The organism is Pigmentiphaga sp. CHJ604 (genome assembly GCF_036972535.1).
Taxonomy (GTDB): Bacteria; Pseudomonadota; Gammaproteobacteria; order Burkholderiales; family Burkholderiaceae_B; genus Pigmentiphaga; species Pigmentiphaga daeguensis.
The window spans coordinates 2865016-3091505 of record NZ_CP136998.1; the positions used below are offsets into that span (position 1 = coordinate 2865016).

General features: G+C 67.6%; 216 protein-coding genes and 4 pseudogenes (2 of these 220 only partly in view). 96 read left to right on the forward strand and 124 right to left on the reverse strand.

Annotation, left to right across the window (positions count from 1 at the left end; all coding sequences use genetic code 11):
* Positions 1-719 carry the 3' portion of a LysR family transcriptional regulator gene (locus R4823_RS13775; RefSeq protein WP_087840110.1) on the forward strand. The gene continues 298 nt to the left of window position 1, outside the view, so only the last 719 of its 1017 coding nucleotides appear in the window; its start codon lies beyond the left edge, outside the window; it ends in the stop codon at positions 717-719.
* Between the two features lie 42 nt (positions 720-761).
* Here R4823_RS13775 and R4823_RS13780 read toward each other — a convergent pair whose 3' ends face one another.
* On the reverse strand, positions 762-2492 hold the full coding sequence (locus tag R4823_RS13780; protein WP_207958563.1) for a phosphoethanolamine--lipid A transferase: 1731 nt from the start codon (positions 2490-2492) through the stop codon (positions 762-764).
* A 130-nt stretch (positions 2493-2622) separates the two neighbouring features.
* Between R4823_RS13780 and R4823_RS13785 the strand changes: the two genes are divergently transcribed.
* Genes R4823_RS13785 through R4823_RS13805 form a run of 5 tightly spaced genes read left to right on the forward strand, consistent with a single transcriptional unit; the run spans position 2623 to position 7662 of the window.
* Entirely contained in the window at positions 2623-3093 is a 471-nt protein-coding gene (locus tag R4823_RS13785) for a MarR family winged helix-turn-helix transcriptional regulator (RefSeq protein WP_087840109.1), read from the forward strand.
* The gene (locus R4823_RS13790) at positions 3090-5141 is read left to right on the forward strand and encodes an FUSC family protein (RefSeq protein ID WP_087840108.1); all 2052 of its coding nucleotides are present in this window, start codon (positions 3090-3092) and stop codon (positions 5139-5141) included. The genes R4823_RS13785 and R4823_RS13790 overlap by 4 nt, the downstream gene beginning before the upstream one ends.
* Positions 5131-5337, forward strand: coding sequence for a DUF1656 domain-containing protein (locus tag R4823_RS13795; protein WP_087840107.1), 207 nt, complete (start codon positions 5131-5133; stop codon positions 5335-5337). The genes R4823_RS13790 and R4823_RS13795 overlap by 11 nt, the downstream gene beginning before the upstream one ends.
* Before the next feature lie 4 nt (positions 5338-5341).
* The gene (locus tag R4823_RS13800; RefSeq protein WP_243724364.1) at positions 5342-6244 is read left to right on the forward strand and encodes an HlyD family secretion protein; all 903 of its coding nucleotides are present in this window, start codon (positions 5342-5344) and stop codon (positions 6242-6244) included.
* Entirely contained in the window at positions 6241-7662 is a 1422-nt protein-coding gene (locus R4823_RS13805) for an efflux transporter outer membrane subunit (RefSeq protein WP_132978845.1), read from the forward strand. Before R4823_RS13800 ends, R4823_RS13805 begins: the two co-directional genes overlap by 4 nt.
* A gap of 7 nt (positions 7663-7669) precedes the next feature.
* Here the strand turns inward: R4823_RS13805 and R4823_RS13810 are convergent, their stop codons facing one another.
* The 3 genes from R4823_RS13810 to R4823_RS13820 form a co-directional block, all read right to left on the reverse strand.
* On the reverse strand, positions 7670-9322 hold the full coding sequence (locus tag R4823_RS13810; protein ID WP_087840105.1) for a bifunctional aspartate transaminase/aspartate 4-decarboxylase: 1653 nt from the start codon (positions 9320-9322) through the stop codon (positions 7670-7672).
* Between the two features lie 32 nt (positions 9323-9354).
* Positions 9355-11046 carry an aspartate-alanine antiporter gene (gene aspT, locus R4823_RS13815; RefSeq protein ID WP_087840104.1) on the reverse strand — a complete coding sequence of 564 codons (1692 nt, stop codon included), beginning with the start codon at positions 11044-11046 and terminating at the stop codon, positions 9355-9357.
* A 179-nt stretch (positions 11047-11225) separates the two neighbouring features.
* Positions 11226-11849, reverse strand: a complete 624-nt coding sequence (locus R4823_RS13820) for a DNA-3-methyladenine glycosylase I (RefSeq protein WP_087840103.1) — start codon at positions 11847-11849, stop codon at positions 11226-11228.
* Between the two features lie 83 nt (positions 11850-11932).
* On the opposite strand from R4823_RS13820, the gene R4823_RS13825 reads away from it, so the two are divergent.
* Positions 11933-12268 (forward strand): thioredoxin family protein, encoded by a 336-nt coding sequence (locus R4823_RS13825; protein ID WP_087840277.1) that lies wholly within the window; start codon positions 11933-11935, stop codon positions 12266-12268.
* A 12-nt stretch (positions 12269-12280) separates the two neighbouring features.
* Here R4823_RS13825 and R4823_RS13830 read toward each other — a convergent pair whose 3' ends face one another.
* Genes R4823_RS13830 through R4823_RS13845 form a run of 4 tightly spaced genes read right to left on the reverse strand, consistent with a single transcriptional unit; the run spans position 12281 to position 15447 of the window.
* Positions 12281-13006: an ROK family protein gene (locus tag R4823_RS13830; protein WP_087840102.1), complete on the reverse strand. Its 726-nt coding sequence runs from the start codon at positions 13004-13006 to the stop codon at positions 12281-12283.
* Entirely contained in the window at positions 13003-14340 is a 1338-nt protein-coding gene (locus tag R4823_RS13835; protein WP_132978844.1) for a lytic murein transglycosylase, read from the reverse strand. Before R4823_RS13835 ends, R4823_RS13830 begins: the two co-directional genes overlap by 4 nt.
* Positions 14337-15092 carry a glutamine amidotransferase gene (locus R4823_RS13840; protein ID WP_338619060.1) on the reverse strand — a complete coding sequence of 252 codons (756 nt, stop codon included), beginning with the start codon at positions 15090-15092 and terminating at the stop codon, positions 14337-14339. The genes R4823_RS13835 and R4823_RS13840 overlap by 4 nt, the downstream gene beginning before the upstream one ends.
* Positions 15093-15135: 43 nt before the next feature.
* Complete coding sequence (locus R4823_RS13845) at positions 15136-15447, reverse strand: hypothetical protein (RefSeq protein WP_132978843.1); 312 nt, start codon at positions 15445-15447, stop codon at positions 15136-15138.
* 202 nt (positions 15448-15649) lie between these two features.
* On the opposite strand from R4823_RS13845, the gene R4823_RS13850 reads away from it, so the two are divergent.
* Positions 15650-16024 (forward strand): hypothetical protein, encoded by a 375-nt coding sequence (locus R4823_RS13850; protein ID WP_087840100.1) that lies wholly within the window; start codon positions 15650-15652, stop codon positions 16022-16024.
* An 11-nt stretch (positions 16025-16035) separates the two neighbouring features.
* Here R4823_RS13850 and R4823_RS13855 read toward each other — a convergent pair whose 3' ends face one another.
* On the reverse strand, positions 16036-17115 hold the full coding sequence (locus R4823_RS13855) for a sterol desaturase family protein (RefSeq protein ID WP_132978842.1): 1080 nt from the start codon (positions 17113-17115) through the stop codon (positions 16036-16038).
* A 118-nt stretch (positions 17116-17233) separates the two neighbouring features.
* Between R4823_RS13855 and R4823_RS13860 the strand changes: the two genes are divergently transcribed.
* The 3 genes from R4823_RS13860 to R4823_RS13870 are packed head-to-tail and all read left to right on the forward strand — an operon-like array spanning position 17234 to position 19106.
* Positions 17234-17638, forward strand: coding sequence for a group III truncated hemoglobin (locus R4823_RS13860; protein WP_132978841.1), 405 nt, complete (start codon positions 17234-17236; stop codon positions 17636-17638).
* A complete protein-coding gene (locus R4823_RS13865) occupies positions 17629-18072 on the forward strand; it encodes an Rrf2 family transcriptional regulator (protein WP_132978840.1) in 444 nt (147 codons plus the stop codon). Before R4823_RS13860 ends, R4823_RS13865 begins: the two co-directional genes overlap by 10 nt.
* Complete coding sequence (locus R4823_RS13870) at positions 18069-19106, forward strand: nitronate monooxygenase (protein WP_087840097.1); 1038 nt, start codon at positions 18069-18071, stop codon at positions 19104-19106. Before R4823_RS13865 ends, R4823_RS13870 begins: the two co-directional genes overlap by 4 nt.
* A gap of 9 nt (positions 19107-19115) precedes the next feature.
* Here the strand turns inward: R4823_RS13870 and R4823_RS13875 are convergent, their stop codons facing one another.
* On the reverse strand, positions 19116-21101 hold the full coding sequence (locus R4823_RS13875; protein WP_338619063.1) for a protein-L-isoaspartate(D-aspartate) O-methyltransferase: 1986 nt from the start codon (positions 21099-21101) through the stop codon (positions 19116-19118).
* Between the two features lie 293 nt (positions 21102-21394).
* On the opposite strand from R4823_RS13875, the gene R4823_RS13880 reads away from it, so the two are divergent.
* Both R4823_RS13880 and R4823_RS13885 read left to right on the forward strand, forming a co-directional pair.
* On the forward strand, positions 21395-21751 hold the full coding sequence (locus R4823_RS13880) for an SRPBCC domain-containing protein (protein ID WP_087840095.1): 357 nt from the start codon (positions 21395-21397) through the stop codon (positions 21749-21751).
* Positions 21752-21871: 120 nt separating this feature from the next.
* Positions 21872-23020 carry a putative sulfate/molybdate transporter gene (locus R4823_RS13885; RefSeq protein ID WP_338619066.1) on the forward strand — a complete coding sequence of 383 codons (1149 nt, stop codon included), beginning with the start codon at positions 21872-21874 and terminating at the stop codon, positions 23018-23020.
* Here the strand turns inward: R4823_RS13885 and R4823_RS13890 are convergent.
* On the reverse strand, positions 23010-24065 hold the full coding sequence (locus R4823_RS13890; RefSeq protein WP_338619068.1) for an ornithine cyclodeaminase: 1056 nt from the start codon (positions 24063-24065) through the stop codon (positions 23010-23012). The genes R4823_RS13885 and R4823_RS13890 overlap by 11 nt on opposite strands.
* Before the next feature lie 9 nt (positions 24066-24074).
* A complete protein-coding gene (locus R4823_RS13895) occupies positions 24075-24950 on the reverse strand; it encodes an arginine deiminase-related protein (protein ID WP_132978913.1) in 876 nt (291 codons plus the stop codon).
* A gap of 191 nt (positions 24951-25141) precedes the next feature.
* Between R4823_RS13895 and R4823_RS13900 the strand changes: the two genes are divergently transcribed.
* Positions 25142-25561 (forward strand): Lrp/AsnC family transcriptional regulator, encoded by a 420-nt coding sequence (locus tag R4823_RS13900; protein WP_087840092.1) that lies wholly within the window; start codon positions 25142-25144, stop codon positions 25559-25561.
* A 9-nt stretch (positions 25562-25570) separates the two neighbouring features.
* A complete protein-coding gene (locus R4823_RS13905) occupies positions 25571-26428 on the forward strand; it encodes a PhzF family phenazine biosynthesis protein (protein ID WP_087840091.1) in 858 nt (285 codons plus the stop codon).
* Between the two features lie 35 nt (positions 26429-26463).
* On the opposite strand, the gene arsC is transcribed toward R4823_RS13905, so the two are convergent.
* On the reverse strand, positions 26464-26832 hold the full coding sequence (arsC, locus tag R4823_RS13910; protein WP_132978837.1) for an arsenate reductase (glutaredoxin): 369 nt from the start codon (positions 26830-26832) through the stop codon (positions 26464-26466).
* Positions 26833-26993: 161 nt separating this feature from the next.
* On the opposite strand from arsC, the gene R4823_RS13915 reads away from it, so the two are divergent.
* The 9 genes from R4823_RS13915 (at position 26994) to cyoD (ending at position 35482) form a co-directional block, all read left to right on the forward strand.
* On the forward strand, positions 26994-28235 hold the full coding sequence (locus tag R4823_RS13915; RefSeq protein ID WP_132978836.1) for an MFS transporter: 1242 nt from the start codon (positions 26994-26996) through the stop codon (positions 28233-28235).
* Positions 28232-28726: an NUDIX domain-containing protein gene (locus R4823_RS13920; RefSeq protein ID WP_338619071.1), complete on the forward strand. Its 495-nt coding sequence runs from the start codon at positions 28232-28234 to the stop codon at positions 28724-28726. The genes R4823_RS13915 and R4823_RS13920 overlap by 4 nt, the downstream gene beginning before the upstream one ends.
* Positions 28727-28799: 73 nt before the next feature.
* Positions 28800-29402: an HdeD family acid-resistance protein gene (locus tag R4823_RS13925; protein WP_087840087.1), complete on the forward strand. Its 603-nt coding sequence runs from the start codon at positions 28800-28802 to the stop codon at positions 29400-29402.
* Between the two features lie 86 nt (positions 29403-29488).
* Positions 29489-30688 carry an ATP-binding protein gene (locus R4823_RS13930; protein ID WP_087840086.1) on the forward strand — a complete coding sequence of 400 codons (1200 nt, stop codon included), beginning with the start codon at positions 29489-29491 and terminating at the stop codon, positions 30686-30688.
* Complete coding sequence (locus tag R4823_RS13935; protein ID WP_087840272.1) at positions 30688-31242, forward strand: response regulator transcription factor; 555 nt, start codon at positions 30688-30690, stop codon at positions 31240-31242. Before R4823_RS13930 ends, R4823_RS13935 begins: the two co-directional genes overlap by 1 nt.
* A gap of 285 nt (positions 31243-31527) precedes the next feature.
* On the forward strand, positions 31528-32385 hold the full coding sequence (cyoA, locus tag R4823_RS13940) for a ubiquinol oxidase subunit II (protein ID WP_087840085.1): 858 nt from the start codon (positions 31528-31530) through the stop codon (positions 32383-32385).
* Positions 32386-32389: 4 nt separating this feature from the next.
* Entirely contained in the window at positions 32390-34366 is a 1977-nt protein-coding gene (gene cyoB / locus R4823_RS13945; protein ID WP_087840084.1) for a cytochrome o ubiquinol oxidase subunit I, read from the forward strand.
* A gap of 136 nt (positions 34367-34502) precedes the next feature.
* On the forward strand, positions 34503-35138 hold the full coding sequence (gene cyoC, locus R4823_RS13950) for a cytochrome o ubiquinol oxidase subunit III (RefSeq protein ID WP_087840083.1): 636 nt from the start codon (positions 34503-34505) through the stop codon (positions 35136-35138).
* Positions 35138-35482, forward strand: a complete 345-nt coding sequence (gene cyoD, locus R4823_RS13955) for a cytochrome o ubiquinol oxidase subunit IV (protein ID WP_087840082.1) — start codon at positions 35138-35140, stop codon at positions 35480-35482. The genes cyoC and cyoD overlap by 1 nt, the downstream gene beginning before the upstream one ends.
* Before the next feature lie 84 nt (positions 35483-35566).
* On the opposite strand, the gene mgtA is transcribed toward cyoD, so the two are convergent.
* The 4 genes from mgtA to R4823_RS13975 form a co-directional block, all read right to left on the reverse strand.
* Positions 35567-38332: a magnesium-translocating P-type ATPase gene (gene mgtA / locus R4823_RS13960; protein ID WP_338619076.1), complete on the reverse strand. Its 2766-nt coding sequence runs from the start codon at positions 38330-38332 to the stop codon at positions 35567-35569.
* Positions 38333-38438: 106 nt separating this feature from the next.
* The gene (locus R4823_RS13965) at positions 38439-39179 is read right to left on the reverse strand and encodes a hypothetical protein (RefSeq protein ID WP_243724340.1); all 741 of its coding nucleotides are present in this window, start codon (positions 39177-39179) and stop codon (positions 38439-38441) included.
* A gap of 392 nt (positions 39180-39571) precedes the next feature.
* Positions 39572-40873 (reverse strand): sulfatase-like hydrolase/transferase, encoded by a 1302-nt coding sequence (locus R4823_RS13970; protein ID WP_087840080.1) that lies wholly within the window; start codon positions 40871-40873, stop codon positions 39572-39574.
* 22 nt (positions 40874-40895) lie between these two features.
* The gene (locus R4823_RS13975) at positions 40896-41861 is read right to left on the reverse strand and encodes a tripartite tricarboxylate transporter substrate binding protein (RefSeq protein WP_087840079.1); all 966 of its coding nucleotides are present in this window, start codon (positions 41859-41861) and stop codon (positions 40896-40898) included.
* A gap of 122 nt (positions 41862-41983) precedes the next feature.
* Here R4823_RS13975 and R4823_RS13980 point away from each other — a divergent pair, with 122 nt between their 5' ends.
* The gene (locus tag R4823_RS13980; RefSeq protein WP_087840078.1) at positions 41984-42940 is read left to right on the forward strand and encodes a LysR substrate-binding domain-containing protein; all 957 of its coding nucleotides are present in this window, start codon (positions 41984-41986) and stop codon (positions 42938-42940) included.
* A gap of 11 nt (positions 42941-42951) precedes the next feature.
* Here R4823_RS13980 and R4823_RS13985 read toward each other — a convergent pair whose 3' ends face one another.
* The 5 genes from R4823_RS13985 to R4823_RS14005 all read right to left on the reverse strand — a co-directional run bounded on the left by R4823_RS13985 (position 42952) and on the right by R4823_RS14005 (position 48447).
* On the reverse strand, positions 42952-43935 hold the full coding sequence (locus R4823_RS13985) for a tripartite tricarboxylate transporter substrate-binding protein (protein ID WP_338619080.1): 984 nt from the start codon (positions 43933-43935) through the stop codon (positions 42952-42954).
* Positions 43936-43972: 37 nt separating this feature from the next.
* Entirely contained in the window at positions 43973-44887 is a 915-nt protein-coding gene (locus tag R4823_RS13990) for an SDR family oxidoreductase (protein WP_338619083.1), read from the reverse strand.
* A 1-nt stretch (position 44888) separates the two neighbouring features.
* Positions 44889-45698, reverse strand: coding sequence for an enoyl-CoA hydratase-related protein (locus R4823_RS13995; protein WP_087840075.1), 810 nt, complete (start codon positions 45696-45698; stop codon positions 44889-44891).
* A complete protein-coding gene (locus R4823_RS14000) occupies positions 45695-47527 on the reverse strand; it encodes an AMP-binding protein (protein WP_338619085.1) in 1833 nt (610 codons plus the stop codon). Before R4823_RS14000 ends, R4823_RS13995 begins: the two co-directional genes overlap by 4 nt.
* A 104-nt stretch (positions 47528-47631) precedes the next feature.
* A complete protein-coding gene (locus tag R4823_RS14005) occupies positions 47632-48447 on the reverse strand; it encodes a LuxR C-terminal-related transcriptional regulator (RefSeq protein ID WP_140416883.1) in 816 nt (271 codons plus the stop codon).
* Positions 48448-48646: 199 nt separating this feature from the next.
* Between R4823_RS14005 and otsB the strand changes: the two genes are divergently transcribed.
* Positions 48647-49441: a trehalose-phosphatase gene (gene otsB / locus R4823_RS14010; RefSeq protein ID WP_176400791.1), complete on the forward strand. Its 795-nt coding sequence runs from the start codon at positions 48647-48649 to the stop codon at positions 49439-49441.
* An 11-nt stretch (positions 49442-49452) separates the two neighbouring features.
* On the forward strand, positions 49453-50835 hold the full coding sequence (otsA, locus tag R4823_RS14015; protein WP_087840071.1) for an alpha,alpha-trehalose-phosphate synthase (UDP-forming): 1383 nt from the start codon (positions 49453-49455) through the stop codon (positions 50833-50835).
* A 9-nt stretch (positions 50836-50844) separates the two neighbouring features.
* Here otsA and R4823_RS14020 read toward each other — a convergent pair whose 3' ends face one another.
* Positions 50845-51570, reverse strand: coding sequence for a GntR family transcriptional regulator (locus R4823_RS14020; protein ID WP_338619089.1), 726 nt, complete (start codon positions 51568-51570; stop codon positions 50845-50847).
* A 35-nt stretch (positions 51571-51605) separates the two neighbouring features.
* Here R4823_RS14020 and R4823_RS14025 point away from each other — a divergent pair, with 35 nt between their 5' ends.
* From R4823_RS14025 to R4823_RS14045, 5 genes are read left to right on the forward strand one after another with little or no spacing between them, the layout of a single operon-like run.
* Positions 51606-52373: an FAD-linked oxidase C-terminal domain-containing protein gene (locus tag R4823_RS14025; RefSeq protein WP_176400790.1), complete on the forward strand. Its 768-nt coding sequence runs from the start codon at positions 51606-51608 to the stop codon at positions 52371-52373.
* Entirely contained in the window at positions 52370-53347 is a 978-nt protein-coding gene (locus R4823_RS14030; RefSeq protein WP_132978828.1) for an ABC transporter substrate-binding protein, read from the forward strand. The genes R4823_RS14025 and R4823_RS14030 overlap by 4 nt, the downstream gene beginning before the upstream one ends.
* Before the next feature lie 16 nt (positions 53348-53363).
* Positions 53364-54149 carry an ATP-binding cassette domain-containing protein gene (locus R4823_RS14035; protein ID WP_087840067.1) on the forward strand — a complete coding sequence of 262 codons (786 nt, stop codon included), beginning with the start codon at positions 53364-53366 and terminating at the stop codon, positions 54147-54149.
* A gap of 40 nt (positions 54150-54189) precedes the next feature.
* A complete protein-coding gene (locus R4823_RS14040; protein WP_087840066.1) occupies positions 54190-55089 on the forward strand; it encodes an ABC transporter permease in 900 nt (299 codons plus the stop codon).
* Between the two features lie 31 nt (positions 55090-55120).
* Positions 55121-56128, forward strand: a complete 1008-nt coding sequence (locus tag R4823_RS14045) for a TauD/TfdA family dioxygenase (RefSeq protein ID WP_279814797.1) — start codon at positions 55121-55123, stop codon at positions 56126-56128.
* A gap of 19 nt (positions 56129-56147) precedes the next feature.
* Here R4823_RS14045 and R4823_RS14050 read toward each other — a convergent pair whose 3' ends face one another.
* From R4823_RS14050 to R4823_RS14060, 3 genes are all read right to left on the reverse strand, one after another.
* Positions 56148-57086, reverse strand: a complete 939-nt coding sequence (locus R4823_RS14050; RefSeq protein WP_087840064.1) for an ion transporter — start codon at positions 57084-57086, stop codon at positions 56148-56150.
* 54 nt (positions 57087-57140) lie between these two features.
* A complete protein-coding gene (locus tag R4823_RS14055; RefSeq protein WP_087840063.1) occupies positions 57141-57473 on the reverse strand; it encodes a four-helix bundle copper-binding protein in 333 nt (110 codons plus the stop codon).
* 67 nt (positions 57474-57540) lie between these two features.
* Positions 57541-58434, reverse strand: coding sequence for a ketopantoate reductase family protein (locus R4823_RS14060; RefSeq protein WP_087840062.1), 894 nt, complete (start codon positions 58432-58434; stop codon positions 57541-57543).
* 364 nt (positions 58435-58798) lie between these two features.
* On the opposite strand from R4823_RS14060, the gene R4823_RS14065 reads away from it, so the two are divergent.
* Positions 58799-60703 carry an ABC transporter ATP-binding protein gene (locus R4823_RS14065; RefSeq protein WP_087840061.1) on the forward strand — a complete coding sequence of 635 codons (1905 nt, stop codon included), beginning with the start codon at positions 58799-58801 and terminating at the stop codon, positions 60701-60703.
* A 21-nt stretch (positions 60704-60724) separates the two neighbouring features.
* Here R4823_RS14065 and R4823_RS14070 read toward each other — a convergent pair whose 3' ends face one another.
* Positions 60725-61288, reverse strand: coding sequence for a LysE family translocator (locus R4823_RS14070; RefSeq protein WP_243724339.1), 564 nt, complete (start codon positions 61286-61288; stop codon positions 60725-60727).
* A gap of 95 nt (positions 61289-61383) precedes the next feature.
* Between R4823_RS14070 and R4823_RS14075 the strand changes: the two genes are divergently transcribed.
* Entirely contained in the window at positions 61384-61977 is a 594-nt protein-coding gene (locus R4823_RS14075) for a LysE family translocator (protein WP_338619095.1), read from the forward strand.
* Positions 61978-61982: 5 nt separating this feature from the next.
* Entirely contained in the window at positions 61983-62366 is a 384-nt protein-coding gene (locus R4823_RS14080) for a nuclear transport factor 2 family protein (RefSeq protein ID WP_132978825.1), read from the forward strand.
* A gap of 1 nt (position 62367) precedes the next feature.
* Here R4823_RS14080 and R4823_RS14085 read toward each other — a convergent pair whose 3' ends face one another.
* Positions 62368-63306, reverse strand: a complete 939-nt coding sequence (locus tag R4823_RS14085; RefSeq protein ID WP_132978824.1) for a LysR substrate-binding domain-containing protein — start codon at positions 63304-63306, stop codon at positions 62368-62370.
* 193 nt (positions 63307-63499) lie between these two features.
* Here R4823_RS14085 and R4823_RS14090 point away from each other — a divergent pair, with 193 nt between their 5' ends.
* Together R4823_RS14090 and nhaA are read left to right on the forward strand one after the other, a co-directional pair.
* Positions 63500-64699, forward strand: coding sequence for a low temperature requirement protein A (locus R4823_RS14090; protein WP_132978823.1), 1200 nt, complete (start codon positions 63500-63502; stop codon positions 64697-64699).
* Between the two features lie 31 nt (positions 64700-64730).
* The gene (gene nhaA / locus R4823_RS14095) at positions 64731-66563 is read left to right on the forward strand and encodes a Na+/H+ antiporter NhaA (protein WP_338619099.1); all 1833 of its coding nucleotides are present in this window, start codon (positions 64731-64733) and stop codon (positions 66561-66563) included.
* A 7-nt stretch (positions 66564-66570) separates the two neighbouring features.
* Here the strand turns inward: nhaA and R4823_RS14100 are convergent, their stop codons facing one another.
* Positions 66571-68088 (reverse strand): M28 family peptidase, encoded by a 1518-nt coding sequence (locus R4823_RS14100; protein WP_132978822.1) that lies wholly within the window; start codon positions 68086-68088, stop codon positions 66571-66573.
* 122 nt (positions 68089-68210) lie between these two features.
* Here R4823_RS14100 and R4823_RS14105 point away from each other — a divergent pair, with 122 nt between their 5' ends.
* The 4 genes from R4823_RS14105 to R4823_RS14120 all read left to right on the forward strand — a co-directional run bounded on the left by R4823_RS14105 (position 68211) and on the right by R4823_RS14120 (position 73631).
* Positions 68211-69308: an NAD(P)/FAD-dependent oxidoreductase gene (locus R4823_RS14105; RefSeq protein ID WP_087840053.1), complete on the forward strand. Its 1098-nt coding sequence runs from the start codon at positions 68211-68213 to the stop codon at positions 69306-69308.
* 107 nt (positions 69309-69415) lie between these two features.
* Positions 69416-69826 (forward strand): DUF2946 family protein, encoded by a 411-nt coding sequence (locus R4823_RS14110; RefSeq protein ID WP_087840052.1) that lies wholly within the window; start codon positions 69416-69418, stop codon positions 69824-69826.
* A gap of 94 nt (positions 69827-69920) precedes the next feature.
* Positions 69921-72119 carry a TonB-dependent siderophore receptor gene (locus tag R4823_RS14115; RefSeq protein WP_338619181.1) on the forward strand — a complete coding sequence of 733 codons (2199 nt, stop codon included), beginning with the start codon at positions 69921-69923 and terminating at the stop codon, positions 72117-72119.
* A gap of 9 nt (positions 72120-72128) precedes the next feature.
* Positions 72129-73631, forward strand: coding sequence for a PepSY domain-containing protein (locus R4823_RS14120; RefSeq protein ID WP_338619100.1), 1503 nt, complete (start codon positions 72129-72131; stop codon positions 73629-73631).
* A 29-nt stretch (positions 73632-73660) separates the two neighbouring features.
* Here the strand turns inward: R4823_RS14120 and R4823_RS14125 are convergent, their stop codons facing one another.
* The 3 genes from R4823_RS14125 to R4823_RS14135 all read right to left on the reverse strand — a co-directional run bounded on the left by R4823_RS14125 (position 73661) and on the right by R4823_RS14135 (position 76067).
* Positions 73661-74545, reverse strand: coding sequence for an NAD(P)/FAD-dependent oxidoreductase (locus tag R4823_RS14125; protein ID WP_087840049.1), 885 nt, complete (start codon positions 74543-74545; stop codon positions 73661-73663).
* A gap of 111 nt (positions 74546-74656) precedes the next feature.
* Complete coding sequence (locus R4823_RS14130; RefSeq protein ID WP_087840048.1) at positions 74657-75115, reverse strand: Rrf2 family transcriptional regulator; 459 nt, start codon at positions 75113-75115, stop codon at positions 74657-74659.
* Positions 75116-75185: 70 nt separating this feature from the next.
* Positions 75186-76067 (reverse strand): aldo/keto reductase family oxidoreductase, encoded by an 882-nt coding sequence (locus R4823_RS14135; protein ID WP_087840047.1) that lies wholly within the window; start codon positions 76065-76067, stop codon positions 75186-75188.
* 100 nt (positions 76068-76167) lie between these two features.
* Here R4823_RS14135 and R4823_RS14140 point away from each other — a divergent pair, with 100 nt between their 5' ends.
* Together R4823_RS14140 and chrA are read left to right on the forward strand one after the other, a co-directional pair.
* Positions 76168-77103, forward strand: coding sequence for a LysR family transcriptional regulator (locus tag R4823_RS14140; protein WP_087840046.1), 936 nt, complete (start codon positions 76168-76170; stop codon positions 77101-77103).
* Positions 77104-77108: 5 nt separating this feature from the next.
* A complete protein-coding gene (chrA, locus tag R4823_RS14145; protein ID WP_087840269.1) occupies positions 77109-78326 on the forward strand; it encodes a chromate efflux transporter in 1218 nt (405 codons plus the stop codon).
* A 9-nt stretch (positions 78327-78335) separates the two neighbouring features.
* On the opposite strand, the gene R4823_RS14150 is transcribed toward chrA, so the two are convergent.
* On the reverse strand, positions 78336-80603 hold the full coding sequence (locus R4823_RS14150) for a mechanosensitive ion channel domain-containing protein (protein ID WP_338619104.1): 2268 nt from the start codon (positions 80601-80603) through the stop codon (positions 78336-78338).
* A gap of 152 nt (positions 80604-80755) precedes the next feature.
* Here R4823_RS14150 and R4823_RS14155 point away from each other — a divergent pair.
* The 3 genes and pseudogenes from R4823_RS14155 to ada all read left to right on the forward strand — a co-directional run.
* A pseudogene (locus R4823_RS14155) lies at positions 80756-80962 on the forward strand (2OG-Fe(II) oxygenase); the annotation flags it as partial.
* A 9-nt stretch (positions 80963-80971) separates the two neighbouring features.
* The gene (gene alkB, locus R4823_RS14160) at positions 80972-81622 is read left to right on the forward strand and encodes a DNA oxidative demethylase AlkB (protein ID WP_132978820.1); all 651 of its coding nucleotides are present in this window, start codon (positions 80972-80974) and stop codon (positions 81620-81622) included.
* Positions 81623-81779: 157 nt separating this feature from the next.
* Complete coding sequence (gene ada / locus R4823_RS14165) at positions 81780-82862, forward strand: bifunctional DNA-binding transcriptional regulator/O6-methylguanine-DNA methyltransferase Ada (RefSeq protein WP_087840044.1); 1083 nt, start codon at positions 81780-81782, stop codon at positions 82860-82862.
* 5 nt (positions 82863-82867) lie between these two features.
* Here ada and R4823_RS14170 read toward each other — a convergent pair whose 3' ends face one another.
* From R4823_RS14170 to R4823_RS14190, 5 genes are all read right to left on the reverse strand, one after another.
* Positions 82868-83599: a hypothetical protein gene (locus R4823_RS14170; RefSeq protein ID WP_087840267.1), complete on the reverse strand. Its 732-nt coding sequence runs from the start codon at positions 83597-83599 to the stop codon at positions 82868-82870.
* 128 nt (positions 83600-83727) lie between these two features.
* Positions 83728-84588, reverse strand: a complete 861-nt coding sequence (locus tag R4823_RS14175) for a class I SAM-dependent methyltransferase (protein WP_338615220.1) — start codon at positions 84586-84588, stop codon at positions 83728-83730.
* Positions 84589-84597: 9 nt separating this feature from the next.
* Positions 84598-84948: a glyoxalase gene (locus R4823_RS14180; RefSeq protein ID WP_087840042.1), complete on the reverse strand. Its 351-nt coding sequence runs from the start codon at positions 84946-84948 to the stop codon at positions 84598-84600.
* A gap of 1 nt (position 84949) precedes the next feature.
* The gene (locus tag R4823_RS14185) at positions 84950-85126 is read right to left on the reverse strand and encodes a ribbon-helix-helix protein, CopG family (RefSeq protein ID WP_279819389.1); all 177 of its coding nucleotides are present in this window, start codon (positions 85124-85126) and stop codon (positions 84950-84952) included.
* A 52-nt stretch (positions 85127-85178) separates the two neighbouring features.
* Positions 85179-86375 carry an MFS transporter gene (locus tag R4823_RS14190; protein WP_338615221.1) on the reverse strand — a complete coding sequence of 399 codons (1197 nt, stop codon included), beginning with the start codon at positions 86373-86375 and terminating at the stop codon, positions 85179-85181.
* Between the two features lie 298 nt (positions 86376-86673).
* On the opposite strand from R4823_RS14190, the gene dkgB reads away from it, so the two are divergent.
* The 3 genes from dkgB (at position 86674) to R4823_RS14205 (ending at position 89170) form a co-directional block, all read left to right on the forward strand.
* Entirely contained in the window at positions 86674-87477 is an 804-nt protein-coding gene (gene dkgB / locus R4823_RS14195) for a 2,5-didehydrogluconate reductase DkgB (RefSeq protein WP_338615222.1), read from the forward strand.
* Between the two features lie 86 nt (positions 87478-87563).
* On the forward strand, positions 87564-88370 hold the full coding sequence (locus R4823_RS14200) for an IclR family transcriptional regulator (RefSeq protein WP_087840039.1): 807 nt from the start codon (positions 87564-87566) through the stop codon (positions 88368-88370).
* 2 nt (positions 88371-88372) lie between these two features.
* The gene (locus R4823_RS14205) at positions 88373-89170 is read left to right on the forward strand and encodes a helix-turn-helix domain-containing protein (protein WP_087840038.1); all 798 of its coding nucleotides are present in this window, start codon (positions 88373-88375) and stop codon (positions 89168-89170) included.
* Here R4823_RS14205 and R4823_RS14210 read toward each other — a convergent pair.
* The 10 genes from R4823_RS14210 to R4823_RS14255 form a co-directional block, all read right to left on the reverse strand.
* Positions 89167-89979 carry an enoyl-CoA hydratase-related protein gene (locus tag R4823_RS14210; RefSeq protein ID WP_087840037.1) on the reverse strand — a complete coding sequence of 271 codons (813 nt, stop codon included), beginning with the start codon at positions 89977-89979 and terminating at the stop codon, positions 89167-89169. The two genes, R4823_RS14205 and R4823_RS14210, sit on opposite strands and share 4 nt — an antisense overlap.
* A 2-nt stretch (positions 89980-89981) precedes the next feature.
* Complete coding sequence (locus R4823_RS14215) at positions 89982-90773, reverse strand: enoyl-CoA hydratase/isomerase family protein (RefSeq protein WP_132978818.1); 792 nt, start codon at positions 90771-90773, stop codon at positions 89982-89984.
* Positions 90774-90829: 56 nt separating this feature from the next.
* Positions 90830-91795: a tripartite tricarboxylate transporter substrate binding protein gene (locus R4823_RS14220; protein WP_279819383.1), complete on the reverse strand. Its 966-nt coding sequence runs from the start codon at positions 91793-91795 to the stop codon at positions 90830-90832.
* Positions 91792-92307, reverse strand: a complete 516-nt coding sequence (locus tag R4823_RS14225) for a MaoC family dehydratase N-terminal domain-containing protein (protein ID WP_087840034.1) — start codon at positions 92305-92307, stop codon at positions 91792-91794. Before R4823_RS14225 ends, R4823_RS14220 begins: the two co-directional genes overlap by 4 nt.
* Positions 92308-92343: 36 nt before the next feature.
* Complete coding sequence (locus R4823_RS14230) at positions 92344-93612, reverse strand: CaiB/BaiF CoA-transferase family protein (protein WP_338615223.1); 1269 nt, start codon at positions 93610-93612, stop codon at positions 92344-92346.
* Positions 93609-95567, reverse strand: coding sequence for a biotin carboxylase N-terminal domain-containing protein (locus R4823_RS14235; RefSeq protein ID WP_087840033.1), 1959 nt, complete (start codon positions 95565-95567; stop codon positions 93609-93611). The genes R4823_RS14230 and R4823_RS14235 overlap by 4 nt, the downstream gene beginning before the upstream one ends.
* A gap of 3 nt (positions 95568-95570) precedes the next feature.
* The gene (locus R4823_RS14240; RefSeq protein WP_087840032.1) at positions 95571-97175 is read right to left on the reverse strand and encodes a carboxyl transferase domain-containing protein; all 1605 of its coding nucleotides are present in this window, start codon (positions 97173-97175) and stop codon (positions 95571-95573) included.
* Between the two features lie 12 nt (positions 97176-97187).
* Entirely contained in the window at positions 97188-97514 is a 327-nt protein-coding gene (locus R4823_RS14245; protein WP_087840031.1) for a hypothetical protein, read from the reverse strand.
* Between the two features lie 11 nt (positions 97515-97525).
* Positions 97526-98902 carry an acyclic terpene utilization AtuA family protein gene (locus tag R4823_RS14250; RefSeq protein ID WP_338615224.1) on the reverse strand — a complete coding sequence of 459 codons (1377 nt, stop codon included), beginning with the start codon at positions 98900-98902 and terminating at the stop codon, positions 97526-97528.
* Positions 98903-99040: 138 nt separating this feature from the next.
* A complete protein-coding gene (locus R4823_RS14255) occupies positions 99041-99928 on the reverse strand; it encodes a LysR family transcriptional regulator (RefSeq protein WP_279819374.1) in 888 nt (295 codons plus the stop codon).
* A 184-nt stretch (positions 99929-100112) separates the two neighbouring features.
* Between R4823_RS14255 and R4823_RS14260 the strand changes: the two genes are divergently transcribed.
* Positions 100113-101294 carry a YbfB/YjiJ family MFS transporter gene (locus tag R4823_RS14260; RefSeq protein WP_279819411.1) on the forward strand — a complete coding sequence of 394 codons (1182 nt, stop codon included), beginning with the start codon at positions 100113-100115 and terminating at the stop codon, positions 101292-101294.
* Here the strand turns inward: R4823_RS14260 and R4823_RS14265 are convergent.
* The 3 genes from R4823_RS14265 to R4823_RS14275 all read right to left on the reverse strand — a co-directional run bounded on the left by R4823_RS14265 (position 101204) and on the right by R4823_RS14275 (position 104146).
* On the reverse strand, positions 101204-102259 hold the full coding sequence (locus R4823_RS14265; protein WP_132978811.1) for a glycosyltransferase family 9 protein: 1056 nt from the start codon (positions 102257-102259) through the stop codon (positions 101204-101206). The genes R4823_RS14260 and R4823_RS14265 overlap by 91 nt on opposite strands.
* A gap of 77 nt (positions 102260-102336) precedes the next feature.
* Positions 102337-103203 (reverse strand): glycosyl transferase, encoded by an 867-nt coding sequence (locus R4823_RS14270; protein WP_087840027.1) that lies wholly within the window; start codon positions 103201-103203, stop codon positions 102337-102339.
* Positions 103204-103216: 13 nt separating this feature from the next.
* A complete protein-coding gene (locus R4823_RS14275) occupies positions 103217-104146 on the reverse strand; it encodes a hypothetical protein (protein WP_087840026.1) in 930 nt (309 codons plus the stop codon).
* A 129-nt stretch (positions 104147-104275) separates the two neighbouring features.
* On the opposite strand from R4823_RS14275, the gene R4823_RS14280 reads away from it, so the two are divergent.
* Complete coding sequence (locus tag R4823_RS14280; RefSeq protein ID WP_087840025.1) at positions 104276-104965, forward strand: glycosyltransferase; 690 nt, start codon at positions 104276-104278, stop codon at positions 104963-104965.
* Here the strand turns inward: R4823_RS14280 and R4823_RS14285 are convergent.
* From R4823_RS14285 to R4823_RS14300, 4 genes are read right to left on the reverse strand one after another with little or no spacing between them, the layout of a single operon-like run.
* Positions 104946-105701 (reverse strand): membrane-anchored protein, encoded by a 756-nt coding sequence (locus R4823_RS14285; RefSeq protein WP_087840264.1) that lies wholly within the window; start codon positions 105699-105701, stop codon positions 104946-104948. The genes R4823_RS14280 and R4823_RS14285 overlap by 20 nt on opposite strands.
* Before the next feature lie 17 nt (positions 105702-105718).
* Positions 105719-106456, reverse strand: coding sequence for an SDR family NAD(P)-dependent oxidoreductase (locus R4823_RS14290; protein ID WP_338615225.1), 738 nt, complete (start codon positions 106454-106456; stop codon positions 105719-105721).
* Between the two features lie 18 nt (positions 106457-106474).
* On the reverse strand, positions 106475-107815 hold the full coding sequence (locus R4823_RS14295; protein ID WP_279819367.1) for a type II toxin-antitoxin system HipA family toxin: 1341 nt from the start codon (positions 107813-107815) through the stop codon (positions 106475-106477).
* Position 107816: 1 nt separating this feature from the next.
* On the reverse strand, positions 107817-108080 hold the full coding sequence (locus R4823_RS14300; RefSeq protein WP_279819365.1) for a helix-turn-helix transcriptional regulator: 264 nt from the start codon (positions 108078-108080) through the stop codon (positions 107817-107819).
* 429 nt (positions 108081-108509) lie between these two features.
* Here R4823_RS14300 and R4823_RS14305 point away from each other — a divergent pair, with 429 nt between their 5' ends.
* Complete coding sequence (locus R4823_RS14305) at positions 108510-108986, forward strand: AAC(3) family N-acetyltransferase (RefSeq protein ID WP_338615226.1); 477 nt, start codon at positions 108510-108512, stop codon at positions 108984-108986.
* A gap of 154 nt (positions 108987-109140) precedes the next feature.
* Here R4823_RS14305 and R4823_RS14310 read toward each other — a convergent pair whose 3' ends face one another.
* The 7 genes from R4823_RS14310 to R4823_RS14340 all read right to left on the reverse strand — a co-directional run bounded on the left by R4823_RS14310 (position 109141) and on the right by R4823_RS14340 (position 118302).
* A complete protein-coding gene (locus tag R4823_RS14310; RefSeq protein WP_087840020.1) occupies positions 109141-110496 on the reverse strand; it encodes an MFS transporter in 1356 nt (451 codons plus the stop codon).
* 36 nt (positions 110497-110532) lie between these two features.
* Positions 110533-111339, reverse strand: a complete 807-nt coding sequence (locus R4823_RS14315) for an enoyl-CoA hydratase-related protein (protein ID WP_338615227.1) — start codon at positions 111337-111339, stop codon at positions 110533-110535.
* Positions 111340-111378: 39 nt separating this feature from the next.
* On the reverse strand, positions 111379-112905 hold the full coding sequence (locus R4823_RS14320; protein WP_338615228.1) for an AMP-binding protein: 1527 nt from the start codon (positions 112903-112905) through the stop codon (positions 111379-111381).
* 13 nt (positions 112906-112918) lie between these two features.
* Complete coding sequence (locus R4823_RS14325; RefSeq protein ID WP_338615229.1) at positions 112919-113407, reverse strand: (2Fe-2S)-binding protein; 489 nt, start codon at positions 113405-113407, stop codon at positions 112919-112921.
* Positions 113404-114243, reverse strand: a complete 840-nt coding sequence (locus R4823_RS14330; RefSeq protein ID WP_338615230.1) for an FAD binding domain-containing protein — start codon at positions 114241-114243, stop codon at positions 113404-113406. Before R4823_RS14330 ends, R4823_RS14325 begins: the two co-directional genes overlap by 4 nt.
* On the reverse strand, positions 114240-117263 hold the full coding sequence (locus tag R4823_RS14335) for a molybdopterin cofactor-binding domain-containing protein (protein WP_338615231.1): 3024 nt from the start codon (positions 117261-117263) through the stop codon (positions 114240-114242). The genes R4823_RS14330 and R4823_RS14335 overlap by 4 nt, the downstream gene beginning before the upstream one ends.
* Before the next feature lie 172 nt (positions 117264-117435).
* The gene (locus tag R4823_RS14340; RefSeq protein WP_338615232.1) at positions 117436-118302 is read right to left on the reverse strand and encodes an AraC family transcriptional regulator; all 867 of its coding nucleotides are present in this window, start codon (positions 118300-118302) and stop codon (positions 117436-117438) included.
* A 446-nt stretch (positions 118303-118748) separates the two neighbouring features.
* Between R4823_RS14340 and R4823_RS14345 the strand changes: the two genes are divergently transcribed.
* The 9 genes from R4823_RS14345 (at position 118749) to dbpA (ending at position 127885) form a co-directional block, all read left to right on the forward strand.
* Complete coding sequence (locus R4823_RS14345) at positions 118749-119522, forward strand: sterol desaturase family protein (RefSeq protein WP_338615233.1); 774 nt, start codon at positions 118749-118751, stop codon at positions 119520-119522.
* Positions 119515-120414: a fatty acid desaturase gene (locus tag R4823_RS14350; protein WP_338615234.1), complete on the forward strand. Its 900-nt coding sequence runs from the start codon at positions 119515-119517 to the stop codon at positions 120412-120414. Before R4823_RS14345 ends, R4823_RS14350 begins: the two co-directional genes overlap by 8 nt.
* A gap of 27 nt (positions 120415-120441) precedes the next feature.
* Positions 120442-122358, forward strand: a complete 1917-nt coding sequence (locus R4823_RS14355) for an iron-containing redox enzyme family protein (protein ID WP_338615235.1) — start codon at positions 120442-120444, stop codon at positions 122356-122358.
* A complete protein-coding gene (locus tag R4823_RS14360) occupies positions 122355-123251 on the forward strand; it encodes a hypothetical protein (protein WP_338615236.1) in 897 nt (298 codons plus the stop codon). The genes R4823_RS14355 and R4823_RS14360 overlap by 4 nt, the downstream gene beginning before the upstream one ends.
* Positions 123252-123267: 16 nt before the next feature.
* On the forward strand, positions 123268-123369 hold the full coding sequence (locus R4823_RS14365) for an amidase (protein WP_217896323.1): 102 nt from the start codon (positions 123268-123270) through the stop codon (positions 123367-123369).
* 101 nt (positions 123370-123470) lie between these two features.
* Positions 123471-124226, forward strand: a complete 756-nt coding sequence (locus R4823_RS14370; RefSeq protein WP_338615237.1) for a DUF72 domain-containing protein — start codon at positions 123471-123473, stop codon at positions 124224-124226.
* A gap of 43 nt (positions 124227-124269) precedes the next feature.
* Positions 124270-125073, forward strand: a complete 804-nt coding sequence (locus R4823_RS14375) for a hypothetical protein (RefSeq protein WP_338615238.1) — start codon at positions 124270-124272, stop codon at positions 125071-125073.
* A gap of 138 nt (positions 125074-125211) precedes the next feature.
* The gene (locus R4823_RS14380) at positions 125212-126360 is read left to right on the forward strand and encodes a DJ-1/PfpI family protein (protein WP_087840262.1); all 1149 of its coding nucleotides are present in this window, start codon (positions 125212-125214) and stop codon (positions 126358-126360) included.
* A 136-nt stretch (positions 126361-126496) separates the two neighbouring features.
* Positions 126497-127885: an ATP-dependent RNA helicase DbpA gene (gene dbpA / locus R4823_RS14385; RefSeq protein ID WP_087840261.1), complete on the forward strand. Its 1389-nt coding sequence runs from the start codon at positions 126497-126499 to the stop codon at positions 127883-127885.
* A gap of 30 nt (positions 127886-127915) precedes the next feature.
* Here the strand turns inward: dbpA and R4823_RS14390 are convergent, their stop codons facing one another.
* Positions 127916-128287, reverse strand: a complete 372-nt coding sequence (locus tag R4823_RS14390) for a nuclear transport factor 2 family protein (RefSeq protein WP_087779217.1) — start codon at positions 128285-128287, stop codon at positions 127916-127918.
* A 123-nt stretch (positions 128288-128410) separates the two neighbouring features.
* On the opposite strand from R4823_RS14390, the gene R4823_RS14395 reads away from it, so the two are divergent.
* From R4823_RS14395 to R4823_RS14405, 3 genes are all read left to right on the forward strand, one after another.
* On the forward strand, positions 128411-129190 hold the full coding sequence (locus R4823_RS14395) for a helix-turn-helix transcriptional regulator (RefSeq protein WP_338615239.1): 780 nt from the start codon (positions 128411-128413) through the stop codon (positions 129188-129190).
* Between the two features lie 230 nt (positions 129191-129420).
* Positions 129421-130965 carry a diguanylate cyclase gene (locus R4823_RS14400; protein WP_338615240.1) on the forward strand — a complete coding sequence of 515 codons (1545 nt, stop codon included), beginning with the start codon at positions 129421-129423 and terminating at the stop codon, positions 130963-130965.
* Positions 130962-131939, forward strand: a complete 978-nt coding sequence (locus tag R4823_RS14405; RefSeq protein WP_132978792.1) for an EamA family transporter — start codon at positions 130962-130964, stop codon at positions 131937-131939. The genes R4823_RS14400 and R4823_RS14405 overlap by 4 nt, the downstream gene beginning before the upstream one ends.
* A gap of 12 nt (positions 131940-131951) precedes the next feature.
* Here the strand turns inward: R4823_RS14405 and R4823_RS14410 are convergent, their stop codons facing one another.
* Positions 131952-132446: a DUF2938 domain-containing protein gene (locus R4823_RS14410; RefSeq protein WP_132978908.1), complete on the reverse strand. Its 495-nt coding sequence runs from the start codon at positions 132444-132446 to the stop codon at positions 131952-131954.
* A gap of 81 nt (positions 132447-132527) precedes the next feature.
* On the opposite strand from R4823_RS14410, the gene R4823_RS14415 reads away from it, so the two are divergent.
* Complete coding sequence (locus tag R4823_RS14415; protein WP_338615241.1) at positions 132528-132956, forward strand: helix-turn-helix domain-containing protein; 429 nt, start codon at positions 132528-132530, stop codon at positions 132954-132956.
* Positions 132957-133008: 52 nt separating this feature from the next.
* Here the strand turns inward: R4823_RS14415 and R4823_RS14420 are convergent.
* Both R4823_RS14420 and R4823_RS14425 read right to left on the reverse strand, forming a co-directional pair.
* A pseudogene (locus tag R4823_RS14420) lies at positions 133009-133155 on the reverse strand (SDR family oxidoreductase); the annotation flags it as partial.
* 259 nt (positions 133156-133414) lie between these two features.
* Positions 133415-133930: pseudogene (locus R4823_RS14425) on the reverse strand (IS3 family transposase); the annotation flags it as partial.
* Positions 133931-133994: 64 nt separating this feature from the next.
* On the opposite strand from R4823_RS14425, the gene R4823_RS14430 reads away from it, so the two are divergent.
* The 3 genes from R4823_RS14430 to R4823_RS14440 are packed head-to-tail and all read left to right on the forward strand — an operon-like array spanning position 133995 to position 136344.
* The gene (locus R4823_RS14430; RefSeq protein ID WP_338615242.1) at positions 133995-134420 is read left to right on the forward strand and encodes a transposase; all 426 of its coding nucleotides are present in this window, start codon (positions 133995-133997) and stop codon (positions 134418-134420) included.
* The gene (tnpB, locus tag R4823_RS14435) at positions 134417-134761 is read left to right on the forward strand and encodes an IS66 family insertion sequence element accessory protein TnpB (RefSeq protein WP_338615243.1); all 345 of its coding nucleotides are present in this window, start codon (positions 134417-134419) and stop codon (positions 134759-134761) included. Before R4823_RS14430 ends, tnpB begins: the two co-directional genes overlap by 4 nt.
* A 56-nt stretch (positions 134762-134817) precedes the next feature.
* Positions 134818-136344: an IS66 family transposase gene (locus R4823_RS14440; RefSeq protein WP_338615244.1), complete on the forward strand. Its 1527-nt coding sequence runs from the start codon at positions 134818-134820 to the stop codon at positions 136342-136344.
* A gap of 77 nt (positions 136345-136421) precedes the next feature.
* On the opposite strand, the pseudogene R4823_RS14445 reads toward R4823_RS14440, so the two are convergent.
* From R4823_RS14445 to R4823_RS14475, 7 genes and pseudogenes are all read right to left on the reverse strand, one after another.
* A pseudogene (locus R4823_RS14445) lies at positions 136422-136981 on the reverse strand (transposase); the annotation flags it as partial.
* A 330-nt stretch (positions 136982-137311) separates the two neighbouring features.
* Positions 137312-138010 carry a competence protein CoiA family protein gene (locus tag R4823_RS14450; RefSeq protein WP_338615245.1) on the reverse strand — a complete coding sequence of 233 codons (699 nt, stop codon included), beginning with the start codon at positions 138008-138010 and terminating at the stop codon, positions 137312-137314.
* The gene (locus R4823_RS14455; protein ID WP_338615246.1) at positions 138007-138195 is read right to left on the reverse strand and encodes a transcriptional regulator; all 189 of its coding nucleotides are present in this window, start codon (positions 138193-138195) and stop codon (positions 138007-138009) included. The genes R4823_RS14450 and R4823_RS14455 overlap by 4 nt, the downstream gene beginning before the upstream one ends.
* 63 nt (positions 138196-138258) lie before the next feature.
* Positions 138259-139089 carry a hypothetical protein gene (locus R4823_RS14460; RefSeq protein WP_338615247.1) on the reverse strand — a complete coding sequence of 277 codons (831 nt, stop codon included), beginning with the start codon at positions 139087-139089 and terminating at the stop codon, positions 138259-138261.
* Positions 139090-139133: 44 nt separating this feature from the next.
* Positions 139134-140171 (reverse strand): PIN domain-containing protein, encoded by a 1038-nt coding sequence (locus R4823_RS14465; protein WP_338615248.1) that lies wholly within the window; start codon positions 140169-140171, stop codon positions 139134-139136.
* Positions 140172-140177: 6 nt separating this feature from the next.
* On the reverse strand, positions 140178-140315 hold the full coding sequence (locus R4823_RS14470; protein ID WP_261539728.1) for a hypothetical protein: 138 nt from the start codon (positions 140313-140315) through the stop codon (positions 140178-140180).
* Entirely contained in the window at positions 140312-141013 is a 702-nt protein-coding gene (locus tag R4823_RS14475; RefSeq protein ID WP_338615249.1) for a recombinase family protein, read from the reverse strand. Before R4823_RS14475 ends, R4823_RS14470 begins: the two co-directional genes overlap by 4 nt.
* Positions 141014-141187: 174 nt before the next feature.
* Here R4823_RS14475 and R4823_RS14480 point away from each other — a divergent pair, with 174 nt between their 5' ends.
* Positions 141188-141364, forward strand: a complete 177-nt coding sequence (locus R4823_RS14480; protein ID WP_338615250.1) for a hypothetical protein — start codon at positions 141188-141190, stop codon at positions 141362-141364.
* Complete coding sequence (locus tag R4823_RS14485; RefSeq protein WP_155873307.1) at positions 141361-141819, forward strand: XRE family transcriptional regulator; 459 nt, start codon at positions 141361-141363, stop codon at positions 141817-141819. Before R4823_RS14480 ends, R4823_RS14485 begins: the two co-directional genes overlap by 4 nt.
* A 38-nt stretch (positions 141820-141857) precedes the next feature.
* Here the strand turns inward: R4823_RS14485 and traJ are convergent, their stop codons facing one another.
* The 11 genes from traJ to R4823_RS14540 all read right to left on the reverse strand — a co-directional run bounded on the left by traJ (position 141858) and on the right by R4823_RS14540 (position 149134).
* On the reverse strand, positions 141858-142226 hold the full coding sequence (traJ, locus tag R4823_RS14490; RefSeq protein ID WP_033981746.1) for a conjugal transfer transcriptional regulator TraJ: 369 nt from the start codon (positions 142224-142226) through the stop codon (positions 141858-141860).
* A gap of 2 nt (positions 142227-142228) precedes the next feature.
* The gene (locus tag R4823_RS14495; protein WP_155873309.1) at positions 142229-142513 is read right to left on the reverse strand and encodes a hypothetical protein; all 285 of its coding nucleotides are present in this window, start codon (positions 142511-142513) and stop codon (positions 142229-142231) included.
* An 11-nt stretch (positions 142514-142524) separates the two neighbouring features.
* Positions 142525-142767 (reverse strand): type I toxin-antitoxin system ptaRNA1 family toxin, encoded by a 243-nt coding sequence (locus tag R4823_RS14500; RefSeq protein ID WP_033981742.1) that lies wholly within the window; start codon positions 142765-142767, stop codon positions 142525-142527.
* Positions 142768-142835: 68 nt separating this feature from the next.
* A complete protein-coding gene (trbL, locus tag R4823_RS14505; protein WP_338615251.1) occupies positions 142836-144329 on the reverse strand; it encodes a P-type conjugative transfer protein TrbL in 1494 nt (497 codons plus the stop codon).
* The gene (gene trbK / locus R4823_RS14510; RefSeq protein WP_075041564.1) at positions 144326-144559 is read right to left on the reverse strand and encodes an entry exclusion lipoprotein TrbK; all 234 of its coding nucleotides are present in this window, start codon (positions 144557-144559) and stop codon (positions 144326-144328) included. The genes trbL and trbK overlap by 4 nt, the downstream gene beginning before the upstream one ends.
* Before the next feature lie 13 nt (positions 144560-144572).
* Positions 144573-145355, reverse strand: coding sequence for a P-type conjugative transfer protein TrbJ (gene trbJ, locus R4823_RS14515; RefSeq protein WP_075041585.1), 783 nt, complete (start codon positions 145353-145355; stop codon positions 144573-144575).
* 148 nt (positions 145356-145503) lie between these two features.
* Positions 145504-145923 carry a type II toxin-antitoxin system VapC family toxin gene (locus R4823_RS14520; protein WP_005934647.1) on the reverse strand — a complete coding sequence of 140 codons (420 nt, stop codon included), beginning with the start codon at positions 145921-145923 and terminating at the stop codon, positions 145504-145506.
* Positions 145920-146174 carry an Arc family DNA-binding protein gene (locus R4823_RS14525; RefSeq protein ID WP_033480715.1) on the reverse strand — a complete coding sequence of 85 codons (255 nt, stop codon included), beginning with the start codon at positions 146172-146174 and terminating at the stop codon, positions 145920-145922. The genes R4823_RS14520 and R4823_RS14525 overlap by 4 nt, the downstream gene beginning before the upstream one ends.
* 1115 nt (positions 146175-147289) lie before the next feature.
* Positions 147290-147940, reverse strand: coding sequence for an ABC transporter ATPase (locus R4823_RS14530; RefSeq protein ID WP_235857296.1), 651 nt, complete (start codon positions 147938-147940; stop codon positions 147290-147292).
* Between the two features lie 88 nt (positions 147941-148028).
* On the reverse strand, positions 148029-148907 hold the full coding sequence (locus R4823_RS14535) for a helicase RepA family protein (RefSeq protein WP_338615252.1): 879 nt from the start codon (positions 148905-148907) through the stop codon (positions 148029-148031).
* A 2-nt stretch (positions 148908-148909) separates the two neighbouring features.
* On the reverse strand, positions 148910-149134 hold the full coding sequence (locus tag R4823_RS14540; RefSeq protein WP_009363662.1) for an AlpA family phage regulatory protein: 225 nt from the start codon (positions 149132-149134) through the stop codon (positions 148910-148912).
* Between the two features lie 94 nt (positions 149135-149228).
* Here R4823_RS14540 and R4823_RS14545 point away from each other — a divergent pair, with 94 nt between their 5' ends.
* The gene (locus R4823_RS14545) at positions 149229-150221 is read left to right on the forward strand and encodes a LuxR family transcriptional regulator (protein ID WP_338619185.1); all 993 of its coding nucleotides are present in this window, start codon (positions 149229-149231) and stop codon (positions 150219-150221) included.
* A gap of 134 nt (positions 150222-150355) precedes the next feature.
* Here R4823_RS14545 and R4823_RS14550 read toward each other — a convergent pair whose 3' ends face one another.
* From R4823_RS14550 to R4823_RS14570, 5 genes are all read right to left on the reverse strand, one after another.
* Positions 150356-151564: a tyrosine-type recombinase/integrase gene (locus R4823_RS14550; protein ID WP_338615254.1), complete on the reverse strand. Its 1209-nt coding sequence runs from the start codon at positions 151562-151564 to the stop codon at positions 150356-150358.
* A 308-nt stretch (positions 151565-151872) separates the two neighbouring features.
* Entirely contained in the window at positions 151873-153501 is a 1629-nt protein-coding gene (guaA, locus tag R4823_RS14555) for a glutamine-hydrolyzing GMP synthase (RefSeq protein WP_338615255.1), read from the reverse strand.
* A 3-nt stretch (positions 153502-153504) separates the two neighbouring features.
* Entirely contained in the window at positions 153505-154965 is a 1461-nt protein-coding gene (gene guaB / locus R4823_RS14560; protein WP_087837372.1) for an IMP dehydrogenase, read from the reverse strand.
* Positions 154966-155087: 122 nt separating this feature from the next.
* Positions 155088-155426, reverse strand: a complete 339-nt coding sequence (locus R4823_RS14565) for an RnfH family protein (protein ID WP_087837373.1) — start codon at positions 155424-155426, stop codon at positions 155088-155090.
* Complete coding sequence (locus R4823_RS14570; RefSeq protein ID WP_087837374.1) at positions 155419-155850, reverse strand: type II toxin-antitoxin system RatA family toxin; 432 nt, start codon at positions 155848-155850, stop codon at positions 155419-155421. Before R4823_RS14570 ends, R4823_RS14565 begins: the two co-directional genes overlap by 8 nt.
* A 57-nt stretch (positions 155851-155907) precedes the next feature.
* Between R4823_RS14570 and smpB the strand changes: the two genes are divergently transcribed.
* The 4 genes from smpB to R4823_RS14590 all read left to right on the forward strand — a co-directional run bounded on the left by smpB (position 155908) and on the right by R4823_RS14590 (position 161341).
* Entirely contained in the window at positions 155908-156369 is a 462-nt protein-coding gene (smpB, locus tag R4823_RS14575) for an SsrA-binding protein SmpB (protein ID WP_132978789.1), read from the forward strand.
* Between the two features lie 186 nt (positions 156370-156555).
* Positions 156556-157788, forward strand: a complete 1233-nt coding sequence (locus tag R4823_RS14580) for a CaiB/BaiF CoA-transferase family protein (RefSeq protein WP_132978788.1) — start codon at positions 156556-156558, stop codon at positions 157786-157788.
* Positions 157785-158996 (forward strand): CoA transferase, encoded by a 1212-nt coding sequence (locus R4823_RS14585; protein ID WP_132978787.1) that lies wholly within the window; start codon positions 157785-157787, stop codon positions 158994-158996. Before R4823_RS14580 ends, R4823_RS14585 begins: the two co-directional genes overlap by 4 nt.
* A gap of 23 nt (positions 158997-159019) precedes the next feature.
* A complete protein-coding gene (locus R4823_RS14590) occupies positions 159020-161341 on the forward strand; it encodes an acyl-CoA dehydrogenase (protein WP_338615256.1) in 2322 nt (773 codons plus the stop codon).
* Positions 161342-161353: 12 nt separating this feature from the next.
* Here R4823_RS14590 and R4823_RS14595 read toward each other — a convergent pair whose 3' ends face one another.
* Together R4823_RS14595 and R4823_RS14600 are read right to left on the reverse strand one after the other, a co-directional pair.
* Positions 161354-162283 (reverse strand): stomatin-like protein, encoded by a 930-nt coding sequence (locus R4823_RS14595; protein WP_087837379.1) that lies wholly within the window; start codon positions 162281-162283, stop codon positions 161354-161356.
* A 53-nt stretch (positions 162284-162336) separates the two neighbouring features.
* Positions 162337-162765, reverse strand: coding sequence for an NfeD family protein (locus R4823_RS14600; RefSeq protein ID WP_087837380.1), 429 nt, complete (start codon positions 162763-162765; stop codon positions 162337-162339).
* A 146-nt stretch (positions 162766-162911) separates the two neighbouring features.
* On the opposite strand from R4823_RS14600, the gene R4823_RS14605 reads away from it, so the two are divergent.
* Positions 162912-164840, forward strand: coding sequence for a serine hydrolase domain-containing protein (locus tag R4823_RS14605; RefSeq protein WP_338615257.1), 1929 nt, complete (start codon positions 162912-162914; stop codon positions 164838-164840).
* Between the two features lie 296 nt (positions 164841-165136).
* On the opposite strand, the gene ppsA is transcribed toward R4823_RS14605, so the two are convergent.
* Positions 165137-167500: a phosphoenolpyruvate synthase gene (gene ppsA / locus R4823_RS14610; protein ID WP_338615258.1), complete on the reverse strand. Its 2364-nt coding sequence runs from the start codon at positions 167498-167500 to the stop codon at positions 165137-165139.
* Between the two features lie 248 nt (positions 167501-167748).
* Here ppsA and R4823_RS14615 point away from each other — a divergent pair, with 248 nt between their 5' ends.
* The gene (locus R4823_RS14615; protein WP_087837383.1) at positions 167749-168597 is read left to right on the forward strand and encodes a pyruvate, water dikinase regulatory protein; all 849 of its coding nucleotides are present in this window, start codon (positions 167749-167751) and stop codon (positions 168595-168597) included.
* Position 168598: 1 nt separating this feature from the next.
* On the opposite strand, the gene R4823_RS14620 is transcribed toward R4823_RS14615, so the two are convergent.
* Positions 168599-169513 carry a LysR substrate-binding domain-containing protein gene (locus tag R4823_RS14620; protein ID WP_243724336.1) on the reverse strand — a complete coding sequence of 305 codons (915 nt, stop codon included), beginning with the start codon at positions 169511-169513 and terminating at the stop codon, positions 168599-168601.
* 306 nt (positions 169514-169819) lie between these two features.
* Here R4823_RS14620 and R4823_RS14625 point away from each other — a divergent pair, with 306 nt between their 5' ends.
* From R4823_RS14625 to R4823_RS14660, 8 genes are read left to right on the forward strand one after another with little or no spacing between them, the layout of a single operon-like run.
* A complete protein-coding gene (locus tag R4823_RS14625) occupies positions 169820-170770 on the forward strand; it encodes a tripartite tricarboxylate transporter substrate binding protein (protein WP_087837385.1) in 951 nt (316 codons plus the stop codon).
* A gap of 38 nt (positions 170771-170808) precedes the next feature.
* On the forward strand, positions 170809-171765 hold the full coding sequence (locus R4823_RS14630) for a tripartite tricarboxylate transporter substrate binding protein (RefSeq protein WP_087837428.1): 957 nt from the start codon (positions 170809-170811) through the stop codon (positions 171763-171765).
* A 53-nt stretch (positions 171766-171818) separates the two neighbouring features.
* Positions 171819-172598, forward strand: coding sequence for a creatininase family protein (locus R4823_RS14635; RefSeq protein ID WP_087837386.1), 780 nt, complete (start codon positions 171819-171821; stop codon positions 172596-172598).
* A gap of 9 nt (positions 172599-172607) precedes the next feature.
* On the forward strand, positions 172608-173390 hold the full coding sequence (locus tag R4823_RS14640) for an aldolase/citrate lyase family protein (RefSeq protein ID WP_087837387.1): 783 nt from the start codon (positions 172608-172610) through the stop codon (positions 173388-173390).
* 32 nt (positions 173391-173422) lie between these two features.
* On the forward strand, positions 173423-174211 hold the full coding sequence (locus R4823_RS14645) for an aspartate/glutamate racemase family protein (protein WP_087837388.1): 789 nt from the start codon (positions 173423-173425) through the stop codon (positions 174209-174211).
* Positions 174208-175458, forward strand: coding sequence for a Zn-dependent hydrolase (locus R4823_RS14650; RefSeq protein ID WP_087837389.1), 1251 nt, complete (start codon positions 174208-174210; stop codon positions 175456-175458). The genes R4823_RS14645 and R4823_RS14650 overlap by 4 nt, the downstream gene beginning before the upstream one ends.
* Before the next feature lie 21 nt (positions 175459-175479).
* Entirely contained in the window at positions 175480-176472 is a 993-nt protein-coding gene (locus R4823_RS14655) for a hydroxyacid dehydrogenase (protein ID WP_279816515.1), read from the forward strand.
* Positions 176473-176502: 30 nt separating this feature from the next.
* Positions 176503-176916: a VOC family protein gene (locus R4823_RS14660; protein ID WP_087837391.1), complete on the forward strand. Its 414-nt coding sequence runs from the start codon at positions 176503-176505 to the stop codon at positions 176914-176916.
* A 3-nt stretch (positions 176917-176919) separates the two neighbouring features.
* Here R4823_RS14660 and R4823_RS14665 read toward each other — a convergent pair whose 3' ends face one another.
* The 17 genes from R4823_RS14665 to rpsB all read right to left on the reverse strand — a co-directional run bounded on the left by R4823_RS14665 (position 176920) and on the right by rpsB (position 195278).
* Positions 176920-179040: a LamG-like jellyroll fold domain-containing protein gene (locus R4823_RS14665; RefSeq protein WP_087837392.1), complete on the reverse strand. Its 2121-nt coding sequence runs from the start codon at positions 179038-179040 to the stop codon at positions 176920-176922.
* 117 nt (positions 179041-179157) lie between these two features.
* Positions 179158-179952, reverse strand: coding sequence for an RNA methyltransferase (locus tag R4823_RS14670; RefSeq protein ID WP_087837393.1), 795 nt, complete (start codon positions 179950-179952; stop codon positions 179158-179160).
* 30 nt (positions 179953-179982) lie between these two features.
* On the reverse strand, positions 179983-180711 hold the full coding sequence (gene rnhB, locus R4823_RS14675; RefSeq protein ID WP_279816591.1) for a ribonuclease HII: 729 nt from the start codon (positions 180709-180711) through the stop codon (positions 179983-179985).
* A gap of 37 nt (positions 180712-180748) precedes the next feature.
* Complete coding sequence (gene lpxB / locus R4823_RS14680) at positions 180749-181873, reverse strand: lipid-A-disaccharide synthase (RefSeq protein WP_087837429.1); 1125 nt, start codon at positions 181871-181873, stop codon at positions 180749-180751.
* A 41-nt stretch (positions 181874-181914) separates the two neighbouring features.
* Positions 181915-182703 carry an acyl-ACP--UDP-N-acetylglucosamine O-acyltransferase gene (gene lpxA / locus R4823_RS14685; protein WP_087837395.1) on the reverse strand — a complete coding sequence of 263 codons (789 nt, stop codon included), beginning with the start codon at positions 182701-182703 and terminating at the stop codon, positions 181915-181917.
* Between the two features lie 12 nt (positions 182704-182715).
* Entirely contained in the window at positions 182716-183162 is a 447-nt protein-coding gene (gene fabZ, locus R4823_RS14690; protein ID WP_087837396.1) for a 3-hydroxyacyl-ACP dehydratase FabZ, read from the reverse strand.
* Between the two features lie 52 nt (positions 183163-183214).
* Positions 183215-184336, reverse strand: a complete 1122-nt coding sequence (gene lpxD, locus R4823_RS14695) for a UDP-3-O-(3-hydroxymyristoyl)glucosamine N-acyltransferase (protein ID WP_087837397.1) — start codon at positions 184334-184336, stop codon at positions 183215-183217.
* 43 nt (positions 184337-184379) lie between these two features.
* On the reverse strand, positions 184380-184943 hold the full coding sequence (locus tag R4823_RS14700) for an OmpH family outer membrane protein (protein ID WP_087837430.1): 564 nt from the start codon (positions 184941-184943) through the stop codon (positions 184380-184382).
* A gap of 154 nt (positions 184944-185097) precedes the next feature.
* On the reverse strand, positions 185098-187392 hold the full coding sequence (bamA, locus tag R4823_RS14705) for an outer membrane protein assembly factor BamA (RefSeq protein WP_338615259.1): 2295 nt from the start codon (positions 187390-187392) through the stop codon (positions 185098-185100).
* A 120-nt stretch (positions 187393-187512) separates the two neighbouring features.
* Complete coding sequence (gene rseP, locus R4823_RS14710) at positions 187513-188847, reverse strand: RIP metalloprotease RseP (protein WP_338615260.1); 1335 nt, start codon at positions 188845-188847, stop codon at positions 187513-187515.
* Positions 188848-189014: 167 nt separating this feature from the next.
* A complete protein-coding gene (locus R4823_RS14715; RefSeq protein WP_279816501.1) occupies positions 189015-190223 on the reverse strand; it encodes a 1-deoxy-D-xylulose-5-phosphate reductoisomerase in 1209 nt (402 codons plus the stop codon).
* Positions 190220-191071 carry a phosphatidate cytidylyltransferase gene (locus tag R4823_RS14720; RefSeq protein WP_338615261.1) on the reverse strand — a complete coding sequence of 284 codons (852 nt, stop codon included), beginning with the start codon at positions 191069-191071 and terminating at the stop codon, positions 190220-190222. The genes R4823_RS14715 and R4823_RS14720 overlap by 4 nt, the downstream gene beginning before the upstream one ends.
* Positions 191072-191075: 4 nt before the next feature.
* On the reverse strand, positions 191076-191855 hold the full coding sequence (uppS, locus tag R4823_RS14725; RefSeq protein ID WP_087837402.1) for a polyprenyl diphosphate synthase: 780 nt from the start codon (positions 191853-191855) through the stop codon (positions 191076-191078).
* Positions 191856-191891: 36 nt separating this feature from the next.
* On the reverse strand, positions 191892-192452 hold the full coding sequence (frr, locus tag R4823_RS14730; protein WP_087837403.1) for a ribosome recycling factor: 561 nt from the start codon (positions 192450-192452) through the stop codon (positions 191892-191894).
* Positions 192453-192480: 28 nt separating this feature from the next.
* Positions 192481-193212, reverse strand: a complete 732-nt coding sequence (gene pyrH / locus R4823_RS14735) for a UMP kinase (RefSeq protein ID WP_087837431.1) — start codon at positions 193210-193212, stop codon at positions 192481-192483.
* A 196-nt stretch (positions 193213-193408) separates the two neighbouring features.
* The gene (gene tsf, locus R4823_RS14740; protein WP_087837404.1) at positions 193409-194290 is read right to left on the reverse strand and encodes a translation elongation factor Ts; all 882 of its coding nucleotides are present in this window, start codon (positions 194288-194290) and stop codon (positions 193409-193411) included.
* A gap of 238 nt (positions 194291-194528) precedes the next feature.
* Complete coding sequence (gene rpsB / locus R4823_RS14745; protein ID WP_087837405.1) at positions 194529-195278, reverse strand: 30S ribosomal protein S2; 750 nt, start codon at positions 195276-195278, stop codon at positions 194529-194531.
* Between the two features lie 422 nt (positions 195279-195700).
* Between rpsB and map the strand changes: the two genes are divergently transcribed.
* The 4 genes from map (at position 195701) to gstA (ending at position 202443) form a co-directional block, all read left to right on the forward strand.
* Positions 195701-196513 (forward strand): type I methionyl aminopeptidase, encoded by an 813-nt coding sequence (gene map, locus R4823_RS14750; protein ID WP_087837406.1) that lies wholly within the window; start codon positions 195701-195703, stop codon positions 196511-196513.
* 16 nt (positions 196514-196529) lie between these two features.
* Positions 196530-199130 (forward strand): [protein-PII] uridylyltransferase, encoded by a 2601-nt coding sequence (locus tag R4823_RS14755; protein WP_087837432.1) that lies wholly within the window; start codon positions 196530-196532, stop codon positions 199128-199130.
* A 135-nt stretch (positions 199131-199265) separates the two neighbouring features.
* Positions 199266-201782: a glycogen/starch/alpha-glucan phosphorylase gene (locus R4823_RS14760; RefSeq protein WP_243724335.1), complete on the forward strand. Its 2517-nt coding sequence runs from the start codon at positions 199266-199268 to the stop codon at positions 201780-201782.
* Positions 201783-201837: 55 nt separating this feature from the next.
* A complete protein-coding gene (gene gstA, locus R4823_RS14765; protein WP_338615263.1) occupies positions 201838-202443 on the forward strand; it encodes a glutathione transferase GstA in 606 nt (201 codons plus the stop codon).
* 89 nt (positions 202444-202532) lie between these two features.
* Here gstA and R4823_RS14770 read toward each other — a convergent pair whose 3' ends face one another.
* The 4 genes from R4823_RS14770 to smc all read right to left on the reverse strand — a co-directional run bounded on the left by R4823_RS14770 (position 202533) and on the right by smc (position 210090).
* A complete protein-coding gene (locus R4823_RS14770) occupies positions 202533-203294 on the reverse strand; it encodes an S-methyl-5'-thioinosine phosphorylase (protein WP_087837409.1) in 762 nt (253 codons plus the stop codon).
* Between the two features lie 34 nt (positions 203295-203328).
* Complete coding sequence (gene ligA / locus R4823_RS14775; protein ID WP_338615264.1) at positions 203329-205386, reverse strand: NAD-dependent DNA ligase LigA; 2058 nt, start codon at positions 205384-205386, stop codon at positions 203329-203331.
* Positions 205387-205406: 20 nt separating this feature from the next.
* On the reverse strand, positions 205407-206498 hold the full coding sequence (locus R4823_RS14780) for a cell division protein ZipA C-terminal FtsZ-binding domain-containing protein (RefSeq protein WP_279816487.1): 1092 nt from the start codon (positions 206496-206498) through the stop codon (positions 205407-205409).
* A 61-nt stretch (positions 206499-206559) separates the two neighbouring features.
* Complete coding sequence (smc, locus tag R4823_RS14785) at positions 206560-210090, reverse strand: chromosome segregation protein SMC (protein WP_338615265.1); 3531 nt, start codon at positions 210088-210090, stop codon at positions 206560-206562.
* Positions 210091-210365: 275 nt separating this feature from the next.
* On the opposite strand from smc, the gene queF reads away from it, so the two are divergent.
* Together queF and lplT are read left to right on the forward strand one after the other, a co-directional pair.
* Positions 210366-210785, forward strand: coding sequence for a preQ(1) synthase (gene queF, locus R4823_RS14790; protein WP_087837413.1), 420 nt, complete (start codon positions 210366-210368; stop codon positions 210783-210785).
* 128 nt (positions 210786-210913) lie between these two features.
* Positions 210914-212233, forward strand: coding sequence for a lysophospholipid transporter LplT (gene lplT, locus R4823_RS14795; protein WP_087837414.1), 1320 nt, complete (start codon positions 210914-210916; stop codon positions 212231-212233).
* A gap of 18 nt (positions 212234-212251) precedes the next feature.
* Here lplT and R4823_RS14800 read toward each other — a convergent pair whose 3' ends face one another.
* From R4823_RS14800 to R4823_RS14815, 4 genes are read right to left on the reverse strand one after another with little or no spacing between them, the layout of a single operon-like run.
* Complete coding sequence (locus tag R4823_RS14800; protein WP_338615266.1) at positions 212252-213127, reverse strand: uracil-DNA glycosylase; 876 nt, start codon at positions 213125-213127, stop codon at positions 212252-212254.
* Positions 213117-213650: a ribosomal protein S18-alanine N-acetyltransferase gene (gene rimI, locus R4823_RS14805; protein ID WP_243724333.1), complete on the reverse strand. Its 534-nt coding sequence runs from the start codon at positions 213648-213650 to the stop codon at positions 213117-213119. Before rimI ends, R4823_RS14800 begins: the two co-directional genes overlap by 11 nt.
* Entirely contained in the window at positions 213647-214426 is a 780-nt protein-coding gene (gene tsaB, locus R4823_RS14810) for a tRNA (adenosine(37)-N6)-threonylcarbamoyltransferase complex dimerization subunit type 1 TsaB (protein WP_338615267.1), read from the reverse strand. Before tsaB ends, rimI begins: the two co-directional genes overlap by 4 nt.
* Positions 214427-214480: 54 nt before the next feature.
* Positions 214481-214906, reverse strand: a complete 426-nt coding sequence (locus tag R4823_RS14815) for a hypothetical protein (RefSeq protein WP_338615268.1) — start codon at positions 214904-214906, stop codon at positions 214481-214483.
* Positions 214907-215027: 121 nt separating this feature from the next.
* Here R4823_RS14815 and ompR point away from each other — a divergent pair, with 121 nt between their 5' ends.
* Genes ompR through R4823_RS14835 form a run of 4 tightly spaced genes read left to right on the forward strand, consistent with a single transcriptional unit; the run spans position 215028 to position 218182 of the window.
* Positions 215028-215756 (forward strand): two-component system response regulator OmpR, encoded by a 729-nt coding sequence (gene ompR / locus R4823_RS14820; protein ID WP_087779290.1) that lies wholly within the window; start codon positions 215028-215030, stop codon positions 215754-215756.
* 17 nt (positions 215757-215773) lie between these two features.
* Positions 215774-217135: an ATP-binding protein gene (locus tag R4823_RS14825; protein ID WP_087837417.1), complete on the forward strand. Its 1362-nt coding sequence runs from the start codon at positions 215774-215776 to the stop codon at positions 217133-217135.
* Positions 217136-217184: 49 nt separating this feature from the next.
* A complete protein-coding gene (locus tag R4823_RS14830; protein WP_087837418.1) occupies positions 217185-217742 on the forward strand; it encodes a redoxin domain-containing protein in 558 nt (185 codons plus the stop codon).
* A 2-nt stretch (positions 217743-217744) separates the two neighbouring features.
* Positions 217745-218182, forward strand: coding sequence for a gamma-glutamylcyclotransferase family protein (locus tag R4823_RS14835; protein ID WP_338615269.1), 438 nt, complete (start codon positions 217745-217747; stop codon positions 218180-218182).
* Positions 218183-218197: 15 nt separating this feature from the next.
* Here the strand turns inward: R4823_RS14835 and R4823_RS14840 are convergent, their stop codons facing one another.
* On the reverse strand, positions 218198-220432 hold the full coding sequence (locus R4823_RS14840) for a bifunctional (p)ppGpp synthetase/guanosine-3',5'-bis(diphosphate) 3'-pyrophosphohydrolase (protein ID WP_087837420.1): 2235 nt from the start codon (positions 220430-220432) through the stop codon (positions 218198-218200).
* An 83-nt stretch (positions 220433-220515) separates the two neighbouring features.
* Here R4823_RS14840 and R4823_RS14845 point away from each other — a divergent pair, with 83 nt between their 5' ends.
* The gene (locus R4823_RS14845) at positions 220516-221370 is read left to right on the forward strand and encodes a M90 family metallopeptidase (protein ID WP_087837421.1); all 855 of its coding nucleotides are present in this window, start codon (positions 220516-220518) and stop codon (positions 221368-221370) included.
* Positions 221371-221399: 29 nt separating this feature from the next.
* On the opposite strand, the gene R4823_RS14850 is transcribed toward R4823_RS14845, so the two are convergent.
* The 5 genes from R4823_RS14850 to R4823_RS14870 form a co-directional block, all read right to left on the reverse strand.
* Positions 221400-221747: a RidA family protein gene (locus R4823_RS14850; RefSeq protein WP_087837422.1), complete on the reverse strand. Its 348-nt coding sequence runs from the start codon at positions 221745-221747 to the stop codon at positions 221400-221402.
* A 60-nt stretch (positions 221748-221807) separates the two neighbouring features.
* Entirely contained in the window at positions 221808-222704 is an 897-nt protein-coding gene (locus tag R4823_RS14855; RefSeq protein ID WP_087837423.1) for an alpha/beta hydrolase, read from the reverse strand.
* A 46-nt stretch (positions 222705-222750) separates the two neighbouring features.
* Entirely contained in the window at positions 222751-225186 is a 2436-nt protein-coding gene (locus R4823_RS14860; protein WP_243724331.1) for a DNA internalization-related competence protein ComEC/Rec2, read from the reverse strand.
* Between the two features lie 76 nt (positions 225187-225262).
* On the reverse strand, positions 225263-226072 hold the full coding sequence (locus tag R4823_RS14865; RefSeq protein ID WP_087837425.1) for a TatD family hydrolase: 810 nt from the start codon (positions 226070-226072) through the stop codon (positions 225263-225265).
* Positions 226073-226144: 72 nt separating this feature from the next.
* Positions 226145-226490 carry the 3' portion of an ATP-binding cassette domain-containing protein gene (locus R4823_RS14870; protein ID WP_087837426.1) on the reverse strand. 350 nt of this gene lie beyond the right edge of the window, so the window shows 346 of its 696 coding nt (coding positions 351-696); its start codon lies beyond the right edge, outside the window; the stop codon is at positions 226145-226147.

The following is a 226490-nucleotide window of genomic DNA, read 5'->3' on the forward strand; positions in this document are numbered from 1 at the left end:
CCTCGATCGGCCGTTCCATCCTGATTCCGTCGCTGTGCGAATTCCATGAGCGCTATCCGGACATCGAGCTGGTGATAGGCATGAGCGACCGTCCGGTCGACCTGGTCCAGGAAGCCGTGGACTGCGCCATCCGCGTCGGCGAATTGCAGGACTCTTCCATGGTGGCCCGGCGCATCGGCACCTTCGAAAGCCTGACCTGCGCGGCGCCCTCCTACCTGGAGGCCTATGGCGAGCCACGCACGCTCAAGGACCTCGAGCGCCATCACGCCGTCCATTATTTCTCCGCCCGCACCGGCCGCACCATCGACTGGGACTTCGTCGTGGACGGCGTGGCTACCGAGGTCAAGGTCAAGGGCATCGTCTCGGTCAACGACTCGGACGCATACGTGGCCTGCGGCCTGCAAGGCTTCGGCCTGATCCAGCCGGCCCGGTACATGGTGCGCCCCCATCTGGAGTCCGGCCTGCTGCGCGAGGTGCTGACCGACTGGAAGCCTTCGCCCATGCCGATCTCGGTGGTCTACCTGCACAACCGGCACCTGTCGCCCAAGGTGCGGGCATTCGTGGACTGGGTAAGCGAACTGTTCGGCCGGTGTCCGCTGCTGGGCGGCGAATGCCACGCGAACGACATGCCGCAGGAATGCGAGTTCGCCTGCCAGCCCAGCGGCCACACGGTCCGGTCGGTCATCGAACAGCACAACCTGGCCGAAAGCGTCTTCTGAGGCCCCAGGGCCTGGCGAGCCTCTTTTTAGCGTGGACAGGCGCTAGCCCCGGGCGCGGCCCTTTCCCGCCCGGGCCTCGAGCGCCGCACGGCACGGCGCGAGCATGTCCAGCTGCTGCCTGTACACGCTCGTCCTTACCTCGAACATTCCCAGGACGGAATGGAACAGGTTGTCGTGGCTGTAGGGCGCGTCGCGACGGGCGGCCAGGCAGGCGGTGTCCACGCCCCAGTCGCGCGCCGCGCCGGGCGACATCCACATCACCATGGGCACGTGGGTCTGGGCCCGCGGCGCGATCGCATACGGCGCGGCGTGCAGGTAGAGACCGTTCTCGCCCAGCGACTCGCCATGGTCGGATACGTAGACCATGGCCGTATCCCGCGTGGCGGCCTGCTTCTGCAGCAGGCCGACGACCTGCGCCAGGAAGTAGTCGGTGTAGAGAATGGAATTGTCGTAGCCGTTGACCAGCGCCTCGTGCGGGCAGTCGCCCAGTTGGTTGGTGCGGCAGACGGGCTTGAATCGCTCGAATTCCGGCGGGTAGCGCCGGTAGTAGGCGGGGCCGTGGCTGCCCATGGTGTGCAGCACGATGAAGGCGTCGCCCGGATGCTCGTCCATGTAGGCGGACAGGCCTTCCAGCAGCGCCTCGTCGCGGCACCCCTCGGCGTCGCAGTGGGGAAGGCGCGGGTTGCCCATGATGCTGTCGTTGGGCACGCGCAGGCAGGTGCCCTTGCAATCGCTGTTGTTCTCGCGCCAGTAGACCGCCACGCCCGCCCGCTGGAGCACGTCCAGCAAGCCCTCGCGCGTCTTGGCGGCGCGGTCCGAATAATCCGCCCGGCCCAGGTCCGAGAACATGCACGGGACCGATACCGCCGTGGACGTGCCGCACGAGGCGACGTTGGAGAAATTGAGCACCCCCAGGCGCGACAGTTCCGGCGTCGTATCGCGCGCATAGCCGTTCAGCCCGAAGTGGTCCGCGCGCGCCGTCTCGCCCACCACGAATACCACCAGGGACTTGCGGGGCCGCGCCGCGGCCGCGGCCGAGCGGACGGCATCCAGGCCGATGGGCGCCACGACCAGGGCGGCCTCCTTGGCCCCCCAGCGCTGCCGCGCATACTTGCCCAGCGCGTACAGGTAGCTCGTCGGATTGATCTTCTGCGTCACCTGCCGGTGTTCGCGGAACAACGGCGCGTACACGGAATAGAAACCGCCCAGCATCGCCAGGCCGGTCACCAGGCAGGCCGAGGCCACCAGCAGGCGAGCCATCACGCCCCGCACGCCAGCCGCGTACTCCACCCGCAGGCGCCACAGGCCCGCCACGGGCAGCACCCCCAGCACCAGCAGGTAGCCCAGCAGCCCCGGGCTCAGCAATGCGCCGGCCTCGCGTACGTCGGTCTCGGCCAGGTTCTGCACCATCACGTTGTCGATTGCGACACCGTAGGTGCCCATGAAGTACGCCGTCAGGGCAGACACCGGCAGCAGCAGCGTCAACAGCGGCTTGAACACCGTCTTGAACGAACACAGCGTCAGCAGCAGCCCGAACGCCGACCACATCAGGATGGCGAACGATAGATAGAAGACGACCGAGCCCGCCCCGTTCCAGGGAACGATGCGCACGATCTCGCGCCAGACCGCGATGTTGTAGAAAAGCACCAACCCGGCGGCGATGGCGAGCGCCAGCCGCGTACTGCCCCGGAGCCCCCAGCCGCGGTTCTGCCCGGCCGCGACCAGGCCCCAAATGAACGTCCCCGAGCGATGCCCGTGTAGTGCGGAAGACAAACTGGCGCTCCCATGAAGCAATGCCGCCACGTTATCGGGCGCGCCATCGAAGAAACGTCGAAGCCTTGTCGAATTTTTGTCGAATCGGCAAATACTTCACAAACAAATAGTTTGCATGCTAATATTTTGCATGGACAAAATCGACAAGCAACTCGCCACCCTGACCATGGCCCTGGGCCGCACGGCTCGCGCCTACAAATCGGCGGCCGACACGTTGACCGCCGATTTCGGCCTGTCCCAGGCCACCGCCTGGCCGGTGGTCATGATCGGCCGCCTGGGCGACGGCGCCCGCCCCGGGGCTGTCGCGGACGCGCTGGGCATCGAGCCCTCGTCGGTGGTGCGCGTCATCGACCGCGTGATCGAGCTGGGCCTGGTCGAACGCCGCGAAGACGCCTCCGACCGCCGCGCCAAGTCCCTGTATCTCACGGCCTCCGGCCGGCAATGCGCCGACCGGGTCGAAGCCGCCCTCATCCCCTTTCGCCGCGCCCTGTTCGCAGGCAGCAGCCAGGACGACATCGAAGCCTGCCTGCGCACGCTCGAAGGCCTGCAGGCCGCGATCGAACAACTCGCCCGGGAATCCGGGCCCGCGTCGTCCTCATGAAGCCCCCCACCCTTTCCGAGGCGCTGTTCTCGCTCAAGAGCTATGCAGCCGCGGTGCTCGCCCTCTATCTTGCGATGCGCATGGGCCTGCCGCGTCCGTTCTGGGCCATGACCACCGCCTACGTGGTCAGCAGCCCGCTGGCCGGCGCGGTGCGCTCGAAGGCGGTCTACCGCGTCACCGGCACCACGCTGGGGTCGGCCATGGCCCTGGCCGCCGTGCCGCTCCTGGCCAACGCGCCGGAGCTGCTTTCGCTCGCCTTCGCGTTGTGGGTAGGGCTGTGCCTGTACATCTCGCTGCTGGATCGCACGCCCCGGTCCTATCTCTTCATGCTGGCGGGCTACACCGCCGCGCTGATCGGCTTTCCCGCCGTCACACAGCCCGAGCAGATCTTCGACACCTCGCTGGCGCGCGTCGAAGAGATCCTGCTGGGCATCACCTGCGCCACGCTGATCCACAGCCTGGTGATGCCGCAGGGCATCGGCCCGGTTCTCGTCGCGCGCGTGCAGCGGGCCTACGACGATGCCCAGCGCTGGATCGCCGACACGCTGGGCGGCAAGTCCGACGTCGGCCAGCTGGATCGGCGCAAGCTCGCCGCCGACGTCACCGACCTGCGGCTGATGGCGACCCACCTGCCCTTCGATACCTCGCACCTGCGCTGGACCACCAACGCCATCCACGCCGTGCAGGACCGCATCTCGCTGATGATGCCGTTGCTGTCCGCCATCGAGGACCGCCTGGCGGTGCTGCGGTCGATGCCCGCCGGCCTGGCCCGCCGCTGGGAAGCCGTGATGCGCGACGTGGCCGCATGGACCGGCGATCCCGGACCGCGTGACCCTGCCCGGCTGGCCGGGCTGGTGCGGGCCATCGACGCCAGCCATCCCGCGGTCTCGCGGGACATGGGGTGGCGCGAGATGGTCGAGCTCAGCCTGGGCTCGCGCCTGAAGGCACTGATCAATGCCTACGCCGACTCCAGCGCGCTGCGCACGCACATCGAGGCGGGCCTGCACGATGCCCGTTCCGAGTCCGTCCGCGAGCAGCCCAGTTCACCGCGCGTGCTGCACACCGACCGCGGGCTGGCCCTGCTGTCGGCCTTCGCGGCCACGGTCGCCATCCTGGCCTGCTGCCTGTTCTGGATCGCCACCGCGTGGCAGGCCGGCTCGGGCGCGGCGCTGATGGCGGCCATCTTCTGCTGCCTGTTCGCCACCATGGACAACCCCGTGCCGGCCATACGGGTGTTCCTGAAGTTCACGCTGCTGTCCATCCCGTGCTCGGCCTTCTACCTGCTGGTCGTGCTGCCGGCCGTGCACAGTTTCGAAATGCTGGTGCTGACCACCGCGCCGCTGTTCCTCCTGCTGGGTGTACTGATCGCCCGGCCGCCCACCACCGGCCGGGCGATGGCCTTCCTGTTCGGCGTGACCTCGGCGCTGGCCATGCACGACACCCAGACCGCCGATCTCGTCTCCTTCGCCAACAGCATGCTGGCGCAGGTGGCGGGCATCGTGGCCGCCGCCGTCTGCACGCGGCTGTTCCGCACCATCAGCGCCGACTACAGCGCGCTCAGGCTGTTGCGCGCGAACTGGCGGGAACTGGCCGAACTGGGACGCGCCGACTCGGCCCGCAACATCATCGTAACCGAGATCTCGGCCCGCATGCTGGACCGCCTCGCGCTGCTTGCGCCCCGCATGGCGGCTGCCCGCGCCAACGCCGACCTGCAAGGCGCCGACGTACTGGCGGACCTGCGCGTGGGCCTGAACATGACGCAACTGCTGCGCCTGCAGCCCGAGCTGGTCCGCGGCCACGTGCGCGTGCGGCCGCTGCTGGCCGCGCTGTCCTCGTTCTTCGCCAGCCGGCGCCTGCCCACCCAGCGCCCCGCCCCCGACTTGCTCGCGCGGATCGACGACCTGCTGCGCGCGGTGTGCGCGCTGCCGGCATCGAACGTGCAGCCCGACGCGGTGGCCGCGCTGTGCGGCATACGCCGCGACCTGTACCCCGATGCCGACGACTACCAGCCGGCGCCTTCCCTGCCGGAGTCCGACCATGTTCGCTGAAATCAACGTCTATGGCCTGTACGTGCCAGCCCTGTTGTTGCTGGCCTTCGCGGCCATCGTCGTGTCCAGGCTGCTTGGGCACGGACTGGCCCGCCTCGGCCTCTACCGCCTGGTCTGGCATCCCCCGCTGTTCGACGCCTGCCTGTTCGTCATAGTCCTGGCCTGCCTGTCGTTTTTCTTTACCCGCGAGTTCTGACGTGATACCCAAGATTTCATTGCCGGCGCTGGGCCGGTTCGCATTGACCCTGCTGGTCCTGGCCATCGCCATCGGCGCCGGCTGGACCCTTTGGCAGCGCTACGAGGTCCGTCCCTGGACGCGCGACGGCCGCGTGAAGGCCTATGTCGTCCAGGTCGCCCCCGATGTCACCGGCCCCGTCACCAGGGTGCTGGTGCGCGACAACCAGGCCGTCCGCGCCGGGCAGGTGCTGTTCGAGATCGACAAGGCCCGCTACGAACTGGCCGTGCGCCAGGCCCAGGCCGCCGTGCAATCGCAGCGCGCCGCCCTGGCCCAGGCCACGCGCGAGATCCGCCGCAACGGCGAACTGGGCGAACTGGTCGCCCAGGAAAGCCGCGAACAGGCCCAGTCGCGCGCCGAGCAACTGCGCGCCGCGCTGGCGCAGGCGCAGGCCAATCTCGACCTGGCCCGGTTGAACCTGACCCGCAGCACGGTGGTGTCCCCCGTCAACGGCTACGTCACCAACCTGGATCTGCAAGGCGGCGCCTACGTCACCGCCGGGCATGCCGTCATGGCGCTGGTCGACCGCGACTCGTTCTATGTCGAAGGCTACTTCGAGGAAAACAAGCTGCCGCGCATCCATGTCGGCGACCAGGCGTCGGTACTGCTGATGGGCGCGGGCGAACCGCTTGAAGGCCACGTCGAGAGCTTCTCCGAAGGCATCGCCGACCGCGATCGCAGTACCGCCGCCAATCTGCTGCCCAACGTCAACCCGACCTTCAACTGGGTGCGGCTGGCCCAGCGCATTCCCGTGCGCGTGGCCATCGACCGCGTTCCGGACTCGGTCAGGCTGGTGGCGGGCCAGACGGCCACGGTCGAAGTCCGCGAACAGGCCAAGGCCCGCGATCCCCAAGGAGCGGCCTCATGAAACCCCTCGTCTTGCGCTGCCTGGCCGCCGCGCTGCTGGGCGCGATGGCTGCGTGTTCTACCGTGGGCCCCGACTACCACGTGCCGGAGCAGGCCGCCGTCAACCTCGACGCCGCCAACGGACCATTGGCCGGACTGGAGGCCTCGTCCGCCCGGGCTGCGCCGCTGCCCGCCCATTGGTGGCGCCTGTACGACGATCCGGTGCTGGACGACCTGGTGGGCCAGGCCTTCGCCGCCAATACCGACCTGCGCGTGGCCGCCGCCAACCTGCGACGCGCCGCCGCGATCGTGGACGAGGCTGGCGCCGGCCGGCGACCGAACGTCTCGGTCAGCGCCGCTCCCGCCTATGGGCGCGCCTCCGGCGCCGCCAAGGGCGTGCCCTACGCGCTGCCCGACGTCGGCACCTACGACGCGGGCGCGGCCGTGTCCTACCAGGTCGACCTGTTCGGCAAGATATCGCGCGGGCTCGAGGCGGCGAACGCCGACGCGGAGGCGGCCCAGGCCGCCTACGACCTGGCTCGGGTCAACGTCGCGGCGGGCACGGTGCGAGCCTACGCCGACGTCTGCGCCGCCGGCCAGCAGCTGGAGACGGCCCGGCACTCCATCGCGCTGCAGGAACGGTTCGCCCAGCTCACCCGCAGGCGTGCCGACATGGGCCGCGGCACCTCGCTGGACATCAGCCGCGCCCAGGGGCAGCTCGAGCAGCTGCGGGCGGCCGTGCCGCCGCTGGAGGCGCAACGCACCACCGCGCTCTACCGGCTGGCCGTCCTGGTGGGCAAGGCACCGGGTAGGCTGCCCGCGTCCCTGGCCGCCTGCCATGTCCCGCCCACGTTGCGCGATCCCGTCCCGGTGGGCGACGGCGCGGCGCTGCTGCGCCGGCGGCCCGACATCCGGCAGGCCGAGCGCTCGCTGGCGGCCGCCACCGCCCGCATAGGCGTGGCCACGTCCGAACTGTATCCCAGCATCTCGCTGGGCCTGTCGGCCGGCAGCACCGGCACGCTGTCGCGCTTCGGCGCCGACAACAGCTTCCACTGGAGCCTGGGCCCGCTCATCTCCTGGAGCCTGCCCAACACCGGCCTGGCCCGCAGCCATATCGAACAGGCCGAGGCCGGCAGCGCGGCCGCCCTGGCCCGCTTCGACGCAGCGGTGCTGAACGCGCTGCGCGAGACCTCCAGCGCGCTGACCGTATATGCCCGGGACCTGGACCGGGCCGACGCGCTGCGCGCCGCCCGCGACCGTAACCGCGAGGCCGCCGAACAGGCGCGCACGCTGTACCGCCTGGGGCGTACCGACTTCCTGACGGCGCTGGACGCCGACCGCACCCTGGCCGGTTCGGAAAGCGCGCTGGCCGCCGCCCAGGGACAACTGGCCACCGACCAGGCAGCCTTGTTCCTGGCGTTGGGCGGCGGCTGGGAATAACTTCCGGCTACTTCTTGCCGCCCTTCTTCGCCTTGTCCTTGCCGGCGGCGCGCTTGCCGGCGGGTCCGGGCCGGCCCTTGCGGTAATCGTCGTAGAACTGTTCGGCCATCTGCCGCAAGGCCCGGCCGATCGCGGCATATTCGTATTCGTTCAGGTTGGCCAGCGATACGCGCCCGGCCGGCCGCAGCGTGCCGAAGCCGCTGCCCGGCAGCATCACGATGCCGGTCTCGTCCGCGATGCGGAACAGGAGATCGGTGGGCGCCACGTTCTTCTGCACCCAGGCCGCGAACTCCGGGCCGTGCAGGTCCCTTGCGATGGCGCCCAGGTCGAGCAGCGTGTAGTAGTCCACCGCATTCTCGTCCTGGCTCCTGGCGATGCCGAGTTCGCGGTACAGCGCCGCCTGGCGCCGGCGGATCAGCTTCTTGAGTTCGGCCTTGTAGCCGTCGTGCTCGTCCATCAGCGCGAACAGCGAGAACAGGGCCATCTGCACCTGCTGCGGCGTGGACAGTCCCGCCGTGTGGTTCAACGCCACGGAGCGGCTGTCGGCCACCAGCCGATCGATGAATTTCAGTCCCGGCACGTCCGGCGTGAGCGAGGCATAGCGCTCGTTCAGGGCCTTCTTCATCGACGACGGCAGGCCGCGCAGGATCTCGTCCATGACGTTGTCCTGGTGCACGGCGATGGCCCCCAGCCGCCAGCCGGTCGCGCCGAAGTACTTCGAGTACGAATAGACCAGGATGGTGTTGCGCGGGCACGTGGCGAACAGCGACTGGAAATCGTCGGCGAAGGTCCCGTAGACATCGTCGGTCAGCACGATCAGGTCGCGCCGCCGGGTCTCGATGATGTTCCGGATGCGCTCCAGCCCATGGGCGTTGATCTTGTAGGACGGCGGATTGCTGGGGTTGATGCAGAAGAAGACTTTCACCGCCGGATCGAGCAGCTTGTCGATCTCGGCGTCCGGATATTGCCAGCCCTGGTCCGGATCGGCATTGACGTAGACCGACTCCAGCTGATAGCCGTTCAGGCGCGGGATCTCCATGTAAGGGGTGAAGGCCGGCATGCCTATCGCCACCTTGTCCCCGGCCTTGATCAACCCGTTTTCCTTCATCGTGTCGAAGACGTAGGTCATCGCGGCGGTACCGCCCTCGGTGGCGAACACGTCGATGTGCTGGTTGCTCAGGAACCCGCCTATCATCTCCTTGACCAGGTAGGTTCGGACGATTTCCTCGGTGATCCGCAGCATGCGCGGCGGCACCGGATAGTTGTCGCCCAGTACGCCCTCCACCATCTCGTGCAGGAACTCGGACGCGGACAGCCCCATCTGGTCGCGCACGTAGCTCAGGGCGCGCCCCAGGAACACCACGCCTTCCTGGTCCCGGTTCTCGGCGATGTAGGCGTTGAAGCGATTCTCGATGCCCTCGATCCGGGGCAGCCCCCCTATGCCGTGCGGCATGTAGGAAAAGGACAGCTCGGATTCCAGCGCGGCGAACAGCCCCAGCCGGAAGAATGCGCGCCGCGGCACGATGGCCAGGAAGTTGGGATTGCCCCGTCCGGCGTTGAGCATGAGCCGGTTCTGCTTGCTCGATGCCAGTTCGATGAGCGCGTCCTTCAGTTCGAAAGGACTCAGTTTGGCGTACCGACTGTAATCCGCTGTCGACATGACGGCCTCCGTGGATGGCTTGCGATGGGACCCTAGGCAAAGGCGACGACCAGCGGGCCGAGCAGGGTCAGGAAGACATTGGCCAGGGCATAGGTCACGGCGAAAGGCACCGTGGGAACCGAATTGCCCGCCTTGTCCAGCACCTCGCCGAAGGCCGGGTTGGCGCTGCGGGACCCGGACAGCGCGCCGGCGAACACGGCCGCGTTGTCGTAGCGCAGCACGTAGCGGCCGAACAGCATGGTGATGAGCAGCGGCACGATGGTGACCGCCACGCCGATCAGGAACAGCGACAGGCCGCTGGTGCGTATGGTGTCGACGGCCTGCAGCCCGGATTGCAGCCCGACCACCGCGACGAACCCCGCCAGGCCCAGGTCCCGCAGCAGCGTCGAGGCGCCGGTGGGCATGTTGCCCACGCTCATCCTGCGCGTGCGGTACCAGCCGAACAGCAGCCCGGACAACAGCGCCCCGCCTCCGCTGCCCAACGTCAGGGGAATGGACCCGATGCGCAGCACGGCCAGCCCGATGACCAGGCCCAGGGCCAGCCCCAGGCCGTGATAGACCCAGTCCGTCTTGTCGCTGGGCACGATGACCGTGCCGACGCTGTGGGCCGCGCGCTGGATGTCGTTGCCCGTGCCGAACAGCACCGCGACGTCGCCGGCCCGGATGACCGTGTCCGGCTCCATCGGCAGCGGCCGGCCGTCGCGTTTGAGGCCCAGCACCACGATGCCGTGGCGAATGTCGGCGGCGATGCCCGCCCGTATCTGCGCGACGGTCTTGCCCAGGTAGGCGGGGCCGGTGATCAGCACGTCGCGCGTCAGCATGACCATGTCCATGCCGCTGGACGACAGCACCTCGTCTCCCAGCGCCTGGCGCGCGGCCATCACCGCCGCCCGCCTGCCGGCCAGCAGCACGATGTCGCTGGCGTGCAGCTTCAGGTCGGCCTGCGCGGGAATGATCTGGCCGTCGCGCTTGATGCGTTCGACCGTCACCGCCATGCCGTCGGGCGCCAGCGCCTCGATTTCGCCCACGGTGGTGCCCGCAGCCGGCCCGGCCCGGTAAAGCCGTCCCACCACCTCGGGCGCGGCGAGCTGTTCACCCGCGCCGGGCACGATCATGCCCGCGTTCATCGAAGTCTCGGCCTTCACCGCATCCTCGCGGATGTCGCGGCCCATGAACTTCGGCAGTACGTTGACGCAGATGATGATGGCCCCGAACGAGCCGAAGATGTAGGTCACGGCATAGCCGATGGCCACGTTGGCCTGCAGGCGCTGGAGCTCGTCGGGCGGCAGGCCCAGCTTGGCCAGTGCCGAGCCGGCGGTGCCGATGATGGCCGACTGCGTCAGCCCCCCCGCCGCCACCCCGGCGGCCAGGCCCTTGTCCAGGCCGAACATGCGCGCCAGCACCACCACGGTCACCAGGCCGGTGATGGCCAGCACCGCGGCCATGGCGATTTCCTTCAGGGATTGGCGCCCGAGGGACTTGAAGAACTGGGGGCCGCTCTCGAAACCGACGGCATAGATGAACAGCGCGAAGAGCACCGCCTTGACGCCGTTGTCGATGGAGACGCCGAGCTGGCTGAACAGCACCGCCACGAGCAGCGAACCCGCCACGCCGCCGAGCTGGAACCTGCCGAACTGGAACTTGCCTATCCAGAAGCCGATCGCCAGCGAGAGAAACAGCAGGATTTCCGGCGACTGCCTGATGGCCTCGAGTACCCACGTCATGATCTGCCCCCGTGTGAATGCTGCGGTCCTTCGCCCGCGGCACACCACTCGTGACACCGGGGATCGGACAGGGAAACCAACCGGTAACGCGACAAGGCACTGCATCCAGCCCGGATACTCTATCCGAAGTCATCGCAACGTGCTACCTGTGCACGCCGCTTCATAAGGGGCGTCCGCTTTCAGGGCCGCTTGCGCCGGCCCAACGCGCCCGGCCGCGGGAAGGCGGCGCGCAGCGCCTCCACCTCCTTCCTGCAGACGCAGTCCGGTCCGTGGTCGTTGACCATGCCGACGGCCTGCATCAACGAATACATCGTGGTCGGCCCCACGAAGCGCCAGCCGCGCCGCTTGAGCTCCTTGGACAGGGCCCGGGATTCCGGCGACTCGGCGCGCGGCGGCCCGTCGTAGGTACCGGCGGGTTCGTAGCGCCACAGGAAGGCCGCGAGCGAGCCTTCCTCGGCACGCAGTTCGCGCGCCCGGCGCGCGTTGTTGATCACCGCCTCGATCTTGCCCCGGTGCCGCACGATGCCCGTGTCGGCCAGCAGGCGTTCGACGTCCCGGATGCCGAAGGCAGCGACCTCGTCGACGTCGAATCCTGCGAAAGCCTGCCGGAAGGCCGGCCGCTTGCGCAGGATGGTGAGCCAGCTCAGGCCGGCCTGGAAGCCCTCCAGGCTGATGCGCTCGAACAGCGCCGCCTCGCCGTCCAGGGGGCGGCCCCACTCCTCGTCATGGTAGGACACGTACAGGGCATCGTTGCCGGCCCACGCGCAGCGGCGCGGCGGCTGGTTCGGTTCATTGGCGTGCATGGCTGGGGGACGAAAAAAGGAAATCCGATATATTCTCGCCCATGAACTCCGCGCGGAACCCACCGGCGCCCGCTTTTTTTCCCATGGAACAGATCGACATCGACGACGGCACCGCCGACCGCTTCCTGCTGGATGCCCCCGGCACCTCGCTGCTGGTATTCACCAGCGACACCTGCCCCAACTGCCGGCTGGCGCGCGCCCAGCTTCCCGACATGAGCCTGCCGGTGGCGCGCATCTGCTGGATCGATGCGGGCCGCAACCGCGGGCTGGTCGAACGCTACGAGGTGTTCCACCTGCCCTCGATGTTCGTGGTCAAGAACGGCGTCTACTACGGCGCGGTGCAGGCGACCCTGGCCGATTGGGACATCAGGCGCCAGGTCTCGCTGGCGCTGGACAGCTATCCGGCCGAGCTGCCGTAGGGATCGCGCCCGTCAGGCGTGGGCGGGATTCCAGCGTCGCCACAGCGCCGCCCCGCCGGCCAGCCCGGCATCGTTCGAGCCCACGCTGACATGAGGCGGCAAGCCCGCCTCCACCTCGCGCGCGTTGCCGCCACCCAGGTGGATGCGGTCCGGCTTGAGCAGGACGTCGACCAATGCCAGCGCGCGCCCCAGGCGCCGGTTCCAGCACGGCCTGCCCTCGGCCCGCAGCGCCGCGTCCCCCAGGCATTCCTCGTAGGTCTTGCCATCCTCCATGGGATGGTGCGCCAGTTCCAGGTGCGGCATCAGCTCGCCATCGCGGAACAGCGCCGTGCCCACACCCGTGCCCAGCGTCATGACGAACTCCAGGCCGTCTCCCAGCGCAAGGCCATAGCCCTGCATGTCGGCATCGTTGACCATCCGCGCGGGGCAGCCCAGCCGGTCGCCCAGCGCCTGCGCCAGCGGAAACCCCACCCACGCGGGGGAACCGAGGTTGACCGCGGTCAGCACGCGCTGCCGGCGGATGACGCCCGGAAAACCGATGGAGATCCGATCGTAGCCTTCCAGCATGGCGGCCATGCCGGCGACCTCGTCCAGCAGCCGGTCCGGCGGGCATGGCCTGGGCGTGGATACCCGCAGGTGCCGGCCCAGCAGCCGGCCCGCATCGTCGATGACGGCGGCCTTCAAGCCCGTGCCGCCGATGTCGACCGCCAGGATGCCCGGTCCGGGCGCTGCCTTCATGCGCCGCCCCCCGGCTGCGGCTCCGGTGCCGGCGCGGTACGCGGCAGTGGATCCTGCCGCAGCGTCCGCAGGATGCGCTGGCCCACCCGCCCATCGACGGCCAGGCCGGCCCGCTGCTGTTCGGCGGCCACGGCATCGCGCGTGCGGGTGCCCGGAATGCCGTCCGGCGTGCCGACGTCATGGCCTCGCGCCAGCAGCAACGCCTGCAACTCACGGATCTCGGCGCGCGACAGGCCGGGATCGTCGGTCGGCCAGGGAGTGGCGATGGGCGGCTCACCGTGCAGCCGGTCGATCAGCAGGCTGACGGCCAGCGCGTACTTGTGCGAGCCGTTGTAGCTCAGGATGGCGTCGAAATTGCGCGTGGCCAGGAATACCGGGCCCTCCGCGCCGGTTGGCGCGAACAGATAGGCGGGCGAATCGGGTGCCGGCTCGCCGCCGCGCAGCCGATCCGGCCTGCCGCCGTCCACCCGCGTGACGCCGCGGGCGGCCCATTCGGCCAGCGTGCGGCGCTCCGAGCCCGCGAACTCCTGGCCCGCGGGCACGCCTGCCGCCACGCCGGCCGGCAGCTTGACCTCGATGACCGGCAAGAGCCCCCGCGTCCATCGCGCCCGCCGCTTGCGCAGATGGCTGGCCGTGGACGCCAGCGCGTCGGGCAGCGATCCGTACAGGTCTATCCTTCCGTCGCCGTCGCCGTCGGCCGCGAGCTCGTAGTAGGAGGTCGGAATGAACTGGGTCATGCCGAAGGCGCCGCTCCACGAGCCGACGAAGGTATCCGGCTGCACCAGTCCGTCGCGCAGCATCCGTATCGAGGCATAGACGTTCTTGATCCACAGCGGCTTGTTCTCGGTGCACGCGCGGGTCAGCCATGCATCCAGCACCCGCGTCTTGCCCAGGACCCGGCCGAAGTTGGTCTCGATGCCGAAGATGGCCACCATCACTTCGCCATCCACTTCGTAGCGGGCGGCGATCTCCGATAGCGGCGCCGCCTCGGCCTCCATCAGCTTGCGCCCGTCGACCACCCGTTCCTCGTCCACGGTCTTGGCCAGGTAGTCCCACCAGGTCTCCCTGCCTTCGGGCTGGGCCCGCGCCGAGGCCACCGTGGAAGCCAGCAGCGTCGCGCCCTGGGTGTAGGTATCGAAATCGGCCACCTGGATGCCGTTGGCCGGGGCTGCCGGCCGCAGCCGGGCCAGGCAGGCGCCGGTATCGAGTTGGGCCTGGGCCTGGGAGGCGGCGAGCATGGCCAGGCTTGCGGCCAGCAGCCTGGCGCGGGCGAGAACCTGCGTGGAAATGACGGTCTCCTTGGTCGAATCGTGGATGAAGGTCGCAGCACTCATCGAGCGTCCGCCGATGCCGCCGGCGCGGCGATGCGTTCGAAGAAGCGCCGCATGATGGCATGGGACACCGGCGTCTCGGCCACGCCCGCGCGCAGCGCCTGCACGTCCAGGCCTTCATCGGCCAGCCCGGCCCGCATCACGTCGAAATACGCCCTCATGACGGGCACCGTGAACTCGGGATGGAACTGCACCGAGACCGCATTGGGGCCATAGCGCAGCATCTGGTGGCTGTCCTTGCCGTTGCGGGCCAGCACGGCGGCGCCGGCTGGCGGCTCGGCCACGGTCTGCTCGTGGATGAAATGGGCGGCGAAGATCGACGGCATACCCGCCACCAGGGCATCGCCGGCCGCCGCCGGAGTCAGTTCGACCTGCTGGGTGCCGATCTCCCGCCCGCCCTCGAGGTAGCCGACACGCCCCCCCAGCGCATAGCTCATCAGTTGGTGGCCATAGCAGATGCCGAACAGGGGCAGCGACGCGTCCATGGCATCGCGCACCCAGCCCGCACAGGCTTCGCTCCAGGGCGCGTGGTCGGTCACGTTGGCGCGCGACCCGGTGATCAGCGCGGCCGCGTAGCGCGACGGCGCCTCGGGCGTCTCGCCCTTGTAGGCGGCCACGCGGGCCAGCCGCCCGGGATTCAGGCCGGCCACCTCGCCCACCATGCGATCGAAGCCGCCATAGGCCGCGCCGACCGCCTGCGGCGGGCCGCCGGTCTGAAGGATGAGGATGGGAAGCATCTGGGGCACCTCTGCCATGGACATCCTTCCATGACACCTTATTTCCCGCGTCGCGGCAACCTCAGGCGGGCGTGCCCGCTTCGCCGATCAATCCGCCCAGGAGCAGCACCGCCAGCAGGAACCAGAAGATGGCGCCCAGCACCGAGCGGTTCAGCAGCGAGCGTATGCCGGCGTAGAGCAGCAGCAGGCCCAGGACCAGCAGCGCGAAATTGAACAGGGTCGGGCTCATGCCCAGGGCCTCGGCCAGGCCGGAGGAAAACGCGCCGACGGCTTCGCCGAAACCGCCGAATACCGTTTTCAGCGCGGCGACGATGGTGCGGATGGCCTCGCCCAGCATGGCCCCCAGCCATTCGAAAGTGGATTCGCTTTTCATGTGCGGCGACGTGGTTGGCACGCGGCCATTATGGCCCATGCGCCGCGCCGCCAAGCCCGCCGACATCCTTGGAAACATCGCGCAGGCGGCGGTTGCAAAACCTTACAACCCATGTGGGCGCGGACATGTGGCGACGCGCCGAAAGCCACCATACTGGCCGCTGATCCTTCCCATGGACCACGCACCGACTCAAGGAGGCATCATGGTTCGAGCTTTCGTCCACGCCACTTGCGCCGCCGCCCTGCTCGCGGCCGGCTGCTCATCGCTGATGGTGAGCGAGCCCGCCAGGATCAGCGACGGCGCGATGGTGGCCCCCAACGGCATGAGCCTGTACACCTTCGATCGCGACCCCGTCGGCCAGAGCGCCTGCAACGGCGTCTGCGCGCAGAACTGGCCTCCCCTGACCGCCCCGTCGGGCGCCACCCGCAGCGGGGATTGGATGGTCATCACCCGCCAGGACGGCGTCCGGCAATGGGCCTATCGAGGCAAGCCGCTGTATTTCTGGACCAAGGACCGGGCCCCGGGGGACCGCACGGGCGACGGCGTCAACGGACTCTGGCACCTGGCCCGGCCCTGACGCGGCCGGATTCAGGCCGCAGGCGCTCCGCCCGCCGGCCCCGCGTCCGCAGGCACGGGCAGGTGCTCGGCCTTGTCGCTGGGGATGGGGGCATAGTCGGGGCCGAACGAGACCTCGCCCAGTCTCCATCCCGCCGGCCGCCGTACCGCTCCCCAGAAACGCCGGGCGGCCTGCCACTGCTGGCCGACCAGGCCACGGTCGTTGTCGGCATCGACCATGGGATCGCTGACGCCGGTCGGGCGGATCTTCTCGCCGTACAGCGCCGTGCCGAACAGGATGTCCCAGACGGGCAGGACCTGTCCGAAGTTGCAGTTGTGCAGCGAGGGGCGTTCGGGATCCCGCACCATGTGGTGCAGGCGATGGAACTTGGGATCGACCAGCAGGCGTTCGCCGATGCGGCCGAAGCCGAAGCGCACGTTGGTGTGCGACAGGTTCTGCACCAGCTCGCTCAATAGGCCCAGCAGCGCGAACTCGGAAGGCTCCACGCCCATGGCCAGGCCGACGGTGGCCAGGATGAAGGATTGCAGCACCCCGTCGATGTAGCTGCCGCGATCGTTGGTCCAGCAGCTCATCTGGCGCTGGCTGTGGTGCATGCTGTGCAGCGCCCACCACCACGGAATGGCATGCTGGGCCCGGTGCATCCAGTAATAGACGCAGTCGTAGACCAGGTAATAGACCAGGAACAGCAGGTAGGGATGGTCCTCGAACCAGGGCACCCAGTGCTTGAGCCCGGAGGAGACGGCGGGACCGGCCTCGGCCTCGCCGCCGAGCCCGCCCAGCATGTTGGCGAATGGCGTCAGGACCAGGTAGCTGAACAGCGGGAACAGGCCCAGCAGCATCAGCAGCGTGTACAGCCGGTCGATGCGCGTGAGTTTCCTGTCCTCCCAGCGCTCGGCCGGCGCCAGGGTTTCCAGGGGACGGAAGATGAACCCTATGATGAAGAGCTGCAGCAGCGCGATCAGCAGCGCCTCGGAGATTTCCAGCGGATTGCCCGCGGTATCGGCGATGTGCAGGAAAAGCACGGCCGGTTCGACGAGATGGGTGCTGACCCAGGCGATCAGCTGGGTCCAGAGCGATGCCAGGTAAGACATGGAAATCGGTATCGGATTCGACGCTGCGCATACTGTAGCACCCAGCCGGCCGGGACTGGCCTGGCCGGCTGGGGCAATGATAAGATACATCTCATATATATCTTATTGGGTAATGTCCATGCTCGACCTCAACCTGTGCACCGACGAGGAAATCGCCCGCCTCGTCGCCGCCTTCTACGCCCGGGTCCGGCGGGACGACAAGCTGGGCCCCATCTTCGAAGCCCATGTGGACGACTGGGACGGCCACCTGTCCAAGCTTACCGACTTCTGGTCCTCCATCCTGCGCGGCACGCGGCGCTACGGCGGCACGCCGATGACGCGGCACGCCGCCCTGCCCGACCTGGACGAGACGTTGTTCTCGCGCTGGCTGGCGCTGTTCGACCTGACGGCCGGAGAGCAGGAGAACCAGGCCATGGCCAGGCGGGCCCAGGTCATGGCCCGGCGCATCGCGCAAAGCCTGTGGCTGGGCTATCAGATGCATCGTCATCCCGATCGCCTCGCGCGCGAAATGCCATGCGCCTGACGGTCCAGAGCGACTACGCGCTGCGGCTGCTGATGCATGTCGGCGCACATGCCGACAGGTTGTGCACGATCGCCGAGGTCGCGCAAGTGCACGGCATATCCGCTGCCCACCTGATGAAGGTCACCCACCGGCTGGGCCAGCTGGGCTATCTGGAGACGGTACGCGGCAAGGGCGGCGGCATGCGGCTGGCCCGGCCGCCCGAGCGTATCGGCCTCGCCCAGGTGCTGCGCGACCTGGAACCGGACTTCCACCTGGTCGAGTGCCACGCCACCGGCAGTGCCTGTGTGCTGACCGGACATTGCCGGTTGACGGGCATACTGGATGCCGCGCTGCAGCGCTTCCTGCAGCACCTGGATCACTACACGCTGGCCGATCTGCTGCCGGCGGACGGACCTCCCCTCTTTTCCTCGTTTCCCATCAAGGCCGCGTCATGAATCTGCAAGAACTGCTGGGCATCGCCCTTCCCGTCATCCAGGCGCCCATGGCCGGTTCGCAGGCCAGCGCGCTCGCGATCGCCGTATCGAACGCGGGCGGCCTCGGGTCGCTGCCCTGCGCGATGCTGGGGCCCGACGCGCTGCGCGCCGAACTCGACAAGCTGCGCGCCGGCACCGACCGGCCCTACAACGTCAATTTCTTCTGCCATGCGCCGCCCGTTCCCGACGCCGCGCGCGAATCGCAATGGCGCCAGGCCCTCGGCCCGTACTACGCCGAATTCGGCATCGATCCGGCCGGCATACAGCCCGGCCCCGGACGCGCGCCGTTCACGGCCGAGATCGCCGACCTGGTCGAACCCTACCGGCCGCCCGTGGTCAGCTTCCATTTCGGACTGCCCTCGGCCGACCTGCTGGCCCGCGTGAAGTCATGGGGATCCAAGGTGCTGTCGTCCGCCACCACCGTCGGCGAAGCGCGCTGGCTGGAAGACCACGGCGCCGACATCATCATCGCCCAGGGCAACGAGGCCGGCGGCCACCGGGGCATGTTCCTGTCCGACGACCTGGATACCCAATCGGGAACCTTCGCGCTGCTGCCGCAGATCGTGGCGGCGGTGCGCGTGCCCGTGGTCGCGGCCGGCGGCATCGTCGACGCGCGTACGGTCGCGGCGGCGCGGGCGCTGGGCGCGGCCGGGATACAGGCCGGGACGGCCTATCTGCTGTGTCCCGAATCCACCGTCAGCGCCATACACCGCGCAGCGCTGAAACACCCCGCCGCGCACACCGCGCTCACCAACCTGTTTTCCGGCCGTCCGGCGCGCGGCATCGTGAATCGCGTGATGCGCGAACTCGGCCCGATGTCGCCGGCGGCGCCGGCCTTCCCGCTCGCGACCTCGGCCATCGCCCCCCTGCGTGCCAAGGCCGAAGCCCAGGGCTCGGGCGATTTCTCTCCGCTCTGGTGCGGGCAGAACCCCGGCGCCTGCCGCGAACTGCCGGCCGCCCAGGTCACGCGCGAACTGGGCGCCGCCTGGGGCTGACCCGCGCCGCTAGACGCCGAAGGGATAGGTCTCGGGCGCGCCCGCGCCCGGCCCGCCGGCCAGCGGCTGCACGGCGCGCGTCGTGTCCAGCCACAGCCACGCGTCGAACTGCCGGGACAGCGAGGCGTCGGCGTAGTGGCTCATCAATTCCGTTCCCGGCCGGTAGATCACGCCTATGTAGCGCTCCAGGCGCGGCTGCCGCAGCTCCTGCGCCAGCGCCTCGCCGCCCGGCGCCTGGAAGTCCAGCAGGAAGCGGGGAATGCCGCACTCGTGCGCCAGGCGCTCGACGCTGTCCTCGCGCGACGGGCGGACCTCCATGATCTCCATCCGCCCGCCCCAGTCGTGCGCGGCGGCCACCGTACCCGTGTGCGTGTCCATGCCCACCAGCGCGGCCGCCTCGCCCAGGTGTTCGCGGCACAACTGCCCGATGTTCAGCTCCCCGCGCGACTGTCCCATCTCAGTGGCGGCGGCATCGCCGATGTGCGAGTTGTGCGCCCAGACCACCGCCCTGGCCGTCGGCCCATGGGCCTCCAGCAGATGGGCCAGCGTCTCGTACATATGGGTGTCGCGCAGGTTCCACGACTCCGCCGTCCCGTAGTACATGGCCCGGTAGTAGCGCTCGGCCGCGGCCACCAGCCTGGCGTTCTGCGCCGCGTCCAGGAAGGCGCCATCCTGGCCTTGCGCATACTCCATGCGCCGGGCCAGCAGGTCCTTCAGTTGCGCCACCACTTGTTGCTCGCAGCCCCGGTAGCCATCGGTCAGCACGGCGCGGCCGTATACGGCCGGATCCTTCTGCCACGGCGTCAGGCAGCCATAGCGCTCGCGCGCCACACCGGCCGCCTCGGGATCGACCCGGTCCAGGTAGGCCAGGACCGCGCCGATGGAGTCCGACAGGCTGTACAGGTCCAGGCCGAAGAAACCGGTCCGCCGCGACATCGCCCGCCCTTCGTTGTGCGCCCGCAGCCATTCGACGAAGGCGGCGACGTCGGTGTTGCGCCACATCCAGCGCGGAAAGCGCTGGAAGGCCGGCATCGCCACGGCCAGGTGCGGCAGATGCCTGACGTGGCGGTCCACGGCCGCGGCGTCTGGCCAATCCGCTTCCACCGCGACGATGTTGAAGCCATGGTGCTCGATCAGGCGCCGCGTGATGGCCGCCCGCGCCTGGTAGAACTCGGACGTGCCGTGGCTGGCCTCGCCCAGCAGCACGACACGCCGGTCGCCCCAACGGTCGAACAGGCCCCGCGCGGCAGCCTCGTCCAACCCGGCAAACGCCTCGGCCCTGCGCCCCATGCGCGCGGAAAGGCTTTCGGCGCGGGGCGTAGCCGCGTGCTTGCTTGCCGCGCGCGTATCGTCCCACCCCTGTTCCCCCACCAGCGGCACGAAGCGCACCGGCCCCAGGTCCTCCCTGGCCAGGCGGCCATGGTCCCCGCGCACCATGCGCAACAGCCGCTGGCGCTCGCGGCTGGCGCCCACCGGCATGATCAGCCGCCCGCCCGGCGCCAGTTGCCCGACCAGCGCCGGGGGCACCTCCGGACCGCCGGCCGCGGCCAGGATCGCGTCGTACGGGGCGCCCTGCGGCCACCCCAGCGTGCCGTCCCCGACATGCACGTCCACGTTCGGGTAGGCGCGCAGGTTCTCGCGGGCCCTTGCTGCCAGTTCAGGCCTCAGTTCCACCGTTTCCACGCGGGCCGCGAGACCGGCCAGGACCGCCGCCGCGTACCCCGAGCCGGTACCGATCTCCAGCACCCGGTCGCGCGGATCCAGGCGCGCGGCGGCCGCCATCAGCGCGACGATGTAGGGTTGGGAGATCGTCTGCCCTTCCCCTATGGGCAAGGGCGTGTCGTCATACGCGAACTCGCGCATGTCGGCGGGCACGAATGCCTCGCGGGGCACCGCTCCCATCGCGGCCAGCACGCGCGCGTCCTCCACGCCGCGTCCCGCGAGCTGCCGCTCGACCATGCATGCGCGCCTGCGCGCCGATTCGGTCTCTTCCATGCCGGTCCCCTGCCGTGGTGGGCATGGCCCCAGCTTGGCGCCTCCGGCGGCATGGCGCATCTCGCGCGGTTAAAGATGCAACCTTCGCGCGCGCTCATCCGCCCGCGCCCGCGCCGGAACCGCGCGTCCCTGCCGGCGCCGAAACACTTTGTAGGCGATCGCGCCCGCCACGCCACCTATCCCGACATGGCTTCCGGGATATTGTGGACACTGTACACAAAATTCGCTACGCTGCGCGTCTCCCTGCCCGGCGATTCCGCCCGCCGGGTGTCCCGCAGCCAGGAAACTCCAGCATGAGCCGAACGATAGACGTCTCCACTATCCGGCATCTTCCCGTTCCCGCCGAGCACGCCTTCGACGCCTGCCTGGCCGCCATCGCCCAGCGGCGCGCCGTCGGCCAGGAGCGGGACCAGGGCGCGTACCTGATCGTGGACCGGCCGTATTGCGTGGCCTTCGAATGGCATGCGGCCAACGCCGCGCGCGCGGACGTCGTCACCGTCGCGCTGATCGACGCCGATCCCGGCTGCAAGATCAAGGTCACCCAGCAACTGGACGTCGAACACGCCTCGGATGCCGAACGCGTCCGCAAGGACTGGGCACGCATGCTGGACGGCATGTCCCGGGCGCTGCGCGCGCGGGCCTGCGCCTGAGGCCCAGCCGGGCCGCCATACGGCCCGCGTGTTTACACGCCTCGCAGCGTGGCCGACAATCGTCCTTTCCTTCGTCCGCATAGCCAGGGGGTCCGGGTGCAAGAGCCCGCCAGTCGCTCCGTGCCGCAACCGTCCGCCACGGGCAATCGCTACGACCGCATGGAATGGGCGGGCGCCTTCGGCGATCTCGGCACCCTGATTCCCTTCGTCGCCGCCTACATCGGCGTGCTCAAGCTCGATCCCTTCGGCGTGTTGTTCGCCTTCGGCCTGTGCATGCTGGCCTGTGGCCTCCATTACAAGACGCCCATCCCCGTGCAGCCCATGAAAGCCATAGGCGCGGTGGCGGTCACCCAGGCCGCCCAGACCGCGGTGGTCACCCCGGGAGCGGTCTACGGCGCCGCGCTCGCGACCGGCGTTGCCTGGCTGTTCCTGGGGCTGAGCGGCATGGCCGCCCGGGTGACGCGCCTGGTTCCGCCAGCCGTGGTCCTGGGCATCATGCTGGGCCTGGGCTTCGGCTTCATGCTGGAAGGCGTGAAAATGATGCAGACCGACTGGCCCATCGCGGCGCTGGCGGGCGTGGGCACATTGCTGCTGATGGGCAATCGCACGCTGCCCGCGATGTTCGTGCTGCTGATCTTCGGCGCGGCGGTGGGCGCCTGGCGCCAGCCCACGCTGCTGCATGAACTGGCGCAGGTTCCGCTGGGGCTGCCCGCGCCCTCGTTCGCCCTGTCGGACATCAGCTTGCACGAACTGGCGATCGGCGCGGCGCTGCTGGCCCTGCCCCAGCTCCCGCTCACGCTGGGCAATGCCGTCATCGCGGTCAAGGAAGAGAACAACCGCCTGTTCCCCCAGCGCCCCGTGTCCGAGAACGGCCTCGCGACCTCGACCGGCATCATGAACATCTTCAGCTCGGTGGCCGGCGGGGTGCCCATGTGCCACGGCGCCGGCGGCATGGCCGGCCATGTGGCCTTCGGCGCCCGCACGGGGGGCGCACTGGTCATCCTGGGGGTCATCCTGCTGGTGCTCGCGCTGTTCTTCAGCGCGGGGATCTCGCTGCTGTTCAAGCTGTTCCCGCTGTCCATCCTGGGCGTGATCCTGTTCCTGACCGGTGCCCAGTTGGCCCTGGGCAGCAGCGTCCTGCCGGCGGACAGGAACCAGCGCCTGGTGGCGCTGGCCACCGCCGCCCTGTGCATGTGGAACGTCGCCGCCGGCTTCCTGCTGGGCCTGGCGCTGCACGTGATGGTGACGCGCGGCTGGGTCAGGATGTAGCGGCCGCCGGCTCGGCGGCCCGGGCGTGGGCCGCCAGCAGCGCATACAGGTTGCGCGGATCCGCAAGGTCGGGCACCAGTTGCAGGTCCTGTCCGGCTCCGGTGGCGCGGGCCAGGTCCAGCAGGCAGCGCAGGGCCGAGAAGTCCTCCAACGCGAAACCCACCGAATCGAACACGGTTGTCTGCTCCGGCGTTTCCCGTCCCGGCCGGGCGCCGGACAGTACCTGCCACAGCGGCACCACCGGCGCGCCGGCCGGCAGTTGCTGGATCTCGCCCTCGATACGGGTCTGCGCCTCGTACTCCACCACGATGCGGGCCTGGCGCAGGATGGCCGGATGCAGTTCGGTCTTGCCCGGGCTGTCGCCGCCCACCGCGTTCACATGCGTGCCCGGCGCCAGCCATTGCGGCCGCAGCACCGAGGCGCGACGTTTGTCGGCGGTCGCCGTGGTCACGATGTCCGCGCCCCTCGCCGCTTCCTCGGCCGATCCGGCGGCCGTCACGCGCAGCCCCTCGATCCCGGCCAGATTGGCCATGAGCTTGTCGGTGGCGTGGCGGTCGATGTCGTAGGCGCGGATCTCGGTAATCCCGACCAGCGCGTGGAAGGCCAGCGCCTGGAACTCGCTCTGCGCGCCGTTGCCGATCAGCGCCATGGTGCGTGAGCCCGCGCGCGCCATGGCCCCCGCCGCCAGCGCCGAGGTGGCCGCGGTGCGCAGCGCCGTCGCCAGGGTCAGGTCCGCCAGCAGCAAGGGGTACCCGGTCGCGACGTCGGCCAGGACGCCGAAGGCCAGCACGGTGGGCAGGCCGCTCAACGCATTGCCGGGATGGCCGTTGACGTACTTGAACGCATAGCGCCTGCCGTCGGACACCGGCATCAGCTCGATCACCCCCATGCTGGAATGGTGCGCCACCCGGGCGCACTTCTCGAACTCCGGCCAGCGCACGTAATCGTCGCGGATGTCCCGCGCCAGCAATTCGATCATGCGCACCGTCCCGTATCCGGCGATCATGCGGGCCACCGCGGCCGCATCCAGATAGAGAGTCTTCATACGCCCTCCTCAGGCCGCCGCGGCCTCCCTGGCGCGCGCGGGCTCGGCGCCCTCGGCCAGGCTCGCGCGATCCAGGCGCAAGGTCATGCAATAGGCGCCCCCGCCGGACATCATGAAGGGCGCGAGGTCGACCGGCGCCACATGGTAGCCACGCTCGGCCAGCACCGCCCGCAGGCGATCGGAGGGCGTGGCCATGACGATCTCCCGGCCCACGCTGACCGCATTCACGCTGAAGCGTGCCAGGTCGTCTTCCGTGGCCTCGATCAGCAGTTCCGCCGGCACGCGTTCGCGCAGGTTGCGCAAGGCCTGCGCGGTCAGCGCGGGCGGGAAGTACAGGATCTCGCCGCCGGCCAGCGGACAGAAGCACACATCCAGGTGGTAGCAACGATCGGAGACCAGCTCCATCGCCACCGTTTCCTTGCCGAAGAATTCGCGGATGCGCGCCAGCGACTCGCGCGACGACCGCGGTCCGTACGCGGCCCAGAACCAGTGCCGGCGGGCATCCCAGATGGCGTCGCCCGCCCCTTCCTGGAAACAGCCTTCGGGAAACTGCGCGACCTCCGCCAGCAGGCCCTCGTCGCGCAGCGCGCGGAACATCGCCAGGAAAGCGGCTTCCTCGCCCTGGCGCTGCGGATAGCGGAAACGGGCCAACAGGGCACGACCATCGAGCACGATGGCCGCATTGGCGGGAAAGACCATGTCGGGCAGGCCGGGGCTGCCCGCGCGCACGACCACCTCGCAGCCGGCACGTGCCAGCGCGCGGCGCAGGGCTTGCGACGCTTCGTTCGCGGCGGCCGCGCATCCCTTGGGATCGCGCGCCCACGCATCGGGTTGCATCCATGGATTGATGCGATAGCTGACGTCGAAATACCGGGGTTCGACCATCAGGATCCTGGCTTCGGTCTTCACCGCGCACTCCTTTCAACCTGGGGCGGCCGGACTGGCCTTTGCCTTATTCTGCTCGTCCGTGCCGCCAAGAAGGAGTGCAAGAAACTGCGCATTTCTACCGACGGATTGCCATAACGCCAGACTCTGCTATCGTTTTGCCATCCTCACCCGCGCCGGGGGACACCATCATGGACGACGTCGACCATCGCCTGATCGCCCTGCTGCGCGACAACGCGCGCACGCCGGTCTCCACGCTGGCCCAGAAGCTCCGCGTCTCGCGCGGCACGGTCCAGAATCGGCTTGCCCGCCTCGAGGAACAGGGCATCATCGTCGGCTACACCGTGCGCCTGCGGCCTGACGCCGAACCCCGCGGCATACGCGCGTGGATGAGCATAGAAATCGAGGGCAACACGGCCCGCCGGGTCCTGCAGTCGCTGCGGGGCGAACCGGCCATCCAGGCCTTGCACACGACCAACGGCCGGTGGGACATCGTGGCCGAGTTGCGCGCCGGAAACCTCGAGGACTTCGACCGCGCGCTGGAACGCATCCGGTTGATCCCCGGCATCGCCAACACCGAAACCAATATCCTGCTTTCCAGCTACGTTTGACCCCGATCCATGACGACACCGCTCCCCTCTCTCCACGATTTCAGCCAGGTCGACGTGTTCACCGCCGTCCCGCTGCAAGGCAACCCCCTGGCCGTGGTGCACGGCGCCGACGATCTCGATGAAACGCGCATGGCCGCGCTTGCCCGCTGGACCGGGTTGAGCGAGACCACCTTCCTGCTGCGCCCCACCCAGGACGGAGCGGACTACCGGGTACGCATCTTCACGCCGGCCGGCGAACTGCCTTTCGCCGGCCATCCCACGCTGGGCAGTTGCCATGCCTGGCTGCGGGCCGGTGGCCAGCCGCGGGGAGCGGACATCGTGCAGGAATGCGGCGTGGGCCTGGTCCGGATACGGCGCACGCAGGGGCGCCTGGCATTCGCGGCGCCACCGCTGCGCCGCGCGGGCGACGTCGATCCGGCCACGCTCGCGCAGGCCGCGCGAGGCCTGGGCATCGCGCCCGATGTCATACGCGCCGCCAACTGGGTGGACAACGGACCGGCCTGGATGGCGGTCATGCTGGCCACGCGCGCGCAGGTCCTGGCGCTGAAGCCGGACCACGCAGCCATGGGCACGCTCAAGATCGGCGTCGTCGCGCCCTGGGATCCCGCTCTGGATGGCACCGAGGCGCAGTTCGAGGTACGCGCCTTCGCCCCCGGCCTGGGCGTGCCCGAGGATCCCGTGACCGGCAGCCTGAACGCCGGCATCGCGCAATGGCTGATCGGCGCCGGGCTCGCCCCGGGCCGCTATGTGGCCAGCCAGGGCACCGCCCTGGGCCGCGCCGGCCGGGTGCACGTCAGCCGGGAAGAAGATGACATCTGGGTGGGCGGCGACGTGGCCGACTGCATCGAAGGCCGGATCCTGCTCTAAGGCCAGTACCTTGCGTGGATCAAGCGAGCCTCTTTTTAGCGGGAACTGGCCCCAGGCAGCAGCTCCAGCACCGTCTCCATCGGCCGGCACAGCCGCGTGCCGAGCGGCGTCACGACGATGGGGCGGTTGATCAGGATGGGATGCTGCATCATGAAGTCGAGCAGTTCGTCGTCGCTCCATTTCGGATCGCCCAGCCCGAGCTCCTCGTAGGGACTGCCCTTGACCCGCATCGCCTCGCGTATCGGCAGGCCCATCGCGGCGATCAGGGATTTGAGCGTGTCGCGGCTGGGCGGCGTCTTCAGGTACTCGATCACGGTGGGCTCCAGGCCGCGCTCTTCCAGCAGGGCCAGGACCTTGCGCGAGGTGCCGCAGGCGGGATTGTGATAGATGGTGATGTCGCTCATGGGGCCTCCGTCGTGATTCCTGCACCGCGGTCCCCGGAAGGAACCGCGTTCGAGCCCCGCATCATAGCCCGCGTCCGGCGGCCATGTTTTTGTGCACTGCAACCTGCACCTGCTAAGCTATCGGACCCGCATTCGCGCCCCCGCGGCCATATCTCCCCTCCATGCACGCCCCCGCCTCCCCGACCGCAGCACTTCCCGATTCCGCCGCCGCTTCCTCGCGGCCGCCCTCCTTCGGCCGCGCCCTGCTCGCGCTCGGATTGGGCGGGTTCGGCATAGGCACCGGCGAATTCGTCATCATGGGGCTGCTTCCCGACGCGGCCCAGGATCTCGGCATCTCCATCCCGACCGCCGGGCACCTGATCAGCGCCTACGCGCTGGGCGTCGTCGTGGGGGCGCCGGTGCTGGCGGTCCTGGGCGCCCGCATGCCGCGCCGCGCGCTGCTCGTGGCGCTGATGGTCTTCTTCGCGCTGGGCAACTTCGCCAGCGCGGCGGCGCCCGGCTACCTGTCGATGATCCTGATGCGCCTGATGACCGGCCTGCCACACGGCACCTACTTTGGCGTAGCCGCCCTGGTGGCCGCGCACCTGGCGCCGGCGGGCCAGCGCGCGCGTGCCGTGGGCTACGTCATGCTGGGCCTGACCGTGGCCACGCTGATCGGCGTGCCGCTGGCCACGGGCCTGGGTCAATGGCTGGGATGGCGCGCCGCTTTCGCGCTGGTGGGCGTCATCGGCGTCCTGGCCTCGCTGCTGGTCTGGCGCTGGATTCCGGACATCCCCGCCAGCGAAGGCGCCAGCCCCTGGCGCGAACTCGGCGCGCTGCGCCGCAAGCAGGTCTGGCTGACGCTGGGCATAGGCGCGATCGGCTTCGGCGGCATGTTCGCCGTGTTCAGCTACATCAAGCCCACGATGATGGAACTGGCCGGCCTGCCGGTGCACGGGATCCCCTTCGTTCTGGCGCTGTTCGGCGTGGGCATGGTCACCGGCAACCTGGCCGGCTCCCGGCTGGCGGACAAGGCGCTGATGCCCACCATAGGCGGGCTGCTGGTCTGGTCGGGGCTGGTGCTGGGGCTGTTCTGCCTGACCGCCTCCAGCATCTGGCTGGGTGCGTTCAACGTCTTCCTGATCGGCACCGTCGTGGCCATCGGCCCGGCCTTGCAGATCCGCCTGATGGACGTCGCAGGCGACGCGCAGACGCTGGCCGCGGCCCTGAACCATTCGGCCTTCAACCTGGCCAACGCGCTCGGCGCGTGGCTGGGCGGCCTGACGATCTCGGCCGGCCTGGGCTGGGCCTCCACCGGCTGGGTCGGCCTGCTGCTGGCCGCGGGCGGCCTGGCCATCTTCGGCCTGGCCTGCGCCGACATGCGCCGCGCTCCCTTGCCCGCCGGCCGGACCGGCCATTCATGAGCGGCACCGCGCGATCCACCCCGGCCCGCGCGTCGAGCGCCGGCCTGCTGTTGTATCGCCGCGGCGCGCATGACTGGGAAGTCCTGCTCGTCCACCCCGGCGGCCCGTTCTGGCGCAGGCGCGACGCCGGCGCCTGGTCCATCCCCAAGGGCGCGCCCGAACCCGGCGAGGACGACGCGGCCGCCGCGCTGCGCGAATTCCACGAAGAAACGGGCACCCTGCCGGCCGGCGCGCCCGTGCCGCTGGGCCGGGTCCGGCAGAAAGCCGGCAAGGAAGTCGTGGCCTTCGCCCTGCAAGGCGATTTCGACCCCGCCACGCTGCGCAGCAATACCTTCGAACTGGAATGGCCCCCGCGCAGCGGCCGCCTCCAGGCCTTCCCCGAGGTGGACCGCGCCGAGTGGTTCGGCCTGGATGCCGCGCGCGAAAAGCTGATCGAGGGGCAGCGCCCCCTGATCGAGCGGTTACAAGATTTGCTGGGCGCCCCCGGCTAGACGCTGGTACCGTACGAGGTGGATACACCGCGTATGGGGACGCGCGGCGTGCCGAACCACGGAGGGAACAGACATGGCAGATGCTCCAAATCCCGCGCCTGTGCCGGGTGGCGTCGACTTGACCGGAACCTTGAAAGCGCTGGGCGCCCGCTGGGGCTGGTTCGTCGCGCTGGGCGTGCTGATGCTGGTCCTCGGCTTCGTGGCCGGGGCCTACGTCCTGGCCGCCACCGTCGCCAGCGTCCTGTTCGTCGGCGCCATGATGCTGGTCGCGGGCATCGGGCAACTGGTGCAGGCCTGGCGCGTGAAGGACTGGCGCGGCTTCCTGTTCTGGACGCTGGGCGGCCTGCTCTACGCCATCGCCGGCGGCGTGGCCCTGTACAACCCGCTGGCAGGCGCGGCGGTGCTGACGCTGCTGCTGGGAGCCTTCCTGATCGCCTCGGGCGCGCTGCGCCTGTGGATCTGGTTCCAGCATCGCGGCCAGCGGGGCTGGGGCTGGCTGGCGCTGTCGGGCGCCGTCACGCTGCTGGCCGGACTCCTGGTGGCCATGGGCTGGCCCGAGAACAGCCTGTGGATACTGGGCCTGCTGCTGTCGCTGGACCTGCTCTTCCAGGGCATCACGCTCATCATGCTGGGCCTGGCGCTGCGCCGGGGCCAGCCGCCCGCCTCCCAGGCCTGAACGCGCGCCGCCTCCCGGCGGCGTCCACTGCTCGTGCGTCATAATGGAGCTTGCCGGCGCGTCCGCCGCCGGCCATCTCCCATCGTATGAGCCGCACAGAAATCTCCTTCCTCCGCACGCTGTCCAGCCTGCGCTGGCTTGCCATAGGCGGCCAGGCCGCCACCATCTTCATCGCCAGTGGCCCCCTGGGCGTGGACCTGCCCCTGGGCATGCTGTGGAGCGGCGTCGCCACCCTCGTGCTGTTCAATCTCTACGCCGGCTGGCGCCTGCGCACCGGCGACGAACCCTCGCACGCGACGGCCTTCCTGCACATGCTGGTCGACATCGTCGTGCTGGCGTGGATGGTGGCCTGGAGCGGCGGCATCAGCAATCCCTTCGGCCTGCTGTTCCTGGTGCTGATCGCCCTGGCGGCGATGGCGCTGCCCAACCGCTGGGCCTACGCCACCGCGGGCGCGGGCGTGGTCGGCTACGCCGCGGCGGCCATCTTCGGCCATCCGCTGCACGCCCCCGGCGACGCCTACGAACTGCTGCTGTGGGGCATCGCAGCCAGCTTCCTGATCTCGGTCAGCGTCATCCTGATCTTCTCGACCCGGCTGGCCGCCGACCTGCGCAACCGTGAACGGGAACTGGCCGACCTGCGCGAACGCTTCGCCCGCAACGAAGGCATCGTGGCACTGGCCACCCACGCCGCCTCGATGGCGCACGAGCTGAACACGCCGCTGGCCACCATGACGCTGCTGGCCGACGAGATCGCCGCCCAGGCCGACACCGACGACCTGCGCGCCGACACCGAGATGCTGACCGAGCTGCTGGCCCTGTGCCGGGAACGCGTGCGCAATCTCGCTGTCCCAACCGAGGTGGAACTGGAACGCGTGGTGGAGCAGTGGAAACTGGTCCGCCCCACGGTCGAACTGCACCGCACCGGCGTCCTGCCGCGCGGCCTGCGCGTCGAGCCCTCGGTCGCCCACCTGCTCCAGGCCCTGCTGAACAATGCCGCCGATGCCGGCGTCCAGGCCGGCGCCCCCTACGTGGACCTGCACCTGGAATGCAAGGGGGGCATGGTGCGCGGCGTGGTGCGCGACTATGGACGCGGCCTCAATCCCGACCAGCCGCTCCTGCCCGCCACGCTGTTCCGCAGCGGCAAGCCCGGCGGCCTGGGCGTGGGCCTGGCGCTGTCGCACGCCACGGTCGAACGCCTGGGCGGCGAGATGACCATGACCGCCGCCGAGGGCGGCGGCGTGCGCATCCAGTTCCAATTGCCCGTGGAAACCACTGTGACCTCATGATGACTGACCTGGATATCGGCCTGCTGGTCGACGACGACGAACTCTACCTGCGCACGCTGCAGCGCAGCCTGGCGCGGCGCGGGCTCGAAACCCGCACCGCCACCACCATCGCCGAGGCCCTGCGCATCGCCGACGAGATCCGCCCCGGCTTCGCGCTGGTCGACCTCAAGCTCAGCAGCGACGACTCCGGGCTCACGCTGATCAAGCCGCTGCGCGCCCTGCGCGCCGACATGCGCATCCTGCTCGTGACCGGCTACGCCAGCGTGGCGACCGCCGTCGACGCCATCAAGCGCGGCGCCGACGACTACCTGCCCAAGCCGGCCACGGCCGACATGATCCTGCGCGCGCTGGGCCTGGAGAAGGCCGAGGCCGTCACGGTGGAATCGACCATGATCCCCCTGCACCGCCTGGAGTGGGAGCACATCCAGCAGGCGCTGCACGAAACCGGCGGCAACGTCTCGGCGGCCGCCCGCCTGCTCAACATGCACCGGCGCTCGCTGCAGCGCAAACTGGCCAAGCGGCCCGGGCCGGAGCGGGGTCCGGAACCCGAATAAGCGCCCGCCAGGCGAACACCGGTGCGACAAATTGTCGCAGGGCTATTCCCTAGGCCCCACGGTCACAATTCGCCACAAATGGTGCGATGCAAGGCGCGCCCGGCCGCGCCGTTCCGGGGGACCGCTGCCAACCCCCGCCGCGCGCGACTATTTGTCGCAGGCCCCCTCTAGGCACGTTCAGTAGGATGCGGAACTGGCGGATTTCGCCAACGTTTCTACACACCAAGGCTGGACGTGAGTAAATCCTTCTTCGCGAACGCGGGACGCACATTGTGTGTCGGCGCCATGATGTTGCTGCTGGCTGGCTGCAACATGGACATCCTGAATCCCAAGGGCGACATCGGCGCCCAGGAAAAAACCCTGCTCCTGACCGCGACCGGGTTGATGCTGCTGGTGGTCGTGCCGGTCATCATCCTGACCCTGTGGTTCGCCTGGAAGTACCGCGCCTCGAACACCCAGGCCAAGTACGACCCCAAGTGGTCGCACTCCACCGCCATCGAAGTGGTGGTCTGGACCATTCCCTGCATCATCGTCGGCATCCTGGCGGTGCTGACCTGGAAGAGCTCGCACGAGCTGGATCCCTACCGTCCCCTGCAGTCCGAGGTCAAGCCGATCGAGATCGACGTCGTATCGCTGGACTGGAAGTGGCTGTTCATCTACCCCGAGTACAAGATCGCCACCGTCAACGAGATCCAGTTCCCGGTGGACACGCCGGTCAACTTCCGCATCACGTCCGCCTCGGTCATGAACTCCTTCTTCATCCCGCAGCTGGGCAGCCAGATCTATTCCATGGCGGGCATGGAAACGAAGCTTCACCTGATCGCGCGCGAAGCCGGCACCTACGCGGGCATCTCGGCCAACTACAGCGGCTCGGGCTTCTCGGGCATGCGCTTCAAGGCCATCGCCAGCAGCCAGGCGGACTTCGAGCAGTGGGTCCGCAACGCGCAGGCGTCGCCCAGCAAGATGACGCCCGAGGCCTACCAGGCGCTGGTCTCGCCCAGCGAGCACGAGCCCGTGGCCTACTACTCGGGCGCCGAGCCCAACATGTTCGACGGCATCATTTACCAGTACATGGCCTCCGCAGGCATGGATACCGGAATGTGCACGCCTGCCAACACCCCCAAGATTGCCTTGTCGGAGTAAATCGATGTTCGGGAAACTGACCCTGGATGCCATTCCGTACCATGAACCCATCGTCATGGTCACGCTGGCCGCGGTCGTCATTCTGGGCGCCGCCATGCTTGGCGCCGTCACCTATTACGGCAAGTGGACCTACCTGTGGAAGGAATGGCTGACCACGGTGGACCACAAGCGCATCGGCATCATGTACATCATCGTGGCGCTGATCATGCTGCTGCGCGGATTCGCCGATGCCATCATGATGCGCACGCAGCTGGCCATCGCCTCGAGCGACGCGGCCGGCTACCTGCCTCCCCACCACTACGACCAGATCTTCACCGCCCACGGCGTGATCATGATCTTCTTCATGGCCATGCCGTTCATCACGGGCCTGATGAACATCGTCGTGCCGCTGCAGATCGGCGCCCGCGACGTGGCCTACCCGTTCCTGAACTCGCTCAGCTTCTGGCTGTTCGGCGGCGGTGTCGTGCTGATCATGATGTCGCTGTTCGTGGGCGAGTTCGCCGCCACCGGCTGGCTGGCCTATCCGCCGCTGTCCGGCCTGGACTACAGCCCGGGCGTGGGGGTCGACTACTACATCTGGGCCTTGCAGCTGTCAGGGCTGGGGACCACGCTCAGCGGCATCAACTTCATCGTCACCATCCTGCGCATGCGCGCACCCGGCATGACGATGATGAAGATGCCGGTGTTCACCTGGACTGCGCTGGTCACCAACATCCTGATCGTCGCCGCCTTCCCGGTGCTGACGGCCACGCTGGCGTTGCTGACCGTCGACCGCTACCTGGGCATGCACTTCTTCACGAATGACCTGGGCGGCAACGTGATGATGTACGTGAACCTGATCTGGATCTGGGGCCACCCCGAGGTCTACATCCTGATCCTGCCCTGCTTCGGCGCGTTCTCGGAAATCATCGCCACCTTCTCGCGCAAGTCGCTGTTCGGCTACAAGTCCATGGTCTACGCCACGGCCGCGATCGGCGTGCTGTCGTTCCTGGTCTGGCTGCACCATTTCTTCACCATGGGCTCGGGGGCCAACGTCAATGCCTTCTTCGGCATCGCGACGATGATCATCTCGGTGCCCACGGGCGTGAAGATCTTCAACTGGCTGTTCACGATGTATCGCGGCCGGGTCGAGATCACCACGCCCGTGCTGTGGACACTGGGCTTCATGATCACCTTCGTGATCGGCGGCATGACCGGCGTGCTGATGGCGATCCCCGCGGTGTCGTTCGTGCTGCACAACAGCCTGTTCCTGATCGCCCACTTCCACAACACCATCATCGGCGGTGTCGTGTTCGGGTGTATCGCCGCCATGGTGTACTGGTTCCCCAAGGCCTTCGGCTTCAAGCTGAACGAACGCCTGGGCAAGTACTCGTTCTGGTGCTGGTTCATCGGCTTCTTCATGGCCTTCATGCCGCTGTACATCCTCGGCTTCATGGGCATGACGCGCCGCCTGAACCACTACGACAATCCGGCCTGGCAGCCGTACCTGATCGTCGCCTGGGTGGGCGCGGTCATCATCGCGCTGGGCATCTTCTTCCTGCTGCTGCAGATCTTCGTCAGCATCCGCGACCGCAAGAAGAACGTCGACTTCGACGGCGACCCGTGGGGTGGCCGTACGTTGGAATGGTCCATTCCCTCTCCTCCGCCGTTCTACAACTTCGCAAAGGTGCCCCAAGTGTCCCACCTCGATCAGTTCTGGCATGACAAGGAAACCGGCGTCGCCTACCAGCGTCCCGCCCACTACGAAGACATCCACATGCCGCGCAACACCGGCGCCGGCGTCTACATCGGCGTGGCGGGCACCCTGCTCGGCTTCGCCCTGGTCTGGCACATCTGGTGGCTGGCGGGCCTGGGCCTGGCCGGCATGATCGGCGCCTTCATCGCCCGCGCCTACGACCGCGACGTGGACTACTACGTCAAGGCCGACGAAGTGGCGCGTATCGAGAACGCCCACTACGAGTCGCTGAAGCAGGCGGCGTAGAGGTACCCCCCCTACGCGCTTCGCGCGCCCCCCCAGGGGGGCGGCACTGGCGGACCGGCGGAGCCGGATCCGCTGTGCCCTGCGTCTGTGTGGTGGTTTCTTGGTGCGGAGCGCCGATTCTTTTTGAAAGACTGATATGAGTAGCGCAGCAATTCTTCATACGCATCGCCAGGATGGTGGCGATCATCATGCCCATGGGGGGCATGAGCATCACGACGATGGGTCCAAGACCGTACTGGGGTTCTGGATCTATCTGATGAGCGACTTGCTCATCTTCTCGGTGCTGTTCGCGACGTTCGCCGTGCTGTCGGGCGCGACCGCGGGCGGGCCGCATGGCAGCGAGCTGTTCGACCTGTCGTTCGTGCTGACCGAGACCATGCTGCTGCTGGTCAGCAGCGTGACCTTCGGCATGGCGATGCTGGCCATGCATGCCGGGCAGCGCGGCAAGGTGCTGGCCTGGATGGCGGTGACCTTCCTGTTCGGCGCCGGCTTCATCGGCATGGAAATCTATGAATTCCATCACCTGATCGCCGAGGGCGCGGGTCCGCAGCGCAGCGCCTACCTGTCGGCCTTCTTCACCCTGGTCGGCACCCACGGCCTGCACGTGACTTCGGGCCTGATCTGGATGGCCGTGATGATGCACATGATCAGCCGCCATGGCCTGGACGCCATCGTGCGCCGGCGCATGGCCTGCCTGAGCCTGTTCTGGCACTTCCTGGACCTGGTCTGGATCTGCGTGTTCACCTTCGTCTACCTGATGGGAGCCCTGTAATGGCGCAACACTCCTCCACCGCCGAAGGCCACGATTCCCACGCCAGCCACGGCTCGGTCAAGTCCTATCTGGTCGGCTTCGTCCTCTGCATCGTGCTGACCGCGCTGTCCTTCGGCGTGGTAATGACCGGCGCACTGACCGGCTTTGCCGCCGTCTCGGCCATCGTCGTGCTGTGCGTGCTGCAACTGCTGGTCCAGCTGGTGTTCTTCCTGCACATGGGCACCTCGCCCGAACAGCGCGAGAATCTGTCGTCCTTCGTCTTCACCGTGCTGATCATCGCGATCATCGTCGGCGGCTCCGCATGGGTGCTGCACAACATGAACGCGAACATGATGCCGATGTAGGTCCCCCCCTACGCGCTTACGCGCGCCCAGAATGGTGGGCCCCCAGCCGCTACGCGGCAGCCCCCCAAAACAGGCTGGCGGGGGTTACTGCCAGCCGTAGCGACGCACGTAGATGCCCTTCATGGCCTGGGTCAGTCCCATGTAGGCCAGCAAGATCGCCGGCAGGAAGGCGAAGTACAGCGGCGGCAGCGCCTGCAGCTTGAAGTAGTGCGCCAGCGGCCCCATGGGCAGGAAGATGCCGATCGCCATGATGGCGGCCGTCATCGCCATCAGCGGCACGGCGGCGCGGCTCTGGATGAAGGGGATCCTGGGCGTGCGGATCATGTGCACGATCAGGGTCTGGGTCAGCAGCCCCACCACGAACCAGCCCGACTGGAACAGCGTCTGGTGCGCGGGCGAGTTGGCGCCGAACACGAACCACATCATCGCGTAGGTCGTGATGTCGAACACCGAGCTGATCGGCCCGAAGAACACCATGAAACGACCGATATCCCCGGGCTGCCAGCGCTGCGGCTTCAGCAGCAGTTCGTCGTCCACGTTGTCGAACGGGATGGCGATCTGCGAGATGTCGTACAGCAGGTTCTGCACCAGCAGGTGCATGGGCAGCATGGGCAGGAACGGGATGAAGGCCGAGGCCACCAGCACCGAGAACACGTTGCCGAAATTCGAGCTGGCCGTCATCTTGATGTACTTCAGCATGTTGGCGAAGGTGCGGCGCCCTTCCTGCACGCCCTCCTCCAGCACCATCAGGCTCTTTTCGAGCAGAATGATGTCGGCGGCTTCCTTGGCGATGTCCACCGCCGTGTCCACCGAGATGCCAATGTCCGCGGCGCGCAGCGCCGGTGCGTCGTTGATGCCGTCGCCCAGGAATCCCACCACGTGGCCGTTGGCCTTGAGCAGACGCACGATGCGCTCCTTGTGCGCGGGGGTCAGGCGGGCGAAAACGTTGTAGCGCTCGACGGCCTGCGCCAGCTCGCGATCGCCCATGCCTTCGATGTCGCCGCCCAACAGCATGCCCTGCTGCGCCAGCCCCACCTCGCGGCAGATCTTGGCCGTGACCAGTTCGTTGTCGCCGGTCAGCACCTTGACCGCCACGCCGTGCCGCGCCAGCGCCTCCAACGCCGGCGCGGTGGACTCCTTGGGCGGATCCAGGAACGCCACGTAGCCGATCAGGGTCAGGTCCCGCTCGTCGGCCACGCCGAAGGTTTCCTGCGCCGGCGGCTGTTCCCGGGCCGCCACCGCGACCACCCGCAGCCCTTCCCCGTTGAACTCGGCCGTCACCCTGCGGATGTCCGCCAGCACGGCGGGCGTCAGAGCCTCGGTGTCCTCGCCGTGGCGCACCCGGGTGCAGACCGACAGGATTTCCTCGACCGCGCCCTTGGTGATGATCAGGTGATGGTCGTCATACTCGGCCACCACCACCGACATCCGGCGCCGCTCGAAGTCGAACGGAATCTCATCCACCTTGCGGAAATTCGCGGCGGGTTCCAGTTCGCGCTGCATCTCGGCGTGTTCCAGCACGGCCACGTCCAGCAGGTTCTTCAGCCCCGTCTGGTAGTAGCTGTTCAAGTAGGCCAGCTCCAGTACGGCATCGGAATCCTCGCCCCAGGCATCGACGTGCCGGGCCAGGAAAATGCGGTCCTGCGTCAGCGTCCCGGTCTTGTCGGTGCACAGCACGTCCATCGCGCCGAAGTTCTGGATGGCATCGAGCCGCTTGACGATGACCTTCTTGCGCGACAGGAACACCGCGCCCTTGGCCAGCGTGGAAGTCACGATCATCGGCAGCATCTCGGGCGTCAGGCCGACCGCGATGGACAGCGCGAACAGCAGCGCCTCCATCCAGTCGCCCTTGGTGAAGCCGTTGATCAGCAGCACCAGCGGCGCCATCACGAACATGAAGCGGATCAGCAGCCAGCTCACCTTGTTGACGCCGGCCTGGAACGAAGTCTGGCCCCGGTCGACGGCGGTGACGCGGCCGGCCAGCATGCCGAAATAGGTCTGGTTGCCGGTGCCCACCACTACCGCCGTGGCCGCGCCCGAGACCACGTTGGTCCCCATGAACAGGATGTTCTCCAGCTCCAGCGGGTTCACCGTTCCGGCGTCGCGATGCAGCGCGAACTTCTCGACCGGCATGGCCTCGCCCGTCATCGCCGCCTGCGATACGAACAGGTCCTTGGCCGACAGGATGCGGCAATCGGCCGGAATCATGTCGCCCGCCGCCAACGCGATCACGTCGCCCGGCACCAGCAGCCGGATCGGCAGTTCCACCCGCCGGGCCGCGCGGGCACGCAGGTGGACGCCGTAGTACTGCTCGAAAAGCCGTGCGGCGTCCTCGGTAGCGTCGCGCCGCACCACCGTGGCGGTATTGCCGACCATGGCCTTGAGCGCATCGGCGGCGCGGTTGGACTTGCCTTCCTGCCAGAAGCGCAGCAGCGTCGACAGCACGATCATCGTGCCGATGACGAGCGCGGCCTTGGTGTCCTCGGTCAGATAGGAGATCGCCGCCAGCAGGGTCAACAGAAGGTTGAACGGATTTCTGTAGCAATGCCACAGATGCCTCCACCAGGGCAGCGGCTTCTCGTGTTCGACCTCGTTCGGGCCCACGCGCTCGCGTATGGCCGCGGCCTGGCTCTCCGACAAGCCGTCCTCGTGACTGTCCAGGCGCTTCAGCAGTTCGCCGGCGTCGGCCTTGGCCGCGGCAACCAGGATTTTCGTCAGGCCCGGCGGCAGCTCGCGGCTGACGCCGGTGCGGGCCAGCGTGTCCAGCAGCGCCAGCCGGCGGAAGTGGCGGGAAATGTGGCGGGTGCGAAGAAAACCCGCGAAAAAGGCCTTGAGCAGCATGAAGTTCATTTTTCTTCTCCGGTTCGGCCTGCCTGCTTCACGCTGCGTCGCGCGGTCAGGCAGACGGTGGATGTTCTGGGTCGGGCATGGTTCTCGTGTGTCGATGAAAAGTCCGTCAGGGCAGGAAGGCCGGCGACAACAGGCGCAGGCCCAGGGAGATCCATCGTTCTTCCCTGCCCATGCCCATGCGGTTGCCGTATGTCACGTCGATCTGCACGCGGTCCGGCACCAGCCAGTGGCGCAGGCCGAACTGGTAGGACGGCCGGCGCCGGTCGTGCCCGAAGGTTTCGGCAATCAGCCAGGTACGTTGGGCCAGGCGGGCCTCGAACCCCAGGCCCCAGGTCGCGTGGCGGCTGCCCGTATCGGCGGCGTCCATCCATCCCAGGTTGCCGTGCACGACCAGCCGGTCGGCGGCAAAGGAAACGCTGGCCGGCACGTAGGCATACCAATCGCGCGACGTCCCCGCCGCATGGGGATGGCGGACCGTCCCGGCCGCCACGCCCAGGCCCCAGCTGTCCGTCTCCAGGGGCTTGAGCAGCGTCTTGACCTGGAACTGCACGTCCGTCGTGCGCACGTGCCCGTCCACCGGTCCGCGGGCGCCGCCCAGCGTCAGTTCCAGGTTGCCGGTAGGATTGCAGGCGGGCATCGCCCAGTATTCGTTGCCGTCGCCACCGCGACGGATCCAGCTTTCCACCTGGCACGCCTTGGCGTCGACGATGCGGGCGTCGTCGGTGATCATGGGGCGCGCCGCCTGGGCGGGGCCGCTCGCGCAGCAGGCGGCAAGAGCCAACGCCAGCCTCCAGGGGGGCGGGCCGGCGGCGCGGTGGCCATGGAATGGAAAATGGTCGATGCGCACGGTTCCTCCTCGGGAATCGAGGTGGAGACACGACACGGGCGTGACGGAGCCGCCGCGCCTGGCGGCAGACAGTATCAGGAAGGGGATGGCCGCGCGCGAACGCCGCGGCCGGAGCCGCCTCCCGCCTTGCGGCGAGACGGCGGCGAAGGAAACCCGCGCGCTATCTCGCCGAGAGTTCGCCGATCACCAGGACCGGCCGACTACTGCCACTCGAACAAGTACCCACGTCAGGGTCTCCACAGTTGATGAACGGCGCGATTCTATCCGCGGGACGGTGACACGTCCATGACCATTTGGCCATGTACGCCTGCCTGCATGCGGGCGCCGCTCCCGGGCCGCATGCTGCTTCGACCGGGAGCCGCCGTCTCCGGTTCCCGGCCGGCGTGCCGGCGTCACCGGCTGGGCATGTCCTTGTCCGTATAGACCAGCTCGCTGCGGGCATCGGCGGGAATCGCGCCGAACACGGCATCCCACTCGTCGCAGCGGCCACGCATCCGCGCCAGGCGCTCGGGCTGGCGGCGCGCCAGGTTGGCCCGCTCGCGCTCGTCCACCGACAGGTCGAACAGATACTCGTTGCCCTCGATGGCCAGGTACTTCCACGGCCCATCGCGCAAGGCGCGCTGGCTGCGATAATTCATGCGCCAGAACAGCTCGCGCGGAAACTCGTGCGTCGGGTCCCGCAGCACCGGCAACATGGACACGCCGTCGAACGGATAATCGGGATGGGCGGGCACGCCGGCGATGTCCAGCATGGTCGCGGTCCAGTCCATCGTCATGCAGTGCTGCGCCGATACCGAGCCGGACGCGATCCGGTCGCCCCACTGCACGATGTAGGGAACGCGGATGCCCCCTTCGGTCAGGTCCATCTTGCCTCCCACCAGCGGCCAGGTGTCCGAGAAACGCTCGCCGCCGTTGTCGCTGGTGAAGATGACCACCGTGTCGTCGGCCAGGCCCAGGTCGTCCAGCGCCTTCAGCACGCGTCCGCAGCCCTCGTCCAGCGCCTTGATCATCTCGCCGTAGACGTGGATGGAACCGCCGTCCAGGTGGCGGATGTCCTGATCGGTCTCCGGATTGGAACGCCCCTGCTCGCGCGCCTCCCACGGCCAGTGCGGCGCGGTGTAGTGCAGGCTCAGCAGGAACGGCTGGCGATCGCCCGCGCGCGCGCGCAGATAGCTCTCGGCTTCGTCGGTCAAGAGATCCGTCAGGTAGTGGCCGTCGTAGTTGACGGGTTCGCCGTCGCGCACGAGGTCGTGCTTGCCCATGCGATCCACGTGGCTGAAATAGCTCACGCCGCCCGACAGGGGGCCGATGTGGTATTCGTATCCGCTCTTCTGCGGACCGAAATGCGGCGGATAGCCCAGGTGCCACTTGCCGATCAGGGCGGTGCGGTATCCCCGCTCGCGCAGCAGCGACGGCAGGGTGGGATGCGCCGGCGGCAGGCCGATCTCCGTGCTGCCCCGGAACCTGCCGGTCATGGGCTCCTCGGCCGCGCCGCGCAGGCGGTACTGGTAGCGGCCGGTGATCAGGCCGAAACGCGTGGGCGAGCACACGGGCGAATTGGAATAGCCCTGCGTGAAGCGGATCCCGCGCGCGGCCATGCGGTCCAGGTTGGGCGACACGGGCTTGCGTCCGCCATAGCAGCCCAGGTCGGCGTAGCCGAGATCGTCGGCCAGGATGAAGATGAAATTAGTCATGCGAACTGTACCGGTTCCGTTGTCAATCGACCTTCATACCGGCCGACTTGATGATCTTCGCATAGCGTTCCCGCACGCCCTCCAGTTCCTTGGCGGCGGCCTCGCCGTCCAGGGTCCCCAGCGTGAAGTCCATCGCGCGCAGGCGCTGCTGCACGTCGGGTTGCGCCAACACCTGCTCCATCGCCTTGCGCAGGGTCTGGACGACGGCGTCCGGCGTCTGCGCCGGCACCATCGCAAGATACAACACATCCTGGCGAACCTCGGGGTAGCCCAGATCGGCCGTGGTCGGCACCGACGGCAGGAGCGGCGAACGCTGGCTGCCGGTCACGGCCAATGCCTTCAGGGTACCGGCGTTGACGTGCTGCAAGAGGCCAGGCGTGGCCAGCGCGGCGGCCTGAACCTCGCCCGACACCAGCGCCAGCACGGCCGGCGCGTTGCCGCGATACGGGATATGGTTGATCTTCATGCCGGTGGCCTGCTGCAGCATGCTCAGGCTCAGGTGGCCGGGCGAACCGTTGCCCGCCGAGCTGAACGTGACCGGATCCTTGTGGCCGCGCTCGACCAGGCCCTTCAGCGTGTCGGCCTTGGCGGACGGGTGGGCGGCGATCAGCATCCCCGAGGATGCCAGGCGCATCACCGGCTTGAGCTGATCCAGCCTGAAGCCCAGCGAGGAATACAGGCTGGGATTGACGGTGAAGGTCGAATCCAGGCCGATCAGCACCGTGTAGCCGTCGGGCGCGGCATTGGCCACCGCGGCGGCGCCTATGTTGCCGCCGCTGCCGGTCTTGTTCTCGACCACGAAGGGCTGCTTGAAGATCGCGTTGAGCCGCTCGCCCATCATGCGCGCCATGATGTCCAGGGGCCCTCCGGCGGTGAAGTTCACGACGAACCGGACGGGCTTGTCCGGATAGCTGCCCTGCGCCGCCGCGCCCGCCGAGGCCGACAATGCAAGCGCCAGTCCCAGCGCGCGAACCATGGATTTCGACATTTCCCACTCCTCCTGATTATGCGGATGCCCCCTCCGGGGCACCGGCCTGTCGGCGCCATCATAGAAGCGCAGGAGCTAATATTGGTTGATCTTTTTGGAAATTGATTGAGCAAAAGGAAATCATGCTGCGCACCCTCGACCCACGCCTGCGCCTGCGCCACTTGCAATGCCTGGTCGCCCTGGCCAGCCACCGCAGTGTCCTGAAGGCCGCCGACGCCCTGGCCCAGACGCCCTCGGCGGTCTCCAAGAGCCTGGCCGAGCTGGAGGCGATCACCGGCGAGACGCTGGCGCTACGACATCGCAAAGGGCTGGAGCTGACGCCGGCCGGCCACATCCTGCTGCGCCATGCCGCGCAGGCCATCGGCGCGCTGCGCGATGGCTTCGAGTTGCTAGGGACGGGCGAAAAGGCGCCCGAGCACGTGCGCATAGGCATCCTGCCCACCGCCGCCGCCACCCTGGTGCCGAACGCGATCCGCCAGATGCAGGCGCGCTATTCCCATCTCGTGGTCACCGCGCACGGCGGTACCAACGCGGACCTCCTGGTGCGCCTGAAGCTGCGGGAGCTGGACCTGGTGATCGGCCGCATCAGCCATCCATCGGAGATGGTGGGCATTTCCTTCGAGCATCTGTACATGGAGCCGCTGGTCATGGCGGTGCGTCCCGGCCACCCGCTGCTGGACGCCCCCGCGCTGCAGCCGGCCGACGTCCGGGCCTATCCCATGGTGCTGCCCATGAAGGGGACCTACATCCGGCCCGCGGCCGAGACCTTCCTCCAATCGAGCGGCATAGGCATGCCTCAGCAACTGGTGGAGACATTGTCCTCGACCATGGCGCGCAGCCTGATGCGGACCGGCGATGCGATCTGGTTCGTACCCTACGGCGTGATCGAACTCGACCTGGACGACGGCCTGGCCCGCACCCTGCCCGTGGACACCAGCCCCACGTCGGCGGCGGTTGGCCTGACCACTCTCGGCACGGGCGAACTGCCCGAGGGGGCGCGGCTCTTCATCGACGTCATGCGAGAGGTGGCCAGCGAGATGCGCAATCGCAACCGGCGCTCGCTGATGCAGGAAGGGTGAAGTTCGCCGTCTCAGTCGCCCTTGAACCCCGTGGCCGCGACGATCTTCTTCCATCGTTCGGTCTCGGCCTCGATCATCCGGCGCGTCTCCTGCGCGCTCGTGCCGGAAATGCTGAAGCCGGCCTCTTCCAGCCGCTGGCGCGCCTCGGGCGATTGCACCGCGGCCACTGCCTTGGCATTGAGCGTGGCGATGACCGGCTCGGGCGTGCCCGCCGGCACGAACAGGGCGAACCAGGCCGAGAAATCGGCCTTGGGATATCCGGCCTCGATGAATGTCGGCACTTCCGGCAGCAAGGGCGAACGCCGGGGCGCGGTGGTCGCCAGGGCCCGCATCTTGCCTCCCTTGACCTGGGCCGTGGCCAGCGCCGTGGACATGAACACGCCGTTGACGTCGCCGCTCACGACCGCCGATACGGCGTCGCCCGTGGCGCGGTAGTGGATGGGTTCGATGCGGAACCGGCCCAGCTCCGCGAACATCTCGGCGCCGAAATGGCCGGGGGTTCCGGCGCCGAAAGTACCGAAGTTGACCTTGTCACGGCTCTGGCCGAGCTTGACGAAGTCTTCCACCGAACGCGCGGCGGACGTGTTGGGCACGACCAGGATGAAATCGGTCTTGACCACTTCCGACACCGGAGCCAGTTCGCGGACGGGATCGTAGCCGAGCTTGGAGAACGCCGCCGGCGCGATACTGATGGCGCTGACGTCGGCGATCAGCACGGTATAGCCGTCCGGCGGAGCCTTGGCGACGAACTGGGCCGCGATCTGCCCGCCCGCGCCGGCGCGGTTCTCGACCACCACCGCTTGCCCCATCAACTCGCCCAGCTTCTGGCCCAGCGTGCGCGCCAGGATATCGGGCCCGGTGCCCGGCGCGAATCCCACGGCCAGCCGTATCGGACGCGAAGGATAGGCATCGGTGGCGGTGGCCGGCGCGGCGGCCGCGACGCAGGCCGCCGCGCAGGCGATCGGCAGCAGACGGAATGGCTTGACGGTTTTCATGATGTCTCCATGGTTGTCGTTCCTGGTCCGGCCGCCCTCAAGGAAAGGGGGGCAGCCCCACGCTTTCCAGCCAGTTTCCCAGCGTGGCCGGCCACGCCCGCGCGATCGCCTCGGCACTCCAGCCGCCGCTGCGGAAGGCGCTGTGTATTTCCTGCGGGTGGGACCACAGGCTGAGCTTGTCTCCCCCCAATCCTATGCACTGGCCGCTGATTCCAGCGGCCTGGTCCGAGGCGAGGAACACCACCAGCGGTGCCACGTCCTCGGGCATCCCCAGCCCGGCGCCCTGGCGCAGCGTGTCGGGCAACGGCTCGCCGCGCGAGATCGATTCGGCAATCGGTGCGAACGCGGGCATCGTGGCGACCATGCGGGTCAGCGCGACCGGCACGATGGCGTTGACCGTGATGTCCGACTTCGCGCACTCCATCGACCACGTCCGTGCGAACGACGCGATGCCGGCCTTGGCCGCGGCGTATGCGGTCTGGCCAGGATTGCCGCGCTGCCCCGCCGGCGAAGCCACCAGGATGAGCCGCCCCGGGCTTTCCTGCGCGCGCATGCGTCTCACGGCCGCGCGGGCACAGGTGAAGGTGCCCCGCAGATGGGTCGCGATGACGGAATCGAAATCCTCGTCGCTCAGATTCCACATCATGCGATCGCGCAGGTTGCCGGCGTTGGCGCACATCACGTCCAGGCGGCCGAAGCTTTCCACCGCCCGGGCCACGAGCCGCTCGGCCGCCTCGGCCTGGCCCACGGGCACCACCTCGGCCACGGCCTGGCCCCCCTGGCCGCGGATAGACGCGACGGCCTCGGCCGCCGCGTCGGCATCCACATCGTTGACCACGACCGCCGCGCCCGCATCCGCGAGCGCCCGCGCGAACGCCAGGCCCAGTCCGCGGCCGCTGCCGGTCACGATGGCGACCTTGCCGTCCAGCCTGATGGCTGCATCCTGATTCATTTCATCTTCCCGTATAGACCGGACTGCGTTTCTCCATGAACGCCCGCGGGCCTTCGCGCGCGTCCTCGCTGGCCAGGACCCGCTCGCGCGCGTGATCCTCCAGGCGATAGGCCAGCTCCAGCGGCACGCCGCTGGCCTCGATCACCGTCCGCTTGACGGCCTGGACCGCCAGCGGCCCGTTGCGGGCGACTCCTTCGGCCACCTCCATCGCGGCATCCGGCAAGTCGGCCAGCGGCACGATCCGGTTGATCAAACCCCATTGCAGTGCCTGCGTCGCCGTCAGCGGTTCGCCTGTCAGCAGCATATGCATCGCGACCGCCTGCGGGATCTGCCTGGGCAGTCGGGCCATGGACCCGGCAAAGGGGATGAGGCCGCGCCGCACCTCCGGCAAGCCGAAGGTCGCATGTTCGGCGGCCAGGCGTATGTCGGTCCCCAGCATCAACTCCATGCCCGCTGCCAGGCATGCGCCGTTGATGGCGGCCACCACCGGTTTGTGCAACGGAAATCCGCGCAGCGACGAGGCCGCCATCACTGTCGGATCTTCCAGCAGGCGGCGGTCGTAGGGATTCTCCGGCTGCCGCGCGCCGGTCAGCAACGGCAGGGTCGTACCCAGGTCTCCCCCCGCGCAGAACGCCGCGTCGCCGGTTGCAGCCAGTACCGCCACCCGTATCGCGTCGTCCCGCGCCACGTCGACGAACGCATCGGCCAGCTCGCACAGCATCCGTGGCGTCAACGCGTTGCGGGCGGCCGGCCGGTCCAGGCGGACCAGAGCAACGGGCCCCCGCTTCTCGTATTCGACATGCACGCTCATGCGCCCTCTTCCCCGGCCCCGGGGCCGTCGATCCGATAGGCCAGGGCGAACGGCGCCATCAGCGCACGCACGCGCGCCGCATCGTCGCCGTCCGCGCGGAAATGCGCCACGCATCCCTTGGCCTGGGCGCTGACGTCCACCGTCACGCGCGCCGCCAATCCGCCGCGCGCCAGGCGCTCCTGCAACGTCCAGCGCACGGCCCGCGCCCGCAACTCGGGCTTGTAGAGCTTGCCGATCGCGGTCATCGGCAGCGCATCCACGACGAAGATGGCCTTGGGCACCGCGGGCCGCTCGGGAATGCGGTCGCGCACGAAATCAGCGAGATCGGCGGCGGTCAGCCGGGAGCCCTGGCGCAGCGCCACGTAGGCCACGGGTATCTCTCCCGCATATTCGTCGGGCGCGCCCACGGCGGCGGCCATCTGCACCTCGGGATGCCCGAGCAGCGCATCCTCGATCACCACCGGATCGATATTGTGGCTGCTGCGGATGATCAGGTCCTTGGCCCGGCCGGTCACGAAGATCCTGCCCGCCTCGTCGATGTGTCCCACGTCGCCGGTCACCAGCCAGCCGTCCTCGCCGAAGACTCCGGCGTCGTTGCGGGCGTCGGTGTAGCCCGGCCCGACGTTGGGCCCCCTGACCCGCAGGATGCCTTCGCGTCCGTCCGGCGACGCGCCGTCGGGATCGATGCCGACCTCCGTGAAGGGCAGCGGCAGCCCCACGGCTCCGGCGGTGCGCGGCATGCCGACCGGCTCGATGGCGATGACGCCCGCGCACTCGGTCATGCCCAGGATGTTGCGGACGCCCACCCCCGTGCGCTGCTCGAAGGCATCGGCCAGCTCGGTGGGCAGCGGCGAGCCGCCCGTCAACAGGCAGCGCACGCGCGACAGGTCCGCCTCGCCAATGGGTACGTCCAGCAGGCTGGCCATGACCGTGGGCACGGCGGCCAGCAGCGTCGCCCGCTCGCGCTGGACGAACTGCCAATAGCGCCGCACGAAGGCCGTGTTGCGCATGCCCAGCAGCGTGGGCAAGACCACCTCGCCGCCCGCCAGCAAGCTCGAGAGCCCGTAGACCAGGGAACCGGCCACATGGAACAGAGGGAAACCGTTCAGCGTCACGTCGGCTTCGCTGGCGCCATACATGCAGGCCGCCCCCCACGCCGCATGAAGCTGGTTGCGGTGAGTGTGGCGCGCGAGCTTGGGCCGCCCGGTGGTCCCGCCGGTATGGAACAGCGCGGCGATGTCGTCGGGCCCGCGCCGATAGCTCTCGTCCAGCGGGCCTCCCTCTTCGCCGGCCAGCAGTTCGTCGAGGTCGGGCGCGCCTTGCGCCCTGCCCACGGACACGACGTGCGCAAGGCCGGGACAGCGGTGCCTGACGCCCGCCACCTTGGACCAGATGTCCAGTTCAGGGTGCGGCCCGAGCGCGACCAGCACGTTCACCCGGGCATGCTGCAGCAGATCGGCGATGTGCTCTTCGCCGAGCAGGTAGTTGACCGGACAGGCAATGCCCGCGGCTTCGGCGCCCCAGAGCGTCACGTATGCGGCGGGGATGGCCGGCAGCAGGAACGCCACGCGCGGCTGGGTGTCGCCCGCCAGCCGCCGGAAGGCCCGGGCCGCCCGCCTTACCCTCGCCAGCAGCTCGGCATAGGTCCAGCTGCCGGCGGGCACCGCGGGATCGGCCGACTCGATGAAGGTCAGCGCCCGCCGTTGCGCATGCGTCGCGGCGGCGTGTTCCAGCGCCTCGTGGACGCTGTGGTGCGGCATGAATGCAGCATAGGGCTGCGACTCGATCGCCCGGATGTCCTCCAGGCACCTGATGGCAGGCGTCTTCAAGCGGTCTCCTTCCTGTCATGGGCCGCTCGCGCAGGAACGGCAGGAAGAAGCCTAAAGAGAAGACGCGGACGCGGCTGTCCCCTGCGTTGGGGACCGGGACAACCCTAGGCCTGGGACGGAGGCGCCAGGCCGTCCAGCGCGAGCGCGAACAGTTCGTTGCGATGGTGGATGCCCAGCCGCTCGAATGCCCGGTCGCGATAGGTCTTGACCGTGCCCGCCGAAATGCCCAGATCGGCGCCGATGCCTTCGTGCGTCCAGCCGCGCAGCAGCCGCTCGCATACCTCGCGCTCGCGGCGCGGCAGGGCCGCGAGCGGGGCCGGCTGGCACGCCGGCGGGCGGGCCGCGGCCCGGCGGCTGCGCAGGTGGCTTTCTATGCAGGCGATGAGCGGCGGCGCGAGGCCGCATATCAGGTCCAGCTCCGCGTCGCTGAACGCGGGCTGTTCGTCGCGGCGGTAGAGATTGATGGCGATCAGGTCGTCCTCTTCCCAGGCCGTGACCAGCGACACCCGCTCCCGCAGCGCATGGCGCGTGTAGATGCCGTCGCGATGCTCGCTCGGCAGCTCGGCCGCGTGCCAGTGCGTGACCACCGCGCCGCCGTGCAGCACCCGCTCCCTGGCCGCCTCGAACGTCTGGTCGTAACGGTACACGCCTTGCCGGTAGAACCGGAACGCGTCCCGGGTGTGGTCGGGAGCCTGGAAGCTGCCGGTGGCATGCAGCTCCGGCGGGCGGTGCTTGTGCAGGCTGTAGGTCGACCACCAGCACAGCGCGATCGCCGCATTGAGCTGCCGCAGCGCGGCGGTGTCGAAATCCTCGTGGCCCAGGCAGCCGATGACTCCCGCCATCGCGAAGGACGCGCGTTCCCGGGCATGGCGCCACGAGCCGTCTTCCGCACGGGGTTCATGGAGATGCACCAGCTGCATGATGTCCTCGTCTCGCTCCGCTCTTGTCGTTTGCCCGATAGCGTACCGTAAAACCGCGCGTTCGCCGCCCGCCCCCGCCAGGCCCCGCGCCGCATGGCACGGGGAGATAAATGGAAACAAAAACGCGCAAAATGAACACCCTCCCTGCGACACCCTTCCCTACCATTCCATCTGTGACTGTTGTCAAAACGATACGCGGATGACGCGTCAACGAACGATGACCGGATCGGAAGCAGGCAGACCTCCCCCGCTGGACCTGGCGCGATGCGCCTTGTTCCTCGACCTGGACGGCACGCTGGCCCCCATCGCCCCCAGCCCGGATGCGGCGCGGATTCCCGGCGCCACCCTGGCCCTGCTGCGGCGCCTGGCGCCGGCCACCGGCGGCGCGCTGGCCGTGGTGTCGGGCCGCTCGATAGAGGTGGTCGACCGCCTGCTGCATCCGTTGCGCCTGCCGGTCGCAGGCCTGCACGGCATCCAGTGGCGCGGCCCCGACGGCCAGGTATGGGAGCTGCCCGTGGACCGGGAGCGGGCGGCCCGCTTGCAGGCGCGCCTGCTTGACATCGCCGCCGGGCTGGCGGGCGTACACATGGAGGACAAGGGCATTTCGTTCGCCGTCCACTACCGGCATGCGCCGCACCAGGAAGCCCGGATCCGCCGGGACGTCGCGCAGGCCGCCTCGGCCTTCGCGCCGGACTACGTGCTGCAGTTCGGCAAGATGGTCGCCGAGGTCAAGCCGCGCGGCGCGGACAAGGGAAGCGCCGTCGAGCGATTCATGGCCGTCGCTCCCTTCGCGTCCCGGCTGCCCGTCATGGCGGGAGACGACCTGACCGACGAGGCGGCGTTCGCCGTCGTGGCGCGCCTGGGCGGCGTCTCGATCAAGATCGGCGATGGCGACACGTCGGCATCGTGGCGGCTGCCCGATCCCCCTTCCCTGGCCCGCTGGCTGGACGGCCTGTCCACGCGCGGGCCGGACGATGCTTCGCGCCACGAATAAAGGACCAGGACATGAGCAGACTCGTGATCGTTTCCAATCGTGTAGCGTCCGCGGCCGAAGGAAAGAGCAGCGCCGGCGGACTGGCCGTCGGCGTGCTCGATGCCCTCAAGCGGCAGGACGGGCTCTGGTTCGGATGGAACGGCAAGATCGAGGACAGCGCCGACGCGGAGGTCTCCTTCCATCGCATCGGCCGTATCGACTGCGCGACCACCGCCCTGTCGCGTAGCGAGTACGACCTCTACTATCGCGGGTTCGCCAACGGCACGCTCTGGCCGACTTTCCATTACCGCATCGACCTCAGCCGCTACGATGCCCGCGAATACGAGGGCTACCTGGCCGTCAACGAGCGGCTGGCCGGCATGCTCAGGGAACTGGTCGGCGAGGACGACCGGCTCTGGATACACGACTATCACCTGATACCCTTCGCCCGCGCATGCCGGCGCCTGGGCATGCGCAACCGTATCGGCTTCTTCCTTCATACGCCCTTTCCGTCCGAGGGCATCCTGCGCACCGTCCCGCCCCACCGCGACCTGATCGAGGCCATGTGCGAGTACGACCTGGTGGGCTTCCAGACACGCGGCGATGCGCAGGCCTTCCTGGATTACGCACACAGGCGTCTCGGGCTGCCCATGCAAGGCGACACGCTGCGCGCGCCGTCAGGACCGGTGCGCGTCGGCCACTATCCCATCGGCATCCTGCCCGACGACATCCAGAGCAAATCCAAGGCGCGCAGCCGCTCCAAGCTGGTCGCCACGCTCAAGCAGGGGCTGCAGGAGCGCAAGCTCATCATCAGCGTGGACCGGCTGGACTATAGCAAGGGCATGGTCGAACGCTTCAACGCCTTCGAAAGGCTGCTGGAGTCCCGGCCCGCCTATCGCGGCCAGGTCAGCTTCCTGCAGATCGCGCCGCCCTCGCGCTCGGACGTCGAGGGCTATCGCCACATCCGCAGGCAGCTCGAAAGCACGGCCGGCCACATCAACGGCCGCTGGACGGAACTGTCGTGGACGCCCATCCGCTACATGAACCGCGCCTACGAACGCGCCGCGCTGCTGTCCTTCTTCCGTGCCTCGCAGGTCGGCTTCGTCACGCCGCTGCGCGACGGCATGAACCTCGTGGCCAAGGAATACGTGGCGGCCCAGGAGCCCGAGGATCCCGGCGTGCTGGTCCTGTCCGAATTCGCGGGTGCCGCCGACGAACTTGCCGACGGCGCGATCATCGTCAATCCCTACGATATCGACGCCATGGCCCGCGCCCTGGACCGCGCCCTGGACATGCCGCTGGAGGAGCGGCGCGAGCGCCACGAACACATGATGCAACTGCTCAAGGACAACAGCATCAAGCAGTGGCGCGATCACTTCCTGGCGGACCTGGAGCCCCCCGCGGTCGCCGCCTGAGGCCGCCGTTCAGCGCTGGCGCGCTTCTTCCAACAGCCGCTCCGCGATCTCGATCGCGATGTCCACCATCCGGCGCATGTGCTGGCGGGCGAAATGCTCGGCCGCGACCGGGTCGCCGTGCAGCACCGCGCGGGCGATGTCGACGTGGTCCGACAGGTTCAGCAGCCAGTTCTCGCGGCTCAGGTCCCTGAAGTAGATCGTGTGCAGGATCGGGTAGTTGTACTGGTCCAGCAGTTCGCCCACGTCCGGGATACCCGACATGTTGTTGATGGCCCGATGGAAGCGGCCGTTCTCGGCGCGATGGTTGCGCGGGTCGTCGGCGCGCCTCTGGGTCTCGATGTCGTCCAGCAGCGCCAGGACGATCTCGCGATTGCCCGGTTCGTCCGCGTGCTCGGCCGCGGCACGCGCGCCCAGGCCGGAGATGACCTCGCGGATGCGGAACTGGGCGACGATGTCCTCGCGTCCGGGCGTGGCCACCGTCGCGCCCCGATTGGGCTCGATGCGCACGAAGCGATTGGTCTCCAGGCGCCGGAAGGCCTCCCTGACCGAACTGCGGCTTACGCCCAGGTCCCGGGTGACATCGGTCTCGACGATGCGCTGTCCCGGCTTGTAGACCCCATCGACGATACGGCGGGCGATCTCGGCCAGCACGAAATCCGACACGCTGCCGGAACGGGCCGGCTCGGCCTGCGGCGGCTGGTAGAAGGGCACGAAGGAGCTCGGATCTTTCGCCATGGTCGGGGGGACGAGCCGTTGCGGACATAGGAACCGTGGCGCTCGGCCTCCAGGACCTGGACCAGGTATTGCGCGCGCTGGCGGGCTGCCGCGCCGATTTCGGCCCCATGCTGACCTCGTTCGAAGTCATGTGGCGGGATTTCGTGGACTTCGTCGCGCGGGGACTGGGCGTGGGCCGCGATCCCTTCGACGGTGCCTGCGGCTATGTCGTGCTGCTCGAACTCTCCTGCTACGACCGCCAGCCGGCGCGCGACGAGGCACGCATCATGGACGCGCTGGAAGCCTTGTCCGACAGCCTGGGCACCCCCCACGTCGTCGTCGCCAAGTCCTTGTCCGAGGCGGCCGAGCTCTGGCGCATGCGCGACGCATCCGGCGAAGCGGCACGCCACCTCGGCGCCTACCTGTCCTTCGACGTCAGCATTCCGACCGGCGAGCTCCAGGCCTGCCTGCCGCGCATCTACGCGGGCCTGGACGCCATCGATCCCGCCCTGCGGCGCCTGACCTACGGCCACCTGGGCGACGGCAACGTGCACCTGCTGGTCGGCTGCGAAGGCCCTGCCGCCGAACACGTCGAGCATCTGGTCTACCACGAGGTGATGCGCTGCGGCGGCTCGATCTCGGCCGAACACGGCATCGGGCTCGAAAAGAACCGGGTCTTCCAGTCGCTCTACCCGGCCGCGGAGCTCGACGCCATGCGCCGCATCAAACTCGCCTTCGATCCCGGCGCCATGCTCGGCCGGGACCGCGTCTTCGGCCTGTCCCGCCCACCCTCCTCCACCCGTCCTGCCCCGGAGCTGCCATGAAGCCTGTCCTGATCCTCCAAGCCGCGCGACTCGCCGCCTGCGTGTCGCTGGCCTGTGCCGCATCGATCGCCCACGCCCAGCAGACCTACAAGGTCGCCATCGCGCAGTTCGGTCCCGACCATACGCTGGACACGCTGGTGTCGAGCTTCAAGAAGGAACTGGCCAGGCAGGGACTGAAGGTGGTCTACGACGAAGGCCACGTGAACTTCGACCGCTCGCTCGCCCCCCAGTTGCTGAACCGCGAAGCCGCGGGCAAGCCCGACCTCATGCTGACCATCACCACGCCGCTCACCCAGACCGCCAAGCAGGTGCTCGCCAGCCGCAGCTTCCCCATCGTGTTCGGCGCCGTCGCCAACCCCGTCGCCGCCAAGCTGGTGCCATCCTGGGACCGGGGCGACACGCTGATGACCGGCGGTTCCAACCTGCCCAACATGGAGGCGTCGGTCGGTTTCATCAAGCAGCTCACGCCCGGGGTCAAGCGGCTGGGCTTCATCTACAACCCCGGCGACGATGCCGATCTCGGCTTCCTGAACGCGCTCGAGAAGGTCGTCGGCAAGTACGACCTCACCCTGGTGAAGGTGGGCGTGGACAACGCCAACGACATACCTACCCGCGTCTCGTCGCTGCAAGGGCGCGCCGACGCGTTGATGGTGCCGGCCTCGAGCATGCTGATTCCGGCCGCCGCCGCCATCGCCTCGGTCACCAACCGCATCAAGCTGCCCACCTACAGCCCCAATGTCGATAACGTGGCCCAGCACCATTTCCTGGCCGCGATGACGGTCGAGTACAGCAGCCTGGGAACCAGCGTGGGCCGCATCGCCGCCGACATCCTGCGCGGCAAGAAGCCTTCGGACATTCCCGTATCGGTCCCTGCCGTGGAAGACCATGCGGTCAAGATCAGCGGGCGCCGGCTCAAGGACCTCGGCATCGCGCTGCCGGAGTCGCTGAAGAACTGCAACTGCGTCGTCGACTGACGCGCCGGAGTTCCTCATGATCGAGCTTGCAGCCGTCGACGTCGTGTTCTATCCGGGCACTCCGGATGAACGCATCGCGCTCGACCGACTGGACCTGGCCCTGGAGAACGGCAGCTTCTGTGTCGTGGTGGGCACCAACGGCGCCGGCAAGAGCACCTTGCTGAACGTGCTGGCCGGCGCGGTGCGGCCGCGCGCCGGCCGTACCGTCATCGACGGTACCGATGTCTCGTCCTGGCCCGTGCATCGGCGCGCGCAATGGGTCTCGCGCGTATTCCAGGACCCCATGGTCGGCACGGCGCCCGCGCTGTCCATCGAGGAGAACCTGGCCTTCGCCGCCATGCGCGGCCGCCGGCGCGGACTGCGCATGGCGCTCAATCCGCGCAACCGGGCCCATTTCCGCGACGAACTCGCGCGCTTCGGCCTGGGCCTGGAAAACCGCATGGGCGCGCCCGCCGGGCTGCTCTCGGGCGGCCAGCGGCAGGTGCTCGCGCTGCTGATGGCGGCGCTGAACCGTCCGCGCATCCTGTTGCTGGACGAGCACACCGCCGCGCTGGATCCGCGCACGGCGCAGCTCGTCATGCAGGCGACCCGCCGCATCGTGGCCGAGCAGCGGCTGACGACCCTGATGATCACGCACAACATGGCGCATGCGCTGGACTATGGCGACCGCCTGCTGATGATGGAGTGCGGACGCATCAAGCTGGACATCGGCCGCGACGAGAAGCCGCGCCTGACCATCAACGACCTGGTCCAGCGTTTCGGCCAGGCCGACGACCAGATCCTGCTGCAGGCCAGCGCATGAACGCGTCCTCCCGCATGCCCGCCGCCCTACGGAGCTGAACGTGGAAGTCCTGAACACCTTCTATCACCTCGTCCCCATCACGGCCGTCCAGGGATTGCTGTATGCCTTCGTCGCCATGGGCGTGATGATCCCCTTCCGGCTGCTGAACGTGCCCGACCTGACCGCCGAGGGCGCCTTTCCGCTGGGCGGCTGCCTGGTCGCGGCGTTGATCACGGCGGGACTGCACCCGCTCCTCGGCACCCTGGCGGCGGCCGGCGCGGGCTTCCTGGCCGGCGCCGTCACCGCGCTGATCCACCTGAAATTCCGCGTCCATTCGCTGTTGGCCGGCATCCTGACCATCACCATGCTGTGGAGCGTCGACCTGCGTGTCATGGGCAAGCCCAACACCCCCCTGTTCGGGCTGCCGAACCTGTACGACTGGATAGACCCGGCCATCATGCAAAGCCTGGCGCTGCAGGGCGGACTGCTGCTGGCGGCGCTGGTCGTGCTGGTGCTGCTGCTGTGGTGGGGCCTGCACACCGACGTCGGCCTGGCCCTGCGCGGCGTCGGCGCCAACAGCCAGCTCGCGCCGGCGCTCGCGGTCGACTCCACGCGCTACATCGTGTTCGGCCTGGGGCTGGCCAACGCCATCACCGCCGCGGCGGGCGCGCTGCTGGCCCAGAGCCAGGGCTACGGCGACGTCAACATGGGCTTCGGCATGCTGATCAACGGCCTGGCCGCGCTCATCATCGGCGAGGCCATCATCGGCCGCCGCACGCTGCTGCGCCAGCTGTGCGCGCCGGTGGTCGGCTCGCTGCTGTACTACCAGCTCAGTTCGCTGGTGCTGTCCTTCGGACTGATGCCGTCCGACCTCAAGCTGGTCACCGGCCTCTTCGTCCTCGCCACCATAGGCTGGCCCATCCTCAGGGGCCGCGCCCGCGCCGGCTCCATCGCCGGATGAGCCCTCCGTCCACCCCACACAGGAGCCACCCATGACGGAAATGCTGCAACAGCCCTATACCGGCCCCAGCGCCTGGACCCGCCCCCAGATGGAGGCCGACAAGAGCTGGATCTACACGCTGTCGCCGGCCGAGGTCGACGAGATCCGCGGCGCGGTCGCCGCCGCCCGGGCCACGGGCAAGCCGCTGGAATCCATCTCGCGCGCGGACTTCCCGCTGGCCGGCCTGTCGGACCGGCTGGCGGCGCTGGGCGAGGAACTGGAGAACGGTCGCGGCTTCGAGATGTGGCGCGGCCTGCCGGTGGAAGACTGGAGCCTGGAGGAGCGCAGCATCGCCTACTGGGGGTTGGGACAATACCTGGGCGACGCGGTGGTGCAGAACGCGCGCGGCGAGCTGTTCGGCCACGTGCGCGACACCACGGCCGGCGCCGACCCGCAGACCAATGCCAACACGCGCTTCTACCACACCAACCGCGCGGCCCCGTTCCACGTGGACGGCGCCGACATCGTCGGCCTGATGTGCGTGCGCACCGCCAAGGCCGGCGGCGCCAGCCTGGTGGTCAGTTCCACCAGCATCTACAACGCGCTGCTGCGCGACCACCCCGACATGATTCCGCTGCTGTACGAGCCACTGTGGTTCGACCACCGGGGCGAGCGCAACGCGGTCACCGGCCAGCCCTACTGGGTCACGTCCATCTGCGGCTGGACCAACGGCAAGCTGTCCATGATGTACCTGCGCAACTTCATCGAATCGGCGCAGCGCTACGAGGGCGCGCCGCCGCTGACCGAGCGCCACCGCAAGCTGCTGGAGCTGATCGATCACTACGCGGAATCACCCGAACTGTGCCTGTCCATGGAGTTCCTGCCCGGCGACATACAGTGGCTGAACAATCACATGACGCTGCACTCGCGCACCGAATTCCTGGACTGGGAAGAGGACGAACGCAAGCGCTGGCTGATGCGCCTGTGGCTGAACCGGCGCGAGCGCAACCGCTACACCGACACCTACGGCTACTACGGCATCGCGCCCGACGCGAAATGAGCGCCGGGGTGCCCGAGCCTCAGCGCTCGCGCCCCGCCGGCTCCAGCGCGGCGCCGCAGTGCTTGCAATAGTTCGCATCATGGTCGAGGCCCGGCGTCAGGCATGCCTGGCAGGTACGGGCCGCCGCCCGGCGCCGCGCGCTTTCGGCCAGCGTCATCTCCATGGTCACGATACCGGTCGGCACGGCCAGGATGCCCCAGCCCAGCAGCATCATGACCGAGGCGATGAACCGCCCCAGCGCCGTATGCGGCGTGATGTCGCCGAACCCCACCGTGGCGATGGTGGAGATCGCCCAGTAGACGCCCACGGGAATGCTGGTGAAGCCGTACCGTGGGCCTTCCACCACGTACATGATCGTACCCATGACCAGCACGATCAGCAGCACCACCGACAGGAAGACCATGATCTTGCGGGACGAGGCGCGCAGCGCCCGACCCATCATCAGGTACTCCTCGGTGAAGAGGCGCAGCTTGAACACCCGGAAGATGCGCAATAGGCGCAGCACGCGTATACCGATCAGGAAAGCCAGGTTGGGGGCCAGCAGCGCCGCGTAGGTGGGCAGGAAGGCCAGCAGGTCCACCACGCCGTAGAAGCTGGTCGCATAGCGCAAGGGGCGCCGCACGCACAGCAGCCGCAGCACGTACTCGATCGTGAACAGGACGGTGAAGGCCCATTCGAGGGGGCCGAACAGCCCGCCCAGGCGCTGCGACAGGAAGGCCACGCTGTCGGCCATGATCACGGCCAGGCTGGCCAGGATGGCCACGAACAGCAACTGGTCGAATCGCTTGCCGGCGGCCGTGCCGGTTTCGAACATCACCGCATACAGCGACCGCCTCCATCCCTTGTCCGGCCTGCCGAAGGCTTCGGCGATGTCGTGCTCGCGCTTCGTCGATGGAGTGTCCTGGACCACGCCCGCTCCCGCGCCAGGCGCGGTCCGGCGGCCCGCACGCTCTGGCATGGGGAATCATAGGATAAGCGCCGGGCACCCGCCAAGGCGCCCGGGGCCGCCGGCTCAGGCCGCCATGCGCTCGCAGGCATCGGCGCAGCTACGGCAGTCGGCCGCGCACTGGTCCATGCCGTCCAGGCCGTCGCAGCTGTCGGCGCACTGCCGGCAGATCGAGGCGCAGTCGGCGCACACGTGGCGATGCTGCGGAACGCCGATCAACATGAAATGAGCGGCGATGCGGCATATCTCGGCGCACGCCATCATCAGGCGGAAATGGGGCGGCGCGACGTGCGCCCCGCCCCGCTCCAGGCAATGGTTCATGGCGGAACCCAGGCAGGACTGGTAGCAGCGCAGGCAGGCGTCCACGCACACCTGCATTTCCTTGGGTACGGCATTCATCGTTCACCTCCGGATAACGTCCATGGGCAGCCCCGCCCGGCAGCACGTTCCGTTCCCGGAGCCGATCTCAGCCCCTACGCGACTCCAGCAGCTTCACCAGGCTGTGGAGCATGCGGTTGGCCGGCGTGGGCACCCGCAGCTGGCCGCCCTTGCGGACGATGTAGCCGTTCAGGTGATCGATCTCGCTCGGCTTGCCGCGCGCGAGGTCCTGCGCGGTGGACGACAGTTGCGTAGGCATCGTGCGGCTGATGCGCAGCACCGCCTCCCAGGTATCCCCCGGCACCGCCACGCCGGCGGCGGCCGCCACCGCCAGGCACTCGTCCACCACGTCGCGCATGGCGTCCAGCACCCCTTCGCCCTCCACCAGCCGGCCATAGGGCAATTGCGTCGCGGCCGACAAGGCGTTGTAGGCGCAGTTCAGGATGAGCTTGGCCCAGAGCTCGCCCATGGCATTGCCTGACACCGTGGCCGGGATGCCGGCGGCGCTCAGGACACCGGCCGCCTCGTCGCTGCGGGGCGACGGCCCCAGCACGAGCTCGCCGCGCCCGTGATGGCGCACGTGCCCCGCGCCCGCCATCTCCACCGCCACGTAGACCACGGCCGGAACCACCGGCTGCGGCAGCAGGGCCTGCAGGCGCTCGGCGTTGTCGACCCCGTTCTGCAGGCTGAGCACGACGGCGTCGGCATCCAGGTGCGGGGCGACCTGCCGGCCCGCGTCCTCGGTGTCGGTGGACTTCACGCAGAACAGCAAGAGTTTCGCGCCGGCGACGTCCGCGGGATCTTCGCTGGCCCGCGCCGGCACGTGCCCTTGAAAGGACTTCGTCTCCAGCAAGAGGCCTTGCCGCCGGACCGCCTCCACGTGCGCGGCGCGGCCCACCAGCACCACGTCGTGGCCGGCGCGGGCCAGTATCGCGCCGTAGTAGCTGCCGACCGCGCCGGCTCCCATCACTGCTATCTTCATGTCCACCTCTGCAACTGGAGTCATTCGTTCCGGCAGGCCATGCCGCAGCACAAGTGTATGCCGGCGGCCACATTCGCCCGCCTGCGCCATTGCCCCGCCCGGGCACGGGCTGCTAGACTTTATGTTCGGCTTTTTGCCATCACTTTCACAACCCATCCAGGAGACGCAAAATGATCAATACGCGCATCGTCGTCTCCGGACCGGCTCCCCGGCACCTCTAGGTTGCCCCCGCGGGCGGTTTTCCTGCCTGCAATCACTCCCGGACGGTTTCCTGCCCTGCGCACGCCACAAGCGCGCGATGGCCCGTCCGTTTCCTGTTCCGACTTTGGAGACCCCGCTCCACCGCGAGCCGGGGCTGTCGAAAATGGCATCGAAGAAACTCGACTTCCGCGGACAGTCCTACAAGGACGTCCTTGGCTTCACTTTTCGCCACTGGGCCGAACAGCCCTGGCGCATCCTGACCATCATCGTCGCGGTCCTGCTGTCCACGCTGGCAAGTGTCGTGACGCCGCTGTACGCCGGCCGCCTGGTCGATGCCGTGGCCTCCGGCGCAGCCAGCGACACGGCGGCCTGGCAGGCCGCCATCACCGCATTCTGGATACTGGCCGCGCTGGGCGTGGGCGCCACGCTGCTGCGCCAGGTGGTATTCCTGAGCCTGACCTTCCTCACGCTCAAGATGATGAGCAAGATCGCGGGCAACGCCTTCCATCGCGTGCAGCGCTTCTCGACCGACTGGCATGCCAACAGCTTCGCCGGCTCCACCGTGCGCAAGATCACGCGCGGCATGTGGGCGCTCGACCTCCTGAACGACACGCTGCTGGTCGCCCTGCTGCCGTCCCTGGTCATGCTGGCGGGAGCGACCGTCCTGCTGGGCGCCACCTGGCCGCTGATGGGCGCGGTCATCGGCCTGGGATCGCTGCTGTACGTGGCATTGACGGTCATGTTGTCGCTCGGCTTCGTCGCGCCCGCCGCGCGCCTGGCCAACGCCTGGGACACGCGCATGGGCGGCGCGCTGGCCGACTCCATCACCTGCAACGCGGTGGTCAAGGCCTTCGGCGCCGAGGACCGCGAGGAAACCCGCCTGGCGCGGGTGATCCGCAAGTGGCGCATGCGTACCCGGCGCACCTGGGTGCGCGGCACGATCAACGGCGGCGTCCAGGGCGCGATGCTCGTGCTGATGCAGGCCGCCATCCTGGGCACGGCGCTGCTGCTGTGGTCGCGCGGGCAGGCCAGCGTGGGCGACATCACCTTCGCGCTGACGACCTTCTTCATGTTGCAAGGCTACCTGCGCGACGTGGGCATGGACATCCGCAACCTCCAACGCTCCATCAACGACATGGAAGAGCTGGTCGCGCTGGAACGCCAGCCGCTGGGCATCGAGGACCGCCCGGGGGCGCCGGACATCGCCATCGGCCCCGGAGAGATCCGCTTCGAGCACGTGGACTTCCGCTACGGCACCCACGACACGCCGCTCTACCGCGACTTCTCGATACGGATCGCGCCGGGCCAGCGGGTTGGCCTGGTCGGCCACTCCGGTTCGGGCAAGACGACGTTCATCAAGCTGATCCAGCGCCTGTACGACGTCAGCGGCGGCCGCATCACCATCGACGGCCAGGATATCTCCGCCGTGCGCCAGGCCTCGCTGCGCCAGCAGATCGCCATCGTGCAGCAGGAACCCATCCTGTTCCACCGCTCGCTGGCCGAGAACATCGCCTATGCCCGGCCTGACGCCACGCGCGCTCAAATCGAGCGCGCCGCGCGACTGGCCAGCGCCCATGACTTCATCATGGCCCTGCCCCACGGCTACGAGACCCTGGTGGGCGAGCGCGGCGTCAAGCTGTCCGGCGGCGAGCGCCAGCGCGTCGCGCTGGCTCGCGCCTTCCTGGCCGATGCGCCCATCCTGATCCTGGACGAGGCCACCTCCAGCCTGGACAGCGAAAGCGAGGTGCTGATCCAGCAGGCCATGGAACGCCTGATGGAAGGCCGCACCACGCTGGTCGTGGCGCACCGGCTGTCCACCGTCCGCGCGCTCGACCGCCTGCTGGTGATGGACAAGGGCCGCGTCGTCGAGGAAGGCACGCACGAGGCGCTGATCCGCATCGAGGACGGCGTCTATCGCCGGCTGTTCGAGAAGCAGGCCCTGGAACTGACCAAGGGCCTGTTGCTGGACGGCAATGCGTTGCGCCGCGCCGACGACGAGGACTGGCTGGCCGATCCGGACTCGCTGGTCGAGGATCCGGCCGATGCGCCGATGCCTCCGGGCAGGTAGTCCTTCCGCCGGGGCTGCCCGCTAGCGGCGTGCCTCGGTGGCCATGCGTACGGCCAGCCCCGCCAGCACCGTGCCCATCAGCCACCGTTGCACCACCAGCCACAGCGGGCGGCGCGCCAGGAAGGTGGCGATCGAGCCAGCCATGATGGCCACCGTGGCGTTGATGCTGATGCTGATCGCGATCTGCGTGGCGCCGAAGGCGAAGGACTGCGCCAGCACGCTGCCCTGCTCGGGCCGGATGAACTGTGGCAGCAGCGACAGATACATCACCGCGATCTTCGGGTTCAGCAGATTGGTCAGGAAACCCATCGCGAACAGCTTGCCGGGGCCGTCGCGTGGCAGTTCGCGCACCTGGAACGGCGAACGCCCGCCCGGCCTGACCGCCTGCCATGCCAGGTAGAGCAGGTAGATCGCGCCGCCCGCGCGCAACGTATCGTAGGCATAGGGCACCGCCATGACCAGGGCGGTGATGCCCAGTGCCGCGCACAGCATGTAGAACACGAAGCCCAGGGCCACGCCGCCCAGCGAAACCAGCCCGGCGCGCGGCCCCTGCGAGAGCGAACCCCGGCGCGCCGCAAAACTCAACGCCGCCTGAAAAAATCTCGCTGGCCGGCGCCGGGCACCGCGGGCCAGAATGCGCAACGGGGATCCGTCCCGCGATCCCGGCACGAAGAAGCACGATGGAGAACAGCCTTTTGCTCGGCCTGGTCAGCTACGTCTGCGTGATGTCCATCACGCCGGGGCCCAACAACGTGATGCTGATGTCCTCGGGCCTCCTGTTCGGCTTTCGCCGCACCTGTCCGCACATGCTGGGTATCCCGCTGGGCATGATCGCGCAACTGTGGCTGGTGGCAGCCGGGCTGGGCGTGCTGTTCGCGATGGAGCCCGGGTTGCAGCTGGCGCTGAAGGCAGCAGGCAGCCTTTACCTGCTGTGGCTGGCCGCCAGATTGTGGCGCGCCGCCGAAATGGAGGAGGCCCGCGCGAGCCGGCCCATCACGCTGCTCCAGGCCGTGGCCTTCCAGTTCGTCAATCCCAAGGCCTGGCTGGCCGCGGCCACCGCCATAGCGGCATTCACGCCGCCGGGCGGCGGCTACCTGTCCCACCTGCTGGTGATCTGCCTCGTGTTCGTCGCGGTCGGCCTGCCCTGCATCGCGATCTGGGCCGGCTTCGGCGCCGCGCTCAAACCCTGGCTGCGCCGCCCCGGCGTGGCGCTGCGGATCAACCGCGCCATGGCCGCCCTGACCTGGCTCACCATCATCCTGTTCTGGATATAGCAGACATGACCACCTTGTCCCGCAGCCAATTGCAAGCCCACGCGCACGCCTGGATCTCGGCCTGGAACCGGGCCGACGTGGATGGCGTCCTGGCCACCTTCGCCGAGGACGCGGAGTTCACCAGCGCCCTCGCCCTGCCTTACGCCGGCACGAGCCGGGTGCGAGGCAAGGCCGCGCTGCGCCGCTACTGGGAAGCGGCCTTGGCCGACCGCCCCGGGTTGAGGTTCGAACTCGTGACCGCCATCTGCGACGAGACGGCCCAGGTCCTGGTGGTGCACTACGTGGCGCTCCAGGGCGGCAGGCGGACGCGCGCCTGCGAAATCATGCAGTTCCAGGACGGCGTCCAGGTGCGCGGCGAGGCCCTGTACGGCGCTCCCGATTCCGCCTGACTCATCCGCCCGCGCAGGCCAGGCTGTCGTCCGTCTCGCCTTCCCCCGACGGCTCTGCCCGCATGGCCGCCGCCTGGGCGTGCAGCCACCGACTCAGGTTCCCCAATCTGCGGTCTTCCCGCAGTGCCGGCGGATAGACCAGATGGAAGCCCATGCCCACGGGCATGCGGTGCCCGAACACCGATTCCAGCCGCCCCGCGCGCACGCCGGCATCGGCCAGTTCCGCCACCGCGATCGCCACGCCCGCGCCATCGGCCGCCGCCTGCAGGGTCAATCCGCCCGAGTCCACCAGCGTGACGCATGCGGGTTCGAAGCGGCCGGCCGGCAAGCTGTCCATCCAGTCCCGCCAGCCAGGGCAATGCCGCGACACGAACAGATTGGACGCGCGCAGCGCCCGCAGCCTTTCGCGCGGCGTTCCCCCGACATGGCCGGGCCGGGCGTACAAATCCACCGATGCCTGGAACAACCGCTCGGCCACCAGCCCCGGCCACTGCCCCGCCCCCAGCCAGATACCGGCGTCGGCCTCCCCGGCGGCAAGGTCCACGCCTTCCTGGGTGGTCGATATCTGCAAGGAAAAGCCATGGCGCTCGAAGGGATAGCGCGCCAGGCGGGGCGACAGCCATTGCGTGGCGAACGAGGGCAGCATGTCCACTCGCAACGGTCCTTCCCGCCGCTCGCTGCGTACCGCGGCGACCGCTTGCGCGATGTGATCGAACCCCTGGCTCAGCCCTGGCCCCAGCCTGCGGCCGGCCTCGGTCGGCTCCAGCCGCGCACCGATCCGCTTCAACAGTTGCACCCCCAGCAGTTCCTCCAGCGCCCGAAGCTGGTGGCTGACGGCCGACGGCGTCACGCCCAGCTCCGCCGCGGCCTCCTTGATCGAGCGGTGGCGGACCGCGGCCTCGAAGGCTCGCAAGGCGTTGAGCGGAACGGGGATTCTCATGGGCGATGCTCCTTGGCGCGGCCGGTGCAAGCGGCCCCCATGCCGCGACGGAAGTTGTGCTAAGACAACAACCCCGCCTGATCCTCGGGCGCGAAGTCAGGTCCCGTGGCGCGGCGCGGGCGTTTCCGGCTATCTTAAACCGCGTGTCCGACCCCGACCGGCTGGCCTCCCGCACCGGCCGTCCCGCCCCGCCATGTCATCCGCTCCCCATCGCCATCCTCTCCTGCGCCACCGCGACGGGCACCATGCCCGCGTCACCTTCGAAGAATTGTTCTTCGACCTGATCTACGTCTTCGCCGTCACGCAGATCAGCCATCAACTCCTGCACCACCTGACGCTCACCGGCGTGATCGAGTCGCTGATCCTCTGGCTGGCCGTGTGGCTGGGCTGGCAGTACACCTGCTGGGTGACGAACTGGTTCGACCCGGAAACGCCGCGCATCCGCGGCCTGCTCTTCGCCACGATGCTGCTGGCGCTGTGCATGGCGGCCAGCCTGCCCGAGGCCTTCGGCGACCGGGCGCTGCTGTTCGCCGGGTCCTATGCCGCGATGCAGGTGGGCCGGACCGCGTTCATCGTCTGCCAGTTGCCCGCCGGCCATCCGCTGGCCGCCAACTACCGGCGCATGCTGGGGTGGCTGGTCATCGCCGCGGTCTTCTGGATCGCCGGGGCGATGGCCGAAGGGCATGAGCTGCGCGCGCTGCTGTGGCTGGTCGCGGTGCTGTGCGAATACGGCTCGCCCATGTTCGGCTTCGCCCTGCCGGGCATGGGCCGCTCCCATACCCGCGACTGGACCATCGAGGGCGGCCACCTGGCCGAACGCTGCCAGTTGTTCGTGATCGTGGCGCTGGGCGAGACGCTGCTCGCCACCGGCGTCATGCTGGCGGACACCGAAGCCTGGAACGCGGCCGTCGTCTCCGGCGTCCTGGCCACCTTCCTCGGCACCCTGGCGATGTGGTGGCTGTATTTCGGCACCTCCAGCAAGGATGCCACCGAGGCCATCACGAGCTCGGACGACCCCGGCCGCATCGGCGCCTATTTCCACTACATCCACGCCATCCTCGTGGCCGGCATCATCGTCACCGCCGTCGGCAACGATCTCGTCATGGCCCATCCGCATGAAGCCCTCGGGACGGCACAGGTCGTCGTGCTGGTGGCCGGTCCGGCCATCTACCTGCTGGGCAGCGCCATCTACAAGAAAGTCGTCTACGGTTCCATCCCGGGGTCGCACCTGGCCGGCGCGGTGGCGCTGCTCGTGCTGGTGCCCGTGGGCTATGCCGCGACGTTGCTGGCCATGGGCTGGCTGACCACCGCGGTCCTGACGGCCGTGGGCCTGTGGGAGACGCGCAGGCTCAAGCAGAGGCGCGCCCGGCAACCCGCGCCGCAGGCCCACTGAGCAGGCCGAGCCACTCCACCCAAGGAATCACGTGTCCGAAGAGAGCTTGACCGCCAGGCTGGAGCAACCGGTGGACGACAGCCGGGACCACGTCCTCGGCCCTGCCGATGCCGCCATCACCCTGGTCGAATATGGCAGCTACGCCTGCCCGTACTGCCGGGCCGCCAACGAACGCATCGCCGAAATCCGGCACCAGTTGGGCGACCGGCTGCGCTACGTATTCCGCCACTATCCGCTGCCGGGCAGCGACATCGCGCGCCGCGCCGCGGAACTGGCCGAACACGCGCGCGACGCCCGCCAGTTCTGGGACGCCCACGTCACGCTGATGACGCATTCGCGCACGCTCTCCGAGGAAGACCTGTCCCTGGTCGCGGGCCAGCTCGGCATCCCGCCCGCCGGCGCGCGGCAAACGGCCGACGACGAGGCGGCCCGGGCCCGGGTCGATGCCGACGTCGCCGGCGCCCGGGCCAGCCGGGTCATGGTCACGCCCACCTTCTTCATCAACGGCCGCCGCTACGACGGCCCCTGGGACGAAAGCTCGTTCACCGACGCCATGCTGCGCACGCCGGGCCATCGCCTGCGCAGCGTGGCGCAGGACTTCGCCGGCTGGGCGCCCTCGGCCGGCGTGCTGCTCCTGCTGGCGGCCGCGCTGGCAGTCCTGCTGACGAATTCCGGCCTGGGCGAGTCCTTCGCCGCGCTGTGGGAAACTCCCCTGGCGATCTCGTTCGGGCAGGCCGGCTTCGGCATGTCGCTGCTGCACTGGATCAACGACGGCCTGCTGACGATCTTCTTCCTGGTCGTGGGGCTGGAGATCAAGCGCGAGTTCACCGTCGGCCACCTGGCCAACCTGCGCTCGGCCGCGCTGCCGGTGGCGGCGGCCCTGGGCGGCATGCTCGTGCCGGCGCTGGTCTACAGCCTGATCGTTCCCGCCGGGCCGTGGTCGCACGGCTGGGGCGTGCCCATGGCCACCGACACGGCCTTCGCCATCGCCCTGATCGCGATGATGGGCAGCCGCGTCCCTACCGCGCTGCGGGTGTTCCTGACCGCAGCGGCCATCGTCGACGACATCGGCTCCATCGTCGTGGTCGCGCTGTTCTATTCCGGTTCGCTGAACCTGGGCTACCTGGCCGCCGCCGCGGCCCTGGTGGGCGTGCTGGCCCTGCTCAACAAGGCCCACATCTACCGCGTCGCGCCCTATGCGCTGACCGGCATCCTGCTGTGGGCCTGCGTCCATGCCAGCGGCCTGCACGCCACCATGGCCGGGGTGCTGCTGGCCATGTTCATCCCGACGCGGCCGCCTCCCAACCTGCCCACGCTGGTGGCGCAGGCCGATGCCATCCTGACGGCCGAGGCACGCCGCAGCGGGGAAGTCCTGCGGCAGGGACCGTCGCTGCCCGCGCTGGCCGCGTTCGATGCCATCCATGACCGCCTGGAATCGCCCGCCGACCGGCTGCTGCGCACGACCGGCGCGCGCTCCAGCTATGTCGTGCTGCCGCTGTTCGCCCTGGCCAATGCCGGCGTGGCGCTGGCACCCGACGTGCTGTCCAGCCATGGCCAGCTGTCGCTGGCCATCATTGCCGGGCTGGTCCTCGGCAAGCCGCTGGGGCTGGTGTCGGCCTCGGTCATCGCCGTCCGGCTGGGCATCGCGCGCAAGCCCGCCGATTATTCCTGGCGCCAGTTGGTGGGCGCCGGGGCGCTGGCCGGCATAGGCTTCACCATGTCCCTGTTCATTTCCGGGCAGGCCTTCCCGGTGGAAGCCGACTTCGCCGCGGCCAAGGTCGCGGTCTTCATCGGCTCCATCCTGTCCTCGCTGATCGGCGTGGCCGTTCTATGGGGCGCCGGCCGATCGTCGTCCGAAGGCTGACGCGCGGCTAACGCAGCGCGGGCAGGTGCCGCGGCCGCATATCGGCCGGCGGCGTGTAGGCGGCGCGCGTCGAACGCCGGGCGCCGTCCGCCGGCGCGGCCCGCAGGATGCCCTGCAGATCGTTGGCATGGTGCAGCGTCGCCGCCGCCACCGCCCGGCTGTTCAACGCCAGCGCGGCCGGGTCCAGGTTCGACAGGTCATCGCAGGCGGCGTGGTAGCAGGGATCGAACGTGATGCCGGCGGTGCCGCCCCACAGCGCCACATCCGCCTCGGTCTTGATCTCGTCCACGCCCGAGGAAATGCCGCCCGCGGGGATGCCCAGCGCGATGAACGGGCCGTAGTCCGAACGGCCGTCGAACGGCGTTCCCTTGAAGGGCGTGTTCCGCATCGCGTAGAAGCGCTCGAAGGTCCGCTCGATCACCTCGGAGCCGGCCGGTCCCGGCCCGTCGCTGCGGCCATCGGAGTTGTCGCCGTCATAGATGAAATACCCCGGATTGGGCGATCCGATCATGTCGAAATTCAGGTACATGGCGATCTTCGCCAGCGCCTCGGGCGCCAGCTTGCCGACGTAGTCGGCCGAACCCAGCACGCCGTCCTCTTCGGCGCCCCACAGGGCGAAGCGCAACCGGTACCGGGTCGGCGTGCGCGCCAGTTGTACCGCGGTCTCGAGCACGGCCGCCGATCCGCTGCCGTTGTCGTTGATGCCCGGGCCTGTCGATACCGAATCCAGGTGCGCGCCCACCATGACCACGTGGTTCTCGTCGCCGCCGCGGCCCTCGGCGATCAGGTTGAAGGTGGTCGCGGGCTCGCGCCGGGTCGAGGCGGCCACCCGCAGCACCAGGCCGGGCGTGGCGATCAGTTGCCGGCCCAGCGCCTGGGTCGTCTCAAGCACCGGGACCTCGATGCCCAGGCTCTGTCCCAACGCGCCGTGGACCATGCCTTCGGCATTGTTGTAGACCACGACGCCCGCGGCCCCCGCCGCCACGGCAAGGCCGATCTTCTGGTCGAAGCTGCAATCGCCCCGTTCGATCAGGGCGATACCGCCCGCCGGGAATCCGGCATAGTCCCGGGCGGCACAGCCACGGCTGCCCACGGCGTGCGCGCCGGCCGAGACGTCGCCCGATCCGGAATAGGTCATTACCCCGTGCTCGATATCCATCGCCGGTAGCGGCCCCACCTGGCGCAGCAGACTCCCGCCGAGGTCCTCGTACCGGACGAAATCGAAGGGCTCGCGCGTGACCGCATAGCCGGCGCCGCGCAGCACTTGCTCGGCATAGGCCGCCGAGACATCGTACCCGGGCGATCCCGAGGCGCGGTGTCCCGCGTTCGCCTCTGCGATGCGCGCGAACTCCCGCAGATGGGCCATGACGCCGTCGAGCGTCATGCAGGCCAGCAGCTTGTCTTCCGTGTCGTTGACCTGGCGCGCACAGGCGGTCTCGGGCGCGACGGCGCCGTCGCCGCCGCAGCTGGCAAGCGCCAGCACCGCGGTCGCCAGCGCCGCCAGCCGGGCCAGGCGCGGTTTCATGATCAGCAAAGCCAATGGAGCGTCCTTGAAGAAACGACGGCGATCGTAACAGAAGGTATCCGGACGACATAACGGCCGTGAATTACGATGTCTGCTTCCGGAAGAAGACGAGACGCCCGCTGATGGAACAAGTCGATTGCATCGTCATCGGGGCCGGCGTGGTGGGCCTTGCCATCGCCCGCGCGCTGGCCGCCCGGGGCCTGGAAACCATCGTCCTGGAGAAGGAGCTGGGGATAGGCACCGGCACCAGCTCACGCAACAGCGAGGTCATCCATGCCGGCATCTACTACCCCCCGGGCTCGCTCAAGGCCGGGTGGTGCGTGCGCGGCAAGCACCTGCTCTACGAATACTGTGCCCGGCGAAGCATCCCGCACCGGCGCTGCGGCAAGTTCATCGTGGCCACCTCGGCCGGCCAGGTCGAGGTGTTGGAGCAGTTGCGCGCGACCGGTCGCGCCAACGGCGTCGCCGAACTCGAGATGATGGCCGCCGGCGCGGCGCGCCGGGCCGAGCCCCAGCTGCACTGCGTGGCCGCGCTGGACAGCCGCAGCACGGGCATCGTCGATAGCCATGCCCTCATGCTGTCATTCCAGGCCGACTGCGAAGCGGCCGGCGGCATGCTGGCCTTCGGCTCGCCCGTGGCCGGCGGGCAGTGCGGCGCCGACGGCATCACGCTGCAGGTCGGCGGCCCGCAGCCCATGGAAGTGCGCGCCGGCATCGTGGTGAACGCCGCCGGCCTGCATGCCCAGGAAATCGCCGCGGCCCTGCATGGACCCCACGCTTCGCGCATCCCGTCCGCGCATCTGGCCAAGGGCAACTACTACAGCCTGGCCGGACGCTCCCCTTTTTCGCGCCTGATCTATCCCGTGCCCGAACCGGGCGGGCTGGGCGTGCACCTGACCCTGGACCTGGGTGGGCAGGCCCGTTTCGGCCCCGACGTCGAATGGGTGGACCGGGTGGACTACCGGGTCGATCCGCGCCGCGCCGATGCGTTCTATGCCTCGATCCGCCAATATTGGCCGGCCTTGCCCGACGGCGCGCTGCAACCGGGCTACGCCGGCATACGGCCCAAGCTGTCGGGCCCCGGCTCGCCCGCGGCGGACTTCATGGTCCAGGGACCGGCCGACCATGGCGTGCCCGGCCTGGTCAATCTGTACGGCATCGAATCGCCGGGATTGACCGCGTCGCTGGCCATCGCCGAGGCAGTCCTGGCGCGCCTCTGATCGCGGACCGCGGATTGACGCGATCGGATTTCCTGCCCATACTCCCGGCGTTTCGCAGGCCATCCGGCCTGTCCGCCCGGGCGTCGGGCACCAGCCTTCTCTCAAGCATGCATCGGCCATCCCTCCGATTCTCCAGGCAGGACCGCCATCGCGGCATCGCGATGCTGGTGCTGCTCGCGCTGCTCTGGGGAATGCTGGCGCCGGCCATCGCCAAGACGCTGGCTCGTCCCGCCGATACCTGGGTCGAGCTTTGCAGCGTCTACGGCCCGAAACTGGTCAAGCTGTCGGACGACGGCTCCAGTCCGTCGCGGGACGATTCGGCCACGACGTCCGCCGACTGCCCCTATTGCCGGCTCCATGCCGCCGTCGCGCTGCCGACCCCCAGCGGGGGGCCCGTCCTGGCAGGCCTCGTCGTCGCGGCCGAGGCACCGGCGCTTCCCCCCGCTCCGCTCCTGGGCACGGCGCCGATCTCGCGCCCGCCTCCCTCTCGCGCTCCACCCTTCACGTCCGCTTCCTGAACCCGCCCGGCCTGCCCGCGTGGCAGTGCCGTTTCGTCCTGCCGCGTCCCGCGCGGCCGACCAGGAGTCGTTCGTGTTCCCTCCCGTTTCCCCGATGCGCCCGGATGCGCATCGCGCCGCCACGCGTCCATCCCTGCCCGGTTCCTTGTGCGCCGGCCTGCTCGCCACCTGGCAGACGTTTGCCGTCCCCGTCCACGCCCAGGCGGTTCCTGAACATGCCCTGCCCACGATCGAAGTCAGCGACGACGCCGACACGCCCAACGGCAAGCTCAACCTCGACACGCCGGCCGCGGCCGCCAGCAATCTCGGCCTGACCGCCCGCGAGACCCCCGCCTCGATCACCGTGGTCGATCGTGCCACGATCGAGGCGCGCGGCGCGCAGAACACCCAGGAGATCCTGCGCGCCATCCCCGGCGTGACCGCCCACGACGCCCCCGGCAACGTGGGCGTGAGCTACCGCGGCTTCGGCACCGGTTCCATCAGCCAGTTGTTCAACGGCATCAACGTCCAGTACTCGATCGCCGCCCGCCCGGTGGACAGCTGGATCTATGAACGCGTCGAAGCCATCGGCGGACCATCCAGCTTCCTGTTCGGCGCAGGCGCGGTGGGCGGATCGATCAACTATGTGACCAAGCTCGCCAGGCGCGAAGACATCACGCAAGGCCAGTTGCGGCTGGGCGGCAACGGGCTCAAGGAAGCCTCGGCCGGACTGAACCGGCGCATCGCCGGCGACGCCGACGGCCCCGGGCACTACCTGCGCCTGGACCTCAACCATCGCGGCGGCGACAGCTGGGTGGACGGCACGGGCACGCGCGCCACGCAGCTCGCGGCATCGGTGCTGTCCGACTTCGGCAACGGCTTCACCCACACCCTGGCCTACGAGTACCAGCACGAACACGTCGACCGCCCCTACTGGGGCACGCCCCTGCTGAACCCGATCGCCGGCACCGCGCGCATCGACGACGGCACCCGCTTCAAGAACTACAACAGCGCCGACGGGGTATACATCCAGCGCGTGCAGTGGCTGCGCTCCATCGCCGAGTGGCGGGCCAGCGACAAACTGCAATGGCGGAACACCTTCTACGTGTACGACGCCCTGCGCGACTATCGCAACGTCGAGAACTATCGCTTCAACGCCGACAACTCGCAGGTGATACGGTCGAGCGCGCTGCTGCAGCGCCACGACCAGCACCTGGTGGGCAACCGCGTCGACGGCATCTACCGCGGCGGGATCGCCGGCCTGAAAAGCGACTGGGCCTTCGGGATGGATGTCAGCGTGAATCGCCAGACGCGTTTCCCGAACAGCCTGTCCGGCACCATCGGCACGGTCGACCCATACGGCTTCGGCACCGAGCGTTTCTTCGACATACCCGGCATGTCGCCGGGCTTCCGGCCCGACCGCGACAACAAGGTCCGCACTCTGGCCATCTATGCCGAAAACCGAACCGCTCTGCGTCCCGGCCTGCACCTGGTCACGGCGCTGCGCCACGAACGCATCGAGCTCGACCTGACCAACCGGCGAGAGGTCAACGCCGCCAATCCGGCCGGGTTCCGCCGCAGCTATCACCCGACCACGGGCCGCGTCGGTCTGGTCTGGGACGTCACGCAGGACGCGGCGCTCTACGTCCAGTACGCCACGGCGGCGGATCCGCCCTCGGGCGTGCTGTCCACCGCATCGTTCGCGGACGTCCGCAACAACAGCGAACTGACCTCCGGCCGCCAGGCCGAGGTCGGCGGCAAGCTGGACTTCTGGGAAGGCAAGGGAACCGCCACGCTGGCCGCCTATCGCATCTCGCGCCGAAACATCGCCAGCCAGGACCCGAACGACAGCAGCCTGACCGTGCTCGTGGGCGAGCAGTCTTCCCGGGGGCTGGAACTGGCCGTGGGACTGCAGCCCGACCGGCGCTGGTCCATCCAGGGCAACGTCGCCTACGTCGACGCGCGCTACGATGACTACACCCAGGGCGGCGTGTCGCTGGCGGGCAAGCGTCCGACCAACACACCGGCCACGGTCGCCAACCTGTGGGTGTCCTACGCCGTCACGCCCGCGCTGAAGGCCACCGTCGGGCTGCGCCGTGTCGGCCGCGTGTACGCCGATGCGGCCAATACGGTGTCCTGGCCAGCCTATCTGCTGGTGGACCTTGGGATGAGCTACCGCATCGATCGCCGCACCGCGATCGTGGCGCGCATCCGCAACCTGACCGACAAGGTCTATGCCGCCAGCATGACGCCGACCATGGCCTACCTGGGCGCCCCGCGCACCGCAGACGTCAGCCTGCGGATCGCGTTCTAGGAGACGGCCATGCGTTCACGCCTCAAGCGCTGGCTCTATCTGCTGCACCGGTGGCTGGGCATCCTGGTGTGCGCGTTCTTCGTGATGTGGTTCGCCTCGGGCGTGGTCATGATGTATGTCGGCTACCCCAAGCTCACCGCGGCCGAGCGCCTGCGCCACCTACCCGCGCTGGATCCCGCGGCGCCCTTGCTCGGTCCCGCCCAGGCCCTCGCGGCGGCGGGCATCGCCTCGATGCCGAAAGACTTGCGGTTGTCGGCGGCCAGCGCTGGCCGGCCGGTCTACCTGGCCACGCTGTCGGATGGCTCCCGGGCCGGCACGCCCGTGGCCATCGACGCCGCGACCGGGACGATGCTGCGGCCAATCGATGCGGCGCATGCCGTGGCCAGCGCCGCCGCCTACGCCGGCGGTACCGTCCAGGCCCACTATGCCGGCCAGGTGGACGAGGATGCGCATACGCACTCGCGCGCCCTGGACCCGCACCGGCCGCTTCACCGTGTGCAACTGGACGACGACGCGGGCACGCTGTTGTACGTGTCCAGCCGCACCGGCGAAGTGGTGCGCGACGCGACGCGCACCGAGCGCGTCTGGAACTACGCGGGCGCGTGGATCCATTGGCTCTATCCTTTCCGCGGCAATCTTTTCGACCGCCACTGGGCCGCCATCGTCGACGGCCTGTCCATCGCGGGCATCGCCGTCGCGCTCACCGGCACCGCCGTCGGACTGCTGCGCTGGCGCTTCTCGCGCCCCTACCGCAGCGGTTCGCGTTCCCCTTACCGGGCCGGCATGATGCGCTGGCACCACCTGGCGGGACTGGCGTTCGCGCTGACCACGCTTACCTGGATCTTCAGCGGCTTGATGTCCATGAATCCATGGGGCCTGTTCAGCAGCGGCCGCGGCGGCCCCTCCGTGGCCGCGGTATACGGCGACACGGGTACGATGCCCGCCGGCACGGCCTCCGTGCAGGCGCTGCTGGCCGGCGGCGACATCCGCGAGTTGCGCTGGGTCCACCGCCTGGGGCGCGAAGTCGTCCTGGCCTATGGCCCGGCCGGCTGCCCCGCGCTGCTCGACCCCCGGACCGCGCAGGCCGTGCGCCTGGACGCCGCGGAACTGCGCCATGCGGCGGCGGGACTCATGGCAGCTCCCCTGGCCCGCATCCAGGTGCTCGACCGCTACGACCTCCACTACTACGACCGCGCCCCGCACACCATGACGGGCGGCGGTGACAAGCCGCTGCCGGTCTGGCGCATCGAGTTCGACGATCCCGAGGCGACCTGGGTGCACCTGGACCCGTACACGGGCTCCGTCCTGAACAGCACCGACCGCTCGCGCCGCGCCTCGCGCTGGCTGTTCGCCATGCTGCACAGCTGGGACTGGCTACCCCTGCTCGAGCGCCGCCCGCTATGGGACGCGATGATGATCCTGTTCAGCCTGGGCGGTCTCGCGTTGAGCGCCACGGGCCTCGTCATCGGCTGGCGCCGGCTGCGCGTGTCCTGGCATAGCTCGAAAGCTTGACAACAAGGCCCGACCGCCCGATCGTTCTTCTACAACCCGAACATCAGCGAGCGGTGGGCAGCGGCGCCCGCCATCGCGCCATCGCCCACCGCCGCCGCCACCGAGCCGGCGGGCCTGCCCGTGTCGCCGCAGGCGAACACGCCGGGCACGCTGGTGGCCTTGGTGCCATCGGTCTTGATCGTGCTGCCCCACGGCCCCTCTTCCATCACGCAGCCCAGTTGCTCGGCCAGCTCCGACGACCGGACCCGGGCCGCGATGAACAGGCCGTTCAGCGCATGGACCACGCCGTCCTCCATGGCCACCGCCACGCCTTCGCCTTCCAGCCGCGCCACCCGTCCCCGCACGATGGCCACGCCGCGCCCGGCCAGCAGCGCCAGCTGCTGCGCATCGGGCTCGAAGGCCTCGTTCAGGAACAGCGTGGTCGCGCCCCAATCCGGCAGCATCATCGCCTGGTGCATCGACATCTCGGACAAGGCCAGCACGCCGACGCGGCCCTGCTGCAGTTCGTAGCCATGGCAGTACGGACAATGGAAAACATGGGTACCCCAACGCTGCGCGAGGCCCGGCAGGTCCGGCAGTTCGTCCTTCACGCCCGTCGCCAGCACGAGGCGCTGCGCCGTGCGTACCCGCTTCCCCACCGACACCTCGAACCCCGCGCCCGCCTGCGCCACCGCGTCCACGCGGGCATCCAGCCACTCCACGGTCTCGTACCTGAGCAACTGGTCCCTGGCGATGGCGGCGATGTCGGCGCCCGCCTCGCCGTCGCGCGTCAGGAAACCATGGGACAGCGGCGCATACCGGTTGCGGCGCTCGCCGGCATCGATCACGAGCACGCGGCGCCGGGCGCGGGCCAGTTGCAGGCCCGCCGAAAGCCCGGCGTAGCTTCCGCCGATGATGATCACGTCGTAGTCCATACCGCTCTCCTTGCTTCGTCCAATTCATGTACCTTTAAATGATACATAACAATTCGCCGCAAGGCCCCGATACCCCTTTGGCACTCGAGGCCATTCCCTACCGCTGCATGTTCAAGGCTGGAGGTGGTCCGCCAGGCCCCACGACGCCGTGCGGCAGATCTGCTCGAACTCCCTGGCCAGGTCCGCCAGCGTCACCGCTCCCAGGCGCCGGACGAGCAAGGCTTGCGCCTCGTCCAGTGCGTCGCCCAGCGCGGCGTTGACCACGCGCTCGACCGCGCAGTCGGGATGGGCATGGTCGGCGCCGATCGCAAAAATCCTGGGCCCGCCCACCGCGCGATGGATGTCCAGCAGCGTGACCTCGGCCAGGTCGCAATCCAGCCGCCAACCGCCATGGTGGCCCTTCTCGGACTGCACATAGCCCGCCTTGCGCAGGCCCGCCATGGTCCGGCGGACCACGGCGGCATTGGTGCCCAGCATCCGGGCGATCTGGGCGGACGTCACGGGCTGGTCGTCCCTGGCCATGTGCAGCAGCACGTGCAGCATTCGGGAAAGGCGGCTATCGGTTCTCACGCGGGGGCTTGTCGGGGCATGAATGGATCCACCCCGACGATAACGCATCTTCGCCGCCGCGCCCGCACGGCTAGGGCTTGGCCTGGCCCTCCGCGGCGATGCGGTCCAGCTCGGCGATCGCGTCGGCGGGCAGCGCCAGCGCGGCCGCCGCCAGGTTCTCGCGCAGATGCGCCAGCGACGACGTTCCCGGAATCAGCAACAGGTTGGGTGCGCGTGCCAGCAGCCAGGCCAGCGCCACCTGCATGGGGGTCGCCGCCAGCCGCGTCGCCACGCGGGTCAGGATCTCCGACTGCAGCGGCGAGAAGCCGCCCAGCGGAAAGAACGGCACGTAGGCGATGCCCTGGGCGCCCAGTTGCTCGATCAGCGCGTCATCGGCACGGTGCGCCAGGTTGTAGTGGTTCTGCACGCACACGATGGGGGCGATGCGCTGGGCCTGGACCACCTGCGCGGGCGTGGCGTTGCTCAGGCCGAGATGGCGGATGAGCCCCTGCCGCTGCAATTGCGCCAGCGCGGTGAACGGCGCCTCGATCGATCCCTCGGACGGCGCATGCACGTCACCCATGATGCGCAGGTTCACCACGTCCAGCACGTCCAGCCCCAGATTGCGCAGATTGTCGTGCACGGCCTGCGTCAGTTGTCCGGGACTCTGCGCCGGATTCCATGAGGCGTCCGGCCCGCGCACGGCTCCGACCTTGGTCACGATGGTCAGGCCCCGATAGGGATGCAGGGCCTCGCGGATCAACTGGTTGGTGACGTGGGGCCCGTAGAAATCGCTGGTATCGAGATGGTCGACGCCCGCCTCGACCGCGGCGCGCAGCACGGCAATCGCCGCGGCGCGATCCTTGGGCGGCCCGAACACGCCCGGCCCCGCCAGTTGCATTGCGCCGTAGCCCATGCGGCGCACGGTACGGTCTCCCAGGGCGAAAGTGCCCGCTGGCTGTAGATCGATCACGGTATTTCTCCGGAAAAACATGGATGGATCACACTATAGACATGGCCACTTCGATCGATAATCTGGTGTAATCGGCACAGGCTGTACGAAATTCTGCACAATGCAAGCACCGCTCCAAGACCTGTTCGCCTTTCTGGCCGTGGTTCGCGCCGGCGGTTTTCGCGAAGGCGCGCGCGCCAGCGGCACGTCGGCTTCCAGCCTGAGCGAGGCGGTACGCAGACTGGAGGGCCGGCTGGGCGTCCGGCTGCTCCATCGCACCACTCGCAGCGTGACACCGACCGAGGCCGGCGCGCGCCTGGTCGAACGGCTGGTGCCCGCGCTGGGCGAAGTGGAAACCGCACTCGACGTCGTCAACGGATTCCGCGATCGGCCCGCCGGCACCCTGCGGCTGAACGTTCCGCTCAGCGCCGCCCGGCTGGTGCTCGCGCCCCTGGTCACGCCCTTCCTGCAAGCCTATCCCGACATCAAGCTCGAAATCGTGGTCGAGGACGGCTTCGTCGATCTCTTGGCCGCCGGCTGCGACGCCGGCATCCGCTACGACGAACGGCTCGAACAGGACATGATCGCGATTCCCATCGGCCCGCGCTGGCAGCGCTTCGCCACCGCCGCCTCGCCTGCCTATCTTGCCGCGCACGGCCGCCCCGCGCATCCGCGTGACCTGCTCGGCCACGTCTGCCTGCGTGGCCAGTTCGCCAGCGGCGCCATGCCCGCCTGGGAATACGAGCGCAAGGGGGAAGTCCTGCGCGTGGACCCCGCCGGGCCGCTGCTGGTCAGCCTGGGCAGCGGCATCGAACTCGCGGTCCAGGCCGCCCGTGACGGACTGGGCATCATCCACCTGTTCGAGGACTGGCTGCAGCCCGACCTGGACAGCGGCGCGCTGGAACCCGTGCTCAAGTCCTGGTGGCGCCCATTCTCCGGCCCGTTCCTTTATTATTCCGGCCGCCGGCACCTGCCCTCGCCCCTGCGGGCCTTCATCGACTTCGTTCGCGCGCACGAAGGCGCCGCCAAGCCCTCCCGGAAACCCTTCTCACGTTGACCACCATGCCCACCGACGCGCCTCCGGCAGGACACGACGATACGCGCGAGGGCGCATGGCGGGTATTCCTGGTCTTCCTGCGGCTGGGACTGACGTCCTTCGGCGGGCCGATCGCGCACCTGGGCTACTTCCGTGCCGAGTTCGTGGAGCGCCGCCGCTGGCTGGACGATCGCAGCTACTCGGACCTCGTGGCCCTGTGCCAATTCCTGCCCGGGCCCGCCAGCAGCCAGGTCGGCATGGCGGTGGGATTGCGGCGCGCCGGCTGGCCCGGCCTGCTGGCCGCGTGGCTGGGCTTCACGTTGCCGTCGGCCCTGGTCCTGATCCTATTCGCCTATGGCATGGCCGGATACCGCGACATGGCCGCCTCCGGCTGGGTACACGGCCTGAAGGTCGTGGCCGTGGCGGTGGTCGCGCAGGCGGTCTGGGGCATGGCCAGGTCGCTGTGTCCCGACCGGACACGCGCGGGACTGGCCATGCTGGCCGCGCTGGCGACACTGGCCGTCCCCTCGGCCTCGGGACAGGTCGCCGCGATCGTGGCCTGCGGACTGCTTGGCCGATGGCTGTTGGACCTGCCCGCCCCCGCTCCGGCACGCCCCCATCCCTACCCCATCTCCCGCCGGGCCGGCATCACGGCCCTGGCGCTGTTCGCCCTGCCGCTGGCGGCGCTGCCGGCCTGGGCCGCGGCCAGCGGCTCCTCGCTCGTTGCGTTCTTCGAGGGTATCTATCGCGCCGGCGCGCTGGTCTTCGGCGGCGGACACGTGGTGCTGCCACTCCTGCAGGCCACGGTCGTGCCCACGGGCCTCGTCGACAACGCGGACTTCCTGGCTGGCTATGGCGCGGCGCAGGCCGTGCCCGGGCCGCTGTTCACTTTCGCCGCCTACCTGGGCGCGGTGGCCCGCGGTCCGCTGCACGGCTGGGCCGGCGGCCTGGCCGCGCTGGCCATGATCTTCCTGCCCGCGCTGCTGGTATTGGCGGGCGCCTTGCCCTTCTGGGAACAATTGCGCCAGCGTCGCGGCATCCAGACCGCGCTGGCCGGCGTCAACGCCGGCGTGGTCGGCATCCTGCTGGCGGCGCTGTACGACCCGGTATGGACCAGCGCCATCCACGGCCGCGCCGACTTCGCGCTGGCGCTGGCCGCCTTCGGGTTGCTGGTCCTGGGCCGCGTGCCGCCCGTCATGGTCGTGGCGCTGGCGGCGCTGGGGGGCTGGCTGCTGGCGGGTTGAAGGCCGGGATCAGCCGGCCACGGCCCGCCCCTCTTCCATGGCCACTCGCACCGGCGGCGCCTCGCCCTGCTTGTCCTGCCCGAAATAGACCACCATGTGCGGGTAAGGCAACTCGATGCCGGCGGCGTTGAAGTGCTGCTTCACCAAGCGGTTGTAGGCGCGCTGCACCGCCCACTGCATGCCCGGCCGGGTCTTGATCAGCACGCGTATGGTCACGCCCTTCTCGTTGACGGCGGTGACGCCCGGGATGCTGATGTCCTCCAGGATCTCCGGCGCCAGCGCCTCGTCGGTCATCAGTTCCGCAAAGGCATTGCGCAGGTGTTGCATGGCATCGTCGACGCTTTCCCGGTGGGCGACCGTGTACTCGCCCAGATGGTAGGAAAAGTCCCGCATGTGGTTGGACACCACGTCCACCGACGAGAACGGCACCAGGTGGTAGCCGCCGTCCAGGGTCCGTATGCCCACCGAGCGGATGGTCATCTTCTCGACCGTGCCGAAAACGCCGGCCACCTGCACGACGTCGTTTTCGTTCATGCCGTTCTCGAGCTGGATGAAGACGCCGGTGATGATGTCCTGCACCAGCTTCTGCGCGCCGAAGCCCACGGCCAGGCCCACCACGCCCGCGCCCGCGATCAGGGGCGCCACGTCTATGCCTATCTGCGACAGCACCACCATGACCGTCATGGTCACGATCACGATCAGCGCCGCATTGCGGAACAGCGACAACAGGGTCTTCTCGCGCGCGGTGGGCATGCGTCCGCCCTCGCGCAGGTTCAGCCGGTGTTCGATGACGCTGGCCACCACCGTCCACGCCAACGCCGCCGCCAGCAGCACGATGGCCACGTTCACCGCCACGCCTATGGCCGCCGCGCCGGCGTCCGAGGCGATCCAGCGCGACAGGTTGAAAGCGCGCCACGCATCCAGCACCAGCAGCACCACGACGATGCGGACCGCCCATCCCACGAAACGGATGGTCGCGGGCACATAGGAGTTCAGTCGGCTCTCCAGCATGGGCAGGCGCGCGCGCAATTCGTCGGAGACGCGTATGGGCTTGGCCAGCAACGCGTTCAGCAACACGATGGCCAGGCTGCCCACGCCGGTCGCCAGCAGGGTCTGGAGCGTGGCGCCCACCATGAAAGGCAGCGCATTGGCCGGATCGATCTGGCTGACCACCAGCAGCACGGTGAAGTACCCGATGCCCAGCCAGTGCCAGACGCGCGCCAGCAGACGCGGCGAGGTGCCCAGGAAAGTCGTCCGGCGCGAACCGCTGTGCTCCAGCCGTTCGCGCACACGCAGGCGGTTGCGCCAGATCACGCCCACCGCGTACACGTAGACACCCAGCATGATCACCAGGGTGGCCAGCCGGCCCAGCGCGGGCGACAGCGCGGCCGCCAGAACCGGATCGACCAGCATCGTGCCGTAGCCCGCCGCCATGACCAGCACGATCAGCCACCGGTTCCAGTAGCGGGCCATCTCATTCGACATCGGCAGCAGGCGCAGGTGCGGATAGCGCGTCGAGAACACGGTGCGAACGAGCACCTTGGTGATCTCGACCGCCAGGAAGGCCTTCAGGAACACCGCCACCAGCGGGTCGACCGCCACACCGTCCGGTCCGCCGCGGACCCCGGCCGCGTATGCCGCGGCGGCGGCCAGCACCACCACCAGCGCATCGATGATGACCGCGCCGACGATCGCGCCCGCGCGCCGGTACAGGACCGGCATGCCGATGGGCGCATCGGCCGGCCACGACGCCGTGGCGTCCCAACCCAGCCTCGCCACCCAATCATCGATCCGCCGGTAGATCCACAGCGCCACCAGCCGCAACAGCACGAAGGCGACGATGGCCGTCGCGACCGAGATGGCCAGCGGTTGCAATGCCCGCGCCTCGTCGCTGTCCATGGAAGGACCGTCGCCTTCGGCCATCGCCCGCAGGTCCGCGGCGCCCTGCCCCAGGTCGGCCACCAGGCCGGACAGGAAACGCTGCGTGCCGTCTGCCAGCCGCTCACGCAGCGTGGGGGACGCCTGGTCGGGCGCAGCAGCCGAGGCAGCCGCCCCGGCTTGCTTCGCGCCGGTCCCGGGTTCATGCGCCCGCAACTGGTCGATCAGCGCCTGGCGGCTGTCGGGGTTCTCGAGCAGGTCCGCCAGCGCGGCTGGCGTGGGCGCCACGGCGGCTTGCGCAGCCATCGCGATACGGGCGGACCCCAGTGTCGCCAACAGCAGCAGGATCAGGAACGCGAAGTGGGCCAACCAGGGCTTGGACAGCCTGCGGCGACTCAACGAGACGTCGCGGAGGGATTGCAGGGGAAGTGTGCATGCTGTCGTCGCGAGTCGAACCACTAGGGGGTCTCCTGGAGGAAAAGGAAGGTGAAAGGCGGGGCCTGCGCCCGCTCATGACGCCACAGGGTAAAACACACGCGTGCCGCAGACAAATCGTGGCGTACGGTGCCGGCGACTACAATTGCCTGCACCAGGATCTCTACGGCGAACGGGGTGACGCGGTGGTGTTCGCCGTCAACCAGCGCCCCGCACCGGGCCGGCGCGGCGGCGTGCGCAAGGTGGCGATGCGCCACGGCGTCAGCCGCGTCCACAGCGGCAGGCGGTACACCGTGGGCCTGATCTTCCACGACGCGCGCTAGCGCAGGACCATGCAGACATTCGATCTTTTCTCCGACGCCACCCCGGGCCAGCCCGAACCCATGGGACCGCGCGCCTTCCTGCTGCGCGGCTTCGCGCTGCCCCGCGTGGACGAGCTGCTGCCCGCCATCGCCCGCGTCACGGACGCCGCGCCGTTTCGCCACATGGTGACGCCCGGCGGCTTCACCATGTCGGTCGCGCTGACCAACTGCGGCACGCTGGGCTGGACGACCGACCGCCACGGCTACCGGTACTCGCGCACCGACCCCGCCACCGGCCTGCCCTGGCCCGCCATGCCGGAGGCCTTCGCCGCGCTGGCGCGGGAGGCGGCCGAGGCGGCCGGCTTTCCCCGCTTCGAACCCGATGCCTGCCTGATCAACCGTTACCTGCCCGGCGCGCGGATGTCGCTGCACCAGGACAAGAACGAACGCGACCTCGACGCCCCCATCGTGTCGGTATCCCTGGGCATGCCGGCGATCTTCCTGTTCGGCGGCCACCGTCGTTCGGACAAGCCGGCGCGGATCGGACTCCACCACGGCGACATCGCCGTCTGGGGCGGCCCGGATCGCCTGCGCTACCACGGCGTGATGCCGCTGTCCGACGTCCCGCATCCGGTCCTGGGCAGCCAGCGCATCAACTTCACGTTCAGGAAGGCGGGATGATCCTGGCCTGGCTTCGCAAGAGAAGGATGCGTCCTGGTGGCGGGTTCCACGGCCAAGGGGCGGCGCGCGGCACGGATTCGAGCGCAAGAAACGGAGCGCTTGCGCCCGGACCATTCGCTATCCTGATGCCATGACCACGAACTCCCGGACATCCGCCATGGGTACCCGCCCACCGTCCGACTACGCCACCGATGACGCCCGCTGGCGGGCGGTGCAGGCGCGCGACGCCGATGCCGATGGCCATTTCGTCTACGCCGTGCGCACCACCGGCGTGTATTGCCGCCCCAGTTCGCCGACACGGCTGCCCCGGCGCGCCAACGTCGAATTCTTCGACTCGCCGCGCGAGGCCGAGGCGGCTGGCTATCGCGCCAGCCGGCGGCAGCAGGACGGGCCCGATGCCGCCCGGGAACGCACCGCGCTGATCGCCCGCGCCTGCCGCTTGATCGAAAGCGCCGAGACACCGCCCAGTCTTGCGGACCTGGCCATGCAGGCAGGCATGAGCCCCTTCCACTTCCATAGGGTATTCAAGGCCGAGACCGGCCTGACGCCCAAGGCCTATGCCTCGGCCCGGCGCGCCCGCCGGCTGCGCGAGGAATTGGGAACACCCGACGCCTCGGTCACCGATGCCATCTACGAGGCCGGATTCAACTCCAACAGCCGGTTCTACGAAGCCTCCGACCAGTTGCTGGGCATGCGTGCGCGCGACTACCGCGCGGGGGGCGCCGGCGCGGTCATCCGCTTCGCCGTGGGCCAGTGCTCGCTGGGCGCCATCCTGGTCGCGCAAAGCCAGCGCGGCATCTGCGCCATCCTGCTGGGCGACGATCCGGACGCGCTGGTGCGCGACCTGCAGGACCAGTTTCCCAGGGCCAGGCTGATCGGCGGCGACACCGGCTTCGAACGGCTGGTGGCCCAGGTGGTGGGCTTCGTCGAGGCCCCCTCGGTCGGGCTGAACTTGCCGCTGGACGTGCGCGGCACGGCCTTCCAGGAGCGCGTCTGGCAGGCCCTGCGCGAGATCCCGCCCGGCCGGACCGCCAGCTACGCCGAAATCGCGCAGCGCATAGGCGCGCCCCGGGCCGTGCGCGCCGTGGCCCAGGCCTGCGGCGCCAATCACATCGCCGTGGCCATCCCCTGCCATCGGGTCATCCGGCGCGACGGCGATCTGTCGGGCTATCGCTGGGGCGTCGAGCGCAAGCGCGCGCTGCTCGGGCGCGAGGCAGGCGGCTCTCGCGACCGCAAATGACGGCTCTAGCGCACCGGGAGGAAGGAAAACAGCATCAGGTTCTGCGCGTAGTTGATCCCCAGCCGGCGGGAGTTCTCGCCCAGCAGATTGGCGATCAGGTCCAGGCGCCCGATGATGGCGCCGAACTCGCGCTCGAAACTCAGGTTCACCTGCTTGTCCGTCCATTCGTTGGCCAGCAGCAGCGGCTCGCCGCGGGCATCGCGCCGGCTGCCCAGCAGCCAGGCGGCGGCCTCGACGTTGCGGGCCGCGTTGTAGACCCGGTCGCCGTCCAGCAGATCGAAGGCATAGAAACGCGTCTTGCCGTCGTGCGCCGCGACGATGGTATCGGCCATGCCGTAGATGAAGGCTGCGACGCGGTCGCCCTGGTAGGCGGGATCGAGCGACACGGCCAGGATCTCGACGTCGTGCAGGCCCTGGAGCCCGGCGGGCGGCGTACGGGCGTCGATGGACAGCCTGACCGTCTCGGCGGCGGCCTCCATGGAGGGCTTGCCGGACTTGCGCCACTCGCGCGGATTGCGCTTGTAGAGCTTGGTCATCAGCGACATCAGGCTCGACAGGTTGTCGCGCATGGCGATGGTCAGGGTCCGATTGAAATCGGTCTGCATCATCTGGTCCGAGGACATGTCCTCGGTCCCCCGCGACTCGTAGCCTGGGCGCGGCAGCGCGGTGTACTGGGCGCAGCCGGCCAGGATGGAGCAAACCAGGGCCGCCGCGCCCGCCGTCCTCAACCTGATCATGCGGGATCCGTTCTTCGCGTTGCCGCGAGGATAACCCAATGCACGGCGATTTCCGCGCCGCCGTGAAACAGGTTTTCACAACAATGGTGAACGGATCTTGCAAGGCGGCCGGCTAGCGGGAACAGGCCCTAGTTAGCCGCCACCAGCAGTTCCTCCGCATTGGCCGGCGGCCGCAGGCCGTCCGCGCGGTCCGCGAAATACCGCCGCGCGAGCTCGTCGGCCGAGACATGCCGCGCTTGCTTGAATCCCTGCTCGCGCGCCAGCTGAAGGATCTGCAATGGCAGGAAGAAGCTCACGAACGGCGTCCCGCTGGCGCGCGCGCCCTTCTCGGCCATCTCCATGCCCGGACGCACCTCGGGATCCGCCATCTCCAGCGGCAGCAGGAACGACATCGCGAACGTGGATCCTGGCGCCAGCGTCGCCATCTGGCGCAGCGTGGCGGCGTTCGCCTCCTTGGTCAGGTACATGCTGACGCCGGTGGACACCACGACCGCCGGCTTGCGGCCATCGAACCCCGCTGCCAGCAGGCGGTCCCACCAGGACTCCCCGGCCTCGAAGTCGACCGGCACGAAACGCAGCCAATCGGGCATCCCCAAGCCCAGTTCGAGCAGCCGCCGCCGCTTCCACTCCTGCGGCCCCGGCCGATCGATTTCGAACACCCTCAGCCGCGACGCCACATCGGGCCGACGCTGCGCGAAGCTGTCCAGCCCGGCGCCCAGGATGACGTACTGCTCCAGGCCACGGCCGGCCTGCTCCACGACCAGGTCCTCGATGAAACGGGCCCGGCCCACGATGGACGCGCGAAACGGCCGGGTGAACCCCTGGTCCATGTCCCCGCGGCGCTGCCAGCCCGGCTCCGGCGCCAGCAGGCGCAGGCCGATCTCGTCCTCCAGCACGTGCGGCGGCGCATCGACCTCGACATGCAAGGCGCGCCACAAGGCCACCCGCGCCGCCGTGCTGTCGGGTGCCACATCCTGTTCATCAACCATGACCGTCGCTCACTTTCCAGCCTGGGCCGGCGCCTGCAACCGCCAGATGCGGCCATCGGGATCGCGGACCGTCATGTCCCGCGTGCCCCAGTGCGTGTCCTCGAACGGCGTGACCACCTCGACGATGGGCTCGGGCTGGAACGCGTCCGCATCGGGCAGCTTCAGCACGATCTGCGACTCGGGTTTCTCGCTTTCAGGGACCTCGGCGATGAACAGGTAAGGGCCGTCGCCATTGCGCAACTGGCCAGAGTTGTGGTCGGTCTCGAACTCCAGCGTGAAACCCAGTGCCTGGAAGAACCTGGCCGCCTTGCCCCAGTTGTGGGTAGTCAGGAACACGGCTTCGATCCGCTCGGACTTCATGTCACTTCTCCTTCTTGGTAGATCGGCGCCCGGGCCGCTGTGCGTCGAGATAGGCGCGCAGCGCCTCGGCCACCAGGGCCGAGAGCGAGGACTCCGATTCGATGGCGTGATGCTTGACCTGCCGGATCAGGCCGACCGGCAGATAGACGTTGAACTGCTTGATCTCTTCCTCGGCCATGGCGACCCTGATTGCTAGATTGCTAGCATTCTAGGAAAGCCGCCCGGGTGCGTCAACCCCGGCAATGGCTGGCAGACGATCCGGCATCGCGCAGCCTGGCGGTGATCGCCGCCCCCAGGGCCGCCGCCAAGCCGCCGACCAGGAAGACCTGGGCATGGCTGAAATGGTCGGCGATCCAACCGGCCAACGGGCCGGTCACGCCATAGGCAAGATCCTGGAAGGCGGCGAAACCGCCTATCGCGGTCCCGCGCAGGTGCGCCGGCACGCGCCGGACCGCCTCGAGCCCCATCGCCGGGAACACCATCGAGCATCCCATGCCCGTCAGCAGCGCGCCTGCCATGGCCACCTCCGGTCCGGGGGCCAGCCACAGCAGCGCCTGCCCCACGGCCTCCACCAGCAGCGACACCAGCGCCACCGGCACGCCGCCGACGCGATCGGGCAAGGAGCCGAACAGCACCCGCACCGCGACGAAACCCAGGCCGAAGCACGTCAGCCCATAACCTGCGCCGTCCCAGCCCCTGGCCAGGAAATACAGCGGGAAGAACGCGCCCAGCGCGGCGAAGCCTATGCCTTGCAGGCCGACCACGACCCCGGGCCCCCAGATGCGCCCCAGCACCTGCGCGAACGGTGGACGCCGGCCCGCCTGCGCCGGCACGGCGGGCGCGAGCGGCCACAGCATCAGCGCGCCCAGCAGCGGCAGCGCGACGCAGATCGCCATCAGGCCGGCGAACCCCAGGTCCTGCAACAGCCACAGGCCCAGTGGACCGCCCGCCGCGAACGCGCCGTACATGCCCATGCCGAACACGGCCATGACCAGGCCGGAGCGCGCCGGCCCCATCATTGCCATGCTCCACGCCAGCATGCCGACCAGGGCCAGGCTCTCGCCCAACCCCAGCATCAGCCGGCCCGCCAGCAGGACCGCATAGGACACGATGCCATGTCCCAGCACCGGCAGCGACGAGGCCAGGCACAGCAGCGAGGCCAGCCCGTACAGGGCCAGGCCACGGAACATGCCGGACTTGCCGCCTCGTTCGTCGGCCAGCCGGCCGGCCCAGCCGCGGCTCAGGATGGTGGAAAGAAACGCGATGCCCACGGCCAGGCCGGAGGCGACATTGCCCATGCCCAGCGTGCGCGAGACATGCACGGCCACGGCCGGCATCGCCATGGCCACCGCGAGATAGCTCAGGAACAGCGCCACGGTCATCCAGACCAGGCGGCGCAAGGGGGAATACTGCAGGACGTTCGACATCGACCGCCGCTCCTTGGGAGTCAGGGCGGCACGGTGCGGAGGGATGGAGGAGAACGATGGACCACGCGGCGCCAACGCACACCGCCAGCCGGCCACGGGTGCCGCTGGTGATGCGTTGGTTGACGTAAACGCTTACGGCCGCGTCCGGGAGAACACTGCGGGGAGAATTCTAGCACCCGAGGAAACGCGCGCTCATTATTGACTTTAATTCAAATGTATTTGGCTTATACCGCGCTTCATCCGCAAAGGTAAAGCCGGCAGAATGCCAGCCATACCCTCGCTATCCAGGAGACCTTCCATGAGCATTCCTTCTTTCGGCGCCGGCACCTTCCGCCTGACCGGCCAGACCGTCATCGACTCGGTCCGCAACGCCCTGGACGTGGGTTACCGCGCCATCGACACCGCGCAGATCTACGGCAACGAAGCCGAGGTCGGCCAGGCCGTGGCCCAGAGCGGCATCCAGCGCGGCGATCTCTTCCTGACCACCAAGATCTGGACGGACAACTACGCCAAGGACAAGCTGGTGCCCAGCCTGCGCGCCAGCCTGGACAAGCTGCGCACGGACTACGTCGACCTGACCCTGATCCACTGGCCGGCGCCGGGCAACGGCATCGCGTTGATCGAGACGCTGGCGGCGCTGGCCGAGGCCAAGGCACTGGGCCTGACCCGCCAGATCGGCATCTCCAACTTCAACATCGCGCTGACCAGGCAAGCCATCGAGCTGCTCGGCAAGGGCGAGATCGCCACCAACCAGATCGAGCTCAGCCCCTACCTGCAGAACCGCAAGCTGGCCGCGTTCCTGAAGGAGCAAGGCATCACCGTGACCTCGTACATGACGCTGGCCTACGGCAAGGTGCTGAAGGATCCGGTGCTGGCCGCGATCGCCGCCAGGCACCAGGCCACCGTGGCGCAGGTCGCGCTGGCCTGGGCGCTGCAACTCGGCTATGCGGTGATCCCCTCTTCCACCAAGCGCGAGAACCTGGCCAGCAATCTGCTTGCCCGCGACCTGAAGCTCGATGCCGGCGACATGGCGCAGATCGCCGCGTTGGAGCGCAATGGCCGCGAGGTCGATCCGCAGGGCCTCGCGCCCGAGTGGGACTGACCGCAAGGCCCGCATGCGGGGGGCTTGCCGGCGCGATTGCGCGAACGTTCACATATACAATTGAGGCCATTTTCTTTCCCAGCCTCATGCAGAACGTCGCCACCCCGTCATCTCGACAACCGGGCACCCGGGACGTCCGCGTCCTGGCCCGCGGACTCACGATACTCTCCGCCTTCGAGCCGGAGAACGGCTGGTTGACCAATTCCGAACTGGCCGCGCTTACCGGCCTGCCCAAGCCCACCGTCTCGCGGCTGACCTCCAACCTGCTGGACGCAGGCTACCTGGAGTATTCGGCGCAGCGGGCCGCCTACCGCCTGGGAATGCCGGTGCTCGCGCTGGGCTTCGCCGCGGCCACTCACAGCGATTTCGTCGTGCTGGCAAGGCCGCTGATGCAGCAGTTCGCCGACGAGCACCGCGTCTCGGTGGTCCTGGCCTCGGCCAATGCCAGCAGCATGGTGTGCAACGAGGTCACCCATGGCCGGGAAATGCTGTTCACCTTGAGAGTGCGCGCGGGCTCGCGCCTGCGCATCGACCGTTCGGCGCTGGGCAGGGCGCTGGTAGGCGCCATGGGCGACGCCGAGCGTCTGGCCTTTCTCGAGAAGTTGAGGCTTGCCGATCCCCCGGCCTGGGAATCCCTGAGCCGGGAAGTGCCTCATGCCGTCGCCCAGATGGCCAGCCAGGGATATTGCGTGGCGGCGGGGACGCTGGAGGCGGGAACCAACGGCGTGGCGCTCGTGATCGACACCCCCGAGGGACCGCACACCTATGCGCTGGGCTGCGCCGCGCCCTCGAACGCGCTGGCCCTGCCGCGGCTGAAGCAGGAAGTCGCCCCAGGACTGCTGGCGCTCAAGGCCAGGCTCGAGGCCGAGCTCAGCGCCGGCCAGTCGGAGTAGGCATGGTCAGGACCCGCCAGCCGGCCCTCGAATCGCCGCAGACCGCCGACACCCAGGTCGATTCGCTCCGTCGGGGGCTGGAGATCCTCCGGCTGTTCGACGTCCGCCACCGCCGGCTGTCGCTGGACGATATCTCGAGCAGGCTCGGGCTGACGCGAACGACCACGGACAAGCTCGTCCAGACCCTGCTGAACCATCATTTCCTGCAATCGCTGGGCAACGACGTCTACCAGCCGCATATCGCCTGCCTGTCGCTGGGACGCGCGGTCAAGCGCCGCCTGCCCACCGCCCAGGCGGCGCGACCGCTCATGCTCGAGTTGTCCCAGCGGTACGGGGTCCACGTGACCCTGACCACGCGCGACCGGCTGCACATGCTGGTGGTCGAGCACTGCGTCCCCTCGGGCAAGGTCCGCCTGGGGCTGACGACCGGATCCCGTTTCTCCATGATCTCGTCCGCGTCCGGACGCGCCTACCTCTGGGGCCAGCCCGAGGAGCAACGCCGCATGCTGCTGGCCCAGATCGAGGACGAGGCCGGCCCGGCCGCGCAGCGGCAGATCGCCGACACTCGCACGGCCTTCCAGGAATTGGACAGGAACGGCTGGTGCTACCTGGCCTCGCCGGTCGCCAACCAGACCGCTTCCATCGCCACGCCGGTGCACGCCGGTACCGCCGTGGAGTTCGCCCTGGCGGCCATGGCGGTGGGCGCCAGCCTGACGGAAAAAGACCTGCGCCAGCAAGTGGCGCCCGAACTCTTCGCCGTCGCCCAGCGCATCGCGCTCACCAAGGACGCTGGCCGCTAGGGCCCCGTCCGGCGCCCCTCGTCCAGCGAACCCAGCGCGTCGCGTACCGCCTGGAGGTGTTCCTCGGAGACGTGGGCAATGGCCTGGAACGCGGCCACGACGTCCAGGTGGGTCGCCAGCGTATGCCGCTCCGCGTCGCGCAGCAGGCGCTTGTTCATGCGCATGGCCTGCGGCGGATGCCGGGCGATGCGGCGAGCCAGGCCGTCGGCCCGCGCGCGCAATTCGTCGTCGGGCACGACGTCGGACACCAGGCCGATGCGCAAGGCTTCATCGGCATCGATGGGATCGGCCGTGAATGCCAGCTCCATGGCCTTGGACCGGCCGACCAGGCGCGGCAGCATCCACGCCCCGCCATCCCCCGCGACGATGCCCAGCCGCGCGAAGCTGACCGAGAAGCGCGCGCTTCGCGCCGCGATGCGCACGTCGCAGAAGCAGGCCAGATCGCAGCCCGCGCCATAGGCCGGCCCGTTGACCGCGGCGATGACCGGGATCTCGGTCTCGCTCAGGGCCAGCGGCACCTGATGCACCGTGTCCCGGTAGCGCGCCTGTATCTGGGCCACGGAGCCGGCCGAGAACATTTCGCGCCGCGCCATCTGCCTGAGGTCCCCGCCCGCGCAGAATGCCCTGCCCTGCCCCGTGATGACGAGCACGCGCGCGGCCGGATCGGCCTGGGCACGACGAATCTGTCCGGCCAGCTCCAGGAACTGGTCCGTGCTGGAAAAACGGTTCAGCGTCTCGGGATGATTGAGCGTCAGCGTGACGATACCGTCCCGTTCCTCGCGCTGGACGAAGCTCTCGCCCGCGGCCATGGCTAGGCTCCGATCCAGCGCGGCGGGCGTTTCTCGGCGAAAGCGCGCGGGCCTTCGATGGCATCCGCGCTGGCATAGACCCGTTCGTGGAATTTGCAGGCCGCCTCGAAGCCCCGGTCGCACCCCAGGTCCATCGCCGCTCCCACGCTTTTCTTGGCGGCCCAGACGGTCAGCGGCGCGTTGTCGGCGATGGTGCGGGCCACCGCCTGTGCCCGCTCGCGCACCGCGGCGGGCGTCGCCTCTACATAGTTGACGAACCCCAATTGGTGGAAACGTTCGATGGGATGCATGTCGCCCGTCATCATCATCTCCAGCAGGAAGGGCTGAGGCAGCATCCACAGCATGGGCACGCCCCACGGCGAACCCCGCCCCACCTTGGCCTCGGAGATGCCTCCCCGCGTTCCCTGCAAGCCGACCCGGATGTCGCTGTTGGCCGCCAGCACCATGCCGCCCGCGGTGAAGTGGCCGGTCATGGCGGCGATGATGGGCTTGGACACCCGCCGCATGCGCTGGTGGAAGGGATCGCGCAGCAGCTCCAGCATGTCCTTGCCCGATTCCGCGCGCACCCTCGCCGCTTCTTTCAGGTCCATGCCGGCCGAGAACGTCCCGCAGTCGGCCGAGGTCAGCACGACCGCGCGGACGGACTCGTCGCGGTCGACCTCGTCCCAGAGATCCAGCAGCCGCTCGCACACCTCGATCGACAGCGCATTGCGCTGGCCGGGCCGATTGATGCGGATCGTGGCGATGCCTGAGGCCAGCGTGTACTGCACGGGGGCTTCGGTGGATGTCGTCATGTCAGGCCTCCTGGACACGAAAAGACGGCTCGAAAGAGTGCTGCCATACCCGCCGCTCACTCGGGCTGGATGTCGGCGGCCTTGGTTAGCCTGGCGTAGTGCCGGCTTTCCTTGGCGATGTACTTGCCGAACTCGGCCGGCGCCATCGGCGGCAGCAGTTCATAGCCCACGCCGTCCACCTGCTTGCGCAGTTCGGGTTGTTCGAGCACGGCGCGGATCTCGCGATTGAGCCGGTCGATGATCTCGGGCGAAGTCCCCGTGGGCGCGAACAGGCCGTTCCAGTTCCCGATCTCGAAACCCGGCAGCACCTCCTTCATGGCAGGCACGCCCGGCAGCTTGGCCGAGCGGTCCGGCGTGATGGCCAGCGCCTTGAGCTTGCCCGAGGTCATGTAGGAAAGACCGGTCGAGAAATCGATGAACATCATCTGCGTCTGCCCGCCCAGCAGCTCGGCGATGGCCTGGCCGTAGGCCTTGTACGGGATGGCCTCGATCTGCGTCTTCGTCATCACGCGAAAGGTGCTGCCGGTGATGCGCGTGGTGCTGTTGGCGTAGGGGAAGGACAGCTTGCCGGGATGCGCCTTGGCATATTCGATCAACTCGGCGACCGAGTTGACCGGTACCGACGGATTGACCACCAGCGCATGCGGCACGCCGCCCACGATGGCCACCGGCGCGAAATCCTTCAGGCCGTCATAGGACACCTTCTTGAAGAAATACTGGTTCGCCACCTGGGTCGTGTTGGTGCCGAACAGCAAGGTATAGCCGTCCGGTTGCGCGCGCGCGACGTACTCGCTGCCTATCATGCCGGTGGCGCCCGGCCGGTTCTGGACCACCATGGACTGCCCCAGGCGCTTGCCCAGGGCCTCGGCCACGACACGCGCCACGGCGTCGGTCGGGCTGCCCGCGGCGAACGGCACCACGATGGTGACCGGCTTGTCGGGATAGGCGGCGCGGGCCGCCGGCAGCCCTTGCGCGGCAAGGACCAGGACGCACAGGCCGATCGAAGGCAAGGTTTTCATCATTTGTCTCCCGCAAGGGTGGAATCGTTGGGCCGGGTCTTGACCATGCGCAGCGGCGAGTAGGTCAGCACGGTCTCGCCCCGTTGGTTGACCACGCGGTTGGCGGTGCGCACCAGGCCGCGATCGGCCTTGCTGGTCGCCCTGGCCTCGATCACTTCGCATTCGACATGGATGGTGTCGCCGGCATTGGTGGGCTTGTGCACCTTGATGTCCGCCTCCATGAAGGCCATGCCCGTGCGCTGCATCGTGCTCTGCATCAGCAGGCCTTCGGCCATGCAGAAGACCAGCGAACCGGGCGCCGGGCGCGACCCGATGATGGACTGCGAGGCGATGTAGTCCAGATTGGTGAACATTTCCTCCACCATGCCCACGGTTCCGATGAACAGGGTGATGTCCGCCTCGGTGATGGTCCTTCCCAGGGTCCGGAAGCGATAACCGACCTCGACGTCGTCCCAATAGAAACCCATGCCCAGGACCTCCAGCCCGTTGGCGTCGGTCGTGATGGCTTTGCGCATGTCCTTCTCCTCCTCGTTCCCTGAATGTTTTCCTGGTCAAAGCACGCCGGCCTGCCGCAATGCCGCTAGCTGCTCGGGCGTCACGCCCACCGACCGCAGTACCTCGTCGGTATGCTGGCCCAGCATGGGCGGCGCGCTTCCCGGCTCCAGCGGCGTGGCCGAGAAGCGCATGGGATTGCGCACCGTCGGCACCATGCCATAGCGCGGATGCCGCACCTCGGCGCGCATGCCGCGCGCGACGACGTGCTCGTCGGCGAACACCTGGTCCATGCCGTTGATGGGCCCGCCCGGGACCTGCGCGCGTTCGAGCAGCGACGTCCAGTCGGACAGGGTGCGCGAACGCGTGAGCGGCACCAGCCACGCATCCAGCTCCGCACGATTGCGCACCCGGTCCGCGATGGTCGCGAAGCGGGAATCGGTCCCGACCTCGGCCTGCCCCACCGCCTCGCACAGGCGGCGGAACTGCGTGTCGTTGCCGACGGCGAGCACCAGATGGCCGTCCGCCGCCGGATAGACCGCATACGGCGCGATGTTGGGATGGCCGCTGCCCATGCGCTGCGGCACGCGGCCGCTGACCAGGTAGTTCATCGACTGGTTCACCAGCGAGCCGACCATGCAGTCCAGCAGGCTGATGTCGATGTGCTGGCCGCCGTGGCCCCGGTCCCTGTGCTGCACCGCGGCCAGGATGGCGGTGGTGGCGTACATGCCGGCCAGCAGGTCGGCCACCGCCACTCCTGCCCGCTGCGGCCCGCCGCCGGGCAGGTCATCGCGCTCACCCGTCACGCTCATGAGGCCGCCCATGCCCTGGATCAGGTAGTCGTAGCCCGCGCGGTCCTTGTATGGCCCGGTTTGGCCGAATCCGGTCACCGAGCAATAGACCAGCCCCGGATTGATCTCGCGCAGCGAGTCGTAGTCCAGCCCGTATTTCTTCAGCGCGCCGACCTTGTAGTTCTCCACGAACACGTCGGCGCCTCGCGCCAGCTCCCGGACGATCCGCTGGCCGCGCGGGTCGGAGAAATCGATGGCGACGGACTTCTTGCCGCGGTTGCAACTCATGAAATAAGCGGCATCGCCCTCTTCCCCCGTATGCTCGTCGGTCAGGAACGGCGGCCCCATCTGCCGCGTATCGTCGCCGGCGCCGGGTTTTTCTATCTTGATGACTTCCGCCCCCAGGTCCGCCAGGTTCTGCGTGGCCCAGGGGCCTGCCAGGATGCGGGAAAGGTCCACGACTCGAAGATGGCTCAACGGCTTGTTCATGGTGGTCTCGATGCTGCCGGCGCCCGCCGGCTCGGAATGGAAGGTCATGGCGCGGCGTCGTAATCGACCTCGACGATGAGATCGCCCTCGCGGACGCTCTCTCCCGGCGCATGGCGCAGGGCCCGAACGGTGCCGGCCCCGTGGGCGGCGATGGCGTGTTCCATCTTCATCGCCTCGATGATGGCCAGCGTGTCGCCCGGCAAGACCCGATCGCCCGGCCGCAGCGGCAGGGCCGCGATGACGCCGGACATCGGCGCGATGGCCAGGCGGTCCGGCCTGGCGCCGTCCTGTTCGCGGGTACTGCGGGGGCGCACGGTGTAGTGGTCGCCGTCCACCAGCACATGCCAGCCGGATTCGGCCGGGCAGGCCTCCCAGCCGTGCGGGCCTACCCGCCCCCCCAACCCCGACGCGTCGCGCAAGACGCGCGACGCCTTGCCGGCCGCCTCCACGTCCACGCCCGGGCCGTCGGCCGCCACGAAGCCGGCCGCGACCGGCTCCTGGTCCAGCTCGAAATGCATCCTCCCCAGCGGCGTTCCGGCATCCAGGCAATGCCGGTCCATCGTTCCCTGCCCGGCGCCTGGAAGCCAGGGCGAGCCTGGCCTGGCCGCCGCGGGAAAGTGCAGCGCGGCGCCCACCGCCACCGCGGCCTCGCGGCTGCGCGGCGACTGCAGGTCCTTGCGCTCGTCCAGGTAGCGCGTGTGAACGTGTCCGGACCTGACCGCCGGATCGTCCAGGACCCGCGCCAGGTAACCCACGTTGGTGGTGATGCCCAGCAGCACGGTGTCGCCCAGCCCCGCCCTGAGCGCATGCAGCGCGGCCTGGCGGTCGCCGGCGTGGGCGATGATCTTGGCCACCATGGGGTCGTAGAAAGGCGGCACTTCTCCCGAGCCATCCAGTGCCGTGTCCACCCGCAGGCCCGCGGGCCATCGCGCGCGCGCCACCGTGCCCGGCGACGGGCGGAAGTCGTGCGCGGGATCCTCGGCGTAGACACGCGCCTCGATGGCATGGCCCCGGCATGCGATGGCGGATTGCGCCAGCGGCAAGGGCTCGCCCGCCGCCACCCGCAGTTGCCACTCCACCAGGTCCAGGCCGGTGACGGCCTCCGTGACGGGATGCTCGACCTGCAGGCGCGTGTTCACCTCCAGGAAGTAGCACTGGAGATCGCGGCCGACGATGAACTCGAAGGTCCCGGCATTGCGATAGTTCAAGCTGCGCGCGCCCTGCAGCGCCGCCTCCAGCAGGCGCAGGCGCGCCTCGGCGGGCAGGCCCGGCGCGGGCGCCTCTTCCACGACTTTCTGGTGGCGGCGCTGGAGCGAACACTCGCGCTCGAAAAGATGCACCACGTCGCCCCGGCCGTCGCCGAATATCTGCACCTCGATGTGGCGCGGCTCGTCGATGTAGCGCTCGACGATCATGCGGCCATCGCCGAAGCTGCTGCGCGCCACCCGGATCGCGGACTCGATCGCCTGCGCCAAGCCTTCATGGCGCGCGATGACCCGCATGCCCTTGCCGCCGCCCCCCGCCGACGGCTTGAGCAATACCGGCAGGTCGATGGCGCGCACCAGCGCCTCGATCTGCCCGGGGTCGTCGCTGGCCTCGTCGGTCCCCGGCACCACGGGAACGCCGGCCGCGCGCATCAGCGCCTTGGCCCGCGCCTTGTCTCCCAGCATGGCAATGGTCTCGGGCGCGGGGCCGATGAACACCAGTCCCGCGCGCTCGACGGCGGCCGCGAACTCGCTGTTCTCGGACAGGAAACCGTAGCCGGGATGCACGGCCTGGCATTGCGTGCGCACGGCCGCCTCGACCAGCCTGGCGCCGTGCAGATAGCTGTCGCCGGCCGGACCCGGCCCCAGGCAGACCGTTTCCACCGCGCCGTCCAGGTGGGCCGCGGCGGCATCGGCTTCGGAATGGACGGCCACGTACTCGATGCCCAGGCGCCGGCACGTGCGCGCGATGCGCCGGGCGATCTCGCCCCGGTTCGCGATCAGGATTCTTTTCCACATGGCCTACATCCTGAACACGCCGAAGCGTGTCGATTCCCGGGGACTGCCCGCCGCCAGCGCGAGGCCCAGCGTCAACCACGCGCGGGTGTCGGCCGGTTCGATCACGCTGTCCACCCACAGACGGGAAGCCGCGTACAGGGCCGTGCTCTCGGCGTCGTAGGCGGCCCGTACCGGCGCCTTGAACGCCTCGGCCTCCTCGGCGGAAAACGCCTTGCCCTGGCGCGCCAGTTGCTCGGCCCGCACCAGGGCCAGCACGGTGGCGGCCTGCTCGCCCCCCATCACCGACGTCCTCGCGTTCGGCCACATCGCCATCAGGCGCGGGCCGAAGGCACGCCCGCACATCGCATAGGCGCCGGCGCCGTAGCTTCCGCCTATGACCACGCTGAACTTGGGCACGCGGGCGGTCGCGACGGCGTTGACCATCTTGGCGCCGTCCTTGGCGATGCCTCCCTGCTCATACTGCACGCCAACCATGAAGCCGCTGATGTTGTGCAGGAACACCAGCGGGATGTTGTCCTGGCAGCACAGTTCGATGAAGTTGGCGGCCTTCTGCGCGCTCTGGCCGAACAGCACGCCGTCATTGGCCAGGACGCCGACCGGATACCCGCCTATCGCGCCCGTGCCGCACACCAGGCTGGCGCCGTAGCGTTCCCGGTAGGCGACGAATTCGCTGCCGTCCAGCAGCCGCGCCAGCACGTCGCGGACAGGGATGGCCTGCTTGGGGTTGGCGGGAATCAGCCCGGGCAGCTCGGCCGGATCATGGCGCGGCGGGACCGGGACACGCGGCGGCGCCGGCAAGGAGGCGGCCTGGCCGCGCGCCATGATGTCCCGTACCAGCGTCAGCGCGTGCAGTTCGTCATGGGCGAAATGATCGGCGACGCCGGACAGGCGCGTATGGATGTCGGCACCACCCAGCGCCTGCGCATCGACCAGTTCGCCGGTGGCCGCCTGCACCAGTTGCGGCCCGCCCAGGTAGATGGTGCCGGCCTGATCGACGATGACGGTCTCGTCGCACATCGCCGGTATGTAGGCGCCGCCCGCCGTGCACGCGCCCAGCACGGCCGCGACCTGCTTCAGGCCCAGGGCGGACATCTCGGCGATGTTGCGGAAGATCTTTCCGAAGTGGTGCTCGTCGGGAAAGATGTCCCCCTGCAGCGGCAGGTAGGCGCCGCCGGAATCGACCAGATAGACGCACGGCAGGCCGTTCTCGCGGGCGATGGCCTGCGCCCGCAACTGCTTCTTGATGGTGAGCGGATAGTAGGTGCCGCCCTTGACCGTGGCATCGTTGGCCATGATCACGCAGGCGCGGCCGGCCACCATCCCGACCCCGGTGATCATGCCCGCGCCCGGCGACTGGCCGTCGTACAGGCCCTCGGCCGCCAGTTGCCCGATTTCCAGGAACGGCGTCCCGGGATCCAGCAGGGTATTGATCCGTTCGCGCGGCAGCAACTTGCCGCGCGCAAGATGCGTCTGGCGCGCGCGTTCGCCGCCGCCCTCGATCGCGCGCCGGCGCGCGGCATCCAGCGGCGCGCGAAGTTCGGCGTAGGCCGCGGCGTTGGCGGCGAACTCCTTGCCGTCTGTGCGTGTACGGGAAGACAGGATGGCCATGGCGAACGATCGTCAGGAAAGGTTCTCGGCGCCGCGCACCGGCAGGCGCATCAAGGCATAGCCCAGCGACTTGCCGGTCTGGTCCAGCCGCAGGGTGCGCGTGGCGCCACCCCCGAGCGCATGGCGCATGACCACCACCACCGCGCCGATGTTGTCCATGGGATGGCACTCCACCTCGCCCTGCACCCAGTCGCCATAGAGCCGCTTCACATCGGCCGGCGTCACGCTGGCGCGCAGCCACGCATATTCCCTCGGGCCGCGGGCGACCAGGCCCACGGAGCAGACATCTCCCTTGTCCCCGGAGCGCACGTAGGCGATATCTTTCACTTGCAGCGTCATCGGCATGCTCCTCAAGCCACCAGGATCTCGGTCTTCTGTTCGACGGCGTCGCGCGGGATGAGCGTCGGCCACAGCGCGATGACGGGACGCGGCTTCATCGGCGTGCCGAACGAAGTGCCCCCCGGCCCCATGATCCACAGATTCGTCCCGGCGCGCCGCACCTTGTCGGCTTCCTCCTGGGTCTGCGTGCGCACCGCGCAGCGCAGGCCCACCTCGGGCAGTTCGTTGGCCCATTCCCGGCCGGGAAACGCCGCCGCGGGCCCGTGCAGGGTGTTCAGGCCGACGAGATCGAAATGCACCTGGTCGGCCGCCAGGCCCATCCGCTCGAAACGCTCGAGCAGGGTCTCGCGGGCCTTCATCGCGCGGTCGTAGGCGTTGGGCCACGGGAAAAAGGCCATCGTCTCTCCTATCCAGCCGTCCTGGTAGCCCACCACCATCTTCCACAACTCGGGCGCGGGCTCTCCCCGCATGCCGCTGACGCGCACGCGGTCCTGGCCTTGGTCATCCAGCCTGAGGGATGTGAAGTCGGCCACCGCGTCGGGCATCAGATAGCGCCGCGGATCGCCGATTTCGTAGACCAGGTGTTCCTTGACTGTCCACTGATCGACCCGGCCCCCGCTGCCCGCCAGCTTGGTCACGGTGGCATTCCCGGTTTCGTCCACTTCCAGTATGGGGAATCCGACCCGCCCCATGTGCGGCATTTCCAGGAACCGGGACGACATGCCGCCCGAGCAGCCCGCCGCGCACTCGACGATGTGCCCCAGCGTCACCGCCGCGGCATACCGATGCACGTGCGCCGCGTCGCGACGCCAGCCGAATTCGTGCGCCAACGGGCCGACATACAGCGCATTGTCCGACACCCGTCCGGCGATGACGACGTCGGCCCCGCCGGCCAGTCCCTCGCTTATCCCCGAACTGTCGGTATAGACGTTGGCGCAGACCACGCGATCGCGTATGGCCGCGAAATCCTCATCGCCGGTATCCAGATTGCGCAGCGGCACGCCTTGCGCGATCAATGCATCGAGCTTGCCCAGCATGTCGTCGCCCTCGACCAGTGCGACGCGGGCGCCGGCCATGCCCGCCTGGCGCGCGCCCTCGGCAATCCTGCCGGCCGCGGCACGCGGATTGACGCCGCCGCCGTTGGAGACCAGGCGCGTGCCGGCCGCCCGGGCCTTGGGCAACAACGCGATCATGGCCTGCACCGCATCCGGCACGTAGCCGGCGTCGGGCCGCTTCAGCTTCTGCCGCTGCAACAGCGCCATGGTCAGTTCGGCCAGATAGTCGAAGCACAGGTAGTCCAGGTTCGCCCGTTCCAGCAATTCTTCGGCGGGGTCCAGGGCATCGCCCCAGAAACCCGACCCGGCACCCATCCGCACGATGCGGCCCATATCTGCCTCCGCCTTCTAATTTCATTTTGTTTTATCTAATTTCATTATATTTTTATCCGGCGAAGGCGTCAAGCACGAGCTGCGGAGCTTCCGGGATCGCATCGCCTGGAGAACGCGCGGCCGGTGCCGCCCGATGTCCTACCGCCCGCCCCTGCCCCGGCCGTGGAACGCCCGGACCATCTCCAGGAACACCGTGGACGCGCTGGAGACGTAGCCGTCCCGGCGCCGGATGTACAAGGTCTCCACCCGCGCGAGTTCGCGTGGAATGCGGTGCAGGGAGACGCGCCCGGCCTTCGCCGCCGGCGCGGCCACTCCGCGCGGCAGCAAGGTCACGCCCACCCCGGCCGCAACGCAGCTCACGATGGCGTCGAGCGAACCGAACTCCAGCGGACGGGCGACGACGATGCCCATTGCGGCCAGCAGCGACTCGAGTCGCTGCCGATAGGAACACCCCAGCTGGAAAACGATGGTCTTCAGGTCGGGCACGCTTGCCAAGGACTTGATCGTGCGCAGGGCCGGACCGCCGACCAGCGCCAGTTCCTCGGTGAAGACGGCTTCCTGGTACAGGTCGGGATGCGTGACCGGACCGGCAACGAACGCGCCTTCCAGCCGGTATTCGACGACGTCCTGCACCAGCCGCGCGGTCGTGCCCGTGCGAAGCGACAGCCGGACCGCGGGATGGGCCTGCGCATAGGAACTGAGCACCGGCGCCAGGCGCAGCGCCGTGGTCGTCTCCAGTCCGCCCAGCGACAGGTTGCCGGCGGGCGTGCCGTCGTCCCCGGCGGCCGCCCGTATCTCGGCCGTCAACCGCGACATCCTGCCGACCAGGGGCAGGATGCGGTCTCCGGCGGGCGTGATCACCACGCCGCGGGCATGGCGTTCGAACAAGGGTACGCCCAGTTCTTCCTCCAGCGCCCGGATCCTGGCCGTGACGTTGGACTGGACGGTATGCAGCTCGGCCGCGGCCTTGTTCATGCTGCCATGCCGAGCCACGGCCTCGAAGGTTTTCAGATCAGCCAGGTCCATGCTTGCTTCCATTCCGAAGGGCGGCATGCAGCGTCATGCCAGCGCGCCGGGGCCGCCGAGACATATCTTTATTCCAGATAGCCATGATCTTATAAATTCGCTTCTTCAGATAAATGATAGCGCGTAGCCTTTTCCGGTCTGCATTACGGGAAAGGACATGGACGAGGAAGCCACCACCCTGACGATGAAGGTCGCTGGCGGCAATCGCGCGGCATGGGCCGTGCTTGCCGGCTTCTGCGCCAGCCTGGTCGGCATCGGCCTGGCCCGCTTCGCCTACACCCCTCTCCTGCCTGCCATCATCGGCGCCCGTTGGTTCGCGCCGTCCCTGGCCGCCTACCTGGGCGCGGCCAACCTGGCCGGCTATCTGGCGGGCGCGCTGGCTGGCCGGCCGCTGGCCGCCAAATGGTCGCCCGCCCCGGTCCTGCGCGGCATGATGTTGCTCGCGACGATCGCCTGCCTGGCCTGCGCGGTGCCGGTCTCTTTCGTCTGGTTCTTCGCCTGGCGCTTTCTGTCCGGACTTGCCGGCGGCGCGCTCATGGTGCTTGCCGCGCCCGCGGTGCTGCCCCTGGTGCCGCCTTCGCGCCGGGGACTCGCCGGCGGCGTCATCTTCATGGGGGTCGGCGTCGGCATCGTGCTGTCCGGAACACTGGTCCCCCTCTGGCTGCGACAAGGCATACGCGAGACCTGGCTGGGCCTGGCCGCCCTGTCCCTGTTGCTGTCCGCCCTGGCGTGGAAAGGCTGGCCCGCGCAGACGAGACCGGCCGCGGCCGAGCCCTCGCATCGCCGCCCCGCCGCACCGTCCCGCCCGCTACGTGCGTTGTACGTCGAGTATGCGCTCAACGCCGCGGGATGGGTGCCGCACATGATCTTCCTGGTCGATTTCGTGGCGCGAGGTCTCGGTCTCGGCCTGCAGGCGGGAGCGCACTACTGGGTGCTGTTCGGCATCGGCGCGAGTGCGGGCCCGGTCCTGGCCGGCATGCTGGCCGACCGGATCGGCTTCGGCCCGGCGCTGCGGGCCTCGTTTGCGCTGGAAGCAGTGGCCGTGCTCATCCCGGCACTGGGCCTGGGGGCAGCCTGGCTGGCGGCTTCCAGCGTGATCGTGGGCGCTTTCGTGACCGGCACCGTGCCGCTGGTGCTGGGCCGTGTGCACGAGTTGCTGGTCCACCACCCTACTCTGCAGGGCCCGGCCTGGCAGACCGCCACGGTGGGCTTCGCCCTGTTCCAGGCACTGGCCGCCTACGGACTGTCCTTCCTGTTCGCCCACGACGGCGGCGACTATGCCCGGCTTTTCGTCATCGGGGCCTGCGCGATGGGGTTGGCATTGATCATCGACTTGTTCGTCATCCGCTCGCCCGCAGGCCCCTGATCGAATGCCAGTACGGCTTCCGACACCCGCCGGCGCAGCCGCTCGACCGCTGCGTCGACCTTGCGAACCGACAGCAGATACTTCCACGAATGTTCCCGCAGCCATCGACCGGGCATCAGCGGCGGCGCGGTGACAGCCAGGCTCAGCGCCCAGCCGGGCGCCCAGCGCACCGCGATGCGCGGCCGCATCGCGAGCGACACGGCGGGCACGCCCACGTTGGAGGCCAGGTGCGCCAGGCCCGAGTCATTCCCGACGAAAATGCGCGCCGTTGCAAGCCAGCGAGCCAGATCGTCCAGGGATTCGTGCGAGACCAGGCGAAAGCCCTGCGCCTCGACCCATTCCCATTGCGCGTGCTCGCGGGGAGCCACCACGAAACTCGGATCGTAGCCCCGGGCCCGCAGCCGGCGGGCCAGTTTCAGGAAACGTCCGGGCAGCCATTGCTTCTGGATGTCGCTGGCCGTGGGATGGATGATCACCCGATTGCCGACGGCGGTCACGCCCACGTCGACCGGCACGACCAGGCCGTTGTCGCGCGTCAGGCCATCGAGCCCGAAGCAATGGCGGCACAGGTCCAGCTGTATGTCCACCATGGGCTTGACCTGTCGATACGTGGGCCACCTGTCCATGACCCACACTCGCGGATGCCAATCGCGCGCATCGTCCAGCACGTCGGATTCGTAGGCGTGCAGCATGACGTCGAAATGCTCGAGCCGGTTCCGCGCCTGCGCCGCATGCAGCTCGGGCTCGATGCGAAAACCGGGAAACCACTTGCGCATGGCGTGCAGGTGGCGGCTGAAGACCGTGACATCGATCCCATGGCGGACGAGATTGTTGGCGACCACCATCGAGATGAGCGTGTCGCCGATGCGCGGCGACATCACGAAGGCGACAGACCAGCCTTGCTGAATGGGATGACGGGGATGGTTGATGGCAGCCCCCTTGTGCAGTGGTACGGGTCGATGCAATCGACTCTACTCTGCCGCCCCGTACGACTTGTTTTTTATCGTAACCAAATCGTCACGGGATATTCGCAAGAGAGCGATCAATCCGCCATGCCGCCCAGTCCCAGGCGCGACCAGAGCGAGCGTTTGCGGGTGCGGTGGTTGCCGGCATAGTCGCGTTGGGTGGCTTTCATCATGTCGCCGAATGGCGACGGCGACCGATAGTCGTCGAGCGCGTAGCCCGCGGACAGCGCTTCGCGATAGCAGGCATCGAAAAGCTCGGCCAGGTCGGCCCTGGGGTGCGGCAGCACCCGGCCGTCGAACCAGTGCCGGCGGCCTTCCCGCTCCAGCCTGGGGAATGCGTATTTGTGGCTGAACTGCGTCCCCATGTCCGAATAGTGCAGGATGCGAATCGCATGAAGCGGCTTTCCCTCGCCATCGATATTGTTGTAGTCCGAGTGCATCGACTCGATCAACTCGGGATGTCCGGAGAAATAGCGCATCATGCGCTGGTGCGAATCGGGCTCGGCGCGCAGGCGCTCGATGGATGGCAGGTGGGGCCGCGCGGCGGCGCAATCCCACACCGTCACGCAAAAACGCCACGATGTCTTGCGCCCCTTGCCGGTAAGCACCTTGCCGGCGTCCAGCGGCATCCGCCAGAGTTCGGCCAGGTCGCACAGCACCACCATGTCGGTGTCCAGGTAGATGGCCCGGCCCTCGTAGCCGCAGAACGCCGGCACGCCCCAGCGGAAACCCGAGAACGGCGTGGCCCACGCCTGCGTGCGCCAGCCCCGCCCCTGCCCGGGATCGGCATGCCAGAAACTGGCCGGATCCCTCGACAGCCGCATCCACTCGATGTCGATGGGCAGCGAGCAGTGCTTGCGCGCGCTGTATTCCAGCACCATCATCTGCTCGAGATCGCAGTCGTTCGGATCGCATCCGACGAAAAGCCTGATCCTGTCTTCCATATGGTCCTCGGCATCAACTCCCGGCCAGCGCGCGCCAGTCCCGTTGCTGGAACGGGTCACCCGACAGCGCGCCATCCGGAGACAGGTTGACGATACGCACGCCCGATTCGCGCAGCAGCGACGCCGCCCTGTTGAACGACGGCAGGATGTGGCCGGACAGGTACTGGTCGAGCGTGGTGGGAAGGCGGTCGGCGAGCGATTCGTAGAAGCGGCCCGCGGCGGCCGCGTTGCGCAGGTCCACGCCATGCAGCACGATTTCGGCGTACCCCAGCCAGGCCATGATCTGGAGAGCGGTGTAGGCCACGGTGCCGACGTCGAACACGCCCTTGCGGATGTCGCGGCTGAATCCCAGCGCGCGGTCGAGATCGAAAATAGCCAGTTCGTGCTCCGGATGTTCGCGCCGTACCTGCGCCATGGTCCGCGCCGGCAACAGCGCGCGCCGCTGGGGATTCTCGACCAGGAACAGCCGGCAGCGCAACGCCTCGGGAGGCATCCGTTGCAGGACATGCCACAGGCACAAAGGCGTGGTGAACAGCAGCAGCTCCTGCTCCACGACCCGGCGGACCAGTTCGGGACGGGCCCGCACGAAGCCCGTGTCGTTGAAGCAGTAGTAATCGAAGCGTACGGCATGACGGTCGAGCAGCGCGATGGCGCCGTTCACCCCCATCACGCCGGACAAGGACAGGCGGCCGTAGTCGATGTCATTGATCGACGGGCCGCTGGCGATGATGTGCCCCGTTCCGGACGCGCTTGCCCGGGCCACGCTCGCATTGGCCAATGGCAGTGGCCGGCGCCGGTACGAATAGCCGACCACATGGCCGTCGGCGTCGCGTTCCACCGCCACGTGCGGCCACAGGCGCTCGTTGTGGCGCTGGCCGGGACCGTGGGTGTAGCGGTACAGCAGCTTCAGCGCGGTATTGGCGAATCGGCGGGCGACGGGCATGCGGCCAATTGTTTGCCCATCGCGCACGAATGTCGAGCCGGCGTCTGTTTCTTATGAAACGTTGTGATACGCCCGGCCGAGCCGCGGCCCGGTACAACATGGGTTCCGCAGAACTCGACCCGGCCGGCCATGATAGAAACTGCCCGCATCTACATAGGTTTCGACAGCAAGGAAGTCGCCGCCTATCACGTGCTGTGTCAGAGCATCCTGGAAAAGAGCTCCATCCCCGTTTCCGTCACCCCGGTCGCCCTGGATCACCTGGAAGGCGTCTTCGCCCGGGAACGCAATCCGCTCCAGTCGACCGAGTTCTCGTTCTCTCGCTTCCTGGTGCCTTACCTGAGCGGTTTCCAGGGCTGGTCCCTGTTCATCGATTGCGACACGCTGGTGCGCACGGACATCGCGGAACTCTGGGCCTTGCGGGACGAGCGCTTTGCCGCGATGTGCGTCAAGCACGACTACCGTCCCAGAAGCGAAACCAAGTTCCTGGGACAGGTCCAGTCCAGGTACGAGAAGAAGAACTGGTCCAGCGTCCTGCTCTTCAACAATGCGAAATGCCGCAGGCTCGATCCCTACTATGTGAACACGGCGACCGGGCTGGACCTGCACCAGTTCAAGTGGCTCGAATCGGAAGACCTCATCGGCGACCTCCCCGCCGCATGGAACTGGCTGGTCGCCGAATACGACTACCGTTCCGACGCCAAACTGGTGCATTTCACCACCGGCGGCCCTTACTTCGACGAACACAGGAACGACGACTACGCGGACGAGTGGTTCTCCACCCGCGAGCGTCTCCTGCACGTCAGGCAGCGCGGCCGGTGACGCACGCCGCGCGCTCCGCGTTCCACAAGGGAATTCCCGTGGCGCGCGACACCTGCGGATCGGCGGTGAATACCGGCCGCCCCGCATCGAGCAGGCGTTGCAGGATGATCCGGTCCATGCGCACGTGCAGCCGCGCCAGGCCCGCATCGTTGTAGGCGTGTCCGGCCGAACCCGGATCGATGCCGGCGATGATGACGGCAGGAGCGCCGTGATGCAGCGCATACAGCACGGCGTTGATGCCGTTCGAGCACTTCGACTCGGCGTCGATCTCCAGGGAATGCAGGCCCGCGACCCTGTCGAGCAGCGCCATGCGCTCATAGCGGTCGACGATGTAGAGGTGGTCGTAGCGGTAATCGAACGACGCCAGCCCGCGCTCCAGCCGCTCGCGTTCGTTCTTGCGCCATAGCAGCACGTAGAGCGCGCGCGTCCGCCGCCCGCTCAGGACCCGCCGGACCTCCCGCGCATTGTGCGTCGTGCCCTCGATCTGGTTGAACATCATCATCGTGATGTCGGGCACCTCGATGCCCCAGCGCGCGGCCACGGACTGGGATCCGTTCACGGTGATGACGGTATAGCGCCCATCCAGGCCCTCCGGCCGGTTGGCCTGCGGCGCGGAGCCGACCACGACCACCGGACCCGTGATGTCGAAAGGCAAAGGCGGCGGCGCGGGCCGGGTCAGGCGGTACTTCATCCATCGATACAGGCGCTTCTTCGCATCGATCAATTGTTGCCGCATCGTGCTTTCCGCCATCGTCAGGCCTCGGGCAGCGCGATGCCCGTCGCCCGTTCCAGCTCGCGCAGCAATTCGTCCTGGAAAGCCGCGTCGAGCGCGGCGGGATGCGGATCGAGCCGCTGCTGGTGGTGCCAGTATCCGCCGCTCGCGCCGGCGCGCGGGTCCGTGCCGGCAGCCAGCCACTCCTGGGTCAGGTGGCCCAGGCGCAGGTCGCCGGGCGCATTGGGGCCTCCCATCTTGGTCGGCACCCACCCCGGATCGACCGCGCTGCTGACAACGCCCGGCCACAGCCGGGCCACCGCCATCGCCAGCGCCGTCACAAACAGCTTGCTGTCCGAGTAGGACGCCGACTCGCCATGCCCGCGCCAATCCAGGCCGTCCAGTTGGGGACGGCCGTCGAAATGCATGCCGCTGCTCAGGTACACCAGGCGATCCGGCCGGGCGATGAGCGCCGTCAACACATAGGGCGCGACCACATTGACCGGCAGTATGTGCCGCCCGGTATAGACCCCGGCGTTGTGGATGACCGCATCCATCCGCCCCAGGCGGTTGACCTGGCCGGCGACGTCCTCGGCCTGCCCCGGGTCCGACAGATCGCCGGCCACCACCCGGGCGCCCCGGCTCACCAGGTCCTGCACCGCATCGAGCCGCTGCCGACCGCGCACGTGAAGCACGACCTCGTGGCCGTCCGCGAGCAGCGTGCCGGCCGCGGCCTTGCCCAGCCCGTCGGCCGAGCCCGTGATGAAGATTCGAGACATTGCCAGCTCCTATGGGAATCAGGACACCATTGCCGCCAGCGCATCGGCGGCCCGTTGCAGCCCGCCCAGGATGGTGTCCGCGACACGCGGCGAAAAATCCCGGGGCAGCGCCGCGTGGGCCTCGGCGATGGCCGCGGGGGTACGCGACAGGATTTCTTCGATGATCGGCCCGGCCGTCGGCGCATAGCCAACCTTCCGTGCCGTACTGTCGAAATGCCGGCGCTGGATGCCGTGCATCTCATAGTGCCGGTTCTTGCCCAGCAACGCCATCGCCAGCTTGATTTCGCGGCTGGACCATTGATTGGCCCCCTCGCCCAGCACCGGGTAGGCCGACATCACGTCGTACAGCCTGGTCAGCCGGAAGCGACCGCGCGGCAGGAGATGAATGCTGAAATTCTTGGCGTGGCCGTCGGGCGCGCGCAACAGCCAGAACAGCACTTGCGCGGCCATCAATGTCTTCATGTCGGCATCGGGGCTCACCGACTGCCGCAGCGTGGCGAACAGGGTCTTGAGCCCCGGCCCGCCCTCGTTTTCGTACTTGCGCAGCGGCGGGCATCCGGCCACCTGGCAGAAATCCTCCTGCGGCAGCCGCATGATCCACCGGCCGTCCGGCGCGACGCGCCGGTCGAAACGCTCGACGACCAGCACGCGCTGCCTGCCGAAGGTCGCGATGTCGGCATGGGCGGCATCCAGCCCATAGGCCTTGAGCAGCCGCAGGCACAGCCATTCGTTGTCGACCGAGGTGGTGAAATCCGCCCGCCGGCCGCCCATCAGTCCCAGCGGCAGCTTGAAGATGTGGGTGGTGGGAGTGGCGCCGCGCGGCGCGTGCCATCGGCCGTCCCACCACAGGAAAGCGGTCTTCTCCTGCGCGCCCGCCAGTGAAATGCGGAAGTCGGCATCCGGATCCCCCTGGGCGCCGAAGGCGCGCGGCGACACCGTCTCGATCAGATGCCGCTCGATGTCCTCGTCGGACAAGGGCACGCCTTCAATGCGGTCGTGGCCGTCCGGCGTCTCGTGCTCGTCCAGTATCTGCACCGCTCCCACGCAGTCGCTGCCGACTGCCTTCAGGAGATCGAAGGGATCCGTCGAACCGGTCCGGAAGCGCTCGGCCACGCGCCTGCGGATCACGTCGCTGTCGGGCAGGAGGTTGTCGAAATAGTTGGCGACCCTCTCGCCCTTCAGGGGCAGGCCGTGCAGGTTGAACGGCAGCGACAGCGAAAGCGGCCGGCCGATGTCGGCCCCCGTCCAATCCGGGTCGTAATGCAGTTCCATTTCTCCTCTCGCGGGGATCGTCCAGCGGCCGACGCGGATGCCGTTGGCCCAGATGAACAGGCTGCGGCCATGCGATCGACGACCCATGTCACCAGTCCGCGTGTACAGTGGACGGTGGCGCCTGGCCGCCGCGCGGCCCCAGGGTCAATTCCAGCCCGAGCGCGGCGCACCAGGCCAACAGCTGCTCCAGGCTCAGCTCATGGGCGTGCAGTTCCAGGTGGGACACCCGCGACTGGCTCAGGCCGATGCGGCCGGCCAGGGCAGACTGGGTCATCCCCTGGGATTTGCGCGCGGCCTGCAGCACCGTGCCCAGTTGCGTGGCGGTCGCCAGGACTTGAGGTGACATGGACATGGCAAATACCTGAAATCCGAATAAATTCATAATATTTGCGGTACAGGTATATGTCAATTATCTGAAGTTCAAATATTTCCCGATTGTTCTTTCCATGACCGAGCACGCCGCCATCATCGCCACGCCCCAGCCACGCACCCGGGAAACCCTGGCCGCCGACCTGTCACGGCTGGGAGTCGCCCCCGGCATGACCCTGCTCGTACATTGCGCCATGAGCCGGCTCGGCTGGGTCTCGGGGGGAGCCGAGACCGTCGTGCGTGCCCTGCTCGATGCCGTGGGCCCGGCCGGCACGCTGGTGATGCCCGCGCAATCATCGCAGTTGAGCGATCCCGCCAACTGGCGGGCGCCCGCCGTCCCGCCCGCCTGGATAGCCACGATCCGGGCCACGCTGCCGCCGTTCGACCCGCGCCCCCCCCCCCGACCCGCAGCATGGGCGCGGTGGCGGAACTGTTCCGGACCTGGCCCGGAGCCCGCCGCAGCCCCCACCCCCTGTGCTCCTTCGCCGCGCTGGGCCCGCTGGCCGGATCGATCACCGCCACCCACGCCCTGGAAGATCCTTTCGGCCACGGCGGGCCGCTGGGGCGCCTGTACCGGGAACGCGCCGGCATCCTGCTGCTGGGCGCCGGCTTCGGTGCATGCACGGCCTTCCACATGGCCGAGACCCTGGCCTCGCCCCCGCCGCCCAGGATCGCCGAAGGCGCCCCGCTATGGGTGGACGGCCAGCGGCGCTGGGTGGCCTTCGACCTGCCCGCCGGCGATGCGGACCGTTTCCCGGCCCTGGGCGAGACGCTCGTCCGGCTGGGCCTGGCCAGGACTGGGCAGGTCGGCTCCGCGTCCTGTCACCTGCTGGACCTGCGGGCGGCGGTAGATGCGGCGGCCAGACTCATGACGGAAACACCCCGCTGAACCCGGGCCGGAATTTTTTTCCGCCACCGATCCGTTTCCCCTGTCCGATTCGTCTTGGGAGTACCGGACACAGCCATGCCGGTTCCAACCCGAAGGAATCTCCGCCATGGCCACCGCCCCGCAGCAGCCCGTCACCCTTCCTGCGCCTCCGGGCCTAGTCGAACTGGCCCTGGGTCTCGGGCGAGACCTTGGCGCCCACCAGGTAGACCACCGCCAGCAAGGCCGAGGTGATGGCCAGGACGTGGGGAATGTCCTGCGGCGAGCCGCTCAGCAGCGAGACCACCGTGGGCATCATGCCGCCGACGGCGAAGCCGATGTTCCAGGACAACCCCGTGCCGCTGGCGCGCATCTTGGCCGGGAAGCGTTCGTTCAGGAAGATCATGACCGGCGCGATGATGGCCCCGCCAAGCAGGGCGATGGCCGAGGCGATCATCGTGATCTGTAGCAGGGACGCGGGCTTGGCGATGAGCAGGAACAGGTACGGCAGCAGTACCAGGCAGAAGACGCCCAGCGCATAGAACGTCTTCTTGCGGCCGATGACGTCGCTCAGGGCGCCGAAGGCCAGCGCGCCGACGATCGTTCCCACCGAGCTGATCATCAGGATCAGCGCCGAGCTCTCGTGCGGCACGTTCGCCACCAGCTTCAGCAGCGTCGGCAGATAGCCCGCGGTGATGTAGTAGGTCGCGCCGCCGCCGAAGGTGATCAGCAGGTTGACCAGCAGCACGTTGCGATACTCGCCCGCGAACAGCGTCTTGAGCGGCGAAGCCTGCCTGGCCGCCCCGTCCTTCTGCCTGGCCCGCTCGGCCTGGATCTTCTTGAAGGAAGGTGTCTCGTCCAGCAGCCTGTACATCACCAGGCCGAAGACGGTGCTGATCAGGCCCGAGAAGAACATGACGCGCCAGCCGATCTGGTCGAAACGGTCGCCGGGGAAGACGTAGGACAGCGCGAAGTACACGATGGAGGCCATCAGGGCGCCCATGCCTGCGCCGCCGCTGCCGACCAGTCCCGACATCAGGCCACGGTGGCGCGGCGCGATCGACTCCGTGCCTATCGTATGCGTCGAGGCCACGATGCCGCCCACGAACAAACCCTGCACGATGCGCAATACCAGGAAGACGATGGGAGCGATCACCCCGGCCTGGTGGATGGTCGGCAGCAGGCCGAATGCCGCCGTGCTCAGCCCCACGCCCACCATCGAGATCATCAGCGCACGCTTGCGGCCGTGCTTGTCGGCATAGGCGCCGAACACGGCCGACCCCAGGGGCCGCACCAGCAGCGCCACCGCGAACGAGGCATAGACCGCGGCCAGCGACAGGGTGGGCTTGTCCGAAGGAAAGAACAGCCGCCCGATGATGGGCGCCACATACAGCAGGATGAACAGGTCGAACAGGTCCAGCGCCCATCCGAAGGTGGACGCCAGGCCCGCCATGAAGGCCTTGCGCGACTGCGCGGGGTCGGCGGCCGAGTCGCGCGGTCCCGCGCCCGGAACGGTATCCGTGGTCGTATTCATGATGTCTCCGTTATTGGAATCGTGCAGCGTTCCGGCTTAGCGGCCCGTCCACTGCGGTTTACGCTTGGCGTGGAATGCCTCGACGCCTTCGCGGAAATCCTCGGATGTGCGCAGGCGGCTGTAGCAGTGCCCCTCGAGCTCGATGGCGATGGACACCGGCGAGTCCTCCGAATCGTTCAGCAGCTTCTTGACCGTGCGCTGGGCCAGCGGCGAGAAACCACGCAGTTCGTCCACCAGCCTGTCGGTGGCGGCCTCGAGCTGGTCATCGGCCACGCACTCGACCACGAAGCCCCAGTCGTAGGCCTGCTGGCCCGGAATGCGGCGCGAGCGCATCACGACGTCCTTGGTGCGGGCGATGCCGATCATGCTTTGCAGGCGCGCCGATCCCCCCGATCCGGGAATCTGCCCCAGCTTCTGCTCGGGCAGCGCGTACTGCGCCGTGACGCTGGCGATACGGAAATCGCAGGCAAGCGAGATCTCGAATCCCACGCCGAAGCAGTAGCCCCGGTTGGCGGCGATCACCGGCTTGGAGCAGCGGGCCGGCGCGGCGATGTTCCAGGCCAGCTTGGAAACGTGTTCGGGACTGGCCTCCAGGAAGCCGCGGATGTCGCCGCCGCTGGAGAAGTGCTCGCCTTCGGCGCGCAGCACGATCACGCGCACGCGCGGGTCCTCGTCCAGCGCCTCGAACACCAGGCGCAGTTGTTCGCGCTCGTGCATGGTGATGATGTTGAACGGAGGACGCTTCAGGACAATGTCGGCGCGCTCGCGCTCCGCGTCGACGATGACGTCGAAGCCATCGAGTTGTTCGAGCAGGCTGTGGGCCGGATGATTGAGCTTGGGCATGGAGATATCCTTCATTGGGTCATGCACGGGATTTCGGAATCAGGAACGGTCCGGCTCGAATTCGCCGGCCGTCAGCTTGCGGCGCAGGATCTTCCCCACGGGGGACTTGGGAATCTCGCTGACGAAGACGTATTCCCGCGGACGCTTGAAATTGGCGAGATCGGTGCCGCGGCAATACGCATCCAGCGTCTCGCCGTCGACGGCCTCCTTGCGCTTGATGAAGGCGACGACGCGTTGGCCCCAGCGCTCGTCGCGCAGGCCCGCGACGGCGACCTCGTCCACGCCGGGATGCAGGGACAACACCGACTCGATGTCGACCGGCGAGATGTTCTCGCCGCCGCTGATGATCATGTCGTCCACCCGCCCGGTCACGTGCAGTTCGCCGTCCTCGTCCAGATAGCCCGTGTCGCCGGTGAAATACCAGCCGCCGTGCAGCGACTTGGCGTTGGCGTCGGGCCGGTTCCAATAGCCTTCGAACGCCTCGTCCCCGGCCAGGTCGGCGATGATCTGCCCCTCCGTTCCACGCGGCGCGAGATCGTCGGGATCAGTCGTCTCCAGCCGCACCAGGCGCAGGCGCGTGTTGATGCCCGCGCGTCCGGCGCTGCCGGGCTTGCTGCGCGCATCGGGGTTGACCGCCATGGTGTAGACCTCGGAGCTGCCGTAGTGATTGACGAACAGCTCGGGCCGGAACGCCTCGTCCAGGCGCAGCAGCAGCGCGTCGTGCATGGGCGCGCCGGCGAAGCCGAGCTTGCGGACGCTGGAGATGTCGGTGCTTGCGAAATCGGCGTGCGCCAGCAGGTCGTGGTAGAGCGTCGGCACCAGGTACAGGTTGCTGACCCGCTCACGCTGGATCAGCGCCAGCGCGGTTGCCGGCGAGAAGCGCGGCAGGCACACGAAACACCCGTCCACCAGCGCCATGGCCAGCAACGACCGCACTCCCATGGTGTGATAGAGCGGCATCACGCCCAGCGTGCGCTCGCCTATCCCGTACTGGTTCTGCGCCACGTGGCCCAGCGCGGCCGCGCGCTCCTGGCGATGCCGGCGCGGCACGCCCTTGGGCTTGCCGGTCGTCCCCGACGTGTAGAGCATCAGCGAGATGTCGTCCGCCGTGGCGCGCGGGCCGGCCGTCCAGGGCCGGGCGGCAAGCAGGCCGTCGTATGCATGGGTCGCGTGGGCGTCCGCGCCGACCACGATGCGCGGCACGCCGGCCGCCTCGGCGGCCTGCGCCACGGCTTGCGCGCTGGCCTCTTCGTAGACGATAGCCCTGGCCGAGGCGTCGACCAGGCAGTAGTCGATTTCCTCGGGCTTGGCGCGCCAGTTCAGGGGCGTGACGATCACCCCGAGGAACTGGCAGGCCCAGTGCAGCGTCGCCATTTCCAGGCGGTTCTGCAGGACCACGAGCAGATGGTCGCCATGCCCGAGCCCCAGGTCATCCAGCCCTTGCGCCACGCGCAGGATCTGCCCCAGCCACTCGGCGTAGGTCAGGCGGATCTCGCCTTCCACGGCCGCGATCGCCTCCGGGTTGCGCTCCACGCTCTGCAAGAATGTACGTCCCAAATCCAGCATCAGATGCCTCCTTCTATGTGTTCTTGTTGCGCGAGGCGGCCACGTCCAGGACGGCCTGCACGATGGGGGTGTAGCCCGTGCACCGGCACAGGTGCCCCGAAAGCATGTCCCGCACCTGCTGCTCGGTCGGATCGGGCACGCGCTCCAGGAAATCTGCGCACGACATCAGGATTCCCGCCGTACAGAAACCGCATTGCAGCGCGTGGTGCCGCCGGAAGGCCTGTTGCAGATCGCCCAGTTCGCCGTCCCGCGCCAGGCCTTCGACCGTCTCCACCCCGCGGCCGTCCACCTGGACCGCCAGCGTCAGGCAGGAGCGGCTGGCCACCCCGTCGATGCGCACGGTGCAGGCGCCGCACACCCCGTGCTCGCATCCCACGTGGGTGCCGGTGGCGCCCAGCCCGTGCCGCAGGAAGTCCGACAGCAGCATGCGGCTCTCGGCCCTGCCCTCGCGCTGCCGGCCGTTCAAGGTGCAGCGGATGCGATGGGTCTTTTCCGTGCTCATGCGGTGTCTCCTTGCGCCCGGGCAGCGGCCGTGGCGATGGCCCGGGCCGCCAGTTGCCGCACCAGCCGCCGGCGGTACGCGGCACTGGCGTGCGCGTCGTCCTGCGCGCCCAGCGTCCAGGCAAAGTCATTGATGGCGGTTTCCAGCTCCCGCTGCGGCAGGCGCGGCCATTGCACGACGGTCGGCCGGTCCGCCACGCCGCCCACGCCCAGCCGTATCGCATCCTTGCCGACGGCGGCCGCGCAGGCGGCGATGGCGAAATCCCCATGGCGCAGCGAAAACTCCTCGAACGCGTAGCCCGTGCCCGCCGCACGCAGCGGATAGCGCACGCAGGCAATCAATTCGTCGCTGGCGCGGGCCGTCGTCAACATGCCCTGGAAGAAATCCCGCGCCGGCAAGGTGCGGCGGCCGCGCCTGGATGACAGCACCACTTCGCCACCCAGCAGCGCCAGGCACAGCGGCAGCTCCGCACTGGGGTCGGCGTGCGCCACCGAGCCGCACACGGTGCCCCGGTTGCGCACCTGGAAATGCGAGATATAGGGAAACGCACAGGCCAGCAGAGGCACTTCGCCGGCCAGGCCCGGCCGCCACTCCACGCTGGCCTGGGTGGCCGCGGCCCCCACTTCCAGCATTCCGCCCGCCACCTTCACGTAGTCCAGCGCCTCGCAGCGCGAGACATCCAATAGCACCGACGGCTGCGCCAGGCGCATGTTCAGCACCGTGATCAGCGACTGCCCTCCCGCCAGGATGCGGGCCTCCTCGCCATGGCGAGCGAGCAGCTCGCAGGCCTGCGCCTCGTCCTCCAGGCGCACGTAATCGAAAGCCGCGGGCTTCATGCCGCCCCCCTCCATCCAAACAGCGCCAGCAGCTTGCGCCACCAGCGGCGCGGCGCGGCGGGCGTAGGCTGCCCGCTGGCCTGCCGGCCGAGTTGTTCAAACAATTGCGCCAGGACGATCTTGGCCGCCCCTTCCAGCATGCGGCTGCCGACCGCGGCCACCTTGCCGCTGACCTCGGCGCTGTAGTCGTAGACCAGGCGCGTGCCGCCTTCGCTGGGCTCGAGCCGAACCTTGCCGCTGCCACGCGCGGCGCCCAGCGACGAACTGCCCGAACCGGCCAGGCGCAGGGAATGCGGCGGATCCAGCTCCGACAGCTCGATGTGTGCCGCGTAGCGGGCCTTGATCATGCCCACGCCCACCGTCACGTCGGCGCGATAGCGGTTCTCGCCCACCGCTTCCAGCGAATGGCAGCCGGGTACCACCTTGGCCAATGCCTGCGGATCAAGCAGCACGTTGAAGACGACCTCGGGCGCCGCGGCGATCTGCACGCTGCCCGTGGCGGACAAGGCCTTGCCCGATCCGCCGCCCGGCGCCGCGGCGCTCGCGGGCGGCGCCGAAGCCGCTTGCGCGCCGGCGCTGGGCGGCGGATCGTCGAACCCGATCAGTTCCATGATCTTGAGCGGTGTCAGCGGCAGCCTGACGTCGCAGGCGCCCCGGATGGGCGCCAGGGCATCGGCGACGGCATTGGCCACGCATACCGGCGTACTCATGTTGTTGCCCTCGCCCAGGCCCTTGGCCCCCAGCGGCGTGAACGGCGACGGCGTCTCCAGGTGGACGATGACCGGGTCGGGCACCTCGCAGGTCGTCGGCACCAGATAGTCGGCGAAGGTGCCGGACTGGAAGCTGCCGTCGCCCGCATAGCGGAACTCCTCCATCAGCGCAGCGCCCAGCCCCTGGGCGAAGGCTCCGCGGATCTGGCCGTCCGCCAGCGCCGGGTTGAGCAGCTTGCCCGCATCGTGCGTGGTGACGTAGCGGTCGATGCGTACGCGTCCGGTATCGCGGTCGATCTCGACCGCGCAGATGTCGAAGGCGAACCCGTAGGCCGCCGACGTATTGACGCGGTCCTGCTCGTCCGGGGCGGTCAACTCGGGCGGGGTCCAGAATTCGGTCACCCGCAGGCTGGGCGACTCCCCTTCCGGCAACTGTCCCGGCGCCCAATGCGCGCTGCTGGCCGCGCGTGCGAATGGCAGCATCTTGCCCGGCGCGTCCGGCAGCCCCACCTTGCCTCCCGCGAACACCACGTCGGCCGGATCGCACCTGAGCTGATGCGCCACGATGCGCGCCACCTTGTCGCGCAGCCGGCTGGCCGCCAGGTGCACGGTGCCTGCCACCGCGCCGGCAAAGCGGCTGGAGTAATTGCCCGCGGCGACCGACCAGGCATCCTTCTGCGTATCGACATCCACATTCACGGCCACCTGCTGCGGCAAGAGGCCGAACACGTCCGCGACGACCTGGGCGCATACGGTCATGTGCCCTTGCCCGGCAGGCGACGAAGCCACGACCACCGTCACCCCGCCCAGCGGATCGATGCCGACGGTGGCGCTGGCGATGGCGCCGTTCTTGGGTCCGGCCTTGGCGCGCTGCTCCGCCGTCATGACCGTGCTGATGTAGCCCATGTTGGAAATGGACGGCTCCACGATCGCGGCATAGCCGATGCCATACAGCCGCCCCTCGGCCCTGGCCACGTCGCGCCGCCGCAGGAGTTCCTCCAGCCCGCCTTGCCGTTCGGCCATCTCCAGGGCCAGCGGATAGTTGCCGGAATCCAGCAAGGCGCCGGCCGCGGCGCGGTACGGAAACGCCTCGGGCGGCACGAAGTTGCGCCGGTACACCGTCAGCGGATCGATTCCCAGTTGCTGCGCGATGCGCTGCATCAGCCGCTCCAGCGCGAAATACACCTGGGGGCCGCCGAAGCCGCGCACCAGCCCGGCGGGCGTGCGGTTGGTCAGCACCACGCGGTTGCGCACCTTCAGGTTGGGGATGGCATAGGCACCCGTCAGGCAGCCGTGCATGCGATAGAACGTGGCTGGCTCGGGGGCGCGCAGATAACCGCCCACGTCGTCGAACTGGTCGTAGGACAGCGCGCTGATCCGCCCCTCGCCATCCACGGCGGCCTCGATCGTGCACAGGCGGGAGGTCGCGGACGTCGCGGCCACCAGGTGCTCCAGACGGTCCTCCACCCACTTCACCGGCGCGCCCGCCTTGCGCGACGCCAGGCACATCAGCACCACGTAGGGAAACACGCTTTGCTTGACGCCGAAGCTGCCGCCCGAATCACGAGGCAGCTTGTGGCGCAGGCGCGTGCCCGGGATCTTCAGCGCCAGCGCCATGACCGAATGCAGCGAATACGGCCCCATGAAGTTGGAGCTGACCTCGTAGCCATCGTCGCCCGCCAGGTGCTCGGCGATCACCACCGCCCCTTCGATGGGCGTACACGAATTGCGAGGGTAGTGGACGGTCAGCTGGACGCGGTGCTCGGCCGAGGCGAAGGCGGCGTCCGGCTCGCCATAGCTGAAACTGCGGTCGCTGACGATGTTGCTGCCCACCGCCGGATGCAGCACCGGCGCATCCCCGGCGATGGCCGCCTCGATCTCCACGGCCACCGGCAGCACCTCGTAGTCGACGCGGATCAGTTCCAGCGCATCCTCGGCGACATAGCGGTCCTCGGCCACCACGACGGCGACCGGCTCGCCAACATAGCGCACGCGGTCCTGGGCCAGCGACCAATGCTCCATGGGCGACTTCACGCCCACGACGAAGGGCTGCGACCAGCGCTTCACGTCGGCGCCCGTCAGTACCGCCCTGACGCCCGGATGGGCTTCGGCGGCCCCCGTGTCCATGCCAAGCACCCGGGCATGGGCGTGGGGGGATCTCAGGATGGCCGCGTGCAGCGTGCCCGGCTTGACCGGGAGATCGTCGCCATAGGCGCCGCGCCCCGACAGCAGCGCCGCGTCCTCGACCCGTTCCTGCCGGCGCCCGACGAACGGCGCATCGGCCGTGGCCAGAACGCTCGCGTCACTCATGCAAGCACCCCATGTCTCTTCCTCCTGTTCCCTGCATGCCGCCTTCAGGCGGTCTGCGCGAGGAGAAAGATAAGCGGCGCCCTGCCCGCGGCCGTTACCGCCGCATCGGCTCACTTACCATAGAGTCTGATTTTTCTGTTTTCCGGCGGGAAATCGGTCCACGGGCCGGTGGTCAGCGCCCGTCCCGGCCGGCGTCGAACACGTCCACCACGCGGCGGTACTCGGTGGGCGTGGTGCCCAGGTGCTCGCGGAAGAAACGGGTGAAATGGCCCGGAGCGGAAAAACCCATGTCGTAGGCCAGGTCGGCGACCGGCGTCTGGCCCGCGGTCAACGCGGTGATGGCCGCTTCCATGCGCAGCACGTTGGCGTACACGCGCGGCGTCAGCTTGGTGGTCTTGCGGAAAAGCTCGAAGAAATGCGCGCGCGACAGCCCGCATTCGGCCGCCAGCGCATCCATGTCCAGCGACTGCCCGATGTTCTCGCGCATGCGGCCGATGGCCCTGCGGATGCGCACGTCGCCATGGTGCTGCCGCAGACTGCCCAGCAGCGACTGGTAGCTGCGCCACTCGGAATGGTGCTCGATCGTGGCGATCATCAGCTGGAAAAGACGCTCTTCCAATTGGCCGGCGGGCAGTTCCGCCGTCAGCAGCATGTCCCGCGCCAGCGCATCGGCCAGCTTGCGCGCCGCCGGCGACAACGCGACGCAGGGCTGCTGGAAGAAATGGGGGTGCGCGCTGACCGTCAGGGCCTGCTGGATGCCGGCCAGCCAGCCGGGCTCGATGTACAGGGCCAGGATCACCGTGCGCTGCACTTCCGCGCCGTTATGGCTGTAGGAATGGGGCTCCCAGGCATTGACCAGGACCGCGCTGTCGTCCGTCAGCGGCTGCGGCTGGCCGCGCACCGAAAAATACGTATCGGCGCCGAAGGCCTTGATCAGCACGTGGCAATGGTGATGCGCATGCGACACCAGGAGCATGTTCATGTCGAGCAGCGCGACACGCCCGAACTTGCCTTGCAGGATCCTGATTGCAGCTGACATGGTGGGAATGCTCCACGTACCCGTATACGACAAGAGCCCCGGGCGCTCCTTGTGTTGCCCGGAAGGTGCCGCGCAATGGAATATTCACGGCGCGCAGACGCGCGGCGAGTCTTGGGATTTTAATATATCCCGTTGAAATCCCTGCCCGCGCCGCCGGTCGCCCGGAACGCACATCCATGCCTCATCTGAACTTGCGCCCGCCACGCCGGACGACGCCCCCATCGTCGTCCTGGCCTTGCTGCCCGGCTACGAGGACCGGGGCATCGGCAAGAAGCTGCTCGGAATCGTGACCTAGGCATGGCGCACCGCGACGCCTGCCACCGGAGCGAACATTTTGTAATGAATTCGTCCGCGTTGTGCAATCGACATCCCGTCCAGGCACCGCGTCCATTCCGGCCAATTGCTTATCATAGAGGCCGTTCCCGGCATCACAACGACAACAACTCATGGGCCAAGCATTCCAGGAGCTTTCGGCATCGCAGGTCATGCTGGCAGGCCTGCTGTTTTTCGGTGGTATCTACCTGCTGTTCGGCGCCGCGACCTGGCTGCTTACCCGCCACGTCCTGCCCGCACTGGGCGTGGGGCGCCCGCTGGACCCCCGTCCGCTCGCGCCGGGCCAGTTGCGCCGCGAACTCCTCCAGTCGGGCATGTCCATCCTGCTGTTCGGCACCGGCATGATCTTTCCGTGGGGCCTGCTGCAGCTCGGATGGGCCAGGCTGGATCCGGCCGCAGGCGGCTGGAAGATCGCGCTGGAAATCCTGGCCCTGGTGGCCTGGAACGACGTGCACTTCTGGATCAATCACCGCCTGCTGCACACGAAGCCGCTGCGCCGCTTCCACCTGCCCCACCACCGCTCCATCGTCACCACGCCGTTCTCGACCTACAGCTTCCACCCGGTCGAGGCCCTGATGCTGGGCAACGTGATCCTGCTGCCCATGGTGGTGCACGACTTCAGCTTCTGGTCGCTGGCCTCGGTGCCGCTGTTCAGCCTGTTCTTCAACTGCATCGGCCACGCCAACTACGACTTCTTTCCGCGCGTGTCCTACGCCCACTGGTTCGCCGCCAGCCGCCGGCATCACCTGCACCATGCCTGTTTCAACGGAAACTACGGGTTCCAGTTCACCTTCATGGACCGGCTGTTCCACACGCGCCTGCAGGCGGACGCTGCGGCGCTCCTGTTGCAGGCCCACGACCGCAGGACCGCGGCGGGCCATGAATAGCGGGCGCGCTTTCCTGCCCACGCTGCGCAACCGCCGCGACTGGCAGAGCCTGCTGTATCTGGCCGCCTTGCCGGCACTTGCCGCGTGGCAGTGGCACCACGGCTTTTCGCTGCCCCTCTACGCGCTGATGCTGTTCCTGACCCTGGGCATAGGCGTCATCCACCACAACCACACCCACGTGCGGATGTGGCGCGGCCGCAGGGCCAACCGCGCCACCGATTTCTGGATCACCCTGCTGCAGGGGCACCCCACGTTCGTGTTCTATCCCGCGCACGTCGCCAACCATCATCGCCACCGGCACGGTCCGCGGGACATCGCTCGCACCTACCGCTTCGGGGGCGATACCAACCACCTGTGGGGCTACCTGATCCATCCGGTGCAGGCGGCATGGGTCCTCTACCCCGCCTTCGTCCGCTGGCTGCGCCGCCTGTACCGGCACTGGCCCGGCGCCTGGCGCTACTGCATGGCCCAGTACGCCGCGTGGCTGGGCTTGTGGGCCGGGCTGCTGGCGCTGAACCCGGCCAAGGCATTGTTGTTCGTGATCGTGCCGCAGTTGCACGGCCTGCACTGGCTGCTGGCCACCAACTACCTGCAACATGCCCACGCCGACGGCGGCCCCACGCGCAGCCATACATTGGGCTATGCCCGCAATTTCGAAGGGCTGGTCAACCCGCTGCTGTTCAACATCGGCCTGCACACCGCCCACCACGAGCACTCGCGCGCCCACTGGTCCGAACTGACCCGCCTGCACTACCGGCGCTACCGGCATCGCGTGCCGGCCGCGCTGAACGAACCCGGCCTCGTGCCCTACATGTTCCGCGTCTTCGTCCTGGGAAGCTTCAGCGCGCGCTTTCGCACGCGCTCCCTGACGACCCGGACCACCCCACGCTAGGCCGCCGCGCTCCCTCGAGAGAACCCCATGCCCATCGCCTTCGACCGCGTCTACCTGCAAAGCGCCGGCTACTTCATGCCTGGCCAGCCGGTGTCCAACGACGAACTGGACCGCTACATCGCGCCCTTGAACCGCATCTCCGGACGCATCAAGCAGCGCATCCTGGCCGAGAACGGCATCAAGCAGCGCTACTACGCCATCGACGCCGAAGGCGGCACCGTGTACAGCAATGCCAGGATGGCCGCCCATGCCATCCGGGACTGCCTGCGGCGTGCCGACGCCCGGCTGGACGACGTATCGCTGCTGGCCAGCGGCAGTTCGGGCGGCGACGCCCTGATGCCCGGCTTCGCCAACATGATCCAGGGCGAACTGGCCGCCCACCCCATGGAGACCCTGTCGGTGCACGGCATCTGCGCCGCCGGCGTCTCGGCCATCCAGGCCGCGGCCCAGGCCGTGGAAATGGGCGGCCACGACCGCGCCCTGGCCGTGGCCAGCGAACTGCCCTCGCGGCTGTTCAAGCGGTCGCGCTTCACCGCGCGCGGCTACGATGCCGACTTCGATTCCCACTTCCTGCGGTGGATGCTGTCCGACGGCGCCGGCGCGTTGCTGCTGGGTAATGCGGGATCGGCGCTGCCCGGCGCCTCGCAAGGCGTGCGCCTGAAACTGAAATGGGTGCACCAGCGCTCGTTCTCGGGCGACTATCCGGTGTGCATGCAACTGGGCCTGTCCGCGGACCGCGAGCGCGTGCACCTGGACTATCCTTCCTGGACCGACGCGGAAGCCGACGGCGCGCTGGCGCTGCGCCAGGACATCCGCCTGCTGCCCCACCTGTTCGACATCGGCATCCACGAATACGCCGGGCTCGCGCGGGACGGCTGGGTCCGGTCCGACCGGATCGACCATTTCCTGTGCCACTACTCGTCCGAGAAATTCATCCCCGTCGTCAAGGACCTGCTGGAGAAGGCCGGCCTGGAGATCCCGCAGGAACGCTGGTACAGCAACCTGGCCTGGCGCGGCAATACCGGCGCCGCGTCCATCCTGATCATGCTGGCCGAATTCCTGGAGACGCGCGCCGTCGAGCACGGCCAGCAGATCCTTTGCTACATCCCCGAGTCCGGGCGCTTCACCACCGCCTACATGCTGTGGGAAGTCGAAAGCCTGGATGCCGCGCGCGCCGCGGCCGCCGCCCCGCCCGCGGCGCGCGTGGCCGACACGGCCGGCAACGATCTCATCGCCCCGCCCCATGATCCGGCCACCGCGTCGCCCGAACTGGGGCCGCTGCTGACCGAACTGGCCTCCATCTGGCACGACTACCGCTCGCGCGTCTGGCGCACTCCCCTCGTGCACAAGCTGCGCACCCGCCGCTTCCAGACAGGCGACTACCTGAACTGGATGGAAAACTGGATCCCCCAGGTCCGCGAAGGCAGCAAATGGATGCGCGAGGGCGTGGCCTCGCTGGGCCCCGACTACCAGCCCCTGGCGGCCTTGATCGAGACCCATGCGAGCGAAGAGCAGAATGACTTCAGGATCCTGTTCCAGGACTACCGGAACGCCGGCGGGCCCATCGCCGATCTCGATGCCCTGCGCCGCAACCCTGGTGGCGAAGCCCTGAACGCCTACCTGCATGGCCTGGCCGCCACCCGCGACCCGATCGGCCTGCTGGGCGCCATCTACATCATCGAAGGTACCGGCCAGCGCATCATTCCCGCCCTGCTGCCCCTGCTGAAGGCCAGCCTGTCGCTGCCGCCGGACACCTACCGCTTCCTGGAATACCACGGCCACAACGACGAGAACCACCTGGCCCGCTGGCTGGCCGCCGTCGAACTGGCCCTGGACTGCGACCCGACGGGCCGCGCCACCCGACGCATCATCGACACCGCCCGCCACACCGCGGCCCTGTACCTGATGCAATTCCACCACGTCATGGAGAACGAGGCCCCATGAAAAAATCCCCGCCCGACTTCCTGGCCCAGAAGCACGACCCCGCCGACCCCAACCCCTGGCTGGCCCTGTACCTGGACCGCAGCACGCCCCTGCCCGACGCGGTCAAGAAAAGCTGGCTGACCGACTCCAGCAGCAACTCGCGCCAGTACCTGCTGCCCCTGCTGCGCCCCATCGCGCGCGGCTTCATCATCCTGATCCAGCTGCTGAAGATCTTCCTGCCGCGCAACTGGTCGCACTCCCGGCTGCTGCACCGCGTGCTGGCGTGGGGACTGACGCGCTTCGTCTCGCCCGAGGCCAATTGGCTGATCCTGCGGCACTTCCATCTGGGGGCGCAGATCCTGACCTTCATCGCGGCCAACTCGCCGGTGCCGATCACGACCACGCCGCTGGAGCCGCGCAATATCGACGACCTGAAGGACGATCTGTTCGTCAAGCACGACCTGAATCTCTTCAACTTCGTCATCCGCCTGAACCAGGCCCTGCGCGACGCGGGCATCGAGATGCACCCGCCGGCCCGCGTGGATTTCTCCATGATCCGCGATCCCGGCCTGCGCCTGGAGGACATGCCCCGCACGCGTCTGAACTTCCTGGACCTGCAAAGCGCCATCGAGCTGTTCACCCCGCTGTACCAGCTCATGCTGACCGACAACGACTTCTGGCGCGCCGCCAACTCGCTGCAGCTGGACGAGACCATAGGCATCTACGCGGCCAAGCTGATGGGCGCGCCGGAGCACCTCATCCTGGTCAACAACAAGCATCCGCTGGTGCCGATGTCCACTCTGCGGGCGGGGTACCGGCTGGTGCTGCACGGGTTGTCGACGGAGATGCTGCATAGTCTGCTGATGGACCGGAAGGCGGCGCGGGAAAAAGAAGAGGAAGCTGTGGCGGCGTGAACGTTCGTTTATTGCCGTGAACCCGAACCTGCTCAAGGAGGCCTCGGAACTGGATCGGCTGCGGCGGGACGGCACCGTGCTCCTCCTGCATTGCATCCCGCTTGCCGTGAAGGTGTGATCGACGAGCAACCGGCGATCGATCCGATGTGCGGAGCGGCTTGACTTCGCCAGGCGCCTGAGCCAAGGTAAGGCCGTGACTTCCACGCATGAACGACAGCCATGCCGACAATGACGCCAGCCTGGCGCCACGACCGGATCAAGGTCGGATGCGCCGGCTGGTCCATTCCCAGCCGCCATGCCCATTTGTTCGGCCCGGGCGATAGCGCCCTGGCACGCTATGCGACGCGCTTCCCCGTGGTCGAGATCAACTCTTCGTTCTATCGGCCGCACCAGCCCGAGACCTACGCGCGCTGGGCCGCAACCGTTCCCGAAGGCTTCCGGTTCTGCGTCAAGCTGCCGCGCAGCGTGTCGCATGAACGCCGGCTGCAGGACACGGGCGCCGCGCTCGACGCCTTTTTCAGCCAAGTTCGCGAGCTGGGCGAAAAACTGGGAAGACTCCTGCTGCAACTGCCGCCCTCCCTGGCCTACGATGCGCGCACGGCCTCCACCTTCCTGCGCATGCTTCGCCGCCGGACCGACGTCGCCATCGTATGCGAGCCACGGCACGCCAGCTGGTTCACCGACGACGCCACCGGCATGCTCGAGCGCCACGGCATCGGCCGCGCCGCGGTGGATCCCGCCCCCGTTCCCGACGCGGCCCATCCCGGCGCGGACCGCTCGCACAGCTACTGGCGCTGGCATGGCGCGCCCCGGATCTACTACAGCGAGTACGATCGCGACGCGCTGCGGGCCCTGGCCGAGCGCGTCGTCCGGGAACGCGGCCAGGGCGACGCCCCCTGGGTGATATTCGACAACACGGCACAGGGCTTCGCCATCCAGAATGCGGCGCAGATGCAGGATATGGTTGCGGCATAATTCCCTGGCACTGCGCTCCCGCCCTTGCCGAGGAAGGTCCGATATGAAAACGCGTCGCCTTGTTTCCCTCCTGCTGGCCATGTCCGCCGCCGGCCTGTCCGGCCCCGCCCCGGCACAATGCGTGGAATGCGCGCAGCAGATGTTCCAGGCCACCCTGACGACCAACATCTGGTACAACATCAACCAGGATCAGATCGACCAGACCCGCAGCCGCGACGCCAGGAACGGCACCTGCTACGACGCCAACCGCAGCTTTGAAGGATGCCGCGGCAAGGCGACGACGGCCAGGCCGACGGGCATCGCCCCCAACGCCGCCAGCCAGGCGGAAAATGCCGTGCTGGCCGTGCTCAAGACCGAGCACAGGCGCCGGGCGCAGGCTCAGGGAGCCGCGCACGCCAATCAATGGCTGAACAAGGCCGCGGGCGACACCGGCCGCCAGGTCGCCGCGCTGAACGCCGAGTATCGGCGCCGCGTGGACACGGACGGCAGCACCAGCGCCGACAAGTGGTATGTCGACAGCGCAACCCGGATCGCCACGCAATATGTCCATGGCGGCAACGCCCAAGAAGCCCTGGTGGGTGGGATTCCGGCCGCGACGCGCCAGCGCGCGGAAGACGCGACCTTTGCCGTATTCGAGCCGGAGCTCGACCGCCGCAGCAAGCGCGACGGTCAAGCGGCAACCATCGCATGGATGCGCGCCATGGGGCAGGCGGTGGGCGCCGGGGTCAGGAATCTCGCGCCCGAGTACCTGCAGCGCGCAAAAGCGGACGGCCAGGCCAGCGCGGACGCATGGTATGTCGAGCAAGCAAGGAAACTGGCCATGCTGCAGATACGCGGCGGACCTTGAGGCGCAAGGCCTGCAGCATCGGACTGAACCGGGGTTTATCTCCCGGGCGGCGCACGTATATTTTTGACATTTCCGCCAGACCATCGAGCAGCTAAGCTAAGACCAACGGCCGATGCCTTCGCTTGGAGAATGCCGATCATGCTCAACCGCCATATCGTCCGGGGTGGACTGGCGCTCGTTCTGCTGGGCCTGGCGGGCTTCGGCGCGTGGCTGTCCAGCCTCCCGCCGGCGTCCGCGCCCGCCCAAGCCCAGCCGGTCGCGGCAGGCGACGTGGACGCCATGCTGGCCTCCCTGCAGCCGCCCGGGCACAAACGCCCGCTGGTCGCCGTGGTCGGCCTGAACGATGCCACCGAAACCACCGATTACCTGATGCCCACCGGCATCCTGCGGCGCGCCGACGTGGCCGAAGTCGTGACGCTGGCGGCCGGGCAAGGCCCGGTCAAGCTTTTTCCGGCGCTGACCGTCCAGGCCGATGCCACCATCGCGCAATTCGACGCCCGGCATCCGGCGGGAGCCGACTACGTCATCGTGCCCGCCATGAGCCGCGACGACGATCCGGCGGTGCTGGCGTGGCTGCGGGAGCAGTCCGGCAAGGGCGCGATCGTCCTGGGCGTGTGCGCCGGCGCCAAGGTCGTGGCCGCGGCCGGCCTGCTGGACGGCAAGCGCGCGACCACGCATTGGTACTATCTGCAGGACATGCTGGACAAGCATCCTTCCATCACCTATGTCGCCAACCGGCGCGTGGTGGCGGACCGGGGGGTCGCGACCAGCACGGGCATTTCCGCATCCATGCCGATGATGCTGACCCTGATCGAGGCCATGGCCGGACGGCAGAAAGCCGAAGCCGTGGCCCGCGACCTGGGCCTGCCCTCGTGGGACCTGCGCCATGCCAGCCAGGCCTTCGTGCTGAGCCGGCCCTTCGCGACGACGGTGCTCGGCAACGTGCTCGCGTTCTGGAACCGGGAGCGGATAGGCGTGGAACTCCAGCCGGGCATGGACGAGGTGTCGCTGGCCCTGGTCGCCGACGCGTGGTCCCGGACCTACCGCTCGCGGGCGTTATCGTTCGCCAGGACACCGCAGGCCGTCGAAACCCGCAACAAGGTTCGCGTCATTCCTGACGCATCGCCGGCCGACCGCCCCTCGGCAGCGCCCATGGCCGCCTTCACCGACCGGCGGCCGGCGCAAGCGCTGGACCAGACGCTGCACGCCATAGCCGGACGCTACGGCGCGCCTACCGCGAGCGCCGTCGCCCTGCAGCTCGAGTATCCCTGGAGAACCTCGCCATGATCCCCACCCTTACCGCCGTTGAACGCTCGCCCGATGGCGGCGGGGGCCGGCGACGGGAATGCAGGCCGCAACGGCAGCCGCGCGGCATACACTGTCGGTCGACCAAGCTACCAGCGCTTTCCGCGCCCGCCCTACCGTGACCGACACGTCCTTTACCTCCCTGCCTCTTTTGCCCGCCTTGCTGGACAACCTGCAAGGCCTGGGCTTCCAACAGATGACGCCCATCCAGGCGCAGGGCCTGCCGCTCATCCTGGAAGGCCGCGACCTGATCGCGCAGGCCAAGACCGGCAGCGGCAAGACCGCGGCCTTCGGCCTGGGCGTACTGCAGAAGCTGGACGTCGACCGCCTGGTTCCACAAGCGCTGGTCGTCTGCCCCACCCGCGAACTGGCCGACCAGGTCGCCCAGGAACTGCGCCGGCTGGCCCGCCTGATTCCCAACGTCAAGGTCCTGACCCTGTGCGGCGGCGCAGCCGCCCGCCCCCAGGCCGAATCGCTGGCCCGCGGCGCCCACCTGGTCGTGGGCACGCCCGGCCGCATCCAGGACCACCTGGAGCGCGGCAGCCTGGACCTGTCCGCCCTGAACACCCTGGTGCTGGACGAGGCCGACCGCATGGTCGACATGGGCTTCTACGACGACATCGTCGCCATCGCCTCGCACTGCCCGGCCAAGCGCCAGACCCTGCTGTTCTCGGCCACCTACCCCGACAACATCCGCAAGCTCAGCGCCCGCTTCCTGCGCAACCCGGCCGAAGTCAAGGTCGAGGCCCAGCACGACGCCAGCCGCATCGAGCAGGTCTTCTACGAAATCGACGAAGGCGAACGGCTGGACGCCGTCGTCACCCTGCTGGCGCACTTTCGCCCCGTCTCCACCCTGGCCTTCTGCAATACCAAGATCCGCAGCCACGAACTGGTCGAACGCCTGCGGTCCGAGGGCATCAGCGCCCAGGCGCTGAACGGCGACCTGGAACAGCGCGATCGCGATGAAATCCTGATCCAGTTCGCCAACCAGAGCTGCGCCGTGCTGGTCGCCACCGACGTCGCCGCCCGCGGCCTGGACATCCAGAACCTGGGCGCCGTGATCAACGTGGACGTGACCAAGGACACCGAGGTCCACATCCACCGCATCGGCCGCAGCGGCCGCGGCGACCAGAAGGGGCTGGCGCTGAGCCTGTGCTCGCCCGAGGAAATGCGCTGGGCCAATCTGATCGAGCAATACCAGGGCTCGCCGTTGAAATGGGGCGATCTCAAATCGCTGCGCGCCAAGGCCGATCGCCCGCTGCGGGCGCGCATGATCACCTTGTGCATCCAGGGGGGAAAAAAGGACAAACTGCGGCCCGGGGACCTGCTGGGCGCACTGACCGGCGATGGCGGCCTGGCTTTCGAGCAGGTCGGGAAAATCAATATCACCGAATTCAGTTCTTATGTGGCGCTGGACCGGCAAATTGCCAAACAGGCATTTGCGCGGATTTCCAATGGCAATATCAAGGGGCGGCGGTTCCGGATGCGGTTTCTGGAGGAGTTCTGAACTCCCCCAGACCGCGTGGCCGGAAAGCGATCACATGGCTTGCGATGGCTTGGCGGCGCCATCCAGGAAGCCGATTACCTCTGCGATCCGGCCGTTCTCGTCCAGCCTGACCACGTCGGTTCCCCGGGCGATCGCTTCCTCGGCGCCATTGCGCAAGATCCAGCTGAACCGGACGAAAGGCCCATGCCCGTCCGGTTCGCCGTCCAGCGCGAAACGATGGCCAGGAAACCGGGACATGGCGCTCTCCATCATGGTCCGCAACGCCTCATGCCCCCTGCTCGACATGAGCGGATCGGTGTAAACCGCGTCCGCACGCCATGCGGACAAGGCGGCGGGCCTGTGGCTGGGCGCCCCGTTCCACGTTTCCAGATAGGCCTGCGCGACAATCTTCGGATCGGACATGATTTCATTCTCCTGGTGTTGACCGGAAGCATGATGGACGGCACAAAAAGACCGGTCGATTACCTCCGAGGTAATCTCTCGCCAACAGGCCAATATGATGCAGCCCGATCACAGGAGTCATGCGTGAGCAGCGAAACTGTCGGCGACCTGACCCGCGCCTGGCGCAAACGCCGGGGCAAAAGCCAGCTCGACCTCGCCCTGGATGCCGACGTGTCCGCGCGCCACCTGAGCTTCGTCGAAAGCGGTCGAGCCAGCGCCAGCCGCGAACTTCTCCTGCGGCTTGGAGAACGGCTTTCCATGCCGCTGCGCGACCGCAATCGCCTGCTGATCGCCGGCGGCTACGCGCCGGTTTTCAACGCGCGCACGCTGGACGATCCGGACATGGAACCCGCGTTGACGGCGATTTCGGCCGTGCTCGACGCCAGCGCCCCCTACCCCGCCCTGGTGGTCGATCCCTCCTGGAATCTCGTCCGCGCGAACCGGCCCGCGCAGAAACTGCTCGAGGGCCTGCCGACCCGTCTGACCACGCCGCCGGTCAATGTACTGCGCGCGACGCTGGACCCCGAAGGCCTTGCGCCGCGCATCGCCAATCTGCCCGAATGGCGGCACCACCTGCTTGCCCGCCTGCGCGCCGATTTCAACGCCAGCGGCAACGCCGGGCTCCTGACGCTGCACGATGAACTCGCCGCGATTCCCGTGGCCGCCGGCAAGACGTCCCCGGCGCAAACGGCGCGTATCGCCGTCCCCCTGATGCTGAGCATCCCCGGCGGCCCCGTGTTGTCGCTGATTTCCACCACGACGGTATTCGGCACCGCCCACGACGTCACCCTTGCGGAATTGACCCTGGAAAGTTTTTTTCCCGCCGACGCCCAAACCAGGGATTTCTTTCTGGCCCATGGGTAAACAAAGGAAAAAGCCGGCTTCGGGCCGTCATTTACCCCCCTTTTTCGTGATTGCTTGAAACCTCAACTCTTCTAGAATCGATACCTTGATGAAATCGGATTGACACGTCGCCCACCCCTTGCCGCGCGAGAAGATCACGAATGCAGAATGAAGCTGTTTTGGATCATCGTCTTTTGGGCGGCCATGGCGCAGGTGGCGCGTTGCCGCAGCAAGGCCGTCGCGGCCCCAGGATGCCCCCCATCGTGCTGCGGGTCACCCTGGGCCTGGCCCTGGCCTGGATGGCGCTGGTGGCCGCCCTGGGCTGGTGGACCTCGCAGCGGATCGTGGCCGCGCGGCTGGACAACATAGCCGCCAGCGCCGAATACGAAGCCAGGACCACCGCGCGCGTCGTCGACCGCCTGTTCACCGAAATGGTCAGCGTAGCCAACATGGTGGCGCGCCAGGGCCAGGTCATCCAGCTCGCCGCCCGCTACCGCACCGACCCGCCCGGCGCCGCCGAGCTAACGCGCCAGCAGCGCGCCGCGCAATTCACGCAAGACCCGTTGGTGCGCCGGGTCGGCGACTACATGAACGCGCTGGCCAGCGACCTGCGCTATGCCCGCATTTACATGAACAACCTGTCGGACGACACCGTCACCGCCAGCAACTGGGCCGAGTCCGACAGCATCGTGGGCATGATCTACTCCGGCCGCACCTACCTGATCGACGCCCTGCGCCACGGCACGGGCCAGCAGTTCGGCATCGCGCGTCTCAACAACAGCCCCTCCTATTTCGTCAGCAGCCGCATCGAAGACGCCAACGACGTGCCGCAAGGTTCGGTCACCGTGAAATTCGACGCGCCCGAGATGGCGGCCTACCTGACCGGACGACACATCGCCCTGATCGTGAACCGCCAGGGCCGCGTGATCACCGCCTCGTCCGAGCCCTTCATGCTGCGCAACCTGGCGGCGCTCCTGCCGCCTGGCACCGTACTGCCGCCGGCCGGCGGCGAAGCGCCCGGCGACCCCATGGACGCGCGCCCGATCGCGAACGCCGGCCCCGATGCGGGCCAGTGGCTGATCGACGGCAAGCCCTACCTGATGCGGCGCCAACCGCTGACCAATCCGCAATACCAGCTGATCACCCTGGCCACGCTGGACTACGTGGCTCCCATGCGCAAGCGCCACCTTTACACGGCCGGACTCGTGGCGGCATTCGGCCTGGTCCTGATCCTGCTGTCCGGCCAGGCCGCCGGACAAATGGTGATGCGCCGCCAGGAAGAACAATACGCGGCCAACTACGATGCCCTGACCGGCCTGCCCAACCGCCGCTCCGTCCTGGCCGAGCTGGACCGCCTGTTCACCCTGGCGAAGGAAACCCGGATGTGGGTGATGGTCGCCTTCATCGACCTGGATGGCTTCAAGACCATCAACGACACCTACGGCCACGTCGTCGGCGACAAATTCCTGATCGAGGTCGGCCAACGCATGTCCGCCGGCCTGCGCAAGAGCGACATGCTGGGCCGGCTGGGCGGCGACGAATTCGTCGTGATCGGCCTGGTCGACCCGCCCCCGCCCGACGATCCGAACGGCCCGGCCGAGGCCATGCGCGGCCGGCTCGCGCCACTGCTGATCGGCACCTACACCTTTACCGAGTGCAGCTTCGACTACCCCGGCGCCAGCTTCGGCATCGCCAGCGTCGACCCCTCGGTCAGCTCGCTGCAAGCCGTGCTCAAGGTGGCCGACCAGCTCATGTACGCCGACAAACAGGCACGGCGGACCCAGCGGACGACATGATCCTGCCGACCGTGCTCGCCCTCCTCGCGGCGGTTACCTTCGCCGCGAACAACGCCACGCTGCGCCGCGGCGTGGTCGGCGGAACGCTGTCCCAGGCCATGGTCGTCACGCTGCTGCTTGGTACGGCAATGGTCTGGATCGCCGTGCTGGCCGTCGGCGGGACCGGCCATCTGCAAGCGTTTCCGCTGCGCTCCACACTGCTCTTCTCCGCTGCCGGCCTGCTGCACTTCGGCTTCGGCCGCTATTGCAACTACCGCGCGACGCGCGCCATGGGCACCGTGCTGGTCGGGCCCGTGCAGCAGACCAGCGTGCTGATCACGCTGGTGCTGGCCATAGTCCTGCTGGGCGAGCGCCTGACCACGCTGCATATCGTCGGCATTGCGCTCATCATTGCGGCGCCGATGCTGGCTGCGCGAGCCCATGCGCCGGCATCCTTCCGTCCGTTCAGGCGCGCGTCCGAAGCAGAATCGACCCAGGTGGAGGCCAGATCCGCCGCGGGTTTCCAACCCAAGCTGGGCGAAGGCTATCTGTTCGCCACCTTCTCGGCGCTGGCGTATGGCTCCAGTCCCATCCTGGTCCGGCACGCCATGGTGGAGGGGAACGGGATGGCTGGCGGGCTGGCCGGCGCCGCCGTGGCCTATACCGCCGCGACCGTGGGCGTGGTGGCCATCGTCATCTGCCAGGGCGGCCTGGGCCGGTCGCTGACCATGTCGCGCCCTACGCTCGGTTGGTATTCGGTCGCGGGCGTGACCGCCGCGGCCTCGCAGATCTTTGTCTACATGGCGCTTGCCATCGCGCCCGCGTCGGTCGTCATACCGATACAGCGGACGTCGCTCGTCATGCGAGTATGGTTTGCGCGAGTGCTCAATCCGGAGCTGGAATCGTTCGACGGGCCGGTGCTGCTGGCCACGGTTGTGTCGTTGATCGGGGCGGTGGCCTTGGCGGCGGATCCCGCCTGGTTCGGGATGAAATAGCGGAACCCCTGCTCATGCCCACACCAGCTTGAGCAAGACCGCCGACACGTAAAGACCGCAGCCGAATATCGCATGCGTTGCCAAGTTGCGCATGCGGTTCTTCATCGGCGTGGGCGTGTGGGATGAAGCAACGCCCGCGCCCATAGCCGGCTGCATGACGAACCAGGGAACCATGACCGTTGCTACCCCCACAGCCAGGGCGGGCAGCCACGCGGGATCGTGCAGCCACGCCGTACCGCAAATGCCCACCAGCAATGCCGCGAACACGATGCCCACGGCGTAATGAATCGCCCATCCCAGCGGCGATTCGCCGGGTATGGACTCGGTCTTCGCTATGCTGGCATGTGCGAACCTGCCCCGGCACAGATGTCCCGCCCACCTGCCAACCAACGCGTAGTCCAGCGTGGGAATACCCAAGCCCTTCAGGATCATGGACCAGACATCCAGCACGACTGTCGCGCCGATCCCGACCAGAACCACCCTTGCTGCTTCGCCCGTCGATACCATGGCCATTCCTTTTCAATTGATGAAATCGTCGTTCCAAGGCATGATAGAAGTTGAAGTCAACTTCAAGTCAAGGGGTGCAGCGTGGACATTTCAGAAGTCGCCCGGCGCACCGGCGTACCTTCCTCGACATTGCGGTTTTACGAGAAAAAAGGATTGATCACCGCGACCAGCCCCGCCGGCGAACGCCGGCGCTTCGCGCCCGACGTGCTGGATCAGTTGGCGCTGATCGCGCTGGGGCAGGCCGGCGGCCTGTCGTTGGACGAAATCGGCGCCATGCTCTCCCCCGCCGGGGCGCCAAAGGTCGATAGGAAAGTCTTGTCGGCCAAAGCCGACGAAATTGATGCGACCATCAAACGCCTACGCGCCATGAGCGAAGGCTTGCGCCATGCTGCGGAATGCCCTGCGGCCAACCATGCGCAATGTCCGACCTTCCAGCGCCTGCTCAAGGTTGCGGCGGCGGGAAGGTTGAAACAGCGCAAGGCGGTGGGCCGTCTTGCGGATCTGGGGTAGCCAGGGGACTCCGCACTCTTGCTACCGCTTGCTGTATGTCATTTCCCGAATGCTATGCAGTCGCAACCGTGCCGCCGTCGATCACATACTCGGTACCCGTGATCGTGGCCGCGAGTGGCGAAACCAGGAATGCGATGAGATTCGCAACCTCGACAGGCTTTGATGGCCGCCCCAAAGGAATGCCGCCCAGAGAGTCCATGCAGGACGCGCTTGCCTTGTAGTTCCAGGTCCAGGGGCATTAGCGAATCTCCAGCGATTGGATCTTGTCGCCCGCTAGTTCAAACACATGGTCGAGTTGCACGGGGCTACCGGGGAAGTTGCCGACGACATTCGCCAGAACCGTTATCCGATCCCCCTGCCGGGAAACGTTGACAGGCTCGACGGTGTACTCGAATTTCTCCCGTGCTTCACGTCTCCAGGACTGGATAGCGTCATGTCCTCGTGACCTGCTCCCCAATTTAGTACGAAACCAAATTAGAGTCTGCGGTTAAAAAACTGTCTGCAAACTGCTTGGGCGTCAGATACCCGAGCGAACTGTGCGGCCGGTCGTTATTGTATTCCTGGCACCAATCCGCAATCGTTTCCCTTGCGTGACGCATCGAGACGAACCAGTGCTCGTTCAGGCATTCGTCACGGAATTTGCCGTTGAAGCTCTCGATATAGGCATTTTGCTGCGGCTTGCCTGGTTCGATGAAGTGCAGCTTCAGCCCTGTCCTGTAGGCCCATTCGTCCAGCGTTTTCCCTGCAAATTCAGGACCGTTATCAATCGTAATCGACAACGGCAACCCTCGGGCATCTGCAAGTCGTTCCAACACTGCCACGACGCGGCGACCTGGCAGGGACGTATCAACCTCAATGACCAGGCACTCCTTTGTAAAATCATCGACGATGTTCAAGGTGCGGAACCTCCGTCCGTCAGCCAAACCATCAGATACGAAGTCCATCGACCAGCTCTGATTGGGCGCCGTGGCAGGTGCCTTGACCGTAAGACTCCGGCCAGTACCGTCTGTCGTTCTGTCGTAAATCTCTCCAATCTAGATGTCCATTTATTCGTTGATGGACATCACGATCATGAAGAGAGATTCTGTTGTTGACGTTGAGAAGAACAGCGCGAGCAGCCGGCGCCGCTACGCGGCCGAGTTCAAGCGCGAGGTAGTGATCGAATCGATGGCGCCAGGCGCGTCGATTGCAAAGGTTGCTCTTGCCCACGGCATCAATGCCAACCTGTTGCATACCTGGCGATGGCAGTTCCGGCATCAAGGGGCGATCGAGCCCCGGCAGACTGGGCTGGTGGCTGTCGAGGTCGACCGTGATCATGCCGGCGATCCGTCGGGGCGAGGCGCTGCGGTGGCAACGCCCGTCTCAGATCGGATCGAAGTTCATATCGGGCCGGTGCGCGTGGTGGTCTTCGGACGGCCAGATGCTGCCGGCCTGCGCAGCGTGTTCGACGCACTGCGCGCATGATCGGCCTGCCATCGGGAACCCGTGTCTGGCTGGCGGCTGGGTCGACGGACATGCGACGCGGATTCGACGGCCTGGCCTCGATCGTGCAGCACAAGCTGTTGGAAGATCCGTTCAGCGGCCACGTGTTCGTCTTCCGCGGCCGCAAGGGTGATCGCATCAAGGTGTTGTGGTTCAGCGGCGACGGCATGTGCCTGCTGGCCAAGCGGCTCGAGCATGGGCACTTCGTGTGGCCCGGTGCCGAGTCGGGCACGGTGCATCTGACGCCAGCCCAGCTGTCGATGCTGCTCGAAGGCATCGACTGGCGTCGTCCTGCGCGCACGAACCGCCCCACACAGGCCTGACGCCGCGCCGTTGATATCAACGGCATGCCGCGCATCGCCGCTGATAGAATGCCGGCATGCAAACGGCCACCCCGCTTCCCGAGGATATCGACGCGCTCAAGGCGCTGGTGATGTCGCTGCGCGAAGAGCAGGCCACGCTGCGACAATCCCGGCACGACGACAAGCGGGAGATCGAACGGCTGACGCTGCTGCTGGCCAAGCTGCAGCGCATGCTGTTCGGCCAGAGGTCCGAGAAGCTGCTGCGCCAGATCGAACAACTCGAACTCGAGTTGGAAGAACTCCACATCAATCAGGGCGAGCGTACGCCGGCGGTCGAACGCCAATCGTCCGAGCGGTCCACGCCGGTTCGCCGGCCGCTGCCTGAACATCTGCCTCGGGACACGCATGAGCACCTGCCGCCGATGGCCAATTGCCCGGACTGCGGCGGAGCCTGGAAGCGGCTGGGTGAAGACGTCAGCGAGATGCTCGAGTACGTGCCGTCGAGCTTGCGCGTGGTGCGCCACGTGCGGCCGCGCCTGGCTTGCAGTTGCTGTGACCGGATCGCGCAGGCGCCGGCGCCGAGCCGACCCATTGCGCGCGGCTTGCCGGGCCCCGGCCTGCTGGCGCACGTGTTCGTCAGCAAATACGCGGACCATATCCCGTTGTATCGCCAGAGCGGCATTTACGCGCGCGAAGGCGTCGAGCTGGCCGACAGCACGCTGGGCGACTGGGTCGGCGCCGGTCACCGCCTGATGGCGCCGTTACTCGACGCCTTGCACGACCACGTGTTCGCCGGCACCAAGCTGCACGCCGACGACACGCCGGTGGCGGTGATGATGCCGGGCAACGGTAAGACCCGCCAAGGACGGCTGTGGACGTATGTGCGCGATGATCGCCCCAGCGGCAGCACGGTGGCGCCGGCCGTCTGGTTCCGCTACTCGCCGGATCGCAAAGGTATCCATCCGCAGCAGCATCTGAAGCACTTCAGCGGCACGCTGCAGGCCGACGCGTACGCCGGCTACAACGCGGTCTACGAAACAGGCCGCGTCATCCAGGCAGGATGCTGGGCACACGCCCGGCGCAAGTTCTACGACATCCATGCTGACCGGCCCACGCCGGTCACCACCGAAGCGCTCGCGCGCATCGGCGAGCTCTACCGGATCGAAGCCGATATCCGGGGCAGTCCACCCACGACCCGGCGTGAGCAGCGCCAGGCGCGCGCCGCGCCCATCACGGCAGCCCTGCACGCCTGGCTGCAGGCACAGTTGCCTACAGTGTCGCGCAAGTCCACCCTCGCCGATGCCATCGGCTATGCCTTGAACCAGTGGCAGGCACTGACACGCTATCTGGATGACGGCGAACTGGAGATCGACAACACCGCTGCCGAGCGCGCGCTGCGCGGCGTCGCCGTCGGTCGCAAGAATTACTTGTTCATGGGGTCGGACCGCGGCGGCGAGCGGGCCGCCACCATGTACAGCTTGATGGAAACGGCCAAGCTCAATGGGATCGATCCCGAGGCCTACCTGCGCCACGTGCTCACCGTGATCGCCGACCATCCCGTCAACGACGTCGCGGCGCTGCTGCCCTGGAACGTTAGCCTTTAAACGGTCCCAGTAACGCATCCGGTCAAGACGGTATTGCCCGGATGCTTACCCTTGACCTGTCGCTCGACGCCAGCAATTCTCTTCCTCTTGCGCCTTCTGACTGCCAAACCTGCCTGCTGATAGACGCGGAACAGCCGTTTGTGATTGACGGCCCACCCTTCGCGCTTGACGAGCACATGCAGCCGCCGATAGCCATAGCGCCGCTTGGCGGCTGCCAGCTCACATAGCCGGTCCCGTAGGGCCTGGTCATCCGGGCGGCGCGATTCATAGCGGTACAAGGACCGGGAGATGCCGAATAGCCCACAGGCGCGGGTGACGCCTAAGCCATGCACTTGCATGACGTGCATCACTGCTGCTCGCTTCGCCTGCGGGCTCACCACTTTCGGCCGAGGACATCCTTGAGCGCCGCATTGTCCAGCATGCTCTCGGCTAGCAATCGCTTGAGCCGCGCATTCTCCGCTTCCAGGGCCTTGAGCCGCTGCGCATCCGACACGGTCATGCCGCCGAACTTCGCCTTCCAGTTGTAGTACGTCGCATCACTGATGCCGTGCTTGCGGCATAGGTCTGCTACCTTTGTGCCCGCCTCGGCTTCCTTCAGGATGCCAATGATTTGTTCTTCTGTGAAACGCTTCTTCATGCTACCTCCACGGAGGCAGACTCTACATCATTACCGTACTAATCTCGGGGAGCAGGTCACTCGGTATGTGTGTCTTTCGTCAACGACCACGGCATCCTGCATGAAGCAGCGGTCGATCCGAACGGTTCTCCGTAAAAACGGCGCCGAGAATAAAAAACCCGCAGTTACGCGGGCTTAGGGATGGTTTCGTGCTATCTGGTATCGGTTTTATGCCGGACCCGATCTCACTCCCACTCAATTATTAACAACAATAAAAATCTGTTTTATTTCAACCAGTTGATAGATGGTTGCCGCGCAATACCATCAAAAATGCCATGTCGCACAGTTAGGTCAATCAAGATTCCAAGAGCCGCCGCGATATTGGTATGTGCCATCAAGGATGCCTGCCAACCACACAGGCACAGTCGCAGTCTTGAACGCGCCGAACTGAACCAGTTGCTCGCCCTCGGTGTCCAGCATCGCCACCGGCAACTCGGGCAGCATGCCAGTACCGATTCCACCAGGCGGAAACACGTTGCCGAAATCACGCTTCAACAGTAGGCGCGACGTGGCCTTTCCTAAGGTCATGAATGTCTCTTTGCGGACCAGCCAGTAGCACTCAACGCCCGATGTAGCGTAGCGCTCCTGCCGACGCGTGAAGTCGCGTAGATGCTGGTAGGAGCGTTGCAGCTCGATGACGATGGTGCGACCGGAAACCGAGAAGAGAACATCAGCCTCCCACTTGTCGCCGCTTGGTGATCGGCCCGGTACCTCGTCACGGTTCTCGATACCCATGCCGGTTAAGGCGGCCATCACCGCGGCCTTGCCCGACTTATGCCATTTTGTCTCGGGCGCAGTGCTGCACTCGTCCGACAGATGGGCGAAGAAAGGCAAACCATTGATGCTTGTCTTGAGTACTGCCGGTGCCTTGCAGCACGGCATCACGAAGTCACCTAGCTGCGCCACCTGTTTCAACGCCTCCCACTCGGCACCGGGAATGGCAGCCGCATCCACCGGCCGACCGTCGCGCGTCCAAGCTGCTTGCGTCATAGTTGACTCATCGCAGAGCCCGAACGTTTGCAGTCGCTCCCAAACGCCTCGTCCATCTGCCGCAACAGAATAGCCAGCTCGTCCGGGTTGCCGTCGCGACGGACTTCAGCAAGCAACTCCGCAGCATAGGTCGGATCGGCTCTGAAGTACTCGGCCATGGCCTCTCTATGTGGTCTGTCTTTCATTTGTTGCCATTCTCCTAGCCAAGATCATGGTGTCTACACCATCCTTACCCCGATAATAGGCGTCTATTCGGCCTCCATCACCTTTTCATAGGTACAGCCCCGGCTGATAGAAGCCTCTTGGATTGTGAACTTCGGGCCTAATTCTATCTGTAGCTCATGCATGCGCAGACCGAAGAAATCGAAATGCTGAAGGTCTGTTCTCAACTCGTCAATAAACGTGGATTTGTAGGCATTTGCATCAAACCCCTCAAACGGCACCCCTGCCCCATCCAACGCAGTAAAAACACGCGAAACAGCAGAATTAAAGATCGGCAATATATCCAAATACACCTGCTTGAAAGGATAGCGATCTTTTATTGCTTTGCCCCACACTTTCTCGAAGGCAAGCCCATTTTCCAGCGCAACGAATCTGGGCAAGGCATTGGCCCTACCCATTTGATTAAGATAGACAGATTCACGGCGTGGATCGAGGCGATCATAAATATCTTCTAACTTTATCAAGTGCATCATCGGCGGAGGATTACCACCTGTTGTTCGATGCCTGGCTATTAGATACTCCGCTCCATGCAGACGCTCCGGCTTCCCATCTAACCAAATCGTCTGGAGCAAGCTGTGAAACAAAGGATGGTCACGATGATGGAGTGCATTGCGTAGAGCAATTAGTAAACTGCTATCAGGATGACCATGAAAATCGAATAAACCCTGAGACACATCATACAAGGTATGAAATCCCTCAAGGTTATGCTCAAATGCTCGATCGAGATTGTGGATAGCTTCCTCTTGATCGATTGCAACCAAGTCTCGATATCTGATGAAGGCCTCGCCGTAGAGCCTCATGGCGTTAGCAAAACGTCCAAGAGCACTGGCAATACTTTTAGCTGTTATATCGTCCATCTGCTGCCGTCTACCGGTGAATAAAGGGGTGACTCTCTCGGGACTCATGTGTCGAGCATGTCCCACTCATCGCCGAGCACCCAGCGTATGGCAGACAGCTTGCCATTGATCATCCCCCACTCGAAGTCGGTCCAAGGCCCCAGCTCTTCGGTGTCGAACTCTTCTTCGGCCCTCTTCATTGCGGCGAGCATTCCTTCCCAAATCGTATCTACCATTAGGTTTCGTCGTTCTTCCGGAGTGGCTTGGTCCCAAACTTCTTTAGGCACCAGCTTTTCTTCACCGTCTTCGACGCGAGCGATGATGTTCCATTTTCTGTTGTACCAAACCTGCATTGTCAGCTTGCTCTCCGCCTCAAGCAACTCAGAAAGCTGCCTGGGGTCTTGGCTGTATTCGCGCTCAAATCTGGTCTCTTCGATCAGGTCGCTCGCGAACTCGCTGAGCAGCGCACTAAGGTTGGTTTCGTATCGCGATCTCACACCATCAAAGAGCGGTGCCAAATCGGGGTGAGGGATACGCGTGTCAGCCCCTTTTTGGCTGAAGTCGTGGATGTTGTGGGTCACGAAGGCGAACACGTCCTCGTCTTTACGCGCGGCTAGCGCATCAATGTAGGTCTCGATAATGATGGCATCGCCAATCCCGTTCATTTGCCGATGAAATGGGGCAACCTTAGCAATGGCTCGATCCGCAGCGCGCACCTTGATGTTATCGCTGGCCGGTACAGGCGTAGTCTTCCCGAACAACTTTTCGATCAAGTCCACCGCCTCGTTCACAGCCTCTCCGCCAGTGGCAACCCGGTGATCGACTTCATTTAGCTGCTTCAGCGTGGCGTCCCGCCCATCTTCTGGGGCGAATTGCATAATCGCCTCCCTAACGCGTTTGAAGTGACTGGAAAGACTAGCTCGGCTCGCAGCCATTACTCGGTCACGATTTCGAGCAAACTCCTCAATGATTATCTGAGGCATGATAAGAGCCACCTCGCCTTCATCGGTCATCGCGGACAGGGCATCAAGCAGCGGAAGTTGGCGGTGGTCCTTTGTAAGGTCGAGCCACACCGAAGTATCAATCAACAAGTTCAAGGTCATTCGCGTTCATTCCCCCGCATTCAAAACGCGCCGGTGTGCCAACTCGGCTTTTGCCCATTCGATAGACTCCCTCATCTCCCGGCGTAGCGCCTCGATCTCGGCCGGCGACAGCTCTCGCACGCGCGGTTCGTGGTCGTTCGTCATGGTCGTGCGTCACCTTGGCCGGCGGCCGCCAGGGCATCCCCCTCGGTCAATGCGTCCTCGATGAATGCACCGCGCCTGGTGGCGTCGGCCTGGCTCGTCTCCCGGCCACGTAGGGCGCGATAGAGGGTCGCCCGATGCACGCCCAATAGCTCGGCCGTCTCGCTTGCTGAGCGGCCATCTGCGAGCAATTCGCGGGCATGTTCGACCTGGCCGGGGGTTAGGGTAGGACGGCGGCCGAACTGAACGCCTCGGCCCTTCGCTGCATCGCGGCCGCGCCTGGTGCGATCAATGATGAGGGACCGCTCAAACTCGGCAATACCAGCGAACACGGTGAGTACCATGCGCCCGGCCGGGCTGGTTGTGTCGGCCCACGGCTCGGCCAAGCTGCGCAGGCCCGCTCCTCGGGCCTGAAATTGTTCGGCTATGTCCAGCAGATCCCGTGTGCTGCGGGCCAGCCTGTCCAGGCGCGTGACTGTCACCACATCGCCGGAGCGAAGGTGATCAAGCATACGGGCCAGCTCCGGCCGCTTCGCGTGGGTTCCGGTGATCTTCTCGGCAAAGATGCGCGAGCAGCCCGCCGTGTGCAGCTCGTGGCGCTGATTCCTCAAGTCCTGGTCATCGGTCGATACCCTGGCGTAGCCGATCAACAGACGACCGCTTTCCAGGTCGAGCGTGCCTGGGTCGTGTTTGTCTCTCATGGCGTCCCATCACGTTGCAAATATCGTCGCATATGGTAGACCATTTGCGACTGACTTTTGCAACGTTTCAACGCCAGGTGAAATGGGCAAAACAGCGTTGTCGCAAAACTTAGGATTTATGCGACACTTCAAGACAATTTCAGCGCGACGGGCGCTCGGGTGGAGGGCTGGATCATGCGAGAGGACATCGCGCACGTCGAGCGCAAAGACAAGCGCGAGACGTTCAAACAGGATGCGCTCCGCGCCTGGAAAGAGTATCGGCGCACCGGCCTGCACCTGACACTTGAAGAAGCCGACGCCTGGCTCGCAAAGCTGGAAGCCGGCGAGGATGCGGAGCTGCCTAACCAGTGAGCAAAGAAACCTTTACCAGTGTGTGGGATGCCATCGAAGACGGCCCTGCCGAGGCTGAAAACATGAAGCTGCGTTCGGCGCTGATGATGGCCCTGGAAAAACAGATCCACGATCACGGATGGACGCCGACCGAAGCCGCGCGCCGTCTTGGCGTGACGCAATCTCGCGTGTCTGACCTGATGCGCGGGAAGATCGACGAATTCGGGATGGATACGCTTGTGAACATGGCCATCGTTGCGGGACTGCACAACGACGATTCAGCATGGGCGCAGCTTAAGGCTTTGCTGGTCGAACGGATTAATGCTGGCTTGGCGGGGCAGGTGTCCCCCAAGAGCGTCAGCGAGATTCTTGACGATGAACTCGCTCAGCTCGTCGCCAGCATCACTCCAGACAATCTACACCCTGAAATCAACACCGGCCCCGACGTCGGCCGTGAGCGGGATAAACCGGAATAGAAAGGGCGGCACACCGGCCGCCCTTCTGGTTCCCGCTGCTAGGCTTTCGGCAGCACAACTCTCATCATGACCTTGCCCAGCTCATCTTGCTTTTCCTCGATCTTCGCGAGCAAGGCGAGGATCGTTGCATCGCCGAACTGCGCCGTGCGCGGGTCATCGGTGAGCCAGAGTTTCAGCAGGCCGCCCAGGCGGCCAAGGTCGCCATTGATGCGGGCCAGCTCGCGGACGTGCTCATAGTCCACGACGCCAATGATCTTGTAGCCCTGGCCGACCTCGCGCAGATAACGGGCGACGCTCATGCCCGCGCGCTTCGCATTCTCTTCAATGGCTTGCGCTTCGTCTGGGAACACCGGCACCCGTAGATGCCGGCGGCGTTTTCGGGCAGTGTCTACCTCGTATGTCTCCATCGTCAGCCCTCGTGGGACGGCTTCTCGCCACGAAGTTGCCGAACGGCGGCGAGATCGATCACGCCCGCTATATGCTCCACGACAGGTTGCACCTGCTTTGCCGGCTTGACCGGCATTGCAGGTGCCCGCGCGGGCCGGAGCAGTTCGCGCACGTAGATAATTGCCAATACGAAGGGCAGGACCGGCAGGACAATCAACGCGGTCGGAATGAACACCGCCAGATAGCCGACAACGCCCGCCGGTCCTTCCTCGCGCGCAGCCGCAAAACTTTTCCGAAGAATTCCCATGTCTCCTCCTGTCAGTTGTGGCCGTGAGGCTGATGCAAGGCGAGCTGAATAGCTGTCCTGGCCTGGGAGAAGTCCTCGCGCGTCGCAAGACCCGTTTCCGCCTGGTAGAACAGCACCATGAACAGGTTGGCCGTCGCTTCGGCCAGCGGCCCCAGCTCGCGTGCGGCGTCCTGGTCCAGCCAGTCGATAGCGTTCAACTGCGCCGCCGCTTGCTGAACTGCCTGAGAAAATTGATTAGGATTGATGGTTGCCATGATTTCACCTCTGCATCAGGTGGGAATGTGGAAGTGTCGGCCGGCGTTGCATCGTCGGCCGACACGCCTTAGGTCGCCTCAGGGCGATTCACGAACGCGGCCACCTCGTCATTTCTGGCTGCTGCCGTCGCGTCATCATTCGAGCCGGAGAGGGTGTTGCCATCGGCCCAGCTGCTGGCCGCCTTAATCGTCGCGGCGAGCTTGGCGCCGGTTGTCTCTGCAATCCGGCTCTTGGCCGCGTCGGCCATGCTGCCGGCCTTGGCCGACGCCATCGAGCCGATGCCTTTGGCAAGGTTGGCGACCGTTCCTTTAGCAACCCGGCCCGCTTTCCCGGCCGCGCCAGAGAAACCACCGCCGCCCGAGCTGCCGTCGCCGGCGGCCGAGGCCATCGGCGTTGCACCGCCGCCGGATGCTGCGGCCATAGGCTCGCCGCTTGCACCGCCACTACTACCGCCGCCAGCTTCCCCGCCGCTACTCGTGCCGGGCATATCACCACCGTCAGCGGCCTTTGCGGCGGCCGACGCGGCCGCCATGACCGCCATGACCGCCATGACCGCCATGACCGCCATGACCGCCTGCGCACCGCCGGCGGCCGACGCAGCCAGAGAGGCACCGCCGGACGCAGCAGCGGCCACGGCTTGCGCTGCCATGCCGGCCGCCGCCATGCCTGCGCCGACGACAGCACCGGCCCCGAAGTTGCCGAGGCCGCCGGCAGCCCCAACGCCGCCGCCGGTGATGATGCCGGAGACCAAGGGCGGCACCCTGTTGATGAGCAACAGCAGCGCCAGGCAGAAAACCAGCATCACGCCCATTTCCTCAAAGTTGAGCGTGCCATTGCTCATCTTGGCGTAGAACCCGGCCAGCAGATCGTTGCCGATCCCGACCAGGGCCACCATGACGAGCAGGTTGACGCCCACCCCGAGGACGGTCTTGTAGTAGTTGATCGCCATGTCCGAGGTCCAGCGCGAGCCGCCGAAGCCCAGGAAGAAGATTCCCAGGTACATCAGGCACCACGACGACACCAGGACCAGCAGCATATTGACGGCAATGGTGGCGAGCAGCAGCAGGATTCCGAGGCTCAGAATTGCGCCGATGACGGTATCTACCGGACTCCACACGGACGAATTCTTGACGTGCTGCTGGAAGATCATAAAGCCCACGTCGACGATGCCGGATGGCGTCACCGACGATATGCCGGTTGCTTTCGATCCGAGTTGCTGCATCGACCGAATGATCGAATCCGCGAAGTCTGGCCCGTTGCGGAGCAGCCAAAGGTAGAAGCCGAAAAACAGGATGAAGCGCACGAACTCCGCAAAGAACTCGCCAATGTCGGCCCTTTTCATGACCAGGGTGCCGCCCGTCCAGACCAGGGAAATCGTGCCCAAGGTCCAGAACAGCCAGGTCGCGGCATCCATGATCGCGGTTTTCCAGTTCGCCGCCTTGCTGGCGAACTCCGTCACCACCTGGTCAAGCATGCCCTGGTTGGTCAGCTCGGCGGCCGCGCCCGATGAATAGAGCGCGAAGGCCAGGCCGAGGCTAAGAACGACCGCCGTTCTATTCATGGTTTCACCTCCAGCCAGTTCTTAGGATTTTCGGTCGGCGCAATCGCTCCCGACCTGCGGGAGCACGCGCCGGCGAACTGCTCGCGTGTCGCCCGATCCTCGATTTTCTGGATGCGATCGAGCGTGCAGTTTTCCGCGTTCACCTCGGGCATTTGGGCGGGCTGCTTGTTATCGCAGCCGGCAACCAATGCGACGAGGATGGCGGTCAAAACGACCGTTGATTTCCTCATTTCCCACCCCTCCTTACGGCTTCACTTGCAGCCAGTTTTTCGGGTTGGCGGTCTGCCCGATCCTGGATTCCGTGGATGCCTTGTGCGCGGCCTCCTGCTGCGCTTCGCGGTCGGCTTGTGCCTGCATCCGTGCGCCGATGGCGTTCTGCTGCGCGAGCAGCAGGCCACGGATTTGCAGGAGCTGGTTAGCCTGCTGGCTGGCGAGCTGGTTGGCGTAGCCGATGGCTTCCATCTGCCCTTGCGCGCCCTGCGCTTTCGATTGCAGCCGTTCGAGCTGGCGCGCGTCCGCCTTTAGGTTGTCCTGTTGATCCTTGATGCCCTTGAACAGCGCATCGTTCGCCGCTTTTTGCGACTGCGATGCCAGGTCGCGGGTTTTCTCGAACGCTGCGCGTTCGGTGTCAGAGCAGCCGGACGAGGTGAAGCAAGGCGACGACTTGTAGTAGGAAATGTCCTGGAACTTGCCCAGGTAGGCATCCAGGCTACCGGCCTGATTGGTGAGGTTGTTCAGGGTGTCAATGGACTGCATCAGCCCATTGATGGTGGTCTGCGCCTGGTCCCAGATGTAGGCCGCCGGCGCGACGGTGTTTTGCAGCATGTTTTCGTACTGCTGCAACTGCGTCCGGTATTGCTCGATTTGCTTCTGAACCTGCGCAACCTGCTGAATCGCGGTGACGGTGGTCTGCGACAGGTTCGTGCCGTCAAGGACCGGGATACCTGCGTGCGCAGGCATCGCGGCGACGCCAACGGTGAGGGCTATGGAGAAAGCGATTTTAGCCGCTAAAACGTGCTGCTTCATGGTCATTACCTCGCGATGAACCCTTGAGCAAGCGCGCTTGCTCAAGGGTTCATCGCGTAGCTGCGCCACGGAGCTACCGGTAATTGACCTGGGCGACACCGAAGCCCGGCCTTTTTGATCAGATCACGGTGTCAAGTAGTGATTGGATTTACTGATGGTTCCAAGGATTGATAACAGTAAGCCCAGCCGCTTCAAAAGGGCTGGTGTCGCGTGTTGCTACGATAAATCCCTTGGAGGCCGCAATAGCCCCGATATATCCGTCGGGTGTTGGGAACCCCTTCCCGGCTGTGCGGGCCTTCACCGCCAGCTCGGCATAATGGCGAGCTGCTTCGGTGTCGAACATCAGCACCCGCTCGCCGAACAGTTCGAGCAAGCCGTCCAGGGCTTCGCCCAGGCCTTTCTTACGTTTCCCGTTCGGCAGCGCGCCGATGCCGAACAGCAGCTCGGCCAGCGTCACGCTGGACAGGTAGAGGGTTTCCGCTACCTGTTCATTCAACCAAGCTCGCACGGCCGGGTTGGGTTCGGGCTTCATCGCCTCGGAGACGACATTCGTATCCAAGACAATCATTCAAACCTCATCGGTTCTGCCGGCACCTTGTCGCGCACCTGGTCCAACACTGCGAAGTCTTCGTTTGTCAGCCCTACGCGGCGGCCAAGCTCGGCCAACGCGTCGCCCATGCGGATGCGCTTTTCCGACTTCACTGCACTTTCCAGAATCTCGCGCACCTCCGCCTCTGTACTGCGGCCATGCTCGGCGGCCCGTAAGCGCAGAGCGCGATGCACCTCGTCCGGCACATTCCGCACTGTCAGGATTGCCATAGTCAAAACCTCATTTGTGACTTCATTGACTGCAATTATAAGCAATTGACAGCATCAAAGCAAGGGGCGGCTGCGCCCCTCCTTTTGGCGTTTCACGCCTTCGGCGGTAGCCGGTCGGCCTCGCAGAGCAGGATTCCCGTTGAGCACCATCAGGTGCGAATAAGGGACAGTGAAGATAGATGACCGGCTCGCCGGTTAGCTAACTTCACCTATCCTGCCCCGCTCACGCACCTGCAAACTCCAAGGAAAATAATGCAGTCCCTTCTGCATAAGGCGGTGTATTGCATGGAAATGACAGAAATCGCTGGTAAATGGGCTGAATACAGCGAAAGGCCGTGTTTTCAGGGCGATAAACTGCCATTTGCCAAGGTTCTACTGATTAAAAACAGGCAAATACAGGAACTTGCAAACATTTGACTGTCGCGACCTGCGACCGCGCAGCGAGGGCCGCCGCCCCTGTCAAAGAACCATCAGACCCAAACGCAGAACGCCCGGTTTTTCCCAGGTTTACCGGTCACACGTTCCCGGTTTGTGCCGTGTTCTTTGACACTTGAGGGGCGGCAAATTTAGCCGCTGAAATTCTGAGGTCGCCGCAAGGAGTTCCGCACTGGTCGAACCGCGCTCATGTTCACGAAGCCGCAGACGTTTGGCAGCAAGGGCGAGGTAGTGATAATAAGAATATTATTCTTATTATTCTTACCGACTAAAGAGGCTGTTGGTCCAATCCGCTGCGTTCTTTCTCTGGCGATTGCAGAATCGAGTATCGGCCTGCGGCCGATGGTTGGACGCCAAGAATGGGGAGTAGCCCCCAGAGGGCCTATAGCAGCCGTAGCGGCGTTGTAAGTGCGATTCGGTGGCCCAAGGGTGAGACGAGCCCTAGAAGGCCATAGCGGTCGTCGTAGGCGGTCTGACGGCCACCCGCACTTTCCTTGGTGTTCAACCGTCGGCCCACGGCCGACTGGCAAGGCCAGGTCGCGCTTCAAGCGCGGGCTGCGCCGCGCAGGATCTGAATATCCTGAATATCCTGCTAACTCCGGGCGGGTGTGCGACATTTCGGGCGCCTGTGCGACGCCATCGGGCGGATGTGCGACGCTATCGGGCGGGTGTGCGACGCTTTAGGCGTCACCAGCACCTTTTTTCCTCACGCGGTCGCCATCCACAGTCAGGCCGAGCGCCTTCAATTCGTCGGCGTCTTCCCTCAGCCTGAATCGTGCATCGCGCATTGCCTTGCTTGGTACGGTGCCAGCAACGGCTACGATAACGGTGTCTACATACCAACCACCCGTCGGCTCGACTTTGTGGCTTAAGACGTGCCTTGCGACGGCCTGGCTGATGCCATGCTGTAGGCGAGCAATGGGGGCCGGGTCATAGTACAAACTCAAGTCATGTTCGAGCAGCATCACAAGCGCAACCCCAAGCCGCACCCTCCACAGATTCCGCTCTCTTCCCGTCAAAGGGTCAGGGCGTGTCATGGGTGAAGGGATAACGTGATCAATCAATCCGCCGATGATTGGGAAATCGAACTGGGGCGTCTCGATTGTGATCGTCGCAGCTCTCAGCTCGGCCAACAGCTTTTCGATCTGAGTAAAGCTGTACCGGCTGTCGGAAAGCGTTTTCCGCACGCGGGCTGGGTCTACGAGCAGCTCGACACCACCATCTGAAACATCGCGCCGCCGTTCGGCGCAGTACAGAATCGCCTCAACAATATCGGCGTGCCGCTGACCTAACCTGCCGGTCACGCGACATCGACCAAAAGAGGTATCCATCCAGTCGCCTTCCCGCAACCGCGGGCGCTGGCTAGGTTGATAGAGCATTACTCGTGCCTGCGCGCTGGTACTGGTGGGGGTCACGGCATTACCACCGCTCATCGTCACTCCCGTTTACGACGTGCAGGACGTTCTCCTTCTTCACCTCCACCAGTTCCACCGGCACCAGGACGCCGCCATCGTGACGTTGGTACCATCGGTCGAGAGCGGTCGCGTCATAGTTCTGCTTGCTGACACCAAACCGGATAAAGAAGCCGCGTCGGTCGTTGCCGATGGGCCGTCGGTCATAGTTGCGGTCGCTCAAACGCTTCGCCTCGTCTTCACTCATCTTGGCGACGAAGCCACACCAGCGGGCATTGTCGATTAGAGCGGATGCGCCTCGCGCAGCCTGCTGCTGATCGGTTTGCCCTTCGCGGGCGCTGCCCTTGCTCACATGGTGTAAGTACAGAACTGATGCGCCGGTGCTGGCCGCGACGTGCTCAAGCGTGGCGACAAGCCTCGCCATGTCACCGTTGCTGTTCTCGTCCTTGTCGTGAATTCGGCTCAGGGTATCCAGTACGATCAACCGAGCACCCGCGCAAAATTCAATGACACGGGCAAGGTGCCGATCATCCATCACGTTCAGGCGCTTGCCCATGATCGGCTCAAGGGTGAGGTTCTGCGCGATAGCTTCGCGTGCCTGCTGATTCAGGTGCAGGCCTATCGCATGAATTCGCCGTACCAACGCGACTTCCGGGTCTTCCCCTGCGAAATAGACCACGCGCCCAGCACGCTCAGGGGCGATCCCTACCAGGTCCCCACCAGCAACGGCGCACGCGATGGACATTGCAGCTTCCAATGCCCAAAAGCTCTTCCCCGTGGCTCCTGGGGCTACTAGCGCTCCCACGGTTCCTGCGAGAAAACCTGGCCATACAAAGTCGAGTAAAGGCGGCTCGTTGTCGAACGCGGCCCTTAAATCAATCGCCACGATTAAGCCCCCAATCCAGGGCGGCGAGCTTGGATACCCGACAACTTGCGGGCCTCGATCCACTCCTCAACGTCAGCCAAGTCCCACACGACATTTCGGCTGGTAAGCGCAATGCGGCGCGGGAATTCTCCCCGCTGCTCCAAGTTGTAAATCGTGCGCTCACACAGCGGGATCATGGCGAGTAGCTTCTTCTTATTGATGAGCGTTCTGTTTGTCGTTGCTTGCATGCATTGACCTCCGTCAGGCACTTTCGAATATGTGCCTGATCTTGCCTTGCAATGCGGGATTGCATCGACCTAATGATTGGCTAAAATGGTTGACATGAAAAATAAGTCGACCATAACAATATGGGACGGATGCGATCCCACTGTCTCGGAAGCCATTGGTCAGCTTCAGGATCGCTGGCACCCGTACTCCAAGTATTCGAAGCGCTATCCCATCGTTCGGCTGATACAGGAGCTGATCGATCCCGCCGTGGCCGCGTACACGACGACGCTGCCACAACGCTACTTGGGTCACGTCCCTGGCGCAGGAACAGGGGTGAGCCTCAGCGGTATCATTCGGTTGGTGGGGCTTGACGCGATGGTTCGTGTGCAGCGTCAGTTGCTGCGCCAGTTCGTCAAAACTGCGGACAGACAATCTGCGAGGGACCAGCGGTTTGTGGCGACGCTGGAAACATTGATTGAGCTGGTGGAGGACTGCGCCTGCAAACGGCCGGCAAAGTCCCGAGTGCGCGCCACACGTCTGAATGGCGAGCGCCGCCAGGGTTTTTGCCGGTTCTGCGGATCACTTACCGAACTCACTTTGTACGCTGACGGGAGCGACACCCCGAAGGCCAACGATCCAGAGGAAGAGCTTCGGCTGAGCAGCCAATACTGCCTGGATCATCGGCCCAGATTGCCGAGTGGCGCGTGGAACCCAGCCTACCGGCAAGCGAGGCGATCAGTCGCTCAGTTCGATCTCGAATTGGCCAGGCTTAACCGGCAATGCGCGAAGCGATCCACGCCCCATGCCGCTGCATCCGGTGACCCGCTGGTAGATGACTACTTTTTTCACTACATGCTAGGTCAGACCTTACAGTCTGCCGACATAGCTGAGCTGCGCAACCTGGCGCGTCTGATGGTGGACTCCAAGCTGTCAGACACCAAGAAGAGAATACTGATGCTCCAGCATTCGGGACTCAATCAATCGGAAATTGCAGAACAGCTTCTAGGCAAGGGCCAACGGCCACTGACGCGCCAAGCAGTATCTAAGGCAATTGCCTCTATCCCCAAGAGCTTTAACCTGAAACAGCCGAAGCGCTCTGGCCGGTGACCACCGCTCGGCCAGGCCCTAGCGGCTTGCATCGGTGAAAGCGCAGGAAACCGGTGGGTGTCGTTCGCCCGAGGGCCATGCCATGATTTTTTTAGCGGCTAAAATCGCATGAGGCAGGAACGTGCTCCATGCTCTCATTCCTTCGGACCTGGCTTCCTGAGCGTCCATTCGTCAATCATGTCCGCCCAGTCCTGTAGCATCGCCGTCCGCTGCTCGCGGTACTCGGCTTTGTTGTAGACGGCCCTGACGCCTCTCTGCTCGTGCGCCAGGCACTTCTCGATCCAATCCGTGTTGTAGCCGGCCTCATGCAGCAGCGTGCTGGCCGTACGACGCAAATCATGCGGTCCAAACTTGGCTAGTGATTTCCCCTCCTTCTGCGCCAGTCGGTAAGTCAACGTCAGCACCTGGTTGAGTGTGGCGCTGCTCATGGGTAGGTCCGAGTCATACCGCGACGGAAGCACATAGTCCGATCCGCCGGCAAAAGTCTTGAGGGCGATGAAGATGTCCAGCGCCTGCCGGGATAGGAAAACCAAGTGCGGATTGCGTCGCTTCATCCGCTCCTTTGGGATTGTCCAAAGCGCCTCGCTGAAGTTGATCTCGCTCCAGGTTGCGTTGGTCAACTCGCTTTTGCGCACCATCGTTAGAAGCAACAGTTTGGCGGCTGCCCGGATGGATGGTGTCGTGCCGATTCGCTCCATGTACTGGTACATCAAGCCGATTTCATCGGGTGTCAGCGCACGGTCACGCGGCTCAAATTTGGCAATGGTCGTCGGTCGAACCAGCTCTGCCGGGTTCTGTACCTTCTGGCCACGCTCAATGGCCCAGCGATAAACCTGCAATACGATCTCGCGGGAATGCACCGCGGTCGCTGGTGCACCTCGCTCGACAATGGCATCGGTCAGCGCCCTCAAATCCTCGTGGGTGATCTCGATCAGCTTCTGATTGCCGAATTTCGGCTTCAACTCACGCTCGAAGACCGAACGGCGCATATCGCGGGTGGAGTCCGCCATTTGGTAGCCCCGCAGCCACTTTTCTGCCCATGCCCCGAACGTTTCAGCGTCCTTGACACGGGCCTTGTCTCGCGCCTTCTCCTTGGCCGGCGACTTTCCGGCGGCGATCATCTTCTTGGCCTCACCCAACCGCTCGCGGGCTTCCGCGAGGGTGATGCCGCCGACACCGTAGCGGCCGAAGGTGATGGTCTCTTGCCTGCCGTGGATCGAGTAGTTGTAGCGAAACGAGATCGAACCCGCAGAAGTGACAGCCACATAGAGGCCGTCACGGTCATTCACTTTGTAGAGCTTGTCCTTCGGCTTGAGGTTGCGCAGCTTGGTATCAGTCAGCATGGTTCGTGCAATTCTCCATGTCAAAATACCATGCTCAGAGACGCCCGCATTTCTCATAAAAAGTCTTTATAGATCAATGCGTTATATAAATTCAATACCATGATAACTCTGTCATAGACAGCATGGTATCGAGCTCCAAACATGGCATCAGGTTCAGATAGTACCACCTACCATGCCATACAAACGGGGTGCTTGGCGATGCGAAAATTTGCCAGACAGTGCCGGACTCAGAATAGAAAAAGCCCGCAGTTACGCGGGCTTAGAGGTGGTTTCGTGCTCTTTGGTGCCGGACTATGCCGGACGCGGGATCATTCCCACTCAATCGTCGCCGGCGGCTTCCCCGACACGTCATAAACCACCCGATTCAACCCCCGAACCTCATTGATGATCCGGTTCGAAGCCCTTCCCAGCAACGCATACGGCAAATGCGCCCAATGCGCCGTCATGAAGTCGGTGGTCTGCACCGCGCGTAGCGCGACGACGTAGTCGTACGTCCGCCCGTCCCCCATCACGCCCACGGACTTCACGGGCAGGAATACGGCGAACGCCTGGCTGGTCAGGTCGTACCAGTTCTTCCCGACCTCCTCGGCCGCGCACAGGCCCGCTGCGGCATCCTGTTCGGTTGCCCGGGTGCCTCGCAGTTCTTCGATGAAGATCGCGTCCGCGCGGCGCAGCAGGTCGGCGTATTCCTTCTTCACCTCGCCCAGGATCCGCACGCCCAGGCCCGGCCCGGGGAACGGATGCCGGTAGACCATGCCGTGCGGCAGGCCGAGCGCGATGCCGAGCTTGCGCACTTCGTCCTTGAACAGCTCGCGCAGCGGCTCGAGCAGTTTCAGGTGCAGGGTATCGGGCAGGCCGCCGACGTTGTGGTGCGACTTGATGGTGACGGCCTTGCCGGTCTTGGCGCCGGCCGATTCGATCACGTCGGGGTAGATGGTGCCCTGCGCCAGCCACTTGGCGCCCTTGAGCTTGGCGGCTTCGCGCTGGAAGACTTCGACGAATTCCTTGCCGATGATCTTGCGCTTGGCCTCGGGGTCGGTTTCGCCGGCCAGCTTGCCCATGAAGTCGTCGGTGGCGTCGACGTGGATGATCTTCAGGCCCATGTTTTCGGCGAAGGTCTGCATGACCTGCTCGCCTTCGTTCAGGCGCAGCAGGCCGTGGTCGACGAAGACGCAGGTGAGCTGGTCGCCGATGGCCTTGTGGATCAGTGCGGCCGCCACGGAGGAATCGACGCCGCCGGACAGGCCCAGGATGACTTCGTCGCTGCCGACCTGTTTGCGGATGGCCTCGACGGCTTCGCTGACGTAGTCGGGCATGTTCCAGTCGGTGCCGCAGCCGCAGATGTCGTGCACGAAGCGCGACAGCAGGGCCTGGCCCTGGACGGTGTGGGTGACTTCGGGGTGGAACTGGACGGCGTAGTAGCCGCGGTCGACGTCGGCCATGCCGGCGATGGGACACGAGGCGGTGGAGGCCATGAGCTTGAAGCCGGGCGGCAGTTCGGTGACCTTGTCGCCGTGGCTCATCCAGACCTTGAGCATGCCGTGGCCTTCGGGGGTGGCGAAGTCCTGGATGCCGTTCAGGAACGGGGTGTGGCCGTGGGCGCGGACTTCGGCGTAGCCGAATTCGCGGTGGTCGCTGAAGCTGACCTTGCCGCCCAGTTGCATGGCCATGGTCTGCATGCCGTAGCAGATGCCGAGCACGGGCACGCCGGATTCGAACACGGCCTGGGGGGCGCGCATGGAGGCTTCGTCGTAGGCCGAGGCGTGGCTGCCGGACAGGATGACGCCTTTGAGGCCCTTGGCGAGCTCGCCGCGGACGAAGTCGTCCGAGACGTCGTAGGGGTGGATTTCGCAGTAGACCTGCGCTTCGCGCACGCGGCGGGCGATGAGCTGGGTGACTTGCGAGCCGAAGTCGAGAATCAGGATGCGGTCGTGCACGCTTCAGTCCATCCGGTAGTTGGGAGCTTCTTTGGTGATCTGCACGTCGTGGACGTGCGATTCGCGGATGCCGGCGGCGGTGATCTGGACGAATTCGCTCTTGGTGCGCATTTCGTCGATGGTGGCGCAGCCGCAGTAGCCCATGGAGGCCCGCACGCCGCCCACCAGTTGGTAGATGATGGCGATGACGCTGCCCTTGTAGGGCACGCGGCCTTCGATGCCTTCGGGCACGAACTTGTCGGAGTTGTTGGCCGGGTCCTGGAAGTAGCGGTCGGCCGAGCCGTCGGCCATGGCGCCCAGGCTGCCCATGCCGCGGTAGGACTTGTACGAGCGGCCCTGGTACAGGACGATTTCGCCCGGAGCTTCGTCGGTACCGGCGAACATGCCGCCCATCATGACGGTGTAGGCGCCGGCCGACAGGGCCTTGGCGATGTCGCCGGAGTAGCGCACACCGCCGTCGGCGATCAGCGGGACGCCGGTGCCTTCCAGGGCCTCGGCCACGTTGGAGATGGCGGTGATCTGGGGCACGCCCACGCCGGCCACGATGCGGGTGGTGCAGATGGAGCCGGGGCCGATGCCGACCTTGACGCCGTCGGCGCCGGCCTCGACCAGTGCGCGGGCCGCGGCGCCGGTGGCGATGTTGCCGCCGATGACCTGCAGTTGCGGGTAGTGTTTCTTGATCCAGCGGACGCGGTCGAGCACGCCGGCGGTGTGGCCGTGGGCGGTGTCGACGATGAGGACGTCGACGCCGGCGGCGACGAGCTTCTCGACCCGTTCGTCGGTGCCCTCGCCCACCCCGACGGCGGCGCCGACGCGCAGCTTGCCGTGCTCGTCCTTGCTGGCGTTGGGGTTCTCGGTGGTCTTGATGATGTCCTTGACGGTGATCAGGCCGCGCAGCTCGAAGCTGTCGTTGACGACCAGCACGCGCTCCAGGCGGTGCTTGTGCATCAGGGCCTGGGCCTCGTCCAGCGAGGCGCCTTCGCGCACGGTGATGAGGCGCTCGCGCGGCGTCATGACGGTGCGGATGGGCTCGTCGTAGCGGTCTTCGAAGCGCAGGTCGCGGTTGGTGACGATGCCGACCACCTGGCGGCCCTCGACCACGGGCAGGCCGGAGATGCCGTGCTGGCGCTGCAGCTCGATGACTTCGCGCACCTTCATGTGGGGCGCGATGGTGATGGGATCGAGCACGACCCCGGCCTCGTAGCGCTTGACCTTGGCGACTTCGCGCGCCTGCTCGTCGGCGGTGAGGTTCTTGTGGATGATCCCGATCCCGCCTTCCTTGGCCATGGCGATGGCCAGGCGCGATTCCGTGACGGTGTCCATGGCGGCGGACACCAGGGGAATGTTCAGCGAGATTTCACGGGTCAGACGGGTTCGAAGACTGGTGTCGCGGGGCAACACCGCAGAGTATGCGGGCACCAACAACACGTCATCGAAAGTAAGCGCATTTTGTACGAGACGCATCGAGTAACCCCTGGCCGCAATAAACCTAGTATTGTAAATCAGAGCGGGGGGCTGCGCTGTTCAGCCTTGCTGTCAAGAGGGTTTATATGCGGGAAAACCCACGGTCCACACGCCGGGCCCGTCTAGCGGCCCGGTCCGCCCCGCCTGGCGCCTGCCGACGCCGCCTTGTGCGCGGCTCGCCGGCGGCGGGATTCCTTGGGGTCGAAGACCAGCGGGCGGTAGATCTCGACCCGGTCGTGGTCGTGCAGCACATGGTCCAGCGGCCGGCGGCGGCCATGGACGCCGGTGCCGGCCTGGGCGGGGTCCACCCCCGGGTAGGCCTGGCGAAAACCGCTGGCCAGGATGGCGTCGGCCAGGGTCGCGCCCCGGGGCAGGACGAGTTCCCGCATCCAGGTTTCCGACGCATCCGCATAACAGACGCTGACGGCCACGGTGCCGCCCCGCCCCGCCTGGCTATCCATAGCAGGCTTCGGCCCGCTGGGTGAAGGCGTCGATGAAGCTGGTGGCGATGCGGTTGAACACGGGGCCGACCAGGGTTTCCAGCGCACGGCTGGAGAACTGGTACTGCATGGTGAAGACCACCTTGCAGGCGTCGTCGGCCAGGGCGTGGAATTCCCAGACGCCTTCCAGCAGCGAGAACGGCCCGTCCACCAGGTCGAGCTGGATGCGGTCGGGATAGTGGTGGGTGTTGCGGGTGGTGAAGCGCTGGCGCAGGCCCGCGAACTGGATCACGACCGAGGCGCGCATGCCGTTCTCGTCGCGCTCGTGCACCTCGGTTCCGCCGCACCAGGGCATGAATTTGGGGTAGTCCTCGACCTTGGCCACCAGGTCGAACATCTGGGCGGCGCTATAGGGGACCAACACCGAACGTTGCACTTTATGCATGCGTAGATGATCCGATTGGGCAAATTGCTAGAATGACCCATTTTAACGGCGTGACGAATGAGCATCATTGAGAACCGCAAGGCATTCCACGACTACTTCATCGACGAGCGTTTCGAGGCCGGCCTGGTACTCGAAGGCTGGGAGGTGAAGGCGATTCGTGCCGGGCGTGTCCAGCTCAAGGAAAGCTACGTCATCGTCCGCGATGCCGAACTGTACCTGCTGGGCATGCACGTCAGCCCCCTGGAGACGGCCTCCACCCACGTCCATCCCGACCCGACCCGCACGCGCAAGCTGCTGCTCAAGGCCGAGGAGATCCACAAGCTGATCGGCAAGGTGGAACAGCGCGGCTTCGCGCTGGTGCCGCTGAACCTGCATTTCAAGAAGTCGCTGATCAAGCTGGAATTCGGGCTGGCGCGGGGCAAGAAGCAGTTCGACAAGCGCGACACCGAGCGCGAGCGCGACTGGCTGCGCGAGAAGGCGCAGATCATGAAGCACGACACGCGCAAGCACTCCTCCTGATCCCTCAGGCATATCAGCTTTGGCGCCGCGGTGATGAACAGCCGCGCGGCGGCTACCTATACTCGTGCCAGCCATCCATCGCACGAGACCGGACCCGGATCCGGCCAGGAGACGCCTCATGCCGCGCCGCATCGCCCCTTTCCCCACTGACCTCCCCTGCCGCCCCGCCCACGGCGCGAGCCGGCCATGAGCAGCCTGGCGGGCGTGAAGGTCCTGGACCTGAGCCGGGTGTTCTCGGGCCCCTGGGCCGCGCAGATGCTGGCCGATTTCGGGGCCGACGTGATCAAGGTGGAGCGGCCCGGACGCGGCGACGACGTGCGCCACCAGGGCCTGCGGGCGCGCGGCGAGGACGGCGGCGAGGTGGGCGAGACCTCGTCCTTCATGTCCATGAACCGCGGCAAGCGTTCGGTGGCCATCGACCTGTCCAGGCCGGCCGGCCAGGCGCTGGTGCGCGAGCTGGCCATGCGCTCGGACATCCTGATCGAGAACTTCAAGGCCGGCGACCTGGCGCGCTACGGGCTGGACTACGCGTCGCTGTCGGCGCTGAACCCCCGGCTGGTGTATTGCTCGATCAGCGGGTTCGGGCAGACCGGTCCGTACAGCCACCTGCCGGGCTACGACCCGCTGTTCCAGTCCATGAGCGGGCTGATGAGCATCACCGGCCACGCCGACGGCGAGCCGGGCGGCGGGCCGCTGCGCGTGGGCTATTCGGTGGGGGACATCACCGCCGGCTTCTATGCCGTCAGCGCCATCCTGGCCGCGCTGCGCCACCGCGACGTGGTGTCCGGCACGGGACAGCACATCGACCTGGCCCTGCTGGATGCCCAGGTGGCGTCGATCTCGCACGTGGCCATGATGTACCTGGTGTCGGGACGGCAGCCGGAGCGGCTGGGCAATGCCTCGCCCATCACCTGCCCCTGGCAGTCCTTCGACTGCGCCGATGGCCAGATCGTGGTCGCGGTAGGCAACGACACGCAGTTCGCCGCCATGTGCGAGGTGCTGGGGCTGCCCGGGCTGCCGGGCGATCCGCGCTATGCCACCAACCCCATGCGGGCGCGGCACCGGCTGGAGCTGGTGCTGCTGCTGGAACAGGCCATCGCCCGGCATCCCGTGGCGCAATTGCGCGCGGCCTTCGACGCCGCCGGCGTGCCCTGCGGACCCATCAACGACTTCGCGCAGGTGTTCGACGATCCGCAGATACGCCATCGGGAGATGCTGCTGCGCATGCCCGCGGACGCGGGGCGCGATATTCCCCAGGTGGCCAATCCGGTCCGCTTCTCGGACACGCCGGTCGAATACCGGCGCGCCCCGCCCGCCCTGGGCCAGCACACGGACGAGGTGCTGCGCGAGGTGCTGGGCCTGGAGGCGGCCGAGCTTGACGCTCTGCGGCGCGACCGCATCATCCAGGCCGCCCCATGACCGCCCCGCTGCACGGCATCCGCGTACTGGACCTGAGCCGGGTGTTCTCGGGCCCGTTCGCCACCCAGATGCTGGCGGACCTGGGGGCGGACGTGATCAAGGTCGAACGGCCGGGTATGGGCGACGAAGCGCGCTACCAGGGTTCGCCCCTGCGGGACGCCGACGGCAGGCCGCTGGACTGGACCTCATCTTTCCTGGCGATGAACCGCGGCAAGCGGTCCATCGCCATCGACGTCGCCAATCCCGAGGGGCAGGCACTGGTGCGCGGCCTGGCGCGGCAAAGCGACGTCTTCATCGAGAACTTCAAGGCCGGCGACCTGGCCCGCCACGGGCTGGACTACGCGTCGCTGCGCGCGGTCAATCCGCGCCTGGTCTATTGCTCGATCACGGGTTTCGGCCAGGATGGGCCGCGTGCCCGCCAGCCCGGCTATGACCTGGTGTTCCAGGCCATGAGCGGCATCATGAGCATGACGGGCGAACCCGACGGCCCGCCGCAGCGCGTGGGTTATTCGGTGTCGGACATCACCGCCGCCTACCATGCGGTGATCGGCATCCTGTCGGCGCTGCACGCGCGCCAGGCGGGTCTGTGCGAAGGGCAGCACATCGACATCGCGCTGCTGGACTGTCAGCTGGCCGCCGCCTCGCATGTCGCGATGGGCTATCTGCTGTCGGGTTCGCAGCCGGCGCGCATAGGCACGCGTTCGCACTTCATGGTGCCCTACCAGGCTTTCGACTGCGCGGACCAGCCGCTGGTGGTGATGTGCGGCAACGACGACCAGTTCCGCCGCCTGGCCGCCGCGCTCGGACTGCCGGGGCTGGCGGACGATGCGCGCTACGCCGCCAATCTCCAGCGCATGCGGCACCAGGACACGCTGGTGCCCCTGCTGGAAGATGCGCTGCGCGCCCGCCCGCGCGCCCATTGGCTGGAAGCGCTGGACCGGGCCGGCGTCCCGTGCGCGCCCATCCAGGACTTCCAGCAGGCCTTCGACGACCCGCAGGTGCGGCACCGGCAGGTGGTCACGCACCTGCCCTTCGCGCCCACCGGCACGCTGCCCATGGTGGCCAATCCCGTGCGCCTGTCGGAGACCCCGGTCGAGTACCGGCGCCCGCCACCGGCCCTGGGCGAGCACACCGAGGAAATCTGCGCGCAGCTGCTGCAAGTGCCGGTGGAGCGGCTGCGGGCCTTGCGCGAGCAAGGCATTCTTTGACGGGGCATGCCCCAGGGAACTTCATGGACGATACTCTGCGGGAATTTCGCGACAGCGCCGCCGACTACCTGGGCGCGAACGACCAGCGGCAGCGCATGCGTGCGCTGGACGACAGCGCGGGCGGACACGATCGCGAGGAATGGCGCCGCATCGCCGAACTGGGCTGGCTGGCGGTGCTGGTGGCCGAGGACGACGGCGGACTGGGCCTGGGTCTGCCCGAGCTGTGCGCGATCGCCCAGGAAGCCGGCCGCCATCTGCTGCCCGAACCGCTGGCCGCGGCGGGCGTGCATACGATGGCGCTGCTGGCCGGCCTGCCCGCCACGCTGCCGCGCGCATCGCTGCTGGAGAAGGCCATGTCGGGCGCCCTGCTGCTGGGCGTGGCCTGGCAGGAACGCGCGGGCCAGCTCGATCCCGACGCCCGGCCCGGTTCATGCGCCACGCGCGGGGCCGGCGGCCTGCGGCTGGCCGGCCGCAAGCGCTTCGTCCAGCCCGGCGCCGACGTCGATGGCTGGCTGCTGGCCGCCACGCTGGACGACGAAGCCGCGCTGCTGTGGCTGCCCCGCGAACGTCTGGCCCGCGCTCCCATCACCCGGCGCCTGGTGGACGGCAGCGCGCAGGCGGACCTGGACCTGGACGGTACCGTGCTGGATGCGGAGCACGTGCTGGCCACCGGCCCGGCGGCCAGCGAGGCCCTGGCGCGCGCCAACGACGTGGCGCGCCTGGCCCAGGGCGCGGAGCTGGCGGGCATCGCCCGGCGGGCGCTGGAACTGACGCGCGACTACCTGGCGACGCGGGAGCAGTTCGGCCGCCCGATCGGCAGCTTCCAGGCCTTGCAGCACCGCATGGTCGACGGGCTGATACAGGTGGAACTGGCCGAGGCCTGCCTGCGCGAGGTGCTGGCGCAGGCGGCGCCGGATGCTCCCGCCACGCGCCTGGGGCGCCTGGCCAGCCGGGCCAAGGCCCGCTGCGCCCACGCGGCGCTGGAGATGACCCGCATGGCGATCCAGTTGCACGGCGCCATCGGCACGACCTACGAATACGACATCGGCCTGTATTTCCGCCGCGCGATGGCGCTGTCCGCGCACCTGGGAAATGCCGAGGCGCACCGCGTGCGCTACGCCACGCTGGCCGCTCCGGAAGCGGACGATCGCGAAGCCGGGCCGGCCCCCGCGCCCATCACCGCGTTTCCCGCCGACGCGGACTGGGGGGCGATGCCGGAAGCCGAATTCCGCCGCCTGGTCCGCGCGCTGTTCGACACGCACTACCCGCAGGACCGGCGGCACATGCCCTACCGCCAGACCTGGGCCGAGACGCGCGACTGGTACCTGACGCTGGCCCGCCTGGGCTGGCTGGCGCCGGCCTGGCCCCGCGAGCATGGCGGCATGGGCCTGCCGCCCGACAAGCTGATCGCCTACATCGAAGAAGCCGAGGCCTACGGCGTCGCGCGGCCGCCCGACCAGGGGCTGAACATGGTGGGGCCGATCCTGATGCGCTTCGGCACCGATGCGCAGCGCGCCCGCTTCCTGCCGGCCATCCTGAAAGGCGAGCACGTCTGGATCCAGGGCTATTCGGAACCCAACGCCGGCTCGGACCTGGCCGCCGTGCGCACGGAAGCCGTGCCCGACGGCGACCACTTCGTCGTCAACGGCCAGAAAACCTGGACCACCTGGGGTTCGGACGGCACGCACATGTTCATGCTCGTGCGCACCGACAAGACGGCCAAGAAGCAGGCCGGCATCAGCTTCCTGCTGGTGGACCTGAAGACACCCGGCATCACCGTTCGCCCCATCCGCAACATCGCCGACGAGCGGGAATTCTGCGAGGTGTTCTTCGACAACGTCCGCGTGCCGCGCGAGAACCTGGTGGGAGGCCTGAACGAGGGCTGGACGGTGGCCAAGGCGCTGCTGGGCTTCGAGCGCCTGTTCACCGGCAGCCCCAAGCATTCCCAGCACACACTGCGGCAGGTGGAAAAGCTGGCGCGCCAGCGCGGGCTGTTCGACGACCCGGCCTTCGTCGCGCGCCATACCGCCTTGCAACTCGACACGCTGGACCTGGGGGCGGCGTACGGCGGCTTTGCCGACCTGGCCAAGCGCGGGGCGGCCATTCCGCCCACCGTGTCGATCCTGAAGATCTGGTCCACCGAGACCTACGAGCGGCTGGCCCTGCTGCTGATCGAGGCCGCCGGCGAATACGGCGCGGTGCGCGACCACGCCGGCACCGACGAGATCGACCTGCACGTGGTGGCGCCGCTGTTCAACGCGCTGGGCGCGAAGATCTTCGCCGGCAGCAACGAGATCCAGCGCAACATCCTGGCCAAGGCCGTGCTGGAGCTGCCCTCGGGCTGAAGGCGGCGGCGTTCAGCCCTGGCCGGCCTGGGTGCCCTTGACCACGGTCAGCGCCGAGGCGATCAGGCCGCTGATGTCGCTGACGTTGGCGGGCACGATCAGGGTGTTGTTGGTCTTGGCCAGGTTGCCGAAGGCGTCGACGTAGCGCTCGGCCACCTTGAGGTTGACCGCTTCCATGCCGCCGGGGTGCTTGATGGCCTCGGCCACCTGGATGATGGCCTTGGCGGTAGCATCCGCCACGGTCACCACGGCGGTGGCCTCGCCCTGGGCCTGGTTGATCTGGGCCTGCTTCTCGCCCTCGGAACGCGCGATGGCGGCCTCGCGCTCGCCGGTGGCGATGTTGATCTGTTCCTGGCGGCGGCCTTCGGAGGCCGCGATCAGGGCCCGCTTCTCGCGCTCGGCGGTGATCTGGGCCTGCATGGCGCGCAGGATCTCGGCCGGCGGCGTCAGGTCCTTGATCTCGTAGCGCAGCACCTTCACGCCCCAGTTCAGCGCAGCCTCGTCCAGCGCGCTGACGATGCTGCTGTTGATCTGCTCGCGCTCCTCGAAGGTGCGGTCCAGTTCCAGCTTGCCGATGACCGAGCGCAGCGTGGTCTGGGCCAGCTGGGTGATGGCGACGATGTAGTTGGACGAACCGTACGAGGCGCGCATCGCGTCGGTGACCTGGAAATACAGGATGCCGTCCACCTGCAGCTGGGTGTTGTCGCGCGTGATGCAGACCTGGCTGGGCACGTCCAGCGGGATTTCCTTGAGCGAATGCTTGTAGGCCACGCGCTCGATGAAGGGGATGACGAAGCCGGCGCCGGGCGACAGCACGCGGTCGAACTTGCCCAGGCGCTCGACCACCCACGCATGCTGCTGCGGAACGATGGCAATGGCCTTGACGACGATGAGGATGGCCAGGAAAACGATGACCAGCAGGACGATGGTGGATGCGCTCATGGTGCTTCCTTATGAGTGATGCCAGCGATACGGGAAGGCCGTCCGCAACGGCCTTAGCGAGTGGGCGAAAGAACGAGGCTGTTGCCGCGCATCTCGGTAATCACGAACTGCCCGGCGACCGGCTCGGCCCCGGGAGCGAGCTCGGCCTGCCAGTGCGCCCCACGATACCAGACACGTGCGGTGCGGTCTTCGTTCCAGGCGTCGACCTTGACGGTCTGGCCGATGTCCATGTTGACGTTGGCGTTGGAAGACGGCGGCCCTCCCCGTTTCTTCAGCACGTTCAGGCGCTTGAGCAGCAGCGTGCAAAGCACCACCGCCGCCGCGCACAGCACCAGTTGCCAGGCGATGTCCACGCCCAGCCAGGCCGCGATGCCGGCCACGGCGAAGCCGACGGCGACCATCAGCAGATAGAAGGTGCCGGTCATGACTTCGCCGATCAGGGCCAGGGCCATCAGACCGAACCATACCCAGGCGGGATTCATAGTTGCCTCCTTCGAGCGAGAGCGGACGCGGCCCGCCGGCTCGGCCGCGCGGCACGAAACGTGCCGCAGTGACGTATCTGCCTCTATTATGCCTGCCTGGGGGAAATGCCGCCCGGCCCCGCCCCCCGGCCACCGGAGGAACCCCCATGCGCATACCGCCCGCCCCCAGGCCCGCCTGTCCTTCATCCGCCAGCCGGCGGCAATTCCTGGGTTATGGCGGGGCCGGCATGCTGGCCGCGGTCCTGCCCGGCTGCGGTGGGGGCGACGGCCCGACGCCCGCCGCCTACGCGCAGACCATCGAATGGGGCCGCCAGGAAATCGCGCGCGCCCTGTCCGGCGATCCCGGCAACGTGGCCGCGGTCTCGATCGCCCTGCTCAAGAACGGCACCGTGGTCTGGCAGCAGGCCTTCGGCCGCGCCTCGGTCCAGGACAACGTGGCGGCCACCGTCCTGACCCGCTTCAACATCGGTTCGGTCAGCAAGGTGCTGGCGGCGCTGGCCGCCATGATCCTGCGGGACCGCGGACTGCTGGACCTGGACGCACCCGTGGCGCGCTACCTGCCGGGCTTCGCCATGCTGTCGCCCGAGTATGCGCTGATCACGACCCGGCACCTGCTTTCGCATTCCTCGGGCCTGCCGGGCACCAGCATGCGCGATGCCTTTGCCTTCGAACCCATACCGGGCTACGCGGCCCATGCCGAAGCGGCTCTGGCCAACCAGCACCTGAAGCACCTGCCGGGCGAACTGGCGGTCTATTGCAACGACGGCTTCACGATGATCGAACGGGTGGTGGCGGCCCTGGCCCGGCAGGACTACGCCAGCTTCGTCCAGGCCAACATCCTGACGCCGCTGGGCATGGCCGACTCCGGCTTCCTGACGAAGAAGCCCACGGGCGGCTCGTTCGCGCTGCCTTATTCGGGCGGCAGGCAATATCCCCAGGAGTTCGTCAATCCGCTGGCCACGGGCGGCCTGGCCGCCACGCCCGGCGACATGATGAAGCTCGCCCGCATGCTGCTCGAACGCGGCACCTACCAGTCGCGGCGCATCGTGTCGGCCGACGGCATCGCGCAGATGGGCACCGACCAGACCACGGGCCTAGCCATCAATCCCTCGCCGGAATGGGTATGGGGGCTGGGCTGGGACAGCGTGCGGCATCCCGGGCTGGCCGCGGCAGGCGTCCGGGCCTGGCAGAAGAATGGCGGCACGACCTTTTTCTCGAGCGACTTCTACGTCCTGCCGGACCAGCGGCTGGCCCTGATGGTGACCGGCAACACGGGCAACGCGCAACGCCCCGATACGTATCGCGCCGGCGCGCTGGCCGAAGGCGTGCTGCTGCGCGCCCTGGTCGAGGACGGCACGATACGCGCCCTGCCGCCGCTGGTCGCCCATGCCGCGCCGCCCGCGGCGGCATCGCCCGGGCTGGCCGACGCCGTGGGCGTGTACGCCAACTACAACCAGCCCACCCGGGTCACCGCCAACCAGGACGGCAGCTTCTCGCTGTCGTCCTGGAACGGCACCGCCTGGCAGCCGATGAACGGCGGTGCCAGATACAGTTATCGCAGCGACGGGTGGTGGTGGGGCAACGACGCCCCCATCAGCTACCGCTTCGAGGTCGTGTCCGGCACCGACGCGAACGGCCAGCCCTACCGCTATCGCTACCTGATGCTGCGCGGCCCCCTGTTCGGCGCCGGCTACAGCGAAACGACGCTGCCCGTGGGCCAGCAACTGCTTCCGCTGGCGCCGCTGGGTGCCGCCTGGCAGGCGCGGCTGGGCAAGACCTGGACGGTCATCAACGAATCCCCCACGACCATGCCGTCCACCCTGGGCGGCACACCCTACGCCACACTGGGCAGCCTGCCCGAGCTGCCGGGCTACATCCTGGTGCGCAATAGCAGCTACGACGACGGCTCGCCCGAATACCGACTCCTGGCCCCGCTGGCCGCCGACCGCGCCGGCATGACCGTCAAGATCCCCGCCAACGCCGGCCGCGACCTGTACGAACTGCACTTCGCCACGGCTGGCGGCAAGGAAACGCTGACCATAGGCAGTTGGACCTACGAAGCAGCCACGGGCTGACCTCAAAAAATGCCCCCACGCTAGGCCCTTCGGGCCGTCGCTGCCCCCCGAGGGGGCGTTTTTGCCTTGGGGCGGCCCGGCGGAAAAAATGCCCCCACGCTAGGCCCTTCGGGCCGTCGCTGCCCCCCGAGGGGGCGTTTTTGCCTTGGGGCGGCCCGGCGGCAAAAAAAAACGGCGCTCCAAAAGGAACGCCGCTCTCCACGAGCCCGGTTTTACCCCAGGATGCGGTGGATCCGGCTTTGCCGGTCCACCCGCATCGCCCCCTGGGGGGCGCGCGTCAGCGCGTAGGGGGGATCCTATTCAGCCAACTTCTTCCAAGTATCGACCACCGTATCCGGATTCAGCGAGATCGACTTGATGCCCTGGTCCTTCAGCCAGACCGCGAAGTCTGGATGATCCGAAGGACCTTGGCCGCAGATGCCGACGTACTTGCCCGCCTTCAGGCAAGCCTCGATGGCACGCTGCAGCAGCGCCTGGACGGCCGGATCGCGCTCGTCGAAGTCGGCGGCCAGGAGTTCCAGGCCGGAGTCGCGGTCCAGGCCCAGGGTGAGCTGGGTCAGGTCGTTCGAACCGATCGAGAAGCCGTCGAAGTATTCGAGGAACTGCTCGGCCAGCACGGCGTTGGACGGGACTTCGCACATCATGATCAGGCGCAGGCCGTTCTCGCCGCGCTTGAGCTGGTTGTCGGCCAGGAGGCCGACCACGCGCTCGGCCTGCTTGAGCGTGCGCACGAAGGGAACCATGATCTCGACGTTGGTCAGGCCCATGTCCTGGCGCACGCGGCGCAGCGCCTCGCATTCCATGCGGAAGCACTCGGCGAACTCCTCAGCGATGTAGCGCGAGGCGCCGCGGAAGCCCAGCATGGGGTTCTCTTCCTCGGGCTCGTAGCGCGAGCCGCCGATGAGCTTGCGGTATTCGTTCGACTTGAAGTCGGACATGCGCACGATGACCGGCTTGGGATAGAAGGCCGCCGCGATCGTGGCGATGCCCTCGGCCAGCTTGTCGACGAAGAACGCGCGCGGGCTGGCGTAGCCCCGGGCCACCGATTCCACCGCCTTCTTCAGGTCGCCGTCGACATTCGGATAGTCGAGGATGGCCTTGGGGTGGATGCCGATGTTGTTGTTGATGATGAATTCCAGGCGGGCCAGGCCCACGCCGCCGTTCGGGATCTGCGCGAAGTCGTAGGCGAGCTGCGGGTTGCCCACGTTCATCATGATCTTGACGTCGATGGCGGGCATTTCGCCGCGTCGGACTTCCTCGACCTCGGTTTCCAGCAGGCCGTCGTAGATCCGGCCCTCGTCGCCTTCGGCGCAGGACACGGTGACCATGGCGCCGTCGGCCAGCACGCTGGTGGCGTCGCCGCTACCGACGACCGCCGGGATGCCCAGTTCGCGCGCGATGATGGCCGCGTGGCAGGTCCGGCCGCCACGGTTGGTGACGATGGCCGAGGCGCGCTTCATGACCGGTTCCCAGTTGGGATCGGTCATGTCGGTGACCAGCACGTCGCCGGGCTGGACCTTGTCCATGTCGGCGATGTCGGCCACCAAGCGCACCGGGCCCGAACCGATCTTCTGGCCGATGGCGCGGCCCGTGACCAGCACGTTGCCGGTGGCCTTCAGGCGGTAGCGCTGCTGCACGTCGTTGCCGGACTGCTGCGACTTCACGGTTTCCGGGCGGGCCTGCAGGATGTAGATCTTGCCGTCGTTGCCGTCGCGGCCCCATTCGATGTCCATGGGACGGCCGTAGTGCTTTTCGATGATGACGGCGTAGCGCGCCAGCTCGATCACGTCGTTATCGGACAGCGAGAAGCGGTTGCGCTGTTCGGGCGCGACGTCGACCGTGCGCACGGCGCGGCCTTCGGTGCGGGCCGGGTCGAATTCCATCTTGATCAGCTTGGAGCCGATGCGGCGGCTGACGATGGGATACTTGCCGGCTTCCAGCGTGGGCTTGAAGACGTAGAACTCGTCGGGGTTGACCGCGCCCTGCACCACCGTCTCGCCCAGGCCGTAGGACGAGGTGATGAAGACGACGTCGGGGAAGCCCGATTCGGTGTCGATGGTGAACATGACGCCGGCCGCGCCGGTGTCGGAGCGGACCATGCGCTGGATGCCGGCGGACAAGGCCACGTCGGCATGGGCGAAGCCCTTGTGCACGCGATACGAGATGGCGCGGTCGTTGTACAGCGACGCGAACACGTGGCGGATCTTGTCCAACACGTCGTCGATGCCGACCACGTTCAGGAAGGTTTCCTGCTGGCCGGCGAACGAGGCGTCGGGCAGGTCTTCGGCGGTGGCGGACGAACGGACGGCGAACGAACCCTTGCCGTCGGCGTCGAGCTTGGCGAACGCTTCACGGATGTCCTTCTCGAACTTGGCCGAGAACGGAGCATCGACGATCCATTGCCGGATTTCCGCGCCGGTTTCGGCGAGCGCGCGCACGTCTTCCGGATTCAGGGAAGACAGGCGTTCGTTGATCCGGGTATCCAGGCCCGAATCCTTCAGGAAATCGCGGAAAGCCTCTGCCGTCGTGGCAAAGCCCCCGGGCACGCGGACTCCGGCGCCGGTGAGCTGGCTGATCATCTCTCCAAGTGAGGCGTTCTTTCCTCCTACCGAGTCAACATCCGTCATCCGGAGTTGCTCGAACGGCACAACATAAGACATGAAAGTCCCCTATTACAATGGCAAGAAAGCTTGTTTGGCGAGCACACGCGCCGGGCGATTCCGCGCCGCAATGCGTGGTGTGCTGGCCAAACCCGCCTCCGCCGCGGCCCAGGGCTCCGTAAGCCTGGGCGTGCGCCATGCGTAACCGGGGTAATCCCCGGATTGTACGCCGGCCGCCGGCCTTTCTGCACATTGCTTGCTTCGTTTGCCTTTCCCATCCCCGGAAACCCTGTTTTTGCGAGATATCCATGCCTCAACCCGCCCCCGCCGCGAATTCGTACCTGCGCACCGTATTCGTGGTCTCCGACGGCACCGGCATCACCGCCGAGACCTTCGCCCACTCGGTCCTGGCGCAGTTCGAGAACGCCCGCTTCCGCCATATCAGGCTTCCTTTCATTGATTCGGTGGACAAGGCCGCCGACGTGGCCGCGCGGATCGACGCCGCCTTCACGGCGGACGGGCAGCGCCCCATCGTCTTCAGCACCCTGGTCAATTCCGAGATCAATACCCGCGTGCGCCAGGCCAACGGCCTGTTCCTGGACCTGTTCTCGACCTTCGTCGAGCCCATCGAGCAGGAACTGAACATCAAGTCCAGCCATTCGATCGGCCGCTCGCACAACATGGCCAACACCAAGCAGTACCAGAGCCGGATCGAGGCCATCAACTTCAGCCTGGCGCACGACGACGGACAGTTCATCAAGGGCCTGGAACAGGCCGACGTGATCCTGGTGGGCGTGTCGCGCTGCGGCAAGACGCCCACCAGCCTGTACCTGGCCATGCAGTACGGGATCAAGGCCGCCAACGTGCCGCTGATTCCCGACGACTTCGAGCGCGACGCCCTGCCCTCGGCCATCCTGCCTCACCGCAACAAGCTGTTCGGGCTGACCATCCAGCCCGAGCGCCTGGCCGAGGTCCGCAACGAGCGCCGCCCCGACAGCCGCTATGCCTCGCTGGAGCAGTGCCGCTACGAGGTGGCCGAGGCCGAGAAGCTGATGCGCCGCGAAAGCATCCGCTGGCTGTCGACCACCACCAAGTCGATAGAGGAAATCTCGACCACCGTGCTGCAGAAGATCGGGCTGGAAGGCCGGTTCTATTAAGTCAGGAAGCAGGCCGCGGCGGGCGCGCCAGCGCCTCGCTTTCGGCCGCATGGGGCCGGGCCGCGACCTCCAGGCACTCGCGCAGCACGTTCAGCAGTTCGCGCCGCCTGGGTTCGCGGGGCATGACCAGGCCCAGCTCGCGGTGGAAGACGTCCTTGCCCAGCGAGACCGCCCGGACGCCCGGCGGCAGGCTGTTGCTGCGCGTGATGGGCACCAGCGACACGCCCAGCCCGGCCGCCACCATCGCCACCATGGCATCCACGTCCTCGATGTCCAGCATGGCCTCGACATGCAGGTCGTGCCGGCGCAGGAAATGCTCGACCCCCCGCCCGCCGAACGAGGCACGGTCGTAGCGGATGAAGGGGTGGGCGGCCAGCAACTGGCGCCAGTCCTCGCCCGGGACGCCCTCCGGCACCGCCAGCACGAAGGGTTCGCGCACCAGCGGCTGCCATAGCAGCTCGCGCGGCAGCATGAAGGGCGGCGCGATCATCAGCGCGGCGTCCAGCTCGCCGCTGTCGACCTGGCCGATCAGGAACAGCGACGAACCGTGCACCAGCCGCACCGATACCAGGGGATGGCGGCCCCGCAGGATGCCCAGCGCCGTGGGCAGCATGCCCACCTGGGCGGTCTGGATCGCCCCCATCCTGACCGTGCCGCGCAGTTCGCGGCTGGTCACCCGCACGGCCAGCTCGTCGAACAACCCGACGATCTGGCGAGCCATTTCCACCGCTTCCTCTCCCGCCTCGTTCAGCGTGGCCGAGCGTCCGGTCCGGGTGAACAGGGGCGCGCCCAGCGCCTCCTCCAGGCGTTGCATCTGGGCGCTGACGGCCGACTGCGTCAGGCCGATGCGGGCCCCCGCCGCGGCGAACGTGCCCCAGCGCACGACCGCAAGAAACGTCTTCAGCTCGCGCAGCACGACGGCCTCCTCCAAATGATCAAAAAAATTTGACCTCAGACGAAAAACAAAGCGTTTTCGTTTAAGGATTTTTGTTTATACCATGGCTGTCATGGATGCCTGCCTTGGCGTCGCTTCGCACTTCGAACCCCTGGACACTGCCCTCCCCGCAGCGGGGCTAACTTCGCCCAAAAACAATTAAATCAACTAAAAACCAAATAAATACATCAAACTTCTTTCAACTTCATGGCACAGCACTTGCTTGATAACCCAGGAGACGGCGCGCAATCCCGCGTTCGCCCCTCTCTCTTGAATGGAACAGCAGGTATGAAGATCCCCTCCTTTCTAGCGGCCGCCGCGCTGGCCCTGACCCTGGCCCTGCCGGCCCATGCCTACCCGGACCGGCCGATCACCATCGTGGTGCCGTTCTCGGCCGGTGCCGGCACCGATCTGACCGCCCGCCTCCTCGCGCGCACCATGGAGAAGCACGCGGGCCGCAGCGTCGTGGTGGTGAACCGCGCCGGCGCCGGCGGCGAGATCGGCATGGCGTCGGTGGCCAACGCGGCGCCCGACGGTTACACGCTGTCCATCCTGAACACGCCCAACGTGCTGACCATTCCCATCGAACGCCGGGCGCAGTTCAGCCTGTCCAGCTTCGACGTGATCGCCAATATCGTGGACGACCCCGGCACCCTGAGCGTGCGCGGCGACAGTCCGCTGCGCGGTATCCAGGAACTGGTGGACGCGGCTCGCAAGGCACCGGGAACGCTGACCTACGGGACGGCCGGCGTCGGCTCGGCCGGCCATATTTCCATGCTGCTGCTGGAGCAGGCCGCCGGCATACGGCTGCGCCACGTGCCCTTCAAGGGCACGGCGGACGTGGCAACGGCCTTGCTGGGCGGCCACATCGACATCGCCACCGCCAACCTGGGCGAGGCCCTGGGTTTTTCCAAGGGCAAGCAGTGGCGCATCCTGGGCCAGATGGCGTCCAGCCGGTCCCCCATGGCGACGGACCTGCCCACCTTCGCCGAGGCCGGCTATCCCATCGAAAGCGGTTCGCTGCGCGGGCTGGGCGCGCCGCGCGGCACGCCGCCGGAAACGCTCAGGGCGCTCTCGGCGCTGGTGGACAAGGCCATCAACGACCCCGACTTCCGCCAGGCGGCCCGGGGGGCCGAGCAGAACGTCCGCTACCTGCCGCGCGACGACTACGCGCTCCTGCTGACGGGCATGCAGGGCCAGTTCGAGAAACTGTGGGCGGCCTCGCCCTGGAATCAATGATGCCGAGCCCCTCGTTCCCCCCGCACCGGACCGCCACCATGAAAACCGCCCTTCGCTTCCTTCTTTCCGCCCTCGCGCTGGCCGGCGCCTGCGCCGCGCACGCCGCCTATCCCGACCGCCCCATCACCATGATCGTGCCGTTCAGCGCGGGCGCCGGCACCGACCTGACCGCGCGCACCGTCGCCCAGTGCATGGAAGGCCAGATCAAGGGTGCCACCATCGTCGTCACCAACCGCCCCGGCGCCAGCGGCGACATCGGCCTGGCGGCGCTGGCCACGGCCGCGCCCGACGGCTATACCCTGGGCATCGTCAACACGCCCGGCGTGGTCAGCATCCCGATCGAGCGCCAGACGCGCTACACCGTCGCCAGCTTCGACTTCCTGGGCGCCGTGGCCGATGCGCCGGGCACGATCAGCGTGCACGCCGACAGCGGCATCCACTCCATCCAGGACCTGGTGCGCGCGGCCAAGGCGAAACCGGGCGGGATCACCGTGGGTACGCAAGGCGTGGGCTCGGCCGGCCACATCGCGCTCCTGCTGCTGGAGCAGTCGGCAGGCATCGAACTGACCCCGGTGCCGTTCCAGGGTGCGGCGCCCGCGCGCACCGCGCTGCTGGGCAAGGTGATCGACTCCACCATGGCCAACGTGGACGAGGCCGTGGGTTTCCGCAACGGATCGCCGTGGCGCATCCTGGGCGTGATGAGCGATACCCGCTCGCCCGTGGCCGCCGACCTGCCCACGTTCAAGGAAGCCGGCTACGACATCGTGGCGGGCTCCATGCGCGGCTTCGCCGGCCCCAAGGGCATGCCGCGCGAGGTGGTCAAGACACTATCCGACGCCATCCGCACCTGCGCCGCCGACCCGGTGTTCCTGGACCGCGCGCAGAAAGCCTTCCTGCCCGTGCGCTATCTGCCGCCGCAGGAACACCTGGACAGCCTGCGGCGCCTGGACACCTCGCTGCGCGAGCTGTGGAAGGCCAAGCCCTGGAACCAATGACCCCTTCACCCCAACGGCGGACCTTCCGCCATCCTGAACGAGACGAACGCTTCATGAGAACCGACCACAGCACCTATGCGGACATCCGCGCCTACCTGAAGAATCACGACACCCTGCTGGTCCCGGTGGGCGCCACCGAGCAATACGGCTCGCACCTGGCCACGGGCACGGAACTGCGGCTGTGCGAGATGATCGCCACCGAGGTCGGTGCGCTGACGGGCTTTGCCGTGACGCCCATCATCCCGGTCAACTACTCCGCCATGTTCCTGGATTACCCCGGCACGCTGTCGGTGTCCATGGCCACGCTGGAACGCTACCTGGACGAGATGTGCGACGGCCTGGCCGGCCAGGGCTTTCGCCATTTCATGTTCGTCAACATCCATGCCGGCTCGCTCGGTCCGATCGAAAGCGTCTGCCGCAATCTGCGCCGGCGCCATGGCGCGGTGGGCGGCACCATCGATGTCTTCACGGTGATGCGCGACGTCGGCGGCGTCGAATTCAAGACCAGGAAATCGCCCTCGGGCCATGCCTCGGAAATGGTGACCTCGGTGGCGCTGGCCAAGTGCCCGGAGCTGGTCTTCATGGACCGCGCCCAGGCCACCGAATCGCTGCGCCCCTTCGTGGACGGCGTCAAGACAGTGTCCAGCGGCAAGGTCAGCCTGGGCAAGTCCAGCTTCTCGGTATTCAGCGACATCAGCGACTATGCTCCCATCGGCACCCAGGGCGACCCGACCGGCGCCACCGCCGAGCAGGGGCACCAGGTATGGAACGCCGCGGTGGACTACCTGGCCGAGGCCGCCAGGAAGTTCAGCCAGATGTCGTTCCAGGCATAGGGAGCGGCCATGCGCAACAATCCGCTGAAAGCGCTCTGGCGGGCCGGCAAGCCGGCCTTCGGCACCTGGGCCACGCTGGTGCACCATCCGCGCTTCATGAAGCTCCTGGCCGTGACGGGCCTGGACTTCGTGCTGATCGAGATGGAGCACAGCGACTTCACCATCGCCGAGGTCGGCACGCTGTGCCTGGTCGCGCGTGAAGCCGGCATCGTGCCCATCGTGCGGCCCGCGGGCACGCAGCCGCACGACTACACGCGGCCGCTGGACGCCGGCGCCATGGGCCTGCTGCTGCCCAACGTGGAGACGGCCGGGCAGCTCGAATCCATCCTGCGCGCCACCAAGTACCACCCGCGCGGCGAACGCATCCTGAACATGCGCGGCCCGCACACCGACTACGTCCGGCTGACCCAGCCGCTGGAGCAGATCCAGGCCATGAACGAGCACACCCTGACGGTGGCGATGATGGAGTCGCAACGCGGCCTGGACAACCTGGACGCCATCTGCCGCGTGCCGGGACTGGACGCCGTCATGATCGGGCCCGACGACCTGTCGCAGGCGCTGGGCGTGCCCGGCGACATGAAGCATGCGCGCATGGTCGAGGCCACCGAGCACGTCATCGCCACCTGCCAGCGCCACGACGTGCCCTGGGGCTTCAGTTGCCAGGACCCGGCCAGCGCCGCCGAATGGATAGGCCGCGGCATCCGGTGGATGCCCTATGCCAACGACGCCGCGGCGCTGTTCAACACCTTCAGCTCGGCCGCGCAGCAGCTCAAGCGCGCGGCGGGCCGCTAGCCCCCCATTCCTTCATAGACCAGGAGTCTTCGATGAAAGCAGTCGCCATGTACAGCCCCTACGGCTGGAAAGCCAAGATCGGCCTGATCGTGCCGTCCACCAACACCGTCAACGAACCCGAGTTCTGGCGCCTCGCGCCCGAGGGCGTGACCATCCATACCGCCCGCGCCATGCTGCTGGGCCCCGCCACCGAGGAGTCCTACTACAAGATGGCCGAGGCGGTGAACGGCGCCGCCGACGAACTGGCCACGGCCGAGGTCGACGTGGTGGCCTACGGCTGCACCTCGGGCTCGATCATCTGCCCGCTGCCGGAACTGATCCGCAACATGAGCCAGCGCACCGGCACCCCCGCCATCGCCACCGCCGGCGCCGTCGTGGCGGCGCTGCGCGCGCTGGGCGCCCGCAGGATCGCCGTGGGCACGCCCTACGTCGATTTCGTCAACGAGAGCGAGGACAAATTCCTGCGCGACTACGGCTTCGACGTACTGACCCTGCAAGGCCTGCGCCTGGGCGAAACCCAGGAGGAACGCCGCGGCATCGGCCGCGTGCCGCCCGAGATGGTGTTCCGCCTGGCCCGCGCGATCGACCGGCCCGAGGCCGATGCCATCTTCATCTCGTGCACCAACCTCGCCACCTTCGACGTCATCGCCGAGATCGAAAGCGAGCTGGGCAAGCCGGTCGTGACCAGCAACCAGGCGTGCTTCTGGGCCTGCCTGCGCCTGCTGGGCCTGCGCACGTCCATTACCGGCCACGGCACGCTGCTGGAGCACCAGCTCGATCCCATCGACGAATCCAGCTACGCGCTGCCGTCCGCGCGATGAACGTCCCGCCGCCCGACCTCGCGCTGGCCAAGACGCTGTTCGCGCAGTTGCGCCGCGATGGCCACGACGGCGTGGGCATCACGCGCGATGCCTACGGCCCGGGGGAACAGCGCGCGCATGACGAGGCCACGCGCCTTGCCCGCGCGCTGGACCTGGAGATCGCGCGCGACGCCGCGCTGAACCTGTACCTGACGCTGCCCGGCCGGGACCGGCAGGCACCCCGCGTCATGACGGGGTCGCACCTGGACTCGGTGCCGGCCGGCGGCAACTACGACGGCGCCGCCGGCGTGGTGGCCGGGCTGGCGGTGCTGGCGGGTTGGCGGGCGGCCGGATTCGTGCCTCCGGCGGACGTGACGGTGATGGCCGTGCGCGCCGAGGAAAGCACCTGGTTTCCCTATTCCTACCTGGGCAGCAAGGCCGCCTTCGGCCTGGTCGGCCGCGACGCGCTGCAATTGCGGCGCGCCGACACCGGCCGCCCGCTGGCCGAGCACCTGGCCGAATGCGGCGGCGACCCGGCCGCGTTCGGCAGTGCCTGGCTGGATCCGGCGCGCATCGCCCGCTTCGTCGAGCTGCACATCGAGCAAGGTCCCGTGCTGGTGGACGACGCGCTGCCGGTGGGCATCGTCACCGGCATACGGGGCAGCCTGCGCCATCGCGATGCCCGCGTCCTGGGCAGCTATGCCCATTCGGGCGCCGTACCGCGCGCCGGACGGCGCGATGCCGTGCGCGCCGCCGCCCTGCTGGTGGCCGCCATCGACGACGACTGGGAACGGCTGGAGGCGCAAGGCCGCGACCTGGTCGTGACCTTCGGCAAGTTCTGCACCAATCCCGCCCAGCACGCCTTCAGCAAGGTGGCCGGCGAAGTGGACCTGTGCGTGGACGTACGCAGCCAGGACCGCGCGGTGCTGGACGAGGTCGACGCCCTGCTGGACGCCCATGCGCGCCGGCTGGAACAGGCGACCGGCACGCGCATCGAACTGGGCCCGCGCACCGGCTCGGAACCGGCGCTGATGGATGCGGGCATCCAGCGGTCGCTGGAAGCCGCCGCCGCCCGCCACGGCATCGCCGCGCGCCGCATGGCCAGCGGCGCGGGACACGACGCGGCGGTGTTCGCCCAGCGCGGCGTACCCACCGGCATGGTGTTCGTGCGCAACGACCACGGTTCGCACAATCCCGACGAACACATGGACATGGACGACTTCGCGCTGGGCACGCGCCTGCTGGCCGACGTTCTGGCCGCTCCCTGACTCTCTTTTCCTAGGAACACGATGAAGCCACCCGTCTGCCTGGTTGTCCAGCCCATCCACCCCGCCGGCATCGCCCGCCTGCGGGCCGCCGGTATCGAAGCCCGCATGGCCAGTTCGGCCGACATGGCCACCGTGGCCCGCGAGATCGCTCCCTGCCAGGCCGTGATCACGCGCAACGCCGGACTGGATACCGCCGCCGTCGAGGCCGGCGCGCAACTGGCCGTGATCGCCAACCACGGCATAGGCACCAACAAGATCGACGTGGCGCGCGCCACGGCGCTGTCGATACCCATCGTCTACACCCCCACCGCGAACGCCCGCTCGGTGGCCGAGCACGCCGTCATGCAGATGCTGGCGGTGGCCAAGCGGCTGGCCGCCTGCGACCACGCGGTGCGCGCCGGCGACTGGGACTACCGCTATCGGCCCGGCCTGCAGGAACTGCACGGCAAGACCCTGGGCATCGTCGGCTTCGGCACCATCGGCCGGCTGACCGCGGCCATTGCCCTGCATGGCCTGGGCATGCGGGTCATCGTGTATTCGCCGGCCGTGCCCGCCGGCGAGATCACCGCCCAGGGGGCGCAGCCCTGCCCGGCGCTGGACGAGCTGCTGGCGCAGGCCGACGTGGTGTCGCTGCACCGTCCTTCCCGGGCCGATACCCGGCACATGATCGACGCGCGCGCGCTGGCGCGCATGAAGCCGACGGCCATCCTGGTCAACACCGCGCGCGCCGACCTGATCGACACCGACGCGCTGGCTGCGGCGCTGCGCGACCGCCGCATCGCCGGCGCCGCGCTGGACGTATTCGAGCAGGAGCCCCTGCCCGCCGGCCATCCGCTGTGCGGACTGGACAACGCGCTGCTGACGCCCCACACTGCCGGCAGCACGGACGAGGCCCTGCGCGCCGCCGCCGAACAGTGCGCCGACCAGATCATCGAGGTCCTGGCGGCACGCCGGCCGGCCCACCTGGTCAACCCGCAGGTCTGGGAAACCCGGCGCCTGCCCGTTCCGGCCTGACCCGTCATCTTTCATGCACCGACCGTCATCATGCAATCGATCTTCCACCTGGCCTATAACGTCACCGACCTCGCCCAGGCGCGCCGCTTCTATGGCGACGTCCTGGGCTGCGCCGAGGGGCGCAGCACCGACACCTGGGTCGATTTCGACTTCTTCGGACACCAGATCTCGCTGCACCTGGGCACGCCGTTCAAGACCGAGCGCACCGGCCACGTGGGCGACAAGCTCGTGCCCATGCCGCACCTGGGCGTGATCCTGCTGCTGGACGACTGGCAGGCGCTGGCGCGGCGCCTGCGGGAGGCCGGCACGGAATTCGTGCTGGAGCCGCAGGTCCGCTTCCAGGGCCAGCCCGGCGAACAATGGACCATGTTCTTCACCGACCCGTTCGGCAACCCCATCGAGGTGAAGGGGTTCAAGTCCTTCGAGTCGGTGTACGCCGCCTGAGGATCAGGCGCGGCGCGCCGTCAGCCATTTGGCCGGGGGCAGCGGCTCGGCGCAGATGCGGATCTCGCCGATGTTGCCCAGGAAGCCGTTGGTGCGCTCGCCGGCATACGCGCCGCCGCCGATCACCATGCGGTCGGTGGACTTGCGGTAGGCGATGCCCGGCGCGTTGGCCGCGTTGCGCAGCACCGGCGCCCCTTCCACGTACATGATGGTCTCGTTCAAGGCCGGATCGTTGACGATGGCGATGTGCACCCATTTGCCGGCGATGATCTCGCCCGACCAGTTGGCCGCGGGAGACTTGCTGCCCGGGCTGTTGGGCAGCACTTCCCATTGCACTTCCCGCAGGCTCGAGATCGAGAAGATGATGGGGCATTCGTCGCCGTCTCCGCCCGCGAAACCGGGGATCTGGCCACGCCGGCCGTCGCGCTCCATGATGTTCATCCACGCGTTCTGGCTGGCGGTCCAGCTGCTGTCGACCTTGATGAAGGCCTCGACGGTGTAGCCGGCATCCAGGGTGGCCGTGTTGACCTGGGCATCCGCGCGCGTCGTGAAATAGCTCATGCGCAGCGGACTCGTGGTCGTATTGGCGAAGCGCACGCTGCCGGGCGCCGCGGACAGGTAATGACGGTCGTCGGTCCAGGTCAGGTCGCCCTCCTGCCCTATCGTGGCGCCGTTAAAGGTCAGGGCCTCGCGATACACCGGATTCCTGCCGGTCGTGTCCGCCACCACCTGGCCCACCGGCACCACGCTGCCGGGCGTTCCGCCGAAGAAGCGCCAGTGCGCCACCGTGGACGCCACCAGCGGGTAGTCGTTCTCGTCGGCGGCGGGCTTCTTCTCCACCGTTTCCGGTTCCTCATAGGTCGCCAGGATGGCGGCCTTGGCACGATCGTTGATCGGCTCGTTGCCCGCCTCGGGCGTCTTGAAACCGGGGTTGAAGCGGGCGAAGCGCTTCTTGAAATCGAAGTCGATCTCGAATTGCTGGTTGGCCTCGGTCAGCACCGCCACGTCGAAGTCGTTCAGCGTATCGGCGGGCTTCTGCGGCACCCACGGCGAGAACGACAGGACCTTGATCTTGTTGCGGGTCAGGTCGAACTCGTACAGGCGCATCAGCCCGTTGCCGCCCATGTAGGCCATCTGGTAGTCGACCACCATTTCCTCGACCGCGTTGCCATAGTCGTTGGTCTTGGTCAGGCGCGAGGCGCCGTGATAGTGGCCGTTCAGCGTCATGAAGATCTGGTCGTTGTCCCGGATCAGCTTCTCCCACAGCATCTTGCCGTACGGAACCTCCAGCGGGCTCGCGCCGTCCGCGGCGATGTTCAGCAACTGGTGGTTGACCAGGATGGCGGGCAGGGTCGGATGATCCGCCAGCACCTTGCGCGCCCAGGCGATGGCCGCGTCCGACGCGCGCCACGACAGCGACAGCACCAGGAACCGGTTGCCGTCGGCCTCGAAGATGTGGAACTCGTGGAACCCGGACGCATCGCGGCCGCCGAACGTCGCCTGCTGCTTCGCGCGTTCGGTCGGGAACCACTTCAGGTACGGCTCGGCGGCCAGGTTGCGCTGGGCGTCGGTGTTCGAGGCCTGGCTGCTCTCGTCGACATAGTCCACGTCGCGGATCACGTCGTGGTTGCCCGCCAGGATGGAGTACGGCAGCCTGGCTTCCTCCAGCACCTTCATCGCGTCGTCGGCGACCTGCCACTGGGCCGGCTTGCCCTGCTGGTCCACCACGTCGCCCAGATGGATGGTGAACGGGATCTTCAGGCTCTTGGCGTTTTGCGCGATCCAGTTCGTCTGCGCGCGGAACGGCGTCGATCCGTACTTGCGCTGGAACTGCGTGTTCTCGGCCTCGGTCGCATAGCGCGCATAGAACTGGGTATCGGGCAGCACCGCCAGCGCGAAGCTGGACACCAGGGTGGATGGCTGCTCGCCGTCTCCGCCGTTGCCGTCCCCGGGATTGCCCGTCTGCGGCGGCGCGTCATCGCCGCCGCAGGCCGACAGCAGCAATGCCGTGCCGCCCAGCGACAATCCGAAGCCCGCCTTCATCAGCAAGCGGCGCTGCCGGTCGGGCAGTCCTTCCAGCTTGCGGAGCGTGTCCGGGGCGAGAATGTTGTCCTTCTTGTTCATGTCCTGCTTGTTTCCATGCCACGAAAGCCGCACAGCGTAGCGATGGAACATGACAGGAGTACGCGGTCCGCATGCCGCGTTGAAACGCGCATGCAACCTTGGAGCCGCGGCTGGGCCCTAACCCGGAACGAACCGGCGCCGATGCTCGAACAGGCACACCGCCACCGCCGCCCCGACGTTCAGCGACTCGGCCGCCGGCTCCTGCGGAATGCGCACCCGCAGCGCCGCGGCGGCCTGAAGTTCGGCGCGCACGCCCTGCCCTTCATTGCCGAATACCCAGGCGCAGTGCCGCGGCAGCGCGGCCTGGTAAAGGCCCACGGCATCGTCCAGCGTGGTGGCCACCAGCGGCAGGTCCAGGCGCGCCAGCAGGGCCCGCAGATCGACCCGCTCATGGATGGTCAGCGAGAAATGCGCCCCCTGCCCCGAACGCAGCACCTTGGGCGACCAGGCGAAGGCGGTCTCGTCCGACAGGAAGACGTGGCGCACGCCGGCCGCCGCGCAGGTGCGCAGGATGGCGCCGACGTTGCCGGGGTCCTGGACGCGGTCGAGCAGCACGCAGCCTTGCGTGACGCGCTCGGGCAGCGGCGGCGCCGGCGTCTCGACCACGAACACCACGCCCTGGCCGGCCTGCACGTGCTCCAGGTCGTCGATCAGGTTGCCGTCCAGCCAGACCTGGCGGTCGGCCGGCACCTGGTCGCGCAAGGCCATGACTTCGGCGCTGGCCCGCTCGCCTTCCAGCCGCCGCGCGTCGAACACCGCATGCCGGGGCAGGCCCCGCCATTGCAGGTAGGCCTGGCACAGGTGCACGCCTTCCAGCACGGACAGGCCGGCCTCGCGCCGTGCCTGCGAGGCCTGCGTCAGCTTGCGCAGCGACTTGAATAGCGGATTGTCGCGCGAGGCGATGCGTTTCATGGTCGGTCTTCCAGGCGGCGATCCGCGCGGCTAGGCGCGCTTGGCATGGCGGCGGCGCGGGGCCGGCGCCTCGGGTTCGGGCAGGTCGTCCCAGGGCAGCAGGCTGTCCATTACCCGGGCCAGCGGCGTTTCCGGCTCGGGTATGCCCAGGGCCCGGCGCACGGGCTCGAAACTGCGGCGGTGTTCCGGGCACGGGCCGTGTTCCAGCAGGCAACGCAGGTGGTCTGGCGTGCCGTAGCCCTTGTGCCGGTCGAAGCCGTACATGGGGTAGCTGGCGTGCAGCCGGACCAGTTCGGCATCGCGCGCGGTCTTGGCCAGGATGGACGCCGCCGAGATCGCCTGTACCTGCGCATCGCCGCCGATCACGGTCTGCACCCGGCAGGCCAGCGCCGGCGCACGGTTGCCGTCCACCTGCACCAGGTCGGGCACGCAGCCCAGCCCCTCGACGGCCCGCCGCATGGCCAGCATGGTGGCGTTCAGGATGTTCAGCGCGTCGATCTCGGCCACGCTGACGCTGGCCACGCACCAGGCCAGCGCGCGCTCCTGGATCAGCGGGGCGAGTTCGTCGCGGGCGCGCTCGCTCAGCATCTTGGAATCGTTCAGGCCGTCGACCGGACGGGCCGGATCGAGGATGACGGCCGCCGCGTAGACCGGCCCGGCCAAGGGCCCCCGGCCGGCTTCGTCCACGCCCGCCACGCGCAGGGTCAGCAGCGTCTGGGCATCGAAGGCCGACAACAGGTCCGCTCCCGGCGATTCCACCGCGGTCCAGCCCAGCTCGGTCTGCACCCAGCCCTTCTCAGCCATGGCCCGCCACCTCCAGGATCGCCTGGCTGGCCAGGGCGGGCGTGTCGCGCACGAGGTCGTCATGCAAGGCGGTGAAGCGCTCTTCCAGCCGGCGGGTGGCGGCCTCGTCGGTCAGCGCCTTCCAGGCCGCGTCGGCCAGCGCGCGCGGCGTGGCCTCGTCCTGCAGCAGCTCGGGCACGACCGTGTCGCGGCACAGCACGTTGGGCAGTCCCACCCAGGGCAGATAGGCCTGGCGCCGCATGATCCACCATGACAAGCGCGGCAGCACGTAGGAAATCACCATGGGGCGCTTGAACAGCGCGGCCTCCAGCGTGGCGGTGCCGCTGGCAACCAGGACGGCGTTGCAGGCGGCCAGGATGTCGTGCGTGCCGCCTATGACGGTATGCAGGTTGGCCAGCCCCCCCACGGCCGCGGCGTGCGCCAGGAACTCGCGCTCGCGCTCGGCGTTGGCCATGGGCGCCCACAGATGCAGGCCCGGATCGCGCGCCTGCAGCAGCTTGGCCGCGGCCAGGAAGCGCGGAGCCAGGTGTCGAACCTCGCCGGCCCGGCTGCCGGGCATCAGCGCCAGCACCCGCGCGCCGGCGGCTATGCCGTGGCGGGCCCTGGCCGCGGCGCGGTCGGGCACGCGCTGGACGAGGCGCGCCAGCGGGTGGCCCACGTAGGTCACGGGAACGCCGGCGTCGCGATAGATCTGCTCCTCGAACGGGAACACCACCAGCATGTGGGAGACGGCGTCGCGGATCTTGTTGATGCGTTCCCCCCGCCAGGCCCACAGCGAGGGGCCGATGAAATGCACGGTGGGGATGCCGCCCTCGCGCAGGGCATGCTCCAGGCCGAAATTGAAATCGGGCGCGTCGACCCCGACGAAGGCCGCCGGCCGTTCGGCCAGCCAGCGCTCGCGCAGGCTGCGGCGGATGTTGAGCAGCTCGGGCAGGTGCATCAGGACGTCGGCGTAGCCGTTCACGGCCAGCTTGTGCATGGGATACCAGGCATCGAAACCCTGGGCCTGCATGTTGGGGCCGCCTATGCCCGCCAGCGCCAGTTGCGGCGCCCGCTCGTGCAGGGCCTCGACCACCGTGGCCGCCAGCAGGTCGCCCGAAGGCTCTCCCGCCACCATGCCGATGGACGCCCTGCCCTCATCCGGCACGCCGGCCTCCGTCAGCGCACGATACCGCGCGTGGCGGTATCGAGGAAGGCCAGCAAGGTGGACAGCGGAGCATCGAGCTCGGGATCCTCGGCACGCCTGGCCTGGAGCGCCGCGCGCGCCTCGTCCAGCGTCAGGCCCTGGCGGTACAGCGTCTTGTAGGCGGCCCGCAGTCCGGAGATCTGCGCCGGCGTGAAACCGCGCCGCTTCAGGCCCTCGACGTTGATGCCGACGGCCCTGGCCGGACTGCCCGAGGACGTGACGAAGGGCGGCAGGTCCTGCAGCAGCGTGGAATGGACGCTGGTCATGGCATGCGCGCCGATCTTGACGAACTGGTGCACGCCGGTCATGCCGCCCAGGAATACGTGGTCGCCGATGTGCACATGGCCGGCCAGCTGCGTGCCGTTGGCCAGGATGATGTGGCTGCCCAGCTGGCAATCATGGGCCACGTGCACGTAGGCCATGATCCAGTTGTCGTTGCCCAGGCGCGTCGCACCCGCGTCCTGCACCGTGCCGGTGTTGATGGTGCAGCATTCGCGTATCGTGTTGCCGTCGCCGATCTCCAGGCGGGTGGGCTCGCCGGCGTACTTCTTGTCCTGCGGCTCGGCACCGATCGAGCACGACGGGAAGAAGCGGTTGCCGCGCCCTATCGTCGTATGGCCGTCGATGACGCAATGCGGTCCGATCTCGGTGTCGGCGCCGATGCGCACGTTCGGCCCGATCATGCTGAAGGGGCCGACCGTCACGCTGTCGTCCAGCCGGGCGGCCGGATCGACGATAGCGGTGGGATGTATCCTCGCCACGAAAACCTTCCGTCAGGGTTCAAGGATGCGCATGGTGCACATCAGGTCCGCCTCGGCCGCGACCTGTCCGTCCACCAGCGCCTTGCCGTTGTACTTCCAGATGCCGCGCGACGAACGCTCGACGTTGACCTCCAGGCGCAGCTGGTCCCCCGGGACCACGGGCCGCTTGAAGCGGGCGCCGTCGATGCCGACGAAGTAGTACACCGTGTTGTCGTCGGGCTTCTTGCCGGCCGCGGTGAACGACGTGATGGCGGCCGCCTGGGCCATGGCCTCGAGGATCAGCACGCCCGGCATGACGGGATGGTGCGGGAAATGGCCGGTGAAGAACGGTTCGTTGATCGACACGTTCTTGATCGCGAGGATGGATTCCCCGGGCTTGACGTCGATGACCCGATCGATCAGCAGCATCGGATAGCGATGCGGCAAATGGTCGAGTATCCCCTTGATGTCCATTTCCATACAGATTCCAGTATTTGATGCGCGGCGGGCCGCTGCGGCGCCCGCCCGCCTTTTACTTCTTTTCCAGCGCCTTGATCCGCTTGGCCATGGTGGCCAGGTGCCTGACAGCGACCGCGTTGCGCTCCCACTGGGCGTGCTCGGTCATCGGGAAGAAACCAGTGTACTGCCCCGGCTTGTCGATGTTGCTGTGCACCGGGGTTGCCGCCGAGATGAAGACGTCGTCGCCGATCTTCAGGTGGCCCCCTATCATCGCGGCCCCGCCGATGGAACAGCGCTGGCCGATGGTGGTCGATCCGGCGATGCCCACGCAGGCCGCCATCGCGGTGTGGTCGCCGATGCGGCAGTTGTGGCCGATCATGATCTGGTTGTCGATCTTGACGCCGTTGCCGATCACGGTGTCGTCCAGCGCGCCGCGATCGATGGTGGTGTTGGCGCCGATCTCGACGTCATCGCCGATGCGCACGCCCCCGAACTGCGGGATCTTGGTCCAGGCTCCCTTGGCCCGGGACGGATCGGGCGCGAACCCGAAGCCGTCATCGCCGATGACCGCTCCCGACAAGACGACGCAACGCGCGCCCATGCTGACCCCCCGGTACAGCGTGACACGCGGATGCAGCACCGTATCGGCGCCGACGCGGCAGCCCTCGCCCACGACGCAACCCGCACCGATGCGGGCGCGCGGCCCGATCTGCGCGCCGGCCTCGATGACCGCGAGCGGCCCCACGTGGGCGCTGGGATCGACGCTGGCGTCGGGCGCGACGACGGCCGACGGATGGATGGAGCCGGCGGGCTGGGGATGCAATTGCCGGTCGAACCATTGCCCGATCCGCGCGAACAGCAGATAGGGCGAATTGCAGACCACCAGCGGCAGCGCCTGCTCGGCGCGGCCTGCCTGCGAGAGGCTTTCGCGATAGGCTTGCGCCACCTCGGCCGTGACCAGCACGACCGCTGCGCGCGCATCGATCAGTTGCGACTGGTAACGGGGATTGGCGACGAAACTCAGTTCCTGCGGCCCCGCGTGCTCGAGATTCGCGATGCCCGCGACCACGACTTCGGCGCTGGGGAGCGCTTGCGCCCCCCCCGGCTCGATCGTCCACGTCAACCCGCTGGTATCGGTTTCGTCGAGCAGCCTTTGCAGTACCGGCGCCTTGGTCGTGTCAAGCAGGATGGGCATGCGAAGCTCGCGCGGACGACAGGAACATGCGAGAGCGGCGCAATTACTTGGCGCCGCTGTTCAGGGCCTTCAGGACCTTGTCGGTGATGTCGACACGCGGGCTGACCACGACGGCTTCCTGGAAGATCAGGTCGTAGTTTTCCTGCTCGGCGATCTGCTTGATCACGCGGTTGGCGCGCTCGAGGATCTGCGAGAGCTCCTCGTTGCGGCGCTGGTTCAGGTCCTCCTGGAACTCGCGGCGCTTGCGCTGGAAGTCCTTGTCGAGGTCGCTCAGGTCGCGCTGGCGGCGGGTGCGATCGGATTCGGACAGTACGGCGCTGTCCTTGTCCAGCTGCTCGGACTGGGTGCGCAGGCGATTGGCCATGTCTTGCAGCTCGGCATCGCGCTTCTTGAAGTCGGCTTCGATCTTGGCCTGGGCGGCCTTGGCCGGCGCGGCGTCGCGGAAGATCCGCTCGGTATTGACGAAGCCGATCTTGACCGGGGCCTGGGATGCCTGGGCATGAGCCGCGCCGACAGCGGCACTAGAAAGCACCAGCGCCGCCAGCACCCGGCCGGCACCCTTGACTGCAGAGGAGGCGGTCAGACTGGTGGCAGATGTCGAAAACATGCGGATCATTTATTTCTCGCTAGGAAGGTAGTCGTGTATTTTGCCACTAATGGCGCCGGGCCGGGCAAGCGCCCGGGGCCGCGCCCTGGTAATTGGTTGTAGCAGAAAAATTCCCGGGCGGGCATAGGCCTTGCCGCCCGCCTGGCTCGCGTCGTCAGAACCCCGTGCCGATCTGGAACTGGAAGCTCTGGGTCCGGTCCTGCGGCTTGGCGTTGAGCGCCTTGCCGAAGGAGATCTTCAGAGGACCGATGGGCGATTGCCAGCTCAGGCCGATACCGGCCGAGTAGCGCAGCTGGCCCAGGTTGATGTTCTCCTCGTCGGCGTAGACGTTACCCGCGTCGGCGAACAGGAACCAGCGCAGCGTGCGGTCCTGCTGGGTGCCGGGGAACGGCAGCAGCAGCTCGGCGTTGGCGATGACCCGCTTGGCGCCGCCCAGGCTGTCGCCGTTCTTGCTGTCGCGCGGACCCAGCGAACCGCCGTCGAAGCCGCGCACCGATCCGATACCGCCGGCGTACACGTTCTTGAGCAGCGGGTACGGCCGGCCGCCGAAGCCCTTGCCGTAGTCGACCTGGCCGTTCAGCGCCAGCGTCATGCTGCGCGTGATGGGCCAGTAGTACTGGTGCTGGTAGCTGGCCTTGTAGTAGCGCAGGTCGCCGAACAGCGAGGTTTCGCCGGCCGCGCGCTGGTAGGTGCCGCGCGTGGGCGCCAGCGCGCTGTCGCGCCGGTCGTTGCTCCAGCCCACCGAGAAGATGACGGCGTTGCTGCGAGCCCCGAAGGTATTGACGTAGTCGATGAAGCGCTGGGGGCTGCTGTCGTAGATGTCGATGTCGTTGGCTTCCAGCGCGGTGCCGAAGAACACGCGCTGGGTTTCCGTGAACGGCACGCCGAACGTCAGGCTCGCCCCCATGGTCTTGATGCGGTAGTCGCCGGTGTTGATCGACAGCGGACGCAGCGTACGGTAGTACAGGCTGGTCGAGCGGCTGATGCCATCCTGCGTGAAGTACGGATTGGTCTGGCTGATCGCGATCGTGCGGTAGGTCTTGCCGGTGTTCAGCTCCAGGCCGGCGGTGGTGCCGCTGCCGAAGATGTTGTCCTGGCTGATGCCCGCCGACAGCACCACCTTGTCGGTACTGCTGAAGCCCGCGCCCAGGTTGATCATGCCGGTCGGCTTTTCCTGGACGTTCACGTTGACGTCGATCTGGTCGGGCGTGCCCGGCACCGGCGGCGTCTCGATGTTGATGTTCTGGAAGTAGCCCAGGCGGTCGATCCGGTCGCGCGACAGCTGGATCTTGCCGGCGTCGTACCAGGCGCTCTCGAGCTGGCGCATCTCGCGGCGGATCACGACGTCGCGGGTGCGGGTGTTGCCGCCGATGTTCACGCGGCGCACGTACACGCGGCGGTTGGGATCGACGAAGAAGGTGATGGCCGCCGTTTTTTTCTCGCGATCGACCTGGGGCGTGGCGTTGACGTTGCTGAAGGCATAGCCCAGCTTGCCCAGGTAGTCGGTGATGGCCTTGCTGGAGGCGTTGACCTTCTCGGCCGAGAAGGTCTCGCCCGGCTTGACCGTGATCAGCTTGTTGAGGTCTTCGTCCAGGCCCAGCAGGTCGCCCGCCAGCTTGACGTCGCTGACCGAGTATTTGTCGCCTTCCGTGATGGACAGGGTGATGAAGATGTCCTTGCGGTCGGGCGAGATCGTGACCTGCGGCGAATCGACGTTGAACTCGAGGTAGCCGCGGTTCATGTAGTAGGAGCGCAGGGTTTCGATGTCGCCCTGCAGCTTCTGGCGGGAATACTGGTCGGCCTTGGTATACCAGGTCAGCCAGCCCGGCGTGGTGAGCTGCAGCAGGTCCAGCAGCTCGCTTTCGCGGATGGCCTTGGCGCCGATGATCTTGATGCCCGCGATGCGCGCCACGTCGCCTTCGAAGATGTCGAAGGTGATGCCGACGCGGTTGCGTTCGAGCGGCGTGATCGTGGGCACGATCTCGACCGAGTACTTGCCGCGCGCCAGGTACTGTCGCTTGAGTTCCTGCACGGCGCGGTCGAGCAAGGCGCGGTCGAAGATGCGGGCCTCGGCGAAGCCCACTTCGGCCAGCGACTTGAGTACGTTGGCGGACTCGAATTCACGCATGCCGTTGAAGGAGATCGCGGCGATCGCGGGGCGTTCGTCGACGATGACCACCACCACGTCATTCTCGACCTCGATCCGCACGTCGCGGAAGAAGCCCGTGCCGTACAGCGCCCGCACCGCCTGCGTGGCCTGCTCTTCGGTGAAGCGCTCGCCCACCTTGACCGGCAGGTACCCGAAGACCGTGCCGGCCTCGGTGCGCTGGATGCCTTCCACCCGGATGTCGCGGACAACGAAGGGATCGAAGGCGTAGGCCAGGGGGGTGACCGCCATGGCCAGCAAAATGGACAGCAGACGCGGCATGCGCCGGGTGCGATTGGTCATGCGTAATCCCGGAGTTTTCTTAATTGAGTGATATGCGAAAGCGCGGCGTGCGGCTCGATCCGGCCCGGGCGGTCGAGGCACGGTCCACGGGGGCGGCGGGCAAGGCGGCGCGCATGGGTTCTAGGTCAGCAGTCGCGTAAAGTCGTTGAACAAGGCAACGGCCATCAGCACCATCAGGATGCCGAACCCGGCGCGCTGCCCCACTTCCATCCAGCGTTCCGGCGGCGGACTGCCCCGGATGATCTCGACGAGATAATACAGCAGGTGCCCCCCGTCCAGCATGGGGATGGGCAGGAGATTCAGCACGCCCAGGCTGACGCTGACCAGCGCCAGGAAGGCGATGTAGGCCTCCAGGCCCATCCTGGCCGTCTGGCCGGCGTAGTCGGCGATGGTCACCGGCCCGCTGAGGTTGCTCAGGGCCACGTCCCCCACCAGCATCTTGCCCAGCATCCGCAGCGAGAACCAGGACACCTCGGCGGTGCGGCGGGCGCCCATGGCCAGGCTTTCGACCGGACCATGGCGCACGGTGATGAGCTGGATGTCGCCGCCGATCTGGGCGCCGATGCGGCCCACCAGCGTACCGTCCGCCTGGCGCTCCTCGCGCGGCAGGACGTCGATCGCCAGCGCCGCCCCGTCGCGTATCACGGACAGGCGCAGCGGCTGGCCGGCATGCGCCTGGATCAGCGTGATCAGTTCGGTGGCCGAGGGATCCTTCTTGTCGCCTGCCGCCACCACCCTGTCGCCGGCCAGCAGGCCCGCCTGGGCGGCGGCGCTCTCGGGCACGATGCTGCGGATCACGGGTTTCGGGCTGGCCAGGCCGAAGCCCTCGCGGCCCAGCACGTCGCCTTCCATCTGGCCCAGCGCGGCGCGGGAGAAGTCGACCGTGCGCACGCGGCGCTCGCCGCTGGCCGTCTGCACCTCGACGGCGGGACGGGCCTTGTCGGTCAGGCTCTTGAGCAGCATCCACCGCGCGTCGCCCCAGGTACCCACCTGGGCGCCGTCGATGGCGAGGATGCGGTCGCCCGCCTGGACGCCCGCCGCGAAGGCCGGCGTGCCGGCCGCCGGCGCGCCCAGCACGGCCGCCGGTTCCTTGACGCCGGCCATGTTCAGCGCCGCGTACAGCAGCGCCGCGAGCACCAGGTTGAACACCGGCCCGGCCGCGACGATGGCGATGCGCTTGCCCACCGGCTGGGCATTGAACGCGCGGCCCCGCTCGGCGGCGGGCACCTCGCCCTCGCGCTCGTCCAGCATCTTCACGTAACCGCCCAGCGGGATCGCCGACAGGGCCCATTCGGTGCCGTGGCGGTCGGTGCGCTTGCACAGCACCTTGCCGAATCCCACCGAGAACCTCAGGATGCGCACCCCGCACGCGCGGGCCACGAGGTAGTGCCCCAGTTCGTGGATCACCACCAGCACGCCCAGCGCGACGGCGAAGGCCGCCAACGTCAACAACATGGAAATCTCCTTGCTCCGGCATCCTGGCCTGGATGCCGAACCGACGATTTAACACGGAAATGCACGCCGGCTCCGGCAATACACGGGGAATCTCGGTAAGCGAACATGACAGGATCATCGGCCAAAGGCCGGTGGCCGCCAACCCGGGTGCGCGGCAAGCGCGCTTCCTAGGGCCCGGCGTTCCGGGCCAGGGCCTCGCCAGCCCGGGCGCGCGCCTCGCGGTCCAGGTCGAGCAGGCCTTCCAGGCTGCCCAGCCGGTCCGCGGCCCGGACCCAGGCGCCATCCAGCACGGTCTCGATGATAGCCGCGATTGCCGGATAGGGGGCGGCGCCCCGCAGGAAGGCCTCGACGGCCACTTCGTTGGCGGCGTTCAGGGCCACGCAGGCGCCCTGCCCGCCCCGCAACGCCTCGAACGCCAGGCGCAGGCACGGAAAGCGGGCCAGGTCGGGGGCCTCGAAGTCCAGGCGGCCCAGCCGGGCCAGGTCCAGCGGGCCGACGCCCGTGGCGATGCGCTCGGGGAATGCGAGGCCGTACGCGATGGGGGTCCGCATGTCGGGATGCCCGAGCTGCGCCAGCACCGACCCGTCGTCGTACTCGACCATGGAGTGGATCACGCTTTGCGGATGCACCACGACGTCGATGCGCTCCGGCGGCATCGCGAACAGCCAGTGCGCCTCGATGACCTCCAGCCCCTTGTTCAGCATCGTGGCCGAATCGACCGAGATCTTGCGCCCCATGGACCAATTGGGATGGGCACAGGCCTGGTCTGGGGTGACGTCCGCCAGGCTGTCCAGCGGCCGGGTACGGAATGGTCCGCCCGAGGCGGTCAACAGCAGCCGGCGCACGCCCGGCGCGGGCGCCTGGGCCGCCGACGCCCGGGCGCCATGGGGCAGGCACTGGAAGATGGCGTTGTGTTCGCTGTCGATAGGCAGGAGTTCGGCGCCGTTGTCGCGCACCGCGTCCATGAACAGGCGCCCCGCCACCACCAGGGCCTCTTTGTTCGCCAGCAGCACCCGCTTGCCGGCGCTGGCGGCCGCCAGCGCCGAAGGCAGGCCCGCGGCGCCCACGATGGCGGCCATGACCGTGTCGCTGGCCTCGTCGGCGGCGGTATCGGCCAGCGCCTGCGCGCCCACGCGGATCTCCGGCAACCGTGCCCTGCCCCGCCACGCATCGACGAAACGCTGGCGCGCCGCATCATCGGGCACCACCACGACGGCAGCCTGGCTGGCCTCCGCCTGGGCGGCGAGCTGTTCCATGCGGCTGTGGGCGCTCAGGGCATGAACGCGGTAGCGCTGCGGGTGGCGCGCGATCACGTCCAGCGTGCTGGCGCCGATGGAGCCGGTGGCGCCCAGTATGGTGACGGTACGGAAGGTCATGACAGCAGGACGGCCAGCGGCAGGACGGGAATCAGGGCATCGATGCGATCCAGCACGCCGCCGTGGCCCGGCAGCAGGTTGCTGGAATCCTTGATGCCGGCGCGCCGCTTGATGAGCGATTCGAACAGGTCGCCCGCGATGGACAGCGCCGCCAGCACCACGGCCAGGGCCAGGGCTCCGGCCCATCCCCAGCGCTCGACCAGGGCGGCGCCGAAGGTGCCGGGGAAGAAGCCGCAGGCCAGCACGAAGACGGCCACGCACACGACGCCGCCCAGCGCGCCCTCGCGGGTCTTGCCCGGGCTGATGTGGGGTGCGAGCTTGTTGCGCCCCAGCGCGCGGCCGACGAAATACGCCGAGATGTCGGCGATCCAGACCACCGCCATCAGGGTGAGCAGGAAGGGCACGCCGCGTCCGAACGCCGCGGTCAGCGCCGACCAGGCGGCCAGCAGCGCGAACGGCGCCAGCGCGGTCAGCCAGGGGTTGCGGGGCTCGGCATCCGGACTGGCGCGAAACAGCATGGGGACCAGCAGGCCCACCCAGACCGCCGAGACGGCGATCCACAGGCCGCGCCAGAAGTTGCCGGCGGGACCGGCCGAGAGGTCGGCGCCGCCGCTGTTCCAGCGCCAGGCGACCAGGGCGGCGCCCAGTACCACGCCCGCCGCGATGGCGGGCAGATGGGCGCGGCCGGTGCCGCCGCGGGGCGAAAGCGTCAGGCGCCACCACTCCCACAGCGCGCAGCCCACGAACACCGCCATCAGGATCTCGAAGGGGCGCGGATCGGCCACCGCCAGCACGGCGACCAGGACGATCAGCAGGACGATGGCGGTGACGACGCGCTGCCCGAGCATGGGTCTAGCCGCCGTTCGAGGAAACCGCCGCCGGCGCCTTCAGCTGGGCGCTGGTGCGGCCGAAGCGGCGCTCGCGGCTGCGATAGGACTTGCACGCCAGATCCAGTTGATCGGCGTCGAAATCGGGCCAGAAGCAGTCGGTGAAATACAGCTCGGTATAGGCCAGTTGCCAGACCAGGAAGTTGGAGATGCGCTGCTCGCCGCCCGTGCGGATGAACAGGTCCGGCTCCGGCGCGTACGCCATCGACAGATGCGGCGTCAGCATGGCCTCGTCCAGTTGCTCGGGATGGGCAGCCAGGTCCGGACGCGCAGCCAGCAGGCGGCGCGTCGCTTCCAGGATGTCCCAGCGGCCGCCATAGTTGGCGGCGATCGTCAGCGTCAGGCGGTCGTTGTCGCGGGTGCGGGCTTCCACGTCGGCGATCAGCTCGCGCAGCCGGGGCTCGAACGCGCTGATGTCCCCCACGACCTTGAGCTTGATGCCGTTGCGGGCCAGCCTGGCGACCTCGCGCTCCAGCGCGTGGACGAACAGCCGCATCAGCAGGGACACCTCGTCGGGCGGACGGCGCCAGTTCTCGGAACTGAAGGCGAACAGGGTCAGGTATTCGATGCCGCGGACGGCGCAGGCCTCCACCACCGCCCTGACGGCATCCACGCCCTTCTTGTGGCCCGCCACGCGGGGCAGGAAGCGCTGCGTGGCCCATCGGCCGTTGCCGTCCATGATGATCGCCACGTGCCTGGGCACGGCGTCGGTACGGGGAATGCCGAGGGTTGAACTCAGGACCATGTCAGCTCCGCTGGGACCGAATGTACATGGCGGAACTCAAACCGTCATGATCTCCGCTTCTTTCTGCGCGACCACCTTGTCGATCTCGGCGACGAAACGATCGGTCAGCTTCTGGACGTCGTCCTGCGCGCGGCGTTCTTCGTCCTCGGAGATTTCCTTGTCCTTGACCAGGCGCTTGAGCTGCTCGTTGGCGTCGCGCCGCAGGTTGCGCACGGCGACCTTGGCATCCTCGCCCTCGCTCTTGACCACCTTGGTCAGCTCGCGGCGGCGCTCTTCGGTCAGCGCCGGCATCGGCACGCGGATCAGGTCGCCCATGGACTGGGGGTTGAGACCCAGGTCGGATTCCCGGATGGCCTTCTCGACCACCTGGGCCATCTTCTTTTCCCACGCCTGGACGCTCAGGGTACGCGCATCCAGCACGCTGACGTTGGCGACCTGGCTCAGCGGAACCATGGAACCGTAGTACTCGACCTGGACATGGTCCAGTATGCCGGCATGGGCACGACCCGTACGGATCTTCGCGAGACTGCCCTTCAGGGTCTCGATGGACTTGCCCATCTTGGTCTCGGCGTTTTTCTTGACGTCGGAAGCGCTCATTGCGGTCTCCTAAATGCTGAACAATCGATCAAACGTGCACCAGCGTGCCTTCGTCGTCGCCCGAGACGACGCGCTTCAGGGCGCCAGGCTTGTTGATCGAAAAAACCTTGATCGGCAGTTTCTGGTCGCGGCACAGCGCGAACGCCGTCGCATCCATCACTTCCAGGCGGCGCACGATGGCCTCGTCGAAACTGATGCGGCTGTAGCGCGTAGCCGTGGGATCCTTCTTGGGATCGGCCGAATAGATGCCGTCGACCTTGGTTGCCTTCAATACGATTTCGGCACCGACCTCGGCGCCGCGCAGGGCGGCGGCGGTGTCGGTGGTGAAGAACGGGTTGCCCGTGCCGGCCGCGAAGATCACGACCTTGCCCTCTTCCAGGTAGCGCAGGGCCTTGGGGCGGATGTAGGGCTCGACCACCTGCTCGATGGTCAGCGCCGATTGCACGCGCGCATCGACGCCGCGGCGCTTGAGCGCGTCCTGCAGCGCCAGGGAGTTCATGATGGTGGCCATCATGCCCATGTAGTCGGCGGTGGCGCGGTCCATGCCCTGGGCACCCGGCGCCACGCCGCGGAAGATGTTGCCGCCGCCGATGACCAGCGCCAGCTCGACGCCCAGCTCGGCCACCTCGGCAATTTCCTCGACCATGCGGCCGATGGTCGCCCGGTTGATACCGAACGCATCGTCACCCATCAGGGCTTCGCCCGACAGCTTGAGCAGGACGCGCTTGTACGCCCCCGTTTTCGTTCCAGATGCGTTCATTTCCACCGTCATACATGCTCCCGCGCAATCGCCGACATCCGGCCCATCTCCGCCCACAGAGGCCCACCCTTCTGCGCTGCGTTACGTCTACATCTTTACAACAGCCCCACTTCCCCCAGACGAGGCACGAGGGATCCGGCTCCGCCGGTCCCTCGAGGCCGCCCCCGGGGGGCGCGCGTAAGCGCGTAGGGGGGGACTAACTCTTTGCAGCAGCAGCCTGGGCAGCGACTTCTGCGGCGAAGTCGGTGACCTTCTTCTCGATGCCTTCGCCCACCACGTACAGCACGAATTGCTGGACGGCGGAGTTCTTGGCCTTGAGCACCTGCTGGACGGTCTGCTTGTCGTCCTTGACGAACGGTTGCGACAACAGCGTAACCTCTTTCAGGAACTTCTGGACCGAACCTTCGACCATCTTGGCGACGATGTCGGCGGGCTTGCCCGATTCGGCGGCCTTCTGCTCGGCAACCGAACGCTCGCGCTGGATGTCGTCCTGCGACACGCCGGCGGCGTCCAGCGCCTTCGGCTTGGTGGCCGCGACGTGCATGGCGATGTCCTTGCCCAGCGTTTCGTCGCCGGAGTACTCGACCAGCACGCCGATGCGGCCGCCGTGCACGTACTGGGCCAGCTTGTTCTCTGTGGCGATGCGGGTGAAGCGGCGGATGGAGATGTTCTCGCCGATCTTGCCGATCAGGGCGGTACGCACGCTTTCCACGGTGCCGTCACGGAACGCCAGCTCGGACAGGGCGGCGACGTCGGCCGGGTTGGCCTTGGCGATCAGCTCGGCGATTTCGTTGGCGAACTGGACGAAATCGTCGTTCTTGGCCACGAAGTCGGTTTCGCTGTTGACCTCGACGGCGACGCCGGTCTTGGCATCGGCCGAGACATACAGGGCCACCAGGCCTTCGGCGGTCACGCGGGCGGCGGCCTTGCTGGCCTTGCTGCCCAGCTTGACGCGCAGGATTTCCTCGGCCTTGGCCAGATCGCCACCGGCTTCGGTCAACGCCTTCTTGCACTCCATCATGGGCGCGTCGGTCTTCTCGCGCAGTTCCTTGACCATTGCTGCGGTAATTTCGGCCATGATTACTCCTGACATCTTCCGCCCCTGACAAAGGCGGAAATATAGTTTGACTAAAAAGAAGGGGCACAAGGCCCCTTCAAGCATTACTAGCGGCAGAGAAGCCCACTCCCGCATCCAGGCAAGAATGCGGCGCTTCGCGCCGAGACATCCCCACCCAGACCCAGGATGCGGTGGATCCGGCTCCGCCGGTCCACCCGCATCGCCCCCTGGGGGGCGCGCGCAAGCGCGTAGGGGGACCTTACTCCTCGCCTTCGACTTCCACGAACTCGTCGCCGCCTTCGGTCACGGCATCGACCACGCCCTGCAGGGCCTGTTCGCGGCCTTCCAGCACGGCATCGGCCACGCCGCGGGCGTACAGGGCGATCGCCTTGGACGAATCGTCGTTGCCCGGGATGACGTGGGCCACGCCGTCCGGCGAGTGGTTAGTATCCACCACGGCGACGACCGGAATGTTAAGCGCCTTGGCTTCGGTGACGGTAATTTTGTGATACCCGACGTCGATGATGAAGATCGCGTCCGGCAGGCCGTTCATGTCCTTGATGCCGCCGATGGACTTGTTCAGCTTCTCGAGCTCGCGCTGGAACATCAGCGCTTCCTTCTTGCTCATGCGCTCGGTCGCGCCCTCGGCCTGCATGGCTTCCATGTCCTTCAGGCGCTTGATCGAGGTCTTGACCGTCTTGAAGTTGGTCAGCATGCCGCCCAGCCAGCGGCTGTCGACGTAGGGCATGCCGCAGCGCTGCGCTTCCTCGGCGATGATCTCGCGAGCCGCGCGCTTGGTGCTGACGAACAGGATCGTGCCGCCGCGGGCCGACAGTTGACGCACGAACTTCAGAGCGTCCTGGTACAGGGCCAGGGTCTTCTCGAGGTTGATGATGTGGATCTTGTTGCGATGGCCGAAGATATAGGGGGCCATCTTGGGGTTCCAGAAGCGGGTTTGGTGGCCGAAGTGGACACCGGCTTCCAGCATTTCGCGCATGCTAACGGACATATTGACTCCGAGGGTTGGGTCTTGCACCGCATCAGCACCCGCCAGGCACACTAGGCCCGGCCGGCACCCTGGACGACACGGCGCGCGGTTGAAAAATCCAGGCCGAAGACGGGCGACATCCCTGGAGAAACTCCAGGCTTTCTGGCATGATGGACGCGCCACGCGGCGCCCCGCCACCCCAGGATCGCCCTGATCCGATCCGGCCTTTGGCTTCCTGAAATCACAGGAAGCCTATAATTCTACTATTTTCCGGACCACCTGCTCAAGCGATCCCTCGGCCCCGGCGCCGGCACTCGTCGCTTCTTGTTACAAGAAAGCCTCGACGCCTGCCCTTTCGGGCGCCGTCCGGGCCGGCTGCGGGCGCGACGGGCGGTCCGGCGCCATAACATAATGTGGAGCGCACACAGCGCGGGAAGCAGATCATGAGCATCACCATCAAGTCGGCCGAGGAAATCGGGAAAATGCGCGAGGCCTGCCAGGCGGCGGCCAGCGTGCTCGATTTCATCGCGCCCTACGTCAAGCCGGGCGTGACCACCGGCGAACTGGACCGGCTGTGCCTGGAATTCATGACCGACGAACTGAAGGTGAAGTCGGCCACCATCGGCTATGCGCCGCCGGGCTACCCGCCCTTCACCGGGGCCATCTGCACCTCGGTCAACCACCAGGTCTGCCACGGCATCCCCGGCGACAAGGTCCTGAAGAACGGCGACTCGCTCAACATCGACGTCACCATCATCAAGGACGGCTGGCACGGCGACACGAGCCGCATGTTCTTCGCCGGCGAGCCCTCCATCCTGGCGCGCCGCCTGGCGCAGGTCACGTACGAGTGCATGTGGCTGGGCATCGAGCAGGTCCGCCCCGGCGCCCACCTGGGCGACATCGGCCACGCCATCCAGAAGCACGCCGAGGCGCACGGCTACAGCGTGGTCCGGGAGTTCTGCGGCCACGGCATCGGCCAGGTGTTCCACGAAGACCCGCAGGTGCTGCACTACGGCAAGCCCGGCACCGGCATCGAACTGCTGCCGGGCATGATCTTCACCGTGGAACCCATGATCAACGCCGGACGCCGGGAAATCCGTGAACTGGCCGATGGATGGACCATCGTGACCCGGGACCACAGCCTGTCGGCCCAATGGGAACACACGGTGGTGGTGACGGACTCGGGCTACGAGACCCTGACCGTCTCGCCCGGCATGCCCGCCCCGCCCAGCTTCGTCACCGCCAAGGCCGCCTGATCCTGCTCCCATGTCCATGTCCACCGCCACGCTGGCCTCGCCCGGCCTGAACGAACTGCAGGGCCTGCGCAACACCATGCGAGCAGCGCGCGAGCGCGCGATCGCCACCTACCGCGAGAACCTGCGCGCCGATGGACTGCTGACCGAGCTGCGGCGCATCGTCGACCGCACGCTGGTGGCGCTGCTCGAGCGCCATCCGCTGCCCGAGGGCGCGACACTGGCGGCCGTGGGCGGCTACGGCCGCGGCGAGCTGTATCCCTATTCCGACGTGGACGTGCTGGTGCTGCTGCACCAGCCCCCCGGCGCCGAGGACGAGGCCAGAATAGGCGCGCTGATCACGGCGCTGTGGGACATCGGGCTGGAGCCCGGCCACAGCGTCCGCACGGTGGACGAATGCATGGCCGAGGCGGCCCGGGACATCACCGTGGAAACGGCGCTGCTGGAGGCCCGCTACCTGGCCGGCAGCCGGACGCTGATGCGCCAGTTCGAGACCGCGATGCGCGGCCGGCTGGACAAGCGTGCCTTCTTCCACGACAAGCAGCTGGAGATGCAGCAGCGGCACACCAAGTACAACTACACGCCGTACGCGCTGGAACCCAATTGCAAGGAATCGCCGGGCGGCCTGCGCGACCTGCAGGTCATCCTGTGGATGGCGCGGGCGGCAGGCTTCGGCAAGACCTGGGCACAGGTCGCCCGCGCGGGACTGCTGACGGCCGACGAGGCCCGCCACCTGCGGCGCGCCGAACAGGCCTTCAAGCGCCTGCGCATCGAGCTGCACCTGCTGACCGGCCGGCGCGAGGACAGACTGGTGTTCGACATCCAGCCGGCGATGGCCAAGGTCTACGGCATCGAGGCCGGCGGCGCGCGCCGCCCCAGCGAAATGCTGATGCAGCGCTACTACTGGGCGGCCAAGCTGGTGACCCAGCTCAACACCATCCTGGTCCAGAACCTGGAAGAGCGCCTGTTCGCGCGGCCGGGCGAAGAAGCCCAGCCCATCGACGAGGACTTCCGCAGCCTGCACGAACGGCTGGACATGTACCGGGACGACGCGTTCGAGCGCAACCCCACGCTGTTGCTGCGCGCCTTCCTGGTCATGCAGCAGCAACCCTCGCTCAAGGGCATGTCGGCCCGCATGCTGCGCGCCATCTGGCACGCGCGCCGGCGCATCGACGCCCAGTTCCGGCGCAATCCGGTCAACCGCCACCTGTTCCTGTCCATCCTGCAACAGCAGCGCGGCATCGTGCACGAGCTGCGCCGGATGAACGAACTCAGCATCCTGCCGCGCTACCTGCTGCCCTTTCGCCGCATCGTCGGCCAGATGCAGCACGACCTGTTCCACGCCTACACAGTGGACCAGCACATCCTGATGGTGGTGCGCAACCTGCGCCGCTTCACCATGCCGGAACACGCGCACGAGTACCCCCTGTGCAGCCAGTTGATCGCGAACTTCGACGGCCACTGGATCCTGTACGCGGCGGCCCTGTTCCACGACATCGCCAAGGGCCGCGGCGGCGATCACTCCGAGCTGGGCGCCGTGGAAGCGCGCAAGTTCGCGCGCGAGCACGGGCTGGCCAAGGACGACGCGGCACTGCTGGAATTCCTGGTGCGCCAGCACCTCACGCTGTCCTCGGTCGCGCAGAAAAAGGACCTGTCCGATCCGCAGGTCATCCAGGAGTTCGCGGCGCTGGTGGGCGACACGCGGCACCTGACCGCGCTCTACCTGCTGACCGTGGCCGACATACGCGGCACCAGCCCCAAGGTCTGGAACGCCTGGAAAGGCAAGCTGCTCGAAGACCTGTTCGTCAAGACGCGGCGGGCGCTGGGCGGAGAGATCCCCGACTCCAAGGCCATCCTGGAAAATCGCAAGGAAGAAGCGCTGGGCGCGCTGCGGCTGGCAGGGCTGACCGAGGACGCCCACGAAGCGCTGTGGAAGCAGCTGGACGTGGCCTATTTCCTGCGCCACGAGGCGCCCGAGATCGCCTGGCAGACCCGGCACCTGTACAACAAGGTCAACAGCGAGGCGCCCATCGTGCGCGCCCGCCTGGCGCCCATCGGCGAAGGCCTGCAGATCGTCGTCTACGTCAAGGACCAGCCCGACCTGTTCGCCCGCATCTGCGGCTATTTCGACGAGCGCCACCTCAGCATCCAGGACGCCCGCATCCACACTACGCGCCATGGCTGGGCGCTGGACAGCTTCATCGTGCTGGCCCAGGGCACGCCCAGCGAACAGCGTTCGCTGCTGAGCCTGGTCGAACACGAACTGACCCAGCGGCTGGCCACGCCCAACGCCGCCGGACCGGCCTCGGCGGGCGACGCCGTCCCGCTGGGGCCCCGGCAGTCGCGGCAGTCGCGCATGTTCCCAATCACCCCCGCGATCGAACTGCGGCCCGACGAGCGCGGACAATCGTGGATACTGAGCGTGACCGCCTCCGACCGGACCGGCCTGCTGCACGCGCTGGCGCGCACCTTCGTCAAGCACGGCATCAACCTCAAGACCGCCAAGGTCATGACCCTGGGCGAACGGGTCGAGGACACCTTCCTGATCGACGGCGACGCGCTCAACAATGCGCGCAGCCAGATCCAGTTCGAACAGGACTTGCTGGAAGCCCTGCAGTAAGCAGCGCCAGTTCCTTTCACGGCGCTGTCGCATGCTTAACCAATTGAAAACGCGGCTTGCGCCGCACGGATCCCAAAAGCAACAATAGCCGGGTTGCCCCGCCCCTGGGGCGGCGTACCGATGGGAGCTCCGCACGTGTCCGCACCTGTTCCCCTGCCGGCCGATGACGACGACGATCGCACGTCGTTCTCCAAGGAAAGCCTGAAGCGCGCCTTTTTCGACCACCTGTTCTACACGATAGGCAAGTTTCCGAAGATCTCGGGCAAGAACGATCTCTACCTGGCCCTGGCCCACGCGATACGCGACCGCAGCCTGCAGCGCTGGATCAGCAGTACCGCCCAGTACAACCAGACCGCGCCGCGCACCGTCGCCTACCTGTCGGCCGAATTCCTGATGGGCCCGCACCTGGGCAACCACCTGATCAACCTGGGCATCGCCGACAGCGTGCGCGAAGCCATGGCCGAGCTGAAACTCGACTTCAACGAGATCCTGCGCCAGGAAGAAGAGCCGGGCCTGGGCAACGGCGGCCTGGGCCGCCTGGCCGCCTGCTTCCTGGATTCCCTGGCCACCGGGCAGATCCCGGCCTTCGGCTACGGCATCCGCTACGAGTACGGTATCTTCTTCCAGACCATCATCGATGGCTGGCAGGTCGAGAACACCGACAAGTGGCTGCGCTACGGCAATCCATGGGAAATCCAGCGCGCCGAATGGGCGGTCGAGATCAAGCTGGGCGGCCACACCGAACAGTACACCGACGATGCCGGCTACCTGCGCGTGCGCTGGGCCCCCGAGAAGACCGTGGTGGGCGTGCCGTTCGATTCGCCCATCCCCGGCTACCGCGTCAACACCACCAACACGCTGAGGCTGTGGCGGGCGGAGGCCACCGAGTCCTTCGATTTCTCGGTCTTCAACCAGGGTGACTACCTGGGCGCGGTCAGCAAGAAGGTGACGTCCGAGAACCTGACCAAGGTGCTCTACCCCAACGACGAAACCACCCAAGGCAAGGAACTGCGGCTGGAGCAGCAATACTTTTTCGTGTCGTGTTCGCTGCAGGACATGATACGCATCCATCTTGCCCGCGGCGGCGCCATCGGCGATTTCGACAAGAAGTTCGCGATCCAGCTCAACGACACGCATCCGGCCATCGCCATCGCCGAACTGATGCGGCTGCTGGTGGACGAACACCTGTTGCCGTGGGACCAGGCCTGGGGCATCACCACGCGCAGCTTCTCGTACACCAACCACACGCTGCTGCCCGAAGCCCTGGAGCGCTGGCCGCTGGACCTGTTCCAGCGCATCCTGCCGCGCCACCTGGAACTCATCTATGAGATCAACGCGCGCTTCCTGAACGACGTGCGCATTCATTTCCTGGGAGACGAATCCCGCATCTCCCGCCTCTCGCTGATCGACGAAAGCGGCGAGCGCTACGTACGCATGGCGCACCTGGCCTGCGTGGGCAGCCACGCCATCAACGGCGTGGCCGAACTGCACTCGGACCTGCTCAAGCACGGGCTGCTGAAGGACTTCTACGAAATGTGGCCCGAGAAGTTCACCAACGTCACCAACGGCGTCACGCCGCGCCGCTGGCTGGTCCTGAGCAATCCGCGCCTGACCTCGCTGGTGACCAACGCCATCGGCGACGCCTGGGTGACCGACCTGCCCCGCATCCGCCTGATCGAGGACTACATCGACGATGCGGCGTTCCGGCAGGAATGGCGCGCGGTCAAGCGCGCCAACAAGGTGGACCTGGCGGCGCTGATCCTGCGGCGCACGGGGGTCAAGGTCGACCCCGATTCGATGTTCGACGTGCTGGTCAAGCGCATCCACGAATACAAGCGCCAGCACCTGGCGGTCCTGCATATCGTCACGCTGTACCACCGCTTGAAGTCCGGCCGGGCACGCGACCCCCTGCCCCGCACCTTCATCTTCGGCGGCAAGGCCGCCCCCGGCTATCACACCGCCAAGCTGATGATCAAGCTCATCACCTCGGTAGGCGATGTGGTCAACAACGATCCCGACGTGCGCGACCTGCTCAAGGTGGTGTTCATCCCCAATTTCAACGTCACGCAGGGCCAGTGCATCTATCCGGCCGCCGAGCTGTCCGAGCAGATATCGCTGGCGGGCAAGGAGGCCTCGGGAACCGGCAACATGAAATTCGCGATGAACGGGGCGCTGACCATAGGCACCATGGACGGCGCCAACATCGAACTGCGCGACCAAGTCGGGGCCGAGAACTTCTTCCTGTTCGGCCATACCGCCGCGGAAGTGCGCCACATCAAGACCGCCGGCTATCATCCCGGCGACTACTACCACAGCCACAGCGAGCTGCGCACCTGCCTCGACCTGATCCAGAGCGGTTTTTTCTCGCGCGGCGACACCGAACTGTTCCGGCCGCTGGTCGACAACCTGCTGCGGCACGACCCCTATCTGCTGCTGGCGGACTACCAGTCCTACATCGAGTGCCAGGATCTCGTCAGCCAGGCCTATCGCGACCATGAAGGCTGGACGCGCATGTCCATCCTCAATACCGCCCGATCCGGCAAGTTCTCGTCGGACCGCAGCATCCGCGAATACGCCGAACAGATCTGGAACGTCAAGCCGGTGCCGGTCGAACTGTATGACGAGGCCGAGATGGAGCACACGCTGCGGTGAAAGCTTGCCAAGCAGTGAGAGAATAGGCGCTTTCCACCCCCTTCATCGAGGCCCCATGAAGCTCTACTACTCCCCCGGCGCCTGCTCCCAGGCCCCCCACATCGTCCTGCGCGAGGCAGGCATCGACTTCACCTGGGAAAAGGTCGACCTCAAGGCCAAGACCACCGAGACCGGGCAGGATTTCCGCAAGATCAATCCCAAGGGCTACGTGCCGGCGCTGGAAGTGTCCACTGGCGTGGTGATGACCGAGCTGGCCGTGCTGCTGCAATACATCGCCGATCTCGTGCCGGCGCGCAAGCTGGCGCCCCCGCCCGACAGCGCCGAGCGCTACGCGCTGCAAACCTGGCTGGTGTTCATCGCCACCGAGATCCACAAGGGCTTCTCGCCCATGTTCAAGCCCACGCTGAGCGAGGAAGGCAAGGACGTCTTCCGCCAGATCCTGGCCACGCGCCTGGACTACGTGCAAAGCGAGCTGTCGCAGCGCGAATACCTGATGCCCGGTGGCTTTTCCGTGGCCGATATCTACCTGTTCGTGACCACCGGCTGGGCCGCGCGCCTGAACTACGACCTGTCGCGCTGGCCCGCCATCGTGGCCTTCCGCGAACGCATCGCGCAACGCCCCGCCGTGCAGGCGGCGCTCAAGGCCGAAGGCCTGCAGTAAATCCCCCCCTACGCGCTGACGCGCGCCCCCAGGGGCGGCACTGGCGGACCGGCAAAGCCGGATCCGCTGTGCCCTGGATCACTGACGAATCAGGTGGCTCCGTCGCCGCAGGTGGTGCCCACCAGTTGGCCCAGGATGCGGTGGACGTTCTGCATGCTGTCGTCCACCACCACGCGCATGCCCTGCATGGAAATCTCGTCCACGCTCGCGCGCTGGCCCGCGGCATCGTTGGTGACGAGACACAGGGCCGCATAGTCCAGGTCGAGCTCCCGCGCCAGGGCGGCCTCGGGCATGCCGGTCATGCCGACCATGTCGCAGCCGTCCCGCCCCATCCGGCGGATTTCCGCGGCGGTTTCCAGCCGCGGACCCTGTGTGCAGCCATAGACCCCGCCGTCGACGACGTCTATCCCGCAGGTCCGCGCCGATTCCAGCAGATCGTGCCGCATGGCGGCGCCATAGGGCTGGGTCATGTCCACATGGGCGACGGGCTGGTCGCCTCCCTCGAAGAAGGTGCGGGGCCGTTCGGTGGTGTAGTCGATGATCTGATCGGGCACGACGATGACCCCGGGCACGAGGGGACCCGCGATGCCGCCCACCGTCGCCACCGAGACGATGCGCCGCACCCCCACCTCATGCAGCGCCCACAGGTTGGCGCGATAGTTGATGCGGTGCGGGGCCAGCGTGTGGCCGTATCCATGGCGGGCCAGGAAGACGATTTCGGCGCCGTCGCCGATGCGCCCGTAGGTCAGCGCGCCCGAAGGCTCGCCGTAGGGCGTGCGCACGACCTGGCGGCGCGTCACGACGAGCCCGGTCAAATGGTAGAGGCCGGTGCCTCCGATGATTGCCTGCATGGTTTTCCTTCCTGCGAAGCGGCGCTTCGCCCTGTCAAGACTGCAGCAAGGCCTTCAGGCCGTCCTCGTCGAGCACGGCGATGCCGAGCTCCTGGGCCTTGGCGAGCTTGCTGCCGGCGTCGGCGCCGGCGACGACGTAGTGGGTCTTCTTGGACACCGAGCCGGTCACCTTGCCGCCGGCGGCGCGTATGAGCTCGGCCGCGTCCTCGCGGGTGAGCGTGGACAACGTGCCGGTCAGCACGAAAGTCTTGCCGCCGATGGGGCCGGCGGTGCGATCGACCACGGTTTCCGTGCCGGGGGTCACCCCGTTGCGCAGCAGGTCGGCCACGACCTCGCGGTTGTGCGGTTCGGCGAAGAAGCGAAAGATGGACGCGGCCACCACGGGCCCGACGTCGGGCACCGCCAGCAGCTCGGCCTCGGTGGCGTTCATCACCGCATCCAGGTTGCCGAAATGGCGCGCCAGGTCGCGGGCCGTGGACTCGCCCACGTGCCGTATCCCCAGCGCGAAAAGAAATCTTCCCAACGGCGGCGTGCGTGTCGCGGCGATGGACTCGACCAGGTTGCGTGCCGACTTCTCGCCCATGCGGTCCAGGCCGGCCAGCTCTTCCTCGTTCAGCGTATAGAGATCCGCCAGCGTGTGCACGCGGCCGCGCTCGACCAGTTGATCGATCAGCTTCTCGCCCAGCCCCTCGATGTCCAGCGCGCGGCGCTGGGCGGCATGCCACAACGCCTGCTTGCGCTGCGCGGCGCAGAACAGGCCCCCGGTACAGCGCGCGATGATCTCGTCCTCGGGCCGCTCGATGGCCGATCCGCACACCGGACACTGGGTGGGCATGACGAACTTGCGGGCATCGGCCGGGCGCTTGTCCAGCACGGGTGTCACGACCTCGGGAATGACATCGCCGGCCCGGCGGACCACCACGGTGTCGCCGATGCGCACGTCCTTGCGCTCGATCTCGTCTTCGTTGTGCAGCGTCGCGTTGGTGACCGTGACGCCGCCCACGAACACCGGCTTGAGCCGCGCAACGGGCGTGATGGCGCCGGTGCGGCCGACCTGTACTTCGATGCCGAGCAACTCGGTGGTAGCTTCCTCGGCCGGGAACTTGTGCGCGACGGCGAAGCGCGGCGCGCGCGAGACGTATCCCAGCGTGCGCTGCGCCTCGAGCGCGTTGACCTTGTAGACCACGCCGTCGATGTCATAGGGCAGCGAGGCCCGCAGCCCCTCGACCCGCCGGTAGAACGCCAGCAGGCCGGCCGCGTCCGACGCCAGCTGGCGCTCGCGGTTGACCGGCATGCCCAGTTCCTGCAGCCAGTCCAGCATGCCCATGTGGGTATCGAACGGCGGCGCGTCGGCGCGGGATTCCTTGCCCGGCAGGCTGCCGCGTATCTCGCCCCAGCCATAGGCGAAGAATCGCAGCGGACGGCGGGCCGTGATGCGCGGATCGAGCTGCCTCAGGCTGCCCGCCGCGGCATTGCGGGGATTGATGAAGACTTTCTCGCCGGCTTCGCGCTGGGCGTCGTTCAGGCGCTCGAAATCCCTGCGGAACAGCAGCACCTCGCCGCGAACCTCCAGCACCTCGGGCACGGGTCCCGCCAAGGTCAGCGGGATGGATCGTATGGTCCGGATGTTGGCGGTGATGTCCTCGCCCGTCTGGCCGTCGCCGCGGGTAGCGGCCCGCGCAAACCTGCCGCCCTCGTAGCGCAGGCTGACGGCCAGTCCGTCCAGCTTCAGCTCACAGGCGTACTTGACGGCGGACGCCGTTTCCAGGCCGTCGCGCACCCGTTTGTCGAAGGCCTGGATGTCCTCGTCGTCGAAGGCATTGTTCAGGGACAGCATGGGCACCGCGTGGCGCACCGAACCGAAGGCGGACAGCGGCGCACCGCCCACCCGCTGGGTGGGGGAATCGGGCGTGGCCAGCAGCGGGAATTCCTGCTCCAGCTTGACCAGTTCCGCGAACAGCGCGTCGTACTCGGCGTCGCTGATCAGCGGGTCGTCCATCACGTAGTAGCGGGCGTTGTGCAAGGCCAGCTCCTGGCGCAGCTGCGCCGCCCTCTGCATGGCCTGGTTTTCCCGATCGACCCCCGACACCATATCCGCTCCGCCTGCGCGCCTTATCCGAATACCCGCAGGGCACGCACCGAACCGGCCTTCAGGCCGGACTGCTCAAGACGCGCATACAGCGCCAGCAATTGCTTGTCGATGGCGGCCTCGGCGCCATCCGCCAGGGGCCGGCCGTTGTCGTCGACCACGGTGGCTTCCAGCCGCGTGGCCAGCCCACGGGCGACCTGGGCCATCTGGGCGAAGGCGTGCTCGTGGGCGGGCGCCCGGGGCACGTCCAGGATCAGGCTGAGTTGGCCGATGGTGGCCGGGCCCGCCGAGCCCAGCGATACGCCATCGCTGCGCCCAAGCGTGAAGCGGACCGCGCCGTCCTGATCCACCCATGGCAGGCGGCCGTCGTGGATGGACGAGAATCCGGCCTCGCGCGCGGCGGTCAGCACGTCGCCGGATGACCAGCGGCGGCTGCTGGCCACCAGGGTCAGGCCCACCTGGGCGTCGAGCGCGGCGCAGACGGCATCGAGCTTGTTGGCGCGATCCAGCACCGCCTGCGTATCGCTGGCCTCCACCGTGCCGTCGAACCGATCGGCCAGCACGCGCGAGCGCGACAGTGCCTCGGCCCATTCGCCGGCGCTGAGCGGGCCGCTGCGATTGGCCAGCAGCACGGCCACCTGGACGGACGCATAGTTCTCGCCGCTGCGGATGGCCGAGCGGTGCACCCCCTCGGCCGTTTCGGCGAACACGCGCAGCGATTTCTGGCCGGCGTGGCGGATGCCCTGGGTGAAGGCCGCCAGCTCGTCGCCCGGCACGGGTTCGAGAAAGGAGACGTCGATGACGGTCTCGCAGGCCTCGTCGGCTTCGTCCGCATCATGCTGCTGCGGCACGGCCGCGCCTTCGGCCGGCGCCTCCATGCCTCCGACGATGTTGGGCTCGGCGATTTCGCCCGCGCCCAGCCCCGGCTCGCGGCGTACGCCGTCCGCCTTGGGCAGGCCGGTTTCGACCCCATGCAGCAAGGGATCCTTGCCCGAGTCCGGGAAGCCGTCCTGTATCTGCTTGCGAGCGCGGCGGTCCTGCCACCAGTTCAGTCCAAGCACGACGACGATGGCCAGAACGCCAAGGGCGATGAGCCCGGTTTGTAGATCACTCATTGGTGTGTTCCCGATGGCGGGGCATGGTGGAAAGAGTGCCGGTTCGCGGACTGCCGGCTCATCAGGCGGCCTCGACGGCGAGTTGCATGGCCGAGTCGATGTCGACGGCCACGATGCGGGAGACGCCCTGCTCCTGCATGGTCACGCCGACCAGCTGGTGTGCCATTTCCATCGCGATCTTGTTGTGCGAGATGAACAGGAACTGTGTCTGCTCGCTCATCCGGCGCACCAGGTTCGCGTAGCGCTCGGTGTTGGCATCGTCCAGCGGCGCGTCGACCTCGTCCAGCAGGCAGAACGGCGCCGGATTGAGCTTGAACATGGCGAACACCAGCGCGGTGGCCGTCAGTGCCTTCTCGCCGCCCGACAGCAGATGGATGGTGCTGTTGCGCTTGCCCGGAGGCTGGGCCATGACCTGCACGCCGGCATCCAGGATTTCCTCGCCGGTCATGACGAGCTTCGCTTCGCCGCCACCGAACAGCGACGGGAAGAGTTCGCCGAAGTTGCGGTTGACGGTGTCGAAGGTCTCCTGCAGCAACTGGCGAGTCTCGCGGTCGATCTTGCGGATGGCGTCCTCGAGCGTATCGATGGCGGCCTGCAGGTCGGACTGCTGGGCATCCAGGTAGGTCTTGCGCTCGCGCGAGGCGTTGAGTTCGTCCAGCGCGGCCAGGTTGACCGCGCCCAGCGCGGCAACCTCGCGAGCCAGGCGCTGCACCTCGGCCTGCAGCCAGTTGGGACGCTGCCACTCCTTGGGCAGCGCGTCGAGTTGCTCGCCCAGCGCCGCCAGGTCCAGCTCCTGGCCGGCCAGTTGCTCGGCATATTGTTCCTGGGCCAGGCGGGCCGCCTGTTCCTTCAGCTGCAGCTCGGTGATGCGGCTGCGCAGCGGCTCGAGCGAACGCTCGATGCCCAGGCGCTGCTCGTCGGCGGCGCGCAGTTGCGCGGCCAGGGTATCCATTTCGATGCGGGCGCGGTTCAGCACCTGCTCGCGCTCGCTGCGCAGCTCGAGCGCCGACTGCAGGCCGGCCTGGGCCGCGGCGTCGTCCAGGACCCGCAATTCCTGCTGGACCCGTTCGGCCTCGGCGGCGGCGCGCTGGCTCTGCTCGCCCGCCAGTTGCAGGCTGCGGCGCAGCTCGTCGATGCGCGCGCGCAGGCCCCGCTCGGCGAAGCTGGCTTCCTGGGCCGACCGCTCGAGTTCACGCAGGCGATCGCGCGCCCGCTGGACGTCCGCTTCACGCTGCTCCTGGGCCATCTGCGCGTCTTCGAACGCGGACTGCTTGTCGCCCAGCTGGCCATCCAGGATCTCGAAGCGGCCCTCGGCCTCTTCCTTGCGGATGCGGGCCTCTTCTTCCTGTGCCTCGAGTTCGGCATGCTCTTCGCGGATGCGCGCGGCGCGCTCCTCGGACTGCGCGGCCTGCTGCGACAGCTTGGAATGCTCGAGCTGGATGGCGTGCAGGCGCTGGGTAACCTCGGCCAGGCGCTGGCGCGAGGCGGGCAAGGCCTGCGCCACCTGCTGGTAGCCGGCCTCGGCGCGCGCCACGGCGGACCGTGCCTCGTCGGCGATGAGCTGCTGGGCCTTGAGCTGGCGTTGCAGGTTCTCGATTTCCTGCTGGCGCGCCAGCATGCCGGCCTGTTCGGAATCGGGGGCGTAGAAACGGACGCTGTTGTGCCCGATCAGGTGCCCTTCCTTGACCACGAACTGGCCGCCTTCGGGCAACTGGGCGCGCGCGGCCAGCGCCTGGGTGGCGTCGGTGGCCGTATAGACATCGCGCAGCCAGTCGGCCATGAGCGAACGCAGGCCCGGATCGGTGATGCGCAGCAGCGACACCAGCGGCGTCAGCGCGGCCGGCGCGGGAGCCGGCGCCGTGGCCGGCGGCATCTGGTAGAAGGCCAGCCGCGCGGGCGGCGCGTCGCCGAAGAAGGCCTTGGCCCATTCGAGATTGCTGACTTCCAGCGCGGCCAGCCGCTCGCGCAGCACGGCCTCCAGCGCCGTTTCCCAGCCTGGCTCGATATGCAGCTTCTGCCACAGCCGGCCGAGCTGCGTCAGTTCGTGTTTCTCCAGCCAGGGATGCAGCGCGCCCTGCTTCTGCACATCCTGCTGCAGGCGGGTCAGGGCCGAGAGCCGGGCTTCGATCTGCGAAACGGAGGCGGCCTCCTTCTGCACCAGTTCCTGGGCCTGCCGGCGGCCGGCGTCGACCTGCGGCAACTGGGCCTCGAGCGTGGACAGCTCCTGCTGGGCTTGCTGGACACGCTGCTCGGTGTCGGCCAGGTCGCCCGTCAACTGCTCGAGCCGGGCCGGGTCGGGGCGCTGCAGGTTCCGTTCTTCCTGTTCCAGGCGCTCGCGGCGCTGCGCCAGGGCCTGCAACTGGCGGTCGGCCTCGCGCTGCTCCTGGGCGGTCAAGGCCAGGTTCTGTTCGACCTGGGACAGCGCGGCGCGCAGCTCGGACAGGCCGGATGCGGCATCGCGCACCTTGGCCTCGATGTCCGGCAACTGGGCCTGCGCTTCTTCGGCCACGATGCGCGCTTCCTCGGCGCGGGCCTCGCCCACGGCCAGGTCTTCCTCGGCCTGCGCCAACTGGTCGCTGCCGGTCTCGTGCTGCTCGTTCCACTGGGCGATCTGCTGCTGCAGTTGCGCCAGCTGGGCCTGCATCCGGTTGCGCGCCTCGACCACGTACTTGATCTCGGCCTCGAGCCGGCTGACCTCGGCATTGGCCTCGTACAGGCCGCCCTGCGCGGCATGGACGGCATCGCTGGCGGCATAGTGCGCCTGGCGCGTGCCTTCCAGGTCGGACTCGAGCTTGCGCAGGCCCGCCATGGCGGCCTCGAGGTCGGTCTGGGCCTGTTCGATGGCCAGCGCGTGCTTCATGCGGTCGGCGTCGGCCTCGCGTTTCTTCAGCAGCCACAGGAAGCGCTGCTTCTGCTCGCTTTCCGCCTGGAACCCCTGGTAGCGCTGGGCGACCTCGGCCTGTGCCTCGAGCTTCTCGAGCTGGGTGGCCAGCTCGCGCAGGATGTCCTCCACGCGCGTCATGTTCTCGCGCGTGTCGGCCAGGCGGTTCTCGGTCTCGCGGCGGCGCTCCTTGTAGCGCGACACGCCCGCCGCCTCTTCCAGGAATACGCGCAGTTCATCGGGCCGGGCCTCGATGATGCGCGAGATCATGCCCTGCCCGATGATGGCGTAGCCCCGCGCGCCCAGGCCGGTACCCAGGAAGATGTCGTGGATGTCGCGGCGGCGGACCTGCTGGTTGTTGACGAAATAGCTGCTGGTGCCGTCGCGGGTCAGCACGCGCTTGACGGCGATTTCGCCGTACTGGCTCCATTGCCCGGACGCCCTGCCCTCGGAGTTGTCGAACACCAGTTCGACCGACGAGCGCGCCGCCGGCTTGCGGTTGACCGATCCGTTGAAGATCACGTCCTGCATGGACTCGCCGCGCAGCTCGGAAGCCTTGGATTCGCCCAGGACCCAGCGCACGGCGTCGATGATGTTGGACTTTCCGCAGCCATTGGGTCCCACCACGCCGACCAGCTGGCTCGGCACCTGGATGGAAGTGGGGTCGACGAACGACTTGAAACCTGCGAGTTTGATCTGGGTAAGTCGCACCGGAAACGAAGCTTCGCTTAAAAAAGGCTGGAAAAGGAACCGACCTGCACCCAAGCCGGTCCGATATGGCGGAACACTCCCCACCCCCGACCCAGGGCACCGGGATCCGGCTCCGCCGGTCCTCCGGTGCCGCCCCCTTCAGGGGTCGCGCGAAGCGCGGAGGGAGGGGGGCCAACACAGCTTCGTATAATACCAAAGGGTCATCGGCAAGGTTACGCCAGGAGCCGCCGCCCAGTCTGTTTTTTCATTTTCGTTACGTATAGATCGCAAGAGACATGCCCTCTCAACCCAGCAAGAGCCTAGACACCTTCGCCAACCCCAGCCCGGGGCGCGACTTCCAGATCCACATCGAGGTGCCGGAATTCACCTGCCTGTGCCCGATGACCGGACAGCCGGACTTCGCCCTGCTGGTCATCGACTACATCCCCGACCAATTGTGCGTCGAGCTCAAGAGCCTCAAGCTCTACGCCTGGAGCTTCCGCAACGAAGGCAAGTTCCACGAAGCGGTCACCAACGAGATCCTGGACGATCTCGTACGCGCGCTGTCCCCCCGCTTCATGCGGATCACCGCCAAGTGGTACGTGCGCGGCGGCATCTTCACCAACGTCGTCGCCGAGCACCGCCAGCCCGGCTGGACGCCGCAGCCCGCCGTGCAACTGCAGGAATTCGCGCCCGGCAGCAATATCCGCGGGTAACTACCACCGGATCGGCCGGGACGCGGCCTCGGAACCTGCGCTACGATGCGCGGCACGCATTCCTGCCGTAGTGCCCCGAGTGCGGCACTTTCCGATCCACTCAAAGGCACACGAGTCCACGCCTACCGATGAAACGCGGCTTTTACCTGATCATGGCGGCGCAGTTCTTTTCCTCGCTGGCCGACAATGCGCTTTTCATCGCCGCGATCGCGTTGATCCAGCAGTTGGACGGTCCGGACTGGATGACGCCCATGATCAAGTGGTCGTTCGCCCTGGCCTATGTCCTGCTGGCCGCCTTCGTGGGTGCCTTCGCCGACTCCTTTCCCAAGGGCCGCGTGATGTTCGCCACCAACGCGGTGAAGATCATCGGCTGCCTGACCATGTTCGCCCACGCCAGCTTCGGGCTGGCCGACCACCACCAGGTCTATACGGTGTGCGCGGCCTATGCGCTGGTGGGCATCGGCGCGGCGGCCTATTCGCCCGCCAAGTACGGCATCATCACCGAACTGCTGCCGCCCGAGCAGCTCGTCAAGGGCAACAGCTGGATCGAAGGACTGACGGTGGTATCCATCATCCTGGGCGTGGTCCTGGGCGGCGCGCTCATCAGCCCCAAGGTGTCGACCTGGCTGCTGTCCCTGGATCTCAGCCCGGGCTTCGGCCCCGACATCCAGACGCCGGCCGAGGCCGCCATCATGGTCATCGCGCTGGTCTACCTGGTGGCCGCCTTCTTCAACCTGCTCATCCCGTCCACGGGCGTGTGCTACCCGCGCCAGCAGCGCAACCCCATCAGGCTGATGAGGACGTTCGGCTGTTTCGTGGCCACGCTGTGGCGCGACAAGCTGGGCCAGATCTCGCTGGCGGTGACCACCCTGTTCTGGGGGGCCGGCGCGACGCTGCAACTGATCGTGATCGAATGGGGGCGCGTACAGCTCGGACTGCCGCTGAACAAGGCCTCCATCCTGATGGGCGTGGCCTCCGTCGGCACCATCCTGGGCGCCACGCTGGCCGGCAAGGTGCCCCTGCATCACGCGCTGGCCGTGCTTCCGATGGGCGTGGTGATGGGGCTGGTCGTGATGCTGATGCCGCTGGCCTACGAACCCTGGTTCGTCTATGCGCTGCTGATCGCCATCGGCGGCCTGGGGGGGTTTTTCGTCGTACCCATGAACGCCCTGCTCCAGCACCGGGGCCACGTGCTGCTGTCGGCCGGCCACTCGATCGCCGTCCAGAACTTCAACGAGCAGCTCAACATCCTGCTGATGGTGGCGGTCTATTCGCTGATGCTGGGCATGCAGATTCCCATCAACACCATCATCATCATCTTCGGCACGCTGGTCGCCTGCCTCATGCTGCTGATCATGGGCTGGAACCGGCACAACCACCGCACCCACCCGGATCTCGACCTGGTGATAGGCAGCCGCGCGCACGGCACGGCGCTGCGCGGGGAATGACCCCGCGCGGGGCCGCGCTCAGTTGCGGGCCCGCCCCACCGACAGGGCCAGCTGCAGGTCCTGCCAGGCCTTGACCTTCTCGGCCGGGCTGCGCAGCAGATAGGCCGGGTGGTAGCTCACCACGACCGGCACCGGCCTCCCCGCCACCGACAGGCTGTGCACCTTGCCCCGCAGGCTTCCTATGCGCGCATCGGTCTCGAGCAGGGTCTGCGCCGCGAACCGCCCCAGCACCAGGATCATTTCCGGATTGATGAGGGAGATCTGCCGCATCAGGTACGGGCTGCACCGCGCCACCTCCTCAGGCAGCGGGTCCCGGTTGCCGGGCGGACGGCACTTGATGACGTTGGCGATGAAGACGTCCTGCTGGCGCGAGCGCGCGATGGAAGCCAGCATGCTGTCCAGCAGCTTGCCCGACCGCCCGACGAAGGGCGCGCCCTGCTTGTCTTCCTGCTCGCCTGGCGCCTCGCCCACCAGCAGCCAGCGCGCCTTGGGCGATCCGGTGCCGAACACGGTCTGGGTACGCCCCTTGCACAAGCCACAGGCCATGCAGTCGCGCACCTCGTCCTGCAAGGCGGCCCAGGCCTGCCCGGGGTCGGCGGGCGTGGCGGCCGGCACCGGAATCTCCTGCGCCGGGATTTCCTGCGCGAAGGCCACGGATTCGATCCTCTCGGACCCGGCGGCGGGCGCGGCGGCCACGGGTGCCGGCACCGGACCCGGGGACGGCGCCACGGGCTCTTCCTGCGCCGCCGGCGATGCATCGGACTCGGGTGCCGCGGGTGGGGCCGCGGACGCCACCGCGCCGGGCAGGTTCCACAGCCGCTCCACGCCCAGTTCGCGCAGCCAGGCGCGCCGGACCGCGCTCATGCCCTCGGCGCCGTTGCGTTCAGTTGCCATGAAGGCCTCCGGGAATCGGATGGACCGCCAGCATCTTGCGCATGACGATCGCGTCTTCCCGCCCGCGCACCGACGGATAGTAGCCACGGCGCAGGCCGATGCGCTCGTAGCCCGAGCGTTCGTACAGGCCCTTGGCCACCAGGTTCGAGGGACGCACCTCCAGCAGCAGGCTCTGCGCCTGGCGCGCGGCGGCGCACTGCTCGACCCAGGCCAGCAACCTGCGGCCCAGCCCCAGGCCCTGCGCCTGGGGCGCCACGCTGATGTTCAGCAGGTGCGCCTCGTCCAGCGCCACCATCACAATGCAGTATCCCAGCAGCCGCTCGCCGTCGCTCACCACCCAGGCGTCATAGCCAGAGCGCAGCGAATCGGCGAAATTGCCGCGCGTCCAGGGAAACGAATAGATCTGGCGCTCGACCGCGTCCACCTGGTCGAGATCCCGTTCGGTCATGGGACGGCAGGCCTGCCCCCATGTCGCCAGGATGCGCGCCGCGTCGATCGGCGCCCGGCCCTGCACCGCAGTCATGATTGCGCTCCCGATGTGGCGACGCGCGGGTTGCCCCCCGCGCCGGCTTCCCGTTCCGCGGTGGTGAACGCCACCTTGTCCCTGATGTACAACGGCGCGGCGAGTTCCGCCGCGACGGCTTCGCCACGCAGGTAGGCGTCGTGAGCCAGGCGGGCGACCGCGGCCGCCGTGGGCCGCGCAATGTCCGACCGCTCGTCCGCGCCGAAACCCGCGAATACCTCCGGATAGGCGGCCGCCGCATCACCGCACAGCAAGGGCCTCTGCGGCACCGGATCGCCCAGGTCTTCCAGGCGCCGGCGCACCCAGGACTCCAGCCCCTCGCCCGCCATCAGCTGCGGTTCGATCACGCAGGCAAGCCGGCCGGACGGCTCGCGGCGATAGGCGGCCAGGTAGATTTCCTGCATGCGCGCGTCCATGGCGACCACCAGCGTCCGGGATCCGGGATCCCGGACCTGCTGCGCCACGGCCGCATGCGAGACCACCGGTACCACCGGACGATCCAGGGCAAACCCCAGCCCCTGCGCCACGCCGCAGGCGACCCGCAGTCCGGTGAAGCCTCCGGGCCCCTGCCCGAAGGCGATGGCGTCGAGTTGCGTCCGGGCGATGCCGGCCTCGTCCAGCACTTCCTGCACCATGGGCAGCAGCCGGGCCGAATGCTCCTGCACGCCCTGGTGCTCGCGCGCGAACAGGTCGGCGGCGCCCGTGTCCGTGGCGCGCAACAAGGCAACGCCGCACCAGGCGGAGGAAGTTTCTAGAGAAAGGATATGCAGCGACATGGGCTGCGATTGTAAGACCAGACGGGAGGAAATACCGGGATGACCTCCCGGTTTTCAGTGCTTGTGCTTGCGATAGGGCTCGTACACTTCCTCGCTGGCGCGGCGGATTTCCTGCCGCAGCAGGACGCGTTCCTCGGAAGAGAGTTTGCGCGGCCCCACCCGCCGCTCGTCCGGACTGACCGGCCCGGCCCAGGGGTCCATGGCGGCGCGGATCACGCCGGAATGCCCGGGTTGCGGCGCGGCCGCCGTGTTGGCCTGCGCATCGGCCTGTGAAACCGCGCTTTCGACCTGGACAGCCAGCCCGCCGGCGACGGGAGGCGCGGGGCGAGCGGCCTCGGCGCGGGAAAGCGGTGCACGAGGATCCCTGACCTGGCCGATCGCCGCGCCACCGGCCAATACCGTTATCATCACGAACAGCCCACCCAGCATGATCGCTGCGCTGGAGCCTGCCGTACGAGTGGAGTCGAATACTTTGTTCACGTTTCAATCATACGATGTACCCATGACAGCGTCATAGATGCCTGCGTGACCAAACGGGCATTTATGTAACAACCAATGTCCCTCGCTGGATTGATACAAACTCCTCCGTTACATTCGCGCCATGTCACTAGCCAACGCCCCCAAGAAAATCCTCGTCGTCGACGACGACGTGCGGCTGCGCGATCTGCTGCGCCGCTACCTCGCCGAGCAAGGTTTCTCCGTCTGGGTCGCGGAAAACGCCCAGACCATGAACAAGCTCTGGCAGCGCGAGCGTTTCGACCTGCTCGTGCTCGACCTGATGCTGCCGGGCGAGGATGGCCTGTCGATCTGTCGCCGCCTGCGCGGCGCCCGCGACAGCACCCCCATCATCATGCTGACGGCCAAGGCCGAGGACGTCGACCGCATCGTCGGGCTGGAGATGGGCGCGGACGACTACCTGCCCAAGCCCTTCAACCCCCGGGAACTGCTGGCCCGCGTCAACGCGGTGCTGCGCCGCCGGGGCCCCGAAGAGCATCCGGGCGCGCCCAGCCAGGACAATGAATCGGTTACGTTCGGCCCCTATGTGCTGAACCTGGCGACCCGCACCCTCACGCGCGACAACGAGCCGGTGGCGCTGACCACGGGCGAATTCTCCGTGCTCAAGGTCTTCGCCCGCCATCCCAAGATCCCGCTGTCGCGGGACAAGCTGATGGAACTGGCGCGCGGCCGGGAATACGAAGCCTTCGATCGCAGCCTGGACGTGCAGATCTCCCGACTGCGCAAGCTGATCGAACCCGATCCGGCCAAACCTGTATTCATCCAGACGGTATGGGGCCTCGGCTACGTATTCGTACCCGATGGGGGCAGTTGATCCGCTCGTAGGCATTCATGTCGGTCGCCCTGCGCGTCGCGTCCAGGCTGGGTCTGTTCAGCCGGACCTTCCTTTTGCTCACCGTCCTGATGACGGCAAGCCTGGCAGCGTGGCTCCAGGCCTTCCGCAGCATGGAGGTCGAGCCGCGCGCGCAGCAGGTGGCCCAGCAGATCGTCACCGTCGTCAACATCACGCGCGCCGCGCTGATCCACTCCGCGCCGCAGGAGCGCCGCTACCTGCTGCTCGATCTGGCCACCAACGAAGGCATCCAGATCTACCCGCACGAAAAGGATGACATCACCGTCCGCCTGCCCGACCGCCAGGTCCTGCAGCGGGTCGAAGAACAGGTGATCGATCGCCTGGGGCCCGAAACCGTCGTGGCCTGGGAAGTCAACCGCATCCCCGGCCTTTGGGTCAGTTTTTCCATAGACGATGACGACTACTGGATGGTGGTCGAACGCGACCGGGCCGAACGCGTGCCCGGGGTCGAGTGGCTGGGCTGGGGCGCGGCCGCCCTGCTGCTGTCGCTGCTGGGCGCGGCGGTCATCGTCGGCTTCGTCAACCGGCCCCTGTCGCGCCTGTCGCGCGCCACGCTGGCCCTGTCGCGCGGCGAAACCCCGCCGCCGCTGCCGGAGAGCGGTCCCGAGGAAATCCGGCGGGTCAACACCAACTTCAACCGCATGGTCGAGGAACTGGACCGCGCCGAGGCGGATCGCGCGCTGATGCTGGCGGGCATCTCGCACGACCTGCGCACCCCGCTGGCCCGGCTGCGGCTGGAAATCGAGCTGAGCGGGGTCTCCGAAGCCAGCCGCGACGCCGTGGACGAGGATCTTGCCCAGATCGACCGCACCATCGGGCAGTTCATGGAATACGCCCGCCCGGCCAGCGCCCCCGACCGCAACACCAACATTTCCGAGCTCGTCTCCGAGATGGTCGAGCGCGAATGCAGCCATACCGAGACGCTGGGCGGCTCGCTGCAGGTCACGATCACGCCCAACCTGTGGGCTCGCATCGCCGCCGCCGACCTGCAGCGGGTCGTGGGCAACCTGCTCGAGAACGCGCGGCGCTACGGCCACAAGCCGGGCGAAGCGCCCCACATCGACCTGACCGTCAGCAGCCAGGGCGCCAACGTCCTGATCGACGTGTCCGACCACGGCCCCGGCGTCAAGGCCGAGGACGTGCCCCGGCTCACGCGCCCGTTCACCCGGGGCTCCGATGCACGCACCAACGCCGGCGGCGCCGGACTGGGCCTGGCCATCGTCAAGCGGCTGCTGCAACGCGCAGGTGGTACCCTAAACCTCCTGAACCGGGATGGCGGGGGCCTGACCGCCCGCATCACCCTGCCGGCCTCCTCGCAGAAATCGGCCGACGCCAAGTAGGCGGCATCGGCCATCGGCGCGCGGAGCCGGCGCTGTCCGAGGAGCGTGCATGAAAACCATCGGAGCCAAGCTCGAACCTTTCAAGGTGCATGGCGTCAAGCCAGGCTTCAACCAAGCCGAGGAAAACGGCGCCTCGGCCTTCGAGACCCTGAGCGAAACCTCGTTTCCAGGCAAGTGGAAGGTCATCTATTTCACTCCCAAGGATTTCTCCGACATCTGCGCCACCGAGATCGAGGGCTACGCGGCACTGGCCGAGCCCCTGGCACAACGCGGCGCCGTGCTGATGGGCGGATCCGTCGACAATGAGTACGCCAAGCTGGCGTGGCGCCGCGCGGTGCCCGCGCTGGCGAACCTGAACCACTACCAATTCGCCGACAGCGCGGGCGCGCTGGTGGATCAACTGGGCATCCGGGACCGCAACGAGGGCGTGGCGCTGCGCGCCACCTTCATCGTCGATCCGGACAACACCATCCAGCACGTGTCGGTGAACAACCTCAAGGTCGGCCGCTGCCCGGAAGAAACGCTGCGGGTGCTCGACGCCCTGCTGACCGGCCAGTTCTGCCCCGCGAACCGCCCCGTCGGCGACCCGCCCTCGAAAAAATCCTGAACATGCCGCACGTATTCGTCTACGGCACGCTGCGTCGCGGCGAGATCAACGACATCGAGTGCCTGGCGCGCCGATTGCTGCTGTCCCCGCCCCTGCTGCTGGGCGAGGCGCGCGTGCGCGGCCGCCTGGTCGATTTCGGCGACTGGCCGGGACTGGTCGAGGACGGCGATGCGCGGATACTGGGCGAGGTCTACACGGTGGACGACCCGCTGCTGGCGGCCATGGACGCGGTCGAGGAATACGACCCCGACGGCGGTTCGCTGTTCGTGCGCCGCCCGGTGGATCTTCAGGTGGCGGGACAGGCGCTGTGCTGCCACTACTATCCGATCGAACCGCGCATGATGGGGGGCGCCGTCCCCATCGACCATGACGACTGGGTCGCGTACCGCCTGGCGCGCGACACGGGGCGCGCGGACAGGATCCGGCAGGCCGCGGGCTGAGCCCCGGCCCCAAGGTCAGCGCCGGTCGGCTTCCAGGACGCCGGGGACTTCGCGTATGCCCGCCAGCGCCCGCACCAGGTGCTCGCCGTTGCCGACCTCGGCGGTGAAGACCATGCGGGCGATTCCCTGCCGGCTTTGCGTGTTGACGCCGATGACGTTGATGCGCTGGCGTGCGAAGACTTCCGAGATATCGCGCAGGAGTCCGTGGCGGTCGTTCGCCAGCACGACGATGTCAACCGGATACACCGCGTCGCGCGTATCGCCCCAGGTCACGTCGATGACGCGCTCGGGCTCGCGCGCGGCCAGCGAGCGGAAGCTCTTGCAATCGCAGCGGTGGATGGAGACTCCCCTGCCGCGCGTCACGAAGCCCGAGATGAGGTCGGGCGGCGCCGGCCTGCAGCACTTGGCCAGCTGCGTCAGCAGCGCATCCACGCCCACCACCAGCACGCCGCTCTTGCCCGCATGGACCGCGCTTTCCGGCCGGCTGTCGCGCGTGAGTGCGGACAGGTCGGGGCCGGCGTCGGGCGGCGGCGCCTCGAAGGCAGCCGCGACGTGCCGCAGGCTGAATTCGTCCTTGGCCAGCGCGACGTACAGGTCCTCGGTGCACGCGAAGCCCAGTTGCTGGGCCAGCGATTCGAGGTTGGTCGCGGTCTTGCCCAGGCGCTGCAATTCCTTTTCCAGCATGCCCTGGCCCTGGGCAATGCGCTCCTGGATGTCGATGGCGTTGAACCAGGCGCGCACCTTGGCACGCGAACGCTGGCTGGCCAGATAGTTCAGCTGGGGATTGAGCCAGTCGCGCGACGGGCCGCCGGACTTGGTCGCGATGATCTCCACCGTCTGGCCGGTGGCCAGGCGGGTGTTGAGCGGCACCATGACCCCGTCCACCCGCGCGCCGCGACAGCGATGACCGAGATCGGTATGGACCTGGTAGGCGAAGTCCACCGGCGTCGCGCCCGGCGGCAGCTCTATCACCCGCGCCTGCGGCGTCAACACGTAGATGTTGTCGACCAGCGTGTCGAGAGCGGCCTGGCCTATCTGGTCGTCGACCTGGACATCGGCCTTCCAGGCCAGCAATTGACGTATCCAGCTGAGCTTGCGATCGTATTCCGAATCGGCGCTGACCTGCCCGCCCTTGGCGCCCGCTTCCTTGTAGCGCCAATGCGCCGCCATCCCGAATTCGGCGAACTGGTGCATCTCGCGCGTGCGGATCTGCACCTCGAAAGGCCGTCCGTCATGGTCGTAGACCACCGTGTGCAGCGACCGGTAGCCATTGGGCTTGGGCCGCGAGATGTAGTCGTCGAACTCGTCGGGAACGGGCGTCCACAGGTGGTGCACCAGCCCCAGCACCGTGTAGCAGGTACGGATGTCCTCGACGATGATGCGCAGCGCGCGCAGGTCGTACAAACCGGCGAAATCCAGGCGCCGGTTGCGCATCTTGTTCCAGATGCTGTAGATGTGCTTGGGCCGGCCGGTGACGTCGGCCTCGATGCCCGCGCTTGCCAATGCCTGGCGCACCCGGGCGATGGCGTCGGCGATGAAGGCTTCGCGTTCGGCGCGCTTTTCCTCGAGCAGGTGGGCGATTTCCTTGTAGCGGACCGGCTCCAGGAACCGGAAGGCCAGGTCCTCCATTTCCCACTTGACCTGCCAGATGCCCAGGCGGTTGGCCAGGGGCGCGTAGAGTTCCAGCGTCTCGCGCGACAGCGCCTCGGGCAGCGGCACCTTGTGCTGGGCGTGCCAGCGCAGGGTTTGCAGGCGCGACGCCAGCCGCATCAGGACGATGCGCAGGTCGGCCGCCATGGCCAGCAGCATCTTGCGCAGCATCTCGGCCTGCGCGCCGCTGCCGGCCGACGCATCGCTGGCGTCGCGGGTGACCTGGCCCAGGCGGATCAGGGCGCGATAGCCATGCACCAGCTTGCCGATCTCGGGACCGAACTGCAGCGTGACCGGATCCTTGTGCGGATTGGCGCTGACGTCGCGGTCGCCCACGGCGATCGCCAGCAGCGCCGCCATGCGGGTATGGCCATCCACCTGGAGTCCCGCCAGGATCGCGACCACGCCCGCCGCGTGCTCGGCCCAGCCCTCGCCCTCGGGCACGGCCGGCTCGCGCGCATAGCGGGGAAACGACCATTCGAGCGCCTTGCGCAAGTCCAGTCGCGCCGCCTCCGACAGGCCGGCATTGGCCGCCTGTTGCCAGTCGGGGCCGAAGGTCGCCGACAGGTTCGCGGAAGTCTCGGGAGCGGATGAGTTCATGGTCTTACACTTGGGGCGATGCCGGCCCTTCCTGGCCGCCGGCACGGTACTCTAGTCGCTTATCCACCAGGGAAGTTCATTGTATGTTGGGATGGCTGTTTGCCCGCGGCGCATCGAAGCACCGCGTGGCGCAGATGCAGGCTCGCATCAATCCGGAATTATGGACCCAAACGCTGGCCTCGCATGCATTCCTCGCGCGCCTGACCGAGGACGAACGCGACACGCTGCGGGAGCGGGCCGCGTGGTTCCTGGCCAGCAAGACCATGACCGGCGCGGCCGGCCAGGTCCTGACCGACGAGATCCGCCTGTCCATCGCGGTACAGGCCTGCCTGCCCATCCTGTACCTGGATCCGGGCCTGTACGAGGGATGGTCCGAGGTCATCGTCTATCCGGGCGGATTCCTGATCCCCCGCTCCGACGTGGACGAGGACGGCGTGGTGCACGAATATGTCGAGGAAGCCGCCGGCGAAGCCTGGGACGGCGGTCCCATCGTGCTGTCCTGGGAGGATGCCAGTCCCGGCCTCGAACGGCCGGCGGGCTTCAACGTGGTCATCCACGAATTCGCCCACAAGCTCGACCTGCAATACGGCCAGGCCGACGGCATGCCCAGCCTGCACGCGCATGCCGGGATACGGCCCAGGCTGTGGCGCAGCGTGCTGGAGCGCAGCTACGACGCGCTGCTGGCCCGGCTGGAGGAAATCGAGGCGGCCATCCCGGCCGACGTGGATCCGGAATCCGAGGAAGCGGACCACTGGTATGCGCAGCTGCCGCTGGATCCGTACGCGGCCACGGACGAGGCCGAGTTCTTCGCCGTCAGTTCCGAGGCCTTCTTCGTGCATCCCGAGCCGCTGTGGCGCGCGATGCCCGAATGGTATGCGCTGCTGTCGCAGTACTACCGGCAGGACCCGCTGGGCGCCGGGCCCGCGCTGCCCCGCTGAGCGGACGGCGGGCGGCCGGCGGACCGGGATCAGACCGCGGCAGTGACGACGATCTCGACCTTGTATTCAGGCGCGGCCAGCTTGGCCTCGACCGTGGCGCGGGCGGGCGTGTGGCCGGCAGGCACCCAGGCGTCCCAGACCGAGTTCATCGCGGCGAAGTCGGCGATGTCGGCCAGGAAGATCTGTGCGCGCAGGATGCGGGTCTTGTCGGTGCCGGCGGCGGCCAGCAGCTTGTCGATGGCGGCCAGCACCTGGCGGGTCTGGTCCGCCGGATCCTTCGAGGGATCCTCGGCCACCTGGCCGGCCAGGTAGGCCACGCCGCCGTGCACGACCATTTCGGACATGCGCTTGCCGACACTGAAACGCTCGATGCTCATGATGTTTTCCTCTTTGTGGAGCAGATTCGGAGCCGCAAGCATAGCAGGCGGCGATGGCCGCTAGTCGCGCAGGAAACCGTCCACCAGGTCCAGTTGGGCGGACGTCATGAAGGTGGGCGCATGCCCGACGCCGGCGACGTCGACGCGCCGCGCATGGGGATTGCGGGCCAGCATCGCCGCCACGGTATCCTGGGTGAGCAGGTCGGAATGTTCGCCGCGCACGATCAGGATGGGACATTCTATGTTGGTGTAGACGTGCCACAGCGCCGCCTCGGCCGCGATGGCCGTGGCGGGATCCATGGCCGCGAAGGCCTCGGCGATGGCGGGATCGTAGTGCATGGTCCAGGGCCCGGCCGGACCGTCGACCTGCCGCACCACGTGCCGGGTCAGTTCGTCCCACTGTTCCTGGGTATGCGGACCGAACGAGGCCGATACCGTGCTCACGTAGGCCCGCGCCTCCTCGAAGCTGCCAAAGGCCGGCGCCTTGCCCACGTACTGCGCGATGCGCGCCAGCGCGGCGGGATCCAGGTGCGGCCCCACGTCGTTCAGCACCAGCTTGTCGATGGGGGACGCCTCCAGGCCCGCCAGCGCCATGCCGATCAGGCCGCCCAGCGAGGTTCCGAACCAGTGCAGGGTCTCGGCCTGCACGCGGGCCAGCAACGGCATCATGTCCGCCACGTATTGCGGTACGGTGTAATAGGCCGGGTTGGACAGCCAGTCCGAGCGGCCACGGCCCACCACGTCCGGGCAGACCACGCGATAGCGGCCGGCCATGCGCCGCGCCAGCGCGTCGAAATCGCGACCCGAGCGGGTCAGGCCGTGCGCGCAGACCAGCACGTGGTCGTTGGACGGATCGCCCCATTCCCAGTACGCCATGCGATGCAGGCCCGCCGGGCTCAGGCAGGTCACGAACTCCAGGCGGGGCTGGAGGGAATCGGGCGAGGCATCGTGGTTCATGAAGGCATTCCTTGCTGGGCCGGACCCGGGATTGTAGCCACCGCCGTCACGGTGCGGTATGCCAATAGCGCCGTCGGGATTCCCGCTCGCGCGCGACCCGCAGCCCCTCCTGCCGCGAGACGAACACGAGCGCGCCGTGCCTGTCGGTGCGATGGAACACGGCGCCGGCGCGCCGCCACCGCCGTTCCGCGTCGGGATGCGGATGGCGATAGCGGTTCAGGTAGCCCGCCTGGGCCACGACGTGCGAGGCCCGCGTGGCCGCGACCAGCGCCGGGCTGGACGATCCGCGCGAACCGTGGTGGGGCGCGGCCACCACATCGGCGGCAAGGTCCTCGACGGCCGCGAGGCCAGCTTCCTCGGCCGCGCCGATGTCCCCCGCCAGCAAAGCCGCGTGGTGGGTACCGCGTACCCGCAATACGCAACTGTGCGCGTTGCGTGCGCGAGCCGGCACCTCGCCCCTGGGCGAGGCCGGGTGCAGGAACTCGAACGCCACGCCATCCACCGTCCACCGCTGCCCGGCGGCGCAGCGCGAGAAAACCGCCTGCCCGATGTCCGCGGACGCAAGATCGTAGGACGCATGCACCCGCGCCGCGGGCAAGGCCGCCAGCACCGAACGCAGCCCGCCCGCATGGTCCGCATCCGCGTGCGATACCACCACGTCGTCCAGCCGCCGTATGCCCCGCGCCCGCAGATAGGGCCAGACCACCCTGCCACCGGCATCGGCCTTGTCACCATAGGGCGGACCGGTGTCGTACAGCAACGTCGCGCTGGCCGTCTCCACCACGATCGCGGTGCCCTGCCCCACGTCCAGCATCGCCAGGCGCCATTCGCCCGGCGCGGGACGCGCGGGCCGATAGGCCAGCATGGGCACCAGCAGCACGAGCCCCAGCCAGCGGCCGGGCAGGCCGCGCGGCTGCAAGGTCCATACCACCCCGGCCAGCGCCAGCACGAACAGCGGCCAGGGCGGCGCGGCCAGCGAGACGGCCGCCAGTTCGGTATCGGCCAGCCACTGCAACGGCACCATCAGGCCCTCGAACACCGCATGAGCGACGGCGGCCGTGGCGGCGCCCCACTCCTCCAGCCCCGGCACGACAGACAACGCCAGCGCCGCCAGCGCGAGCGGCGTGACCAGCAGGCTGACCACCGGGATGGCCACGGCATTGGCCAGCGGCGATACCAGCGACACCTGCTGGAACAGCAGCGCCAGGGCGGGCAGCAGGCCCACGGTCAGCGCAGCCTGCGCGCGGGCGCCTTCCCGTACCGAAGCGGCCACCCGCGCCGGCCATGCGCTGGCCGGCGCGGGCCCGTCGCGCTGCCGCCAGCGCCCCCCGCCACACAGGATCAGCAGCGCCACCGCGCCGAACGACAGCCAGAACCCGGCCGCCAGCGTCGCCCAAGGATCCAGCGCGCAGACCAGGGCCGCCGCCAGCGCCAGCACCCGCGAGCCGGACACCGGGACTCGCCAGGCCGCCGCGCCCGCCACCACGGCCAGCATGAAAAAGGTCCGGCGGGCCGGCACGCCCCATCCCGCCAGCAGACAGTACAGCCATGCCACCACCAGGGCCGCGCCGGCCGCCGCCACCTGGGCGGGATGCCGCTCGGGCAGCCGGATGCCGTCCCAGCGGCAGCGCTTCCACGCCTGCAGCACCGCCCACCCCGCCAGGGCGGCCAGCATCGTTACGTGCAGGCCGCTGATGGAGACCAGATGGGTGATGCCGGTGCGGTTGAAGATGTCCCAGTCACGCCGGTCCACGCCGGCCTGGTCGCCCATCGCCAGGGCGGCCAGCACGGCGCCGTAACGCTTGCCCTCCAGCGCCCGGCGCAAGGCCTCGCGGCACACGTGGCGGGCACGTTGCACCGCTACATCGAAACTGGCGTAGGCATCGTCCGCCAGCCAGCTCGGCTGGCCGCGCACCGACCCCGTCGCGCGGATACCGTGTTCGAACAGATAGGCCTCGTAGTCGAAACCATGCGGATTCAGCGTGCCGTGGGGCCGCCTGAGCAGCACGGTCCCGCGCCAGCGTTCGCCGGGCACGACCTCCGCGGCCCGGCCCCACCACGATAGTTGCACCTGGCCGGGCACGCCGGCCGGCGGATCCAGCACCGTCGCCTCGAAACGCTGCCCGGCCGCGGTCGCCGTGGACAGGCTGGTGACGAGGTACTCCAACTCCAGCGGCACGTTCTCTTGCGCCGGCGACAAGCCGTCCTGCAGGCGCAGGTCGATGCGCGCCAGCGCCAGCGCGGACCCCGCGGCAAAAGCGGCGACCGCGAGCAGGACAGCCGCGCGGCGATGCCGCCGGCATCCTGGCCGCGCCCGCCCCCACGCCGCGCACGCTGCCGGCACGGCCACGCCCGCCAGCGCCGAGGCCCAGGCCGGCGGCACCGCCGGCAGTCCATGCACCCAGGCCGTGCCCAGCACGAACGCCACCAACGCGAAACGCAGCATGCCCTTCCTCCGGCCCAAGGCCAGCATGGTAGGCATGCCGGGGCCGCCACGCAGCCCCTGCCGGGATGAATCTGTCCATGATGAATCTGTCCGGGCCGCACCCGGCCGGCGCTCAGGCCGCCAGCGCGCCGCTCAGGCGCGGCAGCACGCGACGCACATTGGTCGACGTGGCCGCGGCGATCTCGGCCACCGGCAGGCCGCGCAGTTCGCCCAGCACCGCCGCGATGCGCGGCAGCTCTCCGGGCTCGTTGCGACGGTCGTCGCGCGGCAGCCAGGCGGGCGGTATGTCGGGCGCGTCGGTTTCCAGCACCAGCGCGGCCAGGTCCATCCCGGCCGCCAGCCGGCGGATGTTGCGCGAACGCTCATAGGTCATTTCCCCGCCCAGGCCCAGCGCGAAGCCGCGCGCGACGAACAGGTCGGCTTGCTGCCGGCTGCCGTTGAAGGCATGGGCGATGCCTCCCGGCACGTCCACGCGCCGCAGGTACTTCAGCAGCACGTCCTGCGAGCGGCGCACGTGCAGCAGCACGGGCAGGCCGAACTCGGCGGCCAGCGCGAGCTGCGCGTGGTAGAAGCGCTCCTGGCGCGCGCGCTGTTCGCCCTGGGCGATGTCCTGGACGAAGAAGTCCAGGCCGATCTCGCCCACGGCGACGAAGCGCGGATCGCCCATGGCCTGCGCCACCGCGTCGCGCAGGCGGTCCAGGTCCTCGTCGGCGGCGTGGCGCACGTACATGGGATGGATTCCCAGCGCATACGCGCCGCCCGGAATCGCATGGGCCAGGTCGCGCACGGTGGAAAAATTGTCGCGCGCCACGGCCGGAATGACGATGCCGGCCACGCCGGCGGCGCGGGCCCGCATGGCAACGTCCGGACGGTCGCGGCCGAACTCGGCCGCGTCGAGATGACAATGGGTGTCGATCAGCATCGGACCACTTTACCGCCTTCGCCGTGCCAGGGCCTGTTCACCCTAAAACCTAAAAGGAACCTCGCACAGGCCCTAGCCGGCGGCTTCCTCTGCCAGCAGGCCGTCGGCCATCTTCAACTGCCGGTCGGCCAGCGCCGCCAGTTCGGCATCGTGCGTCACGATGACGAAGGCCATGTCCAGTTCCTGGTTCAGCCGCTTGAGCAGGCCGAATACCTCGCGCGCCGTGTGGCGGTCGAGGTTGCCGGTGGGTTCGTCGGCCAGCACGCACAGCGGCCGCGTCACCAGCGCGCGGGCCAGCGCCACGCGCTGGCGCTCGCCGCCCGACAACTGGCCGGGATGATGGCTGGCCCGCTGGCCCAGCCCCACCTGCTCGAGCATCGCCGCGGCGGCCCGCCGGGCCTGCGCGCGTTCCATGCGG

Bases quoted from the DNA above. Each gene is read 5' to 3' on its own strand.
- R4823_RS13785 (WP_087840109.1), top strand. From the start codon at position 2,623: ATGGACAAAATCGACAAGCAACTCGCCACCCTGACCATGGCCCTGGGC.
- R4823_RS13790 (WP_087840108.1), top strand. From the start codon at position 3,090: ATGAAGCCCCCCACCCTTTCCGAGGCGCTGTTCTCGCTCAAGAGCTAT.
- R4823_RS13795 (WP_087840107.1), top strand. From the start codon at position 5,131: ATGTTCGCTGAAATCAACGTCTATGGCCTGTACGTGCCAGCCCTGTTG.
- R4823_RS13805 (WP_132978845.1), top strand. From the start codon at position 6,241: ATGAAACCCCTCGTCTTGCGCTGCCTGGCCGCCGCGCTGCTGGGCGCG.
- R4823_RS13810 (WP_087840105.1), bottom strand. From the start codon at position 9,322: ATGTCGACAGCGGATTACAGTCGGTACGCCAAACTGAGTCCTTTCGAA.
- aspT (WP_087840104.1), bottom strand. From the start codon at position 11,046: ATGACGTGGGTACTCGAGGCCATCAGGCAGTCGCCGGAAATCCTGCTG.
- R4823_RS13820 (WP_087840103.1), bottom strand. From the start codon at position 11,849: ATGCACGCCAATGAACCGAACCAGCCGCCGCGCCGCTGCGCGTGGGCC.
- R4823_RS13825 (WP_087840277.1), top strand. From the start codon at position 11,933: ATGGAACAGATCGACATCGACGACGGCACCGCCGACCGCTTCCTGCTG.
- R4823_RS13830 (WP_087840102.1), bottom strand. From the start codon at position 13,006: ATGAAGGCAGCGCCCGGACCGGGCATCCTGGCGGTCGACATCGGCGGC.
- R4823_RS13835 (WP_132978844.1), bottom strand. From the start codon at position 14,340: ATGAGTGCTGCGACCTTCATCCACGATTCGACCAAGGAGACCGTCATT.
- R4823_RS13840 (WP_338619060.1), bottom strand. From the start codon at position 15,092: ATGGCAGAGGTGCCCCAGATGCTTCCCATCCTCATCCTTCAGACCGGC.
- R4823_RS13845 (WP_132978843.1), bottom strand. From the start codon at position 15,447: ATGAAAAGCGAATCCACTTTCGAATGGCTGGGGGCCATGCTGGGCGAG.
- R4823_RS13850 (WP_087840100.1), top strand. From the start codon at position 15,650: ATGGTTCGAGCTTTCGTCCACGCCACTTGCGCCGCCGCCCTGCTCGCG.
- R4823_RS13855 (WP_132978842.1), bottom strand. From the start codon at position 17,115: ATGTCTTACCTGGCATCGCTCTGGACCCAGCTGATCGCCTGGGTCAGC.
- R4823_RS13860 (WP_132978841.1), top strand. From the start codon at position 17,234: ATGCTCGACCTCAACCTGTGCACCGACGAGGAAATCGCCCGCCTCGTC.
- R4823_RS13865 (WP_132978840.1), top strand. From the start codon at position 17,629: ATGCGCCTGACGGTCCAGAGCGACTACGCGCTGCGGCTGCTGATGCAT.
- R4823_RS13870 (WP_087840097.1), top strand. From the start codon at position 18,069: ATGAATCTGCAAGAACTGCTGGGCATCGCCCTTCCCGTCATCCAGGCG.
- R4823_RS13875 (WP_338619063.1), bottom strand. From the start codon at position 21,101: ATGGAAGAGACCGAATCGGCGCGCAGGCGCGCATGCATGGTCGAGCGG.
- R4823_RS13880 (WP_087840095.1), top strand. From the start codon at position 21,395: ATGAGCCGAACGATAGACGTCTCCACTATCCGGCATCTTCCCGTTCCC.
- R4823_RS13890 (WP_338619068.1), bottom strand. From the start codon at position 24,065: ATGAAGACTCTCTATCTGGATGCGGCCGCGGTGGCCCGCATGATCGCC.
- R4823_RS13895 (WP_132978913.1), bottom strand. From the start codon at position 24,950: ATGGTCGAACCCCGGTATTTCGACGTCAGCTATCGCATCAATCCATGG.
- R4823_RS13900 (WP_087840092.1), top strand. From the start codon at position 25,142: ATGGACGACGTCGACCATCGCCTGATCGCCCTGCTGCGCGACAACGCG.
- R4823_RS13905 (WP_087840091.1), top strand. From the start codon at position 25,571: ATGACGACACCGCTCCCCTCTCTCCACGATTTCAGCCAGGTCGACGTG.
- arsC (WP_132978837.1), bottom strand. From the start codon at position 26,832: ATGAGCGACATCACCATCTATCACAATCCCGCCTGCGGCACCTCGCGC.
- R4823_RS13915 (WP_132978836.1), top strand. From the start codon at position 26,994: ATGCACGCCCCCGCCTCCCCGACCGCAGCACTTCCCGATTCCGCCGCC.
- R4823_RS13920 (WP_338619071.1), top strand. From the start codon at position 28,232: ATGAGCGGCACCGCGCGATCCACCCCGGCCCGCGCGTCGAGCGCCGGC.
- R4823_RS13925 (WP_087840087.1), top strand. From the start codon at position 28,800: ATGGCAGATGCTCCAAATCCCGCGCCTGTGCCGGGTGGCGTCGACTTG.
- R4823_RS13930 (WP_087840086.1), top strand. From the start codon at position 29,489: ATGAGCCGCACAGAAATCTCCTTCCTCCGCACGCTGTCCAGCCTGCGC.
- R4823_RS13935 (WP_087840272.1), top strand. From the start codon at position 30,688: ATGACTGACCTGGATATCGGCCTGCTGGTCGACGACGACGAACTCTAC.
- cyoA (WP_087840085.1), top strand. From the start codon at position 31,528: ATGATGTTGCTGCTGGCTGGCTGCAACATGGACATCCTGAATCCCAAG.
- cyoB (WP_087840084.1), top strand. From the start codon at position 32,390: ATGTTCGGGAAACTGACCCTGGATGCCATTCCGTACCATGAACCCATC.
- cyoC (WP_087840083.1), top strand. From the start codon at position 34,503: ATGAGTAGCGCAGCAATTCTTCATACGCATCGCCAGGATGGTGGCGAT.
- cyoD (WP_087840082.1), top strand. From the start codon at position 35,138: ATGGCGCAACACTCCTCCACCGCCGAAGGCCACGATTCCCACGCCAGC.
- mgtA (WP_338619076.1), bottom strand. From the start codon at position 38,332: ATGAACTTCATGCTGCTCAAGGCCTTTTTCGCGGGTTTTCTTCGCACC.
- R4823_RS13970 (WP_087840080.1), bottom strand. From the start codon at position 40,873: ATGACTAATTTCATCTTCATCCTGGCCGACGATCTCGGCTACGCCGAC.
- R4823_RS13975 (WP_087840079.1), bottom strand. From the start codon at position 41,861: ATGTCGAAATCCATGGTTCGCGCGCTGGGACTGGCGCTTGCATTGTCG.
- R4823_RS13980 (WP_087840078.1), top strand. From the start codon at position 41,984: ATGCTGCGCACCCTCGACCCACGCCTGCGCCTGCGCCACTTGCAATGC.
- R4823_RS13985 (WP_338619080.1), bottom strand. From the start codon at position 43,935: ATGAAAACCGTCAAGCCATTCCGTCTGCTGCCGATCGCCTGCGCGGCG.
- R4823_RS13990 (WP_338619083.1), bottom strand. From the start codon at position 44,887: ATGAATCAGGATGCAGCCATCAGGCTGGACGGCAAGGTCGCCATCGTG.
- R4823_RS13995 (WP_087840075.1), bottom strand. From the start codon at position 45,698: ATGAGCGTGCATGTCGAATACGAGAAGCGGGGGCCCGTTGCTCTGGTC.
- R4823_RS14005 (WP_140416883.1), bottom strand. From the start codon at position 48,447: ATGCAGCTGGTGCATCTCCATGAACCCCGTGCGGAAGACGGCTCGTGG.
- otsB (WP_176400791.1), top strand. From the start codon at position 48,647: ATGACGCGTCAACGAACGATGACCGGATCGGAAGCAGGCAGACCTCCC.
- otsA (WP_087840071.1), top strand. From the start codon at position 49,453: ATGAGCAGACTCGTGATCGTTTCCAATCGTGTAGCGTCCGCGGCCGAA.
- R4823_RS14020 (WP_338619089.1), bottom strand. From the start codon at position 51,570: ATGGCGAAAGATCCGAGCTCCTTCGTGCCCTTCTACCAGCCGCCGCAG.
- R4823_RS14030 (WP_132978828.1), top strand. From the start codon at position 52,370: ATGAAGCCTGTCCTGATCCTCCAAGCCGCGCGACTCGCCGCCTGCGTG.
- R4823_RS14035 (WP_087840067.1), top strand. From the start codon at position 53,364: ATGATCGAGCTTGCAGCCGTCGACGTCGTGTTCTATCCGGGCACTCCG.
- R4823_RS14045 (WP_279814797.1), top strand. From the start codon at position 55,121: ATGACGGAAATGCTGCAACAGCCCTATACCGGCCCCAGCGCCTGGACC.
- R4823_RS14050 (WP_087840064.1), bottom strand. From the start codon at position 57,086: ATGCCAGAGCGTGCGGGCCGCCGGACCGCGCCTGGCGCGGGAGCGGGC.
- R4823_RS14055 (WP_087840063.1), bottom strand. From the start codon at position 57,473: ATGAATGCCGTACCCAAGGAAATGCAGGTGTGCGTGGACGCCTGCCTG.
- R4823_RS14060 (WP_087840062.1), bottom strand. From the start codon at position 58,434: ATGAAGATAGCAGTGATGGGAGCCGGCGCGGTCGGCAGCTACTACGGC.
- R4823_RS14065 (WP_087840061.1), top strand. From the start codon at position 58,799: ATGGCATCGAAGAAACTCGACTTCCGCGGACAGTCCTACAAGGACGTC.
- R4823_RS14075 (WP_338619095.1), top strand. From the start codon at position 61,384: ATGGAGAACAGCCTTTTGCTCGGCCTGGTCAGCTACGTCTGCGTGATG.
- R4823_RS14080 (WP_132978825.1), top strand. From the start codon at position 61,983: ATGACCACCTTGTCCCGCAGCCAATTGCAAGCCCACGCGCACGCCTGG.
- R4823_RS14085 (WP_132978824.1), bottom strand. From the start codon at position 63,306: ATGAGAATCCCCGTTCCGCTCAACGCCTTGCGAGCCTTCGAGGCCGCG.
- R4823_RS14090 (WP_132978823.1), top strand. From the start codon at position 63,500: ATGTCATCCGCTCCCCATCGCCATCCTCTCCTGCGCCACCGCGACGGG.
- R4823_RS14100 (WP_132978822.1), bottom strand. From the start codon at position 68,088: ATGAAACCGCGCCTGGCCCGGCTGGCGGCGCTGGCGACCGCGGTGCTG.
- R4823_RS14105 (WP_087840053.1), top strand. From the start codon at position 68,211: ATGGAACAAGTCGATTGCATCGTCATCGGGGCCGGCGTGGTGGGCCTT.
- R4823_RS14110 (WP_087840052.1), top strand. From the start codon at position 69,416: ATGCATCGGCCATCCCTCCGATTCTCCAGGCAGGACCGCCATCGCGGC.
- R4823_RS14115 (WP_338619181.1), top strand. From the start codon at position 69,921: ATGCGCCCGGATGCGCATCGCGCCGCCACGCGTCCATCCCTGCCCGGT.
- R4823_RS14120 (WP_338619100.1), top strand. From the start codon at position 72,129: ATGCGTTCACGCCTCAAGCGCTGGCTCTATCTGCTGCACCGGTGGCTG.
- R4823_RS14125 (WP_087840049.1), bottom strand. From the start codon at position 74,545: ATGGACTACGACGTGATCATCATCGGCGGAAGCTACGCCGGGCTTTCG.
- R4823_RS14140 (WP_087840046.1), top strand. From the start codon at position 76,168: ATGCAAGCACCGCTCCAAGACCTGTTCGCCTTTCTGGCCGTGGTTCGC.
- chrA (WP_087840269.1), top strand. From the start codon at position 77,109: ATGCCCACCGACGCGCCTCCGGCAGGACACGACGATACGCGCGAGGGC.
- alkB (WP_132978820.1), top strand. From the start codon at position 80,972: ATGCAGACATTCGATCTTTTCTCCGACGCCACCCCGGGCCAGCCCGAA.
- ada (WP_087840044.1), top strand. From the start codon at position 81,780: ATGGGTACCCGCCCACCGTCCGACTACGCCACCGATGACGCCCGCTGG.
- R4823_RS14170 (WP_087840267.1), bottom strand. From the start codon at position 83,599: ATGATCAGGTTGAGGACGGCGGGCGCGGCGGCCCTGGTTTGCTCCATC.
- R4823_RS14175 (WP_338615220.1), bottom strand. From the start codon at position 84,588: ATGGTTGATGAACAGGATGTGGCACCCGACAGCACGGCGGCGCGGGTG.
- R4823_RS14180 (WP_087840042.1), bottom strand. From the start codon at position 84,948: ATGAAGTCCGAGCGGATCGAAGCCGTGTTCCTGACTACCCACAACTGG.
- R4823_RS14185 (WP_279819389.1), bottom strand. From the start codon at position 85,126: ATGGCCGAGGAAGAGATCAAGCAGTTCAACGTCTATCTGCCGGTCGGC.
- R4823_RS14190 (WP_338615221.1), bottom strand. From the start codon at position 86,375: ATGTCGAACGTCCTGCAGTATTCCCCCTTGCGCCGCCTGGTCTGGATG.
- dkgB (WP_338615222.1), top strand. From the start codon at position 86,674: ATGAGCATTCCTTCTTTCGGCGCCGGCACCTTCCGCCTGACCGGCCAG.
- R4823_RS14200 (WP_087840039.1), top strand. From the start codon at position 87,564: ATGCAGAACGTCGCCACCCCGTCATCTCGACAACCGGGCACCCGGGAC.
- R4823_RS14205 (WP_087840038.1), top strand. From the start codon at position 88,373: ATGGTCAGGACCCGCCAGCCGGCCCTCGAATCGCCGCAGACCGCCGAC.
- R4823_RS14210 (WP_087840037.1), bottom strand. From the start codon at position 89,979: ATGGCCGCGGGCGAGAGCTTCGTCCAGCGCGAGGAACGGGACGGTATC.
- R4823_RS14215 (WP_132978818.1), bottom strand. From the start codon at position 90,773: ATGACGACATCCACCGAAGCCCCCGTGCAGTACACGCTGGCCTCAGGC.
- R4823_RS14220 (WP_279819383.1), bottom strand. From the start codon at position 91,795: ATGATGAAAACCTTGCCTTCGATCGGCCTGTGCGTCCTGGTCCTTGCC.
- R4823_RS14225 (WP_087840034.1), bottom strand. From the start codon at position 92,307: ATGCGCAAAGCCATCACGACCGACGCCAACGGGCTGGAGGTCCTGGGC.
- R4823_RS14230 (WP_338615223.1), bottom strand. From the start codon at position 93,612: ATGACCTTCCATTCCGAGCCGGCGGGCGCCGGCAGCATCGAGACCACC.
- R4823_RS14235 (WP_087840033.1), bottom strand. From the start codon at position 95,567: ATGTGGAAAAGAATCCTGATCGCGAACCGGGGCGAGATCGCCCGGCGC.
- R4823_RS14240 (WP_087840032.1), bottom strand. From the start codon at position 97,175: ATGGCCATCCTGTCTTCCCGTACACGCACAGACGGCAAGGAGTTCGCC.
- R4823_RS14245 (WP_087840031.1), bottom strand. From the start codon at position 97,514: ATGACGCTGCAAGTGAAAGATATCGCCTACGTGCGCTCCGGGGACAAG.
- R4823_RS14250 (WP_338615224.1), bottom strand. From the start codon at position 98,902: ATGGGCCGCATCGTGCGGATGGGTGCCGGGTCGGGTTTCTGGGGCGAT.
- R4823_RS14255 (WP_279819374.1), bottom strand. From the start codon at position 99,928: ATGGACCTGGCTGATCTGAAAACCTTCGAGGCCGTGGCTCGGCATGGC.
- R4823_RS14260 (WP_279819411.1), top strand. From the start codon at position 100,113: ATGAAGGTCGCTGGCGGCAATCGCGCGGCATGGGCCGTGCTTGCCGGC.
- R4823_RS14270 (WP_087840027.1), bottom strand. From the start codon at position 103,203: ATGGAAGACAGGATCAGGCTTTTCGTCGGATGCGATCCGAACGACTGC.
- R4823_RS14275 (WP_087840026.1), bottom strand. From the start codon at position 104,146: ATGCCCGTCGCCCGCCGATTCGCCAATACCGCGCTGAAGCTGCTGTAC.
- R4823_RS14280 (WP_087840025.1), top strand. From the start codon at position 104,276: ATGATAGAAACTGCCCGCATCTACATAGGTTTCGACAGCAAGGAAGTC.
- R4823_RS14285 (WP_087840264.1), bottom strand. From the start codon at position 105,701: ATGCGGCAACAATTGATCGATGCGAAGAAGCGCCTGTATCGATGGATG.
- R4823_RS14290 (WP_338615225.1), bottom strand. From the start codon at position 106,456: ATGTCTCGAATCTTCATCACGGGCTCGGCCGACGGGCTGGGCAAGGCC.
- R4823_RS14295 (WP_279819367.1), bottom strand. From the start codon at position 107,815: ATGGGTCGTCGATCGCATGGCCGCAGCCTGTTCATCTGGGCCAACGGC.
- R4823_RS14300 (WP_279819365.1), bottom strand. From the start codon at position 108,080: ATGTCCATGTCACCTCAAGTCCTGGCGACCGCCACGCAACTGGGCACG.
- R4823_RS14305 (WP_338615226.1), top strand. From the start codon at position 108,510: ATGGGCGCGGTGGCGGAACTGTTCCGGACCTGGCCCGGAGCCCGCCGC.
- R4823_RS14310 (WP_087840020.1), bottom strand. From the start codon at position 110,496: ATGAATACGACCACGGATACCGTTCCGGGCGCGGGACCGCGCGACTCG.
- R4823_RS14315 (WP_338615227.1), bottom strand. From the start codon at position 111,339: ATGCCCAAGCTCAATCATCCGGCCCACAGCCTGCTCGAACAACTCGAT.
- R4823_RS14320 (WP_338615228.1), bottom strand. From the start codon at position 112,905: ATGCTGGATTTGGGACGTACATTCTTGCAGAGCGTGGAGCGCAACCCG.
- R4823_RS14325 (WP_338615229.1), bottom strand. From the start codon at position 113,407: ATGAGCACGGAAAAGACCCATCGCATCCGCTGCACCTTGAACGGCCGG.
- R4823_RS14330 (WP_338615230.1), bottom strand. From the start codon at position 114,243: ATGAAGCCCGCGGCTTTCGATTACGTGCGCCTGGAGGACGAGGCGCAG.
- R4823_RS14335 (WP_338615231.1), bottom strand. From the start codon at position 117,263: ATGAGTGACGCGAGCGTTCTGGCCACGGCCGATGCGCCGTTCGTCGGG.
- R4823_RS14340 (WP_338615232.1), bottom strand. From the start codon at position 118,302: ATGTCAGCTGCAATCAGGATCCTGCAAGGCAAGTTCGGGCGTGTCGCG.
- R4823_RS14345 (WP_338615233.1), top strand. From the start codon at position 118,749: ATGGGCCAAGCATTCCAGGAGCTTTCGGCATCGCAGGTCATGCTGGCA.
- R4823_RS14350 (WP_338615234.1), top strand. From the start codon at position 119,515: ATGAATAGCGGGCGCGCTTTCCTGCCCACGCTGCGCAACCGCCGCGAC.
- R4823_RS14355 (WP_338615235.1), top strand. From the start codon at position 120,442: ATGCCCATCGCCTTCGACCGCGTCTACCTGCAAAGCGCCGGCTACTTC.
- R4823_RS14360 (WP_338615236.1), top strand. From the start codon at position 122,355: ATGAAAAAATCCCCGCCCGACTTCCTGGCCCAGAAGCACGACCCCGCC.
- R4823_RS14370 (WP_338615237.1), top strand. From the start codon at position 123,471: ATGCCGACAATGACGCCAGCCTGGCGCCACGACCGGATCAAGGTCGGA.
- R4823_RS14375 (WP_338615238.1), top strand. From the start codon at position 124,270: ATGAAAACGCGTCGCCTTGTTTCCCTCCTGCTGGCCATGTCCGCCGCC.
- R4823_RS14380 (WP_087840262.1), top strand. From the start codon at position 125,212: ATGCTCAACCGCCATATCGTCCGGGGTGGACTGGCGCTCGTTCTGCTG.
- R4823_RS14390 (WP_087779217.1), bottom strand. From the start codon at position 128,287: ATGTCCGATCCGAAGATTGTCGCGCAGGCCTATCTGGAAACGTGGAAC.
- R4823_RS14400 (WP_338615240.1), top strand. From the start codon at position 129,421: ATGCCCCCCATCGTGCTGCGGGTCACCCTGGGCCTGGCCCTGGCCTGG.
- R4823_RS14405 (WP_132978792.1), top strand. From the start codon at position 130,962: ATGATCCTGCCGACCGTGCTCGCCCTCCTCGCGGCGGTTACCTTCGCC.
- R4823_RS14410 (WP_132978908.1), bottom strand. From the start codon at position 132,446: ATGGTATCGACGGGCGAAGCAGCAAGGGTGGTTCTGGTCGGGATCGGC.
- R4823_RS14430 (WP_338615242.1), top strand. From the start codon at position 133,995: ATGTCCATTTATTCGTTGATGGACATCACGATCATGAAGAGAGATTCT.
- tnpB (WP_338615243.1), top strand. From the start codon at position 134,417: ATGATCGGCCTGCCATCGGGAACCCGTGTCTGGCTGGCGGCTGGGTCG.
- R4823_RS14440 (WP_338615244.1), top strand. From the start codon at position 134,818: ATGCAAACGGCCACCCCGCTTCCCGAGGATATCGACGCGCTCAAGGCG.
- R4823_RS14450 (WP_338615245.1), bottom strand. From the start codon at position 138,010: ATGACGCAAGCAGCTTGGACGCGCGACGGTCGGCCGGTGGATGCGGCT.
- R4823_RS14455 (WP_338615246.1), bottom strand. From the start codon at position 138,195: ATGAAAGACAGACCACATAGAGAGGCCATGGCCGAGTACTTCAGAGCC.
- R4823_RS14460 (WP_338615247.1), bottom strand. From the start codon at position 139,089: ATGGACGATATAACAGCTAAAAGTATTGCCAGTGCTCTTGGACGTTTT.
- R4823_RS14465 (WP_338615248.1), bottom strand. From the start codon at position 140,171: ATGACCTTGAACTTGTTGATTGATACTTCGGTGTGGCTCGACCTTACA.
- R4823_RS14470 (WP_261539728.1), bottom strand. From the start codon at position 140,315: ATGACGAACGACCACGAACCGCGCGTGCGAGAGCTGTCGCCGGCCGAG.
- R4823_RS14475 (WP_338615249.1), bottom strand. From the start codon at position 141,013: ATGAGAGACAAACACGACCCAGGCACGCTCGACCTGGAAAGCGGTCGT.
- R4823_RS14480 (WP_338615250.1), top strand. From the start codon at position 141,188: ATGCGAGAGGACATCGCGCACGTCGAGCGCAAAGACAAGCGCGAGACG.
- traJ (WP_033981746.1), bottom strand. From the start codon at position 142,226: ATGGAGACATACGAGGTAGACACTGCCCGAAAACGCCGCCGGCATCTA.
- R4823_RS14495 (WP_155873309.1), bottom strand. From the start codon at position 142,513: ATGGGAATTCTTCGGAAAAGTTTTGCGGCTGCGCGCGAGGAAGGACCG.
- R4823_RS14500 (WP_033981742.1), bottom strand. From the start codon at position 142,767: ATGGCAACCATCAATCCTAATCAATTTTCTCAGGCAGTTCAGCAAGCG.
- trbL (WP_338615251.1), bottom strand. From the start codon at position 144,329: ATGAATAGAACGGCGGTCGTTCTTAGCCTCGGCCTGGCCTTCGCGCTC.
- trbK (WP_075041564.1), bottom strand. From the start codon at position 144,559: ATGAGGAAATCAACGGTCGTTTTGACCGCCATCCTCGTCGCATTGGTT.
- trbJ (WP_075041585.1), bottom strand. From the start codon at position 145,355: ATGAAGCAGCACGTTTTAGCGGCTAAAATCGCTTTCTCCATAGCCCTC.
- R4823_RS14520 (WP_005934647.1), bottom strand. From the start codon at position 145,923: ATGATTGTCTTGGATACGAATGTCGTCTCCGAGGCGATGAAGCCCGAA.
- R4823_RS14525 (WP_033480715.1), bottom strand. From the start codon at position 146,174: ATGGCAATCCTGACAGTGCGGAATGTGCCGGACGAGGTGCATCGCGCT.
- R4823_RS14530 (WP_235857296.1), bottom strand. From the start codon at position 147,940: ATGGATACCTCTTTTGGTCGATGTCGCGTGACCGGCAGGTTAGGTCAG.
- R4823_RS14540 (WP_009363662.1), bottom strand. From the start codon at position 149,134: ATGCAAGCAACGACAAACAGAACGCTCATCAATAAGAAGAAGCTACTC.
- R4823_RS14545 (WP_338619185.1), top strand. From the start codon at position 149,229: ATGAAAAATAAGTCGACCATAACAATATGGGACGGATGCGATCCCACT.
- R4823_RS14550 (WP_338615254.1), bottom strand. From the start codon at position 151,564: ATGCTGACTGATACCAAGCTGCGCAACCTCAAGCCGAAGGACAAGCTC.
- guaB (WP_087837372.1), bottom strand. From the start codon at position 154,965: ATGCGTCTCGTACAAAATGCGCTTACTTTCGATGACGTGTTGTTGGTG.
- R4823_RS14565 (WP_087837373.1), bottom strand. From the start codon at position 155,426: ATGGATAGCCAGGCGGGGCGGGGCGGCACCGTGGCCGTCAGCGTCTGT.
- R4823_RS14570 (WP_087837374.1), bottom strand. From the start codon at position 155,850: ATGCATAAAGTGCAACGTTCGGTGTTGGTCCCCTATAGCGCCGCCCAG.
- smpB (WP_132978789.1), top strand. From the start codon at position 155,908: ATGAGCATCATTGAGAACCGCAAGGCATTCCACGACTACTTCATCGAC.
- R4823_RS14580 (WP_132978788.1), top strand. From the start codon at position 156,556: ATGAGCAGCCTGGCGGGCGTGAAGGTCCTGGACCTGAGCCGGGTGTTC.
- R4823_RS14585 (WP_132978787.1), top strand. From the start codon at position 157,785: ATGACCGCCCCGCTGCACGGCATCCGCGTACTGGACCTGAGCCGGGTG.
- R4823_RS14590 (WP_338615256.1), top strand. From the start codon at position 159,020: ATGGACGATACTCTGCGGGAATTTCGCGACAGCGCCGCCGACTACCTG.
- R4823_RS14595 (WP_087837379.1), bottom strand. From the start codon at position 162,283: ATGAGCGCATCCACCATCGTCCTGCTGGTCATCGTTTTCCTGGCCATC.
- R4823_RS14600 (WP_087837380.1), bottom strand. From the start codon at position 162,765: ATGAATCCCGCCTGGGTATGGTTCGGTCTGATGGCCCTGGCCCTGATC.
- R4823_RS14605 (WP_338615257.1), top strand. From the start codon at position 162,912: ATGCGCATACCGCCCGCCCCCAGGCCCGCCTGTCCTTCATCCGCCAGC.
- ppsA (WP_338615258.1), bottom strand. From the start codon at position 167,500: ATGTCTTATGTTGTGCCGTTCGAGCAACTCCGGATGACGGATGTTGAC.
- R4823_RS14615 (WP_087837383.1), top strand. From the start codon at position 167,749: ATGCCTCAACCCGCCCCCGCCGCGAATTCGTACCTGCGCACCGTATTC.
- R4823_RS14625 (WP_087837385.1), top strand. From the start codon at position 169,820: ATGAAGATCCCCTCCTTTCTAGCGGCCGCCGCGCTGGCCCTGACCCTG.
- R4823_RS14630 (WP_087837428.1), top strand. From the start codon at position 170,809: ATGAAAACCGCCCTTCGCTTCCTTCTTTCCGCCCTCGCGCTGGCCGGC.
- R4823_RS14635 (WP_087837386.1), top strand. From the start codon at position 171,819: ATGAGAACCGACCACAGCACCTATGCGGACATCCGCGCCTACCTGAAG.
- R4823_RS14640 (WP_087837387.1), top strand. From the start codon at position 172,608: ATGCGCAACAATCCGCTGAAAGCGCTCTGGCGGGCCGGCAAGCCGGCC.
- R4823_RS14645 (WP_087837388.1), top strand. From the start codon at position 173,423: ATGAAAGCAGTCGCCATGTACAGCCCCTACGGCTGGAAAGCCAAGATC.
- R4823_RS14650 (WP_087837389.1), top strand. From the start codon at position 174,208: ATGAACGTCCCGCCGCCCGACCTCGCGCTGGCCAAGACGCTGTTCGCG.
- R4823_RS14655 (WP_279816515.1), top strand. From the start codon at position 175,480: ATGAAGCCACCCGTCTGCCTGGTTGTCCAGCCCATCCACCCCGCCGGC.
- R4823_RS14660 (WP_087837391.1), top strand. From the start codon at position 176,503: ATGCAATCGATCTTCCACCTGGCCTATAACGTCACCGACCTCGCCCAG.
- R4823_RS14665 (WP_087837392.1), bottom strand. From the start codon at position 179,040: ATGAACAAGAAGGACAACATTCTCGCCCCGGACACGCTCCGCAAGCTG.
- R4823_RS14670 (WP_087837393.1), bottom strand. From the start codon at position 179,952: ATGAAACGCATCGCCTCGCGCGACAATCCGCTATTCAAGTCGCTGCGC.
- lpxB (WP_087837429.1), bottom strand. From the start codon at position 181,873: ATGGTGGCGGGAGAGCCTTCGGGCGACCTGCTGGCGGCCACGGTGGTC.
- fabZ (WP_087837396.1), bottom strand. From the start codon at position 183,162: ATGGAAATGGACATCAAGGGGATACTCGACCATTTGCCGCATCGCTAT.
- lpxD (WP_087837397.1), bottom strand. From the start codon at position 184,336: ATGCCCATCCTGCTTGACACGACCAAGGCGCCGGTACTGCAAAGGCTG.
- R4823_RS14700 (WP_087837430.1), bottom strand. From the start codon at position 184,943: ATGTTTTCGACATCTGCCACCAGTCTGACCGCCTCCTCTGCAGTCAAG.
- bamA (WP_338615259.1), bottom strand. From the start codon at position 187,392: ATGACCAATCGCACCCGGCGCATGCCGCGTCTGCTGTCCATTTTGCTG.
- rseP (WP_338615260.1), bottom strand. From the start codon at position 188,847: ATGTTGTTGACGTTGGCGGCCTTCGCCGTCGCGCTGGGCGTGCTGGTG.
- R4823_RS14715 (WP_279816501.1), bottom strand. From the start codon at position 190,223: ATGACCTTCCGTACCGTCACCATACTGGGCGCCACCGGCTCCATCGGC.
- R4823_RS14720 (WP_338615261.1), bottom strand. From the start codon at position 191,071: ATGCTCGGGCAGCGCGTCGTCACCGCCATCGTCCTGCTGATCGTCCTG.
- uppS (WP_087837402.1), bottom strand. From the start codon at position 191,855: ATGGTCCTGAGTTCAACCCTCGGCATTCCCCGTACCGACGCCGTGCCC.
- frr (WP_087837403.1), bottom strand. From the start codon at position 192,452: ATGAGCGCTTCCGACGTCAAGAAAAACGCCGAGACCAAGATGGGCAAG.
- pyrH (WP_087837431.1), bottom strand. From the start codon at position 193,212: ATGAACGCATCTGGAACGAAAACGGGGGCGTACAAGCGCGTCCTGCTC.
- tsf (WP_087837404.1), bottom strand. From the start codon at position 194,290: ATGGCCGAAATTACCGCAGCAATGGTCAAGGAACTGCGCGAGAAGACC.
- rpsB (WP_087837405.1), bottom strand. From the start codon at position 195,278: ATGTCCGTTAGCATGCGCGAAATGCTGGAAGCCGGTGTCCACTTCGGC.
- map (WP_087837406.1), top strand. From the start codon at position 195,701: ATGAGCATCACCATCAAGTCGGCCGAGGAAATCGGGAAAATGCGCGAG.
- R4823_RS14755 (WP_087837432.1), top strand. From the start codon at position 196,530: ATGTCCACCGCCACGCTGGCCTCGCCCGGCCTGAACGAACTGCAGGGC.
- gstA (WP_338615263.1), top strand. From the start codon at position 201,838: ATGAAGCTCTACTACTCCCCCGGCGCCTGCTCCCAGGCCCCCCACATC.
- R4823_RS14770 (WP_087837409.1), bottom strand. From the start codon at position 203,294: ATGCAGGCAATCATCGGAGGCACCGGCCTCTACCATTTGACCGGGCTC.
- ligA (WP_338615264.1), bottom strand. From the start codon at position 205,386: ATGGTGTCGGGGGTCGATCGGGAAAACCAGGCCATGCAGAGGGCGGCG.
- R4823_RS14780 (WP_279816487.1), bottom strand. From the start codon at position 206,498: ATGAGTGATCTACAAACCGGGCTCATCGCCCTTGGCGTTCTGGCCATC.
- queF (WP_087837413.1), top strand. From the start codon at position 210,366: ATGCCCTCTCAACCCAGCAAGAGCCTAGACACCTTCGCCAACCCCAGC.
- lplT (WP_087837414.1), top strand. From the start codon at position 210,914: ATGAAACGCGGCTTTTACCTGATCATGGCGGCGCAGTTCTTTTCCTCG.
- R4823_RS14800 (WP_338615266.1), bottom strand. From the start codon at position 213,127: ATGGCAACTGAACGCAACGGCGCCGAGGGCATGAGCGCGGTCCGGCGC.
- rimI (WP_243724333.1), bottom strand. From the start codon at position 213,650: ATGACTGCGGTGCAGGGCCGGGCGCCGATCGACGCGGCGCGCATCCTG.
- tsaB (WP_338615267.1), bottom strand. From the start codon at position 214,426: ATGTCGCTGCATATCCTTTCTCTAGAAACTTCCTCCGCCTGGTGCGGC.
- ompR (WP_087779290.1), top strand. From the start codon at position 215,028: ATGTCACTAGCCAACGCCCCCAAGAAAATCCTCGTCGTCGACGACGAC.
- R4823_RS14825 (WP_087837417.1), top strand. From the start codon at position 215,774: ATGTCGGTCGCCCTGCGCGTCGCGTCCAGGCTGGGTCTGTTCAGCCGG.
- R4823_RS14830 (WP_087837418.1), top strand. From the start codon at position 217,185: ATGAAAACCATCGGAGCCAAGCTCGAACCTTTCAAGGTGCATGGCGTC.
- R4823_RS14835 (WP_338615269.1), top strand. From the start codon at position 217,745: ATGCCGCACGTATTCGTCTACGGCACGCTGCGTCGCGGCGAGATCAAC.
- R4823_RS14840 (WP_087837420.1), bottom strand. From the start codon at position 220,432: ATGAACTCATCCGCTCCCGAGACTTCCGCGAACCTGTCGGCGACCTTC.
- R4823_RS14845 (WP_087837421.1), top strand. From the start codon at position 220,516: ATGTTGGGATGGCTGTTTGCCCGCGGCGCATCGAAGCACCGCGTGGCG.
- R4823_RS14850 (WP_087837422.1), bottom strand. From the start codon at position 221,747: ATGAGCATCGAGCGTTTCAGTGTCGGCAAGCGCATGTCCGAAATGGTC.
- R4823_RS14855 (WP_087837423.1), bottom strand. From the start codon at position 222,704: ATGAACCACGATGCCTCGCCCGATTCCCTCCAGCCCCGCCTGGAGTTC.
- R4823_RS14860 (WP_243724331.1), bottom strand. From the start codon at position 225,186: ATGCCTACCATGCTGGCCTTGGGCCGGAGGAAGGGCATGCTGCGTTTC.
- R4823_RS14865 (WP_087837425.1), bottom strand. From the start codon at position 226,072: ATGCTGATCGACACCCATTGTCATCTCGACGCGGCCGAGTTCGGCCGC.